Annotated in this window: 150 protein-coding genes, 1 tRNA gene and 6 pseudogenes (1 of these 157 cut by a window edge); 72 read left to right on the top strand and 85 right to left on the bottom strand. The window is 37.1% G+C overall.

The features are described from left to right. Positions 1-300: pseudogene (locus CEV08_RS01025) on the top strand (autotransporter outer membrane beta-barrel domain-containing protein); the annotation flags it as partial. 179 nt (positions 301-479) lie between these two features. Continuing rightward, entirely contained in the window at positions 480-713 is a 234-nt protein-coding gene (locus CEV08_RS01020; protein WP_245407010.1) for a hypothetical protein, read from the top strand. A 507-nt stretch (positions 714-1,220) separates the two neighbouring features. Here the strand turns inward: CEV08_RS01020 and CEV08_RS01015 are convergent. From CEV08_RS01015 to CEV08_RS00950, 14 genes are all read right to left on the bottom strand, one after another. Further along, a complete protein-coding gene (locus CEV08_RS01015) occupies positions 1,221-2,003 on the bottom strand; it encodes an ABC transporter ATP-binding protein (RefSeq protein ID WP_100129928.1) in 783 nt (260 codons plus the stop codon). After that, positions 2,000-2,875, bottom strand: a complete 876-nt coding sequence (locus CEV08_RS01010) for an ABC transporter ATP-binding protein (protein WP_100129927.1) — start codon at positions 2,873-2,875, stop codon at positions 2,000-2,002. Before CEV08_RS01010 ends, CEV08_RS01015 begins: the two co-directional genes overlap by 4 nt. Then, entirely contained in the window at positions 2,868-3,797 is a 930-nt protein-coding gene (locus CEV08_RS01005) for an ABC transporter permease (RefSeq protein ID WP_100129926.1), read from the bottom strand. The genes CEV08_RS01010 and CEV08_RS01005 overlap by 8 nt, the downstream gene beginning before the upstream one ends. A 2-nt stretch (positions 3,798-3,799) precedes the next feature. Beyond that, the gene (locus CEV08_RS01000; protein ID WP_100129938.1) at positions 3,800-4,873 is read right to left on the bottom strand and encodes an ABC transporter permease; all 1,074 of its coding nucleotides are present in this window, start codon (positions 4,871-4,873) and stop codon (positions 3,800-3,802) included. Between the two features lie 110 nt (positions 4,874-4,983). Next, positions 4,984-6,585, bottom strand: coding sequence for an ABC transporter substrate-binding protein (locus CEV08_RS00995; RefSeq protein ID WP_100129925.1), 1,602 nt, complete (start codon positions 6,583-6,585; stop codon positions 4,984-4,986). A gap of 383 nt (positions 6,586-6,968) precedes the next feature. Further along, complete coding sequence (locus CEV08_RS00990) at positions 6,969-8,594, bottom strand: ABC transporter substrate-binding protein (RefSeq protein ID WP_100129924.1); 1,626 nt, start codon at positions 8,592-8,594, stop codon at positions 6,969-6,971. 1,453 nt (positions 8,595-10,047) lie between these two features. Then, complete coding sequence (locus CEV08_RS00985) at positions 10,048-10,674, bottom strand: DNA-3-methyladenine glycosylase I (protein ID WP_100129923.1); 627 nt, start codon at positions 10,672-10,674, stop codon at positions 10,048-10,050. Beyond that, positions 10,652-12,082: an exodeoxyribonuclease VII large subunit gene (xseA, locus tag CEV08_RS00980; RefSeq protein WP_100129922.1), complete on the bottom strand. Its 1,431-nt coding sequence runs from the start codon at positions 12,080-12,082 to the stop codon at positions 10,652-10,654. Before xseA ends, CEV08_RS00985 begins: the two co-directional genes overlap by 23 nt. A gap of 241 nt (positions 12,083-12,323) precedes the next feature. Beyond that, positions 12,324-13,949, bottom strand: a complete 1,626-nt coding sequence (locus CEV08_RS00975; protein WP_100129921.1) for an ABC transporter substrate-binding protein — start codon at positions 13,947-13,949, stop codon at positions 12,324-12,326. Between the two features lie 349 nt (positions 13,950-14,298). Then, positions 14,299-14,568 (bottom strand): hypothetical protein, encoded by a 270-nt coding sequence (locus CEV08_RS00970; RefSeq protein ID WP_143434447.1) that lies wholly within the window; start codon positions 14,566-14,568, stop codon positions 14,299-14,301. Positions 14,569-14,844: 276 nt separating this feature from the next. After that, on the bottom strand, positions 14,845-16,476 hold the full coding sequence (locus CEV08_RS00965; RefSeq protein ID WP_100129919.1) for an ABC transporter substrate-binding protein: 1,632 nt from the start codon (positions 16,474-16,476) through the stop codon (positions 14,845-14,847). Positions 16,477-16,765: 289 nt separating this feature from the next. Further along, on the bottom strand, positions 16,766-16,957 hold the full coding sequence (locus CEV08_RS00960; RefSeq protein WP_143434446.1) for a hypothetical protein: 192 nt from the start codon (positions 16,955-16,957) through the stop codon (positions 16,766-16,768). 441 nt (positions 16,958-17,398) lie between these two features. Then, positions 17,399-19,030 (bottom strand): ABC transporter substrate-binding protein, encoded by a 1,632-nt coding sequence (locus CEV08_RS00955; RefSeq protein ID WP_100129917.1) that lies wholly within the window; start codon positions 19,028-19,030, stop codon positions 17,399-17,401. A 909-nt stretch (positions 19,031-19,939) separates the two neighbouring features. Beyond that, positions 19,940-21,565, bottom strand: a complete 1,626-nt coding sequence (locus CEV08_RS00950) for an ABC transporter substrate-binding protein (protein WP_100129916.1) — start codon at positions 21,563-21,565, stop codon at positions 19,940-19,942. A gap of 1,118 nt (positions 21,566-22,683) precedes the next feature. On the opposite strand from CEV08_RS00950, the gene CEV08_RS09760 reads away from it, so the two are divergent. Beyond that, positions 22,684-22,965 (top strand): DUF6460 domain-containing protein, encoded by a 282-nt coding sequence (locus CEV08_RS09760; RefSeq protein ID WP_100129915.1) that lies wholly within the window; start codon positions 22,684-22,686, stop codon positions 22,963-22,965. Positions 22,966-22,988: 23 nt separating this feature from the next. On the opposite strand, the gene CEV08_RS00940 is transcribed toward CEV08_RS09760, so the two are convergent. From CEV08_RS00940 to CEV08_RS00930, 3 genes are all read right to left on the bottom strand, one after another. Continuing rightward, positions 22,989-23,798: a TIGR02186 family protein gene (locus tag CEV08_RS00940; RefSeq protein WP_100129914.1), complete on the bottom strand. Its 810-nt coding sequence runs from the start codon at positions 23,796-23,798 to the stop codon at positions 22,989-22,991. Positions 23,799-23,800: 2 nt separating this feature from the next. Then, the gene (locus tag CEV08_RS00935) at positions 23,801-24,727 is read right to left on the bottom strand and encodes a sulfite exporter TauE/SafE family protein (protein ID WP_100129937.1); all 927 of its coding nucleotides are present in this window, start codon (positions 24,725-24,727) and stop codon (positions 23,801-23,803) included. A gap of 168 nt (positions 24,728-24,895) precedes the next feature. Beyond that, the gene (locus CEV08_RS00930; RefSeq protein ID WP_100129913.1) at positions 24,896-25,768 is read right to left on the bottom strand and encodes a hypothetical protein; all 873 of its coding nucleotides are present in this window, start codon (positions 25,766-25,768) and stop codon (positions 24,896-24,898) included. A 535-nt stretch (positions 25,769-26,303) separates the two neighbouring features. On the opposite strand from CEV08_RS00930, the gene CEV08_RS00925 reads away from it, so the two are divergent. The 8 genes from CEV08_RS00925 to CEV08_RS00890 all read left to right on the top strand — a co-directional run bounded on the left by CEV08_RS00925 (position 26,304) and on the right by CEV08_RS00890 (position 34,419). Continuing rightward, positions 26,304-27,050, top strand: a complete 747-nt coding sequence (locus tag CEV08_RS00925; RefSeq protein WP_100129912.1) for an electron transfer flavoprotein subunit beta/FixA family protein — start codon at positions 26,304-26,306, stop codon at positions 27,048-27,050. A gap of 47 nt (positions 27,051-27,097) precedes the next feature. Continuing rightward, positions 27,098-28,018, top strand: coding sequence for an electron transfer flavoprotein subunit alpha/FixB family protein (locus tag CEV08_RS00920; RefSeq protein ID WP_100129911.1), 921 nt, complete (start codon positions 27,098-27,100; stop codon positions 28,016-28,018). A gap of 3 nt (positions 28,019-28,021) precedes the next feature. After that, positions 28,022-28,195 carry a hypothetical protein gene (locus CEV08_RS09460; RefSeq protein ID WP_180753531.1) on the top strand — a complete coding sequence of 58 codons (174 nt, stop codon included), beginning with the start codon at positions 28,022-28,024 and terminating at the stop codon, positions 28,193-28,195. Positions 28,196-28,198: 3 nt separating this feature from the next. Further along, complete coding sequence (locus CEV08_RS00915) at positions 28,199-29,860, top strand: electron transfer flavoprotein-ubiquinone oxidoreductase (RefSeq protein ID WP_100129910.1); 1,662 nt, start codon at positions 28,199-28,201, stop codon at positions 29,858-29,860. 2,087 nt (positions 29,861-31,947) lie between these two features. After that, positions 31,948-32,838, top strand: coding sequence for a 16S rRNA (cytidine(1402)-2'-O)-methyltransferase (gene rsmI, locus CEV08_RS00905; RefSeq protein ID WP_100129908.1), 891 nt, complete (start codon positions 31,948-31,950; stop codon positions 32,836-32,838). A 16-nt stretch (positions 32,839-32,854) separates the two neighbouring features. Then, on the top strand, positions 32,855-33,223 hold the full coding sequence (locus tag CEV08_RS00900) for a YraN family protein (protein ID WP_180753532.1): 369 nt from the start codon (positions 32,855-32,857) through the stop codon (positions 33,221-33,223). A gap of 103 nt (positions 33,224-33,326) precedes the next feature. Then, positions 33,327-33,572 carry a hypothetical protein gene (locus CEV08_RS00895; protein ID WP_100129906.1) on the top strand — a complete coding sequence of 82 codons (246 nt, stop codon included), beginning with the start codon at positions 33,327-33,329 and terminating at the stop codon, positions 33,570-33,572. A 55-nt stretch (positions 33,573-33,627) separates the two neighbouring features. Then, positions 33,628-34,419 (top strand): pyrroline-5-carboxylate reductase, encoded by a 792-nt coding sequence (locus CEV08_RS00890; protein WP_100129905.1) that lies wholly within the window; start codon positions 33,628-33,630, stop codon positions 34,417-34,419. Positions 34,420-35,219: 800 nt separating this feature from the next. Here CEV08_RS00890 and CEV08_RS00885 read toward each other — a convergent pair. Then, positions 35,220-36,281: an Mrp/NBP35 family ATP-binding protein gene (locus CEV08_RS00885; RefSeq protein WP_100129904.1), complete on the bottom strand. Its 1,062-nt coding sequence runs from the start codon at positions 36,279-36,281 to the stop codon at positions 35,220-35,222. 590 nt (positions 36,282-36,871) lie between these two features. Between CEV08_RS00885 and rpmH the strand changes: the two genes are divergently transcribed. The 5 genes from rpmH to CEV08_RS00860 all read left to right on the top strand — a co-directional run bounded on the left by rpmH (position 36,872) and on the right by CEV08_RS00860 (position 40,843). Next, the gene (rpmH, locus tag CEV08_RS00880; RefSeq protein WP_005864709.1) at positions 36,872-37,006 is read left to right on the top strand and encodes a 50S ribosomal protein L34; all 135 of its coding nucleotides are present in this window, start codon (positions 36,872-36,874) and stop codon (positions 37,004-37,006) included. A 119-nt stretch (positions 37,007-37,125) separates the two neighbouring features. Beyond that, positions 37,126-37,518, top strand: coding sequence for a ribonuclease P protein component (gene rnpA / locus CEV08_RS00875; RefSeq protein WP_100129936.1), 393 nt, complete (start codon positions 37,126-37,128; stop codon positions 37,516-37,518). After that, positions 37,508-39,370 carry a membrane protein insertase YidC gene (gene yidC, locus CEV08_RS00870; RefSeq protein ID WP_100129903.1) on the top strand — a complete coding sequence of 621 codons (1,863 nt, stop codon included), beginning with the start codon at positions 37,508-37,510 and terminating at the stop codon, positions 39,368-39,370. The genes rnpA and yidC overlap by 11 nt, the downstream gene beginning before the upstream one ends. Further along, entirely contained in the window at positions 39,367-40,011 is a 645-nt protein-coding gene (gene yihA / locus CEV08_RS00865; RefSeq protein ID WP_100129902.1) for a ribosome biogenesis GTP-binding protein YihA/YsxC, read from the top strand. Before yidC ends, yihA begins: the two co-directional genes overlap by 4 nt. 139 nt (positions 40,012-40,150) lie before the next feature. Next, positions 40,151-40,843: a glutathione S-transferase family protein gene (locus tag CEV08_RS00860; protein WP_100129901.1), complete on the top strand. Its 693-nt coding sequence runs from the start codon at positions 40,151-40,153 to the stop codon at positions 40,841-40,843. A gap of 1,296 nt (positions 40,844-42,139) precedes the next feature. On the opposite strand, the gene CEV08_RS00850 is transcribed toward CEV08_RS00860, so the two are convergent. Genes CEV08_RS00850 through thiD form a run of 3 tightly spaced genes read right to left on the bottom strand, consistent with a single transcriptional unit; the run spans position 42,140 to position 44,092 of the window. After that, positions 42,140-42,640 (bottom strand): short-chain dehydrogenase, encoded by a 501-nt coding sequence (locus tag CEV08_RS00850; protein WP_100129899.1) that lies wholly within the window; start codon positions 42,638-42,640, stop codon positions 42,140-42,142. A gap of 18 nt (positions 42,641-42,658) precedes the next feature. After that, entirely contained in the window at positions 42,659-43,222 is a 564-nt protein-coding gene (locus tag CEV08_RS00845; RefSeq protein ID WP_100129898.1) for an NADPH-dependent FMN reductase, read from the bottom strand. A gap of 12 nt (positions 43,223-43,234) precedes the next feature. Beyond that, positions 43,235-44,092, bottom strand: coding sequence for a bifunctional hydroxymethylpyrimidine kinase/phosphomethylpyrimidine kinase (gene thiD, locus CEV08_RS00840; RefSeq protein WP_100129897.1), 858 nt, complete (start codon positions 44,090-44,092; stop codon positions 43,235-43,237). A 104-nt stretch (positions 44,093-44,196) separates the two neighbouring features. Here thiD and CEV08_RS00835 point away from each other — a divergent pair, with 104 nt between their 5' ends. The 4 genes and pseudogenes from CEV08_RS00835 (at position 44,197) to CEV08_RS00810 (ending at position 50,956) form a co-directional block, all read left to right on the top strand. Then, positions 44,197-45,003: a lysophospholipid acyltransferase family protein gene (locus tag CEV08_RS00835; RefSeq protein WP_100129896.1), complete on the top strand. Its 807-nt coding sequence runs from the start codon at positions 44,197-44,199 to the stop codon at positions 45,001-45,003. Positions 45,004-47,848: 2,845 nt separating this feature from the next. Then, positions 47,849-48,940, top strand: coding sequence for a D-alanyl-D-alanine carboxypeptidase family protein (locus CEV08_RS00820; protein ID WP_100129894.1), 1,092 nt, complete (start codon positions 47,849-47,851; stop codon positions 48,938-48,940). Between the two features lie 577 nt (positions 48,941-49,517). Further along, positions 49,518-49,860 (top strand): annotated as a pseudogene (locus CEV08_RS10230) (Arm DNA-binding domain-containing protein); the annotation flags it as partial. A 34-nt stretch (positions 49,861-49,894) separates the two neighbouring features. Continuing rightward, complete coding sequence (locus CEV08_RS00810; protein ID WP_180753530.1) at positions 49,895-50,956, top strand: CobW family GTP-binding protein; 1,062 nt, start codon at positions 49,895-49,897, stop codon at positions 50,954-50,956. 2,061 nt (positions 50,957-53,017) lie between these two features. Here CEV08_RS00810 and CEV08_RS00805 read toward each other — a convergent pair. The 3 genes from CEV08_RS00805 to CEV08_RS00795 form a co-directional block, all read right to left on the bottom strand. Continuing rightward, a complete protein-coding gene (locus CEV08_RS00805) occupies positions 53,018-53,767 on the bottom strand; it encodes a L,D-transpeptidase family protein (protein WP_100129891.1) in 750 nt (249 codons plus the stop codon). A gap of 40 nt (positions 53,768-53,807) precedes the next feature. Next, complete coding sequence (locus CEV08_RS00800; protein WP_100129890.1) at positions 53,808-54,764, bottom strand: acetyl-CoA carboxylase carboxyltransferase subunit alpha; 957 nt, start codon at positions 54,762-54,764, stop codon at positions 53,808-53,810. A gap of 78 nt (positions 54,765-54,842) precedes the next feature. Beyond that, complete coding sequence (locus CEV08_RS00795; protein ID WP_100129889.1) at positions 54,843-55,781, bottom strand: site-specific tyrosine recombinase XerD; 939 nt, start codon at positions 55,779-55,781, stop codon at positions 54,843-54,845. Positions 55,782-56,037: 256 nt separating this feature from the next. Here CEV08_RS00795 and CEV08_RS00790 point away from each other — a divergent pair. From CEV08_RS00790 to CEV08_RS00775, 4 genes and pseudogenes are all read left to right on the top strand, one after another. Further along, positions 56,038-56,677 (top strand): annotated as a pseudogene (locus CEV08_RS00790) (shikimate kinase). Next, positions 56,652-57,785, top strand: coding sequence for a 3-dehydroquinate synthase (gene aroB / locus CEV08_RS00785; RefSeq protein ID WP_100129887.1), 1,134 nt, complete (start codon positions 56,652-56,654; stop codon positions 57,783-57,785). Before CEV08_RS00790 ends, aroB begins: the two are co-directional and overlap by 26 nt. Positions 57,786-58,188: 403 nt before the next feature. Further along, positions 58,189-58,578 carry an MliC family protein gene (locus tag CEV08_RS00780; protein WP_100129886.1) on the top strand — a complete coding sequence of 130 codons (390 nt, stop codon included), beginning with the start codon at positions 58,189-58,191 and terminating at the stop codon, positions 58,576-58,578. Between the two features lie 17 nt (positions 58,579-58,595). Further along, positions 58,596-58,988 (top strand): MliC family protein, encoded by a 393-nt coding sequence (locus CEV08_RS00775; RefSeq protein WP_100129885.1) that lies wholly within the window; start codon positions 58,596-58,598, stop codon positions 58,986-58,988. A 16-nt stretch (positions 58,989-59,004) separates the two neighbouring features. Here the strand turns inward: CEV08_RS00775 and mnhG are convergent, their stop codons facing one another. The 7 genes from mnhG to CEV08_RS00740 all read right to left on the bottom strand — a co-directional run bounded on the left by mnhG (position 59,005) and on the right by CEV08_RS00740 (position 65,781). Beyond that, positions 59,005-59,415: a monovalent cation/H(+) antiporter subunit G gene (gene mnhG, locus CEV08_RS00770; RefSeq protein ID WP_100129884.1), complete on the bottom strand. Its 411-nt coding sequence runs from the start codon at positions 59,413-59,415 to the stop codon at positions 59,005-59,007. Next, positions 59,412-59,693, bottom strand: coding sequence for a K+/H+ antiporter subunit F (locus CEV08_RS00765; RefSeq protein WP_100129883.1), 282 nt, complete (start codon positions 59,691-59,693; stop codon positions 59,412-59,414). Before CEV08_RS00765 ends, mnhG begins: the two co-directional genes overlap by 4 nt. After that, a complete protein-coding gene (locus tag CEV08_RS00760) occupies positions 59,693-60,175 on the bottom strand; it encodes a Na+/H+ antiporter subunit E (RefSeq protein ID WP_100129882.1) in 483 nt (160 codons plus the stop codon). Before CEV08_RS00760 ends, CEV08_RS00765 begins: the two co-directional genes overlap by 1 nt. Next, entirely contained in the window at positions 60,172-61,794 is a 1,623-nt protein-coding gene (locus CEV08_RS00755; protein ID WP_100129881.1) for a monovalent cation/H+ antiporter subunit D, read from the bottom strand. Before CEV08_RS00755 ends, CEV08_RS00760 begins: the two co-directional genes overlap by 4 nt. Next, positions 61,794-62,135, bottom strand: coding sequence for a Na+/H+ antiporter subunit C (locus tag CEV08_RS00750; protein ID WP_100129880.1), 342 nt, complete (start codon positions 62,133-62,135; stop codon positions 61,794-61,796). The genes CEV08_RS00755 and CEV08_RS00750 overlap by 1 nt, the downstream gene beginning before the upstream one ends. Beyond that, a complete protein-coding gene (locus CEV08_RS00745; RefSeq protein WP_100129879.1) occupies positions 62,135-65,056 on the bottom strand; it encodes a monovalent cation/H+ antiporter subunit A in 2,922 nt (973 codons plus the stop codon). The genes CEV08_RS00750 and CEV08_RS00745 overlap by 1 nt, the downstream gene beginning before the upstream one ends. A gap of 233 nt (positions 65,057-65,289) precedes the next feature. Then, complete coding sequence (locus CEV08_RS00740) at positions 65,290-65,781, bottom strand: BA14K family protein (RefSeq protein ID WP_100129878.1); 492 nt, start codon at positions 65,779-65,781, stop codon at positions 65,290-65,292. Positions 65,782-65,948: 167 nt separating this feature from the next. Between CEV08_RS00740 and CEV08_RS00735 the strand changes: the two genes are divergently transcribed. After that, a complete protein-coding gene (locus tag CEV08_RS00735; RefSeq protein WP_100129935.1) occupies positions 65,949-67,046 on the top strand; it encodes a carboxynorspermidine decarboxylase in 1,098 nt (365 codons plus the stop codon). 53 nt (positions 67,047-67,099) lie between these two features. Then, complete coding sequence (locus CEV08_RS00730; protein WP_100129877.1) at positions 67,100-68,338, top strand: saccharopine dehydrogenase family protein; 1,239 nt, start codon at positions 67,100-67,102, stop codon at positions 68,336-68,338. A gap of 639 nt (positions 68,339-68,977) precedes the next feature. Here CEV08_RS00730 and CEV08_RS00725 read toward each other — a convergent pair. The 9 genes from CEV08_RS00725 to CEV08_RS00685 form a co-directional block, all read right to left on the bottom strand. After that, positions 68,978-69,235, bottom strand: coding sequence for an Arm DNA-binding domain-containing protein (locus tag CEV08_RS00725; protein ID WP_100129876.1), 258 nt, complete (start codon positions 69,233-69,235; stop codon positions 68,978-68,980). A 687-nt stretch (positions 69,236-69,922) separates the two neighbouring features. Next, entirely contained in the window at positions 69,923-71,329 is a 1,407-nt protein-coding gene (gene lpdA / locus CEV08_RS00720) for a dihydrolipoyl dehydrogenase (protein ID WP_100129875.1), read from the bottom strand. Positions 71,330-71,360: 31 nt separating this feature from the next. Continuing rightward, the gene (gene odhB, locus CEV08_RS00715; protein ID WP_100129874.1) at positions 71,361-72,572 is read right to left on the bottom strand and encodes a 2-oxoglutarate dehydrogenase complex dihydrolipoyllysine-residue succinyltransferase; all 1,212 of its coding nucleotides are present in this window, start codon (positions 72,570-72,572) and stop codon (positions 71,361-71,363) included. A gap of 32 nt (positions 72,573-72,604) precedes the next feature. After that, entirely contained in the window at positions 72,605-75,604 is a 3,000-nt protein-coding gene (locus tag CEV08_RS00710; RefSeq protein WP_100129873.1) for a 2-oxoglutarate dehydrogenase E1 component, read from the bottom strand. 165 nt (positions 75,605-75,769) lie between these two features. Continuing rightward, on the bottom strand, positions 75,770-76,672 hold the full coding sequence (gene sucD / locus CEV08_RS00705) for a succinate--CoA ligase subunit alpha (RefSeq protein ID WP_100129872.1): 903 nt from the start codon (positions 76,670-76,672) through the stop codon (positions 75,770-75,772). A 3-nt stretch (positions 76,673-76,675) separates the two neighbouring features. Beyond that, a complete protein-coding gene (gene sucC / locus CEV08_RS00700; protein ID WP_100129871.1) occupies positions 76,676-77,872 on the bottom strand; it encodes an ADP-forming succinate--CoA ligase subunit beta in 1,197 nt (398 codons plus the stop codon). Positions 77,873-77,947: 75 nt separating this feature from the next. Continuing rightward, entirely contained in the window at positions 77,948-78,910 is a 963-nt protein-coding gene (mdh, locus tag CEV08_RS00695; RefSeq protein WP_100129870.1) for a malate dehydrogenase, read from the bottom strand. A 289-nt stretch (positions 78,911-79,199) separates the two neighbouring features. Continuing rightward, the gene (gene zapE, locus CEV08_RS00690) at positions 79,200-80,399 is read right to left on the bottom strand and encodes a cell division protein ZapE (protein WP_100129869.1); all 1,200 of its coding nucleotides are present in this window, start codon (positions 80,397-80,399) and stop codon (positions 79,200-79,202) included. A gap of 97 nt (positions 80,400-80,496) precedes the next feature. Next, positions 80,497-81,030, bottom strand: coding sequence for an AprI/Inh family metalloprotease inhibitor (locus tag CEV08_RS00685; RefSeq protein WP_100129868.1), 534 nt, complete (start codon positions 81,028-81,030; stop codon positions 80,497-80,499). 227 nt (positions 81,031-81,257) lie between these two features. On the opposite strand from CEV08_RS00685, the gene dapF reads away from it, so the two are divergent. From dapF to CEV08_RS00650, 6 genes are all read left to right on the top strand, one after another. Continuing rightward, complete coding sequence (dapF, locus tag CEV08_RS00680) at positions 81,258-82,109, top strand: diaminopimelate epimerase (RefSeq protein ID WP_100129867.1); 852 nt, start codon at positions 81,258-81,260, stop codon at positions 82,107-82,109. Next, positions 82,109-83,392: a tRNA (N(6)-L-threonylcarbamoyladenosine(37)-C(2))-methylthiotransferase MtaB gene (mtaB, locus tag CEV08_RS00675; RefSeq protein ID WP_100129866.1), complete on the top strand. Its 1,284-nt coding sequence runs from the start codon at positions 82,109-82,111 to the stop codon at positions 83,390-83,392. Before dapF ends, mtaB begins: the two co-directional genes overlap by 1 nt. A 14-nt stretch (positions 83,393-83,406) precedes the next feature. Beyond that, a complete protein-coding gene (gene ftsY, locus CEV08_RS00670) occupies positions 83,407-84,654 on the top strand; it encodes a signal recognition particle-docking protein FtsY (RefSeq protein ID WP_100129865.1) in 1,248 nt (415 codons plus the stop codon). Then, positions 84,651-85,337, top strand: a complete 687-nt coding sequence (locus CEV08_RS00665; protein ID WP_100129864.1) for a septation protein A — start codon at positions 84,651-84,653, stop codon at positions 85,335-85,337. The genes ftsY and CEV08_RS00665 overlap by 4 nt, the downstream gene beginning before the upstream one ends. A 69-nt stretch (positions 85,338-85,406) precedes the next feature. Then, entirely contained in the window at positions 85,407-86,168 is a 762-nt protein-coding gene (gene gloB / locus CEV08_RS00660; protein ID WP_100129863.1) for a hydroxyacylglutathione hydrolase, read from the top strand. 1,230 nt (positions 86,169-87,398) lie between these two features. Continuing rightward, positions 87,399-87,749, top strand: coding sequence for a hypothetical protein (locus tag CEV08_RS00650; RefSeq protein WP_245407008.1), 351 nt, complete (start codon positions 87,399-87,401; stop codon positions 87,747-87,749). A gap of 24 nt (positions 87,750-87,773) precedes the next feature. On the opposite strand, the gene CEV08_RS00645 is transcribed toward CEV08_RS00650, so the two are convergent. The 6 genes from CEV08_RS00645 to rho all read right to left on the bottom strand — a co-directional run bounded on the left by CEV08_RS00645 (position 87,774) and on the right by rho (position 94,741). Beyond that, complete coding sequence (locus tag CEV08_RS00645) at positions 87,774-88,670, bottom strand: ParB/RepB/Spo0J family partition protein (RefSeq protein WP_100129861.1); 897 nt, start codon at positions 88,668-88,670, stop codon at positions 87,774-87,776. A 40-nt stretch (positions 88,671-88,710) separates the two neighbouring features. Next, positions 88,711-89,508 (bottom strand): ParA family protein, encoded by a 798-nt coding sequence (locus CEV08_RS00640; RefSeq protein WP_100129860.1) that lies wholly within the window; start codon positions 89,506-89,508, stop codon positions 88,711-88,713. Positions 89,509-89,514: 6 nt separating this feature from the next. After that, the gene (rsmG, locus tag CEV08_RS00635; protein WP_100129859.1) at positions 89,515-90,162 is read right to left on the bottom strand and encodes a 16S rRNA (guanine(527)-N(7))-methyltransferase RsmG; all 648 of its coding nucleotides are present in this window, start codon (positions 90,160-90,162) and stop codon (positions 89,515-89,517) included. Next, entirely contained in the window at positions 90,162-92,030 is a 1,869-nt protein-coding gene (gene mnmG / locus CEV08_RS00630) for a tRNA uridine-5-carboxymethylaminomethyl(34) synthesis enzyme MnmG (RefSeq protein ID WP_100129858.1), read from the bottom strand. The genes rsmG and mnmG overlap by 1 nt, the downstream gene beginning before the upstream one ends. A gap of 106 nt (positions 92,031-92,136) precedes the next feature. Beyond that, on the bottom strand, positions 92,137-93,444 hold the full coding sequence (gene mnmE, locus CEV08_RS00625; RefSeq protein ID WP_100129857.1) for a tRNA uridine-5-carboxymethylaminomethyl(34) synthesis GTPase MnmE: 1,308 nt from the start codon (positions 93,442-93,444) through the stop codon (positions 92,137-92,139). Positions 93,445-93,475: 31 nt separating this feature from the next. Then, positions 93,476-94,741 (bottom strand): transcription termination factor Rho, encoded by a 1,266-nt coding sequence (gene rho, locus CEV08_RS00620; protein WP_100128109.1) that lies wholly within the window; start codon positions 94,739-94,741, stop codon positions 93,476-93,478. Between the two features lie 502 nt (positions 94,742-95,243). Here rho and CEV08_RS00615 point away from each other — a divergent pair. The 6 genes from CEV08_RS00615 (at position 95,244) to polA (ending at position 102,069) form a co-directional block, all read left to right on the top strand. After that, positions 95,244-96,068, top strand: coding sequence for a pyruvate, water dikinase regulatory protein (locus tag CEV08_RS00615; protein ID WP_100129856.1), 825 nt, complete (start codon positions 95,244-95,246; stop codon positions 96,066-96,068). 12 nt (positions 96,069-96,080) lie between these two features. After that, entirely contained in the window at positions 96,081-96,677 is a 597-nt protein-coding gene (locus CEV08_RS00610; RefSeq protein WP_100129855.1) for a Maf family nucleotide pyrophosphatase, read from the top strand. After that, positions 96,670-97,542 carry a shikimate dehydrogenase gene (locus CEV08_RS00605; protein ID WP_100129854.1) on the top strand — a complete coding sequence of 291 codons (873 nt, stop codon included), beginning with the start codon at positions 96,670-96,672 and terminating at the stop codon, positions 97,540-97,542. Before CEV08_RS00610 ends, CEV08_RS00605 begins: the two co-directional genes overlap by 8 nt. Beyond that, complete coding sequence (gene coaE / locus CEV08_RS00600) at positions 97,539-98,126, top strand: dephospho-CoA kinase (protein WP_100129853.1); 588 nt, start codon at positions 97,539-97,541, stop codon at positions 98,124-98,126. The genes CEV08_RS00605 and coaE overlap by 4 nt, the downstream gene beginning before the upstream one ends. A gap of 4 nt (positions 98,127-98,130) precedes the next feature. Further along, positions 98,131-98,838 carry a DNA polymerase III subunit epsilon gene (gene dnaQ / locus CEV08_RS00595; RefSeq protein WP_100129852.1) on the top strand — a complete coding sequence of 236 codons (708 nt, stop codon included), beginning with the start codon at positions 98,131-98,133 and terminating at the stop codon, positions 98,836-98,838. A gap of 321 nt (positions 98,839-99,159) precedes the next feature. Next, on the top strand, positions 99,160-102,069 hold the full coding sequence (gene polA, locus CEV08_RS00590) for a DNA polymerase I (protein WP_100129851.1): 2,910 nt from the start codon (positions 99,160-99,162) through the stop codon (positions 102,067-102,069). Between the two features lie 6 nt (positions 102,070-102,075). Here polA and CEV08_RS00585 read toward each other — a convergent pair whose 3' ends face one another. From CEV08_RS00585 to ihfB, 7 genes are all read right to left on the bottom strand, one after another. Further along, on the bottom strand, positions 102,076-102,939 hold the full coding sequence (locus tag CEV08_RS00585) for an endonuclease/exonuclease/phosphatase family protein (protein WP_100129850.1): 864 nt from the start codon (positions 102,937-102,939) through the stop codon (positions 102,076-102,078). A 112-nt stretch (positions 102,940-103,051) separates the two neighbouring features. Continuing rightward, entirely contained in the window at positions 103,052-103,825 is a 774-nt protein-coding gene (locus CEV08_RS00580; protein ID WP_100129849.1) for a Bax inhibitor-1/YccA family protein, read from the bottom strand. Positions 103,826-105,896: 2,071 nt separating this feature from the next. Beyond that, entirely contained in the window at positions 105,897-106,400 is a 504-nt protein-coding gene (lspA, locus tag CEV08_RS00575) for a signal peptidase II (RefSeq protein ID WP_100129848.1), read from the bottom strand. Further along, positions 106,397-107,245: a TrmH family RNA methyltransferase gene (locus CEV08_RS00570; RefSeq protein WP_100129847.1), complete on the bottom strand. Its 849-nt coding sequence runs from the start codon at positions 107,243-107,245 to the stop codon at positions 106,397-106,399. The genes lspA and CEV08_RS00570 overlap by 4 nt, the downstream gene beginning before the upstream one ends. Before the next feature lie 2 nt (positions 107,246-107,247). After that, a complete protein-coding gene (locus tag CEV08_RS00565; RefSeq protein ID WP_100129934.1) occupies positions 107,248-108,180 on the bottom strand; it encodes a class I SAM-dependent methyltransferase in 933 nt (310 codons plus the stop codon). A gap of 170 nt (positions 108,181-108,350) precedes the next feature. Continuing rightward, the gene (locus CEV08_RS00560; RefSeq protein WP_100129846.1) at positions 108,351-108,647 is read right to left on the bottom strand and encodes a lipopolysaccharide assembly protein LapA domain-containing protein; all 297 of its coding nucleotides are present in this window, start codon (positions 108,645-108,647) and stop codon (positions 108,351-108,353) included. 7 nt (positions 108,648-108,654) lie between these two features. Beyond that, positions 108,655-108,933, bottom strand: a complete 279-nt coding sequence (ihfB, locus tag CEV08_RS00555; RefSeq protein ID WP_026500856.1) for an integration host factor subunit beta — start codon at positions 108,931-108,933, stop codon at positions 108,655-108,657. A 185-nt stretch (positions 108,934-109,118) separates the two neighbouring features. On the opposite strand from ihfB, the gene lptC reads away from it, so the two are divergent. The 7 genes from lptC to rlmN all read left to right on the top strand — a co-directional run bounded on the left by lptC (position 109,119) and on the right by rlmN (position 116,096). Further along, entirely contained in the window at positions 109,119-109,763 is a 645-nt protein-coding gene (gene lptC / locus CEV08_RS00550) for an LPS export ABC transporter periplasmic protein LptC (RefSeq protein WP_100129845.1), read from the top strand. Between the two features lie 75 nt (positions 109,764-109,838). Then, complete coding sequence (locus CEV08_RS00545; protein ID WP_100129844.1) at positions 109,839-110,438, top strand: LptA/OstA family protein; 600 nt, start codon at positions 109,839-109,841, stop codon at positions 110,436-110,438. A gap of 6 nt (positions 110,439-110,444) precedes the next feature. Further along, positions 110,445-111,239: an LPS export ABC transporter ATP-binding protein gene (lptB, locus tag CEV08_RS00540; RefSeq protein ID WP_100129843.1), complete on the top strand. Its 795-nt coding sequence runs from the start codon at positions 110,445-110,447 to the stop codon at positions 111,237-111,239. Between the two features lie 507 nt (positions 111,240-111,746). Continuing rightward, positions 111,747-111,893 (top strand): hypothetical protein, encoded by a 147-nt coding sequence (locus tag CEV08_RS09645; RefSeq protein WP_210421458.1) that lies wholly within the window; start codon positions 111,747-111,749, stop codon positions 111,891-111,893. A 511-nt stretch (positions 111,894-112,404) separates the two neighbouring features. Then, positions 112,405-112,869, top strand: a complete 465-nt coding sequence (gene ptsN, locus CEV08_RS00535; protein WP_100129842.1) for a PTS IIA-like nitrogen regulatory protein PtsN — start codon at positions 112,405-112,407, stop codon at positions 112,867-112,869. Between the two features lie 1,448 nt (positions 112,870-114,317). After that, positions 114,318-114,827, top strand: a complete 510-nt coding sequence (locus tag CEV08_RS00530; RefSeq protein ID WP_100129841.1) for an invasion associated locus B family protein — start codon at positions 114,318-114,320, stop codon at positions 114,825-114,827. Between the two features lie 42 nt (positions 114,828-114,869). Further along, entirely contained in the window at positions 114,870-116,096 is a 1,227-nt protein-coding gene (rlmN, locus tag CEV08_RS00525) for a 23S rRNA (adenine(2503)-C(2))-methyltransferase RlmN (RefSeq protein WP_100129840.1), read from the top strand. A gap of 757 nt (positions 116,097-116,853) precedes the next feature. Here rlmN and CEV08_RS00520 read toward each other — a convergent pair. Further along, the gene (locus CEV08_RS00520) at positions 116,854-117,495 is read right to left on the bottom strand and encodes a LysE family translocator (protein WP_100129839.1); all 642 of its coding nucleotides are present in this window, start codon (positions 117,493-117,495) and stop codon (positions 116,854-116,856) included. A gap of 179 nt (positions 117,496-117,674) precedes the next feature. On the opposite strand from CEV08_RS00520, the pseudogene CEV08_RS09750 reads away from it, so the two are divergent. The 6 genes and pseudogenes from CEV08_RS09750 (at position 117,675) to trxA (ending at position 130,432) form a co-directional block, all read left to right on the top strand. Beyond that, a pseudogene (locus tag CEV08_RS09750) lies at positions 117,675-118,861 on the top strand (argininosuccinate synthase domain-containing protein). Positions 118,862-119,177: 316 nt separating this feature from the next. After that, the gene (locus CEV08_RS00505; protein ID WP_100129838.1) at positions 119,178-120,839 is read left to right on the top strand and encodes a lysine--tRNA ligase; all 1,662 of its coding nucleotides are present in this window, start codon (positions 119,178-119,180) and stop codon (positions 120,837-120,839) included. After that, complete coding sequence (locus tag CEV08_RS00500) at positions 120,839-122,416, top strand: peptide chain release factor 3 (RefSeq protein ID WP_100129837.1); 1,578 nt, start codon at positions 120,839-120,841, stop codon at positions 122,414-122,416. Before CEV08_RS00505 ends, CEV08_RS00500 begins: the two co-directional genes overlap by 1 nt. 920 nt (positions 122,417-123,336) lie before the next feature. Then, the gene (gene addB / locus CEV08_RS00495) at positions 123,337-126,456 is read left to right on the top strand and encodes a double-strand break repair protein AddB (protein ID WP_100129836.1); all 3,120 of its coding nucleotides are present in this window, start codon (positions 123,337-123,339) and stop codon (positions 126,454-126,456) included. Between the two features lie 2 nt (positions 126,457-126,458). Then, a complete protein-coding gene (gene addA, locus CEV08_RS00490; RefSeq protein ID WP_100129835.1) occupies positions 126,459-129,932 on the top strand; it encodes a double-strand break repair helicase AddA in 3,474 nt (1,157 codons plus the stop codon). Positions 129,933-130,108: 176 nt separating this feature from the next. Next, positions 130,109-130,432, top strand: coding sequence for a thioredoxin (gene trxA, locus CEV08_RS00485; RefSeq protein ID WP_100129834.1), 324 nt, complete (start codon positions 130,109-130,111; stop codon positions 130,430-130,432). A gap of 772 nt (positions 130,433-131,204) precedes the next feature. On the opposite strand, the gene tsaE is transcribed toward trxA, so the two are convergent. The 11 genes from tsaE to gyrB form a co-directional block, all read right to left on the bottom strand. Then, entirely contained in the window at positions 131,205-131,672 is a 468-nt protein-coding gene (gene tsaE, locus CEV08_RS00480; protein ID WP_100129833.1) for a tRNA (adenosine(37)-N6)-threonylcarbamoyltransferase complex ATPase subunit type 1 TsaE, read from the bottom strand. Between the two features lie 37 nt (positions 131,673-131,709). After that, entirely contained in the window at positions 131,710-134,175 is a 2,466-nt protein-coding gene (locus tag CEV08_RS00475; protein ID WP_100129832.1) for a sensor histidine kinase, read from the bottom strand. Between the two features lie 36 nt (positions 134,176-134,211). Continuing rightward, entirely contained in the window at positions 134,212-135,609 is a 1,398-nt protein-coding gene (ahcY, locus tag CEV08_RS00470; RefSeq protein ID WP_100129831.1) for an adenosylhomocysteinase, read from the bottom strand. A 712-nt stretch (positions 135,610-136,321) separates the two neighbouring features. After that, a complete protein-coding gene (locus CEV08_RS00465) occupies positions 136,322-137,320 on the bottom strand; it encodes a complex I NDUFA9 subunit family protein (RefSeq protein WP_100129830.1) in 999 nt (332 codons plus the stop codon). A 42-nt stretch (positions 137,321-137,362) separates the two neighbouring features. Beyond that, the gene (locus tag CEV08_RS00460) at positions 137,363-138,682 is read right to left on the bottom strand and encodes a bifunctional folylpolyglutamate synthase/dihydrofolate synthase (protein ID WP_100129829.1); all 1,320 of its coding nucleotides are present in this window, start codon (positions 138,680-138,682) and stop codon (positions 137,363-137,365) included. A gap of 4 nt (positions 138,683-138,686) precedes the next feature. Continuing rightward, a complete protein-coding gene (gene accD, locus CEV08_RS00455; RefSeq protein ID WP_100129828.1) occupies positions 138,687-139,607 on the bottom strand; it encodes an acetyl-CoA carboxylase, carboxyltransferase subunit beta in 921 nt (306 codons plus the stop codon). Positions 139,608-140,613: 1,006 nt separating this feature from the next. Then, on the bottom strand, positions 140,614-141,333 hold the full coding sequence (locus CEV08_RS00445) for a sulfate transporter family protein (protein WP_100129826.1): 720 nt from the start codon (positions 141,331-141,333) through the stop codon (positions 140,614-140,616). A gap of 1,993 nt (positions 141,334-143,326) precedes the next feature. Beyond that, on the bottom strand, positions 143,327-144,718 hold the full coding sequence (gene coaBC / locus CEV08_RS00440; RefSeq protein WP_100129825.1) for a bifunctional phosphopantothenoylcysteine decarboxylase/phosphopantothenate--cysteine ligase CoaBC: 1,392 nt from the start codon (positions 144,716-144,718) through the stop codon (positions 143,327-143,329). A 69-nt stretch (positions 144,719-144,787) separates the two neighbouring features. Then, positions 144,788-146,374: a 2-polyprenylphenol 6-hydroxylase gene (gene ubiB / locus CEV08_RS00435; protein WP_100129824.1), complete on the bottom strand. Its 1,587-nt coding sequence runs from the start codon at positions 146,372-146,374 to the stop codon at positions 144,788-144,790. Positions 146,375-146,376: 2 nt separating this feature from the next. Beyond that, entirely contained in the window at positions 146,377-147,159 is a 783-nt protein-coding gene (ubiE, locus tag CEV08_RS00430; RefSeq protein WP_100129823.1) for a bifunctional demethylmenaquinone methyltransferase/2-methoxy-6-polyprenyl-1,4-benzoquinol methylase UbiE, read from the bottom strand. Positions 147,160-147,276: 117 nt separating this feature from the next. After that, positions 147,277-149,727: a DNA topoisomerase (ATP-hydrolyzing) subunit B gene (gene gyrB, locus CEV08_RS00425; RefSeq protein ID WP_100129822.1), complete on the bottom strand. Its 2,451-nt coding sequence runs from the start codon at positions 149,725-149,727 to the stop codon at positions 147,277-147,279. Positions 149,728-150,798: 1,071 nt separating this feature from the next. Between gyrB and CEV08_RS00420 the strand changes: the two genes are divergently transcribed. Continuing rightward, positions 150,799-151,716 carry a transporter substrate-binding domain-containing protein gene (locus CEV08_RS00420; RefSeq protein WP_100129821.1) on the top strand — a complete coding sequence of 306 codons (918 nt, stop codon included), beginning with the start codon at positions 150,799-150,801 and terminating at the stop codon, positions 151,714-151,716. A gap of 11 nt (positions 151,717-151,727) precedes the next feature. On the opposite strand, the gene CEV08_RS00415 is transcribed toward CEV08_RS00420, so the two are convergent. Next, entirely contained in the window at positions 151,728-153,260 is a 1,533-nt protein-coding gene (locus CEV08_RS00415; protein ID WP_100129820.1) for a YifB family Mg chelatase-like AAA ATPase, read from the bottom strand. Positions 153,261-153,650: 390 nt separating this feature from the next. Here CEV08_RS00415 and CEV08_RS00410 point away from each other — a divergent pair, with 390 nt between their 5' ends. Then, positions 153,651-155,615: an autotransporter assembly complex protein TamA gene (locus tag CEV08_RS00410; RefSeq protein WP_100129819.1), complete on the top strand. Its 1,965-nt coding sequence runs from the start codon at positions 153,651-153,653 to the stop codon at positions 155,613-155,615. Then, entirely contained in the window at positions 155,615-160,261 is a 4,647-nt protein-coding gene (locus tag CEV08_RS00405) for a translocation/assembly module TamB domain-containing protein (protein ID WP_100129818.1), read from the top strand. Before CEV08_RS00410 ends, CEV08_RS00405 begins: the two co-directional genes overlap by 1 nt. Before the next feature lie 513 nt (positions 160,262-160,774). Here CEV08_RS00405 and CEV08_RS09375 read toward each other — a convergent pair. The 4 genes and pseudogenes from CEV08_RS09375 to infC all read right to left on the bottom strand — a co-directional run. Next, a pseudogene (locus tag CEV08_RS09375) lies at positions 160,775-161,233 on the bottom strand (Arm DNA-binding domain-containing protein); the annotation flags it as partial. A gap of 688 nt (positions 161,234-161,921) precedes the next feature. Further along, positions 161,922-162,359 carry a hypothetical protein gene (locus CEV08_RS09455; RefSeq protein WP_100129817.1) on the bottom strand — a complete coding sequence of 146 codons (438 nt, stop codon included), beginning with the start codon at positions 162,357-162,359 and terminating at the stop codon, positions 161,922-161,924. A gap of 525 nt (positions 162,360-162,884) precedes the next feature. Continuing rightward, complete coding sequence (locus CEV08_RS00385; protein ID WP_100129816.1) at positions 162,885-164,651, bottom strand: ABC transporter ATP-binding protein; 1,767 nt, start codon at positions 164,649-164,651, stop codon at positions 162,885-162,887. Between the two features lie 1,491 nt (positions 164,652-166,142). Then, positions 166,143-166,661, bottom strand: a complete 519-nt coding sequence (gene infC / locus CEV08_RS00380) for a translation initiation factor IF-3 (RefSeq protein WP_100129815.1) — start codon at positions 166,659-166,661, stop codon at positions 166,143-166,145. 197 nt (positions 166,662-166,858) lie between these two features. On the opposite strand from infC, the gene CEV08_RS00375 reads away from it, so the two are divergent. From CEV08_RS00375 to dapE, 3 genes are all read left to right on the top strand, one after another. After that, positions 166,859-167,638 (top strand): alpha/beta hydrolase, encoded by a 780-nt coding sequence (locus tag CEV08_RS00375; RefSeq protein WP_100129814.1) that lies wholly within the window; start codon positions 166,859-166,861, stop codon positions 167,636-167,638. Between the two features lie 32 nt (positions 167,639-167,670). Further along, entirely contained in the window at positions 167,671-168,417 is a 747-nt protein-coding gene (locus CEV08_RS00370) for a M48 family metallopeptidase (protein WP_100129813.1), read from the top strand. Between the two features lie 222 nt (positions 168,418-168,639). After that, a complete protein-coding gene (gene dapE / locus CEV08_RS00365) occupies positions 168,640-169,812 on the top strand; it encodes a succinyl-diaminopimelate desuccinylase (protein WP_100129812.1) in 1,173 nt (390 codons plus the stop codon). Between the two features lie 1,520 nt (positions 169,813-171,332). Here dapE and hemW read toward each other — a convergent pair. Both hemW and rdgB read right to left on the bottom strand, forming a co-directional pair. Further along, positions 171,333-172,532, bottom strand: a complete 1,200-nt coding sequence (gene hemW, locus CEV08_RS00360; RefSeq protein WP_100129811.1) for a radical SAM family heme chaperone HemW — start codon at positions 172,530-172,532, stop codon at positions 171,333-171,335. Further along, positions 172,529-173,176: an RdgB/HAM1 family non-canonical purine NTP pyrophosphatase gene (rdgB, locus tag CEV08_RS00355; RefSeq protein WP_100129810.1), complete on the bottom strand. Its 648-nt coding sequence runs from the start codon at positions 173,174-173,176 to the stop codon at positions 172,529-172,531. The genes hemW and rdgB overlap by 4 nt, the downstream gene beginning before the upstream one ends. A 745-nt stretch (positions 173,177-173,921) precedes the next feature. Here rdgB and hrcA point away from each other — a divergent pair. After that, positions 173,922-174,992, top strand: coding sequence for a heat-inducible transcriptional repressor HrcA (hrcA, locus tag CEV08_RS00350; RefSeq protein WP_100129809.1), 1,071 nt, complete (start codon positions 173,922-173,924; stop codon positions 174,990-174,992). 125 nt (positions 174,993-175,117) lie between these two features. Then, positions 175,118-175,786, top strand: a complete 669-nt coding sequence (gene grpE, locus CEV08_RS00345; RefSeq protein WP_100129808.1) for a nucleotide exchange factor GrpE — start codon at positions 175,118-175,120, stop codon at positions 175,784-175,786. 92 nt (positions 175,787-175,878) lie between these two features. Here the strand turns inward: grpE and thpR are convergent. The 6 genes and pseudogenes from thpR to CEV08_RS00315 form a co-directional block, all read right to left on the bottom strand. Continuing rightward, positions 175,879-176,417 (bottom strand): annotated as a pseudogene (gene thpR, locus CEV08_RS00340) (RNA 2',3'-cyclic phosphodiesterase). 629 nt (positions 176,418-177,046) lie between these two features. Beyond that, positions 177,047-177,340, bottom strand: coding sequence for an HPr family phosphocarrier protein (locus CEV08_RS00335; protein ID WP_100129807.1), 294 nt, complete (start codon positions 177,338-177,340; stop codon positions 177,047-177,049). A gap of 17 nt (positions 177,341-177,357) precedes the next feature. Beyond that, the gene (locus CEV08_RS00330; protein ID WP_100129806.1) at positions 177,358-177,756 is read right to left on the bottom strand and encodes a PTS sugar transporter subunit IIA; all 399 of its coding nucleotides are present in this window, start codon (positions 177,754-177,756) and stop codon (positions 177,358-177,360) included. A gap of 134 nt (positions 177,757-177,890) precedes the next feature. Then, positions 177,891-178,355 (bottom strand): HPr kinase/phosphatase C-terminal domain-containing protein, encoded by a 465-nt coding sequence (locus tag CEV08_RS00325; protein WP_100129805.1) that lies wholly within the window; start codon positions 178,353-178,355, stop codon positions 177,891-177,893. A 23-nt stretch (positions 178,356-178,378) separates the two neighbouring features. Beyond that, complete coding sequence (locus CEV08_RS00320) at positions 178,379-180,160, bottom strand: sensor histidine kinase (protein ID WP_100129804.1); 1,782 nt, start codon at positions 180,158-180,160, stop codon at positions 178,379-178,381. A 39-nt stretch (positions 180,161-180,199) separates the two neighbouring features. Continuing rightward, positions 180,200-180,922 carry a response regulator transcription factor gene (locus CEV08_RS00315; RefSeq protein WP_100129803.1) on the bottom strand — a complete coding sequence of 241 codons (723 nt, stop codon included), beginning with the start codon at positions 180,920-180,922 and terminating at the stop codon, positions 180,200-180,202. Positions 180,923-181,307: 385 nt separating this feature from the next. Between CEV08_RS00315 and lysM the strand changes: the two genes are divergently transcribed. Continuing rightward, a complete protein-coding gene (lysM, locus tag CEV08_RS00310) occupies positions 181,308-181,763 on the top strand; it encodes a peptidoglycan-binding protein LysM (protein WP_100129802.1) in 456 nt (151 codons plus the stop codon). Positions 181,764-181,878: 115 nt separating this feature from the next. Here lysM and CEV08_RS00305 read toward each other — a convergent pair whose 3' ends face one another. Then, on the bottom strand, positions 181,879-182,433 hold the full coding sequence (locus CEV08_RS00305; protein ID WP_100129801.1) for a copper chaperone PCu(A)C: 555 nt from the start codon (positions 182,431-182,433) through the stop codon (positions 181,879-181,881). Positions 182,434-183,369: 936 nt separating this feature from the next. On the opposite strand from CEV08_RS00305, the gene dnaK reads away from it, so the two are divergent. The 5 genes from dnaK to lepA all read left to right on the top strand — a co-directional run bounded on the left by dnaK (position 183,370) and on the right by lepA (position 192,937). Next, complete coding sequence (gene dnaK / locus CEV08_RS00300; RefSeq protein ID WP_100129800.1) at positions 183,370-185,262, top strand: molecular chaperone DnaK; 1,893 nt, start codon at positions 183,370-183,372, stop codon at positions 185,260-185,262. A 158-nt stretch (positions 185,263-185,420) separates the two neighbouring features. Next, entirely contained in the window at positions 185,421-186,563 is a 1,143-nt protein-coding gene (gene dnaJ, locus CEV08_RS00295; protein ID WP_100129799.1) for a molecular chaperone DnaJ, read from the top strand. Between the two features lie 1,401 nt (positions 186,564-187,964). Then, entirely contained in the window at positions 187,965-188,870 is a 906-nt protein-coding gene (gene argB / locus CEV08_RS00290; RefSeq protein ID WP_100129798.1) for an acetylglutamate kinase, read from the top strand. A gap of 34 nt (positions 188,871-188,904) precedes the next feature. Next, entirely contained in the window at positions 188,905-189,819 is a 915-nt protein-coding gene (locus CEV08_RS00285) for a DMT family transporter (protein ID WP_100129797.1), read from the top strand. Positions 189,820-191,131: 1,312 nt separating this feature from the next. After that, positions 191,132-192,937 (top strand): translation elongation factor 4, encoded by a 1,806-nt coding sequence (gene lepA / locus CEV08_RS00280; protein WP_100129933.1) that lies wholly within the window; start codon positions 191,132-191,134, stop codon positions 192,935-192,937. A 569-nt stretch (positions 192,938-193,506) separates the two neighbouring features. Here the strand turns inward: lepA and dapD are convergent. Beyond that, positions 193,507-194,355, bottom strand: a complete 849-nt coding sequence (gene dapD, locus CEV08_RS00275) for a 2,3,4,5-tetrahydropyridine-2,6-dicarboxylate N-succinyltransferase (protein ID WP_100129796.1) — start codon at positions 194,353-194,355, stop codon at positions 193,507-193,509. Between the two features lie 113 nt (positions 194,356-194,468). On the opposite strand from dapD, the gene CEV08_RS00270 reads away from it, so the two are divergent. Beyond that, positions 194,469-195,332, top strand: coding sequence for an LOG family protein (locus CEV08_RS00270; protein WP_100129795.1), 864 nt, complete (start codon positions 194,469-194,471; stop codon positions 195,330-195,332). 32 nt (positions 195,333-195,364) lie between these two features. On the opposite strand, the gene truA is transcribed toward CEV08_RS00270, so the two are convergent. Genes truA through def form a run of 3 tightly spaced genes read right to left on the bottom strand, consistent with a single transcriptional unit; the run spans position 195,365 to position 197,575 of the window. After that, positions 195,365-196,108, bottom strand: a complete 744-nt coding sequence (gene truA / locus CEV08_RS00265) for a tRNA pseudouridine(38-40) synthase TruA (protein WP_100129794.1) — start codon at positions 196,106-196,108, stop codon at positions 195,365-195,367. Between the two features lies 1 nt (position 196,109). Continuing rightward, positions 196,110-197,039: a methionyl-tRNA formyltransferase gene (gene fmt, locus CEV08_RS00260; protein ID WP_100129793.1), complete on the bottom strand. Its 930-nt coding sequence runs from the start codon at positions 197,037-197,039 to the stop codon at positions 196,110-196,112. Then, entirely contained in the window at positions 197,039-197,575 is a 537-nt protein-coding gene (def, locus tag CEV08_RS00255) for a peptide deformylase (protein WP_100129792.1), read from the bottom strand. The genes fmt and def overlap by 1 nt, the downstream gene beginning before the upstream one ends. A gap of 91 nt (positions 197,576-197,666) precedes the next feature. Between def and CEV08_RS00250 the strand changes: the two genes are divergently transcribed. Together CEV08_RS00250 and CEV08_RS00245 are read left to right on the top strand one after the other, a co-directional pair. Continuing rightward, positions 197,667-198,851, top strand: coding sequence for a DNA recombination protein RmuC (locus CEV08_RS00250; protein ID WP_100129791.1), 1,185 nt, complete (start codon positions 197,667-197,669; stop codon positions 198,849-198,851). Between the two features lie 120 nt (positions 198,852-198,971). After that, on the top strand, positions 198,972-199,559 hold the full coding sequence (locus tag CEV08_RS00245; protein ID WP_100129790.1) for a transglycosylase SLT domain-containing protein: 588 nt from the start codon (positions 198,972-198,974) through the stop codon (positions 199,557-199,559). A 1,307-nt stretch (positions 199,560-200,866) separates the two neighbouring features. Here the strand turns inward: CEV08_RS00245 and CEV08_RS00240 are convergent. Beyond that, positions 200,867-200,942 (bottom strand) — tRNA-Ala (locus CEV08_RS00240). Positions 200,943-201,047: 105 nt separating this feature from the next. Further along, positions 201,048-201,428 carry a TIGR02300 family protein gene (locus CEV08_RS00235; protein ID WP_100129789.1) on the bottom strand — a complete coding sequence of 127 codons (381 nt, stop codon included), beginning with the start codon at positions 201,426-201,428 and terminating at the stop codon, positions 201,048-201,050. A gap of 176 nt (positions 201,429-201,604) precedes the next feature. Between CEV08_RS00235 and aroA the strand changes: the two genes are divergently transcribed. From aroA to CEV08_RS00215, 4 genes are all read left to right on the top strand, one after another. Then, positions 201,605-202,933, top strand: coding sequence for a 3-phosphoshikimate 1-carboxyvinyltransferase (gene aroA / locus CEV08_RS00230; RefSeq protein WP_100129788.1), 1,329 nt, complete (start codon positions 201,605-201,607; stop codon positions 202,931-202,933). Beyond that, positions 202,930-203,577, top strand: a complete 648-nt coding sequence (gene cmk / locus CEV08_RS00225; RefSeq protein WP_100129787.1) for a (d)CMP kinase — start codon at positions 202,930-202,932, stop codon at positions 203,575-203,577. The genes aroA and cmk overlap by 4 nt, the downstream gene beginning before the upstream one ends. A 134-nt stretch (positions 203,578-203,711) precedes the next feature. After that, positions 203,712-205,412 (top strand): 30S ribosomal protein S1, encoded by a 1,701-nt coding sequence (rpsA, locus tag CEV08_RS00220; protein WP_100129786.1) that lies wholly within the window; start codon positions 203,712-203,714, stop codon positions 205,410-205,412. Positions 205,413-205,640: 228 nt separating this feature from the next. Next, positions 205,641-206,634 carry the 5' portion of a GH36-type glycosyl hydrolase domain-containing protein gene (locus CEV08_RS00215; RefSeq protein WP_100129785.1) on the top strand. The gene runs 7,577 nt beyond the window's last position, so only the first 994 of its 8,571 coding nucleotides appear in the window; its start codon is at positions 205,641-205,643; its stop codon lies off the right edge, out of view.

Here is a 206,634-nt window from a genome sequence, read left to right as displayed (position 1 = left end):
AATGGTTGATCCGTGTTGGTGGACGTTTAACCAAAACCATTGCCACAGAAAACAACCGTCCTATGTCTTTTTATGGAAAAGTAAACTTGATCAAAACCTTTGGTGATGATCAAGCAATCCATATTGATAAGGATTATAAACGTGACCCCTCAGGGACTTCCCTTGAAGGTGGGCTTGGTATTAGTGCACAATTGTCCACTAATCTCTCCCTTCATGGTGATGTGAGTTATCAACAAAAGCTGCAAAAAAACCGGTATAAGTGGTGCAAGTTTTTCAGGCGGCATACGCTATCAGTTTTAAAGCAAGGCTGTAAAAACAGCCTATTCATTCTATTCAATTTAACAAAAAGGCAGTACAATAGGCTGCCTTTTTTATTCTTGACACTCTTTCATAAAAAGATCGTTCGAATAGCTTTCGTTGATTATCCCACAGCATCATCTCCATCAAGATTTATTGATTTACAAGGCTAGATATTGTTTTTGAAGCATACCAGATTGAAGGAGCTTCTCGTACACAAGGCAGAAAAGTGCTCTCGTTATAACCCTGCAAAGGCAGCTGTAGAAGGGGTTGCCAATTTTCTGGAATTGGGGCGTGAAGAGCGTGTGGCAGCCTTTGCGCAAAAGAATGAGAATTATGCACCAGAGCGGGTGATTATGCTTAAGGATGAGACTAAATTCAGTGATTATGAGAAATCAGCCCTTACGCTATCTTAGATATTGAATGGTATTTATCTCTCATAAACAAAAACGTCGCAAAGCGCTTTATCTCCAAGTGATAAGCAAAACTCCTAGAAAAAACACCTTATTTATTAAAAAATTCTCGCAACAGCTTCTTCTTCAAAGAATTTTATGGTCAATAAGAATTTAAAATTATAACAAAGATTAAAGACAATAAAAGAACCTACACTATAAAGTAATCAGAATTTTTTAAGAAATACAGCAATCTTTATCTACTAAACCGTTATTCTAATAAATAATGCTCAAAAACTTATAATCCAAAAAATAATGCAATAATATCAGATAAATACTGTATTTTTATTAAACAGCTGCATAACGCATAGACCTAATAAAAAATATTACAGTTAAAATCTCTCCTAGTAAATTATACTGGCTAACATTTTATACTATAAAAAATATCAAAGCTCTCTGTTTCTAAAAGAATGCAAAATACTTCTAGAAACCTAAAACAGAAAAATTTCATTTTTTCTTCTGTAAAATCGATCACGCTCTTTGCTCTCTATGGACAATAGGCTCAATACTGGCTTCAAAAAACTCCTTTGTATAATCATATTGCGCATGGAGGTTACGCAATTCATCATTGCTAAGCTCTTCAAGAATAATCCCTTTATGCATAATTCCAACACGTTCACAAATATGTGCAACAACAGCAAGATCATGGGATACCATCAAATAAGTAAGCTTTTTTTCTTCTCGTAAGGATTTCAACAAGTTTAAAATTTCAGCCTGTACCGACACATCCAATGCAGATGTGGGCTCATCAAGCAACAAAACCTCAGGCTCAATAATCAACGCACGAGCAAGAGCAATACGCTGACGCTGTCCTCCAGACAACTCATGAGGATAACGATAAAGAAATGAAGAATTTAAACCAACAGAATCCAAAGCATCCTCCACCCGCTCTCTTTGATTATCCATGCCATGGATTTTGAGCGATTCCGAAAGAACCGTATGGACCATTTTTCTTGGATGCAGCGAAGCATAAGGATCTTGAAAAACCATTTGAATACAGCGCAAAAAGCCCTTACTTCTTTTTTTTGCGACTTCTTCTCCAGCAAAAAAGAACTCTCCACTATATTCTGGAATAAGCCCCACCAATGTATTCAAGATCGTTGATTTTCCACATCCGGATTCACCAATCAGACCATAAGCTTCACCACGCTTAATATGAAAATTAACATTTTTAACAACTGTTACGGCCTTATGCCTATGCCCAAAAGTCACAGATAAATTAGAAACATCAATAATATTCTCGCAATTTGTCATGGAGAAACCTCCTCAACACCATTAACAATCGTAGGATTATGTAACCAATCAGGATCACGCTCAGGAACAGCCAAAACATCCACAGGATTATCAAGTCGTGGTAAACTCGCGAGTAAAGCTTTCGTATAAGGATGACAAGCATGAGACAAATTAGAAGCAGACAACTCTTCTAAAACGCGGCCCGCATACATCACCAAAATCCGATCACAAAAATCAGCAATCATATTCAAATCATGACTAATGAAAATAAGCCCCGTTCCAGACTTTGTCACAAGTTCATCTAGTACGGATAAAACTTGTCGTCTAACCGTAATATCAAGTGCAGATGTGGGTTCATCGGCAATAATTAAATCAGGTTTTGGAATAAGCATCATTGCAATCATCACACGCTGCCCCATTCCTCCAGATATTTCATGAGGAAAGAGACGCATTACATGTTCAGGATCACGAATATGAACAGATTCTAACATAGATATGGTGCGTTCCCGCGCTTCAGCTTTTGAAACACGGTAATGAATACGATAAGCCTCCATAATCTGCTCCCCAATCCGTATGAGTGGATTAAGCGAATATTTGGGGTCCTGTAAAATCATTGAAATACGCTTCCCTCGGATTTTTCGCATCTGAGATTCACTTGCCGTCAATAAATCAACATCTTCAAAGCGCATTTTTTTAGCTTTAACAATGGCTGCTTTTGGGCTCAACTTGAGTATTGCGCGCCCAGTCATCGACTTTCCAGATCCGGATTCACCAACAATGCCAACTTTTTCTTTTCCGATAGAAAAGCTAACGCCGCGCACAACTTCTGAAATGCCGCGCGTTGTAGGAAAAGAAATACGTAAATTTTCTACTTCTAATAATTTATTACCCATTACGTGGATCCAATACATCACGAAGACCATCACCTAAAAGGTTGAAAGCAAGGCTCGCAAATAATATTGCACAGCCTGGTATTGCTGCCAACCACCAATTTGTCATCATAAATTCCCGCCCTGATGAAAGCATTGCCCCCCATTCAGGACTTGGAAGTTGTGCTCCCAACCCCAAAAATCCAAGACCAGCAGCTGTTAAAATAATTCCAGACATATCTAAAGTTAATCGTACAATCACTGAAGGAATACACATGGGCGCAACATGAAACAAAATAATCCGCCAAGCAGAAGCCCCCTGCAAGCGAACGACAGAAACATAATCAGAAGAACGTATTGTCAAAGTCTCAGCGCGTGCTAAACGTGCGATTGGCGGCCATGCCGCAATTGAAATTGCAATAGAAGCATTTTCAATCCCTGGTCCCAATGCAGCTGAAAATGCAAGAGCTAAAATCAAACCTGGAAAAGCAAGAAAAATATCGACAATACGCATAAGAACAGTATCAACCCATCCCCCCATATAACCAGATACAGTCCCCACAATAAGCCCTATTGGACCGACAATAATTGTTGTGAGAAAGACAACATAAAGCGTAATACGAGAACCAAAAACAAGACGACTAAAAATGTCACGTCCTAATTCATCTGTCCCAAAATAATGTTCCATAGAGGGAGGCTGCAACCGATTTCCCAGATCATTGCTAAGAAAATCGTGCGTTGCAATCCAAGGAGCAAAAAGTGCACATATGATAATAATACAAATAATAAGCAAGCCGAATACAGCCGAAAAATTATGAAAAAACTTAATCAGTGCTTGATAAATTTTTTGTATATTCGCTTGAATTATGGACTGTGGAACAGGGTCGTTTAACCAACTGCCCAAAGAAGATGATGATTGTGATTTATAATGATTATTGACTGTCATATTCAACGTGTCCTTGGATCAAAAATGCGATAAAGCAAATCAGAAAATAAATTAATAGCGACAAAGATAAATCCTACAAGTAAAGTACATCCTACAACTGCATTCATATCTCCAGCGAGAAGAGCATTTGTCAAATAATGTCCAAAACCAGGCCAAGCAAAAACCGTCTCCGTCAAAACAGCTCCTTCTAATAAAAAAGCATAAGAAAGTGCAACAACGGTAATAACTTGAACAGCAGCATTCCGAAAGGCATGCCCCCAAACGGTTCGCGCCCACGATAACCCCTTTACACGCGCAGTAATGATATATTCCTGATTGAGTTGTTCAATCATAAACCCACGGGTCATACGACTAATATAAGCCATAGCCCCGAAAGCGAGGATCAAAGCAGGCATAATAATGTGACTAAAGGCATTCCCAAAAGCCTCCCATTGTCCTTGGCTTGCGGTATCCCAAAGAAAAAATCCTGTTTTGGGTTCAAAAGAATATTCATAAAGAAAATCAAGTCGCCCTGGACCACCAACCCAGCCAAGCTTAGCGTAAAATATCAACAACGCCATGAGCCCAAGCCAAAATGTCGGCGTAGAATAACTCAAGAGTGTAAAAACACGGACAACATAATCAATAAATGAATCGCGATACATTGCTGCAAAAACACCAAAGGGAATTCCAAGAGTTGTGCCAATAACAATAGCAACAGTTGCAAGCTCTAATGTTGCAGGAAATACGCGCATAATATCAGCTAAAACAGGACGCCCAGAAGTTAAAGCATCTCCAAAGTCAAATAAAAATACATTATGAAGATACTTCCAATATTGAACAATCAACGGCTTATCAAGACCCAGCTTATGATACATGGCATCATAAGCTTCCTGACTGATATTATCACCAAGAATAGATAGAACAGGATCAAGAGGAAGAAGATGACCAAGAAAAAAAGTAATCGTCACCAACCCAAGCAATGTAATAAAAACCGAAATAAGAAGTTTTAATCCCTTGGACAAAAAATCCCATACAAATAATTTTTTCTGCTTTTCTGATACAGCTCTCTCAGTCTCTGAAAGTGGCAAAACCATTATAAAAATCCCCTCTGTAGCGATAAAACATAAAGCAAACACCTTTTTATAGAATAAAACAACCCCTTATTAAGCGTGTTCTGCAAGCTTTCTCTATAACATGCTTCTTTTTATTTTTCTGCTTTATTGTAGTAAAGTCTGTAACTATTCCAAACCCATTTTTTGACATCAGGTCCCATACCAACGGTATAATATGTCTGAAATAAATAAACCATAGGACCATGCTCTAGCACATAATGCTGTAAAGTACGATATTGCATAATGCGCTTATTAGGGTCTTGCTCAAACAAAGCATCCATCACCATTTTATTAATATTTTCATCATAATATCCAGCGCGCCAAGCCAAATACATATTATGCTTTTTCGTAAATGTTGGATCAGGATTATATACATGATTCAATGAAGCAGGGTGTCCATCAGGATCAGCACTTCCCCACCCCATAAGTGCAGTATCATAATTTCCACCCCGCACACGACTCAACAATTGATTTTGCGCCATTTTTTCAATTGTAAGCTCAATACCAATTTTGCGTGCATTCGCTTGAATAGACTGCGCAACAGACGACATATAACTAAGACTTCCAACGAGAAGATTAGCTTTAAAACCGTTCGGATAACCAGCTTCAGTAATTAACTGTTTTGCTTTTTTCAAATCTAACTTAAAAGGCAGACCTTCTTTTTCATCCAAAGCGCCCGGAACACCCAAAGACATATAAGTTGCCCGAGGAATGGCAATTCCCTTCAAAATAGTTTTTCCAAGACCTTCATAATCAACCAAATAACGAAGTGCCAATCTGACCTTTTCGTTCGCAAAAACTGCATTCTTATTGTTTAACGATAGATAAATAATTTGTGGGCGCAAAACACGACCAATTTTGACCGGACCGCCTTTTTTTTCAAGATCTAAAATATCCTCTGAGGAAAGATCCCGTGCTATATCCACATCACCTTTTTCCAAAAGAAGTCTTTGGCTTGATGAATCCGCCACATGCCGCACAACAATCTGCTTAATTTTAGGCACATCCCCCCAATAATGCTGTGTAGCCTCTAACACAACTTTATCCCCTGGAGACCAACTTGCCAATTTATAAGGTCCAACACAAGCCGAATGTGTTGCTAAATACTTATTTCCCACATCACCGTTGATACTGTGCGTTTCAATTGTTTTGCGATCAAGCAAAGCAGAAGCATAAGATTGTCCAATAACGGTCAATACGAGCTGAATAGGATAGGGCTTATCTAATTTTAATTGTAAAGTCTTATCATCAAGAGCCTGAACATTTGCTTCAACATTATCTTTGGTAAACCCATAATCCATTAAAGATTGAGCATAGCTCAAACCTAATTTAATAATCCGCTGCATCGACCATACGAGATCTTGCGCCGTTGCTGTTCTTCCATCATCAAACTTTAAATCATCACGAAGATGAAAAACTATTCTTTTACCATTATCTAAAACATCCCAAGATTGTGCCATAGCAGGACGAATTTTTGTAGGATCATGCTCATCATATTGCACGAGCGCGCTGCAAATATTTGTCAATAACTCACTTGTCACAACCTCAACGGTTTGCGCTGGATCAAAACCGCTCATTGAATCGATATTCCATGCCATCACCAATATATCTTTAGATGAAGCACTGAATGCTGATACGATAGCCCCGTTTAAAAACCCCATTGTGCTTAATAAAACACAAATTCTTTTCAACATTCTTTTTTCCCCATTTTATCTCTTTCTTGTGTATTCTTTTACCTTTTCATACAAAATTATTATGATTTTTCTCTTTTATCTTTTAAACAGCATAGTATTAAACTTCAACTTCATTGAATCAAACTAAGCATCTATAAAGCAATTCTCTCATATATCAATTTATTATTTAGGACGAAGAGAATCTTTAATCATAAACAAAAACGCTCCCCAATATAACTTCCCCTCTTTCTCCCTCCTTATAAAGGACCTCAATCATATACGGCACAATACCCCACAATTTCATCCTCCTTAAAAAAACTGAAGAGCTCCTATATTAGGAGAATATTTTCATCATGCAATGATGATCAAGCTCTTTTTATCTTTGATGATACGAAAAGACACGCTTATTTTTCAATTTCATTATAAAAAATACGTGGCGTACTATTCCACACCCATTTTTTGACATTAGGTGTCATAGCGACAACACTATATTGTTGATAGACAAATGCATAAGGTCCCTTTCGCATCAATTCACGTTGTAAATCAGCATAGAGCTGTGCCCGTTTTTCTGAATCTTTCTGAAACAACGCCTCTTCAACTTTTTTATTCATATCTTCATCAAAATACCCATTTTTCCAACTAGGATAGGCTGTATTTTTTGCTTCAAAGCGATTATCCGGATTATAAACAACGCGTGAAGCCATGGTATGGGGGTCCATAGACCCGCTATTCCACCCGATAAAACTTGTATCAAAAGCTCGAGCATCCACCTTTGAAAACAATTGTGTACCTGCCAAACGCTCAATTTTAAGACGCACCCCTGCCTGTACAGCACTATCTTGAATAGACTGAGCAAGAGCTGAAATAGCAGGAACATTTGAAACAAGGAAATTTGCCTCAAAGCCATTTGGATAACCAGCCTCTGCTAACAGTTGCTTGGCTTTTTGAATATCAAGCTTAAAGGGCTGCCCTTCTTTTTCATCTAAAGCTCCAAAATTGCCAAGAGGAATAAAACTTGCCCGTGGAACACCAATATCTTTGAGAATCTTCTTGCCAAAACCTTCATAGTCTATGAGATAGCGCATTGCCAAGCGTACTTTTTCCTTAGCAAAAATGGGATTTGTCATGTTGAATCCCCAATACATCATGGTTGGCACCAACACCCTTTCAACTTTAATCTTTATTTTTTTTTGTAGATCTGAGAGATCTTCATGGGTCAAATTACGAGCAACATCAATATCGTTCTTTTGCAACAACAAACGTTGTGTTCCAGGCTCCGCAACATGGCGAATGAGAATCTGCTTCAGTTTCGGTGCTTCTCCCCAATAATGGGCGCTTGCACGCAATAAAAGAGATTCTCCAGGGCGCCAACTTTTTAATTGATAAGGACCAACACAAGCAGCATGTGCTTTCAAATACTGATTTCCCAGATCGCCATCTTTTTCATGCTTCATAATTGTCTTACGATCAAGCAAAGCTGTCACACGCGTTGCAACAATATTATTAAGAAGAAGCTTAGCTGGATAAGGCTTATCAAATTTCATCACCACTGTTTTTTCATCAGGGGCTTGCAAAGTATCATCAACATTTTGCTCTGTAATTCCATATTCATTAAAAGTTGTCGCATTGGCCATTTTTAATTTGACAACCCGCTTCATAGCCCAAACAAGATCATTACCATTGGCTGATCGACCATCATTAAACTTCAAACCATCGCGCAAATGAAAAGTAATCACCGTACTATGATCATCCCCAGAAACATCCCAATGGGTTGCTAGTGCTGGAACTATTTTTGTTGGATCATCTGAAGAAGTACTGACCAAATTATCACAAATATTATAAATAATTTCAGTTGAATAAATATCATTGCTTTGCGCAGGATCAAAGGTCCTGATAGCATCGAGATTCCAAGACATTACAAGAGTATCAGCCGGTGTTTTTGCTGAAGCCTGTTGTGCAACCACTGCAAGTGCCATAAAAAAAGAAACAAGAGAGCTGCTCCTTTTTAATATTTTTTTCTTTAAATTCATAAATTTTCCCCTTTATTTTTTATCAATTAATGGCACTGAAATGACTTGGAAAATTTATAATCATAAAGGACAAATCTATAATCATAAAGATTGAACAAATACCTTCTCATCACCTATACTGAATCATCTACTTTTAAATTCCACCCATTTTATCAATTCATTGATTAACAGCCCAATCAAACCATAGCGAACATGCAATATGTATTTTGCTAACCAATAATGACATTCTTTTCATAGATATCTCTTTATACACGCCAATAAACCTTATCAGCCCCTCCAATTAATCATCAAAACGACAAGCCTTATAGCCTGCAAAAAAGCTAAACGTGTTAACAAAGATAAAGAAACAATGAGAAGAACTATTCCTTCCAAACTTCATCTTCTGAGAGATAAAGCTTGCAATAAAAGAATACACATTAGAATGCGCTTTCTCATTAATCAAAACAAAATTCATTACACAATTCCCCCAAAGAAATAGCGTATATAAATCCTTCGAAACTTTAGTATGACCATTACTCTTCCACCATAAAAATAGAATAGCAAACAACACGCTGTAACAAAACGTTTAGTTCCAAACAGCAACATACAGAGATTTAACGACGCAATGTAGTGAATACCTGTCTGGCTGAGCTTAAGTATCCTCCCCAAAACTGGAGCTCACACGCAGAAAAACCCCTCTCTAATGAAAGAAAGTTATCAGATAATAAAACCGAACACAAGCAGCTTGAGTTATTTAACAATCAATTTTTCATTGCTGCATTTTGTTTTGTATTGCCTAGGCAAGTCTCAAGCAACCGACTACCATACAAATAAACTAACGATCATACAGCCCAAACAAAATATAACAATGCAACAACAGCACCCCATCTAAAAACCATTTTGCATTTTCCTCAATAAACATGAATAAAATATTCATTACTTATGATAAGTTATAACATCCATGTTATTAGCGGAAATAAAAATACCTCTTCTAAACCATTTCAAATGCCAAGCGCTTTCGCAATATTTTAAAGTGGGCAAAGTGTGTGTGATGGTACCGGCTCGTTCCTTCATAAGCGTAAGATAGCGATGCTCAATGATTTCATTATTATGCCATTCACAAGCATCAATGCGAAATGGACTTAACGGGCATTAAGAGATATTTTTTTTAAGAAAGCACGTAAATTGGCAATTGGGCGGCGCTCTGTTTTACATACAGGGTATCGCCATTATCTAACTTCAAATACATAACAGTTAAGATATTACGCCTTTTTGCATTTGTTTTTCATTTTTAAAATTACACTTTTATCATTTTAATGGCCAACAACAAAAAAAATCATTCTTATTGTATCGTTTGTATGCTCCAATTATCTTATACAATAGAATTGTATAACCTGCCCATTTATGAAACAATTCAATTATTATCCTATTGATCATTGCCCTTATGAGACATTATAATAGAGATTTTGCCAATTTATCGACAAAAACACCCTTCAAGATGATCATTGACAATCCCTACAGACTGCATAAAAGCATAACACATCGTGGGACCAACAAACATCCAGCCGCGTTTCTTTAAATCTTGAGACAGACGAAGAGAAGCAGGGGTTACAGGATTTGCCGAAAGTGTTTGAAAGTCTATCTTTTCATAACGCTCCGATTGTGATGGCTGAAAAGACCAAAAATAGCGGGACAAGCTCCCCCATTCTGTTATAATTTCCTGTGTTCTCAGTGCATTATTAAGCACTGATCGAATTTTCCCTTGATGGCGAACGATATTTTTATTCTGCATCAACATTTGCACTTTTTGCGCGTCATAATGAGCAATCTTTTCAAAATCAAAATCATCAAATGCAATGCGAAAAGAAGAGCGTTTTTTTAAAATCGTAAACCAAGAAAGCCCCGCTTGGAAACCTTCAAGACAAATTTTTTCAAACAAAGGGATATCCTCAAAAATAGGTTTTCCCCATTCGTTATCATGATAAGCACAATAAAGCGGATCCGTTCCTGCCCATGCACAACGAACTTTTCCATCCGCCCCCTTAAGAAGCCCTTGAGCAAGCATAATCTTCACCGTATTAAAACAGAGTTCCTTGGTCATCGCTTGGCGACTTTATTTTCTTGTGTTTTGGACGTATCGCAGAAAAAGGTTCTTGTGTTGCAACACGGATATCCCCATCAAAAAAACGTAAATTTATTTGTCCACTTTCAGGAAACTGCGCCAACCGTTTAATAGGTTTATGATCTTGTCCCAAAGCCAAAACAAAACCGCGCTCTAAAATATTCTGATAAGAAGTGCTTTTTAAAAGCCTACATGCCAACTCTAACGCCGCGCGTTGTTTTTCCACATTGCGCATAAAAGCACGATGAAGACGTGCCGTATATTCCTTTGTATGGCGTTGTGCTTTTTCACTCTTTAACAAACGGGGCGAAAGACGCAAATGAAGGGCATGAAAAGAAAAGCGTTTTTTATCGTAGCTCACACAAAGAGCACGCTGTAATCGACTTGAAATTTCATCAAAACCACGTCGCGGTAGAGCGAAAAGTTGATCGACAGTAGGAAGACCTCGTCTGGCTGCACGCAACTTTTGTTGATGAAAATCAAAAGAACGCGCAAGCCCTTTACGCAAACGTGCCCCAAGTGAGGCGACACTCACTTCAAGATCAAGCTTGACCGGAACAGCCCTTTCTGCAGCTCCTGTAGGGGTCGGAGCACGCCAATCAGCGACATAATCAATCAAAGTCCAGTCTGTTTCATGCCCAACAGCAGAAATAACGGGCAGGTCAGAAGCATAAACAGCACGCACAACAGCTTCATCATTAAATCCCCACAAATCTTCTAAACTTCCTCCTCCCCGTGCCACAATAAGGAGATCAGGTTTTGGAATAAGCCCTCCTGGTGCAAGTGCATTAAAACCTTCAACGGCAGCAGCCACTTCGCTCCCGCTTGTTTCTCCTTGAACACGTACAGGCCAAACCAAAATATGCAGCGGAAAGCGATCTGATATCCTATGAAGGATATCACGAATAACAGCGCCTGTTGGCGATGTTACAACACCTATAATTCGAGGCATATAAGGCAAAGGCTTTTTCTTTGCTTCATCAAACAAGCCTTCATCAGTAAATTTTTTCTTACGATTTTCTAGAAGAGCCATCAAAGCACCAACCCCTGTTGGTTCAAGAGCCTCAATGACAATTTGATATTTCGATGACCCTGGATAAGTCGTTAATTTTCCGACAGCAACCACTTCCATCCCTTCTTCAGGGGGAAATTTGAGCTTTTCCATCACGCCGCGCCAAATAACAGCTTCCAACCGCGCCTTATCATCTTTTAAAGCAAAATAAGCATGCCCCGAAGCATGCGCTCCACGGTAACCTGAAATCTCCCCCCGTACCCGCACATACCCAAACTTTTCCTCAACAACACGTTTTAAAGCCCCTGCTATTTCGGAAACAGTAAATTCCGCAACATTCGTTGCATTTGTTTTTTCACTCAATAAATTGACCATTTTTCAATTCACAGAATTTGAAATATTCAGTCTTAATATTTACACATCTTTAATAAGAATAACAGATCCCCTTAAAAGAGAATGTTGTAAAAGTACATTCTCTCTACAAGATATCCCTACATTATCCATGCTATCCACACATTACCCACGTGCGCTTCGACGTCTTGCAAAGTTTTTAAACCATATGCAAAACGCCGAAAATATCATGTTTACACTCTTTTTGTATTTTACAAGTAAAAAATTATTTTTCAATTTCACTATAAAAAACATGGGGAGCACTACTCCACACCCATTTTTTGACATCAGGTGTCATCGCGATAACATTATATTTCTGAAAGATAAATGCATAAGGTCCTTTTTGCATCAATTCACGTTGTAAATCAGCATAGAGTTGCGCCCGTTTTTTTGAATCTTTCTGAAACAACGCCTCTTCAACTTTTTTATTCATATCTTCATCAAAATACCCATGCTGCCAACTAGGATAGGCTGTATTTTTTGCCTCAAACCGATTATCCGGATTATAAACAAGACGTGAAGCCATGGTATGAGGATCCGTAGACCCGCTATTCCATCCAATAAAAGTCGTATCAAAAGCTCGAGCATCCACCTTTGAAAACAATTGTGTACCTGCCAAACGCTCAATTTTAAGACGCACCCCTGCCTGTGCAGCATTATCTTGAAGTGCCTGGGCAAGAGCTAAAGTAGAAGGGGTATTTGAAACAAGGAAATTTGCCTCAAAGCCATTTGGATAACCAGCCTCTGCTAACAGTTGCTTGGCTTTTTGAATGTCAAGCTTAAAGGGTTGTCCTTCTTTTTCATCTAAAGCCCCAAGATTTCCAAGAGGAATAAAACTTGCCCGTGGAATACCAACACCTTTGAGAAGCTTCTTGCCAAAACCTTCATAATCTATGAGATAGCGCATTGCCAAACGTACTTTTTCCTTAGCAAAAATGGGATTTGTCATGTTGAGTCCCCAATACATCATGCTTGGCACCAGCACATTTTCAACTTTAACATCTGTTGTTTTTTGCAAATCTGCAAGATCTTCAGGCGTCAAATTACGAGCAACATCAATATCGTGCTTTTGCAACAACAAACGTTGTGTTCCAGGCTCCGCAACATGGCGAATGAGAATCTGCTTCAGTTTCGGTGCTTCTCCCCAATAATGGGCGCTTGCACGCAATAAAAGAGATTCTCCAGGGCGCCAACTTTTTAATTGATAAGGACCAACACAAGCAGCATGTGCTTTCAAATACTGATTTCCCAGATCGCCATCTTTTTCATGCTTCATAATTGTCTTACGATCAAGCAAAGCAGTGACATGATTTGCAACAATATTATTAAGAAGAAGCTCTGCCGGATAAGGCTTATCAAATTTCATCACCACTGTTTTTTCATCAGGGGCTTGCAAAGCATCATCAACATTTTGCTCTGTAATTCCATATTCATTAAAAGTTGCTGCATCGGCCATTTTTAATTTGACAACCCGCTTCATCCCCCAAACAAGATCATTAGCATTGGCTGATCGACCATCATTAAACTTCAAACCATCACGCAAATGAAAAGTAATCACCGTACTGTGATCATCCCCAGAAACATCCCAATGTGTTGCTAATGCCGGAACTATTTTCGTTGGATCATCTGCCGAAGTACTGACCAAATTATCACAAATATTTTCAATAATTTCACTTGCATAAACATCATTGATTTGCGCTGGATCAAATGTACTGACTGCATCGAGGTTCCAAGCCATGACAAGAGTATGCGCCGGTGTCTTTGCTGAGGCCTGTTGTGCAATCATACCCAATACCATAAAAGCAGAAACAAGAGAGCTGCTCCTTTTTAATATTTTTTTCTTTAAGTTCATAGATTTTTCCCTCTCAAGTTTATTGTGTAAATTTTCCATGCAGAAAAAATGTGCAAAATAACAAAACCAAGCCAACCACAGGCTTTGAAAGACAAATTTTTGACAGCATCATTTGTCAACTATTTCTTCTCCTCCCACCTATAGGTTACCGCCAAACATGCAAAGGAAAATAATCTGATAGACAATGATCATCACCCATAACAAAAGCCACTTCATGATATCTTAATGCCTCCTATCGAAGACCATAAAAAGTTTTACCTTTGTTTTGTTTTTTGTTGAGCAAATTTGTCTCTTCTTTCTTCTAACATTTTTCTTATAGCGTCTTTTAATGTCATCACAGTACTCTCCCCTATTGTTTTAAGGACATTAATAACAAAGGGCCTTCATAAGAATTTGATATTTCGACAAACTTGCCAAGTGCAACAACCTTTATCCCTTCTTCAAGAAAGGATTTTAATTTTTTCATCATTCTCTGTAAAATAATACCTTCCCATTGTACCCTATCATCTTTCAAAGCAAAAGGAAACATAGGCATAGGCCCAATAAAAACCTGATATTCTTCATATCCCCCATAACAAAACTTTTCTTCGACAGTACAAAATCTTTTCTTCTTTAGCAATACTCAATGATGCAACAGTTATTGCACGGATTTTTTCAGCCAATAAATTGGCCCCTTTCAATTCAAAGACGTTGAAATATTCAATCTTAAAATCCATGCAAAAACATCTTTCATGAAAATGAAAAACCTCTTTAAAATAGAATATCTTAAACAAGCATTCAACAACATATCCCTCTTTTATTCATAACCTTTGACGTTTTGCAAAGTTTTTAAACAATACGCAAAACATCGAAGATATCATGATGATATTTTATATCTTACAACATTTAAAATATCCTATTTTTCAATAGCATGATAAAAAATACGTGGTGCACTATTCCAAACCCATTTTTTAACATCAGATGTCATCGCTATAGTATGATAGGTCTGATAAATAAAAGCATAAGGTCCTTTTTGCATAAATTCACGCTGCAAATCAGCATACATTTGTGCTCGTTTTTGTGGATCTTTTTCAAATAACGCATCCTGAACCTTTTGATTCATATCTTCATCAAAATAGCCATGGCACCAACTTGCATAGCCTGTGTTTTTAGTCTCAAACCGATTATCCGGATTATAAATAAGGCGTGAAGCCATGGTATGAGGATCGGCAGAGTCATTATTCCAGCCGTAAAAAATCGTATCAAAGGCACGTGCAGATAGTTTTGAAAACAATTGTGTCCCTACAAAACGTTCAATTTTAAAACGCACCCCAATCTTTTTTGCATTGTCCTGGAGAGACTGAGCAATAGGCAAAGCAAAAGGATATGGAGATGTCCCTGCAAAAATCCTAGCCTCAAAACCATCTGGATAACCTGCCTCAGTTAAAAGCTGCTTGGCTTTTTCAAGATCAAGTTTAAAGGGTTGTCCTTCTTTTTCATTCAAAGCTCCAAGATTCCCAAGAGGAATAAAGCTTGCCCGTGGAACACCAACATCTTTGAGAAGGGTCTTACCAAGTTCTTCATAATCGATCAGATAGCGCATCGCTAAACGCACTTTTTCATTGGCAAAAATTGGATTTGTCACATTGAACCCCCATATGATTACGGATGGCTCTAACACTCTTTCAACTTTAATATCCGCTGTTGCTTGGAGATCAGCCAAATCCTCTGGCTTCAAATTACGTGCAACATCGATATCATGTTTTTGCAATAACAAACGTTGTGTTCCAGGCTCCGCGACATGGCGAATGAGAATCTTATTCAATTTAGGCGCCTCTCCCCAATAATGGGAACTTGCACGCAACAAAATCCCTTCTCCAGGACGCCAACTCTCTAACTGATAAGGACCAACACAAGCAGAATGGCTTGCCAAATAGCGGTTTCCCATATCACCATTTTTTTCGTGTTTCATGAGTGTCTCACGATCAAGCAAAGCAAGAGTACGACTAGTGGCAAAATGGCTAAGAAGAAGCTCTGCTGGATAAGGTTTATCGAATTTCATCACCACCGTTTTCTCATCGGGTGCTTGAAAAGCCTCATCAACATTCTGCTCTGTGATACCATATTCATTAAATGTCGCCGCAGTAGCCATCTTCAATTTAACAACCCGTTTCATGCTCCAAATAAGATCATTGGCATTTGTAGGACGACCATCGTTGAATTTCAAACCATCGCGCAAATGAAAAGTAATCACCGTATGCTGATCATCACTTGAAACATCCCAACTTTTTGCTAAAGAGGGAACAAGTTTAGCTGCATTATCTTTAGCTGGTTCAACTAAATTATCACAAACATTGACAAGAACTTCATTACCATAACGGTCATTAATTTGTGCAGGATCAAATGTACTTATTGAATCAAGATTCCAAGCCATCACAAGCGTATCGGCAGGTGTTTTTGCTGAAGCTTGTTGCGCAAACATCCCCAGTGCAATAACAACAGAAACAAAAGAATTGCTTCCTTTCAATGTTTTTCCTTTCAAGTTCATAGACTTTTCCTTTTAACGTTTGTTGTATAAGTTATCTATGCAATAATAACGTGCAAGACATAATAAGGTCAGACTTAGAAAACATACCTCCTCGAAATAAAATAAAAAACTCAACAGCCACCGCCGCTTACCAACCACCCAGTCCCTCTGAGCAGGTATAGGCGAACCCCAAATATGCAACAGAAAATGATCTGATATAAAATGAAAATATCAAGCATAACAATCACTACTGGTGATATCATAGCGCTTACAATTTGGGATATATCAGTTCAAATTTCCTCATGCTTCATCAAACAGATTTTCTTCTTCCAATTTCTTTTTTCGATTTTCTGAAAAAGTGTTGCAAAAACCCAACTTCCGTTGCTTCAAGAGCCAAAAAAATTGATAATTTGATGATCCTAAGAGAAACTGTAATTTTCCAAAAATGAATCATTGACTCCCCTTCTTCAAGAGGGAATTTGAATTTTTCATCACTCCCCATAAAATAACACCCTCCAATTGTGGCTTTATCATCTTTTAAGGTAAAACACGCGTAATCCAAAGCATGAGAACCATGGTAACCTAATATCTCCCCCAAGGACCTGCACATAACCAAACTTCTCTTAAACAACACGTTTTAAAGCCCCTGCTATTTCGAAAACAGTAAATTCCGCAACATTCGTTGTACTTGTTTTTTCTCTCAATAAATTGACCACTTCATCAATTTATGGAAATTGAAATATTCAGTTTTAAATATCCATGCAAATACATCTTTAATGAGAATAAAAAAGTCCTTTTAAAATAGAAATCTTGAAAAGAAACTCAGAAACATACCTCCGCTTATCCACGATCTTCGACGTATTGCAAAGCTTGAAAACTTATACAAAACGTCGAAGATATCATGATGATACTCTTTATCTATTTGACAGTATTGAAGACACTCTTATTTTTCAATGGCATTATAAAAAATACGCGGTGCTCCATTCCACACCCATTTTTTTACATCAGGCGTCATAGCAACAGTATTATATGTCTGATAGATAAAAGCATAAGGTCCTTTTTGCATAAATTCACGCTGCAAATCAGCATACATTTGGGCCCGCTTCTGTGGATCTTTTTGAAAGAGAGCATCTTGCACCTTCTTATTCATATCTTCATCAAAATAGCCGTGGCACCAACTAGGATAACCTGTGTTTTTAGCCTCAAACCGATTATCCGGATTTGAAATAAAACGTGAAGCCATTGTATGAGGATCCGAAGAAGAATTATTCCATCCTATAAAAATTGTATCAAAGCCACGTGCATAAAGTTTTGAAAACAACTGTGTCCCGATAAAATGTTCAATCTTAAAGTTCACACCTATCTTTTTTGCATTGTCTTGGAGTGACTGAGCAATAGGCAAAGCAAAAGGATAAGGAGATTTCCCTGCAAAAATATTGGCCTCAAAACCATTTGGATAACCCGCCTCAGTTAAAAGCTGCTTAGCTTTTTCAAGATCAAGTTTAAAAGGTTGCCCTTCTTTTTCATCCAAAGCTCCAAAATTCCCAAGAGGAATAAAGCTTGCCCGTGGAATGCCAACATCTTTAAGAAGAGTCTTTCCCAAAGTGTCATAATCGATAAGATAGCGCATTGCCAAACGCACTTTTTCATTGGCAAAAATTGGATTTGTCACATTGAATCCCCACACTATCAGGGATGGAGCCAACACTTTTTCAATTTTAATATCTGTTGTTGCTTGAAGATCTGCTATATCCTCTGGCGTTAAATTACGGGCCACATCAATATCGTGTTTTTCCAACAATAAACGTTGTGTTCCAGGCTCTGCAATATGACGAATTAAGATCTTCTTCAATTTGGGTGCCTCTCCCCAATAATGGGTACTTGCTCGCAACAAAATCCCTTCTCCAGGACGCCAACTTTCTAACTGATAAGGACCAACACAAGCAGCATGGCTTGCCAAATAGCGATTTCCCATATCACCATCTTGTTCGTGTTTCATAAGTGTTTCACGATCAAGCAAAGCAACAGTGCGATTCCTAGAAATATTGCTCAGAATAAGCTCTGCTGGATAAGGTTTATCAAATTTCATCACCACCGTTTTTTCATCGGGTGCTTGAAAAGCCTCATCAACATTCTGCTCTGTAATCCCATATTCATTAAAAGTTGCCGCATTAGATAGCTTCAATTTGACAACCCGCCTCATCCCCCAAACAAGATCATGAGCACCAGCAGGCCGACCATCATTAAACTTCAAGCCATCACGCAAATGAAAAGTAATGACTGTACCCCCACCCTCATCTGAAACGTCCCAACTCTTTGCCAAAAGAGGAATGATTTTAGCGGCATCATTTTTAGCAGAATCAACCAAATTGTCGCAAACATTGATAACAACTTCAGCGCCATACCGGTCATTAAGCTGCGCAGGATCAAAATTACTGATCGCATCAAGATCCCAAGCCATCACGAGGGTATCAGCAGGTGTTTTTGCTCCAACCTGTTGCACAAACATCCCCAAAGCCATAAGAGCAGAAACAAAAGAACTGCCCCCTTTTAACATCTTTCTTTTCAAGTTCATAAACTTTTCCTTTTAACGTTTATTGTATAAATTTCCCTTGCAACAAGAACGTGCAAAAATAAAAAGATCAGGCTTTTAAAACACACCTCCTAAAGATAAAATATCGAACCTTTTAAACAGCAGGAACAGCCCCTTGGGCGATATTGGCAAGCTAACGCCAAAAGAGACAACGGAAAATGATCTGATAAACAATGAGTAATACCATAAATGACAGCATCTGTTGGTGATGTCACAACACCTATAACTTTGACCATACAAGCCAAAGACTTTCTTTATCGCATCAAATAGGACTTCTGCTTTAAAAGTCTTTTGGCGATTTTCTCAAAAGAGTTCTCAGAGCACCAACTTCGCTTGCTTTAAAAGCTTCAATAATTCTTTGATATTTTGACAATCCTCATAAGTATAGTACGCACCATGGTCACTCCTCTCCTTTATCACAAGGAAATTCGGGTTTTCTAAAACCCCACACTAAAGGACAATCTCAGCATTTCATCATTTTTTTAAGGAAAAGCAGTGTAATCTGAAACATCAGCTTCACAATAATGCCATATTCCCGCAAATCACTTGCATATACTCAAATTTTTTCTCAATAGCACATTTTAAGGTTCCCCGCTTTTTCTACAAAATACTAAATTCTGCTTATATTCAGTGTGCTCGTTTCTTTAACCGACAAATTTATCATTTTTTATTTCACTTAAGACTGAAAGTGGTAATCTTAATATTCACGCAAACACATCTCCAATGAGCAATAAAAAATCTCTCTTAACAGAATATCTTGAAAAGACATTCAATAACACACATACGCCTCAGCCATAAATTCGACGTATTGTAAAGCTCGAAAACTTATGCAAAACGCCGAATATATATTATGGCTATGTTTTTTATCTATTTGATAGCTTTGAAGACACGTTATTTTTCAATTTTATTATAAAAAATCTGTGGCGCACTATTCCAAACCCATTTTTTGACATCAGGTGTCATCGCGATAACAGTATATTTCTGAAAGATAAACGCATAAGGCCCTTTTTGCATCAATTCACGTTGTAAATCAGTATAGATTTTCGCCCGTTTTTCTGAATCTTTTTGAAACAGCGCCTCATCAACTTTTTTATTCATATCTTCATCAAAATACCCATGCTGCCAACTAGGATAGGCTGTATTTTTTGCCTCAAATCGATTATCCGGATTATAAATAAGACGTGAAGCCATGGTATGAGGATCCGCAGAATCATTATTCCATCCAACAAAAATCGTATCAAAAGCCCGTGCATAAAGTTTGGAAAACAACTGCGTACCTGCCAAACGCTCAATTTTAAGACGCACCCCTGCCTGTGCAGCACTATCTTGAATGGACTGGGCAAGTAACAGCCTATAAGGAGTATTTGATACAAGAAAATTTGCCTCAAAGCCATTTGGATAACCAGCCTCTGCTAACAGTTGCTTGGCTTTTTGAATGTCAAGCTTAAAGGGTTGTCCTTCTTTTTCATCTAAAGCCCCAAGATTTCCAAGAGGAATAAAACTTGCCCGTGGAACACCAACACCTTTGAGAAGTTTCTTGCCAAGACCTTCATAATCTATGAGATAGCGCATCGCCAAGCGTACTTTTTCCTTAGCAAAAATGGGATTTGTCATGTTGAATCCCCAATACATCATAGATGGCTCTAAGACTTCTTCGATTTTAACATCTGTTGTTTTTTTGAGATCTGTAAGATCTTCAGGCGTCAAATCACGAGCAACATCAATATCGTGCTTTTGCAACAACAAACGTTGTGTTCCAGGCTCCGCAACATGGCGAATGAGAATCTGCTTCAGTTTCGGTGCTTCTCCCCAATAATGGACGCTTGCACGCAACAAAAGGGACTCTCCAGGGCGCCAACTTTTTAATTGATAAGGACCAACACAAGCAGCATGTGCTTTCAAATACTGATTTCCCATATCACCATCTTTTTCATGCTTCATAATTGTCTTACGATCAAGCAAAGCTGTCGCAGGACTTGCAACAATATTATTAAGAATAAGCTCTACTGGATAAGGCTTATCAAATTTCATCACCACTGTTTTTTCATCAGGGGCTTGCAAAGCATCATCAACATTTTGCTCTGTAATTCCATATTCATTAAAAATTGCCGCATTACCCATCTTCAATTTGACAACCCGCTTCATTCCCCAAACAAGATCATTGGCGTTGGCTTCTCTCCCATCATTAAACTTCAAACCATCACGCAAATGAAAAGTAATGACCGTACTGTTATCACCCCCTGAAACATCCCAATGTGTTGCTAAAGATGGAACCATTTTAGCAGGATTGTCTGTAGCACCACTCACCAAGTTATCACAAACATTGCGAACAATTTCACTTCCATAAACATCCGTAAGTTGCGCAGGATCAAATGTACTGATTGCGTCAATATTCCAAGCCATCACAAGAGTATTAGCCGGTGTTTTTGCTGAAGCCTGTTGTACAACCATTCCCAATGCCATAAGAACAGAAACAAGAGAGCCGCTACTTTTCAATATTTTTCTTTTCAAGTTCATAGACTTTTCCTTTTAACGTTTATTGTATAAATTCCCCACGCAATAAGAACGTGCAAAATAACAAGTTTAGACGAACCATAGGCTCTGAAAGACAAAGGTTTACAACTTTTAAACAATACTCCTTACCAACCACACCTCCTACCATACTTATAAGCTCCCCCTCCAATATGCACCGAAAAACAATTTAATATACAATAAATGGTATAACCGATAACAAAATCTACTGGTGATATCACAACGTCTACTATTGAAGCCTATAAGACAAAGATCATTTCTCTTTTGTCGAGTAAGCTTGCCCCTTTTTTCCTCTAGCATCTTTTACATTATCAAAGGCCCCCTCTTAGCGCAAACACCTTAATAACCCTTAATAATAAAAAGCCTTAACAACAATTTGAACTTTCAACAAAACAAGAAAATTCACCCATTTTTCAACATCAACCACCTCTCCCCCCTTTTTACAAGAGGAGTTTTGAATTTTTCTATACTTCCCCGCTAAATAATAAGCTCCTCATTATATATTATTTCAAAATAAAATATCTTATTTCAAAACAAAAAGAGCATGGGCACCACGCCCCCTAATATTCACTCACATACTCGTACAAAACAAAACTTTTTCAACGTTCTATTTTAATATCTTTGCTTCTTTAACAACACTCAATTCATTGCTTGCATTTTTCAGAAAAAAATATCTTTTCAATTCACTAAGGTTGAAATATCTAAATATAATACTTATATAAGCACACCCTTATCAGAATAGATAGTCTTTTTTTAAGTAAACTGCCTTGAAATATTATTTCTATACACGAACTAATAATAAGTCCGTTACAAAATCTTTAACGGATGAGAACATTTACCCTGATGAAAAATATCAAAACGTTATAAAATTCCCTTACAAATTCTTAAAAACAAAAGGAATTTTCTTCACTTAAATAAAAATAAGTGCCATGAAAATATCGCAGAAAATACAATAGAACATGCGTATATTTCAACAACCAGCACTGATATTAAATTAATAAAAAGCTCGTGAAAAAATAAGAAAATATTTTTCCTTTATGATAATAAAATCTCTGTATGATGATAATGCAACAAAAACACAAGAGATTCGAAAGTATATTTAAATGAACAGAAAGAAAAAATTGTCAAATTCTTTTCATAGATTTCTTGGAGGAACACTAAACCGTGTCAGTCTAAAATTACTTATTCTTTCATTCTTCATAGGTATTATAATGAATTTTTTTGGATGGACACCTCAAAACCTTATACAGAAAATAACAGATTTTCTTCACTCTTTATGGAAAACAGGATTTATAACGTTTAAAAACTTCTTCCATATAACCATGATGGGCGCTATTATTGTTGTGCCTATTTTTCTTATCTTGCGCATTTTTCATAAAAAATAAACGCCTTACATATTTTTCTTGCGCTAATCTTTTCGAAAAATCAAACGACATAAAAATCCTGTGCTCACAGCGATAATCACCGCAACGATACCATATAAAAAACGATACTTGTGCGCTATATCGAAAATTGTATAAGCGATATGTGCTTTAACAATTTCAAGAGTCGTTGTTGCACTATCAATAAACTGCCCATCACGAAAAAGATAAGCACGAGCCTTATAATGTCCGACAGGAATATTGGCTGGTAAACGAAAATGCGCTGTAAAAAGTGTATCAGAACCAAAACGAATACCGCCTACTTCTTCATAATAAAGGCTCTTAGCTTTTTGCAGCTCTATAAGTTCATCACGAAAGATTTGTATTTTTTTCCGATCTTTCTCATCTGTCTGCAATGGCAAATAGAGTAACCCCAACCCTAAACGTTTATAATCTTCAATGCTGGTAATATCATCGATTTCACGCGTTGTGACCATAGAATAAAAAAGAGGAACATTTTTAAAAATAAGGGAATCTGTATTAACCCATACACCGGCATTGCGTTTTTTTTCTCGCATGACCATTGGCCGGGTTTGTCCTTCCAGGCTTACAACAACATCATAACGGTTTTGTCGAGAATATAATGGATCAATATTTTCCAAAACACCAGCAATATAAAGATCACGACCAGCAAAATTAGCATCCACCGTAATCGTATTTGTTGTGACGATAATTTGGACAGTTTCGTGATCAGCTTGATCAATAAATGTTGCTGTCGTCCCAACATGTGACCATGTAGAAAAAGAAACAAAACAAAAGCAACTTGCAATGATGCATAAAGAAAATAATCTACCCATTTTTATCTCATAAGAATATCCAAAGAGAAAAGATTATCAGGGCGTATAAATAATTGAAAAGCAAGACGCATACACACAATTAACACCAAACATGCAAGTGCCATACGCAATTGTTCAGCCTTTAACTTCCGTCCCGCCCGTGTTCCATATTGCGCACCAATACTTCCTCCAAGCATTAACAAAAAAGCCAAAACAATATCAACGGACTGATGAGTCATACTTTGCAAAACTGTCGTGAAAGAAGACACAAATGTAATCTGAAAAAGTGAAGTCCCTATCACGACACTGGTTGGAACACGCAAAAGGTAAATCAATGCCGGTATCATAAAGAATCCCCCACCAATCCCCATAATAGAAGACAACAACCCCACAATGAGACCAATTCCTAACACTGGAATAATACTGACATAGATCATAGATGTCCGGAAGCGCATTTTTAATGGTAAGCGATGAATCCAGTTATGTCGGTGTCGACCTGCAAGACGAACATTGGCTTTTCCTGCCTTATGCTTGCGCATCATATCATACCAACTTTCAACGATCATCAAGCTTCCTATACTTCCAAGAAGAATCACATAAAGAAGCGAAATCATTAGGTCTAATTGACCTAACTTTTTCAAAACAGAAAAAATCTGAATCCCGATTAATGAACCACCGCCTCCTCCAATCGCTAAAAGAATACCAAGTTTGAGATCAAGCGTCCGTCGTCTAAAATGTGTAATTGCCCCCGTTACAGATGATGCAATCATCTGGTTAGCACCTGTTCCAACAGCAATAGCAGGAGGAATGTTATAAAAAATCAATAAAGGCGTGATAAGAAAACCACCACCAATGCCAAAAAGACCTGAAAAAAAACCAGCAACGACTCCCATGCCAATCAAGATCAGCATATTGAGTGACATTTCAGCAATTGGTAAATAAATACTCACTGACAGACCTTTTAAGATAATTTGAGGCTTTTTAATAATTGGAGATCTTTCTCCATCTATCCTCTTTTCCAATAATCTTTGTTGTGTGTTTAAAAGGATAAATCTAATTGCTATAGCTTTCGCGCAATCACGAATGCGCAATACATTTCACATCTATTAACATCAACATCATAAAAAATAAAAAAAATGAGCTCCTTTTAAAAAGCTATAAAAACATAACGTTATCGCGACCACAAATGCAATGGTAAAAAAACAAAGGGCACTTTTTTTTACAAAACAAGATAAAAATGAGACATATCGCCGAAACTGTGTCTTTAAAGCAGGAGAAAAATCTTCCTCAATACAATGATGAGATACTGACCCCTCCATACCCTTTTCTTCTATCACAGTACGCTCCTCTGTTTCTTCAGTCTTTTTAAAAGAAGACTTCAAAGCATCACTTGGCAAAAGTGTACTCTTGCTATCCTTGGGAAAAATACCATCACTGGACACAGAGCTTCTATTTTCTTGCTGCAACACATTTTCAACATTTGTTTGGAGTAGCGTTATATTGTTTTGTCTTGAAAAGTTTTGCACCTTTTGAAGAAATAAGCGTTCTTGATTGCCCCCACATTCCATATGAGCAAGTTTTTGTACAACAGAATCAGGTGATTTTGAATGAGATACACGTCGTGTTACCGCTGCTTCTTTTAAGCTTTTTTTTTCACTCTGCAAATTTTGCACAAGTGTTTTAATCTGCTCTAAAGACTCAAAAAGTCTTTTTTCCTTTTGACGACGGATATAATGTTCAGCCAAGATGGCCCGACTAATATCATCTAAATAAGATTTAAAATGCTCTTCGAAAGAAACCTGTGGGTTTAAAGAACGAAGCAAATGTTTCATTTTCATTTGAGCATAAACAATGCGTAATTTTTGAGCAATGTCCGACATTGTTACTTCCACAGGCGTATCCATTCTCTCCTTCTGCTCAATAAAAGAAGAAAATTGATCACCCCGAACTTGATTAGATGCTTGGTCTATCGTATGACCCTTCGTATTCACAAATGCCTACCCCTCATTAACCTTTTTGAAAAGAATCGCAAGAAATGATAAAAACTATGCTCTATTTTAGTAAATAGAGCTTTAAGAACGCCTAAAAACTTTTTTTGGGAAATATTTTTCCACCATTCATCCCAAATATTTGCTTAATATTTATCCTAGATATTTGAAAAAAAGATCTTTAATTTTTCTTCCTCAAGATCTGAGGTGTAAACTCATTCCCCCATTTTTATTTTTGTCACTTAATTTTTCATTGCATAAAGTCCCTATAGTGCCATCATAAACAGAGCATATGAAACGAAAAAAGGATATTCTCACAAAACAGATTGATTTTTTTATTTTTTATTCAAGCAAATAAGGCAATTATAAAAATGCAGAAGAGATGCAGATTGAAAATAACGACAAGAAAGTACAAGTACACATGAAAAAAGCTTATATGAAAAAAAACACAAGTTATAAATAAGACTTTATTCTAAACAATTTGGTTTCTTATGCGTATTGCTATAAACTTGTGATCATACAAACAAAGAGGATCATCATGAAGATAATTGTCGCTGTCAAACGTGTTGTTGATTATAACATCAAGATACGCGTCAAGCCTGATAGCACGGGCGTTGATCTGTCTCACGTAAAAATGTCTATGAATCCTTTTGACGAAATAGCCGTTGAGGAGGCAATTCGCCAGAAAGAATCCGGTAAAATTGCAGAAGTTGTTCTTGTTTCTATTGGACCAGAAGCCGCCCAAGAAACTTTACGAACAGGACTTGCAATGGGGGCTGATCGCGCCCTTCTTGTCACAACAGATCAAACACTTGAACCCTTAAGCATCGCTAAGGTTCTCAAAGCCATTGTTGATGCAGAAAAACCCGATATGGTTTTTTTAGGCAAACAAGCAATTGATGACGATAGCAACCAAACAGGACAGATGCTCGCCGCTCTTCTTGGTTGGGGACAGGCAACTTTTGCCTCACATCTTAGCATAGAAAATGGACATGCTACCGTTACTCGTGAAGTCGATAATGGAACACAAACCCTTTACCTTCCCCTTCCCATGGTTATGACTGCCGATCTCCGGCTCAATGAACCGCGTTACACCTCTCTGCCCAATATCATGAAAGCAAAAAAGAAAATCATTGAACAAAAAGCTCTTGCTGATCTTGGCATCGATACAAAAGCACGCTTAACAATTTTAAGTGTTGAAGAGCCAAAACCCCGTCAATCTGGAATTAAAATTGCTAATGTGGCAGAGCTTGTCAGTGCACTAAAACAAAAAAACTGCATTTAATATTCTCTAGAATAAAAGCAATACGCATATATAAAGGGAAAAAACTTATGGCAATTCTTTTATTGGCCGATCATAATACAGAAGAAACTGCAAAAGCGCTCACAGCTGCGCACGCACTCAAGAGCGATATCGATATTTTGATTTGCGGAGAAAACATTCAAACGATAGCGGAAAAGAGTGCTAAACTTAATGGTGTGCGACAAGTTCTTATTGCAAAAGCAGACTATTTAGCCCATCAACTTGCCGAACCTATGGCCGATACAATCATCACGTTAGCAAATGATTATGATGTGATCATGGCCCCATCCAGCAGCACTGGAAAAAATGTGATGCCGCGCGTAGCTGCTCTTCTTGATCTTATGCAAATTTCAGATATTACCGCCGTTCTTTCACCCAATACCTTCAAACGACCCATTTATGCAGGCAATGCGCTTGAAACTGTCCGCAGCAATGACCCTAAAAAGATTATAACCATTCGCACAGCCTCTTTCACACCAACACCTTCTCAAAACAATTCTGCGCCCATTAAAGCAATAACACCAGCTCTCAATCCCAATCTTTCTTCTTTCGTAAAAGCAGAAACCAATAAAAATGATCGTCCTGATCTTACCTCAGCACAAGTTATTATCTCAGGCGGGCGTGGCCTTGGTTCACAAGAACAATTTATGGCCCTTCTTCTTCCTCTTGCGAACAAATTAAATGCGGCGTTAGGTGCTAGCCGCGCAGCAGTTGACGCAGGCTATGCGCCCAATGATTGGCAAATTGGACAAACAGGAAAAGTCGTTGCCCCTAAACTCTATATCGCCGTTGGCATTTCCGGTGCAATCCAACATTTAGCCGGTATAATGGATGCACAAATTATTGTTGCCATTAATAAAGATGAAGAAGCGCCCATTATGCAAATTGCCGATTATGCCCTTGTCGGTGATCTCCACCAAATTATTCCAGAATTGGAGAAAGCTTTATAAGCTATGAAAGCACCTCTGCATCTTCAACACGAAAAGAAGAAATTTAACAAAATCTTTAACAAAGTCATTGTTAAAACAGAGCCAATATCAATAGAACTTTTCGCCATGCAAATCGTTGTTTCACCTCTTTTGGGCAATCCACGCCAAACTATTCCAGAATTGGAGAAAGCTTTATAAACCATGAAAGCACCTTTGCATGATCAGCGTGAAAGTATGGAGTTTGACATCGTCATTGTCGGAGCAGGTCCTGCAGGGCTTGCTGCTGCCATTCGTCTGAAACAAATTAATCCTGAACTTTCTATCACAATTGTTGAAAAAGGGACAGAAGTGGGGGCTCATATTCTCTCTGGCGCCGTTGTTGACCCTATCGGTATCGATACACTTTTACCAGAATGGAGAAATGACCACGACCACCCCTTCACAACCCCTGTTACCCATGACCAGTTTTTTTTTCTAAAGCCTCAAAAAGCAACACGATTGCCCAATATTTTGCAACCCAAAATTTTATCCAATAACGGATGTTATATCGTTTCACTTGGGAGCGTTTGCCGCTGGCTAAGCAAAAAAGCCGAAGCGCTGGGTGTTGAAATTTATCCTGGTTTTTCCGTAACAGAACCCATCCAGAATGAGAGCGGAGCCATCATTGGTGTTCTCACCAGTGATATGGGACTTAATAAAGATGGAACCCCTGGAAAAAATTATATGCCTGGTATGGCGTTATTGGCAAAATATACTCTGATTGCGGAAGGGGCACGCGGCTCAATTGCAAAGCAACTGATACAAATTTTCAACCTCAGCCAAAATCGTGAACCCCAAAAATTTGGTCTGGGACTCAAAGAACTCTGGGAAATTGAACCAAAAAAACACCAACACGGTTTAGTGCAACATTTCACCGGTTGGCCCTTAGACAATCATACCGGTGGAGGCGGTTTTCTTTATCATCAAGAAAACAATGTCATTTCTGTCGGTTTTGTTGTGCACTTAGATTACAAAAATCCTTATCTTTCTCCCTTTGAAGAGTTTCAACGTTTTAAAACACATCCAAAACTCTATGAAATTTTCAAAGGAGCAAAGCGTCTTTCCTATGGTGCACGTGTTATCAGTGAAGGAGGGTGGCAATCTGTACCAAAACTCACCTTTCCTGGTGGCGCGCTTATTGGCTGCTCTGCTGGCTTTGTCAATGTTCCTCGTATCAAAGGATCACACAACGCCATCTTATCTGGCATCTTAGCCGCCGATAAAATCGCTCCGGCTCTTGCGCAAGGTCGTTCCCATGATGAGGTCAAAGAAATCGAAGAACAATGGCGAAAAGGGCCCATTGGCAAAGATCTTTATAAAGTGCGAAATGCCAAACCGCTTTGGACAAAATATGGCACAAAATATGGGATTAAACTTGCCGGCTTTGATATGTGGTGGCAACAACTGTTCGGATTTTCTTTATTTAAAACACTCTCCCATGGCAAGGAAGATTATGCCTGTTTTGAACCAGCAGAAAAATTCCAACCCATTGCTTACCCAAAACCCGATGGTGTTATCACTTTTGACCGCCTTACAAGTGTTGCCCTTTCCAATACACAGCATGAAGAAAATCAACCTTGCCATTTAAAAATAGCCTCATTAGAAAAACAAAAGGACTCCGAATATGCAATCTATGGAGGGCCTTCCACACGCTATTGCCCCGCCGCTGTATACGAATGGCTAGAGTATAAGGATCATCTAACTTATATGATCAACGCTTCAAATTGTATACATTGTAAAACATGCGACATCAAAGATCCAAACCAAAACATCACTTGGACCTGTCCGCAAGGCAGCGAGGGGCCCTTCTATCCCAATATGTAATCCCCAAATACAATCATTGCTCATGCTGCTAAAATTAAAATATAAAAAATGCAATGAATAAAAATTTTTTCCTCAAATCAGAAATCTATCTGATCATCTTTATATATTCTTTCACAAGGTAAAATGGACTCTATTTTTATAATAAAATATACTCTCTACCGCATGACTTTTTTCAACAGAAACACACAATATATTTTTATCGAAAATTTTTTGTCTCAATGACAAAATAATAACGAAGGTATCTCAATCATTCTGGGATAAAGAAACAGCCGTGGCTCTCAAAAATCTAAAGGGAAATAAGCCCTCGTTCCACTTTCTTCCTCTTCTCCATGGTCCAAAAAACTTTTAGCCCCTCATAAAGAACATCAAGTCGTTTCAGCTTACAAACCTACATGACGCAGAAAAAATCTATCGAGATGCGCTTTAATTTTATTTCCTACACTTTGCCAAGGAATGCCAACTCAAGCTGCCCACAGACAAAGGTAGAAAAAACATTGCGAGATAAAAGAGCATGCTTGTTCAAACCCTTTCAATGTTTCTGCTGATAAGAACACGCAAAAATCTTTAATATCACATCAACCTTTTATTTTTGCATCAAGGATGGTCACCTTGCATCTAACCTTTATCAATATACTGCAATGAAAATGAATATGTACAAACACCATAAGAATAAGCAGATGCTAAGCCTTGAAGACTATCGCTAAAAAAATAGCTTTCATGACGACACGCGTTTTTATAGTGTTGTTTTCCTCATAAAACTTTTGCTTTTACTTTTGCTGGTAAATCAACATTCAAATTTATCCTAACAGTATCTTTGAAACAGAAATTAAGATGAATAAAAACCCCACAAGCCATTCCAGTTTTTATCGCTAAAACAAAAATAGCGCATATATTATTCGAATAATCTCTAAAACAAAAATCAAGCTCATTGAAAATACAGTCCATTTTAAGATAATATAAAGCCTGAAAAAGAAATTTTCCTCTTTAACCATCATCTGTCCATTCGGTTTTATAACTTTCAAAAGCATTGCAATACCTTTTAAAGGTGGGAGATGACTCTTTATCTTACGTTTTTATTACTTGCACTTTTTGATGGAAGCATTTTTTTCAAAAAAGATAGGGTGTCCAAAATAAAAAAGGCCTGTTTTGTTCATTTGCGGGCTTGTTTTAAAGAGATATCTCTCAATGCATATTGGACCATTTATTTTGTGACATTGGCTATAGATATATCACATCAAAATTCCCGTAAAGTGTATAAAATCTACCGTATAAATACCATTTTTATTTAAATAAAAAGGACAAGCTTACAGCATTATTTTTTCTGTGAGCCTCACGATTGAGATAGCCTTTGCGTGGTTTTAAAAGGTATTTTACTGCTTTTTTACACGCCTTTATTTGCTTTCCAATCTTACCTGTAATGGACAAAAATGATTTTATTTCATTGATGATAAGAAAAGTTGAAATGAGATAATTTTAAGTTTTTTACTAAACTTGCAAAATAATAAATTATTCTTTATAAATCAAAATATTAAGATAAAAACAAACCTTAAAAGTTTCTAAAATATGCCTTATATGGTTAAGGGTATAGAGAATAGGCCAAAATGAAATATTTTACTGAAAAGAACTTATGTTTGATCAATAATCATAAAATTAGCTATTTGTATTTCAAAAGAGGCTGTTTACGTTTTCTTAGAAGAAAATATCAATGAAGCTTTTGAAAGATAGCCATTATGGGAATAATCTAGCAAGCTTAGCTTTTATAAAGAGCTCAGCCAAGTATGATATGGTGCATAGATAAAGAAGGAAAAACTTTATAGAAAATTATAGAGCTGATAGGAGTTATATCTGGAATTTATTTTACTGGAAAAAACAATAGTGCTCAAAAATTAAGTGATAATGTTAGAAGAAGGTATTAAATATGATATTATCCTATTGTAATATAACTGATTATTCGAAAAAGATAAGCCTTTATAACGATAAAAATGTTCTGGTAAAAATGAGAAAAAATGGCCTATAAGGTGTTATGAGTATGGATAACATATTGATAACATTTCATAGTCAGGAAAATTTTATGAAAAGAAAAGAGTATGTGTGAGAATACATATTTTATAGGTGCGCATGCTTATTCGGCTCCTGTCATAGAATCAGGGCTTTATCTTGTGGCAACACCTATCGGAAATCTTGCAGATATTACGCTTCGTGCTTTACAAGTTCTGGCAGGCGTTGATATTTTAGCGTGTGAAGATACCCGTGTAACACGTGTTTTGTTGGAACGTTACGGTATTCAAAAAAAACCTTTTCTCTATCATGAACATAATGCGCAAAAAGCAGGTTCGAAGCTCTTAGCGGCTTTAGCGGAAAAAAAAACGGTAGCGCTTGTTTCAGATGCAGGAACACCACTTATTTCTGATCCTGGATTTCGATTAGTCGAAGAAGCCCGTAAGGAAGGTCATAAAATTGTTCCAATCCCTGGAGCATCAGCCCTTTTAGCTGCTCTAACACCAACAGGGCTTCCTACAGATAGCTTTTTCTTTGCAGGTTTTTTAAGTGCACGCAAAGGACAGCGTCAAAAACGATTGGGACAATTAAAAGAGATTCCAGCAACTTTGATTTTTTATGAATCACCGCATCGTCTTGTTGAAACTTTACAAGATATGATAACTTTTTTTTCAGCGGATCGACCTGCTGCAATTTGTCGTGAATTAACAAAAAAGTTTGAAACGATAGACGTTTCTAATTTGGGAAATTTGTTGGAAAGTTATAGAAAACAGACACAGATTCGTGGGGAAATAGTTGTGCTTGTTGGAGAATCATCATCTCCTTCTTTAAATGTGATAAGTGATAAAGAAATTAATGAAATGTTATTAGAACGCGCACGGACACATTCTGCTGCTCAAGCAGCAGCTTTTGTTGCAAAAAAGACCGGTTTGAAAAAACAGGAACTTTTTCAGCGATTGATTTTTCTAAAAAATGTGTAAAATAATGCGTAAGATGATACAAAAAAAACAGAGACAAAAGTCTTTTTATCGGGGAGTTCGTGCAGAAAAATTGGCCGCTTGGTGGTTGCGTTTAAAAGGATTTCACATTGCTGAAATGCGTTTTAAAACAAAGTGTGGGGAAATTGATTTAATTGCACGACGCGGAAATCTTGTGTTAATTGTTGAAGTTAAAGCACGTTCAACGTTAGCTGAAGCAATGGAGGCAGTTTCCCGAATGAATGAAAGGCGAATTGAGGCAGCCGCCGATATTTGGCTCGCACGACAAAAAGATTATGCCCTTTTATCTGTACGCTTTGATTTGATTGCAATTTTACCTTGGTGTTGGCCAAAGCATATCCCCGCATTTTTTACATCCAATCAATAAGAGAAAGCCCCGTTTTAACCATATTCAATAAAAAAACATTTCGCCTTTATGGGCATATGCGTTAAAAAGTATGTAATAATTTAAGCGCTATAAGGAACGAACTATGGATGATTATGAAAAGTTTGCAACAGGTTTGCTCATTGTTTTTGGAGCGCTGATTATTGGTGGTTTAATGACAATGCATATTGTATTGATGAATAAACCAGGTTTTTTATTTGCATTAGCCGCAGCTATTATTGGTTGGTTTTCTGCTTTTGCCGTTCTGTTTGACAAGCCCAAAATCTATTTGGGCTTGATTATTCTTGCTATTTTATGTGTTGCTTCCTCAATTAGCGCTTATGTTAGTTAAAACACTTGAAGTGTTGATTGAGATTCCTTTTAAAAGGTAAAACTGAGGAATAAAAATGAAACTTGGCTTTTTGGGGACAGGCACAATCAGCGCTTCAATGGTGAAGGGCCTCATCACAAGCGCCTTTAATGTTTCTTCTATTATTGTTTCACCGCGCAATGCACAAACAGCAGAACGTCTTTCACGCGCTTATGATAAAGTTATGATTGCTGAAAATAACCAAGCATTGCTCGATATGAGTGATTGTGTTTTTCTTTGCCTACCCAACCAAATTGCAGAAGGGGTTTTGCGCTCTCTTCATTTTCGTCCAGAACAGCTGGTTATCTCCGTTCTTGCCATGGCAAAAGCAGCAGAAGTAGAAGAATGGATCAACCATAAAGTTTATCGTGCTATTCCATTACCTTTTGTTGAAGAATGCAAAAATTTAACACCCATTTATCCCGATCATCCCTTTTTACACTCTTTATTTGATGCATTGGGTGGCACATTGGTGCTCGATAAAGAAGAACAGTTTAATCTTTTTATGACAGCTGGTTCTCTTATGGGCGTATATTTTAATTTTATCGAAACAGCCCACCAATGGTTTATAACACAAGGATTAAACAAACAGCAATCAGCAGAGTTCCTTACCATGATGCTTGGAAATCTTACGGATGAAATGCGTAAAATTATAGCAACGGATCGTTCTACCTCTCTTAATTTTGCACTGCTTGAAAAAGAGTTTTCAACAAAGGGAGGAACAAATGAATTTTTGTCAAATTACTTTTCTCATCAAGGAGGAAGAAGTGCATTAACCGCAGCTCTTGAAGCGACTTTACAAAAAATGAATGCTTCTAAAAAGACTTAACCAACATCTTTTCTCATCTCAAAGATGAGAATTATGGATTTGTTGATTGAATTTTACATGGATTGATAAAATTGTCTGCGATAAATCTTTCAAGAGTAGGACAAACGGATTTTTTTAARTGCCTATCCCCTTAATTTACACAAATAAAAATAAAACTTTTGATTAATCTTCAAGATATTTTTAGAGCAAAAAACGCTTATAGGAAGATAATTTATCCTTTAACATTTAAAATGAGAATACTGATAAAATCTTTTCCCATTTCACTTTCTCTCAAAAAAGGCAACAACATTGCGATAAAATCGTTCAAGAAGAGCGTCAATAGGTTGCCAACTTTATGCAAAAATAGAGAGAAACGTTGGGAGAGAAAAGAGCATAATGGGGATAGCCTATCTCTTTTAATTTAAGCAAAAATGGTATGAAATCTATATACTTCATAGAAATTTTTACATTTTATCGTTCACAGGCACTCTCGTGAAATGGATGAAACCCATTGAAAGGTGTTCTATTTTACAACAAGTACTTGCATGAGAAGCATCAATGTACTCTTGAGAGTTTTGTTGTTATGTAAAAAGCATATCTCCATAAAAACCGCGAAAAATGAAAACGTGAGATAATGCGTCATCTCCACTTTTTTAAAGATCTTTCTTTCGATGCTTTTGAACGTAGAAAAACCGAATGAAAAGATGATGATAAAAAATCATTTTCTTTAAATTAAAATTGATATGTCCCTTACAAAAAAGCAACTACTTTTATATCTTTTATAAGTGTGTTTTAGCAAACTCTCTTACACAAACATACATTCAAAAGAGTTTATTTTTTATTTGATTAACAATTGCACGATATAATCGAGCGTTCTCGCCATCAGGCTGAGCAACAAAAATAGGGGTCCCCTCATCGGAAGAAAAACGTAAAGCTGCATCAAGTGGTATTTCTGCTAAGAAAGAGACACCTCGACGTTCTGCTTCACCCCGCGCCCCACCATGACCAAAAATATCGTAGCGTTTTCTTGTATCAGGAGCGATAAAATAACTCATATTCTCAATAAGTCCTAAAATAGGAACATTGACTTTCATGAACATTTCTATCGCTTTACGTGCATCAACTAAAGCAAGATCCTGAGGCGTAGAAACAACCAACGCCCCCGTTAATTGTACCTGTTGCGCAAGTGTTAATTGTGCATCCCCTGTACCTGGCGGCATATCCACAACTAAAACGTCCAAAGGCCCCCATACCACATCTCGTAACAATTGCGTTACAGCGGCCATAACCATAGGACCACGCCATACCACCGGCTTTTCTTCCTCAACCAAAAATCCTATCGACATCAATTTAAGACCGAATTTTTCAAGAGGTTGAATCTTTTTTTCTCCAATAAGCTGTGGCCTTTGGTTAACCAGTCCTGTCAAACGTGGTAAAGACGGACCATAGATATCTGCATCCATCACTCCGGTTTTGAAACCTGCATCTTGTAAAGCCAAAGCAATATTGATCGCCATCGTCGATTTCCCTACCCCTCCTTTTCCAGAAGCAACAGCAACGACATGGCGCACACCTTCTATGGGCATTTTCACTGGCAAGGGGTTCGTTCTCTGTCTAGGTGTTTCCCTTGTTGTTTTTTCTGCTGTAAGTGTGATAAAAGCAGATTCCACTCCCTCCAAAGCACATACCAACTCTTCAGCAGAACGGCGCAATGATTCCCATTCTTGCACACGTCCATCAGGAACTGTAATGGAAAAGAAAACCTTGCCATCAGCAATTAATATTTCTGAAAGAAGCCCCAGCGATACAATATCGCTTTCAAGATCTGGTCCCTTGATTTTACGTAACACGTTGCGGACAGCCTCACTTGTGATAAAATCCACACTCTTTCCTCTCTATAAAATACCAACAAATACAAGCATAAGAATGAAAAATACTTATAGGTTCATCACTTAAAATTTTCTACTTTACTGAAAGATTATAAAATATAAATGAACTTATAATTTATCTCTTTAAAAATACAAAATCACCCTTAAATAAAGAAATTGAAGCACAAAATCTGCTATCAAAGCTTATCAAACATGTTGTGCAACAACCACTTTAATAAATATTCTAATAAGGGTTTTGTAAAAAACAAAACTGAAGAAAATTCTTAATATCACAGTATTTTTTAAATTGAGCATACAATAATCCGTTACGCTTTCTTTAAATCTTTAACGCTCTCGTCATTTATTTTCTGTAGACTCAATCGTTATTTTTCTGATACTTTTAAAATATCATAAAAAAGTGTCACAAACAGTTACAAGGTATTTTGTATTTTTTCAAGAAAGAGAACAACAATCTAAGATTGACTTTTTTTATATTTTTCCTTATGAGTTAACAGCCATATGACAGGGTAGAATTGTTCATCTCACGCATAATTGCTTATGAAACAAAGATTTAAGAAGGGCCGCACTCCGCGGTATTAAAATAAATGAAACGTACTTATCAACCCTCTAAACTTGTCCGTAAACGTCGCCATGGGTTTCGTGCACGCATGGCCACAGCTGGAGGGCGCAAAGTTATTGCTGCAAGACGTGCTCGTGGGCGTAAACGGCTCTCTGCTTAACCATTTAAGTTCTCACAACCGTTGAGGATTATGCATCATTTCTTCGTTGTGAAACTTTTGTTATGAACCTGTAAATGTCTGCAAGCCCAGCATTTAATGAAATTGCGAAATGTTCTTTTATGAAGAAAAAACATCCCTGCCGCATTCGCAAAAGAGCAGATTTTTTGGCTGTCCGCACAGGAGAAAAGCGACGGGGTCCTTTATTTTTACTCGAAGTTAAATCTCGTGAACAAACAACAGAAAAAAAATCTTCTCTTGTTGCACGTGTAGGCTTCACTGTTACCCGTAAAAACGGGAGTGCTGTGAAACGTAATCGTATCAAAAGGCGCTTGCGTGAAGCTGTAAGAGTTGGTGTAACAAACCACATGGAAGCAGGGACGGACTACGTCATTGTAGCGTATCGCGATGCATTGCACGCGCCTTTTACATCTTTGATTAGTGAATTAAATCAGCGAATAAAACCAAAAACAAAACATCAGCAACGACAACAAGGGTGTACGAATGGAATATAATCGCAATTTCTTTATCGCTATTGGTTTATCTTTCCTAGTGCTCATCGGGTGGCAACTTCTTCATGTTGCTCCCAAACAAGCAAAGTTACAAAAACAACACGTCATCACACAGCAACAGCAGTTGTCAAAGCAACAATCAGTCCCTTCAACGACCACGACAAATTTTTCTGATGATCCCTCAACGCATCAAGCAACATCTCTCATCCAACAACCAATGACTCCTGAGATCCGGAAAGCTGTATTATCCAAAACAGAGCGTGTTGCGATCAAAACCAATGAACTGGAAGGCTCTATTAATCTTGTTGGTGCGCAATTTGATGATCTTCATCTTAAGAAATATCGTGTAACAGTCGATAAAAAATCACCGGAAATCGATTTGCTAAATCCTAAAGGATTCAAGACGACCTACCTTGCTGAATTTGGTTTTGCAAGTGCATCTTTGCCAGCAAAAGCCTTGCCACAATCCGATACACAATGGCAAATAGAGGGAAATAATACAACCCTAACCCCTTCAACGCCCATTACTTTAATTTATAATAACGGACAAGGGCAAATTTTCCGCCGTACCCTTTCTGTTGATGATCATTACATGTTTACCATTGAGGATTCTATCAGCAATGAAAGTGATCAACCGATACATCTCTCATCCTATGCCCGCATTGCACGTGCAGCACCACCAGAACATACAAATGCAACCTATTTGCTTCATGAAGGAATGATCGGTATCGCAGGAGATTCACTCAAAACTGAAAAATATAAGACCTTAGCAGAGCTTGATCCCAATCCCGATAATGGACAAAAGAGCATGACTTTTTCCAAAGTAACAGGGGGTTGGATTGGTATTACCGATAAATATTGGGCTGTAGCAGTTATTCCCCCACAAGATAAAGAATATACAAGTCGTTTTATTTATTTTGATCGTTTGCAAACGCATTATCAATCTGACTTGCTAGGATCTCTTTTAACGATTGCCCCAAATGAAACAAAAACGATTACAAATCGTCTTTTTGCGGGTGCAAAACAAGTTGAAATCATTAACCACTATCAAAATGACCTAAAAATCAACAAGTTTGCTCTCTTAATCGATTGGGGTTGGTTTGATTTCATCACAAAACCCATGTTCTCCCTCATTGACATCCTTTATAAGCAAACAGGAAATTTTGGTATTGCCATCCTTCTTGTCACAGTACTCTTAAAAACACTTCTTTTCCCTCTCGCCAATAAATCTTATAAATCTATGGCACGCATGAAGCTTATACAACCGCGATTGCTTGAAATAAAAGAAAAATATCCCAATGACCGAACCAAACAACAACAAGCAATCATAGAACTGTATAAAACCGAAAAAATTAATCCCCTTGCAGGTTGTTGGCCAATGTTGGTTCAATTTCCAATATTCTTCGCTCTTTATAAAGTTCTCTATATTACCATTGAAATGCGCCATGCACCTTTCTTTGGCTGGATTCAAGATTTAGCTGCCCCCGATCCAACATCTCTTTTCAACTTGTTTGGTTTCTTGCCATATGCAACGCCAACATTTCTTATGGTTGGTGCATGGCCTTTGATTATGGGAATAACGATGTTTTTACAAATGCGTATGAATCCCGCTCCTCAAGACCAAACCCAAGCGATGATGTTCACATGGATGCCTGTCATCTTTACTTTTATGCTCGCCTCTTTCCCTGTTGGTCTTGTCATTTATTGGGCATGGAACAATATATTGTCAATCATTCAGCAAGGTATCATGATGAAGCGCCAAGGAGTCAAAATTGAGCTTTTTGATAATTTGAAAGCCATGTGGAGGAAATCACCCAAAAAAGAAGAGCAGGCCCCAAAAGAAGTGCAGGAATGACAAGAGATTCTTCCCTTTCTGGAATTTTTTCTCGCAATTGGGTTTTTATTCGTGGTGTTCCCGCAATACGCTTTCTCCCCCCTGAAGGACCACCAGAAATCGCATTTGCAGGACGTTCTAATGTTGGAAAATCATCTTTAATCAACGCACTTGTCCAGCAAAAAGGCTTAGCACGAACCTCAAATACACCAGGACGGACTCAAGAGCTTAATTATTTTGTCCCCGATGGCTTCAGTGGACAAAGAGGAGATCTCCCCCCTTTCGCAGTCGTAGATATGCCTGGTTATGGTTTCGCTGCTGCTCCTAAAAATCTGGTTGATGCTTGGACAAATTTGATTTTTAGCTATTTACGGGGGCGCTCAACACTAAAACGTGTGTATCTCTTAATTGATTCACGGCATGGAATCAAAAATAATGATGAAGATGTTCTTACACTCCTTGATAAAGCAGCCGTTTCTTACCAAATTGTTTTGACAAAAAGTGATAAAATCAAATCAAATGCCTTGGAAAAATTAATCATGACCACCCAAACAAAACTTCTCAAACGTCCAGCAGCTTATCCTGAGATCCTTGCAACCTCCTCAGAAAAAGCATTCGGTTTGAAAGAGTTACGTTCTGCCATTTTGCAAACCATTGCATAAGGGAACACATTCATATGATTAACAATTTATTAAGCATAATTGCCAGCCACTGCTAATGGTCTTGTACTTCTGGTCAAGCATCTTTATAAAAAAGATGACTTGAAGGAATTTTTATCAACTCTATTTGATAGTGTAAATTATGCTGACACTTTTTCACTCGCCCCTATCCACTGCTTCGCGCTTCATACGCCTCATTCTTGGGGAATATGGTGTAACCACCCAACTGATTGAAGAATATGAATGGGCTAGAAGACACGAATTTCTTGCTCTCAATCCTGCTGGTTATGTTCCTGTTTTTCTCGATGAACATGAGGTTCCATTATCAGGTCCCTTTGTTATTTGCGAATATTTAGATGAAACCTATGGAAGTTTACGACAAGAAAATAAACTCTTTCCAGAAAATCCTTTAGACCGTGCGGAAGTACGCCGGCTCAACGATTGGTTTTTAAATAAATTTGAAAATGAAGCAACGCGCCATATTGTACGAGAAAGAATCCATAAACGTGAAATGCCCCTCGCCATTGGCGGTGGAGCTCCCAATTCACAAATTTTACGCAATGCACGGGCTAATATTCCACCCCATATGAACTATCTCAATTGGCTTTGTGCCTCTCGCGATAGCTTAGTCGGTTCCGCCCTATCCTATGCTGACCTAGCAGCCGCTGCTGCTATTTCTGTACTTGACTTTCTAGGGGAAATTGACTGGGAACAATCCCCTGCTGCCAAAGAATGGTATATGCGGATTAAATCACGGCCTTCTTTTCGTTCTCTTTTAACAGATCGTGTCCGCGGCATTGTTGCAAGTTCTCACTATGCGGATCTTGATTTCTAGCCTCTTCTTAAAAACAAAAATAAGAATTCATCATACCCTCTTATAATACTTCAAATAATCTTTTTTTCCATGATACAAAAAAGGCAGTATAGAGATAAAAATATTTAACAAAGCATTAGTCTCTCTTTAAAGACAACAGCTGTAACACCATTGAAAGCAAAGCAAATAAAATAATAACAACACTTAACGCATGTCATTCTCCATTCTTCCCGAGATATGAAAAAACGCATTCCCTAACGTGGATAACTATTTATCTATTCATAAAAAAACTTCATCATGCATTTTTCTAAAATAGGAATTTTTTCAACGGACTTCTCTAAAAGATAAAGAAACCAGCCAACGCCCGCATATAAACAATCCAACTTCTCAGGCATCTTTCTGTTTCTTACCCCTTTTATATGTTTTATTCCTAGATTAAATATTGATTTAAAAATGATAAATTTTTAAATTGAATCATGAAATTCAAATACTTTTCACGCGTGATTCTCGTCACATTTGAATCAATTAAAATTCTTTTTTTACGCATCATAAACGAAATTGATGTGTGAAAAAATTGTATAAGAAAAGAATAAAAATGCCTATGAATCATTTCAAGGATCAAGGACTGGAATAAATATTGAAGGCTAGCAAAGCGTATGATGGTGCCAATTTGCGCTTTTATGAAGTGTATCTGTCGTTTGTCATTGGGTTTTGCATAATTTGATAGAAGATTTTGCATCAATTTCTTTTTTCAAAGAGTCTTCAAAGTCCTTTCAAAGATCATTTAAAGTCCTGCTAAAATTGAATGTATGGATTTAATCTAAAACGAAGACTTGCGATTCCACTCTTTTCATGTACAGCATTCTTTTTGTTTCTATAAATAAGCAAACACAAAATTTTAAGAAGACAATTAGACCAGCAAAACAAACGCTCTTGATCTCAATTCTTGGCAAACTGCATATTCAAACTATGAGCATCTGGCAGAATACAATATTGGAACCACCATTGCCATAATATTTCAAATCTAGCATAATCTCTAAAACCTAATAAAATCTTCCTGATAAATATTCCGCCATTTTATCTCACGCGATCATAATGCCCAATAATAAATAAAGTATACTATTCAGCTATAAGCAATTTACGATCAACCATGCTGTTGCTAGCCCATAATTTACAAAACAATTCGGCATAGACGCTCTCTATAAAGTGATCAATAACCAGCTTTAAATTTTGTTCTTCATAACAAGTATTAATATTTAAAAAGAATATACAAAAAGTCTAACCCCACTCACCATCTCAAATAATCATAATTTTAGTTCATTCACGATCTTTCATTGCATCTAATACCTGTTGGCTTATCTCATGATGGGTAAGCCATCGCCAACCATTAGGCGTTGTTTTTCGTCCTAATTTAATGGGTATAAAATCAACCTTGTTCTTACGCGCACAATCAACAATCATTTGATCATGAGTATTGAAACCAAAAATATGAAGAATACACGGGGGTTTAGGCAAAAGAGCCAACTGTTCAATGAGTGCGCAAGAAAATGCATGCGCAGGTGAATGAATCCATAATACGCAATATTTTAGACCATGCCATTGCTTCACAGCTTCTAAAAATTGTGCCTGTGATACCGCACAATCATAATCCAAGGGGACGCACAGATGTTGTTTTTGTAATGCCTCAAGCAGGGTTTTATGAGAAAAAAAACGTGCAGCAATAATAACCTCTTGTGGTTCTAGTGATTGACACAAAGGAGAAAGCACCCCAGTACCACCTACGACTAAATAACGATATTGCGTATCCTTTTTTTTCATATCCCCTCCCTCTTTGCTTTAAACGCCACCTCTTTGTTGTAAAAATATGCACATTTCATCAGCAAGCCGTTCACAACGTGTTTGTATTTCTTTGCTTATAACTTTCCAAGTACGACCTTCGTCATCTGATGCAAAATCCTCTTTGGCCGAAGCGACTTGACATTGGAGGGCATAACCATAAAGCGTGCGCACCACCGGCAATAAATGCTCACACGGTTGTGAACACCTTTTAGCAGCACTTCCATGAGAGATAAGCCCAACAGGTTTATTTAAAAAGGCATTATAGGATAAATTATCAAGAGCATTTTTTAAAACCCCTGAATAAGATCCTTGATAAAGAGGACTTGCGAGAATAATACCATGGGCAGCTGCGATGGTTTTTACAAACTGTCGTACCGCAGCACTTGGATTAGCTTCGACTTTGTGATGATAATCTGGATCTGTTATTGGCAAAGGGTTATCACGTAAATCAACCCAATGAAGTGATGCACCACGCTTCATTAAGCAATCTGCTAAATAACAGGCTAAAGTTCTTGTTAAGGAAGGTTGACGTACAGATCCCAAAATAATCGCTATATTCAATAAGATTCTCCTTTATTTTTCATCCCACAGTTCACAAAAATGGTGAAGCGGCCCTCGCCCCTTACCTACTTGCAAAACAGTTGAAGCCCCTAAAGCATTATTGAGATAAGATTTTGCTCTTTTTACCGCACAAATCAATGGTGTTGTCGGCAAAAGTGCTGCAATTGCTGCCGCAAGAGTACAACCTGTACCATGATCATTGGTCGTTATGATACGTGAAGCTTCAAGAGTGATTGTCTCCTCACAGTCGTAATAAAGATCTGGACTAGAACAATCGTAATTTTCTGTACTGTTTCTGGTAAGCGTGTTCAAATGTCCCCCTTTTAATAGAACTGCATGACACCCTAGCGCCAAAAGTCGTGGAGCATATTGATACATAGTCTCTAAAGACCATTGCACTTCACATCCCAATAACAGTGCCGCCTCAGGCAAATTCGGCGTAATCAAAGTTGACATCGGCACAAGAACATCACGCATAATTTCAATAGCATCAGGTTTTAAAAGAACATCACCACTTTTTGCAACCATAACCGGATCAAAAACAATGAGACGTGCTTTATGATAAGCAAGACGTTCTGCAATAGCTTGTGCAATCTGAGCATTTGCTACCATACCAATTTTAACAGCGTCAACACGGATATCCTCAAAAACAGAATCAATTTGATCTGCAACAAAAGAAGCATCTAATGCTTGAAAAGAACGCACACCTTGAGTATTTTGTGCAACAACAGCTGTCACCACACTCATACCATAAGTTTTCATAGCTGAAAAAACCTTCAAATCCGCTTGCATTCCAGCACCACCAGAAGGATCTGTTCCCGCAATAGATAAAATCCGTGGAATAAAAAGTTTATCTTTCTGTAATTCCATCAACCTCTTTCCTTCTGTTTTTTAAATAGATGCTTAAAAAAACATAAAGAAGATGTTTTCTCATGTAAATTATATTATATACGAAGTCTTCTGATAGATATAAAATGGAAAATATCGTGCTTATCCTTCGTTCTATTCTTTTTACGTTCGCTTTTTATATAACAACTTTCATACAAATGGTTCTTTATGCTCCTGTTTATTTTTTAATGCCCCGCAAAAAGGCATGGATTGTTCCTAAAACATGGGCACGTGTTACACTTTTTTTGCAAAAATACATCGCAGGTACACGTTATGAAATTGAAGGATTAGAGAATCTCCCCAAAGGAGCCTATATCATTGCTCCAAAACATCAATCTGCATGGGAAACCTTCAGTCTTGTTCCCTATTTTGATGATCCCACTCTCATTTTAAAACGTGAATTGATGTGGATTCCATTGTTTGGCTGGTATATGGCAAAAACACAAATTATCCCCATTAACCGTACAGCGCCCATAAAAGCGTTAAAAATGATTATAGAAAAAGCAAAAGAAAAAGTAAAACAAGGGCGCCAAATCTTAATCTTTCCCGAAGGAACACGCCGACAACCTGGTCAAGAACCAGATTATAAGTCAGGAATTGTCGCACTCTATAATGAATTAGGACTTCAAGTTGTCCCTATTGCGCACAATGCTGGTTTATATTGGCCACGCAATAATTTCCGCCGCTATCCCGGAACAATTCGTGTTCGTATTCTTCCTCCAATAGAAGCTGGTTTAAGCAAACGTGACTTTCTAAATCAACTTGTTCAAAAAACTGAAGAAGCGTGTGATGAACTGCTTCTCTTAGCAGCTCAAGATCCTACCCCTCCTCCTATGCCACCATCTGCTGCCCAGAAGCTTCAAAAACTAAAATATTATGAAACACAACCTTAAGTGATAAAAAACATCATTTTATGTATTAAATGAAAGCATATGAAACAAAATTATAAGGGAGATATTTCAAGCTTTCTCATTCAAAATTATAAAATCCATGGACGGTATAAAAAATGTTGTATCTAAAAGATAAAATGGTTTTGGAAATGAATGGGGTGCAATGGCTCAACATCCGGTGACTATTATAACAGAAAGTAATTTAAACGGATATGACCTCAAAGTATTTTTCATTCTAGCTTCTCGTCTTGATTTAGAAAATCTATTGGTCGTCAATCAAACAGAATTAGCTCAAAGGATCGGTATTGCTAGGCATCATTTCAACCGAAGTGTAAAAAGACTAATAACCATGGATATCCTTTTAGAAGCTTCGTATTGGTATTAATAGATCTTCTCGTCTTAATCCAAACTTTGGTTGGAAGGGTAGTGCAAAAAATCATAAAATGGCTATTGAAAAAGATTTTAGAAATCGTATTAAAACCTCTGGAATACGGAGTATATACGAGAGTAGTAAACCCCTAGAAATAGATCTAGATAATCAAGTAGATTTCGAAGATTATTTGAAATAAAAACTAACGTAATTAGCTAATTAGTACTCACTCCGTTCATCCAAAAATCAATAGAATGAGAGGCTACCGCCTCTCAAACTCTCTGTACGCTCACCAAAATCATGATCTCAGATCCACGTTTATCGAAGGGATTAACAAACCTTTTGTTCTTAAGGTCAAGGTACCCCCTTCGGGGCGCCTAACGGCGACCTTGACTAAAGACAACAAACGGTTTGTTTTATCCTTCTCATGCGGCTAGAAATCATGATTATATGAAAAACGTCTCTGTTGGCGCCAAATTTATCCCTAGAATGCGTTTAATGAAAAAACTACGTCTACCTGTTTCTAAACTAAAAACCTCTCACAGAGCTTTTTAAAGCCAAATATAGAATATTTTAAATTCCTAAAGATCATTTTCACAAAAACATCACAAACCAAAAACTATATTTGCTACTGAAAGCATTTTTGAATCTCTCTCAAATTTGAAAAATCTCCAATGCGCATTTTATGCACTCTTGAAAAATGTCTTTCTTTGAAAGATTTTTTGAAGGTGCAATTATACGTTTTATTTAAAAACGTAATTTTGGGGAGCAAAATCCATATCGAAAAAGCCGTATTTCCTCCATTTAGCGCCATAAGAAACTCCCAAGAAATCATGATTTCGGCACCGTGCTGGAACGTAAAAACAAACCGTATTGGTTTTGGGTCAAGGTCGCCGTTAGGCGCCCAAAAGGGGTTGCCTTGATCCTAAAAACCAAAGGATTGTTAGTTTCCAAAAGCACGGCTTTGAGATCATGATTTTGGTGAGTGCACAGAGAGTTTGAGAGGCGCTAGCCTCTCATCTTGATACTTAAAACACCTGCTTTTTAGCAGGAGTTTTAAGTTTACAATATACAGATACAGAAGGGGAGGTAAAAAAATTATACTAAATAGACAGCAAAACAGGTAAGATTAATATATGAATTTTTTTGAGAAAGAATTCTTTTTCCCTTTAAAATTGTTTAAATATCATACAATATATTGATTGATAAAGATATTTTCATTTTTAACTTGAATTCCCCTCAATGCCATAAGATTTTTTTATTTCAAGTTTGTTTCATGTTGAATTAATAAAAATTATTTGCTTGTGCATTACAAGTGATCAAGCCTGCGTGGATAAAACTTTACAAGAAAGGCATACCTCTTATCAACCGTCTCAAGTACCAAAGACTGTCGCACTTGGGGACCGGTAAATATGGTGCTAGCTTGCTCCTTCACAAATACAACATTGATAGCGAATAATGAATGGTAAGTACCCATATCTTTCTTCATATAAAGATTATAGTGCCTACAAGCGATGTTTTAAAAGAGATATGAAAACTGGTAGATATTTCTTTAAAACGAGCGCATAAATGAACTGAAAAACTTTATACTTATTCACAAACAGTTTTAAAAATACTCGCTAAGGGGTAAAATAAAGAGAAAAACAAACAACTTATTTAAAGAAAAAACATCAATTAATAATATCCCATACAGAAAAATTATTTTTTCTTCTTATATTGTATAAATTATTCGTCGTCACAAATGAAATTAATGTATAGGCAAGAATTAAGCAAAGGATACAAACATCTCTTATAGACCATCTCAATATAAGGGTTATTTTAAGGAGACATTTCTTATGGCACCTCAACCCATTTCACAATGTTGATTATGAATGGTATAATGGCAAATCTGTTGAGCATCCCCATTTTTACGCTTTTGAAGAAGCAAGCCCGCACCATCACCCCCTCTTTTGCCAATACCAAAATTGCGATAGTCCTTGGTACTCGAGACTATTGATAAGATGCATGCCTTTCTTGTACAGTTTTATCCACGCAGGCTTCCCGCTTGTAATGTGCAAGCGGATAGTTTTTTGATTTATTCAATCTGGAACAGATTTGGAATGAAAAAAGCTGACGATATTGGGGGGCCTCATTAAAACATATAAAAACGGTAAATTATCATTGTAAACAAATATTTTAAATAATAGAATAGCAGGAAAAACGTATGATTGTACTTGCTTTTTTCTTTCTGAAAAATATCTCTCCTCTCAAGAATCTTAAATTTTGTACAATCTTCATTATTTAAAAAGTATTTCTTGAGATACTCAAACCATCAAACCAAATTCAAGGGGAACGTAAAGATGAGTGCTGGTTATTATCCCTAAGTCACAACTGATACAGCAATTAACCATCTGTCTTTTCTATGCTAGACTCAAAAGCTTTATATCCTACATTAAAACAATTCTAAATAATGAATAAGAAGGAACTCGATTTAAACTCATGCAACGTTTTTTCTATAATTTATTTTTTTCTTTCATCTTGAGTTTGTCGAGCACTTTTGCTTTAGCGCAGCCCTTTATCTCTGTTGATGTTACAACAGGACATATCTTAAAACATAATCAAGCTTTTGAGCGTTGGTATCCAGCTTCCTTAACAAAATTAATGACCGCTTATGTTATTTTTCGTGCTATGAGTCGAGGAGAAATTTCACCCAACAAACCTATCACCATCAGTGAATATGCCGCAAAAGCTCCCTCGTATCGTTCTGGCTATAAAGCTGGTTCTGTCCTCACACTTGATACAGCCTTAAGTATCACCATGGTTAAATCGACCAATGATTTGGCCATTGCCATGAGTGAAGCTGTTGCTGGTTCACAAAAAGCTTTTGTACGCAAAATGAATAGCGAAGCAAAACGTTTAGGCATGTTTGGCACCCATTTTGCGAATGCAAGTGGATTACCAGATCCTCAAAACTATTCCACCGCACGCGATATTGCTCTTTTAGCTGTCCAAATACGTCGTGAATTTCCACAATATGCTCATTATTTTTCTATTCCAGCCATTGATTTTGGTAATAATAGAAAAATCCAGCATAACTCAAACAACCTCATTGGCCGTTTTTATGGAATAGATGGTATGAAAACAGGGTTTATTTGCGCCTCTGGTTTTAATCTTGTTGCCTCAGCCACCCGCAATAAACGCACAATTATTGCTGTCATTCTAGGCGCTAACAACATAAGTAAAAGGGAAGAAAAAGCGGCACAACTTCTCGAAATAGGATTCTTGCACCAAGGAAGCCCCCAATTAACACTAGCCACATTAAAACCTTATGGAAGCAACATAACACAAGCCCAAAATATGAGACAACAAACATGCACGCCTGAAGCCATAAAAATGCATGCCAATTCCTATGATGATCAAGGAAATATTATTCTTACCTCACCTTTTATCACGCCTCCTCCTTCTTTTTCTCATCCCTTAGCAGTACATCTCATTCGTACGCCACAGACACCTAAAATAACAGTAAAACCACTAAGAAAACCCCATAGTCCGTATAAAAAAAGCGCACACTATTCTATAAAAAAACCGTAAGCCATAATCTATAAATTAATTATAATATATTGATTTATAATGATAATTTTTACCTTATGTCAAAACCACAAATATCGTAAGATTGCCTCATTTCAAATCTGTATCTGCTAAGTCAATTAAAATCAGTCTCTTGCACATCACAAGGTGGATAAGCATAGAGATAAATTAATTAAAAAAAGGAATCAAAAATTTCTCCTATACAACCTTTCAAATACCAAGAATTATCACAACATTAGCACTGAAAAAGTCGTATGATCGTGCTCACACTTGCCCTTTATAAGCATAAAAATAGTGATAACATCAATTTCATAGGAAATTGGATATTAATCCCTCACAGATACCCTTATGAATGGCGTTGAACATCGTAAGATATATTTCTTTAAAACTGTAACACACTGATTTATAATGGAAAATAATTTTTTCAACTTGAATCATAATCCCAAATAGTGTAGGATTTTCTTATATTGAATCAATTAAAATCACTTGCTTGCACGTCATAAGCGGGATAAGTCTATAGATAAAACTGTACAGACAAGGACTAAGCGTGGCTCTTATGAATGCTCTCAAGTGCTAAGGGCTGTTACAACACCCACGGGCAAGCAAATGTGATGATGGTGTCGGCTTGCTTCTCCATAAGCATAAAGATGGAAGTGTTCAATGGATTTATCGTTACACCCTTCACAAACGCCGCCGTGAAATGGGCGTAGGTACTTTAAGACATGTTTCTTTTAAAAAAGCCCGTGAATTAGCAAATCAATAGCGTTCTGTTTTATATGAGGGGTGTTGATCCCATTAAAAACGCAATAACCAAAAGTGTGAGGCAATGCGTCATCTTCATTATTTAAAAGACATTGCTTTAGATGCTTTTGAAAGTCGTCAAGCAGAACTTAAAGAATGATGCTAAAGATGGGTATTTTTTTACCCTTAAAACAAAACCATGGTTAGATGATTAAGATGAAAATAAAGCGCATTCCTCTCACGCTTATTACTGGTTTTTTAGGTTCTGGCAAAACAACTTTGCTCAACCGTATGCTACAAGACCCTCTCTTAACGGAGTGTGCTGTTATCATCAATGAATTCGGCGAAATCAGTATTGACCACCTTCTGGTTGAAAAGACGACAGAAGGAATTATTGAACTTGCCAATGGTTGCTTATGCTGCAATTTACGCAGTGATCTTATTGATACATTAATTGATTTAATCAATCGCGTCCAGAGAGGACAGATTAAAAAACTCAATCACATTATCATTGAAACAACAGGAATGGCTGATCCTGCTCCTATTTTACAAATACTTTTAAGCCACCCGTTGTTTATTCAAACATTGTCCATAAATGCTGTTCTTGCAACATTTGATATATTAAGCACACTTTCCATATGTGAGCGCTATCCTGAAATATATAAACAATTAATCTTTGCTGATAAAATTATTCTCACTAAAACAGATCTTATGGTACCACAAGCGCTTTCAAATACGCTCCTTAATACACTTAAAAGAATGAATCCTACAGCACAAATCATTGACGCCCATTCTGAAGAATTCTGCTTAAATCTATTAATAAACAATACATTATGGTATGAAAAAGGAGAAAATACACACCTTAAGCAAAATCTTATGACAGCTCCCCACGACCATTCCCCCCATAAAACCATTCGCACCTTTTCATTAGAATGTGAGGACCTTGTTGATTACACTACAATTGAAGCTTTTTTAGATCTTCTACAAGACCGTTATGGTACAAAATTACTCCGTATTAAAGCAATTATCGCATTGCGTGATGATCCTTCTCGCCCACTTGTATTACATGGTGTACAAACATTTTTCCATCCACCCATAAGACTACCAGCATGGCCAAAAGGAATAAAACAAACACGTTTTGTCATCATTGCTGATGGTGTTGAAAAAGAAGCAATACAAAAACTTCTCAATGCTTTTTTTAATAAACCAGCAATAGACACTGCAGACAAAACCGCTCTCTTGGAAAACCCTCTCATTATTCCAGGAATAAAGTTTTAACTCTGTCCTTCAATAATATAATGTTAAATCCATAAAACCAGACTTTTTTACACTTTTAAAGAAGTAAAACAGTTCCACCATAGATTTTGACCCCCAATGTATGGTAGCTCTTGGCACTTTAGACGATTCATGAGAGACATTTTTTATTTAATCTTTTTTATCGACACGGTCTCTCCCGCTTGTAACGTGCAAGCGAATGATTTTAACTGATTCAATATAAACAAGCTTTGAATAAAAGATGCTTGCGGTATTTAGAATTCTAATTCAAGATAAAAAACAATATATTATTATAAATCAATATGCCATTAATTTATAAAAACCTTTGATAAACATTTCTATTCAAATTCATTAATAAATAACATATTATGATCTGAAAAAGAAAAAGACATATTTTAAACAATGTCTTACGCCTTCTACACAATCATGATCTCATAAAATCATTCATATCTTTTCACTGGACGGCAAATTCTCATAGACGACACCACAATTAAGGCTTTTTAGAACGCCTACAAAACCTTATACAAAACTATTGCCTATTAAAACAATCCAACGAGAATGTATTAATCTTATTTGTAATAATAATCACACCCTTTACATAAAATAGAACACTATTATAGTGCGAATTCACGCATTTTTTAAAGAAACATATTCCAATACGCATCATACCTATTTCAAGACGCTACCCATCAATAACATAAAATTTTCCACGAGATATATAAAACCTATTTATCATTTTTACTCTATAAATATGCAAGCTTGAATCATCATAACCTTTGCCAGCGCTCAATGTTTCAAAAACCCTTGATACCTTAGAATGCTCATAAAAAGTCTTTGCTTTCTTTAAGAGTTTTATTCATATAGCAATCCAATTTACGATGTGCAAAAAATGATTTTGATGGATTCATCATAAACAGATTTTAAGATAAAAGGATTTTATGATGTCTAGCTGCTTATTTTCTCTCGTGTAGTTTGACAGTAGATTTCGCATTAAATTGCAAGAGGTGGGATTAGTTAGGAATACATGATAATTTATTGTTTTTACGTACAATTTTTAGCATTAAATGTGCGTTTTGTCAAAATAGATTTTGACACCTAAAATTGGAAAAAACGCGAAAAAGGGTAGAAAGTGCGATTTTGTAGCAAAAATGAAAGAAGGCTTTGAAGCCCCTTTGAGAACCTCTTAAAAACCCTTCGAAAAAAATAAATTGATGCAAAACCTGCCGTCAAATTTTGCAAAACCCGATAACAAACTACATCTCGCAATACACTTTATCTGTAAATTATCTGCAAACCATTTTAGGAATTTTATTTCATAACCCCATTGGATAAATTCTTGGCTTTAAAATATTCTGCCCAACTTTATTTCTCCAGCAGATTTTAAAAAATCTTCTCAAATTTAGGCAAAAAACTAAAATAAGACAGAGATAATATCGGATTTCTAGCTGTATGTATGTATCTGATAGACCAACACCATAAGACAATATTTTACAGTATGAAAGAATAAAACCCTTTGAAAGAAGTAAAAAGAGAAGCGCATTTTATGTTAATCTACGCTTCACTAAAAACAAAAACTGCCATTCATACCGATCTGCAAACAATATAATTTCTTTCAGAAAGTTTTACTTGGCTTCCCTTGGCCCCATCTGATCTACTTACGCAAAACTCCATGAAAAAACTCAGCGATTTAAAACATTGACTACTCACTTAAAACACCTCATGATGCATAAAGTTCTGATGTGTCCTATATTATCACCATAAGCGATGGTGTTTGACGCTCATGAATGAGTACACCCATCACACAATTTGTCAGTCCAAAATGTTTCAACAACCTTTGGCATTGAAGGCGATTCATAAGAAGCATTTTTAGTCATTTTTTTAACAATTTGTACCTACACACAAGCTCCGCTTGTGAAATACAAGAAAATATTTTTTATTGATTCAATATAAAAAAAGTCTTGGAATAAGAAAATCTCACACTATTCGAGACTATCATTCGACATACAAAATGATAAATTATTATAAATCAATATGTTGTAACAATGCATTAAAATAAAATAACCCTCACTGCACTAGAGAAAGGGAAGTTTTATCAATATCGCGATTAAAAATGTAACGTTTTCCATAAACTTCAACAATTGGAGGTTGGCGATTTTCTTCAAAGAAATCATACCCTTTCTTAAGCATAACCCAAAATTTATAATGAGGATTATTGCTATGACGTAGCATATTATCCTTTGTCATGCGAAAAGGAAAGGCCTGCAACTGAAAGGCTCTTTGTCCGCCTTTAAAAGCATCCCGTGCGAACGCATAAATTTGAGCCATGTTCTTATCACTCATAGAATAACAACCGGCGGAAGCGCAAGAGCCATGCACCATAAGATTGCTTCCTGTACGGCCATTTTCCTGATCATAAAGGTTAGGAAACCCTATATTAAAAGAAAGATAATATTTTGAATAAGGATTCATTTGGTTTGCAGCAATAGTATAAAAGCCTTCCGGTGTCTGAAGATCGCCTTCTTTATATTTAGGTCCAAGCTTACCAGACCATTTGCAAATGCCATAGCGAGCAACCAAGATAAAAGGACCTGAACGAGATTGCTTCCAAACTTCAGCAACATTTTCCTCTTTGAAAAATCGCATCACAATCGGTGCATAGGGATCAATATCGTACAAAGCCATCCTATTCTGGATTTCTTGCGGAAGAGGCTGCTCAACTTTAGCACGAATAGCAGCTGGCAATCTTCCTTCACAAGCCGTCAATATTCCCATTACAAACAACATATACACAGCAAGGAATCTGTTAAATGTCATTGAATAAAACTCCAATCTAACACCCCTCATAAAAAACGACTTATGCTAATGAACGACCAATTTGAAGATATTTTTCCCTTCGCTCTTGTTTAAGAACTTGACCATCTTTTCCCGCCATAGCTTTTAAAGCCTCTGAAATAATCTCCCCCGTTGCATCAATGGCAATCTCTTTACCCCGATGCGCTCCTCCTAAAGGCTCTGAAATAATGCCATCAATAATCTTTAAGCGATACAAATCTTGAGCGGTAATACGCATATTCATTGCAGCATCTTTTGCTCGGGTTGGATCACGCCATAAAATAGAAGCTGCTCCTTCTGGAGAAATAACAGAGTAAATCGCATGTTCTAACATATAAACTTTATTGGCAGCCGCAATGGCTATCGCCCCCCCAGAACCGCCTTCCCCAATAACAACGGATACAACAGGAACCTTTAGGCGCAAAGTTGCGGCTGTTGATTGAGCGATTGCTTCTGCTTGCCCACGCTCTTCAGCGCTTACCCCAGGATAAGCACCTGCCGTATCAACAAAAGTAAGGAGTGGCAACCCAAAGCGATCAGCCATTTCCATAATACGGACAGCTTTACGATATCCTTCTGGACGAGCAGAACCGAAATTATAGCGCAAACGTGTCTGCGTATCGTGCCCTTTCTCTTGACCGATGTAAGCAACAGCCTCCCCCTTAAAGCGTGCAAAACCGGCTTGAATAGCTTCATCTTCAGCAAATTTGCGATCTCCTGCCAAAGGTGTAACATCACTCAATAAGCGTTTAGAATAATCCATAAAATGGGGACGGTCAGGATGACGAGCAACTTGTGTTTTTTGCCATGGCGATAATTTTTTGTAAAGATCGTGCAATGCCGTTTTGGAACGTTTTTCAAGACGCGCAATCTCGTCACTCATATCAAGACTGCCTTTTTCCTGAGAAATTTTTTTTAATTCAAGAATTTTCCCATCGAGATCAGCAACTGGTTTTTCAAAATCAAGATAATTATACATTTATACCAACTCATTCAGTGTCACTTATACACTTATAATTTTCTTTATAAAGTTTTTTTCCAAAAAATCACCTTTTCTTTAACGAGCTTTTTGTGCATCGGCAAGGGGATGGTGCTCATTGACTAAACGATAAAGCCCCTCTTCCAACACATGGGTATAAATCTGAGTGGTAGAAATATCAGAGTGACCTAACAAATGTTGAACAGCACGCAAATCAGCACCATTTTGCAAAAGATGACTAGCAAAAGCATGGCGCAACACATGGGGAGAAAAGTTTTCACTTTTTATTCCAGCCCTTTTAGCAAGATTTTTCAATTCCCGCGCAACAACTTGACGGGCAATATAGCCTGTTTGTGAATGCGCCGGAAAAAGATAAAGACTTTTCGCATCTTTCCCTTGATCACGTAAGTCCAACCATTGCAAAAGAACTTGATAGGCTTTTTTTGATAACAACACCATTCGTTCTTTTTTTCCCTTACCACGAATCAAAAGACTGTATGCTTTCCCCCGAACAGCCTGCACAGGCAAACTCACCAACTCACTAATGCGCAATCCTGTTGCGTAAAGCATTTCGCTCAACAGCTGAAGACGCAATGCGCACAGATAATCTTTAGATCCATAATCTGCTTGATCAACCTCCAACTGCGCTAAATCAAGAAATTTTGTCACCGCATCTTCACTGATAATTTTGGGCAAAGGACGCCCTTGACGTGGTGCATCAATGTCATGGGAAGGATCATCTGCTCTTAATCCTTCTGCATAAAGAAACTGATAAAATTGACGCAACGTTGATAAACGACGCGCTTGTGAAGTTGCGGCAAAACCAAACGTATGCATAAGCGACAAAAGGCTAATTAAATCTTCTTTTTTTGCTGAAAAAAGCGAAACAGAACGCGAAGATAATTCATCTTGCGCCCACTGTAAATCATGCTGATAAGCCGCCAGTGTATGGGCAGAAACGCCTCGCTCAGCACTCATCATTTCAAGAAAACGCTCTATCACAATGTTATTTTTCATTAATCCATTCTCAAGGAAAGATTCAGCGAATCTAAAGGAACATCAACAGACATATCCACAGTTACAGGCTCAACAAAAATCACAAGGATGACCATTATACTAAAAAGAATAGTAAGCAAAATAAAAAGAATCATCAAAAATCTGGTCAATGTTGGCATAAAACAATAAACTTTTCCCAAAATATTCTATCACTTAATTTTACCTTAGAAAGATTAACAGGAATTGACTTTAAATCAGATAAATGCCGAAATAAGCTATGAAAAGTAACCGAATCCAACATCTTCCCATGTCACAAGTAAAGAGACAACTTTTATCATCTCTGGATAACCAAGCTCAAGCTCTTGTGTTTGTTGGTCTTATGGGAGCAGGAAAATCAGTCATTGGAAAACGTGTTGCCACCATGCTTGATTTACCCTTTTATGATTCTGATCAAGAAATCGAAAAAGCAGCGCAAATGTCTATCACAGAAATCTTTAAAATCTATGGTGAAGCAGAATTTCGTGCTCTTGAACAGAGTATTATTTTCAACCTCATAAAAAAACGCCCTCTTATTTTAGCAACAGGTGGCGGAGCCTACATAAATCAAAAGATACGAAAAGTTATTCATCAAAACGGAATATCTATATGGCTCAAAGCAGATCTTGATATCCTTATGCAACGTGTTTTCAAGCGTTCAACACGCCCCCTTCTTCAAACAGCAAATCCTAAAGAAACGATGCAAAAACTCATGGAACAGCGCTATCCTCTCTATGCAAAAGCAAACATAACAATTAACAGTCATAAAGAAAGCCCCTACAGAATAGCAAAAAATGTCATCCGATCTCTACAGCACTACCTCCATACAAAAAAATAACGATAGAAAGAACAAGCATGCAAGCCCAAACCGTCACCATTAAATTAGATAAGCACTGTTACGATATCATTATTGGACCAGGCCTCATTGCACAAGCCGCTTTACGGATTAAGCATTCTCTTAAGCAAAAAGATTTTCATCAAACGCGTTTGGCAATTGTTACAGATACCAATGTTGCATCCCTCCATTTGGAGACATTACAAGCAGAGTTAACAAAAAATAAAATTCATACTGTCCTTATTATTGTAGAAGCAGGAGAGCAATCAAAATCATTTTCAACCTTGCAAGTCGTCATCGACAAAATTCTTTCCGCACGTTTAGAAAGAGGTGACTGTGTTATTGCTTTTGGTGGTGGTGTCATTGGCGATCTAGCAGGATTTGCAGCAAGTATGATACGCCGCGGAATGAACTTTATTCAGATGCCCACAACGCTTCTTGCACAAATTGATTCCTCTGTTGGTGGAAAAACGGGTATCAACAGCCAATATGGCAAAAATCTTATTGGTGCTTTTTATCAACCGCAATGCGTTATCGCTGATACATCTGTTCTTGATACGCTCCCATTGCGTGAATTTCGCGCAGGTTATGCAGAAATGGTAAAATATGGACTCATTAACCAGCCTGATTTTTTTGAATGGCTTGAAAAAAACGGACAAGAAATTTTTTCTAATGGCGCGATAAGAATTGAAGCCGTTGTTCGCTCATGCCAATTTAAAGCTGCCATAGTCGCACGTGACGAATACGAAAAAGGAGAACGTGCACTCTTAAATCTCGGTCATACCTTTGGACACATGCTTGAAACAGCCACCGCTTATGATTCAAAACGTTTAATTCACGGTGAAGCTGTAGCAATTGGAATGATTCTCGCACATCAATTCTCTGCACAATTGAATCTAATAGACCCCACACTCCCACACCGCATCGAAACACACCTTAAAGCTGTAGGTTTACCTACGCAATTAAAGGATATCCCAGGAGATCTACCAGATATTGAAGCTTTAATGACGTTCATTGCTCAAGATAAAAAAGTTTCACAAAATAATTTGACCTTTATTTTGACACGCGGACTTGGCCAATCATTTATTGCAAAAAATGTTCAACAAGATGCAGTTTTATCCTTTTTGAAACAAAAATTAATAGAAATTCGTTAATTCATATTGAATATCATTGATTCGTTCTTATACTTCTATTAAAGAAATAGTTATGATGATGTCTGCGTAGCTCAGTAGGATAGAGCACAGGATTCCTAAGGAAATTGGGCGTTTTAAGGAGAAATCCTCAAAGCGGATCTGCTCAAATTCGGGGAAAGCTTCATGGGCAAAACGATATGCCAATCCCGAGCCAAGCCTTTCTTTACATGAGAGGAAGGTGTAGAGACTGAACGGGCAGCACCTAAAAGGCGCAAGCTTCAAGGTGAAGAGACAGTCCAGACCACAAACAGCTTGTAAAGCTGGCGGTGAAAACCGAAGTGGTATGAATCCTGGGGTCGCAGGTTCGAATCCTGCCGTAGACACCATCACATAAGTCAAATTACTTTTCATATAGGAAAATATTATGAAAAAAACTCTACAAATTTTAGGATTTTTGGCTACTTCAAGTCTCTTTAGTTCAGGCAATGGTTTTGCTGCTTCTTTAGTCATTGAAGTACCGGATGATCCACAACCAACAACACAAACCGTAACCTATCAGTGTGCTATGGGAGAACATAAAGAACGCGTTGAAGCAATTTATCACAACGCTGGTGATATTTCATTGGTTGATTTTAAATGGAAAGGCGACCGCGTCATTGCTGCTCATGTCATCGCTGCATCGGGAGAAAAATATGAAGGGGGTCAGTATGTCTGGTGGGAGAAAAACAAAGAAGTTACACTCTACGATCTCATGAACGATCCAGAAGAAAAAAAGCCCATCCTTTGCAAGGATGAATCAACATTGTTATTCTAAATAACGGAGCAAATATTATGAGACAAGCTTCTTTTATCGTACGGTTTTTCACCGTTTTAAGTTTATCATTTTTCAGTTCAATCAATGCTTTTGCAAGTTCTTTAATCATTGAAGTGCCAGACGATCCAGAACCAACAAAAGAGACAGTTACTTATCAATGCGATATGAAAACAGGTAAGGAGCATGTTGAAGCAACCTATTACAATGCTGGATATATTGCGCTCGTTGACCTCAAATGGAAAGAAAAGCGCATCATCGCCTCCAATGTCATTGCCGCTTCTGGAGCAAGATATGTGGGAGGGCCTTATATTTGGCATACAAAAGGAAGTAAAGCCGTATTTTCTGATCGCATTAATGACCAAAAGGACAGAAATCTTATTGAATGTGTAGAAAAACAGAGAACGAAATAAAATAAGCTGTTACATATCAAAAATCGCTTTGGCTCTTATCACATGATATTTCGTTGGAGGTAGATATTTGTTCTTCCGCCTGACATGATAAAAGAGCCAGCGGTTTTTCTAATTTATTTTCTAAATAGTGCCTATAAGCCGCTGCTTGTGATACCAGCATAGAAGCAACCGGTATTGTTACAAATAAAAAAATCATCAATAAAAATTCATGAAAAACGAAATGATGATCTACAAAAGTTGAATAAAGAAACGACGCAATAAGAATACTGCCAGCACCCCAACTTGTACTCAACGAAAGCATATGTAAGCGCTTATAAAAAGTAGAAAGACGTACCAACCCTATTGTTCCAATCAACGTGAGACCAGATCCTAATATCAAAAAAACCGTAATAGCAAGTGCAACCACAAGTGATACATCATCCTTCATTCAATAATCTCCCCCCGCATGAGAAATTTTGCCAACGCAATACTTGATACAGGACCCAGCAAGCCAATAATGAGCGCTGCAACAAAATAAATAGTTGTTCCTGAACGGATGTCGAATGTAAGAAACAAAAGAATAGTGATTATATAAAGAGCATCCAACCCTACAATCCGATCTTGTGCCCGTGGACCATGAAGCAACCGAAACAACGCAAGAATCATTGATAAACTTAAAAAAAACTGCGAGATATAAAGCCCCCAGTAGAGGATCACCATACTCATTAAAAAATCTCCAAAAGTAATTGCTCATAGCGTTTTTTGATCAATTTTTGGTAATCATATCCACTTTTAAAATTTAAGACATGAAGTAGAAGCTCATTATTTTTTCTATTATAGGCAATCCAAACAGTCCCTGGAGTTGCTGAAAGAATACATGCCAAAACAGCTAAAGCAGTGCGACTTTCAAGCGAAATAGGCACCACAATAAAACCAGACTGCTTTTTTCGAGATCTTTTAGTTAAAACGAAGCAAGCCACAGCAATATTTGAAACGATAGAATCAATAAACACACGAAAAGACAACAGAAAAACAGCACGCCAACTTTTAATCGTTATTTTTTCCGGCTCAAGAAGCCGCATCATCCACCCCCCAAACAAAGCAATGATAACGCCTAAAAGCAATTGACCGAAACTAAAGCCATTTAAAATCAGCCACATAAAAACAATTGCCACGCTAGAAAAAGGGAAAAAATAACAATGTTTCACTGATTAATCCCCTTATTTTCAAGAGAAAAATCATCTAAAACACTGCCAATATAATTTTGAGGTTCATACAAAGTTTTGGCTGTTTCAAACATATAACGACTAACAGGACCAGCGACAATTGTAATAAGAAAACACAAAGCAAGCAGAACGGCAACGGGGGCAAATTCAATAACCTGTACCCTTGGAATCCTCCCTTCAAGAGAAACCCAAAAAGTTCGAATGCCCGTTCGTGTCATAGCAATCAAAGCAGCAAAACCAGACAGAGTGACAAAAATCATAAAAAGCCAATTATGATAAACGGGTAGAGAGGTAGAAATATTTTCTTTACTATGGTTTAAGAGTGCCACAAACATCATAAATTTAGCAACAAAACCAGAAAAGGGCGGTAGACCAATAATCAAAAGTGCGCAAAGACCAAAACAAGCCCCAAGAATTGCCAAAGTTACCGGTAAATAAGTTCCTACTTCATCTTCCTCCTCCTCTTCATCGTCCCCATAAACTTCCATTGTGACCGTCAAAACATTGGCTGCCACATCTTGACAGCGTTCAACCAACTCCACAACAAGAAAAAAAGCCCCCAGTGCCAAAGTTGAGGAAACAATATAAAAGAGTGCACCTGCAATCAATGCTGTATTGCCGATCCCGATTGCTGTCAACAATGTCCCAGAAGAAACCAAAACACTATAAGCTGCCAAACGTACCAAGACTTGGCTTGCCAACACCCCAATAAAACCAAAAGCCATAGTAGCAAGCCCACCGTAAAACAAAACCGTTTGACCAAAATGGCTAAAATATCCACTTTCTGGTCCAAACCATAACAATGTTAAACGTAAAATAATATAAATACCGACTTTGCTTAAAAGTGCAAAAGAAGCGCCAACAGGCGCTACTGCTGCACTATAAGTTGGCATCAACCAAAAATTCAATGGCCACACCCCTGCTTTAATTAAAAAAGCAATTCCCAAAAACGCAGCTCCTATTTCGAATAAAGTAATATCGCTAGGAGCGATATATTGTATTTTTACAGCCAAATCAGCCATATTGAGGGTACCTACGATTCCATAAATGAGTGCCGCACCAACGAGAAAAAACAACGAAGCAACCAGATTAACCACAACATAATGCAACCCAGCACGCACACGTAAAGGGCCAGAACCATGCAACGCAAGGCCATAAGAAGCTGTTAACATCACTTCGAAAAATACAAATAAATTAAATAAATCACCTGTTAAAAAAGCGCCGTTTATTCCAACCATGAAAAACTGCATCAATGACTGAAAATGAGGACCCGCTTTATACCAATGTGCCCGTGCAAAAACCAACGCCGCGCTGATCAACAAGCTAGAAAGCAAAAGCATCATAGCACTTAAACGATCAAGCACCAAAACAATACCAAAAGGAGAAGGCCAATTCCCAAGCCGATAAACATCTACAGCTGGTGCAACTTCAAGAGCGTGCTTCACCAGTAAAACAGCGACAACAACCAACAATACAGCAGAAAAAATACTAATGAGTGATTTTAGTTTTGAACGACGTTCATCATAGAAAAGAAGAAGGGCGCCAGTACTTAACGGCAAAAGAATCGGCAAGATAAGAAGATGATGCACATAAGCTTCCATCACTGTACCTCACGTCCATCAACGTGATCTGAACCTGTTAAACCACGTGAAACCAACAAGATAACCAAAAATAAGGCTGTCGTTGCAAAACCGATCACAATCGCAGTTAAAACCAAAGCCTGTGGAAGAGGATCAACATAATTCGCAGGATTGATAACCATGGTAGGATCAACAATTGGCGCTGCATTACTGCGTGGTCTACTCATTGCAAATATGAAAAGATTGACACCATAGGATATCAAAGACAAACCAAGAATGACTTGAAAAGTTCGGGGGCGCAAAATGAGCCAAATTCCAGATCCGACAAGAACACCAATAGCCAAAGAAAGAATAATTTCCATTAATTTTCCTTCTCTTTTAAAGCAGGTTTTTTGCCGATTCGGTAACTACGTATTGATTGATGTGCAAGTGCAATTAAAATGAGGACCGTTGCTCCCAACACAAGAGAAAACACACCAAAATCAAACAAAAAAGCAGATGCTATAGGAACCTTTCCAATCAATGGCACATGCATATACTGGAAAAAGGATGTTAAAAAAGGATACCCAACAAACAAGGCCCCTGCTCCCGTTACAATCGATAGCAATAAGCCAAAGCCCATCCAACGTAAAGGTAAAACTCTTAAATGGTTTTCCACCCAACGAATATCCCGTGCAAGATACTGCAAAATAAAGCCTATCGCGAGAGTCACCCCGCCGACGAAGCCCCCTCCAGGAAGATCATGTCCTCGCACAAATAAATAAAAGGAAAAAGCAATAATAACAGAAAAGAGCCACCCCATAATAACAGAAGGGATAACGAGATAATTCAATACTGTATCCCCCACATTTCGATCCGGCTGTGCCTTATCAAAAGCTTCCTGAACACGTTGTTGAAATGGTGGCTCAATACTTTCAGGAGCAGGACGAAATCGACGCAAAAGAGCAAATACAGTCAAAGAAACACATCCCAAAACCACAACTTCTCCCATCGTATCAAAACCACGAAAATCAACCAACAATACATTCACAACATTGCGACCACCTGCACCAGAATAAGCATTTTTAAGAAAAAAATCAGAAACTGTTGTCCCTTGAGGACGTGTCATCATCACAAAAGAGAGCCATGCAACACCAGAACCTCCCATAATCGCTATGATAAAATCACGGACGCGACGCAAACGCACCCCAAAATGAACATGCGTTGGAGCAGGGTTATGCACACGCTTAGGCAACCAACGCAAACCAAGCAATAATAAGACAACTGTCACCACTTCAACAACCAATTGCGTTATAGCTAAATCGGGTGCAGAAAGCCATAAAAAGGTTGCACACGTCATCAAACCTGCTCCCCCCAAAAGCATGAGTGATGCAAGACGATGAAACTTTGCTTGCCAAGCAACTAAAAGCGCGCACAACCCACCGACCAACCAAAGCGCAATAAAAGGAATATCAAGTGGAAAAAGCGGTAGCCCTCCTGGTGCAATTAAACCATCACGCCAAAGCAAAAGACCAGAAAAAATAAAACACACAGCAAAAATCCAGTGTAACTGAATTTGCAAACGGCGTGTTGACAAAACAGATTCCACCGCACGAGCCCATTTCCAAGAAATAATCACAAGAATGCGTTCAAAAATACGCGGTCCTTTCAAATGACGAAAAAAGGGAGCGCCATCATCGCAAGATAAAAAATAACGCCGCCCGACAACGTAGAGCAATCCGCCTCCTAATAACGCCACCAAACTCATCATTAATGGTGTATTAAACCCATGCCAAACAGCCAAACTATAAGGAGGTGTCATTGGTCCTAAAACAGACACGACAGCATTATCTAAAATAGACCCGATTGTTAAATGAGGAAAAATACCAACGGCTAAACAAATAAACACCAAAAGTTCTATGGGTAAACGCATAAAACGCGGTGGTTCATGGGGAGTTTTGGGTAATTTGTCTGGTTTTGGCCCCCAAAAGACACCATGAATAAAACGGATAGAATAGGTCACACTAAACAAGCTCGCAAGTGTTGCTACATAAGGAGCAATCCAATCAAGCCATGATTCCATATGCGTTTCAACGGCTTCAGCAAAAAACATTTCTTTCGATAAAAAACCATTGAGCAAAGGAACTCCAGCCATTGCCGCACTTGCCACTAAAGCAAGAGTCGCTGTAATCGGCATAGAGCGATAAAGACCAGTTAGCTTACGCATATCACGTGTTCCCGTTTCGTGATCAATAATGCCAGCAGCCATAAATAAAGACGCTTTAAAAGTAGCATGATTGGCCATATGAAAAATCGCAGCAACACATGCAAGGGGGCTCCCAAGGCTTAAAAGTGTGGTAATTAATCCAAGATGGCTAATCGTTGAGTAAGCAAGAAGTCCCTTTAAATCTTGCTGAAACATTGAACAATAAGCCCCCAGAAGAAGTGTTGAGAGTCCTGAAAAGCCAACCATCCAAAACCAAGACTCTGTCCCAGAGAGCACGGGCCATAAACGAACCAGCAAAAATAATCCAGCTTTTACCATCGTTGCCGAATGCAAATAAGCCGATACAGGTGTTGGAGCTGCCATCGCATTAGGCAACCAAAAATGAAAAGGAAACTGTGCGCTTTTTGTTAATCCGCCCAATAAAATACAAATAAGGGCAGGAATATAAAGCGAACTTGATCGGATCATATCTCCAGACTGCAAAATTTTATCCAGATCAAAACTACCAACGATATACCCAATCAATAAAACCCCAATAAAAAGAGTAAAACCACCAAAACCTGTAATCGTTAAAGCCATACGCGCCCCTTCACGCGCACTCGCATTATGATACCAGTAACCAATCAACAAAAAAGAAAAAATACTGGTGAGTTCCCAGAAAACAACCAAAAATACGAGATTACCTGATAAAACAATCCCTGTCATTGAGCCCATAAAGGCTAGAAAAAAAGAAAAAAACCGTGGTACAGAATCCGCGGGATCCATATAATAACGCGCATAAACAACGACAAGCAGTCCAATTCCTGTAATGAGCAAGCAAAAAAGCCACGACAAACCATCCATCCGGAGAATCAAATCAGCCCCCCATTCTGGAAGCCAAGGAATATTAAAACGTACAATGTGATTGCCGCGAATTGCCGGATAAAGCATGATTGTAAAAAGAAGACTAAACAGAGCAATGCCCCCAGCAAACCACGCTTCATTATTTTTTGCTGTCGAACGAAAAAAGCCAATAACAGCACTTCCACTAAAGGGAAGCAAAATGAGCAATATCAACATTGCTTCCCGTGTTGTCATTCTTCCAGCTCCATCCTGCTTTTAATATTTTGTCATTGACAAAACAATTTTTTTAATTTTCACCCCCCATTTTACACTTAATGGTAATAAGATTTAATAAAACTTAAAAGTATTTAAATTTTTCAAAAAACAATGTTTACACGGAAATGCCGCGCGCCACACACGTTTTCTTTTTATTGTAAAAACAATAACGCACACGACAAGGAGCAATTAAAAATTTATTTAATCCATTTCTATCCTTTAAAAAAGCGCGATAAACACTGTTTACGAGGCCCATGAAAAGGCTGAAAACTATTATCATTTTTATTATAAGAGCGATAACGTGCACGACAAGATTCAATATGTTGTTTAAGCATCCATGGCTCTTTTTTTTCTAGCTTTTCTGAAGAAGACGTTAAAAATACTCTTTTAGCATCTGATACAACTTTTAATGATGCGCCTTTTGTGCTTAAGTGGGGAGATGTAACAAATGCCGCTTCAGGATACCACCAATTATCTTTATACTTAACATAACCACGCCGATAATGATGATACCCCTTAAAACCATTCAGTTCTCTACGCCCCGTAAAAATCAAAGGCTCCGAACTCTCTTGGATAGATGTTTGAGCAACCAGTTTGGCTTTGGCATCACCCCTATTTTGCTCCCAATTAACAAGAGTGGTTGTTATAATGAAAAGACTACTTACAAATATAAAAGCTAAGGCATAATATTGTTTCACACGCATAACACAAAACTCAAAATAATAAACAACAGCAATTACAGAAAGCCTTTCTCTTGCTAGACAGAAACAGATTCTTTTCTTAAGATTCTTTTTTCTTGAGACATTCTGTTACTCTTTGTACTAAACGTTGATCGTGGCAATAAGATCCTTCAAAAAAGAATGAATAAATGATGATAAAAACCCCCTACTATCTTATAGACAAATCGAAACTCATCAAAAATATGCAAACAATTTCTCGTTTACGAGAAATGTCAGGAGCAAAAATTTTGCTTGCTTTAAAATGTTTTGCCACATGGAGTGTTTTCGATTTAATGTCTGAATTCATGGATGGAACCACCTCATCATCCCTTTATGAACTGCGTTTAGGAAAAGAAAAATTTGGCAAAGAAACCCATGCTTACTCGGTTGCTTGGGCCGATCATGAAATTGATGAAGCCTGTGGTTATGCGGATAAAATTATCTTTAATTCAATCCAACAACTTAAACGCTTTTCTGATGCAACAAAAACCATTCAACGAGGTCTAAGGTTAAACCCAGGAATGAGTGTATCAAATTTTGATCTTGCCAATCCCTCACGCTCTTTTAGTCGCTTAGGAGAAACAAACCAAAGTGCTATTAAAGAAGTTTTGCCTCTCATCAATGGCTTGATGATCCATAACAATTGTGAAAATGCTGATTTTAATCTTTTTAACCAAATGCTTGGGGTTATGGAAGAAAAGTTTTCAGAGCTTTTTTCTGCCGTTGATTGGATAAGCCTTGGCGGTGGAATTCATTTTACAGCTGAAAATTATCCTCTAGAAACTTTCGCAGAACGCTTAAAGCATTTTTCCCAAACTTATGGCGTTACTCTTTTTCTAGAACCAGGAGAAGCCGCCATTACCAAAAGCACCACCTTAGAAGTCAGTGTTCTTGACACATTGTACAACAAAAAGAATCTTGCCATCGTTGATAGTTCAATCGAAGCACATATGCTTGATCTTCTCATTTATCGTGAAAATGCTAAATTAGAACCCAATCAAGGAGAACACGAAATTATGATCTGCGGAAAATCCTGTCTTGCTGGCGATATTTTTGGAACGTTTCAGTTTCAAAAACCTCTTAAAATAGGAGATAGACTGTCTTTTCAAGATGCAGCAGGTTATACAATGGTCAAGAAAAACTGGTTTAACGGTGTAACAATGCCTGCTATTGTTCTTAAAGAATGCGATGGTACATTAACGCTGCAACGCCAATTCAGCTACAATGACTATCAGGAAAGCCTTTCATAAAGATAACCACAAAAAACGTCATATAACAGTATTAAAAAGGAGATGAACCTACAATGAAAAAAAACGTTCTCATTATTGGTGCTGGAGGTGTTGCACAAGTTGTTGCGCATAAATGTGCTCAAAACAACGATATTCTTGGTGAAATTCATATTGCTTCACGAACACTCAAAAAATGTGAGGCCATTATTGCTTCTATTAAAGAAAAAAACAGCATGAAAGAACAAGGTGTTCTCAAAAGCCATTCGCTTAATGCCATGAATGTAGAAGAAACTGTAAAGCTCATCCAAAAAACCAAGTGCGAAATTGTTATTAATGTTGGTTCAGCCTTTCTTAATATGTCTGTTCTTTCAGCTTGTATTGAAACAAAATGTGCTTATATCGATACTGCCATCCACGAAGACCCTCTTAAAATTTGTGAAACACCCCCTTGGTACAGCAATTATGAATGGCCACGGCGTCAAGAATGTGAACAAGCAGGCATCACCGCTATTTTGGGTGCAGGCTTTGATCCCGGTGTGGTAAATGCCTACGCAGCATTAGCCCATAAATGTTATTTTGATAAAATAACAGACATCGATATCATCGATATTAATGCCGGAAATCATGGGCGTTGGTTTGCTACAAATTTTGATCCAGAAATTAACTTCCGTGAATTTACAGGACAAGTATGGTCATGGCAAAATAAAAAATGGACTTCCAATAAAATGTTTGAAGTCAGCCATGAATGGGATCTTCCCGTTGTTGGAAAACAAAAAGCCTATATGACAGGACATGATGAAATTCATTCACTTTCAAAAAACCTTGATGTCCAAAATATCCGCTTCTGGATGGGATTTAGTGATCGTTATATCACTGTTTTCACCGTTTTGAAAAATCTTGGACTCTTATCCGAACAACCCATTAAAACGGCAGAAGGACAAGAAGTCGTTCCTTTAAAAGTTGTAAAAGCTATCTTACCTGATCCTTCCTCTCTCGCCCCAGAATACACAGGAAAAACCTGTATAGGAGATTTTATTAAAGGCGAAAAAGATGGCAAACCAAAAGAAATTTTTATCTATAACATAGCCGATCACAAACAAGCTTTTCATGAAACCGGCGCACAAGGCATTTCTTATACAGCTGGTGTACCAGCAGCCGCAACAGCCCTTCTTATTGCCACAGGCGAATGGGATGTTAAAACAATGGTCAACGTAGAAGAACTCCCCACCCACCCTTTCCTTAAATATCTTGATCATATGGGGCTTTCTACCTTTATAAGAGAACAAGAAGAGGATAAAAAATTACAATTTTAAATTTATCCCAGAGAACACGGAGTTGATTTTTTAAGTTATCACAAAACTGCCAAATGAAAATAAATTCAACTTTCTTATGAAATTATGTTTTTTAAAAAATTTTAACTATAGGTTATATTTTGGCAATATTGGGATTTCTTAAAAACATTAAAGAAGATACAGATCATCTTTTTAAGAATGATCAAAAAGGCAAAGAGAAAAATAACTGATTTAATCACACTGTGTGATTTGCCATTAAGAGTATCTCAACAAAAAATATAAAAATACCGCTCTTTTAAAAAGAGTGGTATTTTATAAAATATTTGATATTTTCTTCATCTTAAAGGATGAAAGTTTCTAACCCGCACCAATCGTTAAACAATCCTATTTTTTGAGAAAATTCCTCTTTTCTTATCTCCTCATATAATTCATATTATATATAACTTATTGATTTATAACAATTAAAATAATCTTTTCTATAAACAATAGTCTGTAAATAATCCAGCTTCTTACCAAAGACCTTCCGCTTGGCTTTCCACTTCATCCAACTCTATAAGCAAACTTTGCTCTGAATATACAACAAATTGTAAGTATAACTTATTATTCTGCGCATTGAATAAGAGCCTCTAATACCGTAGGATTTTCTTATTAGAAATCTGTTTATATTGAATCAGTCAAAACTATTTCTTTTACATATAACAAGCAGAAGGAGTCCGTTTCGCGGTCTTGTTTTAAAGAAACACCTCTTAAGGGACCCAAGCCCATTTCACGGCGGCGCCCGTGAAGGGTATAATGGTAAATCCATTGAGCACCTCCATCTTTACGCTTATGGAAAAGCAAGCCGGCACCATCACACACTTTGCCAGCCCGTGGATGTTGCGACAGATCTTGGCACTTAAGATGATTCATAAGAACCATTTTTACTCTTTTATTCTATAGTTTTTATCCACACACTCATCCTACTTATGACGTGCAAGGGAATGGTTTTGATTGATTCAAAATAAACAGCTTTGAAATGAGAAAATCTTACGATATTCAGAATTATCATTATAAATCAATATGTTGCTATTTGAATAAAAGGAGCAGTAAGAAAAAATACCTCTTATAAACACTCTCAAATAGCCGAGAAGTGTATAACATTGAAGACGAGTAAGAGGTAATTTATAGTGCTTACTTATACCTTTTGTTAAGCATAAAGATGATGGTGTATAGTGGCTTTTATATACTTCACAAAAAACTTTACAGCCATACTCTTCACGAACACACTATCGCGAAATAGGTTTGAGCTTTTTGAGAGATGTTTTCTTAAAACAAAGCACGCAAACAGGCTCAGAATCCTATCCTGAATATTTTATAACAGTATAAAAATACCTTATATGTAAAACGTTACATAAATTAAATACAATTAAACACCACCGCTCTAAACGATAGTACAAGATAATCAATCAAAATTGCACAACTGAGACCTAAAATAACAATGATTGAAAAGCACACAACAAATTAAGTGGAATACCTGATACTATTGTTTTATTCTTTTTAAAACTTTGTTGCGTGCTTCACAAATATTGACTGCCCCTCTTTTAAAATATACTTTTTAAAAGCTTTTTAAATATGAAGCGGTTTAGCAAATGTTGCCAAAGCTGCTTCGCGCACTGCTTCCGATAAGGTAGGATGCGCATGACAACAGCGGCCTAGATCTTCTGATGAACCACCAAAATCCATTAACACTGCAATTTCGTGGATCATTTCACCAGCACCAAATCCAAGAATATGCCCCCCCAAAACCCGATCTGTTTTTTTATCAGCAAGAATTTTAACAAATCCATCACTCTTTTGCATCGCGCGTGCCCGACCATTGGCCATAAAAGGAAATTTGCCAACATTATATTCAATACCAGCTGCTTTCAGTTCTTCTTCTGTCTTTCCTACACTCGCAATTTCCGGCTGTGTATAAACGACACTAGGAATAACATCAAAATTAACATGTCCTTTTTGACCTGCTAAAATTTCTGCCACAGCAACGCCTTCTTCCTCTGCTTTATGTGCTAGCATTGGCCCTTTTACAACATCACCAATTGCATAAATTCCTGGAACATTCGTCTGCCAATGGGCATTAATTGCAATAAAGCCGCGTTCATCTAACTGAACACCAGCCTCACTCAAGCCAAGTCCTTCCGTATAAGGAGAACGCCCCGTAGCAATAAGCACAACATCAGCCTCTAAGGTTTCAGATTCACCCCCTTTGACAGATTCAAAGCTCACCTGAACCATTGAACCGGATTGTTTAATAGCGGTTACCTTTGCACCCGTTTTATATTCAATCCCCTGTTTTTCCATTAATTTCTGAAATTGCCGTGAAACTTCACCATCCATTGAGCCCAAAACCTTATTAAGATACTCAATAACGGTTACTTTAGCCCCTAAACGGCTCCAAACCGACCCAAGTTCAGAACCAATAACACCAGCACCCACCACAATCATATGTGCTGGTACTTTTTCAAGTGAAAGGGCTCCCGTAGAAGAAACAATAGTCTTTTCATCAATTTCAACATTCACCCCTGGAATGCCTGAACTTTCTGAGCCCGTAGCAATAATAATATTTTTTGTTTCAATTGTTTGTTTATTACCATCTCTGGCAACAACTTCCACATGGTCCGCACTCAAAATTTTGGCTGTCCCCAAAAAAGTATCAACTTTATTTTTTTTCATCAAAAAAGAAACGCCACTGGTATTGGCTGTCACCACAGATTTCTTATGAACCATCATTTGTTCAAGATTAAGTTTAGATTTGCCAATAGAAATCCCAAGTGTTTCAAAACCATGCTGAGTTTCAGCAAACACTTCTGAAGCGTGCAACAACGCTTTGGAAGGGATACAACCAACATTGAGACATGTTCCCCCTAATGTTGTACGCTTTTCAATAATCGCTACTTTAAGCCCTAGTTGCGCCGCCTTTATTGCTGCTACATAACCACCTGGACCCGCTCCGATCACAGCCACATCATAAGACATCCGTTTCTCCTTTCATCCTGAAAACTGTATTTTACAAATCAAGAACAAGGCGTTCCGGATCTTCTAAACTTTCCTTAACACGCACAAGGAAAGTTACAGCTTCTTGCCCATCCACAATACGGTGATCATAAGAAAGCGCTAAATACATCATGGGGCGGATTACCACTTGGCCCTCAACAACCATTGCTCGCTCTTTAATCGCATGCATTCCCAAAATACCAGATTGTGGTGCATTCAAAATCGGTGTCGACATCAACGACCCATACACACCACCATTGGTAATGGTAAAAGTTCCGCCTTGCATATCAGAAACGGCTAATTTTCCATCACGCGCAAGACGTCCCAAACGGCCAATCTCCTTTTCAATCTCTGCCAATGACATTTGATCTGCATCCCGCACCACTGGAACGACAAGTCCTTTATCCGTTCCAACAGCAATTCCAACATTGACATAGTTTTTGTAAACGATATCTGTTCCATCAATTTCGGCATTAACAGCAGGAAGTTCTTTTAATGCATGACAAACAGCTTTGGTAAAAAATCCCATAAAACCAAGTTTAACACCGTGTTTTTTCTCAAAAAGATCCTTATAACGCTTGCGCAAATCCATCACCGCGGACATATCAACCTCATTAAATGTGGTTAACATTGCTGCTACATTTTGCGCATCTTTAAGACGACGCGCAATTGTTTGACGCAATTTTGTCATACGAACCCGCTCTTCACGTATTTCTTGGACAAGAGTTGCCGAAGAACTTATCGCAGAGGAAGAAGGTGTAGGAGCATTTGTTTTTTGCTCTAATCCACCAAGAACATCTTCCTTAAGAATTTGTCCACGTTTTCCAGAACCAGAAATATCGCTTTTTGCAACATTATTTTCAGCCATCAATTTTGCTGCTGCGGGTGAAGGAGGCATTGTACTGCTTGAAGTAGGCTTCTCTGATTCAGATGAAGCCGCTGGAACAGATGTAGCAGAAAGTGAAAATGATTGGGAAACACCAGCTTCGCCAGCTTCCACCGCTCCTAAAAGAGCATTGACTTCAACCGTATTGCCTTCTTTTGCAATGATTTCAGTTAATTTTCCCGCAACAGGAGAAGGAACTTCAACTGTTACCTTATCAGTTTCTAATTCAACCAAAGGCTCATCCATAGCGACAGATTCACCAAGTTTTTTAAACCATTTACCAACCGTTGCTTCGGTAACCGATTCGCCCAAAGTAGGAACGCGGATTTCAGTAGTCATAATATTTTTCCATACATCAGAGTAGTAATAAATTAAGAACCTAACGCATCTTTAAGAAACGCAGCAAGTTGTTCAAGGTGTTTCACCATTAACCCAGAGGCCGGTGATGCACTCGCAGGACGCCCTGCATAACGAGCACGTGAATATTGCGCATTAATATGCGTCAAAACCCATTCCAAATAAGGCTCAATAAATGACCAAGCCCCCATGTTTTTTGGTTCCTCCTGGCACCAAAAAATTTCTGCCTGCAAAAAGCGCGACAACACATTCACCAAAACTTTTGCAGGGAAAGGATACAACTGTTCAACACGAAGGAGATAAACATCATCGATACCCTTTTTTTCACGTTCTTCATAAAGATCGTAATAAACCTTCCCCGTACAAAGAACGACACGGCGAATTTTATTATCTTTTTGCAATTTCACGACAGAATCTTTGAGATATTCTGCATCATCAAGCAACACACGATGGAAACTTGTTTCTGGCCCCATTTCATCGAGAAGAGAAACAGCCCGTTTATGACGCAAAAGTGATTTTGGTGTCATCAAAATCAAAGGCTTACGGAAATCACGCTTAATTTGTCGACGTAAAATATGAAAATAATTTGCAGGGGTTGTACAGTTAGCAACCTGCATATTATCTTCCGCGCAAAGCTGAAGAAACCTCTCTAAACGTGCAGAAGAATGTTCTGGTCCTTGCCCTTCAAAACCATGAGGCAATAAACACACAAGACCAGACATACGAAGCCATTTACGCTCTGCTGATGAAATAAATTGATCAAAAATGACCTGTGCACCATTAGAAAAGTCACCAAATTGCGCTTCCCAAAGTGTTAATCCTCGTGGTTCAGCAAGAGAATATCCATATTCAAAACCAAGAACAGCTTCTTCAGAAAGCATGGAATTAACAACTTCATAAAGCGCTTGCCCCTTTTGTAAATGATTCAAAGGAATATAGCGCGCTTCATTTTCTTGATCATAAAGAACAGAATGACGTTGCGAAAAAGTTCCTCGTTCAACATCTTCACCGGAAAGACGAACCGGCGCTCCCTCTAAACAAAGTGAACCAAAAGCTAAAGCTTCAGCGGTTGCCCAGTCAACACCCTCACCCGTTTCAAAAATTTTAGCACGATTGTTTAAAAAACGTTGAATGGTCTTGTGAACATTAAAATCTGCTGGAACTTCGACAAGTTTCTCGCCAATTTCCTTTAAAGTTTTTAATTCAACACCCGTTGTTCTTGAATGTTGCTCATCAGCATTACTAAAAGCTTTGATTCCCGTCCAGCTCCCATCGAGCCAATCAGCCTTATTAGGCTTATAAGAAGCACTTGCTTCAAACTCCCCTTCAAGTTTATCGCGCCATAACTTTTTTTGTTGCTCAATTTCTTCTGAAGAAATCATTCCTTCTGCTATCAATTGCTCACTATAAAGCTGAAGCGTTGTTTTATGATTACGAATTGCTTTATACATAAGTGGCTGTGTAAAGGAAGGTTCATCACCTTCATTATGTCCATAACGGCGATAACAAAACATATCAATGACCACCGGTTTATGGAAAATCTGACGAAACTCCATTGCTATTTTTGCAATAAAAACAACGGCTTCAGGATCATCACCATTCACGTGGAAAATGGGAGCATCAATCATTTTTGCAACATCAGATGGATAAGGTGAAGAACGTGAAAAACGTGGCGCTGTTGTAAACCCAATCTGATTATTGATAATAACATGAAGTGAACCTGCAACACGATAACCTTTAAGACCTGAAAGACCAAAAGTTTCCTGAATAACGCCTTGTCCTGCAAAAGCAGCATCACCATGAATAAGCAATGGCAACACTTTTGAACGCTCACTTAATGGGAGTGAATCAGTATGTGTAGGTCCCACAAGTTGATCTTGTTTAGCACGCGCTTTTCCCATAACAACCGGATCAACAATCTCAAGATGAGAAGGATTAGGCAAAAGTGATAAATGAACTTTATTCCCATCAAAGTCCAAATCTGCAGTCGTTCCTAGATGATATTTAACATCACCTGATCCCTCTACATCATCGGGCTTATAAGATCCCCCTTTAAATTCATGAAAGATAGCCCTATGCGGCTTGGCGAAAACTTGCGAAAGAACATTTAAACGACCACGATGGGCCATTCCTAAAATAACTTCCCTAACCCCTAAAGCACTGCCACATTTAATAATATGTTCAAGAGCAGGAATCAACGCTTCACCACCATCAAGCCCAAAACGTTTTGTACCTTTATATTTAGTGTCTAAAAACTGTTCAAATCCTTCTGCCTGAATAAGCTTATTCAGAATAGCTTTCTTGTCTTGCTGTGTGAAAGAAATTTTTTTATCTCGCCCTTCAATACGCTCTTGAAGCCATGCTTTCTGGACTGGATCAGAAACATGCATATATTCCACACCGATTGTTGAACAATAGGCTCGATTAAGAATTTCAAGCATTTGCGGAATAGTTGCATATTCCAACCCTAAAACATTATCAATAAAAATGGGACGCTCATAATCAGCGGGAATAAAACCGTAAGCTTCTGGAGAAAGTTCTTTATAATCTTCCAGCTTTTCTGCCAATTGAAGAGGGTCAAGATTTGCACGAAGATGCCCCCGTGCTCGAAACGCACGAATCATCATAATGGCATGAACAGAATCACGTGTTGCGCGAATAATATCTTGTTCATTGGAAATTTTTCCCCCTTGAACAGTCCCTTTTGCTGCTTTGTCCTTTAATTTATCACCAAGATATTTTTCAAGAGAAGACCAATCACCATCAAGAGCAGAAACCAACTCACCATTTGGCTTCAACGGCCAATGATCACGCTGCCATGTTGCCCCTTCAGCATTTTTAAGAACATCTTCTTTGTTATCATGAAGGCCTTCAAAAAAAGCACGCCATTGTGAATCAACACTGGTAGGATCTTTTTCATACTGCGCATAAAGTTGATCTATATAATCAGCATTCCCACCATAAAGAAATGACGTCTGTGCAAAAAGACTATTTATCTCGTCCTGCCTTGCCATATACCTCTCCGGAACATCTATTCCGTCTCCTTATATCTCTTTTCGACCTTTCAATGCTTACAAAGCAGATGAGGGTACGAACATTCAAAAAAGTTTTACTTTTTTATACTCAAGTTTTTTTTCATCTGAACTAAGAAAATATTCTTATTCAGATGAAATTTTCTTTTAGCCCTTCAAAACTGACATCAAGGTCTTACCTATTTGTGATGGCGAAGGAGACACACGAATTCCAGCTGATTCCATTGCCGCAATTTTATCTTCTGCTCCGCCTTTACCACCAGAAATAACAGCACCAGCATGTCCCATTGTACGTCCTGGAGGCGCCGTACGACCAGCAATAAAGCCAACAACCGGCTTTTTACGCCCTTTTCTTGCTTCATCTTGGAGAAATTGTGCAGCTTCTTCTTCAGCAGATCCACCAATCTCACCAATCATAACAATAGATTGGGTTTCATCATCCGCTAAAAACATTTCCAACACATCAATAAATTCAGTCCCCTTAACAGGATCACCACCAATCCCTATAGCGGTTGTCTGTCCCAGACCTTCCTGACTTGTTTGAAAAACAGCTTCATAAGTTAAAGTTCCCGACCGTGAAACAACCCCAACAGAGCCTTTTCTAAAAATAGAACCAGGCATAATACCAATTTTACATTCATCTGGCGTGAGAATACCAGGACAATTAGGGCCAATAAGACGAGATTTTGAATTTTCTAATCGCGCCTTTACTTTCACCATATCCATAACGGGAATACCTTCCGTAATACAGATAATTAAACGAACTTCAGCTTCAATAGCTTCTATAATAGCGGCCGCAGCCCCTGCAGGAGGAACATAAATAACGGAAGCATCCGCGCCTGTTTTTTCTTTTGCTTCTGCAACACTAGCAAAGATAGGAAGAGTTTCACCTTTTGAACCTTCCCATATTTCTCCACCCTTTTTAGGATTAACACCACCAACCATTTGCGTGCCATGATAAGCCAGCGCCTGTTCTGTATGAAATGTTCCTGTTTTTCCTGTAAGTCCTTGAACGAGAACTTTCGTTTCTTTATTCACCAGAATCGACATAACCTACGCTCCCTTCACGGCTGCAACAATCTTTTGAGCAGCATCATCTAAATCATCAGCGGGAATAACATTCAAACCACTGTCATTGATAATTGCTTTACCCTGCTCAACATTCGTACCTTCAAGACGCACAACCAAGGGAACCTTTAAACCAACTTCACGAACAGCAGCAACCACACCTTCAGCAATGACATCACAACGCATAATACCACCAAAAATGTTAACCAAAATGCCTTTAACATTTGGATCAGCCGTAATAATCTTAAAAGCAGCTGTTACCTTTTCTTTTGATGCTCCACCACCAACATCCAAAAAATTCGCCGGCTCAGCTCCATAAAGCTTGATAATATCCATGGTCGCCATAGCAAGACCCGCACCATTGACCATACAACCAATTGTACCATCAAGAGCAACATAAGCAAGATCATGCTTTGAAGCTTCGATTTCTTTTGGATCTTCTTCTAAAAGATCACGCAATTCTAAAATATCTGGATGACGAAACAAAGCATTATTATCAAAAGAAACCTTCGCATCAAGGACGCGCAAGTGACCATCTTTCATCACAATAAGCGGATTGATTTCTAAAAGGCTCATATCTTTTTCACAAAATGCCTTATAGAGAATTGGAAAAAGCTTTTCACCATCTTCCCGCGCACTATCGTGCAATTCTAATGCATCACAAAGTCTTGCACAGTCAGCAGAGGTAACACCCTCTACAGAATCAATGGGTAGTGTGAAAATTTTCTCTGGTGTCTCTTCAGCAACCGTTTCAATATCCATTCCCCCTTCTGTTGAAACAACAAAAGCAATCCGACCAACGCTACGATCAACCAAAAGTGAAAGATAAAGTTCGCGCTCAATATCGGCTCCATCTTCAATATAAAGACGATTAACCTGTTTACCCTCTGGACCCGTTTGTTTGGTTACCAAAGTTTTTCCAAGCATTTCTTGAACATTTGCAACAACTTCTTCAACAGATTGTGCAAGCCGAACACCACCTTTTGCCTCAGGATCAAGTTCTTTAAACTTACCCTTACCACGACCACCAGCGTATATCTGACTTTTAACCACATAGAGAGGCCCAGGCAATTTTTTTGCCCATTGTTCAGCTTGCTCTACAGAATAAACAGCAACACCATTTGCAATGGGTGCTCCATATTCATGAAGCAGACGTTTGGCCTGATACTCATGGATATTCATGCATTTGTCCTTTTCTTTTATGGAATTATTATTAATTCTAAAATACTTTATTTTAATGAACGAAATCTTATTTTATTACTTGAGACTAGGCACAAGAGCAATACAAGCTTCACAAAGCTTTTTGACCGCATTGACGGAATGATCAAAAGCATCTCTTTCCTCTTTATCAAGACCAATTTCAATGACCCTTTCAACACCACCTGCACCAAGTACAACCGGAACACCAACATAGGTATCATTAACGCCATATTCTCCTGAAAGATAGGCTGCAACTGGCACAACACGTTTAGTGTCCTTTAAATAGGCTTCAGCCATAGAAACAGCAGAAGCAGCTGGTGCATAATAAGCAGAACCTGTTTTTAACAAACTAACAACTTCTGCACCACCATCACGGGTACGTTGAATAATTTGATCAATTCTTTCCTGTGTTGTCCAACCCATTTTAACAAGATCTGGCAAAGAAATACCACCAACTGTTGAATAACGCACCAAGGGCACCATTGAATCACCATGCCCACCTAAAACAAACGCTGTAACATCCTTAACAGAAACTTTAAATTCTTCAGATAAAAAATAACGAAAACGTGCTGAATCAAGAATACCAGCCATACCAACCACTTTATGCACAGGAAGACCTGAAAATTTCTGTAACGCCCACACCATTGCATCAAGAGGATTTGTAATACAAATAACAAAAGCTGAAGGTGCATACTGTTTAATCCCAGCACCAACTTGTTCCATGACTTTTAAATTAATACCCAAAAGATCGTCACGGCTCATACCAGGTTTGCGTGGCACTCCTGCTGTTACAATAACAACATCAGCCCCTTCAATTGTTTCATAAGCATTTGCACCTTTTAAATTAACATCAAAACCATCCACAGGTGAGGATTCAGCAATATCAAGAGCTTTACCCTGTGGCATACCTTCTGCAATATCAAATAAGATCATATCAGCAAGCTCTTTAAGCCCAATAATATGCGCTAAAGTACCCCCAATCATACCTGAACCAATGAGAGCTATCTTTTTTCGTGCCATTTTATTTTTTCCTAACTTTATAGATAATTCAGCGCAAATTCATCAGCGCCCATATACTGAATATTTTTGACTTCAACCCCATTTAAACAATATCACAAAAAGGAGTAAAGAAATGAAATTTACAAATTTCTCTTCTTCCAGAAACAACAATCCTCCACAGAAACAACTATTAGAAAACTACCATGATGTATCGATAAAGTGAATTTAAAAAAAATACAACAGAATTATTACATTTCTTTAATTTCAAAGAGTTATTATTTTTACAGTTTACGTAAAGGTAAAAGTATAATCAACGCTTCTTCTTCAAAAGAAAATTTTCTTTCCAGAGTTTCAAATAATCATGGCTTTGCATTTCAAAAAGACGTGACTGTGTTCTTTTAAATTCAAATGTTTCCGCAGTCTGAGCATGCCCCTTATATAAATCCTCCACCCCTGCTGCTGCCGACATAAATAACCGGATATGGCGCTCATAAAGAATATCAATAAGCAAAATAAACCGTTTTGTTTCATTGCGACATGTATCATCCATGATCGGTACATTATCGATAAAAATCGTATGATAACGCTCCCCTAATACCAAATACTCAGCCGCAGCCAAAGGTTTTGCACACAAGTCTTGATAATCAAAGCGTGCACACCCCGCAGCAAAACGCGGAATAGGAATAAAGCGGCCTCTTATAGAAAGCGCATCAGACATTTCCTTATGTCCTTGCAACACAAGTTCCCACGCTTGATCCATGCATTCATCTGCTTTTTTCCCTAAAGGGTTTACATACACGGACTGTAAATTTGATTTTTCAAGACGATAATCTGTTTTTGCGTCAAGATTAACAACGCGAACATATCCTTTCAAAGTTTGAATAAAAGGTAAAAAGAGTTCACGATTTAAACCATTATAATAAAGATTATCCGGCGCCACATTTGAAGTCGCAATAAAGAAAATTCCCTTCTCAAACAAAGCAGAAATAAGCCGCCCCAACACCATAGCATCAGCAATATCTGTTACACTAAATTCATCGAAACAAAGCACCTTTGCTTCTCGTGCAAGATCTTCAGCAACAGCTAAAATAGGATTATCTTGTTTAGATTTTGCACGCCCAGATGCTTTACGATAAAAATTAATACGCTCATGCACATCAGCCATAAAATCATTAAAATGGGCGCGCTTTTTATGACTCTTCGGCAAACAAGAAAAGAACAAATCCATCAGCATGGTTTTGCCCCGTCCTACTTCACCATAAATATATAATCCCTGAAAAGAACCGTTTTCATCCCCCTGTTTTGCAAAACGAGCAATATTTTGTCTTTTCTTTTTAAATATTCTTTTTAAAAAAGACCAAAATATCCAAAAAAAAGAACGAGAAACATTCTGTTCCAAATTTTTTTTTAATAAATGATCAAAGTGCTCTGTTACAACCAATTGAGCTGGATCAAAACGGACTTTCCCTTCAGAGACCAGCTCCTTATAGCGCGTTGAAACAAAAACCATCCAAACAACCTTTTTCCAACGGTTTTCAATGAAAAATACAAATTCTTTTCACGAATCTGCCCATGTAGCTTATTTTTCATAAGCGGTCAAAAATGATCTAACGGCTTAAAACGACGGGATGATCATCAAGTGTACGTCCCTCAAAACGATCAACATTTGAAGAATAAAGGGCGACGATAACACGTCCAGAATTATTATAAAAATATAATCTTTTTCCTTTAACAGCCCATGATCTCACTTGGGAAGCAATTCCAGGACAGTGTAAAGGACCAGCGCGGTACCCTTGTCCAAACTTTGTTTGTGGCGTTGCAATCCGACAAGCTTTACCCCCAATAGAAAGATTCCATACCCCAGCAATACTTGCAGGAAACAAATCAGTAGCATTGCTTGGCAATTCGAGACTAGCCATTCGTCCATCACTTTGAGAATTTCCTTTCTCATACATCGAAGCGTCTGCAGATTCAGAAGTAGATGATGAATCTGTCACTTCCAATGTTGTCATTTGTTGATATGGATAAAAAACTTCTAATGCGTTACTATTATCATTATTGTCAAACCGCGTTGTTGAACATCCTCCTAAAAGTATTACAGTTGACATTGCAACGAAAAACGAATTTTTTGAAAACGACATATCTGTACTCTCTCCCACGGAAATAAAAAGCCCACAAAAAAATTAAGCGAACATTCATTATAGTTACAAAGATAGATTAACAAATTAAAAAAACAGGATTAAAATCACTTATTTTAAACAAAATAATTTATGTGCCTAGTTTTATTTTATTAAACACTAGAAATTTATAAGATTTTTAGTCATATATTATACTCCTTTATAAGTAATCTTTAGAATAGAGAAATTTCATGAAAATGCCATTTAGCAAAATGGACGGTCTTGGAAATCAAATTATTGTTGCTGATATGCGCGAAAGCACACAGGCTCTTACACCACAAGCAATCCTCGCTTTATCGACAGATCCAGAAATGCATTTTGATCAAATCATGGCCATCCACACACCAACGAAGAAAGAAGCGGACTTCCGCATCGAAATATGGAATGCTGATGGTTCAAAGGCTAAAGCTTGTGGCAATGGTACCCGCTGTGTCATTGCATGGCTCACAGACCACAATTTGGGTGAAAATTTTCGTTTAGAAACACCTGCTGGAATTATTGAAGGAAAACAGCAGACTAGCAACCTCATCTCTGTTGATATGGGATGCCCAAACTTCAATGCAAAAGAGATGCCTGTTTCACGTGAAATAGTTGATACCAATCACGTAGAAATTACGGCTGGTCCTCTAAAAGATGCTTGCCTTATATCTATTGGCAATCTCCATGCTGTCTTTTTTATTGAAAATGATATTCAACATTTTCCATTAGAAAAATATGGATCCAAACTTGAACATGATCCGCTTTTTCCAGAACGATGCAATATTTCCATTGCTTGCATAACGTCAAAGAAAAGTCTAAATTTACGCACATGGGAACGAGGAGCAGGATTAACACAAGCATGTGGGAGCGCTGCTTGTGCGAGTGCAGTGGCCGCTTATCGACGTGGTCTGACACAGCGCTATATCGATGTAAACTTACCAGGGGGAACACTTAATATTTTTTACAGAGAAGACGATCACATTATTATGACGGGACCAATAAAATATCAATTTAGTGGTTTTTTAAACCCTTTAACAGGCTGCTACGAAAAGGATCACTCTTGATGGCAGTAGAAATTGTAACTTTCGGTTGTCGACTCAATAGCTACGAATCGGAAATCATTCGCAAAGAAAGCACTTCTTCAGGGCTAGACCAGCTCAAAGATGGTGCGATTATCTTTAACACCTGCGCTGTCACTGCCGAAGCCGTCCGACAAGCAAAACAAGCTATCCGCAAAGCGCGACGTGAAAATCCTCATGCCCGCATTATTGTAACAGGATGCGCTGCCCAAACAGAAACGCAAAATTTTGCCTCAATGACAGAAGTGGATCTCGTTTTAGGAAACGAAGACAAACTTCATTCCCATTCTTATCGTCAACTTCCTGATTTTGGTGTTAACCATTCTGAAAAGGTGCGCATCAATGATATCATGGAAGTTAAAAAAATTGCTCCCCATATGGTCAATGCAATGCAAGAACGCACCCGCGCTTTTGTACAAGTGCAAAACGGATGCGATCATCGTTGTACATTTTGCATTATTCCTTATGGACGTGGGCCATCTCGTTCAGTTCCCATGGGGGCTGTTATAGAGCAAATTAGAAAATTGACAGACGAGGGGATTCAAGAAGTGGTTCTTACAGGTGTTGACCTTACAAGTTATGGTCACGATCTTCCTGGAAAAGCGACTCTAGGAAAATTAACCTCAGCCATTTTGCATCATGTTCCTGATTTGCCTCGATTACGTCTTTCATCTATTGACTCTATTGAAACAGACGAAGAACTCATAAATCTTTTAGCCTATGAAAAAAGAATTATGCCTCATCTACATTTATCCTTGCAAGCAGGTGATAATATGATTTTAAAACGGATGAAACGGCGACATTTGCGTGAACATGCCATTCAATTTTGCCAAGAATTGCGGGCCAAACGTCCTACAATGGTTTACGGTGCCGATTTAATTGCGGGTTTTCCTACGGAAACAGAAGAGATGTTTCAAAACAGTCTTTCTTTGATCAAAGATTGTCATTTAACCCACCTTCATGTTTTTCCCTTTAGTCCAAGAGAAGGAACACCTGCCGCACGAATGCCACAAGTCAACCGTAAAATAGTTAAGATGCGTGCTGAGAGATTGCGTAAAGCAGGTGAAGAAGCTTACCTAAAACATCTTACTTATTTACAAAACAGTCAACAAACAATTCTCGTTGAAAAAGATGAAATTGGACGAACAGAAGATTATACTCTTGTACAAATTAAAGGTGCAAAAGCAGGAACAATTGTTCAAGCCCTTATTATTGGCCATGATGACGATAAATTAATTGCTGTCCTTCCAAAATTAAACGCTGCTTGAGCAGGAAAACTCTTATGACGAAATCTTTTATAAAAAAAATATTCTCTTTTAACAAATCTAAAGAGAAGGAAATGGAACAAATTTCTATTCCTGATAAAAGCGATATAATAGAAAAAAATGAAAGGATAAAAAACTGTCACATCTCTACAAATGCAGAACAAGAAGAAAATCAAAAGTTAAGATCTGTAGAATGTGATGAAAAGTCGCAATCTTTAGAGTCGCATTCTGATAAAGCCTCTCTTTCTGACAAAATTCCCCTTTCTGGAAAAATTATTGTCACAAATACCATCCATGAAAAAAAGAATGAAGAAGTTTTATCTGAACCGTCCGTTGAACAAAAAAAAACAGCATGGTTTGGACGTCTTAAAAAAGGTCTAGCCCTTTCTTCACAACGTCTAAGCGGTTCAATTGGCGACCTCTTTGTTAAAAGAAAACTTGATGAAGAGACATTACAAGAATTCGAAGATATTCTTATTCAAGCTGACCTCGGTGTAGAAACAGCAACACACATCACGAATACTTTAGCTTCCAGTCGTTATGAAAAAGATCTCTCCCCAGATGATATTCATACGATCGTTGCTGATGAGATAAAAAAAATTCTGGAACCTGTAGCAATACCGTTAGAACTTGATCTCAATCATAAGCCTCATGTTATTTTACTAGTCGGTGTAAATGGCACTGGAAAAACTACAACGATTGGAAAACTTGCCGCCAAATTAACTGAAGGGGGACTAAAAGTTATGCTTGCTGCTGGTGACACTTTCCGAGCCGCAGCGATTGAACAATTACATATTTGGGGTAAACGTACCGATTCTCCTGTCATTTCAACAAAATTGGGTGCCGATTCCGCAAGCTTAGCCTTTGATGCTTTTGAGAAAGCAAAAAAAGAAAACAGTGATGTATTAATTATTGATACAGCAGGGCGTTTACAAAATAAATCTGAATTGATGGATGAGTTGGCAAAAATTATTCGTGTTTTAAAAAAACACGCCCCCCAAGCTCCCCATACAATCCTTCAAACGCTTGATGCAACGACCGGACAAAATGCACTCAGCCAAGTGGATATTTTCCGTGATATTGCTGGTGTTAATGGTTTAGTCATGACAAAGCTAGATGGAACTGCACAAGGAGGAATTCTTGTTGCTATCGCAGCAAAATATAAATTACCCATTTATTTTATCGGTGTAGGAGAGAATATTGAAGACCTTCAACCATTTTCTGCTTCTGACTTTGCCGAAACTATAGTAGGAAAACATACATGAAACAGCCTTTATCTAACCCTAATTCATACAATAATTCTGAGAAAAATATGAATGATAATAAGAAAACACCTCTCTCACCAACATTTAAGTTCCTCTTAGAAATGGGACCATTGGTTGCTTTCTTTTTTGCTAATTATAAAGGAGAATGGTTGATAAAAAACATTGGATTTTTTCAAAATTTTAGTAAACCTATTTTCCCTGCAACAGCTATTTTTATGGTAGCAATTATTATTTCTCTAAGCTTATCGTGGATCCTTGCAAAACAAATTCCCATTATGCCTCTCATTTCGGGAATATTTGTTCTCATTTTTGGCTTTCTAACGCTCTGGCTTCATAATGAAACTTTCATAAAGATGAAACCAACTATCATTAACAGCTTTTTTGCTTTTATATTGTTTGGTGGGATGTTTTTTAAAAAGCCACTTTTACGTTACGCCCTTGATTCTACCTTAAAACTTGATGATTTAGGCTGGCAAAAACTCACCTATCGTTGGGCATTTTTTTTCGTTTTTCTTGCCCTTTTGAATGAAATTATTTGGCGCAATTTTAGCGATAATTTTTGGACGAATTTCAAAGTTTTTGGCGTGATGCCTATAACAGTCCTTTTCATGCTTACCCAAATGCCCATCATTATAAAGCACTCACAAGGGCTTTTTACAGAAGAGGACAAATCTGATTCTTAAACAAAATGTACCTATAATCATAAATTACTTTTCAGTTTCATCGTTGCATACTGTTCATGGAAAAAAGACATGCTGATTGAACAATTTATCTGTCGAGAAGATAATTTTGGTGTACTCATTCATGACGAAAAAAGCGGCATGACAGCCGCAATAGATGCTCCTGAAAGTAAAGCAATTCATAATGCTTTAAAACATCGTAATTGGACACTTAACACTGTTTTTGTGACTCACCATCATCACGATCATGTAGAAGCAGTAGCAGAATTAAAACAAGTGTACAACGCTATGGTTATCGGACCAGAAGCAGAAAAAGAAAAAATTCATCATATTTATCAAACACTTAAACCTGATGAAAAACTTTTCTTTGGTTCTCACACGCTTTTAGCTCTTTCAACACCTGGCCATACGCTGGGAGCTCTATCCTACTATTTTCCTGAAAAAAAATTACTCTTTGCTGGAGATACGCTTTTTTCACTTGGTTGTGGACGTCTTTTTGAAGGAACAACCACACAAATGCTGAATTCTTTAAAAAAACTTCGTGAACTCCCCAATGAAACACTTCTCTATTGTGGACACGAGTACACAAAAAATAATGCTCTTTTTGCATTGACACTTGACCCACATAATCAAAAACTTCAACGAAGAGCAGAAGAAGTTTTTTTATTACGTGCAAAAAACACCGCAACTCTCCCTGTTACTTTAGAGCAAGAAAAAGAAACAAACCCCTTTCTTCGTTGGGATGACCAAACAATCAGAAAAAATCTTTCAATGAAAGATTCTACAGATGAAGAAGTTTTTGCTGAAATCCGAAAAAGAAAAGATAATTTTTAGTCATGTTCAGATTTTTAAGATTTGCATTGTGCTTTTTTCTTTTTGCATCATATGCTCAAAAAATAAAACACTGATGATTCTTTTTTATATCACCTGCTATCGGCAATTATTTCTTAACATAAATTTTTCTTTTAAAGTTTAGAAAAATTAAAACTTAAAAAGAATGCAAAAATTTTCTTCCAGAAACAAAAAATGATCCTATCACTTATCATTCTTATATTCTCTCTAACATTGAAAATTACACTGTCCATATTTCTAGTAAATTAAAATTCATGAATATTTTAAAAGAAAATGATCTCACACCTAAAGATTTCGCTGCTGGAGCTCTAACATTTAAAGGGATATCAATGATTTTTGTATTTGCACCCGAAAAGAAATTTTCACCTGATAAGGGACATTATATCTCTAAACAATTTTGAATTTATTAAAAAATACTTTTACAAAATAACGAATCTTTCAGGGAGCTGTAAAGAGCTTATTTTGAGAAACTAATCAATTATGATACATTGAGAGTTGTTATCCCATTACTATAATTAGTCAATATGTTGATTTTAAATGATAATTTACTGTTTTAATGTTGAATAGTGAGTACGAATATCGTAAGATTCTCTGATAACAAATCTCTCTTCTGTTGAATCAATCAAAATCATCTTCTTGCATGTTACAAGCAGGGAAAGCCGCGTGGAGTGAAACTCTACAATAAAAATACCTTTTATGAATCATCTTAAATATCAAGAACTTCGTCGCACATTGAAAACTGGTGGAATGTGTGATGATGCGGCTTGCTTTTTCATAAGCCATAAAGATAGAGAAGTTCTGCTCTGTAATTTTATATATTCATGGAGCTTTAGTTGTACCATTTCACGAACATCATCTCGAAATGGATTTCAGAGTATTGAAAGATGTCTTTTAAAACAAGTATGTGAATTAGTGATCCAATGATGTTCTATTCTTCGTTAGAGATATGTCTCTATTAAAAAATTATCATATTTTCACCATTCCGAATAATTAACTTATATTCTTATTATGCCTACAAATGATTTTTATAAAAACAAAGAGCAACAAACAGAAATTTTTTATTAAAATTCACAAAAGAAAAGAAAATTTTTAGTCATGTTTAAACTTGCATTGTGCTTCCTCTTCCTTTCCTCTTTTGTATCATATGCTCAAGAACAAAAACAAGAGACAGATAAGCATTCTTTTACATCAGCTCTTATTGCAAATTATCTCTTGACAGAGGATTTTCTTGTAAAGCTGGAGAAAATTGAAAAAGAATGTAAAAATTTGCCTCCAGAAACACAAAAAGAAAACACAAAGAACAATCCTATCACTGATGATGATCATATTGAAGAATATATCACTTATATTTCTAGTAAGCGAGAACTTGTAAATATTTTAAGAGAGAATAATCTCACACCAAAAGATTTTGTTGTTGCTCATCTAACACTTCAAGCAACATTGATTGTGCTGACAAATGAAGAGAATTCTCCTTATGTAAAAAACGCTATATCCTCAAGAAATATAGAATTTGCTAAAAATCATATGTATAGAATGATCAAAATTTTAAAAGGTCATTGTTAAGAAATTTATTTTTATAACAATTAGTTAACTTTGTAAACGCCGGCAAATTTCATCTAATTGTTCTAATGAAGAATAGCGTATTTTTAAATCTCCACCTTTTTTACCATGACGAATAATGACTTTCATCCCGATCACATCTGCAAGTAATTTTTCTAAAGATTTTGTTTCTGCATCTTTCTTCATAGTCGTACGTTTTTTAGTTTTAGGATTTGCCTGTTCATATGCAAGTATTTCTGTTTGACGAACAGAAAGTCCTTCACGGATAATTTTTTCAGCTAAATCTTGTGGATTATCAACAGTTATAAGACACCGTGCATGACCTGCCGAAAGTTGTCCATCCGTTAAAAATTGTTGTACTTTTTCTGGAAGTTTTAATAAACGAAGCGTATTTGCAACATGACTACGACTTTTTCCAATAACTTGTGCTAAATCCACTTGTGTATAATCATGTTCATTCAAGAGCATCTCATATCCTTTTGCTTCTTCGATAGGATTAAGATCAGCCCGCTGAATATTTTCAATAATAGCCAATTCCAAAGCGGTTTTATCGTCCACATCACGAATAATAACGGGTAATTGATTTAAATTTGCACGTTGTGCTGCACGCCAACGCCGTTCACCCGCAATCAATTCAAACCGATGAGGATGATCTCTTAAAGGCCTTACAATAACCGGTTGAACCACACCATGCTGACGAATTGATTGTGCCAAATTATCAAGCTCTGTTTCAGTAAAATGACGCCGCGGATTGTGAGGATTACATGAAATAGCTTCAATGGATACGAAACGTTCAGAAATGTTACCGGATTCATTTAATTTATCAAAGCTTGATGAACGTGCAATATTGTTGTTTAAATTGATATCTCCAATTAATGCTGCTAATCCACGTCCTAGTCTTTTTTTTGAGAGATCATCATTCATAATTTTTCTCTTTAAATTTTTAGATTATTTTTTCATATTTCTAAGCAGCAGCGCGTGCTTGTTTTTCACGTTGAATCACTTCTGATGCTAGACGCAAATAAGCTTGGCTTCCAGCACATTTGAGATCATAAAGCAATACAGGTTTACCAAAAGAGGGTGCTTCTGATACTCTTACATTTCGTGGAATAACAGTACGATACACTTTATCTCCCATAAAAGAGCGTACATCTTCAACAACTTGATTTGAAAGATTATTCCGTCCATCATACATTGTTAGAACAATACCTTGAATTTCTAAAGTTGGATTAAGAACAGAGCGCACTTGTTTTACTGTTTCAAGCAATTGGCTTAAACCTTCAAGTGCTAAAAATTCACATTGCATAGGCACCAAAACAGAATCTGCAGCCCCCATAGCATTAAGTGTAAGAAGATTAAGTGATGGTGGACAATCAATTAAAATATAATTGAATTTTTTTTCCATTTCCGGATCATCATAGAGAGCTTTACGTAAACGTTGTATACGATCTTTTGATGAAGAAATTTCCATTTCCACACCTAAAAGATCGAGTGTAGAAGGAACGATATGAAGATTGGGTACTGCTGTTTTTAAAGCCGCTTGTGTAATTGAAATGCCTGAAACCAGAACATCATAAGACGACAAAGGACGACTATTACGATCAATTCCCAAGCCTGTACTTGCATTACCTTGTGGATCAACATCCATAATAAGGACATTCTCACCAATGGCTGCTAAAGCTGTTGCAAGATTAATTGCTGTGGTTGTTTTTCCGACTCCACCCTTTTGGTTTGCAATAGCGATAATTCGTGTTTCGCTCATTTTGCTTTACCCTCTATATGATCGAATATGAGAAATTTCTAAAATAACAGAATTTTCATCAACTTTACTTTTATGTTTTAACAGATCAAAGTGCCAATTGGCAGAGGCATTTTTTATTTCTGTAGCGTAATCCCGACCTTTTTGCAAAAGAGCGATTGTTTTTTCTGTTAATAAAGGAAAAATAAGCTGTAAAAGTTCATTGAGCGGCGCTAATCCCCGTGCCGTTATAACATCGGATATGGAAATTTTTTGATAGACATCTTCAATTCTAGCGTGATAGACTGTTGCTGGAAGGTTAAGTTGAGCAATAACTGTTCGCAAAAAAGCGACTTTTTTTCCATTACTTTCAACAAGGTTAATATGCCCTGTTTTTTTTTCTTTCAGAAAAATAGCAATCACAATTGCGGGAAAACCTCCCCCTGATCCTAAATCACACCACTGTAAAGAATGGCTATACAAAGGAAAAATTTGTGCTGAATCTAAAATATGCCGTGTCCATAGATCTGGTATTGTTGCAGCAGATATCAAATTAATATGCGCATTCCATTGAAGTATTAAAGACTCAAACTGCATTAAATTTTCCATCGTTTCACGTGAAACAGAAGGAACAATATTTAATAGTTGTTGATATTTTTTTTCTGTAGAAAAATTCATTAAGCTGTTTTCGCCTTTTCACGTCGTTGACGTTGAATATATGTAATAATAAGCGATAATGCAGCGGGTGTCATGCCATCAATTTTTTGCGCATCAGCAATTGAACGAGGCGATACTTCTTGAATTTTTGATTTAAGCTCATTTGAAAGACCTGAAATTGATTGAACATCAAGAGATGAAGGAATCTCTAAACGTTCATCTCTCTGAAGAGAAGCAATATCTTGTGCTTGTTTATCTAAATAAACCGCATATTGTGCTTCAATTTCTAAAGATTCTACCGTTTTAGAATCAATTGTTCGTAATTGCGGCCAAAAATGTGACAGACGCTCTAAAGTCATATGAGGATAAGCAAGAAAATCATAGGCCGAACGTCGAATTCCATCATGGTTAACGTGTAATCCATGAGCAAAAGCTTCATTAGGTGTTAAAAAAAGATTCTGGCATATTGATCGTGCTTGATCAAGACGTTGTTGTTTTTTCTGATAACAGTCCCAACGTATTTTACTGACAATACCCCATTCTTGTGCCAAAGGTGTTAAACGCGTATCAGCATTATCAGATCGTAAAGACAAACGAAATTCAGCACGTGAGGTAAACATTCTATAAGGTTCACAAACCCCACGTGAAACCAAATCATCAACCATAACACCAATATAAGCCGTAGAACGACTTATAAATATTTCATCTAATCTACCTACTTTACGTGCCGCATTCAGTCCAGCTAAAAGTCCCTGTGCTGCTGCTTCTTCATATCCTGTTGTACCATTAATTTGTCCCGCCAAAAACAATCCTGGTAAAGAGCGTAATTCTAAATTTCTTGTCAATTGTTGTGGATTAACAAAATCATACTCAATTGCATAACCAGGTTGTAAAACTGTCGCATTTTCCAATCCTTCAATGGTTTTTAATAGGGAAATTTGTATATCTTCAGGAAGAGACGTAGAAAGACCATTTGGATAAACCGTATCATCATTTAATCCCTCAGGTTCTAGAAAAATCTGATGTCCGTCACGTTCTCCAAATTTTACAATTTTATCTTCAACTGAAGGACAATAACGAGGTCCTAATCCTTCAATATTTCCAGAATATAAAGCAGAACGATGAATATTATCACGAATAATTTGATGTGTTTGCGCATTTGTACGTGTTATTGCACATTCAATTTGTGGCTGTTCAATTTTATCTGTTAAAAGAGAAAAAGGAATAAGATCTTCATCTGCTTGTTGTTTTGAAAGACGATCCCAATCTATTGTTTTTTTACTCAAACGAGCAGGGGTTCCAGTTTTTAGTCGTCCAAGTTTGACATGATAATTTTTTAAACGTCCAGCAAGTTGCACACTTGCGGGATCTCCCATACGGCCAGCAGCCCATGTTTTATCACCAATATGAATAAAACCATTTAAAAATGTCCCTGTTGTTAAAACAACAGCACCAGAAAAAATTGTTTCTTGTTTTTTTAAAACAACACCTGATACATAATGATCTTTAACAACCAAATCGATAACTTCATCTTCAATGAGCGTAAGATTTTCTTGTTCTTTTAAGAGTTTTTGAATAGCTTCTTTATAGAGTTGTCTATCCGCTTGTGTTCGTGGACCTCTTACTGCTGGTCCCTTACGTCGATTAAGGAGTCTAAACTGAATTCCAGCAGCATCTGCTGCTCTTCCCATAAGACCATCTAACGCATCTATTTCACGAACCAGATGACCTTTTCCAAGACCACCAATAGCAGGATTACATGACATCGTTCCAAGTGCTGCTATTTTATGTGTCACAAGCGCTGTTTTTGCTCCTACACGCGCTGAAGCTGAAGCTGCCTCACAGCCCGCATGACCACCACCAACAATAACAACATCATATGATTGCATTTAATTTATTCCATAAAGAATATTCCAAAGTTTCACGTGAAACAGAATATAAATTACATAATCCTTATAATCTGTCTATGAAATAATCAATGTTTCACGTGAATCATTATTTACCAACACAAAATTCTGAAAAAATAATATCAAGCAAATCCTCAACATCAATATCTCCCGTAATTCTTCCAAGAAAATCACTTGCACGGCGGAGATGTTCTGCACGTAAACTAAGATCAAGAGAATAATAATCAAGAGAAAATTCAATCTCTTTAACAGCTTCTTTTAATAATTGAAGTTGCCTTTTACGCGCCGGAACAAGATTTCCAACTTCAGAAGCACGACGATGACAAAAATCTTCAAGTTGTTTGATAAAATAATCAAAATTTAAACCTGTTAATGCAGAAAATTGTATAAACCAACATTGATCATTTTTTTCACAAAGATCAAGTTTATTACCAACACGCCATATTTCAGCCGACGTTTCTGGTAAATCAACTTGTTTAGGATTTCCTATATCATAAACTAAAATAACCAAATCAGCTTCTTTAACATGCTGTTTAGCAACTTCTATTCCTAATTGTTCTATTTTATTTTCTGTTTTTCTAAAACCAGCAGTATCCGTTAAAAAAATAGGTAAACCACCAAGAATAAGTCTCATTTCTAAAGCATCACGAGTCGTTCCTGCTTCTTCCGTTACAATAGAAACAGATCTTCCTACAAGACGATTCATAATACTTGATTTCCCAGAATTTGGAGCCCCCGCAATAACAATTTTTAATCCATCCCGTAAAATACTTGCACGCTCTCCTTCACGAATATGTTCTCGAAGAGAAATACAAAGATCTTCCACATCTTTCCAAATTTTATCAGATATTGCGTTGGGAATATCTGCTTCATCAGAAAAATCAAGTTCTGCTTCAATAAAAGCACGTGCCTTCATAAGCTTTTGGCGCCAATCACGATAAATTATTGTTAAATGTCCACTTGCTTCCATAACAGCCAGACGCCGTTGACTTTCTGTTTCTGCTTCTATTAAATCAGCAAGACCTTCTGCTTGAACAAGATCTAATTTTCCTTCCATAAATGCACGACGCGAAAATTCACCTGCCTCTGCAATACGGCATCCGGAAAATGTCGACAATTCATCAAGAAAACGATTAACAACCGCTTTTCCACCATGTAAATGAAATTCTGCACAATCCTCTCCCGTAAAACTATGAGGAGCAGGAAAAAAAACAGTCAAAGCAGAATCTAAAAAACTGCCATCACGAGCGATAAGATTTCCATAATGCATAAAGCGTGCTTTAGGCAAACAACCACAAAATGTTTTAACGATATGCACAACATGAGGACCTGAAAGCCGAATGACTGCAACCCCTGAAGGTAACAATCCACTCGAAACAGCAAAGATTGTATCCACAGGTTCTATCCTAATAAAAACTTTAATGACTCTACGTATTCATTGAATCAAAAAATTCACTATTGTTTTTTGTTTGCTTTAATTTATCAATCAAAAACTCAATTGCATCTGTTACATTCATAGGTGCTAAAATACGACGAAGAACAAAAATTTTATGTAAGTCTTGTCGTGCAACCAAAAGCTCTTCCTTACGCGTTCCTGACTTTAAAATATCCATAGCAGGAAAGATACGCTTATCAGCAACTTTTCGGTCAAGAACAATTTCAGAATTACCTGTTCCTTTAAATTCTTCAAAAATAACCTCATCCATACGGCTACCTGTATCAATCAAAGCCGTTGCAATAATAGTTAAAGAGCCACCTTCCTCAATATTACGTGCAGCCCCAAAAAAACGCTTTGGACGCTGCAAAGCATTTGCATCAACCCCCCCTGTCAAAACTTTCCCTGAAGAAGGAACAACGGTATTATATGCACGCCCAAGACGTGTAATAGAATCGAGAAGAATAACAACATCGCGTCCATATTCAACGAGACGTTTGGCTTTTTCAATAACCATTTCTGCCACTTGTACGTGACGTATTGCTGGTTCATCGAAAGTAGAAGAAACGACTTCTCCTTTTACTGAACGCTGCATATCAGTAACTTCTTCTGGTCGTTCATCAATCAAAAGAACGATAAGATAACATTCAGGATGGTTAGTGGTAATAGAATGAGCAATATTTTGAAGTAAAACTGTTTTTCCTGTCCGAGGTGGTGCAACAATTAACCCTCTTTGTCCTTTTCCCAATGGAGATATTAAATCAATCACACGCGACGACATATCCTTTTCTGTAGGATCTTGTATTTCCATCTGAAAACGTTCATTTGAATAAAGAGGTGTAAGATTATCAAAGTGAATTTTGTAGCGAATCTTTTCAGGTTTTTCAAAATTAATCGTATTAATTTTAAGAAGAGCAAAATAACGCTCTCCATCTTTTGGACTCCGTATAGGACCTTCAATAGTATCACCTGTTTTTAAAGAAAAAGATTGAATTTGTGAAGGTGAAAGATAGATATCATCAGGTCCAGGAAGATAGTTAGCATCAGCAGATCGCAAAAATCCAAACCCATCTTGTAAAACTTCAACAACGCCTTCTCCTATAATTTCTACATCTTGTAGAGCAAGTTTTTTCAAAATTGCAAACATTAATTCTTGTTTGCGCATAAGGGAGGCATTTTCAACTTCTAATGTTTCAGCAAAAGAAACAAGTTCAACAGGATTTTTGCTTTTAAGTTCTTGTAGTTTCATTTTTTGCATGAAATACGCTCTTCTAATTAAGGAGAGAATTACTCTAAACAATTCATGGAGGTTTGATGGAATGAAATATTCTTAGAAAAAATAATACTCTACACTCAATTTTTTCAATCTGCAAGTACGAATTATATGAAATTTATTCATATAATATTAAGTAATTATGTAAATAATATAAAATTTAAATAGTATTAAAAATTATTTTTTCCAAAACTTTTTATTAATAAATTTATATTTAAAGAAGGAATTCTTTTTATTTTTAACTGTGTTTAGTGTGAATTATTTTTTATCCTTCATTTATCCTCAATTTTATCCACAAAAGATGGGATAAAAAGAATAAAAATAACACCATCTTAGAGGCATTATCCTCTCTTTCTTTTTATAAAATGCCTTACGTTATCACAAGGAATTGATTTGTGCATAATAATGAAAAAATTTTCCTAAATTTTAGTTTCATAAAAAATGTTAAAGATATATACACATATCTTAACAAGGAGTTAAAATTTTTGTGACAAAAGAAAAAAAATCCTTTCATTTACACATGCTTTCTGATGCAACGGGGGAAACGTTAATTTCTGTTGGAAGAGCTGTAGCATCACAGTATACAATGTATCAGGCAACAGAACATATCTATCCGATGATTCGTAATGAAATACAGTTACAAAAAGCTTTTGATGAGATACAACAAGAGCCAGGTATTGTTCTTTACACAATGATTGATGAAGAACTTAAACTTTTTCTTCAAAAAAGATGCGAAAAAATAAAAGTTTCTTGTATTGATATATTACAACCTGTTTTAAATACTTTTCAATCTTACCTTGGAATACCAACCCATTTACGTGCGAGCGCACAACATGATCTTAATGCAGATTATTTTCGTCGTATTGAGGCATTGGATTTTACAATAGAGCATGACGACGGACAGTCTTACAATAGCTTATCTGAAGCGGATGTAATTCTTGTAGGAATTTCAAGGACATCCAAAACACCAACAAGTATCTATTTAGCAAATCGCGGAATCAAAACAGCCAATGTCCCCCTTATTCCTAATATTGATTTGCCAGAATCCCTTTTAGAGGCAAAAAATTCTTTGATTATTGGTTTAATTGCTTCAGCTGAAAGAATCTCACATATTCGCCAAAATCGCGATTTGGGAGAAGGTTTTGCTTTTGACAATTATACGAATTGTATCAACATAGCTGAAGAATTAATTTATGCAAAACGCATTTGTGAACGTTTTGGTTGGCCTATTATTGATGTTACAAGGCGCTCTATTGAAGAAACTGCTGCTGCAATATTTGAACTTTTATCACGATTTCGTGAAGGAAAATGAGAAAAAATTTTTATGAATCCAGAGACATTAATATTAGCATCTCTTAGTTCTTATCGTGCACAATTATTGAAAAAAGCAGGTTTAAATTTTTTCATTGAAGGAGCTTCTTTTGATGAAAGAGAAGTAGAAAAAAAAGCAAAAGAAAAAACACCTAAAGAACTCAGCTGTTTTCTTGCCAGTGCAAAAGCAAAGAATGTTTCAGATTGTTTTCCTGATTCTTTCGTTATTGGTTGTGATCAAGTACTTGATTTGGAAGGTAAGGTTTTTCATAAAGCAGCAAATATGAAAGAAGCACATCAACGTTTATGTGAATTATCAGGAAAAACGCATTCTCTTCATAGTTCGGTAGCTTTATTTAAAAATGGTCAAAAAATTTGGGTTGAAGCTTTTAGTGCACATATGTCTGTACGTTTACTCTCAGAAAAATTTATTGAACGTTATTTAGCGCGCGTAGGAGAAGATGTTTTAAACAGTGTGGGAGTATATCAAATTGAAGGGGAAGGGATCAATCTTTTTGAAAAGATTGATGGAGATTTTTTTACCATTGTTGGTTTACCTTTGCTGCCCCTACTCGTAAAATTGCGTCATTTTGGAGTTGTTGATGGTTAACTTAAAAATAGAGAAAACAAATTATCCTCGTGCTTTTGTTGTTGGTTTTCCTATTCATCATTCAAAATCGCCAAGAATTCATAATTTTTGGATTAAACAATATGATTTACAAGGGGAATATATTGCACAGGAAGTAACCTCTGAAAAATTCAATCATTTTATTATTTCTTTACAAAAAATGGGATTTTGTGGAGGAAATGTTACTCTGCCTCATAAACAAGAAGCCTTTCGTTTAGCAGATTATAAAGATGAGAGAGCAACAATGATTGGGGCTGCTAATACACTTTGGTATGAAGGAGATAAACTTTGTGCCACAAATAGTGATGCCTACGGTTTTAGTGCTAATCTTGATGACTTTGCATCTGATTGGGGAGGGGAAACAGCTCTTGTTTTTGGGGCAGGTGGCGCTGCACGCGCTATCCTATATGCTTTAAAAAAGAGGGGATTTGAACAGATTTATTTAGTTAATCGTACAAAACAACGCGCTGATAATTTAGCACAACATTTTGGAAAAAACATCAAAGTCTACGATTGGGGTAAAATCCATGAAATACTTCATCAAGCTGATTTGATTGTTAATACAACTTCCATTGGCATAAAAAAAGAAGAAGAAAAAAGCGATTCTTTCTTTTGTGATTTTCATAAGGCAAAAAAAATAGCATTAGTAACAGACATTGTTTATACACCATTAATAACCCCTTTTTTACAACAGGCAAAAGCTTGTGGTCTAAAGACTGTTGATGGGTTTGGTATGCTTCTACATCAAGCTGTTATAGGTTTTGAACGGTGGTTTGGAATAAGACCACAGGTAACAAAAGCGTTACGGACAGCTGTTTTAGAGGATATGAGTGAAGAAAAAAAATGAAGATCGTAGGATTGACGGGATCAATTGCTATGGGAAAATCAACCGTTGCTGATTTTTTCAGACAAGCAGGTATTTCTGTTTTTAGTGCTGATGAGGTGGTACAACAGCTTTATAAAAGTGAACCAGCTTTGTCACGCATAGAGCATATTTTTCCTGATGTTGTTGAAAATAGTGAAGTTAATCGTTTTAAACTTTCTAAAATTTTGATTGATGATAAGGAAAAATTACAAACATTAGAAAAAATAATTCACCCTCTAGTACAAGCAAAGGAAAAAGAATTTATTCATAAAGCGCGCCACCAGGGGGAAAAGTTAGTTATTCTTGATATTCCACTTTTATTTGAAAAAAATGGTGAAAGCCGTGTAGATAGCGTTATTGTTGTTTCTGCTCCACCAGAAATACAAAAAGAACGTGTAATGATTCGCCAAGGTATGAATGAAAAAAAATTTGCCTTTATCAATGCTCAACAAATGCCAGATGAAAAAAAACGAGAACGTGCTGATTTTATTATTGATACAGGGAAAGATTTAGAGAATACACGTCAACAGGTTTTTGACGTAATAAAAAATTTGCTAAAGAATTGAAGTTATGCGGGAAATTATTTTTGATACGGAGACAACAGGTTTAGATAAAGAGAAAGATCGCATAATCGAAATTGGTTGTGTAGAAATGGTTGATCGTTATCTTACTGGGCGCCAGTTTCATGTTTATTTAAACCCTGAAGGTGTTATTATTCCTGATGAAGTTGTAGCAATTCACGGATTAACCAATGAACGCTTAAAAAACGAGAAAACTTTTAGTGATATTGTTGATGAATTTTTAGAGTTTATCAAAGGTGCGACCATGATTGCACACAATGCGAGTTTTGATATAGGTTTTATTAATTCAGAGTTAAAACGCGTCAATAAGCCGCTTATCAGTGTTGATAATATTCTTGATACATTAGCGATGGCACGGCGTAAATTTCCTATGGGCCCCAATTCTCTTGATATTTTATGCAAACGTTTTGGAATTGATAACAGCCATCGTGTTCTTCATGGTGCTTTGCTTGATGCAGAGATTTTGGCCGATGTTTATATTGAACTTATTGGTGGAAAGCAGGGCATATTGGGTTTTGATAACAAAAGGAGTGTTGATAAAAATACCCAAAATGATAAAAATACGCCTTATACGGTTAAATTTCGTCCACAGACTTTACCTTCAAGATTGAGTGCACAAGAAAAAAGGTTACACGCTGATTTCGTCAATAAAATGGGTGAAAAAGCTCTGTGGAATAACTTTAAAATTCATGAATAACATCCTTATCTTTTCTTTAAAAAAGTTACTCAAGAATGAAATATATAAATACCAAAAAATAGTCGTTGTGGGGAGGGGAACACCACAACGACTTTGTCGCTACATCGTACCTCAGCTATCATAGGAGGAGCAAAATGAAAGCCATTAATCCTGTAACAGCAAAGAAAAGCTCTAAGTACGTAATATTAAAGCATAACGACCTTACATCCTATAGAAAAAAAAAATGTCTTTTTATAGGCAAAATAAAAAATTAAAATAAAAGTGAAAAAAACATATAGAGGTAATGTATTTTTTTAGCTGAAATGGAGAAATAAAATTGTCATGAAGGCAACAGATCATCTTTTGTTGGTTGATGGATCAAGCTATATTTTTCGCGCTTACTATGCTTTACCGTCTTTAAAACGTAAAAAGGATGGACTTCCTGTAGGAGCAGTAGCTGGTTTTTGTAATATGTTATGGAAATTACTTTGTGACGCTCGTAACACAGAGAAAGGTATTGTTCCAACACATTTTGCGGTTATTTTTGATTATTCATCGGATACTTTTCGGAAACAAATTTATCCTCAATATAAAGCGAATCGTATTGAGCCTCCGGAAGATTTAATTCCTCAATTCGCGTTGATACGCCAAGCAACAAAGGCTTTTAATTTGCCTTGTATTGAAAAGGAAGGCTTTGAAGCGGATGATTTAATAGCGACCTATGCACAATTGGCAACAAAGGTTGGTGCAAAAACAACGATTATCTCTTCTGATAAGGATCTTATGCAACTCGTCAATAAGCATGTATCCTTGTATGATGGAATGAAAGATAAGCATATAGGTATTTCAGAAGTTATAGAAAAATGGGGTGTTGCCCCTGAAAAGATGATCGATTTACAAGCGTTAATTGGAGATTCGACAGATAACGTTCCAGGTATTCCAGGCATTGGACCAAAAACTGCCGCTCAATTGTTAAATCAATTTGGTTCTCTGGATCTTTTGTTGCAACGTGTGACCGAAATTAAACAAACAAAGCGGCGTGAAAACATACAAGCTTATAGTGAACAGGTTAAAATTTCTCGTGAGCTTGTTAGGCTTAAAACAGATGTTCCTATAGACAATGATTTAGATGATTTTATTTTGGAGCCACAAGATGGACCACGCTTAATTGCTTTTTTGAAAGCAATGGAATTTTCAACATTAACGCGTCGCGTTGCAGAAGTGACGACATGCGATGCAGCTGTTATTGGTGCACTTGATGTAGATGTTGAATGGGAAAAACAGAATTATGGGCATGATTCTGATATCAAAAATATTGAGAAAGCATCTCTTCATAATTTTTCTGAAAATTCTCCACAAGTTTTTGCACAAAAACGTAGAGATCAAGCACTGACACAAAAAATTACAAGAGATGCTTATACGACAATTCTTGATGAGGAAGTTTTAAAAGAGTGGTTATCACAAGCACAAGAACAGGGTTTTTTTGCTTTTGATACTGAAACAACCTCTCTTGATCCGATGCAAGCAAAGCTTGTTGGTTTTTCACTTGCATTACAGCCAGAAAAAGCAGCTTATATACCTCTTGAACATTTTGATGAAGGAGAGGAGGACCTTTTGAGAGGCGGGCGCATTGCCTCGCAAATTGAAACCCAAAAAGCTTTAGCACTTTTAAAACCGCTATTAGAAGATTCTTCCGTGTTAAAAATTGGTCAGAATATAAAATATGATTGGTTGGTGATGAAGCAATACGATATTGCGATACGTTCTTTTGATGACACCATGCTTTTATCATATGTTTTGGATGCTGGAACTTTAACCCATAATATGGATGATTTATCTGAACGTTGGCTTGGACATAAACCAATTGCCTATAAGGATTTAACACATAACGGAAAAAAAATTACTTCTTTTGCACAAGTAGATTTAAAACAAGCAACCCTTTATGCGGCGGAAGATGCCGATATAACGCTACGTCTTTGGCAAGTGTTAAAACCGCAACTTGTGGCTCGGGGTATGACAAAAATTTATGAACGCCTTGATCGACCCCTTGTAGAAGTTCTTGCAAGAATGGAAGAACGTGGGATTCTTATTGATCGTCAGATTTTATTGCGTCTTTCAGGAGAATTGGCACAAGCTGCTTTGATTTTAGAAGAGGAAATTTACAAACAAGCTGATGAAAAGTTTAATCTTGCTTCGCCAAAGCAATTAGGGGATATCCTTTTTGGTAAAATGGGATTGCCTGGAGGCGCTAAGACCAAGGGCGGACAATGGTCAACTTCTGCACAGACATTAGAAGAGTTGTCGGCTGAAGGTCATCTTTTACCACGTAAAATTATTGAGTGGCGCCAGCTTGCAAAGCTAAAATCTACCTATACCGATGCTTTGCCTTCTTATATTTTACCAAAAACAGGGCGTGTTCATACGAATTATTCTTTAGCAATAACATCAACAGGGCGATTATCATCATCAGAGCCAAATTTGCAAAATATTCCAGTACGAACTGCTGAAGGGCGTAAAATTCGAACAGCTTTTATTGCTCCCAAAGGGCACGTGTTGCTTTCTGCTGATTATAGTCAGATTGAGCTACGCATTCTTGCACATATTGCGGATATAAAAGCCCTAAAAGAAGCTTTTGCTAAAGGACATGATATCCACGCTATAACGGCATCACAAATGTTTGGCGTTGCGATAGAGGGAATGCATTCAGATATACGACGGCGTGCAAAAGCGATTAATTTTGGTATTATTTATGGTATTTCAGCTTTTGGTTTAGCCAATCAATTAGGAATTTCACGCCAAGAAGCAGGTCGTTATATTCAACTTTATTTTGAAAGATTTCCAGGAATTAAAGATTATATGGAAAAGACCAAAAGCTTTGCGCGTGAGAATGGTTATGTAGAAACAATTTTTGGACGTCGTATTCATTATCCAGAAATAAAAGCAAAGAATGTAAGAATTCGTTCTCTTAATGAGCGGGCAGCTATCAATGCCCCAATTCAAGGTTCTGCGGCTGATATTATTCGCCGTGCTATGATACAGATGGAAGATGCCTTAAAAGAAGAAAATCTGTCAGCAAAAATGTTGCTGCAAGTGCATGATGAACTGATTTTTGAAGTCCCAGAAGAAGAAAGTAAAAAAACCATGGCTGTTGTTAAAAATGTCATGGAAAATGCTACAATGCCGGTTTTATCTTTATCTGTACCCCTTGAAGTAAAAGTCATGACGGCTCAAAATTGGGATGAGGCACATTAACTTTTTTCATTTATTTTTAAGGATATTCAGTGCATTGGCAAGATTAAGATAGGCTTTGATCGGCAAATGATCTGAGGCAATACGCGCAAGTGGTGAAAGGTGGTTTTCAAGATTTGTTACCAATTGCTGAGGAAAGGCAAAAACGCGATCAAGGGCTAAAAAGGGAAAGAGAGAGGGAAAGCTTGGTACAACTTCAAGTGTGCTATCAAAGTAAGGATAAAAATGGTTTAAAGATGAGCCTTTTCCCATCCGCCACTCATTAAAATCTCCAATGAGGAGTGTAGGCATAAGGGAGCGTTTTTGCAAAATTGTAAGGAGCATTTTTGTTTGTTGTTTACGAGAATAACGGAGTAAGCCAAAATGAGCTGCAATAATACGAAGAGGGCCTGCCGTCATTTCCAGCTCTACAATGATAGCTCCGCGTGGTTCAATACTAGGAAGAGAGACTTGTAAGATATCACGTATATATCCTTTTCGTACAAAAAGAGCGTTCCCATGCCAACCATGACCATGAGGTGACATAGTATTGAGAGGCACAGGAATCAAACCGGTTTCAGCTTTTAACAGCTGAAGATTAATCAAGCCAATGCGTTCCCCAAAACGTTTATCTGCTTCTTGAAGAGCAAGAATATCAACTTGCAATTCAGTAATAACACGGACAATCCGTGTGGGATTAAAAATTTTATCAACACCTACACATTTATGAACATTATAAGAAGCAACGGTTAGATCATAATGATTATTTTGGTTGAGGATATTTGATTGATGGTGAGAGCGGCTATGGATTGCCTTTAAAAGGGAGTTGTGGAGTTTTTGTTGGATAAAATCGGTAAACCAAGGGAGTTTTTGCTTGTAAGGTATTTTTGTCATTTTGTGAAAAGAATAGTCCCTAAGAGGCAAAGGATAAAACCTTCCATTAAAAACAAAAGAACCTTGCTTCTAAAAGAAACAAGGTCCTTTCATTAAGGAATGATTTTCGCAATCAATCACGGTTTGAGCCAAGAAATTGTAGCAAGAAAACAAACATATTAATGAAATCAAGATAAAGACTTAACGCGCCCATAATAACTTTACGCCCTTTGGTATCGCTTTCATCTCCTTCATAATACATCAACTTAATGTTCTGGGTGTCGTAAGCTGTTAAACCAGCAAAGATAAAAACACCAACAACGGAGATAGCAAATTGCAAAGCACTTGATCCAAGAAAAATGTTCACAATCATAGAAAGAAACAAGCCAATCAGTCCAATGAATAAGAATGAACCAATTGCTGTAAGATCACGCTTTGTTGTGTATCCATAAAGCGAAAGAGCTCCAAAAGTTGCAGCGGAAATGACAAAGGTTTGTACAATACTTTCTGTCGTATAACGCAAAACAATTGAAGACAATGAAAGGCCGATCAGAGCAGCATAACCAAAAAAGAGGCTACGCGCAGCACTTGTGCTTAATGTATTAATTTTAAAACTGAGAAATAAAACTGCAACGAGTGGTGCAAACATAACGATATAAGAAAATGGAGATGTATAAAATGTTACTCCAAATGATGTTAAATAAACACTGCTATTGATCTGATCTGCTGCTTGGCTCATATCCGTTGTCGTTGCTAATGATACAATTACATAAGCGGCAGCAGCTGTAATAAGCAAACCAATGGCCATTGTATTGTAGACACCCAACATATAGTCGCGCAATCCCTGATCAATTGATGCATCGGCATGAGAGGCAGGCGCTGAACGTAAATTTTTAAAATTAGCCATAATATAAAATCCTTTAGCATATGTTCCGCCAAGTATTGATTTTTAAAAAAGTGTGTCTCTCATGACAGAGACGAGCTTTGTATACGTCTTGAATTAGCAAATACAAAAACCCTTCAGAATCACTGACGGAATTCCAGCATATTCCCCTTTATTATGGAGATTTATTTAAAAATTACAAGAGATTTATCGAAGCAAAGAACCTTACAAATTAGTAAGGAAAAGGTTCATTTTCATGAAAAATATTTCCGTTTTTTTGCCATATTTTTGCAAGATAAAAAGACGAGACTGAAAATTTTTTTGTTATTCATAGGAACCCTATAATTCCTACTTATAACATATCTATCTTTATGGTGATGAAGAGAATAGCGTGTGAAATCACGCTATTTTTAATCTTCAAGATTGTATTTGCTCTCCCCAGCGAAAAGACCTGATTTAATTGTTTTTTTGTATATAACATATTGATACATAACAATATATTAATTGTTATTAATATATCTTTAGGAGTAATTAATTTTTTATTCTAAACACTTCTCCAAAATATAGTGAGATTCCTGATGGCAAATCTGTTTATATTAAATCAGTCAAGATCATTTTCTTGCACGACATAAGCGAGATTGGAGTGTGGATAAAAAGCTTTAAAAAAGGAGTAAAGGTATCTCTCATGAGTTTCTCTTAAGCGCAAAAGCTTATAACAATATTGAGAGCTGGAAAATAATATAATGATACCAATTTGCTTTTTCGTAACCATAAAAATGGTAGTGCACAATGGGGTTTATGCTATGAAACAACAAAACATATGCCTATGGGGCTATTACTTTATTCTTGAAAGATTTTTTCTATTTAAAAATAAAAGGATTTGAAACAGTGAAAAACAACTATTGAAAACTGTTTGAGTTCGATATAAAGCTGTATTTTTATTAAAAATCAACATATTAACTTTATATTTTATTTAGAAAAGAGGGATAGAAATTGAAATTGTAAAAAGCACTGATAGCAAACATTTTAGGAGATAACTGTAATCATTTAATAAACACTTTCAGTATTCCAAAGTCTCATTTATCGACAGCGATTATGAAAAGTATAATACAAAATCTTTTCTGAAAAGTGTATCATTCTTGTATACGTACCATTTTGACTTAATAAAGATGCAAGCTGCTACCATTGTATTCTTTTTTGTCTCTAATGTTGCGGTACACTTTGTATGTGAGAGACTTCATAAGGGGCATTTTTATTTATCCACTCGTTGCATTACGCATAAAGAACGAAGCAGCTATTGAATTGCCAATACACTTACTTTTTTCAGAGATATTCCCAATATTTCCAAGCTCATTTTGCGATGGCATTTGTAAATGGTATAGCGTAAAAGCCACTGAACACCTCCAATGCTTATGAAAGAGCAAGCCGTCGCATCATCGTTGTATTTATCAGCTTCCAATGTTGCGACAGTTCTTGGCACTTTAGACGATTTATAAGAAGTATTTTTAGTCCTTTCTTGTGCAACTTTACCTATACATAAACTCCGCTTGTGTTGTGCAAGAGATATGGTTTTAATGCATCCAACATGAACAGATTTTAAATGAAAGAATTTTACGATATTCGGGACGCTTATTCAACACGCAAAACAGAAAATTATTATTTATAATCAACGGATTAATTAAAAAATATACCATTGAAAATAGTTGAAAAAATCTTCTTTATTAAACAATATATAAAAATAAAATAAAGAGACTTTTTAACGAAGCTAAAGAAAAGTGCTGTAAGAAATGATATCTGTAAAAATTAAAAAACATATGAAAAGCAATCGTTCTAAGCAAATAAATAGAACTTTAGATGCTGTAAAATATTTTCATCTCATGATGTGAGGTGACGACATATGGAGAAAAAATATTGATTTCTATTTGAAGTCAGTTCTTTTGTATTGATCAATGGTGGAAATGTAAAATTGAAGAGAAAATAAAAGCTTATAAAAAAATATGTAAAATGATTAGCTACAAGAATGGATCAAGAAAAATCAATTTGTAATCAGACTTATGACGGTTAAAAATCTCTGTTTTTTAAAGCAATGAGTACATCAATGAGAAGATGGATGGTCGGAATGACGCTTTGCTTTTATCCAAGTGCGCAATTCTTCAATAAGGATGGCAATAACACCGAGCGTGATAAAACTATCTGCGAGATTGAAAACAGCAAAATAAAAAATATCATCAATATGAAAAAATATATAATCAATAACATGATGAAAGCGAATGCGATCAATAAGGTTACCGATTGCTCCCCCAATAATAAGGATAAGACCGAAGCGCATAAAGGGTTTATTACATTCAGCATTTTTCCATAACCATAGAAGAAAGATAATCACAATGATTGTGATGGCAATAATTCCCCAGTGAGAAAAGGAAGACAAAAACGAAAATGCAATGCCAGAATTACGCACATGATAAAGGGAAACGAAAGGAATAAGCTGGATTTCTGTTTCTAAAGGCATATTGTGCATAACCCAGTACTTAAAAGCTTGGTCAAGTCCTACTGTAAGGGCTAAGCCAAAGAGAAGAAAAGGGAGTGATTTACGGATCATATTTTTTCCTCGCATGGTTCCAGTGTTAAATAAGGGCGACGAATTTCATAAAGCATAACAGCTGTTGCTATAGCCAGATTAAGCGAGTCAGCGCGCCCACTTTGTGGGATACGCGCAAGTTTATCACACCGACTTGTCAGAATATCTGATAACCCTTGTTTTTCATTTCCCATTAAAAGGATGATAGGACCATTTTTCAAATCAATTTTACGATAATCCAGAGATCCTTTGAGATGCGTGCCAACGATCATACCTTTAAAGTGAGCAGACCAGTTTAAAAAGGTGCTTTCATCAAAACGATAAAGGGGTATAGAGAAAATAGATCCCATGGTTGCACGAACTGTTTCCGGTGAGAACGGGTCTGTTGTTTCACCAATTAAAATAACACCTTTAGCACCGACAGCATCAGCAGTGCGAATAATGGTTCCAAGATTTCCAGGATCACGCACACGATCAAGCGCGATGTAAACATCTTTAGCCTGTCCTTTTATCATTTCAAGAGGTTGCCATTTTTGTTTGAAAATACCAATAACTGTTTGTGGATTATCACGTCGAGTAAGTGATTCCATAACCTTTTGTGAGGCTTTAATAACAAAACCACCATTGGCTACAGCGCGTGCAGCAGTATTTTCGATAGTAGCATTACCCATTTCGCTTTTAGAAAAAATAAGCGTTTGTATCGTCCAGCCGAGATTGAAAGCATCAATGATCAATTTCAATCCCTCTGCCATAAAAAGACCTTCTCGATTACGGTTTTTCTTTTGGCTAAGTGCTTTAAGATCTTTTATGATGGGGTTGCTAAGAGAGGTAATTTCTTTCACTCTACCAGTTTTTTGTCCACACATGTTTAAGCAGTCCAACGGCTAAAAAGAGAAGTAGAAAGGGCGCGTCCTGCAACTTCTTCACGCAAAATGAGTTCTCCTGATTCGACCGTACCACCAAGATTTACAAATGTATCGCGCATTAAAGCATGAAGTGCAAAGAAGGAAGCACGAATAGAATAAGCTGTAAGGACAACAGAGAGCGGTTTATCAGAGAGAAGTTTACGACAATTTGTGATCATCGCTGGTAAATGATCAAACAGTTGCCAAACTTCGCCATGGGGTCCACGCCCATAAGCAGGGGGATCAAGAAGAATCATATCATAGCTTTTCTGACGACGTAGTTCTCGCTCGACAAATTTTACAGCATCATCGCAAATCCAGCGAATAGAATAATCTGGTAATCCTGCTCTTTCCTGATTAGCTTTTGCCCACGCAATGGCTTTTTTAGAAGCATCAACATGGGTAACATTTGCACCCGCTCGTGCTCCAATCAAAGAGGCAACACCTGTATAGCCAAAAAGATTCAATAATTTTATAGGACGTGCGGCTTTTAAAATTTGTTCTTCCATAAAGCGCCAATGGGCATCTTGTTCAGGAAAAACGCCTACATGGCGAAAGGAAGTAAAGCGACCAAGAAAAGACAGTCCATTCCAAGAAAGTGGCCATGTTTCGTCAAGTTGCTTTTTGGGAAAATGCCAACGACCAACCCCTTCTTCATCAAGGTTTCCTGTAAAAATAGCATCAATATCAGCCCATTGTTTTTGTGATAAAGCGGGTTTCCATAGTGCTTGACCTTCTGGTCGAATAATTCGATAAGCCCCATAGCGCTCTAATTTTTGTCCATGACCAGAATCAATGAGAGCATAGTTTTCACTCACAGCTGTTTCTAAAATAAGAGGTAGTTTTTCCTGCGGATATCTATGATTGTGAGAGGATTGAAAGCATTGTGCAGGCATGTTTTGTATCACGGTATATGAGGTATAAAGGATTATATTATAAGGCTCTTAAATGTTTCATAAAAGTGCAAAAGAGCTAAAATCAATTAAAACATTAGAAAAAAGAAAAAGAGTGCTTACTCTATATTGAATATAAAATACGGAAAGAAAAAGGCTTCATTAAAATACCATTACACCAAATTTGTGATAGACGTTTTCAATTTCTCGATCTCAGCTTTACTTTTTTTGAGAGCTTTTTTGCATTTGTGATGGGAAAACCAACGGATAAGATTTCCTAATAAAATACCAAAACCAAAGAAAATAAAGAGCCATATAAAGAGAGGAGCATGATAAGTAAAACTTTCAGAATTTGCTCGAAAAGGATCAAGGGTTAACGGAACTATTTGACGATTAGCTACAATAAAAGCAATCAACAACGCTGCGAGAATCACACCGATACTTGTTAGAAGAATACGTTTAATAATCATAAGTTTCTCACTGATTAAGACGGTCGCGTAAATCCTTGCCAGTTTTAAAAAAAGGAATCCACTTTTCTTCAACAGCAACGGCTTCACCTGTTCGTGGATTACGTCCATTACGGGCAGAACGGCTTTTTACAGAAAAAGCTCCAAATCCACGAAGTTCAACGCGATCACCATTTGCAAGCGCTGTTGAAATTTCCTCAAAAATAGCATTTACAATATTTTCCACATCCCGTTGAAAAAGATGCGGGTTATGACGAGCAATAATTTGCACAAGCTCTGATTTAACCACAATAGCCTCACTTTCACACAAAAAACTTTTTTATAATTGTGCACTCCATGCATATTACAATATATAAACGGATAAAAGCAAAATAAAACAAAGAAAAGACAAATTTCAAGAAACAAAATTTGAAAATACCGCTTATAAAGGTTATACAGATTAAAAATGCGGAATATTTAAGAGATTAGGAGAGTATGTCCGTACACAATCATCATGAAATCTTCTCAATGCAATTATCTGTTGGAGATGTTTTTAAAAAAGCATCCCAGCATTCGCGTCGTATTAGCCTATTAAAAATTTTTTTACCCCTCTTAGCGTTCGTTTCAGCGCTGGTTTTTTACTGGTTTACGTTTTTCTTAGTTCCTGTTACTTCTAATCCTCTGCCTTTGCGTAATGAAGAGAATGGAGTGATGAACTTGACGATGCTCAATCCAAAATTAGAAGGGTATACGCGTGCTCATGAACCTTATTGGCTTAAAGCAGAAAAGGCATTTCAAGATCATACGCGTTCTGGAATAATCGGGTTGCAAAACATAACAGCGAAAGTATTTATGGGCCAACAAAGACAGGTTTTTCTTGCAGCACAAGGGGGCGTTTACGATAACATTAATGGTTTTTTACAGTTGGATAAGCCATTCACTATTACGACGAATGATGGAATGATGGCACAATTTATGTCGGCTAATATTAATTTATCCGAGGGACAGTTAAAAACAGATCAACGTGTTAATATTCAACGCCCCGGTTTTCATCTTGCCGCAAATGCCTTAAAAATTCGAGAAAAAGGAAAAAACATGTATTTCTATGATGGTGTGCATTTAGTGCTCCAAAAGCAATGACGCACTATCAATACGAATCTTTAAGGGATCTTTAAAAGAGAAGTATGCGACTGTACAAACAGAAGAATTTAAATAATGAGATCATATAAAAATTGGATAAGTATGGTATTGGCTTTTAGCATGGGAATGTTAGGAGGAGGAACAGTTTTAGGATATGGTCAAGGGACTCATTTTGGAATAAGTCTATCAAACGACAAAGAACCGGTAGAACTTCACGCAGATTCTTTAGAAATACGTGATAAAGAAGGGATAGCGCTTTTTAAGGGCGATGTTTCAGTCATGCAAGGTGAACGTCTTTTACGAACGGCAAAGCTAGTTGTTTATTACGATAAAGACTATAAAGAAACGGATAGGAATAAGGAAGATCCAAAGGCATCATCTATTGCTCTTTTGGGTTCGTCGGGCATACAAAAAATGGAAGCTTTCGGAAAAGTTTATATAAAAATTGCTACGCAAATTGCTACGGGTGATAAAGGCGTTTTTGATGGAAAATCAAAAACGATGCGTTTGACAGGGAAGCATGTTGTGTTAAAGGATGGTGACAATGTGGCAACGGGGTGCAAATTAACAGCAAATATGGAAAGCGGAGAGGCTTTTTTAGAAGGGTGTGAGACGTCTGAAAAAAAAGGCCGTGTTTCTATTATTTTTAAACAAAATCAAAAGAATGGCCATTAAGATTTCATGTTTGGAATCAAAAGAAAAAAACAGACTGATGGGTATGATCTTGCAAGTGAAGCTTCAAAAAAGCGCTTAAAAGGGACTTTGATTGCCAGTCATTTGATTAAAGTTTATCGAGGAAGACCAACGGTTAATGGTGTTTCTTTTGGTATCCGCACAGGAGAAGCTGTTGGCATTTTAGGGCCTAATGGGGCAGGTAAAACGACTTGTTTTTATATGGTTACGGGGCTCATAAAATCTGATGGAGGGTCCATTAAAATCGATGGGTTTGATATTACGCATCTTCCGATGTATCGGCGTGCGCGTTTAGGTATTGGGTATCTTCCGCAGGAGGCTTCTATTTTTCGTGGTCTATCAGTTGAAAATAACATTAAAGCTGTTTTAGAGGTTGTTGAAAAAGATCGCCTTAAACAACGTGAAGAGTTAGATAGCCTTTTACATGAGTTTAAAATTGATCATTTACGTAAAATGCCTGCACTTTCGTTATCTGGAGGTGAACGTCGACGACTTGAAATTGCGCGCGCTTTAGCTTCTCGTCCTAATTTTATGTTACTTGATGAACCATTTGCAGGAATTGATCCTATCGCTATTTTTGATATTCAACAGCTTATTCGTCATTTAACGAGGCGTGGCATTGGTGTTTTAATAACAGATCATAATGTACGCGAGACATTAGGACTTGTCGACCGGGCTTATATTATTCACACTGGCAAAGTATTAGTTCACGGTCGTCCTCATGATATTATCAACAATGTTGATGTTCGCAGGATTTATTTGGGCAATCAGTTTTCTCTATGATTTTATAGCTTTCCTGCATTTCCATTTAAGTTTAACAGAAACAATATGGTCGTCATAAACGCTATTTTAGGGAATCAAACACATTCTAAAGCAGGGAGATGAGGTTTCGTTGTAATTATTAATAAAACATATTATCAATATATTATTTCTATTACAGAAATAAAAGAAATTGTTCCTTTATTGTAAACACTATGATGATGTTGTTAAAGGCTATAAATCAAAAAAAAATACGATTTTAGGATAAAGTTTTTAATTGGGGCGCGCAATAAGATTTTCTCTGATGGTTGTATTCATTACATTATTATTGAAAATCCCCTTATTTATGCCAAAACTTCTTTTATGAGTGTATCTAAAAAATTTTTATTAAGAAGTGCAGGAGGCTTTATCACTATAAGATGAGTTTATTGTTTAGCTTATTTATGATTGTATCACAAAGAAGATATCACTAGATTAACGCGATCATGAGTGAGAAATGAGGCTGTAAATAAATGCGTGTATTATTGAAAGGTGAAGGATATTCATCGTATTTTTCTCTATCGAATCAAAGAACATGCCGATGGTGCTGTTTTGGGTATTTTAATTGGAGCATCCGTTATATATTGTGTTTATTTAATAGGGATTGTCGTGATTTATTGGTTTGTATGGCGTATTTAAAAATAGGAGCACGGCGATAGATATCAGGTTGAATCCATGAATCTTTTAAAATAATCATTAAATTTTTAATAGCCTTTAGATTCTTGTTATAAGGCTTTGTTTGGGCTATAAAGCGATTTTCAAACTAAGGGTTTATTCTATTCAATGTATTTCTCGTTCTATTGAAGAACTCATTTTTAAAGAAAGAAAAAAATCTAATGGGGAGTAATTGTACATTAACTCTTGTGACAAGTTTAATAAATTTATAAATAGTGCTTTTTTAAAGTGTCTTAAGGAAATTAATTTTATGAAAAACTTCATTTCTTTTTTTCTTTTCTCATGCTGTTGATGAGGAGCCAAACACTATTTATTGTTCTGTTAAAAGTGATATGAGACGTATTAAGCCATCACTTGTTATAAATTTAAAAATAAAAACACATGCGATATTGCGAAAAGTGAAAGAACTTTAAGGTTCGATACCGTTTATAGGTGTATTAGTGAGCATTTGAGCGTGTAAGAGGAAAATTGAAGGATGAATTTGAGTGAGTTAATAACACCGGAAGGAATTATTCCGGCTCTTAAGGCTAATTCGAAAAAACAAGTTCTGCAAATTTTAGCTGAAAAAGCGTCTCAGCTGACAGGTCTTAGTGAGCATGTAATTTTTGATATTGTTTTGCAACGCGAGAAACTTGGTTCAACGGGGCTAGGTGGTGGTATTGCGATTCCTCATGGAAAATTACCTGATATTAATCGGATTGTTGGTATATTTGCACGTCTTGAAAGTCCTGTTGATTTTGAAGCTCTTGATGATGAACCTATAGATCTCGTTTTTCTCCTTCTAGCCCCTGAAAATGCTGGTGCAGATCACTTAAAAGCTTTATCACAGATTGCACGTGTTTTGCGTCATGCTGATGTTGTACAAAAATTGCGCAATACGCATCATGCCAATGCGCTTTATGCTTTATTGATTCAAACTTCAGAATCAAACGCAGCTTAAAAGGGGTTATTAAGTGTGTAAATTGCGGAATATACACCATAGAGCATAGAAATAATATAATTTGTATCTTAAAGGGCTGGTAGCAAAAGACTATGTTATGCGATTTTAGAAAATCATTTCTAAGTGAACCTTTTTTAAAAGAGAAAGCAGCAAAAACGAGCTATTTATCTTTTATTGTTCTCATATATTAAAGCACCTAATCATTATGCTGTATGCTGTAAAACAGCATCATATAAGGCGTTGAGATAAGATATGTAAGTTTCTTTAAGACATTAAGTGCTTTTAGTAATACCGCTAAAGCAGGGCTTACTTATAGAACCTTTAATTTAAGTGAATCCCATGAATCGGAAGACAAAAGGAGTACGCTCAACAAAATACGAACTGTTGACAGGTCAGATTGGGATAAAAATCTTCATCTTTTGAGGGAGGCGGGAGAAATCAACAGGAAAATTTATGAGTACATTGAATTTTTCGTAAGTTAAGTTTGAGTGTTTAGGGATAATATTATTAAGGATCAAGCAGAAATAAGAAGATAGTGTATCCTTTGTATGAGGGGGAGATAATTGTATAGAGGCTCACGTTAAAAAACAATTTTGTACGGTACGAAAGAGAAGGATAGCTTTGGGTTTGATGGAAGAGTTTTATATTTTTATTTATAAATTACTTAAAAATAATATAAAAGAATCCTTCAGAAATTTTTGTAACAAGAAGGAAGATATTCTCTGATGCACTAATCATATGGTTAAGTTTGTATAACTGTTTTGAATCATTTCAAAAATTAAAAATTTGAGATGCAATATACAGGGAAATAGAATCATAAGAAACAAAATTGCATATCATTATTGGGGAAGAATATAAAGGCTCTTAGTTTTATAATTAATCTATTGATAATATTTGATTATTTTTGCAAAATATTTTTAAGATTATGAAAAGGCTCTATCGGGATAATATTGAATACCCAGTATGAGTACACTATAATAGGTCAAGAGTGGAGTATTTTGCGGACATAACTATTGAATGTGTAAAGTTTAGAAGTGATATTCACAGGGCTATGAAATTTTTTTGAAGTGCAGGGCGTATTTTAAAAGTTTTGCAGCAGATTAGTTGTGATATAAGGAGTATGGTTTATTTCTTAATAGAGTGGTGGTATATTTTCATTTTTTTTGAAATCCTATTGCTTAAAGAAATCGTTTTTTATGCAAAAACGAAATGGGTAGTGTGGAATCAAAAATGCTGTTTTTTAATATGATTATTAAATAAAAAGTTCATATTTTGGTAACGACTAAAAGGTCACAATGAAACGTAACAATCTGTTCTGACTGCTGTAAGATATTTTGCTTATTGAAGGGGTTAGGATAATTACACGATGAATATCGAGGAGTGTTTGTTTAAACTTTTCCAATGATCCAATGAAGAGAATCTTATTAGAGATTAAAGAAGTGAGCTAAATGAATATATTTGAAAAGACTGTTATTGCTGCATCTGTAATGGTTCTTGTTACAGCTGGAGCAGCGCGCGCGCAAACGCCAAGCCGTTTAAATCAATTTGAAGCGTGGGGAACCTATTCTTATAAATCGTCCAAAAATACGATTTGTTATGTGTTATCTATTCCTTTGAAGGCTCTTCCAACGACGGTTAATCATGGTGATAATTTTTTCTTAGTTACCAAGCGTTCTCAATCGCCTATTTCGTTTGAACCGCAGTTTATGGCTGGTTATAGGCTTCAAGAAGGGTCGAGGGTAACAGTGACCATTGGAGATAAGGATTTTGATTTTTTCACGAAGGATTCCTCAGCTTGGTTGGCGTCATCAGAGCTAGAAAAGCAGCTTGTTTCTGCTATGCGTGCTGGAAATAATATGACAGTAAAAGCCATATCAAAACGGGGAACGCATACCGCCTATACTTATTCCTTAAAAGGGGTTACTGCTGCCTTAAATGCAGCTCAAAAGTGCCATTAAGGTTTTGATAATTTCTAAAATAGTGATGTAAATTGGAAAGCAATGGCCATTTCCTATGACCTTAGACCTGTCGGTTTATGTTTAGCACGAAAAATAGATAATGTGGTTGTGGAGGAGAGTTCTAAGCTCCCTTTAATTGGATTATCGCAAGATGAAATAGTGCAAGCTTTAAAGACTGTTGGTGTACCAGAGCGTCAAACGCGTATGCGTGCACGTCAGCTTTGGCGTTGGCTTTATGTACGTGGCGTTTCAAGTTTTGATGAAATGCTAAATATTTCTAAAGCAATGCAGGAAACACTTAAACGTCATTTTTCCATTGCACGTCCGGAAATTGTTGGAGAACAAATATCAAAGGATGGTACACGTAAATGGCTTTTACGTTTTCCAGCACGTGGGGCTGGAAGGCCCGTTGAAATTGAAACGGTTTATATCCCTGAAGAAGGACGGGGTACTTTATGTCTTTCATCGCAAGTAGGCTGTACATTAACTTGCTCTTTTTGTCATACGGGAACACAGATGCTTGTTCGCAATTTGACCGAAGAAGAAATTTTGGCACAGTTATTGATTGCGCGTGATTGTTTAGGAGATTTTCCTGATAAGAATACTCCTGATGGGGCAATTGTTCCTGTTGAAGGGCGTAAAATTACCAATATTGTTATGATGGGAATGGGAGAACCTCTTTATAATTTTGAAGCTGTAAAAAAAGCTTTACTAATTGCTTCTGATGGTGATGGGCTTTCTTTATCAAAACGTCGGATTACGCTTTCAACTAGTGGAGTTGTTCCTGGAATTATCCGAACTGGCGAAGAAATTGGTGTTATGTTAGCAATTTCACTCCATGCCGTACACGATTCAGTAAGGGATATGCTTGTCCCTATCAATAAAAAATATCCGCTTAGTGTATTAATGGATGCTTGCCGTAATTATCCTGGTTTGTCTAATGCAAAACGAATCACATTTGAATATGTTATGCTGAAAGATATCAATGATAGTTTAGATGATGCTAAGCGATTGATTCAGTTATTGAAGGGGATTCCTGCTAAGATCAATTTAATTCCTTTTAATCCGTGGCCTGTAAGTAATTATCAATGTTCTGATTGGGAGCAAATCGAGCGTTTTGCTGATGTGGTTAATCAAGCGGGCTATGCTTCTCCTATTCGGACCCCGCGTGGACGCGATATTTTAGCGGCATGCGGACAACTTAAATCTGCTTCAGAGCGCTTACGGAAATCTGAACGTTTGAAACTTGAAAATGCCACTGGTCATTAGTTAACGCGACTTTTAACGATATAAAGCCTGTGCTTTTTTCCATAAATCAACATATAATAGCATGTATGAAACAGAGATTAAGATGGATAAGTACGAGATGACCAGTCTCATCTTTTATGGGGTCAATAGGGAAAAAAATATTGCATAAAGTTTTTTTGCGTAATCTCTAAAATTAAGCGTCAACCTCATTTAGAGGAAAGTCTCGAAGATTGCTCACTTATTTCCACTTCACTCTCACACTCTTTATACTTCGACTTTATGACTTTTAAAAGCATCGATGGTAATTATTTTAGAAAGTGGAAATATACATTGCTTATGCTTTTGTTTGTTACATTTTTTAATAAGATCACACTTCACACACAAAGTGGCGTGTCTAAAATATAAATACCACTGTTTTGTCCATTGATATGTTTTTAAAAAAGCATTTTTAATGTACTCTCCATCTCATGGATCATGCCTATGAAGAGTATAATACAAAAACTTCTGTAAAATGCATGATTTAGGTTTAATGAGTGTGTATTATCAGCATTTTGTTTTTAGCTTTCAATGTGGTAACAGTTTTTGCTATTTGATACAGTTCATAAAAAATATTCTTTATCTTAGATAATTTTTATCTACATAACAATTGAAGCTTTTCTTGTGGTGTACAGTGGACAGCTATTGTTTTATTCAACATACACAGATTTAAAAGGATAGAATTTCATAAGATATCTAGAGTTATTATTTAAATTAAAAACGATCAATTACACTTTATAAATCAATTTTTTATAACGAAAAGAATATGAAGGGCAAAGCTGGTAAAAACACCAGCAATAAGCCAGTCAAGAAAGCGAAGATAAAGAGGGTTTTGTTTAAGGGTTTTGGTAAGTTTATGCGCTGTAAAAACAACTGAAATTGTAATAGGCAAAGAAATAGGAATATAAGAGAGTCCTAAAAAGAGTAATTTTTGTGTCACCATAGGATCATTCGCATTGATAAATTGTGGTAAGAATGTCGCGTTAAAGAGTATGACTTTAGGATTGAGAAGATTAATTCCAATACCAGCAAGATAGTTACGTTTAGAGCTTTGAGATTTAGCAGATGTTGGTTCAAAAGAAAGTGTAGGTTTTTTCCGTAATGCTTGAAAGGCAAACCATAAAAGATAAAAGGCGCCGACAATTTTCAGAAGAACAAAAGTGCGTGGCGAAGCAAAAATAAGCGCTGATAAGCCAAGAGCTACGGCGGTAACTTGAATGGCAAATCCTGTTGCACTTCCCAAAGCGCACATAATTCCAGCTTTTTTGCTTTGTGTAATGGTTCGTCCTACAGAAAGCATCATATCAGGTCCTGGAATAAGTGCTAAAATCAACGATGCTAGAGCAAATTGTACAAGAATAGACCACTCCGGTAGAAACGACACGTAAATCTCCTCTCATTTTTAAGCAGCGTTCACTATTTACAGTCCGAGGCATTCTTATCTACGCTTTTTGCGTCTTTTTAATGTTGTTTAAAGAGAATTTATTTTAATATTTCTTGTGTCGTTTTGATTTTTGAGAAAAAATAAAAAAAGCAACTCGTATAGAACGTTAGAATGAAAAAGTGCCAAATATTAGAAAAGTTATTTTGGTTTATTCGGGGGGATTGGGTACGTCAATTGTTCTCAAATGGTTGCAAGGTATGCGAGGCCTTGAAGTTGTAAACTTTACAGCGGATTTGGGGCAGGGGGAAGAATGAGAACTTGCTCGTCGCAAAGCTGAAATGCTGGGTGTTAAAAAATCTACATTGAAGATTTGCGTAAAGAATTTGTTCGTGATTTTGTTATTTCCAAAGGTTTGGCTGAAAATTCTAGGGAAACAGGGGAAGATGCAATTGTTCATGGGAAACGGGTTGGTCAGGTATGCTTTAAGCTTTCTGCTTATGTTCTTAATCCTAATATAAAAATTATTGCTCTATGGCGTGATTGGGATTTTAAGAGTTGGACAGATCTCTTTGAGTTTTCTCGTACACATCAAGTTTTTGTAGAAAAGGATAAGCAAGATGAAGCACCTTTTTTAGTGGATGCAAATTTATTATCTGCTTTATCAGAAGGAAAGATTTTAGAAGATCCAGCGCTTTACGTGTTCCTAAATATGTCCATATATAGACTCTTTTACGTGAATATCTCACGATAAAGCAACCAGAATCATTCTTAGCTTTAAAAAAGGTGATGGCTGTTTCAATCAAGGGAAAAAATTTATCTCCTGCAACGTTACTTGCAGAATTAAATCATTATGGGCAATGGTATTGATCGGTTAGACTTGCTAGAAAATCACTTTGTAGATATGAAATCGCGGGGTATTGATGAAGACACTAGTGAAACCATCCTTTTAACAGCTCACAGAGCGATAAAATCTTTAATGCTAAATCGTTTTGCAACGCATTTGAAAGATGAACCGATGCCACGATATGCAGAACTCATTTATTATGGCTTTTTGTTTTCTCCTGAACGTAAGATGTTGCAGGACGCGGTTGATTTATTTCAAGAATGTGTCGAAGGTGAAGTTACGTTAAAACTCTATAAAGGAAATGTTATTGTTAAAGAGCGCCAAAGTAAAAAATAACTTTATTCGAGTGAGTTGGTAACTTTTAAAGATGATCAAGGGATTTATGATTAAAAATGCGTAACGGGTTTTATTAACTTAAAGGCTCTGTATTTTTATACATTAGCCATGCGTCATCAAGGTGATAAAGATAAAGAAATAAACATTACTTTGATAAGTACCATGTGGTTCAGTGTTTTTGTATGAAACGCTTTATTTAAGTATTTTTTGTTAAAGTTTTTTTGTTTATTGCTAGAGGCTTTGCTTTTGTGCTGATAATATCATAAGCAAGCTTCATGATAAAAGAAATGAATGCTTTGATAATCAAAACAAGCTAATTTTGTTTTATAATGTGCAATGTTTTTTATTTCATTCAGAACAAAATATGTTTACAGCGAGGGCGGTTTTTGTGTTGTGACTTAAGAGTATCAAGAAATTTACATCTTTTTGCTTGCTATTATTGACGAAAAAATTCAAGAACCATACACCCTATTTTAAAAGAATATAATTTTTAGGATAAATAATGATACGTGATCAATGTGATGCCCTTAGCCTTACGCCTGAATTAAAGGATGCGGCTGCTCAATCGAGAACTTGGCCATTTGAAGAAGCACGTAAGATTATCAAACGGTATGAAAAGACGGGTTATCCAGACAGTATCATATTTGAAACAGGTTATGGACCTTCTGGCTTACCGCATATTGGAACATTTGGGGAAGTTGCACGTACAACCATGGTGCGTCATGCATTTCATATTCTTACAGAGAATAAAGTAAAAACAAAGTTGCTTTGTTTTTCTGATGATATGGATGGTTTGCGCAAGGTCCCTGAGAATGTGCCTGATCGCGAGAAGATGGAACATTATCTTGGTCAGCCGTTGAGCCGTGTACCTGATCCTTTTGGAGATGATTATCCTTCTTTTGGAGCGGCAAATAATGCACGTTTACGGGCTTTTCTTGATCATTTTGGTTTTGATTATGAATTTGCAAGTGCTACGGATTATTACAGTTCCGGTCATTTTGATGAAACACTTTTAAAAATCCTTGCCTGTTATGACAAGGTAATGGCAATTATTTTACCAACCTTGGGTGAAGAACGACAAGCAACCTATTCTCTCTTTTTGCCGATTTCTCCCTTTTCTGGAAAAGTATTACAAGTACCAATGATTGCCCGTAATGTTGAAAAAGGAACGGTTACTTATATTGAACCTGAAACAGGAGAAACCATAGAAACAGAGGTTACAGGGGGCAAAGTTAAGTGTCAGTGGAAGGTCGATTGGGCAACGCGCTGGACAGCGCTTGGCATTGATTATGAAATGGCAGGAAAAGATCTTATCGATTCCACAAATCTTTCTTCTAAAATTTGTAAAGTACTAGGTGGAAAGCCTCCAGAAGGCTTTAACTATGAGCTCTTTTTAGATGAGAAAGGGCAAAAAATTTCCAAATCCAAGGGCAATGGTTTAACCATTGATGAATGGCTTACTTATGCTCCAACAGAGAGCTTAGGGCTTTATATGTTTTCAAAGCCCAAAACAGCCAAGAGGCTTTATTTTGATGTTATTCCAAAAGCTGTGGATGAATATTATGCGCATCTTTCTGCCTATGGTCGTCAAAATTGGCAAGAGCGGCTTAATAATCCTGTATGGCATATTCATAATGGTTGTCCACCGCGGGTTGATTTGCCGGTATCCTTTGCCATGCTTTTAAATTTGGTAAGCGCTTCAAATGCAGAGAATGCAGAAGTTCTTTGGGGTTTTATTTCTCGTTACGCTAAGGGGGCAAATGCGCAAACTTATCCGGAACTTGATCAATTGGTGAAGTTTTCTATTAAATATTTTGATGTTTTTGTCAAACCAAACAAGAAATTTCGTATACCAGATAATAGCGAACGCACAACATTAGCACAAATTGATGAAAAATTAGCCAATTTGCCTGAAATTTTTGATGGCACCATATTGCAAAATACGCTTCTTGATGTTGCACGTCTAACGGAACGCTATCAAGATCATAGTAAAAAAAGCCCTGAAGGTGGTCCTGGTGTCTCCAATGTTTTTTTCCAAATGTTATATGAGGTCCTTTTAGGACAAGAGCGAGGTCCACGATGGGGATCATTTATAGCACTTTATGGGATTAATGAAATGCGTGCACTGATTGCTGAAGCACTTGCACGGCCTGTGGAGGAATAATGGAACGAAGAGAGCAGGAAGTAAAGCGACGCCGTACATTTGCAATTATTGCGCACCCAGATGCTGGGAAAACGACGTTGACAGAAAAGCTTTTATTGTTTGGTGGTGCTATTCAACTTGCAGGAGAAGTAAAAGCCAAAAAAGATCGTATTCAAACCCGTTCTGATTGGATGAATATTGAGCGTGATCGTGGTATTTCCGTTGTGACTTCGGTGATGACGTTTGAATATGAAAATCATATTTTTAATCTCTTAGATACCCCAGGCCATGAAGATTTTGCAGACGATACCTATCGCACGCTTACAGCTGTTGATAGTGCTATCATGGTATTGGATGGCGCCCGCGGGATTGAGCCTAGAACGCTAAAATTGTTTGAAGTGTGTCGGATGCGGGATATTCCTATTGTTACTTTTATCAATAAAATGGATCGTGAGGCGCGTGATCCTATAGAGCTTTTAGATGAAATTGAGGAAAAACTTGCACTTGATACCGCGCCTATAACATGGCCCATTGGAACGGGTAAAGATTTTGTTGGTACCTATGATCTTCATCATAATCGCTTTCGTCAAAAAGACGATGAAATAACACAGCGAATCGTTTCAAATCCCAGTGAGGTTGTCCATTTACTTCCAGAGTATCAACGTTCAACTTTTCTTGAAGGGGTAGAGCTCGCTCAAAGTGTTTGCAAGAATTTTGATCTTCAAGCTTTCCGTGAAGGTCATATGACGCCGGTTTATTTTGGTTCAGCGTTACGAAATTTTGGTGTTCGTGATTTGATCAATGCGCTGATTGATTTTGGTCAAAGTCCGCGTGATCAAAGTGCAGATCAGCGCAATATCATAGCAACTGAACCTAAAATGACGGGATTTGTTTTTAAAATTCAGGCGAATATGGATCCTAATCATCGTGATCGTGTTGCATTTTTTCGCGTCTGTTCGGGAACACTTGAACGCGGTATGAAGACAAAGCTGGTTAGAACAGGAAAACCAATGACACTTTCGGCACCACAATTTTTCTTTGCGCGTTCACGCCAAATTGCTGATCAAGCTTATGCGGGTGATATCGTAGGAATTCCTAATCATGGAACATTGCGTATTGGCGATACTTTGACCGAAGGAGAAGATATCCTCTTTAAGGGAGTCCCCAATTTTGCACCAGAGATTTTACGTCGTGTTTGTTTGGGCGATCCAATGAAAGCAAAAAAGCTCAAAGAAGCTTTGCAACAAATGGCTGAAGAAGGGGTTGTACAATTGTTTATTCCAGATGATGGATCGCCTTCTCTCATTGGTGTTATTGGTGCTTTGCAAATTGATGTTTTAAAGGAACGATTAAAAATAGAATATTCTTTGCCAGTGAATTTTGAACCTGCGCGTTTTAATTTATGCCGTTGGATTTCAGCGCAGAGCAAAGATGAGTTGCAAAAGTTTCTCAGCAATCACCGCTCTGCTATTGCGTATGATTTAGAAGGGGATCCAGTTTTTTTAGCGGAGAACCATTTTTCATTGAATTATGAAGCAGAAAGAGCCCCTAAGATAAAATTTTCTACTGTTAAAGATTATCAAGTACGCTCTGGATGAGGAATCTGAATATTGTAAGTTTTTTCATTTCAAAGCTTCTTATAGTATAAAGAATTAAAGTCATTTTTTGCACTTGAGTAAGTAAAAATAGGTGTGTGTGTAAAAACACTTAAGGAAAAAATCAGATGCCTTTTATAAATCTTCTCCATAGCCAAGAGCTTTTTAAATATTAGGGGAGGAGAAGAAATGATGGTAGCGGTTTGCAGCTTTTTGAAGTAAAAATAACAGGGTGCAATAAATTTTATCTCATACATGGAAGACTTTACGGTATATAAGTACACTCTGCGTTATTTACAGGGTGCTATTACGGGATAAGCTCAAGTGTGATAAGAAGATATCTTTTTGAAAAAAGCGTGTAACTCTATAAAGATAGATGCTTTCACGACACACTTTTGCAAAACTCTCTCCATTAAAGTAATCTATTTTTATGGTGAAATGGGAGAGTGTTGTTATTTTTTCAAGCTCTTAATGAGGATGCAAAAATATTATTTACGAAACTAACTTTTTCAATTTTATAATATCATGATATATTTTTTTCTGAAAACGATGAAGTCTGTACAGAACACTTTCAGATTGCATTATATGAAGAAAGAAGCAAATTTATTATAATATTCAATAAGTTATAATATATTTGTATTTGTGATGTTTTTTAAAACTTTAATATTTATTTTTTATATTGCTTCTGTGAGTTAGAGAACAAGATATGGCTAATTCTTCGTTGAAAAATATCAGAAAAATTTTGATATATTTTTTCACGATGGCTTAAGACAAGGTCATATATTTCAATATTTTGAATCTAAGCTAAAAATCTCCTGTATAAATAGAGTTTTTCAGTTTTTCCTTGTATTAAAATTTGTATACAGTCAAAATAATGTAAATAATCAATAAAATGGAATTTGTTATCCTCAATATGAGATCATATGACTTATAAGCCACGTGTTTTTTCTATATCTTCTGGAACGGCTTTTTTGCCTCACTTTGTTGATGCGCTGCTCTGTGGTTCCCTTATTGATAATTTTGCTTCCAATGGAGATATTCAAACGGTTCTTGCCGATAGCCTTATTTATGTTCCAACACGTCGTGCGGCTCGGGCTTTACGTTTAGCCTTTGTTGAAAGAAGTGATACACAATCAACTTTATTGCCAACCATTCGTGCCCTAGGAGATGTCGATGAAGACAGTTTCCTTTTTGTTGAAAATTATGCCAACACTCTTAATCCGCCTATTGGAGAAAGTGAACGTCTACTGCTTTTAGCGCGTCTTATTCGTCCATGGCGTGAAAGTTTGCCTGCGCATTTGCGTGCTATGTTTGGGACAGAAAATGTTCTTATTCCGGCGCATACTGCCGATGCAATTTGGCTTGCTCAAGATTTAGCACATTTGATGGATGAAATTGAAACAGAAGGCGCAGACTGGTCAAAACTTAAAGATATTGCCCCTGATATGGTCGCTGAATGGTGGCAAATAACGCTCGATTTCCTGACTATTGTTACGCAAAATTGGCCACAAATCTTAAAAGAAAGGCAACGGAGTAATCCCGCTGAATGGCGCAATCAAGCCCTTATAATGCATGCAGAGACTTTACAACATATACAACCTAATAAACCGATCATTGCGGCTGGTGTGTCCGGTTCTATTCCTGCAGTTTCTCATCTTTTAAAGGTTATAACCTCTTTACCAAAAGGGGCTGTTGTTCTTCCTGGACTTGATTTTCATATGGATGAAGAACAGTGGAATGCGCTCAGCACAAGCAATAAAGAAAAGACAGCTTGTGATTTTCTTGATCATGTAGAAAATATTTTTAGCCATCCTCAATATCATTTAAAAAAACTTCTTTCTCTCATGGGGTGTCAACGTCATCATGTTTGCGAAATTGGCCAACAGAATAGCACAAAGAAAAGGCGAATGGCTCTTTTATCGGAAGCACTCCGACCAGCTTCTACGACAGATAAATGGATACAAATTGTTCGTGATGATTATGAGGCTCTTTGTGCAGACTGGTCATTTATTGAAGCTATCAACGAACGTGAAGAAGCTCTCGCTATTGCTGTTGCCTTACGCAGAGCTATTGAAGAACCTCAAAAAACCGCAGCTCTTATTACCAATGACCGTAATTTAGCACGCCGTGTTGCTGCGGAATTACAGCGATTTGGAATTGAGGCAAATGATTCAGGGGGAATACCACTTGCACAAACATTGCCTGTAACGCTTTTGCGATTAATCTTAGAAAATGTTTTGCAACCTGATGATCCCATTGTTTTTCTTTCTCTTCTTAAACATCCATTGACAACACTCCGACAAAACCGTCATCGCTTACGCGAAATGGCAGAAAATTTTGAACTTTTTGTTCTTCGAGGGAACACGGGGCGCATCAATCTTTGCGAATGTGATCAATTTGTTGAAAAATGGATTGAAACCTATTCCCATGATCGCACTGAAATCAACGCCCTTGATCAGCAAAAATTTGAAGAAGCACGTCTCCTGTGTCATCTTTTGAAGAAGGCTGTTGAACCTTTAGCCTCTCTCATGAAACGAGAGAAAGAATGCACCATCAATGAAGCTGCGATAGCAACTGTTGAGGTTTTTGAAAATTTTGGGCGCAATGAGGATAATTCTCTTGCACATCTTTATCAACACGAAGCGGGACAAACTCTATCAAAATTTTTACGGGAATTGGTCAGTGATCAATCAGGATTAACATTTTATCTTTGCGAATGGCCCGCTATGTTTTCTGCATTGATCGCAACGCGTTCCGTTACACCTTCGCCTGGAGGACATCCGCGTTTATTCATCTGGGGTACGTTGGAATCACGTTTGCAAACGGTTGATACAGTGGTTATTGGAGGCCTTAATGAAGGATCATGGCCGATATCAACTCGAAATGATGCTTTTTTATCGCGACCGATGAAAATGATGTTAACGCTGGAACCACCAGAGAAGCATATTGGTCTTTCCGCGCATGATTTTCAATGGGCTATGGGAATGGATAAAGTGGTGATGAGTCGCGCATTGCGCGTTAATCATACCCCTTCTATTCCTTCACGTTGGTTACAACGCATAGAAACAGTTGTAGGAAAACAGGCTTGGAAACAAATCCGTGCACGAGGTGAAATAATACGCCATTGGACAAAAATGCTTGATCATACCAGCATGATTTCTGATGTGGAACGTCCTTGCCCTGCACCACCCCTTGATGTACGTCCACGTCATTTTTCAGTCACTGAAATAGAAACATTGCGGTATGACCCTTATGCTATTTATGCCAAAAAAATCTTACGTCTCAAACCACTTAAAGCACTTATTCACGACCCTAGCGCTATTGAACGGGGAATACTTTATCATGCTATTCTTGCAGCTTTTTGTACACAAATAAAAAATCCAAATGCTAAAAATGCATTAGATGTCCTACTTTCTATTGGGCGTAAGGAATTTGATAAATTCAATTTTCCACCCGACGTTGAAGCAATTTGGTGGAACATTTTTGAAAATCTTGCTCCACACCTTATTCAGTGGGAACAAAGTTTAGGTCCGCGAGAGCGAAATGCTGAAGTGGTCTCACAAAAAGTCCCTATAGGGACAACAGGAGTAACCCTTTCAGGACGTGCTGATCGTCTTGATGTCTTGCCAGATAAAACGGTTGAAATTTTAGATTTTAAAACCGGGACACCTCCTTCATCAAAACAAGTTCGTGAATTATTATTTCCACAATTGGCTTTAGAAACAACTTTGCTTATGGAAGGAGCATTTCCAGATTTTCAAGATCTTACCCCCTCAAATCTATTTTACATTCCCCTGAATGGAAAGGGTGAAATTAAATCCCAATCAATTCTTTTAAGTAAAGGAGAAGGAGAAACCCACTTAAGTGCAGTTAATCTTGGTGAAATTGCATGGAAAAATCTTATTGCACTTATAACGTATTATCAAAATCCACAACAAGGCTATCTTTCACATGCTGTTCCCATGGAAAAACGATATGAGGGTGACTACGACCATTTGGCACGGTTGTGGGAATGGTCAAGTGGTTTTCATAAAGAAGAATAATCATGACTTTTTTTTCTATTCCTAAAGCTGCTCTTGATGCACAAGCAACGGCAACACACCCTCAAAAAAACGTGTGGGTTTCTGCAAATGCTGGATCTGGAAAAACGCACGTTTTAAGTGAACGTGTTATTCGTTTGCTTTTAAACGGTACGCCTCCAGCACGTATTTTATGCCTTACTTATACAAGAGCTGCTGCTGCTGTTATGCAATCACGAATTTTTCGCACACTTTCCAGTTGGAATGAACTCGATGATGCACAGTTGCAAGAAACCTTAACACGGTTTGAAAATAAACCCGTCAATGCGCAAAAATTAACTTATGCACGACAGCTCTTCGCGCGTGCCCTCGAAACACCTGGTGGCTTGAAAATTCAAACAATTCATGCTTTTTGTGAATCTCTTTTGCATCAATTTATGTTAGAAGCCAATATCGCAGGGCATTTTGAACTTCCCGATGATGTCAGTCGCAAAAAATTACAACAAGAATCTTGTCGCCAACTTTTAGCACGTCGTGATATACAACCTTCTCTGCAACAGTTACTTCAAGTTGTTAGCGAACATACTTTTAATCAACTTCTCTATGAAGCCGTTGAAAAGCAACATAAACTCTCTGATTTTTTGTCTTCTCTTTTATCTGAAGATGGAGAAGAAAAATTGCGCGCGCTTTTTAACTTAGCGCCCGATGAAACAAATCAAAGTCTTTTGGAACAAATTCAACAGACTGCGCGCCTTCCCCTTTATGCTCTTAAGCATTGTGAAATAAATGGAAGCCAAAGCTTTAGGAATATGGTGGAAAAATTTTCCCAATTAGAAAAGACGTGTGATGAGACAAATATTCTCAATATTATTTCTGATATTTATTTTAAAACAAAAGGTGAGCCGCGTAATTTTTCAAATTTATCTCGTAAAAAATCAGATGAAATTTGGCCTTTTATTCAACAAATGCTTGAAGATAAACAAAACAAGCTTTCTATTCTTTTAGAAAAATATCAATGTGCAAAAATTGCCACCCTCAATATGGCTGCTTTTCAGCTTTGTGCCGTTTATCTCAAAATCTATACGAATCTAAAAAAGGCTAATGGCTTCTTAGATTTTGACGACCTTATTGAGCGTACGCTTCATTTGTTACAGCGTAAAGGTGCAAGCCAATGGGTGCACTATAAACTGGATCGTGGGCTTGATCATATTCTCCTTGATGAAGCACAAGATACCAACCCTGAGCAGTGGCAAATTATTCAATTGTTGGCGCAAGAATTTTTCTCAGGGTATAGCCAACGAACAAATATACGGACTCTTTTTGCTGTTGGAGATGAAAAGCAATCTATTTATTCTTTTCAAGGCGCTGCTCCAGAAAACTTTGCTGCAAATGGACGAATCATTCAAAAAAAAGCGCAGCAAACAAATCAGCAATTTGAAAAAATACAACTGCATTATTCTTTTCGTTCTACAGTGGATGTTCTTAAAAGCGTTGATCATGTTTTTGAAACACCAGAAAACTATAAAGGGCTTTCGGCAGAAAATACAAAGACAGTGCATGAAGCTATTCGTGTTCATAGTCCAGGTGAAGTGGTTATATGGGATGCCATTTCCAAAGAAACAAGCGAATTTCCTCATGATTGGCATTTGAGTGTTGATCATTTAGATACACCTGAAGTCCGTTTAGCCGAAAAAATTGCTGAAACGATTGCCGATTGGTTACAAAAAGGTGAAATGCTTCCAGCAAAGGGGCGCTTAATACGAGCAAGTGATATTATGATCTTGGTTCGTAAACGGGATAAATTTGTTTCAGCTCTTTCTTATGCTCTTAAACACCTTAATATTCCTGTAGCAGGAGCTGATCGTCTAGAACTCACCAAACATATTAGTATCCGTGATTTAATGGCGCTTGGACGTTTTGTTTTGCAGCCACAAGATGATCTTTCTCTTGCTTGCGTATTAAAAAGCCCTCTTTTTGCTTTTAGTGAAGAGAAACTCTATCAGCTTTCCGCACACCGAACCGGCTCTCTTTGGCAAAGCTTATGTACGCACGCATCATCGCAGATATCTTTTAAAGATGCTTTTGAAAGACTGAACCATTATCGCACGTTAGTGGATAAAATACCAGTTTTCGAATTTTATAGCCATATTCTGAATAATGATAAAGGAAGACAAAAAATACTGTCTCGTTTAGGATCTGAAGCAAATGATGTACTCGATGCTTTTATGGATTATACGCTCGCTATTCAAAAAACAGGATTACCAGGATTACAAGCTTTTTTAGAAACATTAACTGCAAGCGAACCAGAAATTAAACGTGAATTTGAACAAAACAATGAAGAAATTCGCATCATGACGGTTCATGCCGCAAAAGGACTGGAGGCTGCTATTGTGTTTTTGGTTGATCCTGGTAGTGCGATTTGGCATCCTCAGCATGCACCTCATTTGCTTAAAGTTCCTTTAAACAATGCACAAGGGAATGGACAACAAGCTTTTATTTGGCGCCCCAATGAAAAGTTTGATACAAAACTCTCTAAGCAAGCAATTTCACATTTAAAAGAGCGTGCCGAAGAAGAGTATAGGCGCCTTCTTTATGTAGGAATGACACGCGCTGAAGATCGTTTATTTGTTTGTGGATATAAAGGTAAAAAAACACCCTCTCATACATGGCTACAACTGGTAAAAAAAGCCCTGGAACCCCATGCGGTTGCTATAAAAGGCCCTGCAGAAGATATTGCGGCTTGGCGTTATTGCATTACATCTTCTTCTGCCTCTATAAACCAAGAAGTTCCCTGCGCTGAGAGTCAAGCCTTACCAGCTTTGCCTGCTTTTTTCTCTCATAAAGTACCAGCAGAACCAGTTCTCCCAAAACCGTTAAAACCTTCAGTTGCGAGCCTTTCCATTGAAGCTGATACAGAACTTTCTTCAAGCCCAAAACAACTTTTCACCTCACCTGTTTTAGGAGAAATAAACACCAACAGAGCTTTTTTCATTGAATATGGTCACCTCATTCACCGATTATTACAATATCTCCCCGACTGCCTCCCACAAAAACGTCAAGATTATGCTCGAAACTATCTCAATATCAAAGCTTCTCATTGGGATGAAAGCCAAAGAGAACGTGCTCTTCGCCATGTTTGGAAAATTTTAGATCATGTTTACCTCAAACCCCTTTTCTCTGAGCAGTCACGTGCTGAAGTTCCCTTAATGGGGATTGTAAAAATTCGTGGAAAAGAACAAGCAATTTCTGGTCAAATTGACCGTCTCTACATCACGAAAAACAGCATTATCTTTGCTGATTTTAAAACAGGGATTCCACCTGAAAATGAAACTGCTATTGCTCCTCATCATTGGTTGCAAATGGCGCTTTATCGAAAATTGTTGCAAGCGATTCATCCTGATAAAGATATCCAAGCTCTGCTTATCTACAGTAAAGAAGCCAAAATTTTTAAACTTCCTCCAGAAAAACTCGAGGCATTTCTTGATGAAATTGCCCTATAAGTTATTGCTTCCCTTCAAAGTATCTTTACGCTTTTTTTATTTTCTTAAAATTGCTCAAATAAACACACGCCACAATTTTTGATGCAAAAAAACTCTTTAATAATTTATCTTTGCAATAACTTGATATGAATTGTTATCATACCAATCTATAAAAAGTGAGTATAAAGGATAAATCAATGACGTGTGTAAAAGTTGATAAGGACAATTTCGAAAGTGAGGTTCTAACCTCTTCCACCCCTGTTGTGGTTGATTTTTGGGCAGAATGGTGTGGTCCTTGCAAAATGATAGCGCCAATTTTGGATGAAGTTTCAACAGAGATGCAAAACCAAGTTAAAATTGTCAAAGTAAATATTGACGAAAATCCGGAATTAGCTACCCAATATGGAGTACGCTCTATCCCTACATTATTAATGTTTAAAAATGGAAATGTCTCATCAAATATGGTTGGCGCTACCTCTAAAGGACGTCTTTCTGAGTGGATAAAAGATGGGCTTCGTTAATGCCATACATAGGGCACGATAAAGGAGAGAAATTTTAGTCTCTCCTTTTGACTTTTTTAAAAATATTCTTTTCTGTAATATTGCAATATATTGTAATAGCAATTCAATTAAATCAAAAAGTTAAATGCATTTATTTAAACACTTTTAAGAATCCACACTGTTATGCATGATTCAAGAGATCATTTTTTATTAAAAAGTTGTTCTGTATAAACAAGATAGGCTATTCCTTCCTTATATGCGCGCCAACGAATATTTAAGTGAATGATATTTTTTTTTGGATGAAGCTATTGAGATAAGGGTTCCAACACACAAAAAAGCAAATATCACTTTAGCAATAAAGAGGTCTCTGCTTGGAGTGCTTAGCAATCACAGAAGGAGATTTTAAGCAAAAATTTTACAAATTGCTTTTTTGAAGTTTACAATTTTTAAGGTGAAAGAAGAAAGCAATTCACTATGGTTAAGTTAATGCTTTTCTGAAAAGGTAACCACTCTGATATAAAATTCCCTTACATGTTTCTCCAGAATCAAAAAAATTTTAATCTTCAAAAAAATATGAGAGATAACAAAACATTCTCTAAAAAAAACGAATTAATTCCTAGCAATTAACGGATGTTCTTTGCAAGTTGTGCAAAAGGCTGCGTTTTGTTTCATCTTCATGGTTGGTGCATCATCAGGACTTCTTTATTATTATTCATTATCTCAAATTGTAGAAGTACGTATTGAGGCATCACAAATTAAAAAATGATGAAGTCCATGACCATGTCGATATTTTTTATGCGTGAATTGTAAAAGACTGTTTCAAACGTTCAATGGAATGTTGTGCAGATCTCAGTGTCACATGACGCCCATGTGCTTGATATTGTAAGGTAAGTGCAAAAGTGGCAATCTCTAAAAGATCTGTACTTCTTTCTGGCCATTCAACAAGTAAAATGTTTTTCTCACGTGCTTCATAAAGCCCTAATTCATCAATTTCTTCTGCCATAGAAAGGCGATAAAGATCAGCATGAATAATTTCAAACTGTGGGAGTTGATAGCTTTGCACAAGAGTAAAAGTAGGGCTTGGAACCTCCATCGTGTCATCGTTTGCAAGCGTTTGGATGATTGTACGTGCAATGGTTGATTTTCCAGTTCCAAGATCTCCTTGCAGTGTTATAAGGTCCCCCAGCTTTAAAGAAAGGGCTAATTTTTTTGCAAAAAGCTTTGTCGCCTCTTCATTTTCAAGAAAAAAACTAAAATTCATTAAGACTTCCATGAGATGGATGAAAATATAATAAGGGTTAAAAAATCTTATCTCCTTTGGAGAGGGGAAAAAAACACTTAACAGTTGTTCCTTTTCCAGAGCCGGTAAGAATTTCAACATGCCCACTGTGTAGTTCAACGAAGTTTTTCACAAGCGAAAGACCAAGCCCTGCTCCTGCACGTCCACCATGGTGTGAATGGGAAGAAAAACGTTTAAAAATGCGATCAAGGATATCTTTTGGGATGTCAGAGCCTTCATTGTGAACGCTAAAGACGATGTTATCATCTTGTTCATCGACACAAAATTCAATCGTGCTTGCCTCTGTTGCAAAGTTAATAGCATTACTTAGAACATTCACAAAAATTTGATGTAAACGTTTTTCATCAGCAGAAATAGAATTTAAAGAAGGAGAAATTTGTTGTAAAAGCGTAATATGGCGTCCGTTAAGGCGATCTTCTACACGCGCTATTGCTTGTATCATAGCATCGGCAATGTTAACTGATTTTATATCGAGTTCCATAATGCCTGCATCAAGGGTGGCAAGATCAAGAATATCATTAACAATATTTAAAAGAGTTCCTGATTCTGAATGAATATGCCCAAGATATTCTTGTTGACGTTCATTGATAGAACCGAAAATTTGATCGCGTAAAATATCAGAAAATCCAATAATATTGGTGAGAGGTGTACGCAATTCATAGGAAACATGTTGGACAAATTCATTACGCAAACGATCAGCACTTTCTAAGGCTTCATTTCTTTCTTGAAGAGCACGTGCAACATGGACAGTGTCTGTAACATTCACAAAAGTAAGCATCGTCTGTCCATCGGGAAGAGGGACTAGAGTATAGTCAATAATCATATTATTTTTAAGATCTATACGCCCCGAAAATGTTTCACGTTTTTCAGCAAAGCCAGTAATGAATTTTGTAAACTGATCCCATTCTTGTCCCACAGTTAAGGTTGAACAATGACTTTGTAACTGAGTAATATGGGTCCCTTCTACCAGTAAATTATAAGGAAGTTCCCACAATTTCGACAAGGCAGGATTCGATAAACGAAGACGTCCATCAGTACCAAAAACGACCACGCCTTCGGAAAGTTTATCAAGTGTTTCACCTTGTATTTTAATCAGTGTATTATAACGGCGTTCAAGATCAATTTTTTCTGTAAGGTTTTCGTAAAGCCAAGTAACCCCTCCTTGTGGATGAGGATTCGAGACAACACGCACCGTACGCCCATCTGGAAGATTCCAAATTTGTTGATTCGATTCTGTTTGCCGATAGGCTTTAAAAAGCTCTTCTTTCCACGCGCGCCAATCCGGATGTTCAGCAATGTGCCCTTTTTCACGTAAACGTTCAAGAAACAATGTATGGCTTGGTTTGCTTTCTAAAAAGGAGCTCTCTAACGGCCATAAAATTTTAAAAGCATGATTGCAGAATTTTAGTTTTTGGTTTTTATCAAAAATAGCTACAGCCGTTGAGATTTGGTCAAGGGTTTCACAATGGCTTTGAAGAACATGTCTTAATTCATGAGCAAGATGTTCATAGGCGCTGTCATCACGGGCAAAAGCTGCCATTCCTTCAGCTGTTGTAATACGTGTGAGATGAAAACGGCGTCGTTCTCCATCAATGACGGTGTGAACATGTTCTTGAAAAAGTGTTTCTGCTTCATCTGTCTTGCGTTGTGTATTTTCATTGAAAAGATCCCCCACTTCATCACTGTCTTCACGAAAGTCTGTCATTTCTCTAAAGGCGCGATTGATAAAACAAACTTTTCCTTCACAATCTTTTATCCATACAGGTTCTTGAATAAGATCAAGAAGATTACGCTGCATTCTCAGTTCAGTAAGAAGACGGGCAATGTCTTTCTGTAAACGCGCATTTTCGCTCTGCTGTTTTGAGATATCTTGAAAACGAGCAATGGCGACTGTTCCTGCTATAATCCCTGTAACGTGTAGCAGCACATTATTTGTGGTGGTGATAGAAAGTTCAAAGGAGTGACATTTACAACGTAGTTGAGTCAACGCATAATCAAGTTCTCGCAGAGAATTTTCTTCAACCCAAAGTTCAAAGTGCTGAAAATTTTGCTGATCAATGCCTATTTTTTTTAATGTAGAAAGGGTCCCCACGACACGAGGTAAGGTTGTTGGATTTTCCCAAATAAGAAGGAATTGCTCAGTTTCTTCTAAAAGCCATTCATAGTATCTCAGTTTTTCAGAAAAGTCTGCCTGAATTATCTTCAAAGGCTTCTGTGCTGTTTTTTTTGCATGCATAATAACAACGACGCACGTGAGAAATGAAGCACAAGAAATTCCTCCACACAAAGCTAAAAACAGCCATGGGCCATTTGGCAAAGTGAAGGAAAATGGTAAATAACCTTCCAACGACTGAGCAACAGTTCGTGTTGGAGAAAAAAAGAAAAAAATGCAAAATATAAACGTATAAATTCGGATCATTTTTTGAACTTTTTCTTTGGGGGTATGGTCACCAAAGCTGAGCACGACATCTTTCCCTTTTTTAAAACCCAAGGAAGCATTTTAGTAACGGTAATGGTTTGGTTTATAAGGTCCTTGCGGTGTAACACCAATATAAGCGGCTTGTTCTTCTGATAAAACAGTTAGTTTTATTCCTAACCGATCAAGATGGAGATGTGCAACTTTTTCATCAAGGTGTTTAGGTAAAACAGTGACTTCATTGGTATAGTGTTCTGCACGGGTAAAAAGTTCAATTTGCGCTAAAACCTGATTAGTAAATGAGGCTGACATAACAAAAGAAGGATGCCCTGTTGCATTACCAAGGTTTAACAAACGCCCTTCAGAGAGCAAAATAATGCGTTTTCCATCGGGAAAGGTAATCATATCAACTTGAGGCTTAATATTTATCCATGGCAAATTTCTAAGGGCTGCAACTTGGATTTCGTTATCAAAATGACCAATATTTCCAAGGATACACATATCCTTTACTTGTTGCATATGATCTAAACGAACAACATCTTTATTGCCTGTTGTTGTGATGATAATATCAGCACTGGAGGCAGCATCATCTAAATTAACAACTTCATAGCCATCCATAGCTGCTTGAAGAGCACAAATGGGATCAATTTCTGTTATTTTAACACGAGCCCCAGCACCCGAAAGAGATGCTGCTGAACCTTTTCCTACATCACCATAACCACAGACAATGGCTGTTTTGCCAGCAATCATCACGTCTGTTCCACGTCGAATACCATCGACCAATGATTCTTTACATCCGTATTTATTATCAAACTTTGATTTCGTGACGCTATCATTGACATTAATAGCAGGAAAAGGCAGAAGCCCTTCTTTTTGTAATTGATAAAGACGGTTTACACCTGTTGTGGTTTCTTCGCTTACACCTTTAATTGTTGCGCGCTGTCTTGTAAAAAATCCTGGTGTTGCATCCATACGCTTTTGGATTTGTTTGAAAAAAAATTCTTCTTCTTCTGTTTTGGGATGCGAGAGGATATCTTCATTTTGTTCTGCACGACTTCCCATTAAAATATAGTTTGTAGCATCAGCTCCATCATCTAAAATCATGTTGGAAGGATTACCATCAGGCCATTGAAAAATGGCATCTATATAAGTCCAATATTCTTCCAATGTTTCACCCTTAACGGCGAATACAGGAATACCAGTTGCGGCAATAGCTGCTGCTGCATGATCTTGCGTGGAAAAAATATTGCTAGAGCTCCACCGTATATCAGCGCCAATTGCTTTTAATGTTTCGATTAAAACAGCTGTTTGAATTGTCATGTGCAACGAGCCAGAAATCCGTGCACCGCGCAAAGGTTGACTGGAGGAAAACTCCTTGCGACAAGCCATCAAGCCAGGCATTTCCGTTTCAGCAATATCAAGTTCTTTACGACCATAAGCAGCAAGTGCAATATCTTTGACAACAAAATCTTGAGCTGTCATCCTTCATTCCTTTAAAATCTTTTTCCAAGACGGTAGGAGAAATTAAAAAAAAATGCAAGACAAGAAGAAGACTTCTTTGTGCGAAAAGTCCCGTTTAAAATCTGCATAAACTTGTGTAACAAATACGCATTGATGGATCTGAGAAATGATATTACGAATAGAACAAGAAATCTCATGATAAGTCTTATTATACAAGCAAAATTCTATCCATTTCACGTAGTTTTACAACTTTTAAAAATCTCCAGAGGAATACCTTTTAAATAATAAACATGATGCATTGCTTCACAGTTTTTATGTTGATCTTTTTTCGGGATAATCATAAGAGTATACTCTTATTCTACTCATTTATGGGGTTGTTTAAAAAGGTATTATGACCTTATTTAATTTCAATTATTAAGCTTTTTAGCAAAATAATGTAATGCAAAACGATACATTGTTGTCTTTATATTTATGAATAAGTACTCCAGAATCGGTTTTTCTAGATTCCAATGTTGCATCTGCTCTGGCATGAAGACAATTTATAAGGGGTACTTTTTCTGTTTTCAACGATTTTTATCAAAAGACTCTAAATGTACGATGAAACATTTTTTATGATACCGCATGGAGCATTTAAAATGCAAAAGCATTCATCCATTGAACACTCTGATTTTAAAAGAGCGAACAACAAGCTATGAATTATAAATCAAATAATCAACTCGGTGGAGAATTTATTTTAGACAAGTAAGTCTTGGGAAAATTGACCATGTGGACGAAATCTCCAGAGATAACTTGGCAAAAATGCAGCCATTGCTCTAGGAGTAATTCCCACACCTTCTAAAGTATATCCATTTTCAATAGCTTCTCTAGAAACCATGTTATCCATTTGCAAAAAGCGTATCTGATTAGCTGTTACAAACGTTGGTATAAAAGGCAATTTACCGATTGCTCCCAAAATTCCTCCAATCAATAGACCGGTAAAAAGAGGTATGGATAGGATTATTTTTTTACGATGAATAATTTTGAGTATATTTTCAAGAACATTTTGGAAGGTTAGAATTTGCGGACCACCAAGATCATAATTGTTCCCCCAAGCAACCTGTCCATTTAAAGCGCGTGCGATAAATTCGGCAACATCACCAACATACACGGGTTGCAATTTACTTTGTCCCCCTCCAAAAAGAGGCATAATGGGTAAAAAACGTGATAAATCTGCTAAGGTGTTAAAGAAACAATCCTCTGGCCCAAAGATAACAGATGGACGCATAATAATTGCTTGAGAATGCTTGTTATAAATGATTTGCTCACCCATAAATTTAACACGTGCATAAAGACATGAAGCATTTTCGTTAGCTACAAGTGTTGACATATAGATGAGTGGAATACCAGCTTCTGCTGTTAATTCAGCAACATTGTAAGTGCCATCAATTTGTGTGCTTTTAAAATTCGATTGATGTGCTTGTTTTAAACTACCAGGCAAAAACACTGCCGCATCAGTCCCAAGCAATGCACGTGCAACAGATGCACGATTCTTGATATCCGTTTTAAGCATTTGGGTTTGACCCACTTCTCCTATTTGGAGCATGTAGTAAGCTTTTTGCGGACAACGAACAGCGACGCGAACGCGATACCCCCGTTTAGTCAAAGTTTCAACGACATGCCGTCCTACAAAACCAGACCCGCCAAAAACGGTAATAAGTTTAGGATGTTGATAAAATGCACAATCAAATTGCATGATTAAAAGTATATCTTTCAAAGATTTAAAAACAACTGATTTTTAGCACGGTGGTGTTTTATTGTCACGCAAAATATCGCCTGCAAGATAAAGGGAACCTCCAATAAGAACAATTGCTTCTTTATATTCGGCCTTAATTTTATGCAAAGCCTCTTGTAAGTGCGTTTGTGGAGTTGCAAAAATTCCTGCTTTTTGAGCTGATTCAGCTAAATTTGTTGGAGAGAGACTGGCGTCATTGTTAATCAGCGGTATTGTATATACTTTATCGACAAGGTTTGCTAAAGGACGAAAATAACCAACAGCATCTTTGGTATTGAGCATTCCAGCAATCATAATAATGGGACGATCTGTTTTTTTTCTCCATTGGGTAAGTTCTGCTGCAATAACTTTTCCAGCAGCAGGATTATGACCACCATCGAGCCATAAATCAATATTAGGAGACAGTTGATTAATCAAATGTCCTTGGGTGAGATGTTGCATCCGTGCGGGCCAATAAATATTTTTTAAAGCATCATTTATGACTTGTTCTGAAAGTTGAAAACCTGCTTGATAGATTGCTTCAAGAGCTGCACCAGCATTGACAATTTGGTGGTCTCCAATAAGGTTAGGAAGCGAAAGATCCATGAGACCTTGATTGTTTTGAAAAACCATATGTCCATGTTCTTTATAACTTTGATAATCTTGATCAAATAAAGAATAAGGTGCTTTATTTTTATCGGCGAGGGGTATTAAAGTAGCAAGAGTTTCTTCATAATTTTGCTTTCCGATAACCACTGGAACGTTTGGTTTTATAATCCCCCCTTTTTGAAAAGCGATTTGGGCAATTGTATTTCCAAGAAAGATCTCATGATCATAATCAATGGGCATAATAAGCGATACAGCTGGTTTTTTAATGACATTGGTAGCATCAAAACGTCCTCCCAACCCAACTTCTAAGATAACAACATCAGCTGGATGTGTATTAAATAGCATAAAGGCAGCGGCTGTAAAAATTTCAAAAATAGTAATTGGCTGTTGACGATTTACTTTTATAATTTTACGGATTGTTTCAGCCAATTGGCTCTCTGTGACAAATTGACCACCTCCTTTTTGACCTAACCGGCAGCGTTCATTCCAATTGACGAGATGAGGTGAACTATAGACATGAACACAGTATCCAGCACTTTCCAAAAGAGCACGACAAATTGCTGAAGCCGATCCTTTGCCATTTGTTCCAGCGATGTGAATAATGGGGCCAAGTTTTAAATGTGGGTTACCAAGAAGCTCCAAAAGGTGAACAATACGCTCTAAAGAAAGGTTAAATTTTTTCGGATAGTTTTTCAGTAAACCATCTACGACCTTTTGTACTTGGCTTTGTGGCATAAATTTAAGCTGCTTTTGTTGTAGAAAGCGATGTTTGAGAATTTGTTGGGGAAGGATCGGAAGGGCTAACAACAGCAGGGCGTTTCATCATCAAGCGTAAAAGACGTGCAATGGTTGTTTTCATTTCTAAACGCGATACAACCATATCAACCATACCATGATCGAGCAGATATTCACTACTTTGAAAACCTTCTGGTAGGGTTTCACGTATCGTTTGTTGAATCACACGCGGACCAGCAAAACCAATCATAGCACCGGGTTCTGCAATGTGAATATCACCAAGCATGGCGTAAGAAGCAGTAACACCACCGGTGGTTGGATTGGTCAGCACAACAATATAGGGAAGTTTTGCTTCTTTCAACATTTCAATCGCTACTGTTGTACGGGGCATTTGCATCAAGGAGAGTGTTCCTTCTTGCATGCGTGCACCACCAGAAGCAGCAAAAAGAACCAAAGGGCATCTTTCCGCAATGGCAGTGTCAAAAGCTTTGATAATAGCTTCTCCTGAAGCCATACCGAGAGACCCCCCCATAAAGGCAAAATCTTGAACGATTGCAATAATTGGTAAGCCTTCAATAGTACCGCCTGCACTTAAAATATTGTCATCAACACCAAGTTTAGAACGATAATCTTTTAACCGGTCAATATAGCGTTTTTCATCGCGAAACTTTAAAGGATCTGTTACAACTTTTGGATTTTCAAGAGCTGTATAGACACCATCATCAAAAAAATGCATGAGACGATTTTGGGCACTGATACGCATATGATAGCCAGAATTGGGAGCCACAAATTGATTGGCTTCCAGATCTTTATGGAAGATCATTTCACCACTGGTAGGATCTTTAATCCATAGATTTTCTGGAATTTCACGGCGTCCCAATATAGAGTTAATTTTAGGACGAACATAATTTGTAATCCAGTTCATCTTTATAGCCTTCCTTTAAATAGTACACATCTGTTGCATGATTTGAAAGAATATAGAACTTAAGCGGTTAGTTACATTTGCTTTTCCGGCTGAACAAACAAGTCTATTTAATACTTTTATTCATGCACGTATAGCATTAACTGCATTGTTTTTTTATTTTTAATTATTTCCAATGTCATAAAAATTATATGCACAAAGAGTATTCCCTATAACAAATTTCTCAGAAGTTTTGAGAAATTACATATTTTTATTCTTTGATTTTTGTCTTAAAATTCACCTTTTTCGCTGGTCAATAAACGGCTTATTTTCTCTTAATGAAAATAACTCTCCAATTACTCATTAATATCAACAATTCTAAAGCAAAGAAACCTTATAATATAAAACCTACAAAGCTACACTCATCCGTTAAAGATAATGGATACGGATAATGTTATGTTAGCGAAACACTAACAGCAGAGCAAGATTTTTTTCAAACAGTCTTCTTACAGTGCGCGCGTTTCACATAAAATAAATCGCTGAAAAAATATAATTTTTATTGTGTATTCACGCGTCGCTAGATTTAACAGTCTCACATATTCCCAAAATTCATCTCATGATAGTGCCTATTGAAGAGTATATTCCTTCCATGAAAGGCATAAAATTCATATGTCCCCTCATTTTTACTGAAATAGAAGGTAAAAACCGATATTATCATACCCTTTACCTGTTCCAATGTAACAATAACTCTTGCATTGAGAGGGGGTATGAGAGGTATTTTTATCTTTTTAAAAGTTCTTTTATCCACACAACTGCCCCCGTTTATGACATTTCAACAAACGATTTTTAGTGTTTCAACATGAATGGGTAAAATAAGAAAGCTTTATGATATTTAGGTTTTTTAATTATGTCGTAAAGCGATAAAGTATCATTATAAATCAATATATTGAATTAAATAAGCTCAAGCATAAAATTTTATATTATGCTTTTGGGGCTCATAAGTTTTGTTAAGTCTAAAATTCAAAGAACATTATTTTTGTGTGATGCGTGTCATGGTTTTTAGGGTGAGCATTTTGTGTAAATGTGTCATAAAGGCAGCTGCAAAAAGCGGTGTAGCTAAATTAAGAATGGGAATCGAAACAAAAACCGCGATCAATAATCCAGCGCCAAAAACCGTTGTATAATGCGTATGTAAAAAAGAGCGCGCATCTTGCTCTGTTCGAAAACGGTAAGCCGCAAACAAGAAATATTCATGCCCAAACAAATAACCATTAATAACATAAAAAGCAATCAAATTAACACCTGGTATGAAGAATAAAATAAAAGCAATTCCATTACCAAGAAGGCTTAAAATAACAAATTTAAAGGAGAGGATAAGAGAACGCCCAAATGACATAGCTTGTCCAACAGGCTCATTTGGATAATCTTCCTTTTCAATGATTTCAGCAGCAGAGTCAATGAAAAAACCACCTATCATAGCTGTTATGGGGGCAATAAAAAAAGCCAATAAAAGAGCCAAACCAAGATTGAAGATGATAAGCATGCTAAATCCCAACCACCCTGCCCAACTCGGGAACCCAGGAAGAAATTGAGAAACCCAAGGCCAAAAGTAAGACACAAAAAGTTGGTGCACACCCAACCATAAAATGGCGAGAACAAAAAAAGTAACCCCCAATGCTTTCAGTATCATAATTCTATATTGTGAGGTTAAAAGACGTTGTAAAGCGCGATAGGCAGCAGTAAAAATCATAGATTAATAAAGTAAGGAAAGAAGCAAAAAAAAACAAGAAATATATTTAAAGAATGTATTGTGAATTACAAGATCTATTTTCGATAACACTAAAGAGATACATCGATATTATCTTGCAAAAAGGGAAATTTTTCATCTTTATATATTATTAAAATCAGGCTAAATTCTTCTTATAGAATGGATAAAATAAAAAATAACAAAGGCTTTTTCGTTTAAAGTGAAATTTAAATCAGTAGAAATTTTGATTAAAAAAACAAAAGAATTTAAGAAGCAGCTGTTGTAGAAGGACTTTTAAATATTTTTGTACAGAGTTTAGCTTATTGCATCTATATGATATATAAAAAATTAAGATGGTAGTATATATATTGAGGGGAGAGTTTTTATTTTCATTTATCCGGTATAGAAGCCTAACTTCATTTATCTGTATCTCTCATTTTTTTTTCATGATCCCTAATATTCTATACTTTTCTATTGCTTAGCATGGCGCATTTCGGCTTTCGCTTTTATTTAAAATAATATCGAGGCTAATGGAATAAGGGTAAAATTTATGTATTAGTTACGGAAATATTCTGATTTTAATCAATATAGTGACGCATGTGACATTGCAATAGGAAAAGAAATAAATTTGAAACGATTAACTTACGTATGTTCATAACAAGCAGTTTTTTGAGAAGAAACAAGGATAGGGAGATATCACAGATGATTAAAAATGATGAGATTTTGAATTTTAAGAGCTATAAGTGCAATAAAGTGAGAGTTCATTGATGCATTTTTCGTACAAATGGTGCATTGGAGCGAATAATTTTTAGATAATAACACCATTCATTTATGAAGAGAATTTATCATCTTCAACTTCAATAAGAATTCCAAATATAGGGATATTTTCTAAATCTTCATCGTCAAAATCAAAAAAATCATTTTATAAGTGGGATACGTGTGTGGATACAAAATTTTTGATAAAGGAATAAAAACACTTATTATGAACCGTCATAGTGTAAAGACATCATGAATCAAATACTCGTTTATTGTCTTAGTACGTTAAAAGGAGGGCACAAACTTAATCTTAAAGATCCAATCACTGAAGAGAAGAATAAAGGTGTCTGTGTTATAAATTTATCGACAGTAGTTCAATGAATTGTGTTTATACTCTTTACGGGCACCATTGTCAGATAAGTTGTAAATCGCATTGAGATTTTATAATATTTATAATCATAATACATTATCTTTATAGTAAATAAGAGCTCCAAATAAAGTTATCATATTTTCTAATTTCAGCTGCTCTTATTATCAAACACTCAAAATCATTTGTTTGCACATTATAAATAGGACCAAAATGAAGATAAAAAACATTTAAGAAAAAATGCCTTTTTATGAATTTTCTCCAATGCAAGAGCTTTCTTAAAATTGAAGGGTGGAAGATGATTGTTCCTAATATGTTTTTTTATAAGCTGGAGAGACAGGGATGCAAAGCTTCTATTTTTTATGAAGGTTAGGATAAGGTGCGATTTGAAAAAGAAAAATCTCTCAATGCTCGTCACACCCATTTCGCAATAGCGCCTGTGAATTGTATAAGGACAAAGCTCCCATGAAGACTATAAAACTTATGGGGCAACCACTCTCTTTATGCTTAAGAGTACGCTTGCACTACCATATACTTACCCTGAACGTTACGATAAGCCTTAGACATTGAAGTTTATTATAGGGGGTAGTCTGTTCTCAAACGTTTTATATTCATTGCGGTTATCCTTGCTAATGTGCAAGAAAATGGTTTTGATTGATTCAATATACATAGATTTCACATGAGAGAATCTTACGCTATTCGGGATTCTCATTCACGTTGAATAATGCTAGATTATCATTATAAATTAATGTGTTATATAATCTATTCGAGATGGATAGACATTTTTGTATCTTCAGAAGTTCAGTTCTTATTTTATGAGATGTTTTAATAAAGTGTTTGAAGAGTTATTATTTGCAAGGGTGTGTTTTTTCCTTATGAGGAGGAGGGAGGGGTAAAGAATGATACGATCATGTTTGCTAATTTTTGCGCTACGTGTTGTTTACTCATAGGGGGCCATGGTTCAACTTTTTCTTTACTCACGAGATAAACTTGATTTGTGTCAGCGCCCATGACACTTGTGCCATCAGAGTGAAGAGAAACATCATTAGCAAGAATGAAATCAGCCCCTTTTTCGACGCATTTTTTTTGCGCATTGGCAATGATATCATATGTTTCAGCAGCAAAACCAATGACCAATGAGGGGCGGTCTGGAGCATGTCCAATCGTTGCTAAAATGTCAGGATTTTCGACCATATGCAAGGATGGTGGTTTTTTATGAGCATTTTTTTTCATTTTGTGTAACGATTGCGTTTGACTGCGCCAGTCACAAACCGCGGCAACAAAGATGGCACCATCAGCAGGCAATGATTCTTGAACGGCTTGTAACATCTGTTGTGCTGTTTCAACATGAATAGTTTTGACTCCTTGTGGGTCTGCAAGATTAACTGGTCCACAAATAAGTGTTACTTTTGCTCCCAAATGCGCAAGAGCGGTTGCAATGGCATGACCTTGTTTACCTGAAGACCGATTGGCAAGATAGCGCACGGGATCAATTGGTTCATGGGTAGGGCCAGAGGTCACGATGAAATGGCGGCCAGCGAGAGGCTTTTCACAGACATTTAAAAGAGACTCTATGGCGGCAACAATGGTTAAGGGTTCACTCATGCGTCCATAGCCTGTTTCGTCACGTTCAGCCATATTTCCGATTTCTGGTCCGATAATATGAACGCCATCTGCGCGCAATTGCGCAACATTGCGAACAGTGGCTGGATGCGCCCACATAGCTGGATTCATGGCTGGGGAAATTAAGAGTGGACAGCGTGCTGCTAAAAGGGCGCAATCGGCTAGATCATCTCCTATACCATGGGCTATTTTTGCTATGCGATTGGCTGTAGCAGGGGCTAAAATGATGAGATCAGCATCACGTGCTAAGCGGATATGTCCAATATCCTGTTCTTCTTCGCGTGAAAATAAATCAGTATATACAGTATGGCCGTTGAGAGCTTCAACGGCTAAAGGCGTAATAAATTTTTGCGCTGCTTTTGTCATAATAATGTTTAAGTGTGCGCCACGTTCTTTTAAACGACGAATGAGATCAAGCGCTTTATAAGCCGCAATACTTCCACCAATAATAAGAAGGAGTGATTTTGATTGCAATGATTGCACTTCAATTGCGCTGACATGAGAGGAGTGTGTGGTGAAAGTGGTAGAATTACTTAAAAGACGGCGCGCTTCTTCTTCCATAGAAAGGCTATTTTGCGCGGCACGCACGCGCAAAGCTTCTTTAACTTTAGGAGAGAGGTTACGAATGGTAAGACTAGCCATAAAATACCTTCAAAAAATAAACTGATTTCAATGATTTCATCATTGATGTCTTTTAGCATATTGAGCAGACTAGAAAAGTTGAAAAAGATAAAAAGTAAGACAAACGCAACAAAATGCAATGATGAATAGACTATAACGGCCATAACGGTTGGTGCGGCTTTGTTCAACAGCGAGTCGTTTAAGGGTTGTGGGAGAAAGATTAAACCCAGTTTCTCTGATTTTGTTAAGATCTTCTTCCATCCGTTGAAAATTTTGTACCAGTTGTGGTGTTTTGCGTGCGAGCGAAAAGAGAGCTTGCGCTCCTTCACTAAAGTCTTTTGCAATGCCTATGGGGCCTAAATTTTTTCCAATCCATTCTCTGACAACGGGTTCAGAAGCTTTCCACATATTAAAATTGGGATCTAATGTACGGGCAACACCTTCCACAACAACCATTGTTTTTTGCAGTAATAGAAGTTCGGGTCGCGTTTTCATGTCAAACAATTCAGTGACTTCAAATAACAATGTGAGCAACTTAGCCATGGAAATGCTTTGTGCTGATTGTCCGTGAATTGGTTCACCAATCGCACGATTGGCTTGCGCAAAGCTTTCAATATTATGGTGTGAAGGGACATAGCCTGCTTCAAAATGAGCGCGGGCTACACGATGGTAATCACGCGTAATAAAGCCGTAAAGAATTTCAGCCAAAAAATGCTTTTCTTTTTTTCCAAGCCTTCCTGTAATGCCTAGATCGACAGCAACAATACATCCATCTGAGTCTACAAATAAATTACCAGGGTGCATATCGGCATGAAAAAAACCGTCACGCAATGTGTGGCGTAGAAAAGATTGAATAAGCGTGATCGCAAGTGCCTGTAGATCAAAACCAGCTTCTTTAAGTTTGGAAACTTCAGATATTCTTATACCATCAATCCATTCCATGGTGAGAACATTACGCCCTGTCCGTTCCCAATCAATATGTGGAACTCGAAAACCTGTATCCTGTTGAATATTTTCAGCCATTTCAGATATAGCTGCCGCTTCTAAGCGTAAATCCATTTCAAGGCGTGTTGTTTGTGCTAAAGTATCTACCACACGAACAGGACGCAGCCTTCGAGAGGCAGGGATATAACGTTCTTGTAAATGCGCAATGAGATAAAAACCTCTAAGATCTTTAGCAAAACGCGCTCTGATATTGGGACGAATAACTTTTACAGCACATTTTTTCTTATGACCAGTTTCATCAATATATTCAGCAGAATGAACCTGAGCAATAGAAGCAGCGGCAATGGGAGGATAAAAATTTACGAATAAATCATCAATAGAGCGACCAAGAGAATTTTCAATTTGAGCAATAGCGGCGGTGCAAGAAAATGTTTGGACACGATCTTGTAGTTGTGACAAATCATCTGCAACATTCCGTCCGACAATATCAGGTCTTGTGGCAAGAAATTGACCAAGTTTTATATAAGAGGGTCCAAGCTTATTGATGGCATACGAAATATTTTCAGATCGCTGTTTCTTTTTCGTTTTTCGTCGTGCTAATGCACGCGCTATACGGTGACATAACGCTGGAAATCCTTGAAGATTATCATGAGGAAGAGCACTTAAAACACCTTCACGTGTTAAAATCCATCCTGCACGCATTAATTGAAAGTAAGGAGAAATTTGCACCATTTTTAAATTTTCCAACCTGAATGCAGTGCTGCAATTGCACCGGTGAGATTGCGGTACGATACGCGTGAAAATCCTGCTTGCTTGATCATATGAGCAAAATCATCTTGTTTAGGAAATTTACGAATAGATTCAACCAAATAACGATAAGCATCACCATCATTTGCAATAAATTGACCCAGCCTAGGGATAGCATGGAAAGACCAAAGATCATAAATTTTATCGAGCCAAGGCATCTCGACATTTGAAAATTCTAAACATAAGAAACGTCCACCGGGCTTTAAAACACGAAAAGCCTCTCTAAGGGCTTGATCAATATGAGGGACATTTCGAATTCCAAAAGCAATTGTGTAAGCGTCAAAGCTCTGATCTTCAAAGGGGAGATGTTCTGCATTGGCTTCAACAAAATCAATCAGAGGGGCAAGACCATTTTTTTCTGCGCGTTGTTTGCCAACGCTGAGCATAGAGCCATTAATATCAAGCACCGTAGCATGGGCTTTTTGGCGTGAAGCATTAAGGATGCGAAAAGCAATATCACCTGTACCACCAGCGACATCAAGAACTTTCCAATGGGAAAGCGCCGGTGGAGAAAGCCATGCAACCATAGAATTTTTCCACACACGGTGTAGCCCTAAGGATAAGATATCGTTCATTTTGTCATAATTTTCAGCAACAGAATGAAACACACCATCTACCATGGATTGCTTTTGTGTTTCATCAACTCTTGTAAAACCAAAAGAGTGTTCCATACCCCCTTTGGTGCCTACACGTTCTGTTTCAGTTGCCATGTATATGACCTTCCTTATTTTTCTTTTATCGTAAATGAAATAGAAAGGTAAAGTTCAAATACGAAAAAACAACGTATAAAACTGCGACGTTTATACAGCCAAAAACAAAAGAATATCTTAGATATCAAGATTAGCAACGCTTAAGGCATTGTCTTGAATAAAAATACGTCTAGGTTCAACTTCATCACCCATAAGACGAGAAAAGAGTGAATCAGCATCGGTTGCATCATTAATTTTCACTTGTAAAAGAGAACGTGCATTGGGATCAAGCGTTGTTTCCCAAAGCTGTTCAGCATTCATTTCCCCAAGACCTTTATAACGTTGAAGAGTAATACCCTTTTTACCATTTGTAAAAATGCTCTCTAAAAGGCTCATAGGTCCAAAAATATTCTCTGTTTTATCTTTGCGGCGTAAAAGAAGAGGAGGATGATATATGTCGCCAAAATTTTGGGAAATTCGATCAATTTGACGCGCGTCTGCTGAGTTTATAAGCCCTGCATCAAGCGTGATAACATCTTTAACGCCACGCAAAATACGCTCAAAACATAAACTTCCATTTTCTATATATTGTCCACTCCAACCTTGTTCCATATCATCTGCAATCAGATTAAGGCGGTGTGCGACAGCTTCTACTATTTTTTGCGCTTTTTCTTTCGTTGTAAAGGCTTCAGGGTTAAAAGCACCAACAATAGCTGCTTGCTCAACAATATTGTGGTCATAACGGGTATGAAGACCATTTAAAAGCTGACGGAATACACGGGCATCTTTAGCAAGTTGATATAAATCAGCGCCTGCACGAACTTCTCCCGTTGAAAGCTCAAGTGTTGTTTCTTCTAGTCCAGTATCCATCAAGAATTCTTCAAAGGCTGCTTCATTTTTAATATATTGAGAAGATTTTCCACGCGATACTTTATAAAGAGGTGGTTGAGCAATATAAAGATGTCCACGTTCAATCAACTCGGGCATTTGCCTAAAAAAGAAAGTGAGTAGCAAAGTGCGTATATGGGCTCCATCAACGTCCGCATCTGTCATGATAATAATTTTATGATACCGTAATTTATCGGGTGAAAATTCATCTTTACCAATAGACGTCCCAAGAGCTGTAATAAGCGTACCGATCATATCAGATGAGAGCATACGGTCGAAGCGTGCTCGTTCAACATTGAGGATTTTACCACGGAGAGGTAAAATTGCTTGATTTTGACGTGAGCGTCCACTTTTTGCTGAACCACCTGCCGAATCTCCCTCGACAATAAAGATTTCTGATTTTGTAGGATCACGTTCTTGGCAATCAGCAAGTTTTCCTGGCAGAGAAGTGATGTCAAGCGCTCCTTTTCGCCTTGTAAGCTCACGTGCTTTACGTGCTGCCTCACGTGCTGTTGCAGCTTCCACCACTTTACTAATGAGAAGCTTTGCTTCATTAGGATGTTCTTCCAGCCATACCGAAAGGCCTTCATTGATCAAATTCTCAACAATAGGACGCACTTCAGAAGAAACCAATTTGTCCTTTGTTTGTGAAGAAAATTTAGGATCAGGAACTTTGACAGAAAGAATAGCTGTTAATCCTTCACGGCAATCATCTCCGGTTAAATTCACTTTTTCTTTTTTGGCAATTCCTGAAGATTCAGCATAACCATTAATTTGGCGTGTAAGAGCACTTCTAAAACCGATTAAATGCGTTCCACCATCACGCTGAGGAATATTATTGGTAAAACACAAGACCTTTTCATGGTAGGAATCATTCCACCATAGGGCAACATCAACGCTCATACCATCTTTTTCATTTGCAATGTAAATAGGCGTGTCTAGGAGCGCTTTTTTTGATTGATCAATATATTTAACAAACTCTATTAATCCGCCTTCATAATGCAACTCAACGGATTTAATGTCAGCATGACGCTCGTCAACAAGAAGAATATGAACTCCAGAATTTAGAAAGGCTAATTCCCGTAAACGACGCTCTAAAGTTTCAAAATCAAACTCAACCATAGTAAAGGTTTCAGAGCTTGGTAAAAATCTAATTTCTGTTCCACTTTCTTGATCACAATCGCCAACAACTTTTAATGGAGCATCAGCCACCCCATGGGTAAATGATATTTCATGAATTTTACCATTCCGTCTGATTTGCAATTTAAGCCAAACAGAGAGTGCATTCACAACAGAGACACCAACACCGTGCAATCCACCTGAAACTTTATAAGAGTTTTGATCAAATTTTCCGCCGGCATGAAGCTGTGTCATGATAACTTCAGCAGCAGAAATACCTTCTGTTGGATGAATATCTGTTGGAATTCCACGTCCATTATCACGAACAGAACAAGAACCATCAGCGTGGAGTGTGACATTTACAAGTGTTGCATGACCAGCTAAAGCTTCATCGATAGCATTGTCTACAACTTCATAGACCATATGATGTAACCCCGAACCATCATCCGTATCACCGATATACATACCAGGACGTTTACGTACAGCATCAAGACCTTTGAGAACTTTGATAGAGGCGGCGCCATAGTCATCGCCTTTTGTCGGTAAGGCGCTTTGTGTTGGTGAGGTTATTTCATCACTCATAAGTTAGTCCATTTCTGTGTTCAATTTGCAATATTCTATCCGCTTTTTAAAAGCTCAACGTTCTGATCAGTTATTTATGGAATAACCACATTAAACATTTATCGTATATCAGTTCTAGATTCAATATCTGTCGATATATAATGGAAAGAATGATGAAATGATATGACACTATTATACAGCATAATGCAGTAAAACACCGCCATTTATGACAGCAATATAAGAAAAGTGGTCAACTATTTGATATATTTAAATATTTTTAAATTTTCTGGTGAATATTCAGGGCAGGCAGGGTGTGAAAGCCTTCAGTCTAAGTGAATCGTATGAACGGGAAGACCAGAGAAATTAAAAGCGTAATTATCGAAAGAAGCCGACTGTTTACAGAACAACGTTGGTACGAATCTTTTTCCTTTAAAATTTGGGGGCGAGGTAAATTACGCTTTACGTAAACTTTAAACGTAAATTTTAAAATTATGTGAAGAGTGATATTATTGTTTATTTTTGCATATGTGTAATATTTCAAAATGAGTTGTGCATCTTTATGTTACGCTAACGAGGCTTTTACTTTTTTACCTATTAATCAATCCTCATGAAGTTGTATATTTAAAACAAAGATTACATGTTTTCTAAATCGCCTAAGTTTTTGTACGTTAGATTGGGGCGAGAATGCTATGTATATTTATTTGCATTATTCCTGTCCATGGAGGTTACATCTCTCATTCAAAATAAAATGCCATTGTGCGGCTTATTCACGCACTTTTTTAGGAAGCATTTATCAATGTTCCAAGATTTATTTTACGACGATGTTTGAAAGGTATAACATCAAATACCTTGCGCATGTTATAAAGTTTATTTCTCTCAAATTGTTTTTATATAATTTTGTTGGAAAATTTGAGATGAAAATCTGAAGCATTTTCAGTGTATTTTAAAAAATATATGAAAATTGTTAAAATTTTTAACAGTTTTAGAAAAGTGCAAGAATTTTATTTATTAAACGGCAGATATTTTGGTGAAGTGCGTTAGATAATAACGAAGCAGAGTTGCATCTTAGCTTTGAAAAATGGGGGAGAGATTTTGAAAATAAGAAAACCTATCTATGTGAAAAATCTTCAACGGCGTTTACGGTATTTTTTACTCAATAATCGATACATTATTTTTATTCGTATTTTATTTTTAGCAGGAGGATTTCTATTTTCCTCTTATTACGCGGAGGCTGAAATAGCTGGAAAGCTGCCCTCTTTTTTTAATCCACATGAACATTTGGTACAACCCGATACCAAGGATATCATTCGTTTGCGTTTTGTAACAACTTTTGATTTTCCTCCCTTTAATTTTCTTGATCAAACGGGGCATCTTGTAGGCTATAATATCGATTTATTGCGCGCTATTTGCTTAAAATTAAAACTAGAAAAATTTTGTGAAGTAGAAGTGGTTCCTTGGAAAGAGCTTGTAGAGCATGTCAAAAATGGTGATGCAGAAGTCATTATTGCGGGTTTAAAAGAAACCAATCAAACGCAGCAAGATCTTGTTTTTACAAAGTCATATTTGCGCTTTCCAGCACGATTTGTTGCTTCTCGAAAGTTAAATCTCGATGAGCCAATAAGCGATCAATTGGTCCATTTAACCAGTGGTGTTGTGTCTAAAAGTGTTCACGAAAAACTTTTTCATTATTATTTTCCCAAAGCCCAATGGCAAGGATTTAAAGAGAGGGAAGAGCTCTATAAAGCCTTACAGGAGCATAAAATTGATCTTATTTTTGATGATGGATTTGCATTATCGTTATGGTTCAAAAATCAAAAATCTGTGGACTGCTGCCATTTTGTTGGAGGAGTATATATGGCACCGCAGTTATTGGGGCAAGGAATGCAGCTTGCTGTTGCAAAAAAGAACGAAAAATTGATTGATATCCTCAATTATGCGCTAAAATCTTTAGAAGAGGATGGTAAACTTACAGAGCTTTATTTGCGTTATTTTCCAATAAGTTTTTATTGATGAACAGTTTTTTAGTTAAGAGCTGTTAATCTTTCCGTACCGAGTCGATAAGAGATGGCTTCTGCAAGATGATGGCGTGAAAGATTATCGGCTTCATCAAGGTCAGCAATTGTACGCGCAACTTTGAGAATGCGGTGATAAGCACGTGCAGAAAGGTGCATTTTTTCACTTACATCTCGTAAGAGTATAGCGGCACTTTTATCCGGAATGGCAATTTGTTCTATAATTTTAGCAGGGCAATCACCATTGGTTCGGATATGGTCAAACCCTAGTGTTGCAAAACGTTTGGCTTGAATGGTACGGCATCGCGCGACGCGTTTGGCAACATCGCAGCTTTTTTCTGATTGCTCTGGTTGCATAAGGTCCATCGCTGTTAAAGCAGGAACATCAATCCGTAAATCAATTCGATCGAGCAGTGGACCAGAAATACGGGATTGGTAATCGATTTGACAACGTATTCCTTTAGCACAGACATGGCCTTTTTCACCTGCCATACCACATCGGCAAGGATTCATTGCGGCAATGAGTTGGAAGCGAGCAGGATAACTGATATGGTGATTAGCGCGAGCTATAACTGATTCTCCACTTTCTAAAGGTTGACGAAGAGAATCAAGAACTTGCGGAGAAAATTCAGGTAATTCATCAAGAAATAACACACCATTATGAGCAAGAGAGACTTCTCCTGGTCGTCCTTTAAGCCCCCCACCAATCATTGCAGCCATGGAAGCAGAATGATGTGGGGAACGAAAGGGGCAATGAAGTGAAATGGTATTGTTAACTGTTTCTCCTGTAATCGAAGCAATCAGAGAAACATCTAAAAGCTCACGACTATCAAGAGGGGGTAAAATAGAAGGTAAGCGTTGCGCCAACATAGATTTTCCAGCCCCAGGAGGACCGACAAACAAAAGGTTATGGCGTCCAGCAGCACAAACTTCTAAGGCACGTTTGGCTGTTTTTTGTCCTTTGATTTCGCAAAGATCTGGAAGTTCAGTTTCGATAGTATATTGGCGCGGTTGTGGACGTTTTTGAATTTGGGTTCCTTTAAAATGATTGACGATAGTAAGAAGAGTTTCCGGGGCAAGAATATTTATATCAGCATTTGCCCATGCTGCTTCAGGTCCACATTGAAAGGGACAAATCAGTCCTTTATCGAGAGAGACAGCTGTCATGGCAGCTGGTAAAACGCCATTGACAGCAGTAAGTGAACCATCCAGTGACAATTCACCTAAAATGACATAGTCTTGCGCTATTTCGGGAGGGAGGATTCCCATAGCGAGCATTAAGCCTACGGCAATTGGCAAATCATAATGTGATCCCTCTTTAGGCAAATCAGCTGGTGCAAGATTAATTGTAATTCGTTTGGTCGGCATAGAAAGCCCACAAGCATGGAGGGCTGCTTGTACACGTTCACGGCTTTCTGCAATTGCCTTATCGGCTAGTCCAACAATAGCCATTCCTATTTTACCGGACGAAATCATCACCTGCACATCGACAGGGACTGCTTCTAGACCGCGAAAAGCAACGGTTGTAATACGCGCGATCATTTACTCTCCCCTTTAGATTTTGGAAAGACAATCATATCTACACATAAAAATCAAGAAGCATCTTTATGGTTTTTTTAATGGAGAGATCTATATACGTGGGCAGGGTTTTGTAGCGTTCCCATGGCAAGTTATTTGTACAAATTTAACCATGATAATATGGAGCGCAATAAAACATTTATAATAAGCTAAATGAATATGTTAAGAAAAAGGAATGAGGCTGTTTGTGTGTCATAACAGAGCATAATTTTGTGAAGATATGAGGGGAGAGCGACGTTATGTATAGCAGAGTATTATTTGATGTTATAAAATGTGTAAAGTATGCAAAGTAGTTATCTTTCTTATTTTATATTACTTAAAGTGTAGTAGTTGCAAAGTGTAGGTATCTGATTTATGGTAGACCAGATAAGAGTTTTGTTAAAATCAGGAACTTTACGCTGTGTATTTATAGGCTTGTGTTTTGCTTTTGCTTTTCCACAGCCCCTTGCCGCATTTAATTTTTTCGGCATCCCTCTTTTTGGTCAAAAGAAAACAAATTCTTCTTCACAGGATGTCCAAAGTACAAAGAGATTTTATAAAGTTGATATTGTTACTCCACCAGGGGCGCCAGTAAAAGGTATAAAAATAGTTAAATCTGTCTCTTCTCTTTTTGCAGATAAAGAGAAAGCATCTGCGAGTTCTTCTGGCTTATTAGCCAAAGCACGTTCAGATTATCGGGCTATTCTTTCTGCTCTTTATGCTGATGGACGCTATGGTGGTGTTATTAGTATTAAAATTAATGGTTTAGAAGCTGCTGATTTAAGTCCGGTAACGCAACTTCCAGTACAATCCAATATCGTTATTACGATTAATGCTGGGCCTCAATATGTTTTTAGTATTGCAAATATTGATAAAATAGTGCCCTATGAAAAACGTAAAGCGCATAAAATGCCCACACTTGAAGAATTAGGCTATAAAGTCGGCGCTATCGCCAAATCTGAAACTATTTTGAAAGCAGAGAAATGGGCGGTAGAAGGATGGCGTCAACAAGGTTATGCTAAAGCTAAAATTATAAAGAGTGAGATCGTAGCTGATCATGCTGCGTTGCGTGTTGAAGGACGGATTGTTGTTGATCCTGGACAAAAGGCTTATTATGGTCCGCTAACTGTACGTAATATAAGTAAAGAACCACGTTTAGATTCGGCTTATATCGCATGGATGACTGGATTAAAGCTAGGCCAAGAATATGATTCCGATGCGTTAGCTAAGGCCAATGAACGTCTTGCGCGCCTTGGTGTTTTTCGTGCTATCAATATACGTGAGGCTGATACCATTAACCCAGATGGCAGTTTATCGCTTACGCTTGTTGTACAAGAACGTAAACCGCGTCGTTTTGGTTTAGGGGGGGGTTATTCAACATTAGATGGTGCTGGTTTTGAAGCTTATTGGATGCATAACAATCTTTTTGGTCATGCAGAGGTTCTTAAAATTGAGACAAAAATAAATGGTGTTGGCGGCAACAAAAAACAATCGTATAATTTTAAAAATTTTGATTATCTTTTTGGGAGCACATTTATAAAGCCTGGTGTAATTAATCCTGATACAGACTTCAGATCAGAATTCAAAATACAGCAAGATATTCTAGAAAATTATACAACAAAAGCCATAAAAGCGAAATTAGGGATTACGCATATTTTCAATAATAATCTATCGGGACAAGCTGCTGTAGAAGTTTCAAATGGTTACACACGTGATATCTATTTTGGGAACCGTAATTTTACAACAATTGGTCTTCCTATCGGTTTGATTTACGATAGTCGTAATAATAAATTCAATGCAACAAAAGGTTTATATGGTGAAGTTCTCGTTGAGCCCTTTTATGAGGCGCGTTTTAGCAACTTTGTTGCAAAAGTAACGGCAGAAGGCCGTTCTTATTGGGCGCTAGATGAAGAGAATCGTTTTGTTTTTGCGGCACGGGCAAAGCTTGGTACAATTCTTGGGAGTGATAAAGCATCTGTTCCTGCGGATACGCTCTTTTTTGCTGGTGGTGGGGGCTCTGTTCGTGGTTATGCTTATCGCAATATTGGTATCAAAACGAAAAATGATGCGGTTGTTGGTGGACGGGCGCTTATTGAGGGATCGGCAGAATTGCGTGTTTCTTTAAATGATAAAATAGGATTTGTCAGTTTTCTTGATGGAGGTCTGGTAGGGGAAAAGGCTCAATTTGATTTTTCTCAAAAAATTAAATGGGGAGCCGGTATAGGAGGCCGCTATATGACGGGTCTTGGTCCTTTACGGGTTGATTTAGCCTTTCCTTTAAAGAGAGAGCAGGGTGATCCTCGCATTGGTTTTTATGTGGGTATAGGGCAAGCATTTTAATGAAAAAAGGTGTACGTTTATCGGCTTTCTTCTTTGGACTTTTATTTTTGGGAGTGGGTGGTTTTATTTTTGCGCAGAGAGGATTTTCCTCTAGTGAAATGAAAACAGAGGATCGTTCATGGTTTGTTTCTTTAATTGAACGCAAGCTTTCAACACCTAATCGTCAAGTTCGTTTACATAATATGCAAGGAGCGCTGTCTTCTCAAACATCAATTGATGCTATTACTATCAGCGATAAAAAGGGGATTTGGCTTAAAATTACCAATGCTAAAATGGATTGGAATCGTCTAGCGTTGCTAAAAGGGCGGATGGATATTAATCAGCTTTCGGCAGAACAGATTACATTTTTACGCAAACCGCAAGGCAATTCTTCTCTTGTTTCTTCCCTTGAGACGGGGCGGTTTTCTCTCCCAAAATTGCCGCTTGCTCTTTCTATCAATACGTTTACAGTGCGGCATGTGACGTTTGAACAAAATCTTTTTGGTTTTTCTACTGACATATCCTTAGAAGGAAATTTCACTTTGGCAAGTGGTAATTTTGATGTTGATATAGCGGCGCATCGTTTAGATGCACCGGGTTCTTTTTCTATTCTCACCAAGATATCTGAGAGCAATCGTAGAGCTCAAATTGATATCTCTGCTAATGAACCTCAAAATGGTATTTTGGCAAATATTTTTAACATTGAAAAACGCACAGCATTAAATCTCGCCATTAAAGGTGATGGTACTTTTGATGATTTGGTTATCAAACTTTCTTTAGAAGCCGATCATCATTCTATTTTAAAGGGTAATGTTATTCTTGCAAGTGTTTCAGAAGGACACACTTTTTCTACGAAACTAGAGGGTAGATTGGGTCCTTTAATGCCTTCTCAATATCGTGATATTTTAAAGTCTGATATAACATTGAAAGCAGGGGCAAGGAGGACAAAAGAGGGGGTGACACATCTTGATCAGATGGTTATTCAAAGCAAAGAAATGAATGTTTTAGCCAATGCTGAAATAACAGCTGATGGATTTTTGCGGCGGCTTTTTATTGATGGAAAAATGGCTCTTGATAATGAAAAGGATTCTGATCATTTATCTATATCGGAAGCGCCAAAATCTGCGAATACTTTCGCTTTGAACATTGATTATGGTCGCGAAGGGCAACAATCTTGGAATGGGCGGTTGGTTGTACACCATTTGAACAATAAAAATATTTATATTCGCGATGCAGTTTTTGATATGGGGGGAGTAAGTGAAAATCTTGATAATGTAGCTTCTCGTCATGTTGGTGTTCAAGTTAATGGAACGCTTCAAGGGGTTAAAAAGATTAAGGGAGAGTTAATAGAAAATTTAAGCCAAGCAGTTCATGTGCATTTAGATACGGATATTGTTTCGAATAAACCAATTTTGATTCATGATTTTAGTGTTACGGCACAGGGTTTTTCTTCTTGGTTAAAAGGGTCAATGGAGCATTTTGTTTTTAAAGGTGATCTTGGTTTAAAAGCCCAAATATTAGCTCCTTTGGAAGTTTTCAGTAAACAACCGCTCTCTGGTAGTGCAGATATTAAAGCCAAAGGAACGATCGGCTTATTGAGCGGCATTTTTGATCTAAAATTATCAGGAATGGCTGACAATATGAAAACGGGTATGCATTCCTTTGATCGTTTATTTGAAGGAAATATCACTCTTTCAGGGAGTGCTGCTCGAAATACAACGGGCTTCATTTTACGTCATTTGAATTTGAAAAATCAATATACAAACATCAAGGCGAATGGCTATTTTTCAAATGAAAGCGCTAAAATGGATTTATCTGCTCAAATATCTGATCTCGCCAAATTAGACCCGAAAATAAGCGGATCCCTTAAAATTCAAGGAACAGCGAGAGGGCGCAATAGCCATATAAAACTAAATACAAGTGCTCATATTGCTGAAGCGTTAGTTGTGGGAAAAAAGCTTCAAAACACAACGTTTAATATAGAGGCACTTATGGATAATACAGCACCGACGATTTCTTTAACAGGAGCTATAAAAGGTGAAGGAACTTTTGCTGAGAAACCTTTACATTTATCTGCTTCTTTTAAAGATTCTCATAAAATTCGGAAGCTTGAAAATATTGATATTAGAGGAAAAAATGCAAAAATAACGGGTAATCTTTCTCAAGAATTTGGAGGTTTTTTGAAAGGAGCGTTGCATATTGATGCCGATGATATTTCAGTACTTTCAGCGTTATTTTTGCAGGATGGGAGTGGAAAAATAAAAGGAGATTTTATTTTTGATGAACAAAATGGCAGACAAAAAGCTCATGTGAAGGCGCATGTTAATCATTTGAATTTTGCCAAGAATAAAATAAAAGAACTGGCAATAGATGCTGATATATTTGATCCTTTTGGTACGACTCAATTTGAAGGTGTTATCAATGCAGAACATATCCAAACACCTTTTATAATGGTTAATCGTTTAAATGCTAAGGCCAATAGAAATAATGGACAAACGGCTTTTACTGTCCAAGCGATGGTGCATGACACTCTCAAGACTCATCTTTCTGGTCGTGTAATGGCTGTGGAACTTCCAGAAGGCTTAAAACGAGAAGTGCAAATTGAAGCCATAGATTTAAAACAACACCATTTTCATGCAACATTGCCAAAACCATCGATAATTATTTTTGATAAAGATGGGGTAGCAATCAATGAATTAGGAATTTCAATAAATGGAGGCAACATTGTCCTTGCAGGGAATATTCAAGATACCTTGAATTTGCAGCTTACAATGAATGCTCTTCCTGCGACTTTAGCCAATCTATGGAAATCCGATCTTGGGGCAGCAGGGAGTATAACAGGACAGGTTATGATTCGTGGTCATTTGAAAAAACCTGATATAACCTATGATATAAAAGGTGAGGGGCTGACAACCGTTGCTCTTCAAGATAAAAAAATTATGCCTTTTTCGCTTTCTGCTAAGGGGAAAACCTTAGATCAAAACCTTACTTTGAATGCAAATTTAACAGGAGAAGACGTACAAGCACAAGCTCAGGGGCGTGTGTCTTTAAAGAAAGATAAGCTAGATCTTCATATTAATTTGCAAAATTTATCTGCACGTTTAGCGAATAGTTTTATTGCAGGACAAGCGCTTGATGGAACGATGATAGGCAAAGTTGATATTGGTGGGACAATGAAGAATCCATCTACTCATTTTGAGCTTTCTAGTCAAAGTTTAACTGCTATGACGCCTAAAGGACCGATGTCAATTAATATAAATGCTCGTGGTTTTTATAAACAATCAACATTTCATATTGAAAATATGATAGCGACAGGAGATAAAGGATTAGATCTTTCCATCCATGGTCCTGTTTCTCTTAGTGGTTTAGAGGCAAAATTAAACGTTAAAGGGATAATGCCTCTTGATTTTGTTAATCTCTTATTAGCTAAGCGTGGCGCAAATATAACGGGTACAGCAAGAGTTGATACAGCTCTTAATGGTGCATTATCAAAGCCACAATTTATTGGAAATATTTCTATAGGTGATGGTAGCTTTTTTGATTCAAAAACCAATATAGGATTGAATAATATAATACTTGAAGGCAAATTAAATGGCGATCATATTCTGATAGAGAAAGCTTCAGCTTCTTCGTTTGAGGGGGGGGGAATATCTGCTTCAGGTCGTATCTCTAATAATTTAGAGACTGATTTGATCTTTCATCTTGATAATGCCAATTATAATGATGGTTCTATGTTGCTTGCAACATTGTCAGGTGAGATGACAATGAAAGGTCATTTTCTAAATAATCTTGTTATTGGTGGTGATATCATCGTTGAAAAAGCTGAAATTCTTGTTCCAGATCATTTTAAAAATGCTAAGTTTTTTGATGTAAAAAATAAGAATTTACCCCAATCGATTCAAAAAACACTTGAGCGTGCTGAGGTTAAGAATACGAGTAAAAGCCATAATGTCACGCAAGAATCTTCATCTGTTGTGCTATCAAATATGCATATTACAGCACGCAATCAATTTTTTGTACGGGGAAAAGGGTTAGATGCTGAATTGGGAGGACGCATTAATTTAGCAGGTCCATTAAATGATGTGCATCCAGTTGGTGAATTTAGAATGATTCGTGGACGTTTTGATATTCTTTCACAACGTCTTAATTTTGATCAAGGACAAGCAAGTTTTAGCGGTAATCTTAATCCTACGGTTTATTTTGTAACCAACAATAACAGTGGTGGCATTCACGTCACTGTGACCGTAAGTGGAACAATTGATAATATTGATATTAATTTTTCTTCACAACCGAATTTGCCACAGGATGAGATTTTAGCGCGATTGATTTTTAAGCGCTCTCTTAATGAATTATCACCATTTCAGATTGCTCAACTTGCGGCAGCAGCAGCTGATCTTGCGGGTGCTTCTAATACATCTTTGTTGAACACTCTACGAACTAAAATTGGGCTTGATGATCTTGATGTTATTGTGAATGAAAAGGGTAATACAGGTTTACGTATTGGACGCTACATACACAATAACATTTATTTAGGCTTTGAAGCAGGGTCTGATGGAACGACGAAAGGGACAATTAATTTAGATATTTCGCGTCATCTCAAAGCTAAAGGTTCTATAGGAAATGAACACAATTCTAGTATTGGTCTCTTTTATGAAAGAGACTACTAAAAATTAAGGTTAAAAAAATTCTTTGTGCTTTGTCTCCCATTTCTAAGTTTAGGGAAGGAAGCATAGATTATTAATTCTCTTAAAGAAGCAGTGTTTTATTGCGGTATGAAGAGAACCATCTAGAATCTTTGATTTTTTGTTTATGACATACTTCTAAAAAGGTAAAATCTTCACAAAAGAGAGTATGTTATTTTGCTGATCTATATTTATTTTAAAGAAATATTTAAACCCTTTTTCAAGTCCATTTCATGCTGTTGTCTAAAGAGTATAACTCATGCAATATATTGATTTATAAAGGATAGTTTATTGTTATTCAACTTGAATGATAATTTTTAATATCATAAGATTCTCTTATATTGAATCAATCAAAACTATTCGTTTTCATGTTACAAGTAGGGAAACCCCGCGTAGATAAAAACGATTAAGACATGCCTCAAAATGCTTCTTATGAACCCTCTCGAGAGCTAAGGGCTTGTCGCATTGGGGGCTGGCAGAATATTGTGAATGGTGCCGGTTTGTTATTCCATAAGCGTGAATTTCTGAAACGGGAAAGCAGCCTAATTTAGGGAACATGTAAAGCCGCAAGGGAGAAAACCAGTTCCCATTTTTACCATCACCTTTTAATTCAGTTTTACGACTTTCAAAAGCATCTAGAGCAATGTCTTTTAAATAATAATGGAGATTACTTTATTGCCTCACATTTTTGTTTTTCACGTTCTTGAATAATGTCACGCCCTTCACACAAAACAGAACACCATTTTATTGCAGTTTCATGGGCTTGTTTTAATGAGAGATCTCTTAAAATACCCAAGCCTATTTCACGGCGCCGTCCGTGAAGGGTATAACGGTACATCCATTGAGCACCTCTATCTTTACGCTTATGAAGTAACAAGCCAGCACCATCACACACTTTGCCAGTTCGTGGGTGTTGTGCGACAGCCCTTGGCACTTAAGACGATTCATAAGAGCCATTTTTAGTTCTTGTCTATACAAATTTGATCCACACACTCATCCCACTTGTTATGTGCAAATGAGAGGTTTTGATTGATTCAAGATAAACAGCTTTGAAATAAGAGAATCTTACGATATTCGAGACTCTCATTCAACATGCAAAACAGTGAATTATCATTATAAATTAATATCTTGTATCGTAAAGATGTAGGGGCTCAATGGATTGATCGTTGTACAATTCATACACGTTATTGCGAAATGGGCTTGGGAGAACGTTGAGAGACATCTCTTTAAAACAAGCCCATGAATTTGCAACTGGGTGGCATTTCTATTTCATGTGAAGGACGTGTCTCCATTAAAGAAGGCGATAAACAAAAGCGTGAGGAAAGTGTAGGATTCATAAGATATCGATTTCATTTTCAAACGCATTTAACGCAATATTTTTTAATAATAAAAATGCCTATGTACATTTTTGTTCATCGTTTTTTTAAGGAGATTACTTTTCTTATAACGAACAATTTCTCAAATAGAACACCCTGAAATATGACACCATATATGTTGCCAATTCATGGGCTTGTTTTAAAGAAACATTTTTCCGTGTACGCTTGAGTCTCTTTCACAATACTGCTTGTGAAATGATATACAGTATCTCTTATGAATGGTACGAAATTCGTACTATCGTTATCAATAAAGGTATAAGTTAGCATTATCACTCTATTTTCAGCTTCTCATATCTGCCGATATCTCTTGCACTTGAAAGCGTAGCGGTATTTTTATTGCTTATCTTAAGCATTTTTATAGATACAACAATGTTTGTATAACGTACAACAAGTGCTTTTGATTGTTTCATCGTAAATGTAAAGAAGAAATAAGCAAATAACTTTGTATCTTTTACACTGAGATGAAAAATAATAAAATTATTATAATTCAATATCTTAATATATATAAAGATATTTTTTGTAAAAATATTTATCAAAGTTACACGTCGTATTTTTCTATTTAAGCGGCTAGAAAGAAAAGAAATTTTTTTCTTTTCGGCTTGAGTGTATCTATAAGTGTCAGCTTGTCCTGTTGTAACATAAAAGACCGTGAGGTATGGCGCTATAAGGCATTGTAAGTTTCTTTGATCAAGTGTTTTTGAAAGCACGTGATGAATATTTAGGGGTGGGCTTGTTCGTTAAACTTTGCATAAGTGAATCACATAAGTCGTTATTAGGTAGAACCAACTCGATAAGAGGCTGGATTTTTACAGATCAAATTGGATAGGAATTTTTATCCTTTGAGATATGAGGGGGAAAAAATTTCAGTGGAGGGATAAATGCGGATATAGGTAGCATCACTCTAAATTTCTCCTTTTTCGTGGCAATTTTAAAATAACTTGATACGCTTTCTTTTTTAGAATTCATGATACTTACGAATGTTTCAAAACCTGTTTGAGTAAAGGAGGAGGTTCTTGAAATTTTATTGTTAAAATGCAATTGCATTCAACAAAATAGTGGTTAGCGCTTTTAGTTTTCATTGAAATCCAAGAAGTTTATTCTCAACAAACCGTAAATTCTTTGCCAATTCTTGATTAAAGTAATACTTTTTCTTGGTAATATGTCTGTTTTTACAAATGGGGCATTACCTTCTATTCATTTGTGATTTCAAATCTGATTTAAATATCTGGAAATTAGGACGTGTGTTTTTTGAACTGAATATTATGAAGTTTTTTATAAAATCCATGTTCTTTTGCGAGCAATTCTTTCTGAGTCCCTTGTTCAATTAGTTGTCCATTTTGTATGACCACGATTTTATGGGCACGAGCAATTGTTGAAAGGCGATGAGCAATAATGATCGTTGTGCGTCCTTTGGTAAGGTTGTGAATGGCTTCATTAATTTGTGCTTCTGTATGTGAATCAAGCGCACTTGTTGCTTCATCAAGAATGAGAATTTCACTATCATGAATCATTGCTCTAGCGATAGCGAGTCGTTGCTTTTGTCCCCCTGAAAGATTACAGCCATTATCGCCTATCTGCGTATCATAACCATTTGGCAAATTCATAATAAAATCATGAGCATTTGCTGTTTTTGCTGCTTCGATAATTTCATCATCACGAGCGCCTTCTTTTCCAAGCCCAATATTATATTTAACGGTTCCTTGAAAGAGAAAAGTATCCTGCCCTACATAGGCCATCAGGTTTCTCAGAGAACGAAATGTCGTGTAGCGTATGTCTTGATTATTAATCAATATGCGTCCTTTTGTGGGGTCATAGAGGCGCATAATAAGGTTGATAAGGGTTGACTTTCCTGAACCAGATGGCCCCACGAACGCTGTCATTTTTCCAGCTTCTATTTCTAGATTGATGTCTTTCAATACCATTTTGTTATCAGTGTATGCAAAAGAAACATGTTCGAAATGAATTGATCCTTGTGTTTTATTCAGATCTTTAGCTTCTTTATGTTCTATAATTGTAAGGGGACGATCGAGTATTTCAAACATTGTACGGATATTGACCAAGCCAGATTCAATTTTGACACGGACATTTGCTAGTCTTTTTGCGGGTTCATAAGCTAAAAGTAAAGCAACAATAAAAGACATAAATTCACCTTGAACACCTGCGCGTTGGGTTGCAAGGTAACCAGAAAAAAAGATAATACCTGCAATGGCGATACCTGTGAGTGTTTCCATAATCGGATTGGTAATAGCTTCAAGTGTTGCAATATTGTTTGTTTGTTTTTCAACATCACAAATGGCTTGGTCCATCCTTTTTTTCATGACTTCTTCTAGTGAAAAAGCCTTGATGACTCGAATGCCAATAGCCGTTTCCTGTACGATTTTGATAATTTCACCAAGTGAATGAAGTTCTTTTTCCATAAGGCGGCGAACGCGTTTTAAAGCCATTCGAACGCCTAAAAAAGCCAGTGGTCCTACGATTAAAGTAATAGAGATTAACACAAAATTTTGCATAAACATGACAAGCAACAGTCCACTAACAGAAAGCAAATCACGTACAAAAGTTGTGATAATAGTATCAAGGATATTGCGTACGGCTGTCGCATTATGGGTGACGCGAACAAGCAAATCAGATGAAGTGTTATTATGATAAAAAGAGACTCCTTGTTCCATAAGACGCGCATAAATTTTGCGCTGTTGTTCAGCAATGATACTGTTGCCTGCTTTGCTTAAAAAGTAAGTTTGGGCAAAAGTTGCAATCCCTTTAAGAATAAAGATAAAAGCAATGAAGCTAGAAATAAAAGCGATCATAGCAAAATTCTGCGCATCAATAATATAATTAACAACATCACGCATAATCCATGCACTGGTTGCAGTTGTACCGGAAATGATGATCATTGATATAATAGCTGCACTATACCAATGCGCATGTTTATAAAAATTTTCTCGCAAAAGGCGGATGATAAGATGTTTATCAAAAGAGGAAAGTTTTTTTCGAGCCATGAAGTGTTTCTATATTCTCTCGTTATTTTATGCAATATTGAAGCACTCTTAATTAAAAAGCCCCTTTATCTTTTTTACAAAAAGAGCTTTTTTCAATACAGATCATATGCCTTCATGAGATGGCGTCTGTATACGTAAAATTCTCCATAAATGGTCTGTGCACCATTATTTTACTTAATAAGATATAAGCTGATACCATAACTCTATTGGCATTCGGATATTGGCAACTGTTCCCTGGTTGTTTGAAAAGTTTCATAAGAGGATTATGACTTCTTTCTATGAAGATGATGCCACTACCTATGATGGGCAAGCGAATATTTTTTTGATGCCATATTGAGAAGATTTGAAATGAGGAAATTCTATAATATTTTTTCTCTTGTTCAAGGAACAAAAATATAAATTATCATTTAATAGGTTATTCTATTCAACGCCATGTAAAATATCAAACAAGGAGTTTTTCATGCTTTGAGTATTTAAAAATACATCATTTTCATCCTATAACGTTGCGTATCCGCTTTATCTTCTTACATTCAGAAGGTTGGATTAAAACCAATGAAATAAAAATTTTTTTAAAGGCTTTGGTTATGAATCAACAAAACGATCTATCTTTAAAAAGGATAGCGGCTAAAGTTGCTGAGAATACTGACAACAGAGTGGATAATAAGGGGGAATTTGTAACGAGGAGATAATATCTTATTTGAAAAAATAAACTGATTATCCACTGGCTTATCGAATGTTTTTTGGTAAAGTGTTGTTATTAAGCACCCCCATTTTTACGCTTATGAAAGAACAAGCTGGCACCATCACACACTTTGCTAGCTTGTGCGTGTTGCTCAGCCCTTGGCACTCGAGACGATTCATAAGAGGCATTTTACTTGTACAGTTTTTATGCACACGGGCTCTTTCCGCTTGTAATACGCAAGCAGGTGATTTGGATTGATTCAACAGGAGAGAGATCTGAAATAAAAGAGCCCTACGGTATTTGGGACTCTTAATTCAATATGCAAAACAATAAATATCTTTATAAATCAGTATGTTTCCATTGCAAGCAACAGGTGAGGATGGCAATGCATTATTTTTACGGTTATGAAAGTTTAAGTCAACACTCTCGTTCCTTTACCAGTTTTCATATTATGATAGTTTTGGCATTTGAAATGGTTCACAAAAGACACTTCTACTTTATTTAATATTTTACATACTGTCTCTGTTTGTGATGTACAAACAAATGATTTTTTGTTGGATTTTATGAATAAGAAAACCTGAAATGAGAAGATTTTACGATATTCACTCTTTTTCATTTAATATGTGAAATATAATATATAAAATAACAAATTCTTATTATAAATCAATAAAGTATTATTAAACTCTTAAAAGGCTCTATACACATTACATAAAACATTAAAAGCACCACAAAATTCTCTATGGTGCTTCTAAATAACCACTATCGGCTCATTTTAATGAGTTTTACACAGATATTATTCCAATGAAAAACTATTTAGGTGCGATCACCATCATCATTTGCCGTCCTTCAAGTTTTGGCTCCAATTCAATTTTGGCAATTTCACTTGTATCTTCTTTCACGCGCTGAAGAAGTTTTAATCCAAGATCTTGGTGAGCCATCTCACGACCACGAAAACGCAAAGTAACCTTTACTTTATCACCATGATCAATAAAGCGATGAACAGCTTTGAGCTTGACTCCATAATCATGAACATCAACATTTGGGCGCATCTTAATCTCTTTAATTTCGATGACTTTTTGTTTTTTACGTGTTTCAGCGGCTTTTTTTTGAGTTTGATACTTTAATTTACCCAAATCGATGATTTTACATACGGGCGGTTCCGCATTTGGTACAATCTCAACCAAATCGAGCCCTGCATCTGCAGCCATAGCAAGAGCCTCTTGTATTGCAACAACCCCCTGATGTTGTCCTTCATCATTGATAAGCTGAACATGAGGTGCTCGAATATCATGATTTGAACGTGGTCCGTCTTTTTGGGTAGGTGTCATTTTAAACGGTTTACGAATGGTTTATGCTCCTTAATTTTAATTCAACTACAGTTAATTTAATATACAATTATGCTCATAAAAACAACCATAATTCGTGCTTTTTCATTATTTAATTTATTACTTTTTTAAGTGATTTAGATTATAAAAGTTTTTTCTCTTAAGATTTAAAGAAATTGTTTTTATGGAGGAAAAGAATCATGAATCAAAATATTCCTTGCCAATTTTTTTCGTTTGAGAATACCGCTCTTGCAGTGCGCCATCGCAAGGGTCACCACTCTCCAGGTTTGGTTTGGCTTCATGGCTATCAATCCGATATGTTGGGAAGTAAAGCAACGTTGGTTGATCAGTTTGCTCAAAAGAATGATTTGTCTTGTTTACGTTTTGATTACTCTGGCCATGGGGAATCTGAAGGGGATTTTTTTCAAGGAACGATTTCACGTTGGGTGAGCGAAAGTTTAGCAACTTTTGAAACCTATTGTGAGGGGCCACAAATTTTGGTTGGTTCCTCTATGGGGGGGTGGATTGCGCTAAAGCTTGCTATGATGCTAGCAAAGAAAAATCAAAAGCTTGCTGGTATGATATTGATTGCTCCAGCGCCTGATTTTACACAAACGTTAGTGGAACCAGAATTAGGTCCAGAAGAATGGAAAATTTTGGAAGAAAAAGGCTATATTGAACGACCCGCTGTTGGTGATGAAGAGCCGATGCCCTTTACAAAAAAATTGATTGAAGATGGACGCGAAAATTGTGTCATGCAAGGATTTATTGATGTTGGTTGTCCAATTCATATTCTACAAGGGATGGAAGACGATAAGATACCCTATCAGCATACACTGACTTTACTTGATCATTTACCTCTTCATGACGTAACATTGACACTTGTGCGTGATGCAGATCACCGTTTTTCTCGTCCACAAGATTTAGATTGTTTGGAAACAGCCTTGAGATCTTTGATTAATCAGATTAATGCAAAATAAGGGGACTATTTATTGATGATGAAGATAAATAGATGAGCATTTCTGTAAAGCATTTTATTTTTTCTAATCGCGCTATTCCTATAAGAGTGCGGGAAAATAAGTGCGCGTGCCGTCTTACCTTACGTGTTGATGCCAGAAGTCAAGAGATTCGTGTAACAACGCCGCCAGCGATAAGTCTTTGTACAGTTGACAGCTTTATTGAAAAAAATCGGTCTTGGATTGAGGCACGTCTTGCTCGTGTACAAATTTCTCAAGAAAATGCTTATCTCCAAGAGGGGGCAACGATACCTTTTTTGGGTGTTTCCTATACCATCAAGCATAGAGAAGGGCGTGGGGTAACAGAAATTGTTACAGCAGATGCAGAGCAAGAACCTAAAATTATTGTTTATGGTCAAATAGAATATCTCCCAAGACGCATTGCTGATTTTTTTAAAAAACAAGCAGCACTCATTATAACACCTTTGGTGGCACATTATGCTCATCAGGTAGAGCGAAAAGTTAAATCCATTTGCTATAAAGATACGAGAAGTCGTTGGGGATCTTGTTCAATTGATAAGCGTCTTTCTTTTTCTTGGCGCCTTGTTATGGCACCAAAAGAGGTTGTTGAGTATGTTGTTGCCCATGAAGTTGCGCATCTTGTTGAAATGAATCATGGACCAAGATTTTGGGCTCTTTGTGAGAAACTTTGCCCTGATAGTAAAACATATCGTGCTTGGTTGAAAGAAAATTCTCCCAGACTGCACACCATTAATTTCGATTCATATAAATTAGAGGTGTAAAAAACTTTCCAATGAAAGCAATATTTAACGGAACTTTTTGTTAAGTGTTTCGTTGTGTGTGTGCTTTGTCATGCATGATGAGGAAGCCATTGAAGCTCTCAGCACGATTGTCCTCCCCTGCTTGGTTTGCTGAGTGTCTTCAATGTTTTTGCTTTATCTTTTTTATCATTCAGCGTAATAACCTTAAGTTCCGATGATTTATAACAAATGGGGAGGTTTTTTATGCCTGTTCTTACAGATCCACTTCAACTATTACAGGCACTTATTCGTTGTCCTTCTGTTACACCTCGTGAAGCGGGGGCTTTATCAACTTTGGAACAATTTTTGAAAAAAATGGGGTTTCATGTCGAGCGCCCTATTTTTACGGATAAAAATACAGATAATGTTGAAAATCTTTATGCAAAAATGGGAAGCGAAGGACCTCATCTTATGTTTGCGGGTCATACGGATGTCGTACCGCCAGGTGCATTGGAAGATTGGACTTATCCACCTTTTGAAGCTGTTATAGATCACGGGAAATTATATGGGCGTGGTGCTGTTGATATGAAAGGTGGTATCGCTTGTTTTATTGCGGCTCTAGCGCGAGTTCTTGAGAAACGGTCCATTCAAGGAAGGGTAAGCCTTTTAATTACTGGTGATGAAGAGGGGCCTGCTATTAATGGTACGGTCAAACTTCTCAAATGGGCAGAAAAAAAAGGTGAAAAATGGACGGCGGCTCTTGTGGGAGAACCAACAAGCGTCAAGACTGTTGGTGATGTGATCAAAATTGGTCGCCGCGGATCGATTTCTGGTATCATGACCGTGAAAGGTCGCCAAGGTCATGTTGCTTTTCCAGAGCGGGCTGCCAATCCTTTGCCTTTGGCAAGTAAGCTTATTCAAGCGTTGACACAAACTGTTTTAGATCAAGGGACAGAGAATTTTCAACCCAGTAATTTAGAGCTAACAACCATCGATACCGGTAATTTGGCGGTCAATGTTATTCCAGCGCAGACAACGGTTCGTTTTAATATACGCTACAATGATCTTTGGACAAAAGAAACATTGATGGGGGAAATTGAAAAGCGTCTTGCTTTGGTAGAAGCAAAAAATAATAGTGATCAATATCCCTTTTATCAGCTTGAATGGATTCCAAGTTTAGGGGATGTTTTTTTGACCAAAAATGATAAACTTATTCAGGTTTTATCCAAGGCTATTAAAAGTGTAACAGGGAGTTTACCAGAGTGTTCCACGTCTGGTGGAACTTCAGATGCGCGATTTATTAAAGATTATTGCCCCGTGGTTGAATTTGGCTTACTAGGGCAAACGATGCATATGGTAGATGAATGTATCGCCCTCGATGCAGTAGAAACGCTTACTGCTATTTATGAGCGCTTTATTGTTGATTTTTTTGCATAAATATTCTTTATCTTGTTTTGTTATAAAATCCTTTTGTTGCCATAAAACATTATCATTTGAGGGAGTTAATGTATTAAGTGGTTTTAAAGTCCGTGGTGAGAATTCTTAAGCTGGAATTTTGCTCGTAAGGCCTTTTTAGTTCAGTAAATCACAGAAGTGGCAAATCAAGTAAAAGCTGTTTTAAGAAGGAGAGCTGTTTATACCCAAGATTGGGGTCGGAATGTTTGTTCCTTAGGGTATAGGGAGAAAATTAACGCGCAATTTATCTATGGAAAACAATCAACGTTATGTCACGATTGATGTGATGACAGGTTAAAGCTATAAAGACATATAAGAATATGCTTCTTTTCTAAATATATCTTAATATGTTTTCGCACTCTTATAAAAAGCATTCTTAGTTTCAATGAACGCCTCTTAGAGTAAAATCGACAGAAACACGCTTCAAGTTTATTTTATCTCATCTATTTTTTCATGCTCTTTTTACCCAAAAGAATCTGCGTTACAGAAAAAATCATGACAAGGTGTAAGGTAAGATTATTCAATCAGCTCTTTGATATTTCTGATAATAAAGATACATGAAAAATTCTTCTGTAGCATCCCATTGGTCTTTTTAGCCCAAAATTTATTATTCTCGATTTTCTTTATAAAATAACCTAGAGGACATCTATAGGAGCTCATAAGCATGTATGCATACAAGTGAGATGATATGTGGTTGATGTCATTTTCGCTAGCGAATAAAGCAATGCCGGTCGATATTTCGTATATTTTTAATTTTAGTGCATTGTTTATTTAAGAAAGTTTGTTCTGTACCCTATAAATCAATATCAAGCATAAAGCAGCATGTTGCAAATAAATATTAGTTCAGTATGTTCTTTTCTAAAACGGCTTTTATATTCCAAGATAGGATAAAAGTGTTGTGTGTATATCTGTTTTTTGTAATTTCTAAAACAGACGCCTCATTGGGGGGGAATAAAAAGCTATAAAGGCAGAAAAACAAACGCTTATCGTTGTCTTCTATCTCTTTATTCAGTTTTACAGTTTTAAAAAATATCTAGAAATATTTTTTAAAACATGAAGATTGATGTGCTTTTGCTTATTTTTCTCGTTCTGTAATGGGGCTACGGCTTTTATGAAAAACAATATATTCTTGTATTGTGCATTCACGTACTTGTTTAAAAAACTCTTTCAATGTTTGTTACATTCAACGGCGCTTATGAAGAGTGTAATATAAAATCTATAGGGCATCATTCTCTTTACACTTATGAAAAAAGAGACCATCATAGACTTTTTAGCTCAAAATATTGTGATAGCTTTTGGCATTTGAAGCTGTTCATAAAAAGCATTTTACGTCTTTTTAATAGTTTTTATTTAAAAATTTTCCTACTTTTTAGGGGGTAAGTGAATGATTATAATTAATATATTCACAGTTTTAAAATGAAAAAATCTTACGACATTGGGGTCTCACTTTTGCTATGAAAAATGATAACAGTTATTAAAATCAATGTGTTGTTATAAAAGCGTTAATTTGCAAGTTGGCTGATAATGTGATCAAGAACAATGCGTCCTTTCGTTGTCGCTTTTAAGCGTTGGTTATCCACCATTTCTACCAATTCTTGGTGTTGTAAATCGATAAGTTTTTCCATTGGGATGCGTTTGGGGCTTAAGGTTTCATAGCGTGTCAGTTCCAATCCTTCGCAAAGGCGTAAACCCATAATGAGCATTTCATTTGCCTGTTGCTCAGTGGTTAATCGTTCTGTTTCAATACAGCCATGTCCTGTTTTTTCGACCAATTCAAGCCACTGTTCGGGATGCTTTTCATTGATTGTGACATAACGTTTACGGTTTTCAAGGTGTGATAAAGATGTTTTTGAAAATGTGGAAGAATGATTCGGTATGTTCTCAATGAAACGCCCGTGTGCTCCTGGACCAAAGCCAGCATATTGGTGATAACGCCAATAAAGAAGGTTGTGTGCTGATTCAGCACCAGGCATGGCATGGTTTGAGATTTCATAGGCTGGAAGCCCATACAGAGCTGTTATTTCTTGGGTAAGATGATACATATCTGCTGCTCGCTCTGATGGAGGGAGGATAAGCCTTCCTGCATCATGAAGTCGTTTAAAGGCGGTTCCTTCTTCGATTGTCAATTGATAAAGAGAAAGATGATCGGCTGCCAAATCAATGGCTTGTACAAGTTCAGATTTCCATTGTACAAGGGTTTGTTCGGGGCGCGCATAGATGAGATCAAAGGATAAGCGTGGAAAAATTTGCCGTGCTAAAGCAATGGCATAAAGAGCTTGCTCCACATTATGAAGTTGGCCAAGTTTGCGCAATGCTCTATCATTAAGCGCTTGTACCCCTAGAGATAAGCGATTAACACCTGCCGCACGGTATCCGCGAAAACGTTCTGCTTCCACACTGGATGGATTCGCTTCTAATGTAATTTCAACTTTATCATCAAGTATCCACTTTCTTGCCAGTGCTTGCAAGAGGGCATCAACAGTTTGCGGTTCCATAAGAGAGGGGGTTCCCCCACCAATAAAAATACTCGTAATATGACGTGGACCTATTTTAGGGTATTGCGTTTCTATTTCGCGCTCAAAGGCGGTGACAAAACGTGGTTGATCAACACCATGGAGGCGAACATGTGAATTAAAGTCACAATAGGGACATTTTGCTGCACAAAAGGGCCAATGAATGTAAATGCCAAAAGGTTCATTCATGAAAATGCCAAAAGGTTGTCTGCCAAAAGTTTAAAAGCCCGTGCGCGATGTGAAAGAGGAGGAATATCATTGTGTTGCCAGCTGTGTTTTTGCTCTGTTGACATTTCTCCAAAGGTATTTTCATAACCATCTGGTAAAAAAATAGGATCAAAGCCAAAGCCTTTATCTCCTCGTGGAGGCCAAATGAATGTTCCTTCAACGCATCCACGGAAATAATCTGTGTGGTTATCAGGCCATGCAATGCAAATGACGGATATAAAACGGCATTTTCGTTGGCTCTTTTCTTGTGCTCCGATTTTTTGGAGTTCATCTTCTATTTTTTGCATCGCTTTTGGAAAATCACGTGTACCATCGGTTTGAATTGCCCAATCAGCTGTATAAACGCCCGGCGCACCACCCAATGCATCTACCTCTAAGCCTGAATCATCAGAAAGAGCAGGAAGTCCTGTTTTCTTTGCTGCTGAAAAAGCTTTAATATAAGCATTTTCTTCAAATGTTGTTCCTGTTTCTTTTGGTTCTGGTAAGCCAAACTCTTTTGCTGATTGTATTATTAAACCAAAAGGTGCAACCAAAGCGGTGATTTCATGTAATTTGCCGGTGTTATGTGTAGCAATGACAAGTTTTTTATCTGCTATGCTTCTCATATAGATTGCTCCAAAAATGAAAGGGGGAACTATTTTAGTGCTAAAAACCAGCTTAAACGCTCATATACACATATTCTGCTCGATTTTACATGATACAGTTATTTTACACATTTTATGATATTTTCTTCAAATAAAATTTTTCGTATTGTTTTGAAGACAACGATTAAAAAGATATGAAAAACGATTTTTTTATGAGAGCTTTTTTATGGTAAAAATCCGATAGTCTACTCACGGTGGTTGTCGTTTGACAATAGGTTTTGCATTAAGCGGGAAAAGGTTGGGTTAGGGAGGAGTGCTTTATAATTTATTGTTTTGATGACTATTTTTCAGCATTAGATGCGTGTTTTGTCAAAATGAGTTTTGACATTTAAAATTGCTCCAAAGAGCGAAAAACTGTAAAAATCAGAGTTTGGTGGTAAAAATGATAAAAGTCTTTAAAAAGGCCTTAAGCCCTCTAAAAAAATAAATTGATGCAAAATCTGCTGTCAAGCTATAATGTTTTGTAAACAATCGAGCTTCTCTTGGTAAATCCTCAAAAAAGACCAATTTTTGTCTTAAACATCCAATCATACACTCGAATAAAAAATCTCTTGTATAATTTATATGCCTTGTATCATCACTCTAAAAGATGGTGTTTTATAGCGCAATAGGATAGTATATTTTTATATTATTTTAGGTTATTTGACCAAACCTTTGCAAAACTTATATAAGAGAAGAGTATTTTTTAGGTAGTGAAACAATTGTGATGAAGCGCACAACTATTGACAATGAACTAAGATATCTTGATGAACGTTCGCGTGATATTTTTCGCCATATTGTTGAAGCCTATCTTAATGATGGTGAACCTGTAGGATCACGCAATCTTTCGCGCCTTTTGCAACAGACATTATCACCTGCGACGATTCGCAATGTGATGAGTGATCTTGAACATCTCGGTTTGATTTATGCACCGCATGTTTCAGCAGGGCGAATGCCAACCCAATCGGGTTTACGCTTTTTTGTTGATGCATTTATGGAAGCAGGTGATTTGCCAAACGAGGAGCGAGAAAATATTGAAATGCAAGTCAAAGAGGCTGGTCATGCACAATCGGTTGAACATTTTCTTGTTCAAGCAAGCCGAGTTCTTTCAGATCTCTCGCGTGGGGCAGGGCTTGTTCTCGCAACAAAACAAGAAGGAACATTGAAACATATTGAATTTGTGCGCCTTGATAGGGAGCACGCTCTTGCCGTTTTGGTGACTCAACAAGGTGAGGTTGAAAATCGTATTGTTCATTTGCCAGAAGGGGTTACCCATGCACAATTGACAGAAGCAACGAATTTTCTCAATGCCCATATTCAAGGACGTACATTGAGTGAAGCTAAAGGAGAAATTGCTTGTCTGTGCGCACAAACACGGGCTGCACTTGATGATTTATCACATCATCTTGTTGAAACGGGATTAGCTCTTTGGGGAGGAGAAGGTGCTGATCATAAAATACACCTTATTGTTCGTGGACGTAGTAATTTGCTTGAAGATGTGAAAGCAGAAGAAGATTTAGAACGATTACGCCATTTGTTTGATGATCTTGAAACGCGTGAGAGTATGGCACAGCTTCTCGATTTAACGGATGAAGGTTCAGGGGTTCGAATTTTTATTGGTTCAGAAAATAAATTATTTTCACTTTCTGGTTCTTCTTTAGTCGTAGCACCTTACCGTGATTCACAACAAAGAGTCATTGGTGCTTTAGGCGTTATTGGTCCTACACGGCTTAATTATGCTAGGATTGTGCCCATGGTTGATTATACAGCTCAACTTGTGACACAGTTATTGCGTTAAAACGATGCAAGTAAGTATTTGTGCACTAAAAGCTCATTGTATTAATATACATCAATACCCCTTGATTTTTGTCTGTAAAATTTCGATATCGAGAATAACGAATCTTATGAAGGAATAGAATTTTTATGTCTGATGAAAAAAACAAATTTACTGACGCTTCATTTGAAAATTGCGATTTAAAAAATCCCACTGATCGTAATACACTTAAACAAGCAGCGGATGAATTTTTAAAAACACATAAAACAGAGGCGCCCGGAGACGTTGAAGAAGAAAGTAATGAGGTTGATCTTTTGGCGTCTTTGCAGAATGAAAATAAAGATCTGAAAGATCAGCTTTTGCGTCTTGTTGCCGATATGGAAAATCTTCGACGCCGTACCGCACGTGATGTAACGGATGCAAGGGCTTATTCCATTGCTAATTTTGCACGGGATATGTTATCTGTTTCTGACAATCTCAATCGTGCTTTGGAAGCGATTCCAGAAGGTGCACGGGAGAGTGATGCTGGTTTGAAATCATTGGCAGAAGGTGTTGAAATGACGGAGCGCGCTATGATGGCAGCTTTAGAGCGTCATGGAGTGCAAAAAATTCATCCAGAGGGGCAAAAATTTGATCCCCACTTTCATCAAGCGATGTTTGAAATTCCTAATGCCGATGTTCCCGATAATACTGTTCAACAAGTGGTTCAAGCCGGTTATATTATAGGAGAAAGGGTTTTACGTCCAGCTATAGTGGGTGTGGCCAAAGGAGGAAAAAAAGAAGCTTCTGTTGAAATTGATAAGGCTTCACATGAATAACAAGATTCCAACGTAAAATGCAGAAATCCTTGCGATTTCGCATGTATGAGGTTTTTTCTGAAAGAGCTTTAAAGGGTGTTACAAACACCCTTTTATCTTTGAAGTGGCCAACTCCCTTTTACAATATATGGTGCATCACTTGAGGGAGATGGCGATGAAAATAAAACAAAATGATCAACTTCAAAAGGAGGAAATGAAAAATCATCCCGAGAGGACAGATAAAGAGGAAGATCTTCGGGGTTAATATCGAGCAGTCGCGCAACAGTAATATGTGGAGTAAATTGTTTTTCATCAGGCGTTAGTCTTAAATGGTTACGAACACATTGCATTTTTTCATGTAAAAGATTGAGAGTTTCACAAGGTTCAATGCGAATAACAAGAGAATGTGGAGCGTTTTCTGAACAAAAAATGTCAAAACTTTTCATTTGTAGCATAAAAGGGGGAGCTTTATTGTGTCAAAGGCGTGCATAATTGCATCTGCTATAGCACTTTCAACTTCACCGAAAAAAGACAAAGTAACGTGAAAATTTTGCGGATTGATCCATTGCGCATTTGGTAAGCCATTTTGCAACGATATAAGTTGTTGTGTTGTTTGTTGGGGAATTTGAAGGGCACTAAATAGACGAGATATGGTTATCTCCTTAAAGTAAAAAAATGCCACTGCAAGCACAATGGCGGATAATAATAAAGATAGATACACCAATAAGGATAAGGCAATTGTGTAGAAAAATAATGTCTAAAAAACGTTTTCCCTATAATTATTGCATTGAGTTCATAAAGCTTATGAAATTTAAAAAAATATTTATGCGAACAATGATAACCTTATTCATATGTGTTTTGTCGCGAAGATGTGTGGTAGAAGGGTACGTGTATTTTCTCTCTACAAATACAAAAAGTTTAGCTGAAGATAAAGAAAATTAAAAAATTCCTTATGATGTGCTTACTTTTATATTTTTAAAGTATTTTAAAAGTTAGCTATTTGGGGAGGGGTAAAAGTTTTTCTTTCTTGTAAAGATTTCACCATAAATATGAAGCATGATAGCAGCTATAATGGGCAACAACTATTTAAATTATTCCAAATAATGTGAGGAAAAAAAGAAAAAAATCTGCATAATACAATTATGACAATATAATAATTGTGCCAGCTTACAGTGGATATGAATATTGGCATAAAAACGGGAAAAGCAAACAAAATTCAATATAATGACGGAAGTTCTTATTTTCTAAGGTTTATCATTTTTAGTTTATAGCGAAAAAGTGCTAGTTTTCCTCTCCAAAATTATTATTGATGAGCTGTTCAAGAGCATTAAGAGCATCTGTTGCTTCTGGTCCTGAAACACGAATGGTGAGGTTACATCCCGACGAAGCCGCTAGCATCATAAGTCCCATAATTGATGATCCACCAACAATTTTTCCATCCTTTTCAACTTCAACAGTGGCGTTAAAATTGTCAACAGTTTGTACAAATTTTGCAGAAGCCCTTGCATGCAATCCACGTTTATTACAGATATTGAAATGGCGGCTTATACATGGGAGGGTGTCTTTAGAAAGCATCAATATTTTACCATCCGCTATAAAATCATACTTGGTACATTAATATATTTACGCCCTGCTTCTTGCGCTATTCTTAACGCGTCTGATAATGAGATATCAGGACATTTGCGAATAGAAATCAATTTAATAAGCATAGGCAAATTGACCCCCGCAATCATTTCAACCCGTCCCTTTTCAATAGCAGGAATAGCTATATTTGATGGTGTTCCACCGAACACATCTGTCAATATAATGACGCCATGATCTGTATTTGTATCGGTTACTGCGGCTATAATATCACCTCGGCGCTGATCTATATCGTCATCGGGATAAACGCATATTGTTGCGAACTTTTCTTGTGTTCCAACAACATGTTCCACGGCATGTAAAAATTCGACAGCCAGCTCACCGTGCGTTACAAGCACGAGTCCAATCATTTACGCAAACTCCTGTTAACTAATAAGATCCAACCATATTGGTGGGAAAGACATTTTACAATGCTTTATCTTGCTGCCAAGAAAAATTTGCAAAAAAAAGGCAAAAAGTATGATTTTTTTATCTTTAGAAAAAATTAGACAGGTTTACGCCATATTTTTCTAAACAAAAATGCTTCAATAGCTTGACAAATGGCTGTACAATCGGCTTCACGGAGCGAGGGAAGCTTTAAAAGAGGAATCTGCAAATCTTCAAATTGAAAAGTTTTATTTGTGGAAAAACGTTCATATTGGGGACCGAGGAAAACAATACAATCAATAGTTGTTTGATTTTGGAATTCTATCATATAAAGACCAACACCACGAATCTCGATACCGCCCTGTAAGTTGTCAGGAGTGTATCCGTGAAGTTTTCCATTTTCCGCACGCAGCATTGTATAATCATCACTAATAAGTTTCGCTTCACGTTTTGACCACTCAGCACGGTCGAGCAGAGAGAGGGTGAGGGTTGATTTCCCTGATCCCGATGGACCTATAATTAACAGCCCCTTTCCACCCAGTTGAAGGCAATTTGCGTGGAGTATTTCACATTTTTTTTTCATACCTTTTACTTTGGACAAAAGATTTATTTAATGAGGGGAAGCATAATAACAAAACGTGCACCAGTTCGTTTTCCAAGTGCCGGATCAATAATATTTTCAGCTGTAATGGTTCCATTATGGGCTTCGATGATTTGCCGACTAATAGAAAGCCCAAGTCCAGAGTTTTGTCCAAAAGCATCTTCGTTTGGTCGATCAGTATAAAAACGCTCAAAAATACGTTCAATACTCTCTGCACGAATACCGGAGCCATTGTCTTCGATGGTTAGAATAAGGGTTGAAGCATGATTTTTCATAGTGATACAAATTTTGCCACGATCACAGGGAATAAAGGAACGTGCATTTTCAAGAATATTTGAAATCACTTGCCCTAAACGGAGCTCATGTCCCAACACAAGATAAGCTTTTCCATGAGGGCGTGGGATAATATTAAGACTTACATCAATGGTTTGTGCATTGCGATATACTTCTTGAACGGCTTGAACAAGACTTTCTAAAAGTGGTGTCATATCAACGATCTCTGCGGTTTCTCGTGCAAGCTCTGCATCGAGCCGCGATGCATCAGAAATATCTGTAATCAATCGATCAAGACGGCGCACATCATGTTGAATAATTTCAAGTAATTTTTCTTGTGCTTCTTCATTTTTAGCTAGAGGGAGGGTTTCCACAGCACTGCGCAGAGAAGTGAGTGGATTTTTTAATTCGTGGCTTACATCAGCAGCAAAACGTTCAATGGCTTCAATACGCATATAAAGAGCATTTGTCATGTCACGAATAGAGGTTGAAAGATGGCCAATTTCATCTTCACGCATTGAAAAATCGGGAATTTCTACACGCTGATTATTGCCATTGCGCACTCGGTTAGCAGAGGCAGATAATCTGCTTAATGGATGGGCAATCGTATGGGCTAAAAAGAGCGAAAGAACCAAAAGGACGCTGCCTACAACGGCAAAGACTTTAAATATAACCAGTCTTTCAGCCTTTACAATGTTATCAATATCAGAACCAGTGGTTGAAAGAAGAAGGGCGCCAACCACTGCACGATAACGTTGAACAGGAATGGCAACAGAAATAACGAGTTGACCGTTTCTGTTGCGTTTTTGGGTAGTAGAGAGAGATCCTTTTAATGCTTGGTATACTTCTGGATGAGCAATACTACGGTTTTTTGTTTGTTCTGTATTAAGATCCATACCTTTGCCATAAAATGTGTTTGAATACCATGCAGTCAAGCGATCCCACATGTTTTGTTCTTTTTTAAGAGGAGGTAAATCGTAGCTAAAAACTTGTCCACTAGAATAAAGAACCTGCGAATCAAGAAGTAAAGTAGCGTCACGATCATAAATACGTGCTCTTGTCGTTTGAGGGGTGAGGAGATGTCGAAAAAGAGGGGCAACTTGCTCAGGGTTAATGGGGAAATCCCAAGAGTCTGTTGATTGAGGGGCAGGTGTAACGCTTTCACCAGTCTGTAACTCTAAGAGTTTTTGAGGGTCAATAAATATGGAATTTGTATCGATTGTTGCAGAAGCAGCAATAGCCCCAGCCATAATTGTTCCTTGAATGCATAAACTTTTAATTTTTGCGTCAATTAAACCATCGCGAAATTGGTTAAGGTATAAAATGCTTGTAACCAGAACGGCAAGGGCAGCAATGTTTAATATAACAATGCGTCGTGTGAGACTGGAAAAAAGCAATTGTCTAAAGAGACGTCGCGTTCGAAAATGCAAACGAGTAAATATAAGCAATGGTTCTGAGAATATACCGTTAGAGGTGTTTTTTTTAAGAGCTTTCAATTGAAAATTTTCTGTCATCGATTTGATTGCCATTCAAATTTTTGCGACAAAGAAGTTTTATACCTCGTGAAAACGATAACCTACACCATAAAGTGTTTCAATCATTGCAAAATCATCATCTACTTGTTTAAATTTTTTACGCAGACGTTTAATGTGGCTATCAATGGTGCGATCATCTACGTAGACTTGATCACTATAGGCAGCATCCATTAAAGCATCACGACTTTTTACAACTCCTGGTCTTTGTGCTAAGGTTTGCAGAATCAAAAATTCCGTAACAGTTAAAATAACAGGTTTATCTTTCCATGTACAGGTGTGACGTTCTTGGTCCATCACAAGATCTCCGCGTTTAAGAGAAGAGGTGGAAGAAGTTCCTGTAGCAAGTGGCTGATTACGCGCATTGGAACGGCGCAAAATAGCTTTCACGCGCTCAATGAGAAGACGTTGGGAAAAAGGTTTAGTAATAAAATCATCAGCTCCCATTTTGAGTCCAAATAATTCATCAATTTCATCATCTTTAGAGGTGAGAAAAATAACTGGAAGATCAGATTTTTGTCGTAAACGACGCAAGAGCTCCATCCCATCCATTCGGGGCATTTTAATATCAAAAATAGCTAAGTGTGGGGGGTGCAGTGTGAGACCCTTGAGTGCAGATGCTCCATCTGTATAGCTTTCAACCCGATATCCTTCTGTCTCAAGCGCAAAAGATAGAGATGTCAACATATTGCGATCATCATCAACAAGTACAATCGTTTGCGTGATTGTTGGTGTATCTTTCATGGTTTCTTAGACCTTTCTATTGCTGTGGTAGCAAATTACTCACACTTTATTTATATGGGAGTTCACATTTTTTTTGCAAAACAAATATGATACAAATTGTAGCAAAGTAAAAACCCTTTTGTCATTCTTGTAAAATCTTGTTTTGCTTTCATAATTTATAATGTTTTCACGTCTATTAAGATCCCTTCATTTGAGAGAAAATTTCCGTAAAGACTCTTTTATCAAGGTTTATTACAAAATTTGTTATTATCTTTGTCTCATAATTGAACATAGTTTAGTTTTTTGTTGAAGTTTAGAAAATTCGCCTATGTGTTTTAAGAGCAAAGGCAAGAATGTGGCAATATATGCACAAAAATTTGTCTCTGCTATACGAAAGGAGGTCACCATGGGATTTTTTAATTTTATTAAGACAGTAGGAGAAAAGTTAGGTATTGGGGACAATGAACCAAAAGAAAAAGACTTTAAGGCCGCATTTGATCATTTTCAACTCGCTACAGAAAAAATCAATATTCAAGTTGAAGACGGTAAAGCTGTTTTAAGCGGTGAGGTTCCAGATAGGGAAACACTTGAAAAAGCACTTCTGGTTGTTGGCAATTCACAAGGTATTTCTTCTGTAGATGTTGAGAAAGTAAAGGTTGTAGATACGATGCCTGGAAGAACTTCTCGTTTTTATGAGGTTAAATCTGGTGATAATCTTTGGAAAATTGCTGAAGAGGTTTATGGAAAAGGGCAAGGGAATAAAAACACATTTATTTTCGAAGCCAATAAACCAATGCTAAAATCTCCTGATAAAATTTACCCTGGACAAGTTTTGCGTATTCCTGAAATTAACCATATTTAACGCATCAAAGAGGATAATTTTTTGCTTATGTTATGGCATTAAAAAAATAAGAAGCGTAAAAAATTCACGCTTCTTCATTTTCATTTTATAACAATGTATATTTATCAAAAAGAGCTTAGTGAGCATGGGTTGATTTAGAGGGAAAGGTTGTTTTCGTAGCGTTTACAGAGAAATCCACATTAATAGTTCCTGCGTTTTCAAATGTCAATTTTGCGCTAATTTTATCACCTAGCGTGAATGGTTGTGAAAGTCCCATAAACATAATATGATTACCACCCGGCTTAAGTGTGACTTCGCCATTTCCTGGAATTTCAATGCCATTGTGCATTTTTTCCATTTTCATAATATCATTAACAACTGTCATCGTATGAATTTCTGTTGTTTTTACGCCATTTGTGGAAATAGACACTAAACGGTCTGGGGTATTACTGTGATTGATAATATAGAGATAACCGCTACTCACTTTTACACCTTTAGGCGTTTCGCGTGCCCAAGGATTGAGAATTTCTATGTCACCAAGTTTATATTGTTGGGCACTTGCTGGTAGGATTATACCAGAAAAGAGAAGAGCACACACAATATTTGCGATAACCTTTTTGTATGAATATTGCGCATGTATTGTATTCTTAAAGATGAGACTTGTGATTTTTTTAACCATAGATATCACCATTGAGTTATCCTCCTTCATAGGATTCACACTTTGAATGTCTTTTTATTATTAGAAGAATTTTTATTTAAAATAAAGCAAAGAATTGCTAAAATAAAATTGATTTAAATATGAAAATAAAAATCATAAAATTCTTTTGCCTTAAAGGAAAAAATAATATTTACAAAGACGAAATATCTCTCAACATTATTTGTAAATGATAAAAATTTATGGTGCCCCACTGTTTTACTAGATAAAGATACAATATATAAAGATCATATATTCTTAATATTACGACAACTATTGGCACTTTAAAGCGTGTATAGAGAGGCATTTTAATATATTTTCAATTTCAGCATATACAGTTAAGAAAAAGCTTTTTCGATGAATTTAAAGCGCAGCTTTTAAATAGCAATGAATGATGAGGTTATTGAAAGGCAAGTTTTTGAGAGAAGATCGATAGATTTGATATCTTTATCAATATAAGCATATTTAGTCTCAAGAAGTTTTGTAATATGTTATAATATTTGTGATATAAGTTATTCGTCTTTAAGCGGTATTTTTAAAAATCTTTTATGTCAGGATTTCTTAATGAGTGATGAGAGATCAAGAATGCGTGTGCAATTACTCTCCTTATTATTTTTATAGACAGATATATTTGTTGAGAATTGCAAGAAAAGTATATTATGACCTCGACTCTCTCATAAGTATGAGATTTATGTGTTATTAGAATGCCTATTTTAAAAGAAATTTTTTATTTTGGAGATGTTTCTCTCATTATTCTCTTGTAGCAATAAAATCCTGTTCTTATATACGAGGCAGCGAGGCTTGTTGCGACTTGCGGTTTATTATTATTTTATGGTTGCTTGAAGCAATATACGGGCTTTGAGTGTTGTGAGGAGTTATCTTAAAAAGATGCTTTATGAAGGTTGAGATAGCTTGCTGAATGGAGATTATAATATGGCAAAAGTAATTGGTATTGATTTGGGGACAACGAACTCTTGTGTGGCTGTTATGGATGGCAAAAACGCAAAGGTTATCGAAAACTCAGAAGGAGCGCGAACAACACCTTCCGTTGTTGCTTTTACTGATGGAGGAGAGCGACTTGTTGGACAGCCTGCTAAACGGCAGGCAGTAACAAATCCTGAAGGGACAGTTTTTGCAGTGAAACGTTTGATAGGGCGTCGTTTTGATGATCCTATGGTTGAAAAAGATAAAGCGCTTGTACCTTATAAAATCGTTAAAGGTGATAATGGCGATGCATGGGTTGAAGAAGCGGGTAAGAAATATTCTCCATCACAAATTTCAGCAATGATTTTGCAGAAGATGAAGGAAACAGCTGAATCTTATCTTGGTGAAAAAGTTGAGCAAGCAGTTATTACGGTTCCTGCTTATTTTAATGATGCGCAACGTCAAGCGACTAAAGATGCGGGTAAAATTGCTGGACTTGAAGTTTTACGAATTATTAATGAGCCGACTGCTGCTGCTTTAGCTTATGGTTTGGATAAAAAAGACGGAAAAACGATTGCTGTTTACGACCTTGGTGGTGGTACATTTGATATTTCAGTGCTTGAAATTGGAGATGGCGTTTTTGAAGTTAAGTCAACCAATGGAGATACATTCTTAGGGGGTGAAGACTTTGACATGCGCTTGGTTGGCTATTTTGCAGATGAGTTCAAAAAAGAGCAAGGAATTGATCTGAAAAATGATAAACTCGCTTTACAGCGCTTAAAAGAAGCAGCAGAAAAAGCAAAAATAGAGCTTTCGTCATCACAACAAACAGAAATCAATTTGCCATTTATTACGGCAGATCAGTCAGGTCCCAAGCACTTAACAATGAAATTGACTCGGGCAAAATTTGAATCTCTGGTTGACGATTTAGTGCAGCGTACCATTGAGCCTTGTAAAGCTGCGTTGAAAGATGCTGGATTAAAAGCTGGTGAGATTGATGAAGTTGTTTTAGTGGGCGGTATGACACGTATGCCCAAGATTCAGCAAGTTGTGCAGAGCTTTTTTGGCAAGGATCCACACAAAGGCGTAAATCCTGATGAAGTGGTTGCTATGGGTGCTGCCATACAAGGTGGTGTGTTGCAAGGCGATGTCAAAGATGTATTGTTGCTAGATGTGACACCTTTATCTTTGGGTATCGAAACTTTGGGTGGGGTTTTCACACGCCTTATTGAGCGCAATACCACGATCCCAACGAAAAAGTCGCAAGTTTTTTCAACAGCTGATGATAACCAGAGTGCTGTGACGATTCGTGTTTTCCAAGGTGAACGGGAAATGGCAAGTGATAATAAGTTATTGGCTCAATTTGATCTTGTTGGTATTCCTCCAGCACCGCGTGGTATACCTCAAATTGAAGTTACTTTTGATATTGATGCGAATGGTATTGTTAATGTTTCAGCCAAAGATAAGGGAACGGGTAAAGAACATCAAATTCGTATTCAAGCATCAGGTGGTTTAAGTGATTCTGATATTGAAAAAATGGTAAAGGATGCAGAAGAGCATGCAGCTGAGGATAAAAAACGCCGTGAAGGTGTTGAAGCTAAAAATCAAGCAGAGGCTCTTATTCATTCAACAGAAAAATCGCTCAATGAATATGGCGATAAAGTATCGGTTGAAGAAAAGGGACAGATTGAAACAGCAATATCTGATTTGAAATCTGCGCTTGAAGGCAGTGACACTGAAGAAGTAACAACAAAGATGCAAAAATTAGCTGAAGTTAGTATGAATCTTGGGCAAGCTATGTATGAAGCTTCACAAGCAGCGAGCGCTGACACTGAAACAGAGACAAAGAATGATGATGTTGTCGATGCTGATTTTGAAGAAGTTAATGATAAGAAGAAATAGTGTCAGCCTATGTGTTGATTAATTTATAAACCCGGCCTTTGAAATATAAGGCTGGGCTTTATTATTGGAGATAAGTTGCAACTTTGTTGCTAACAATATAAATTAAAAGCGATATTATCCATAAAGATGGATGACAGAAAAACTATCAGGAATACATGATGAAGGTTGATTATTATGAAATTCTTGGCGTGACTCGTGAATGTGATGATAAAAAATTGAAATCTGCTTTTCGTAAGTTGGCAATGCAATATCATCCTGATCGCAATGCCGGGGATAAAGAGGCAGAGCGAAAATTCAAAGAAATTGGCGAGGCCTATGAAGTTCTTAAAGATCCCCAAAAGCGTGCTGCTTATGACAGGTTTGGTCATGCGGCCTTTGAAAATAGCGGTGGTCAAGGGGGAGGAAATCCCTTTAGCGGTTTTGCTGCCGGTGGTGGATTTGCCGATATTTTTGAAGATTTTTTTGGTGAGATTATGGGAGGTGGGCACCGTAAGCGTGGTGATGGTCGCGAACGTGGTGCAGATCTGAGTTATAATATGGAAGTGTCCTTAGAAGAGGCATTTTCAGGAAAAACTGTAGAAATTAATATTCCTAGCTCCGTTACATGCGATGTTTGTGAAGGTTCAGGAGCGAAAAAGGGCTCTAAGCCGCAAGTTTGTGGAACATGTCATGGATCTGGTCGAGTGCGTGCTGCCCAAGGTTTCTTTTCTATTGAGCGAACATGTCATACATGTCATGGACGTGGTGAAACGATTACGGATCCATGCCCAAAATGTCGTGGGACACGGCACATAGAGAAAAAACGTTCATTGAGCGTGAATGTTCCAGCTGGTATTGAAGATGGAACACGTATTCGTCTTTCTGGTGAGGGAAATGCTGGTATTCGGGGTGGTCCTAATGGTGATCTTTATATTTTCCTTTCCGTTAAACCACATGAATTTTTTCAGCGAGAAGGGGTAGATCTTCACTGTCGCGTTCCTATTTCAATGGTCACAGCAGCTTTAGGAGGAGAGTTTGAAGTTTCTGATCTTGATGGTGTTAAAGCACGTGTTAAGATCCCTGAAGGGACACAAAATGGATGTCAATTCCGCCTTAAAGGCAAAGGTATGCCTATGTTGCGCCGTCAGCAAGCAAGAGGTGACCTTTACATCCATATCACGATTGAGACACCGCAAAAACTTACGCAAGAGCAACGTGAATTATTACAAAAATTTGAAAAGCTTTCAAATCATGAAAATTCACCGCAATCACATGGTTTTTTCTCCCGTATGAAAGAATTTTTTGAAAATATTTCTGGTTAAAAAATGTGAATGTTTTCAAAATAAATTAGGAAACACTTTGTGAAGGTTTATTAAGCTTTTTATTATCTCATCGTCTTTTGAAAGCCTTCTTTTTACTTGAAAAGAAAAGAGAAAGACAATTAGTTTAGGGTAATTCCTACTGCTGAGAGTTTTTAACATTTCATGAATTTTATGGATAAGTCTTCATTTTGAGTGTCTATAATATTTTAAAAAGGGCTTATCCATATAAGGCATGCAATTGAATGGCTGATGATATTTCCAGTGTTATCGTAATTGGATTTGTCATGTTGTGCGTGAAATATCATCATTTAAAGCTGCGATACAAGGCAGGCCAGCTCTTGTACATTGAGAAGCGTTTTTAGAGATGTGTGGTTATTAGGCTTGTTCGTAGAATCTTATGTGAGTAAACTCCACAAGCAGTCATCAGGTAGAACCAGCTCGGTAAAAATTCAGATTATTTATAGACAAAATCTCTAAACTACCTTCTTCTTTAAAGGAAAGGCAGAAGCCAAGCATTCAAAATTTTTGTATTTATCTTTCTTTTTTATGATTTGTTCACTCAAAACTCCTTTTAAAGATCCATAATAAAACTGTAAAATGACAAGCTCTTATCAAATAAGGCTAAAGAAGCTATTGGGTTTCCATCTTTTCCCAATGATATAACCTCTCATTACTGATTGTATAAGCGGTATTTTTTATAGTCTTAAATGTTTCTTCCTTTAAAGTATGAGCGATTTTATTCGTATAACGCTAGATTGTGCTTATAAGTCAATTGTATTGTAAGCTTTATATGGTATTTATATACCAATTTCATTTTTAAGGTGAAAGCCGGTGGTTTTTATTAGTTTGGAATTTGAAAGTTAAAATAACAAAATATTCTTATATTCAAATCTTTTATTTACGATATAAAAAGATAAATGATTATTATAAATCAGTTTCTTATAATTCTCTAAAATGCGCATTTTCATAAATTATTTAATTGATATTTTCGAATGTTCAATTCTAGGTAAAATATAAATAGAGCTGTTGAGCGATTTCTATGTCGGTGATATGTTAATTTTATTTTTATCTCATAAAATCAATGGTTGTATATATTCCTATTCATTGTTAAGTATCCATGAGGGTGAACGAATGAGTTGACTGTGCAGCGTAGCTTAAAAATTTTATTCTTCGATTCTATACATAAAATCATGACATTTTTTGCGCTTATTTTGTTTAATTTTTCGCTGTTAACTTTTTAAGAAATTTGTTTTCTTGTTTCATCTCGTTATTATTTTTTCGTAATTTGAAGGAAGATTGATGATTTTCAGGGGGATGGATAGAGTAAAGCTTTGTTTTATTGTTTTCACTTTTCCTAAATTTCACTAAGAGATAATAAAAAGTGATGAGGAGGCTCTATTAATGGATAATGCTAAAAACAGTGCTGTTGATGTTTTGGAAAAACAAGCAGCATTTTTATCGTCTGCTTTACCTTATATGCAAAAATACGAAAATGAAACGGTTGTGGTAAAATATGGCGGTCATGCTATGGGTGATCCTGCTTTGGGACGAGCATTTGCGCGTGATATTGCTCTATTAAAGCAATCGGGGATTAATCCTGTTGTTGTTCATGGTGGTGGGCCTCAAATTGCTGAAATTTTAATGAAAATGGGAATTGAATCACGATTTGAAAACGGTTTACGGGTCACCGATGAGCGGATCGTTGAAGTGGTTGAAATGGTTTTGGCGGGTTCCATAAATAAGGAAATTGTTGCTCTCATCAATGCTGAGGGTGAATGGGCAATAGGGCTGTGTGGCAAGGATGGCAATATGGTTTTTGCCGAGAAGGCTTATAGAACTGTCATTGATCCTGATTCGCATATTGAACGTGTTCTAGATTTGGGGTTTGTTGGTGAACCTATTGAAGTTGATCGTACATTGCTGGATCTTTTAGCCTGTTCTGAAATGATACCGGTTCTTGCTCCTGTGGCTCCAGGTCGGGATGGTAAAACCTATAATATTAATGCTGATATTTTTGCTGGAGCTATTGCTGGTGCATTAGAAGCTAAACGTCTTTTATTCCTCACGGACGTTCCTGGTGTTTTGGATAAACAAGGCAAACTTTTAAAAGAATTGACAGTTTCTGAAGCTGAAAAACTTATTAAAAATGGAACAATTTCAGGAGGCATGATTCCAAAAGTAGAGACTTGTGTGAAAGCCCTTCAAAATGGTGTGGAAGGTGTTGTCATTTTAAATGGAAAAACTCCTCATTCTGTTTTACTAGAGCTGTTTACCGAACAAGGAGTTGGAACGCTTATTGTTTCATAAATTGTATACGGCAAATTGGAGGAGAAGGCCTTTAATGACGAATATAAAACAGTTTAAATATCCTTTATTAAGTAAACCAGAATTGGCAATATTTGCTGCAACAATATTGTGGGGGATTACATTTTTAGTCATTCACATTGCGGTACGCTATAGCGGTCCTTTGTTTTTTGTTGGATTTCGTTTTATTGTTGCATCTCTTATATGTGGGGCAATTTTTTGGCGCTCTATAAAAGGTATAACTGTTTATGAAGTTTTTGCTGGAATGGCAATTGGTTTCTCCATGTTTTTGGGTTATGCTTTTCAAGCTGCTGGGCTTCAAACGATTATTAGTAGTCAGTCGGCTTTTATCACAGCGCTTTATGTTCCAATGGTTCCAATCTTGCAATGGATTGTTTTTAAAAAACCTCCTCGTTTTGCCTGTTGGGTTGGTATTGTTTTCGCTTTCATTGGACTTGTCCTTGTTTCAGGACAAAAACCAGGAAGTTTTGATTTTTCAAAAGGCGAAATTTTAACTTTGTTGGGCGCTTTAGCGATTGCTGGAGAAGTTATACTCATCGGAATTTTTGCCAACAAGGTTGATAGTCGGCGCGTAACCATTATTCAGTTATTCTTTAGTGGTTTTTTTTCATTTGCTTGTATGCCTTTTATGGGTGAAAGCATTCCTGAATTTTCGTGGGTATGGTTTAGTATTGGTATGGGATTGGCATTAATGAGTGCTATTATTCAATTGGCTATGAATTGGGCACAAAAGTCTATTTCTCCTACGCGTGCAACACTCATTTACGCAGGTGAACCAGTGTGGGCTGGTATCGTTGGGCGTTTGGCTGGAGAGCATTTATCGCCTTTAGCTTTATTGGGTGGCTTGCTTATTCTGGTTGGGATCATTGTTGCTGAACTACAACCTTCACAATGGCGTAAAAAAAATAAAGCAATTGAAAACGTTGATTAGCGATGCTCCTTTTTTATGATGATTTTATTGCATGCATTTTTTGCCTGCAGAGTTTTCATTTTTGAGACTGTTTTAAAATATAAAGATGATTAAGAGACTTTATAAGCTGTTCCTGCTTTTGTATGCCAAAGCAAGGGGGGTATTTGTTTATCTAACCTCTGAAAAGGGAAAATAACCTTCATGGAATTAAAGTATGAAGGGGTAAAAATAAAAACCAGCCCTCATCTTTATTATTATTTTTAAATTTGGTTTTACAACTTTCAAAAAACATCGAAAATAATACCTATAATGAGGATTTTGCATTGCTACACGTTATTTTTTTGTTTTTTTATGGGATTTTTTCAAGCAAAATAGAATCCCCAAAGCGGCGGTTCTCCATAATGTTACCATGTTTTTTAAAAAGACAATTTTCTCAATATAGGCCATACTCATTGGTGGTCTATGTGAAGTATATAAAAACCAGAGAGCATCGCTATTTTACGTAAAATAAAAGGCACCAGCATTTTCTTTATCTGTTCTCAATATTACGATAGCTTGTGGCACTTGAAAGAGAAGAGGATGAAGCATCTTTATTCATTTTTTAAACGATTTTATCGACACACTGGTTCTGTTTGTCATGGGGAAGAGGCTCGCGATATTCAGAGTTTTTATCTTTAATGGCAGAAGATAAGGAGTTGTATAAAAAATACATAAAAACTCTATGCAATAGAGCCTATTTCTAGAGTTTTAAATATTGGGAAGAAAATTATCTCTCCCGACATGCATTTTACATGATATTTCTGAAAAAGCAGATTATTGTATACACATAAAAAAGCATTTCTTGCGACCTTTATCAAAAATTTAAATAATACACGCATCCCCTATATATTCACACAAAAATTGATTGATAATGATAATATAGCATTATTTACATTGGGTTAGAATCCTAAATACCGTGAAATTTTTTTCATGTTAAATCGATCCAAACCACTTGCTTGCACGCCATAAGCGGGTAGGCCATGTGGGTAGAAACTGTATAAGAAAAGCATACCTCTTATTATAAACTTTTTCAAGTGTTAAGACTGTCACAACATTGGAGATTGGCAAAGTATGTGATGATACTGGCTTATCCAGCCTATGAGTCATCAAACAAGAATGTAACGAGATCATTTTAGTCCCTTTAGTATTTAATTGAGTAAACAAAAGTCTTATTTTTTAGGCTATGAGAAGTTGTGTTTTGAGAAGCTCTTTTGGTTAATATTCTTTTGAAAGGTTTTCGATAGGGCATAATTGGTCTTTGCGTTTTGTATTATTCTTTGCTAAATCGCCTTATATGACAATAGATCGTAATTATATTCGTAATTTTTCCATCGTGGCGCATATTGATCACGGCAAGTCCACTTTAGCGGATCGTTTGATTCAAATAACAGGGGGGCTTGACACACGTGAGATGAAGGAACAAGTGCTCGATTCCATGGATATTGAGCGTGAACGTGGGATTACGATTAAAGCACAAACAGTCCGTTTACACTATAAGGCAAAGAATGGTGAAACCTATATTCTAAATCTTATGGATACACCTGGTCATGTGGATTTCGCTTATGAGGTTTCGCGTTCATTAGCAGCTTGTGAGGGTTCACTGTTGGTGGTGGATGCAAGCCAAGGTGTAGAGGCACAGACTTTGGCAAATGTTTATCAAGCCATCGATAATTCTCATGAGTTGGTTGTGGTGCTCAATAAAGTTGATCTTCCAGCAGCAGAACCTGAACGTGTTAAAGAACAAATTGAAGATGTAATAGGCATTGATACCTCTCAAGCCGTAGAAATATCGGCAAAAACAGGTTTGGGTGTTCCTGATGTTTTGGAGGTAATTGTTACACAATTACCACCTCCACGCACAGGCGATGTTGCAAATCCCTTGAAGGCATTGTTGGTTGACAGCTGGTATGATGCATATCTTGGCGTTATTGTTTTGGTACGGGTGATAGATGGTGTTTTAAAAAAAGGCCAAACCATTCGTATGATGGGTACAGGGGCGAAATATCCGGTTGAGCGCGTTGGTGTGTTTACACCTAAAATGGTACAGGTTGATGAATTAGGACCAGGCGAGATTGGTTTTATCACTGCTTCTATCAAAGAGGTAGCAGATACACGTGTTGGGGATACGATTACTGAAGAGCGCTGTCCTTGTGAAAATGCTTTGCCTGGTTTTAAGCCTGCGCAACCGGTTGTCTTTTGTGGACTTTTTCCAATTGATGCTGCTGATTTTGATGATTTGCGTGCAGCCATGGGTAAATTGCGCTTAAATGATGCAAGTTTTTCTTTTGAAATGGAAACATCAGCGGCTTTGGGGTTTGGTTTTCGGTGTGGTTTTCTAGGGCTTCTTCATCTTGAAATTATTCAAGAGCGGTTAGAGCGTGAGTTTAATTTAGATTTAATTGCAACGGCACCTTCGGTTGTTTATCGCATGAATATGAATGATGGTTCTGTTAAAGAATTGCACAATCCAGCAGATATGCCTGACGTAGTTAAAATTTCTTCCATCGAAGAACCATGGATTCGCGCAACAATCATGACTCCTGATAATTATCTTGGATCAATTTTAGAATTGTGCCAAGAGCGGCGGGGAATACAGGTTGGTTTATCCTATGTTGGAACGCGTGCTATGGTGACGTATGATTTACCACTGAATGAAGTCGTTTTTGATTTTTATGACCGCCTAAAATCAATCTCAAAGGGCTATGCTTCTTTTGATTATCAGATGACGGATTATGCAGAAGGGGATTTAGTTAAGATGTCTATTTTGGTGAATGGAGAGCCTATTGATGCATTGTCGATGCTTGTGCACCGTACGATTGCAGAAAAGCGTGGGCGTTCCATGTGCGAAAAACTGAAAGATCTTATTCCTCAGCATATGTTTCAGATTCCGATTCAAGCGGCTATTGGTGGTAAAATTATAGCGCGCGAAACAATTCGTGCTTTGCGTAAAGATGTAACAGCAAAATGTTACGGGGGCGATATAACACGTAAACGCAAACTTTTGGAAAAACAAAAAGAGGGTAAAAAACGAATGCGTCAATTTGGGAAAGTAGAAATTCCTCAGTCGGCTTTTATTCAAGCGCTCAAAATGAATAAATAATGCAAAGAGAGTATTTTCCTTCATTAATTTCACTGTTGCTTTTGTCGATTTGTTCCATTGTTCAAGAGTGCTTTTTAATGGAAATTGCGCAGTACTCACACTTTTGGGTATAGTGTTTTCATGGTGTCATGTTGCTTACGTAAAACAGAACTCTTTAAACAAAATACGTTTGTGTTGCATATTTATTTTACATAAATATTTCTCAATGCACCTAACATCATTTCACAAGAGTGTTCGAAAAAATATAACGATAAAGCCTCTGTGAATGATAAAAAAATCCATTTGGCACGATCATCTTTATATGTGATATAAGACGCAGGGTGCTATCATTATATTCTTCGCGCGTTCAAAATGGTACAACAGCTCTTAGTGTTTAAGAGAATTCATTAAAGATATTTTTATCCTTTTATTAAGGGGCATCCTACCCAAACATCGCTGCGTTTGTGATGCGCAAGGAAATGAAAGCGATTGATCCAATACGAAAAGATTTGAAATGGAAGAATCCTTGTTTTTTAGGGTATTATTCAAGCTGAAAAATAATGAATGATCATTCCAAATCAGCCGTGTGTCTAATCACGTAAAAGATCATTAATGGATGTTTTCTCTCTTGTCTTTTGATCAACGCGTTTTACGATAACAGCACAATAAAGGTTTGGACCTGCTTCACCATTCGGGAGTGGTTTTCCAGGGAGAGAGCCTGATACAACAACTGAATAGGGAGGGACTTCACCAGTAAAAATTTCTCCTGTTGTACGATCAATAATTTTGGTGGATTTTCCAATAAAAACGCCCATTCCCAAAACAGCGCCTTCACGAATAATACAGCCTTCAACAACCTCAGAGCGTGCACCGATAAAGCAATGATCTTCAATAATGGTTGGATTTGCTTGCAGTGGTTCTAAAACACCTCCGATTCCAACACCACCAGAAAGATGAACATGTTTGCCAATTTGTGCGCAAGAACCAACGGTTGCCCATGTATCAACCATTGTGCCCTCATCAACAAAAGCACCAAGATTGATAAAGGATGGCATGAGTATAACGTTTTGTGCAATATAAGCAGAATGGCGCACAATCGCTCCGGGAACGGAACGAAAAGCAGCGCTTTGAAAATCATCTTCTTGCCAACCAGAAAATTTTGAAGGAACTTTATCCCACCAATATGTTCCATTGATTCCACCAGCAATAATTTGCATGGGATTGAGGCGAAAAGAAAGAAGGACAGCTTTTTTCAACCATTGATGAACATGCCATTGTCCATTTTTTTGTCGTTCTGCAACACGAATCTCACCTTTATCAAGAAGATTTAATATGTGTTCGACACTCTCACGGATTTCGCCTTTTGTGGTAGTATTGATAGAGTCGCAATCATCAAATGCTTTTTCGATGATGATTTCAAGTTGTGTGAGATGAGCCATGACGAGAGTTCCGTTAAGTAAGTTGAAAGCTTCAAGATTTATTCTCTGTAAATTAGAAATTAGGCGAAGAAATGTTTTCAGTCAATAAAACGATGAGAAAGTAGAACATGTGTATGAAAAAAGTCTGTAAAGAAAAAAGAAAAGAAGAACAAGAAAATTGGACACCGCTTCTTCATACGAAGGATGCTCTACAACAGATCCATGAAATCTCTAATTCTGCACAAATGCGTTCATCTACTTATCGTTTAGCCTATATCGATCAAGATTTTATGATGCGTCCAGAGTTACGCTCACAACGTATTGGCCTTGAATTTTTAAAGCCGGAAATAACACTTAAAGAATATAATATTCAATCAACAATTGTTTTGTTTGGTGGTGCGCGTATTCCTGCCCCTGGGCAAGAAGTGTGGGCTGCAAAAAATGAAACACAAAAGAAAAATTTGCGTGCTATGTCACATCATTACGATGAAGCAAGAGAGTTTGCGCGTTTATGCTCACTCTATTCGGCGAAAACAGAATATCGTGAATTTGTAGTTGTTACAGGGGGCGGACCTGGGATCATGGAGGCGGGAAATCGTGGTGCTTATGATGTTGGTGCCCCAACAGTTGGCTTGAATATTATTTTACCCCATGAGCAAGAGCCTAATCCATATGTGTCGCCGCATTTATGTTTTAATTTCCACTATTTTGGGATGCGAAAAATGCATTTTTTAGTACGAGCGAAAGCATTAGCTATTTTTCCTGGAGGATTTGGGACTTTAGATGAACTGTTTGAGACGTTAACTTTAATACAGACAGGGCGTATGAAACAGGTACCAATTTTATTGTTTGGCAAAGAATTTTGGAACAATGCTATCAATTTGGAGTATCTGTCTGCACAAGGTACAATCTCTCCTAGTGATGTTAATTTTGTGAAATTTGTTAATACAGCAGCAGAAGCTTTTGAAGAAATTCGTTGTTTTTATAAGCTGCCTTGATAGCTTTTGAAAAAGTCATTTTTGTGAGACAGTTAATATTCTACTTTAGTTAAATAAAGTCCTGAAGGGGGGGCAACAACACCACAACGTTTACGATCTTTAGCGTGAAGGGCTTCTTCAAGATCTTGAGTTGTCCAACGTCCAATACCCACTTCCATGAGGCTTCCTGCGAATGAACGGATTTGATGATGAAAAAAAGAGCGGGCTTGCGCATAAAGAAAAATTTCCTCGCCTTCTCTTTGAACATCGAGGCGTTCAAGGGTACGTATAGGGCTTTTGGCTTGGCAATGTGCTGAACGGAAAGTTGTAAAATCATGTTTTCCGACAAGCCTTTGCGCAGCTTCATGCATAGCTTGCGCATTAAGAGGCTTTGGTATCCACCATACGCGTTTGGCATTGAGAGCTGGTGGAGAGCGACGATTGAGAATTTTAAAAAGATAATGGCGTTTGAGAGCGGAAAATCGCGCATTAAAGTCATCAGGAACATTTTCTACATTTAAGATTGAAATCGCTTCTCTTTGTTTACGTAAAAGAGCATTGAGCGCATCACGGATAGTATGAGAATGCCAGTTTTTTTCAAAGTCAACATGGGCAACTTGTCCCGTAGCGTGCACCCCTGCGTCTGTTCGTCCTGCTGTTGTTATGGTCAATTGTTGGCCACTAAAGCGAAAAAGCGCTTGTTCAAGAGCTCCTTGTATCGTGTGAAGTTCTGCTTGACGCTGCCAGCCAGCGTAATTTGAACCATCATATTCAAGAGTGAGTTTAAAACGTGGCATCTTAAAAAACAGAAGAAATGTGAGCGCCTCGCAAAAAGGTTGCGTTATCAAGAATTTTACCGCCAGACCTTTGGAGAGAGGTTATTTCTATCCGTCCTTGTCCGCAATGGATAATCAAAGAATTTGGTTCTATTCGACCAATTTCAAGAGAAGGCCCTGTTGTTAAACGACTTCCAAGAATTTTTACACGTTCTTCTTGTCCACCGATATTCATATTGCACCAGCAACCAGGAGAGGGAGAAAGCGCACAGATATGCCTATGAATAAACTCTGCTGGTTTTGTCCAATCAATGCGGGTTTCTTCCTTTTTGATTTTAGCAGCATAGGTGATGCCTTTCTCTGATTGTGGGGTCAGTTTAAGTTGGCCTTTTTCAAGAACTGAAAGAGTTTCTATCATAAGTTCTGCAGCTATATGTGAAAGTTTGTTTGAAAGCTCAGCACTGGTGGTATTATCAGGAATGGGGATGGAGCGAGAAAGAGCAATAGGCCCTGTATCAAGCCCTTCATCCATTTTCATGATCATGATCCCTGTTTCCTTATCACCAGCCATAATTGCACGTTGAATAGGTGCTGCACCACGCCACCGTGGTAAAAGCGAAGCATGGGCATTAAAACAACCAAAACGCGGCGTCTCAAGAATAGCTTTGGGTAACAGCAGTCCATAAGCTACGACAATAGTCGCATCAACAGAAAGTGCTACAAATTGGGCTTGCTGTTCGGCTGTTTTAAGTGTTTGGGGTGTAAATACGGGAATAGATTTTTCTTCTGCTGCACTTTGCACAGGTGAAGGAATAAGCCTAAGACCACGACGTCCTGCTGGGCGAGGCGGTTGACTATAAACGGCGACAACATCATGCCCCGCATCTAACAAAGCATGTAAAATGGGAACAGAAAAACTTGGTGTTCCCATAAAACTTAACCGTAATGCCATTACAAAACTGCTTCTTTCGTCGTTTTTTCTTTTGCGCGTTTTTTAAATTTCCGGATCACCATATCCCGTTTGATCTTTGAAATATGATCGATAAACAGGCGACCATCTAAATGATCAATTTCATGTTGTAAACATGTTGCCAACAGCTCATCTGCTTCAATTTCTTTTTGTTTTCCTTCACGATCTTGATAGCGAATACGCAGACGTTTAGGGCGTTCAACTTCTGCAAAATAGTCAGGTATAGAAAGACAGCCTTCTTTGTAAACATTGCGCTCATCTGAAAGCCATAAAATCTCAGGGTTGAGAATAACAAGTGGTTTTTTTTGCTCATCTTCAGAATTTCCAGAGACATCTATGACCAGCATGCGTAGCGGTATACCAATTTGAACAGCAGCAAGACCAATGCCTTTAGCATTATACATGGTTTCCAACATATCATCCGCAAGCTTCTGAAGAGCTGTATCGACCTGCTCAACAGGTTTGGATACTTCCCGTAAAATCGGATCTGGTAAAGTCACTAAAGATCTTATTGGCATGGGGAATAGATTAATCAATTCTTTGTTATGGGTCAATATTGAATAACGGATTCTTGCGCTTTTTTACGATAAGAGCGTTATATTACTGTTTATGTTTGATTCGTTTTTTTCTTTTATACTTGCAGAAGAGTCTTTTACGAAACTGAGTGCTCTGCTTTTATTTATATTCGTCTGTTTGGCATTTTTTATGCTGATATATTCTCATCGCAAAAAAGCACTTTTGGAAAATGAAATTGCTGAGCGTGCGCGTGAAGCACAAATGCAGATGGCTACTTTGCTGAAAACACAAGCTGAAATGCAAGGGCGCATGCAAACGATGGCGGAAATCTTTGGTCAACGGCAAGCCGAATTGAATAAATCACTCAGTGAAAAACTCAATGGAATGACAACAAGCTTAGGTCAAACACTTCAAGTACAGACTAAATCCACTTATGAAAATTTGAATCGTTTACAAGAGCGTTTAGCAGTCATTGATGCGGCACAGAATAACATTCAATCGCTTACGGGACAAGTTGTGCAACTGCAATCCATTTTAAGCAATAAGCAGACACGTGGTACTTTTGGTCAAGGGCGTATGGAAGCAATTATTGCTGATGCCTTACCAGCAAATGCTTATGCTTTTCAGGCTGTTCTTTCCAATGGAAAACGTCCAGATTGCCTTATTCATATGCCCAATAAAGCACCTTCTCTTGTTGTTGATGCTAAATTTCCTCTGGAGGCTTGGAATGCAATGCGTAAAGCATCATCAGCGCAAGAGCGCAAAGAGGCAGAACGCCAATTTCGTACCGATATGGAAGTTCATATCCGCGATATTGCGCAAAAATATTTAATTCCTAGAGAAACCCATGACACTGCTTTTCTCTTTGTGCCATCGGAGTCAATTTTTGCGACAATTTATGAGGATTTTGAGCCATTGGTACAAAAGGCCAATAGAGCCCATGTGATCATTGTTTCACCATCTTTGTTGATGCTCTCTGTCCAAGTTGTACAAACCATTATGAAAGATGCGCGAATGCGTGAACAAGCGCATTTGATTCAATCAGAAGTAGCAAAGTTGATGGAAGATTTTGGACGAATGGATACACGTATTCGCGCACTACAGAAGCACTTTCACAAGGCAGGTGAAGATATAGAGGGAATTTTAATATCATCCTCCAAAATTATGAAACGGGCAAATCGCATTGAAACTGTCGAATTAAAAGAGAATTATTCTGGACCACCAAAAATGACAACATCGACAGAGTCGCAAACGTTGCGCTTAGTTGATGAAGAATAAAGTATAAAGTAAAACGAGCTTCTTAACAATCATAGGTTAATAACATATTCTTTATTGATTGGTAATAATTTTTTAGTATCTTTATCTTGTTTTATTTCTTAAACGAGAGGAATAGAGGATATGCGACACCTTTTGTTTTTAGGGGCATTGGTGTTTCTGCTAGAGGGGTGTGCAACAACCACTCCCATCCACATACACAACGCTTGCGCTATTTTAGCACAAAAAAATGGTTTTTTTGATAATTGGGGTAAGGCATCTCAAAGAGCAGAAATGCGTTATGGAATTCCTATGCCGATTATCCTTGCAACCATTAATATGGAATCGGGCTTTCGTCATAATGCGCGTCCTCCACGCAAAAAACTACTTGGTTTTATTCCATGGAAGCGTCGATCGACAGCTTATGGTTATTCTCAAGCACTTGATAGTACATGGGCAATGTATCTTCGCTCTACAGGAAAGTCTTTTGCACGGCGTACAAACTTTGCAGATGCTACTGATTTTGTTGCTTGGTATCATCGCCAAAGTGTTCAACGCAATGGGGTGAGGTTTGATGATGCATATAGCCTTTATTTAAATTATCATATGGGGCATGGTGCTTATGCGCGCAGTAACGGATATGTCAGTGCTGCGCTTTCACAGGCAGCACAGCGCATGGCAAGGATATCGAGCCTTTATGAACAGCAATTAAGGAAATGTGGATGGCGTTAGTAAAGATTCTCAAAATCTCAATTAGAGAATTTATGGGATAAAATTATTCGAGAGAAAAGTTTCTTACGGCGTGATAAGATAGTGTTGTTTTTCCGAGTATCGAATGAAATAAATTTTTACATTTTAGAATAAACTCAAACGGCAGAAAGTTTTTGCGATATACAAATATATTTGAAGATACTCTCGATATTTTTGCCTCCCTTTGTTCAATAACGCAAGCATTGTTCGTGTGGATGAAGGATTTACATTTATTCAATAATTTACAATAGACACGATTTGTCACTTAGTGCTGGCATTTAACTCTGGACGAAATACAAGAAATTATTGAAGCAGAAAATATAATATCGATTTCATTATACGTATTATTGACTGATTATGACATGAATATTCTTATTTATTCGGTGTATGAAATAGCAATTAAAATAAAAATCATTCAAACATTCAATATAAAAAACGGGAAATGCATTAAACAAAAGAACATCATTTCATAAAATGTTGCTTTGTATAAAGGAATAATGACAGCCCACCAAAAAACTCAGTGTATTTTAATTATGAAATGAAGCATTTCTATCCATCTTAATTGAAAAAAGTCACCTTATTGTATGATACTATCGTTTAAGGGGAAAGGTATATACAGCTTTACATATAATACATCTTCAAGGCAAAATTTTCTCGTAGCGTGAAGTAATACACTACCCTCCAATGTTGTGATAACGTCGCTTTTCTCCTATACCTCAACTTTGCTCATAATATACCAAGAAAACAATTTTAACAGATTCAATATGTGCGGAGTTATGATAAGAGAGGCTTACACTGTTTGGAATTATTATTTTATATAGTAGATAATTTATCGTGACAAATCAATATGTTAATTAATTATTAACAGACCTTAAGGAATGAGTTGGTGAAGGCTGCTTAAGGGAGATAATTTTTTAAAGTTAGTAGGACATTTTATAAGGTTAAAAAACACTCGAAAAAAGTTCTGATTCGCAATAATTGAGAAGCATATCCTGTTCTCAAGTCTTTATTGAAGTAGTTCGCACCTTTTAAAAAGATATCCATAATCAATATGTTATGATTTTGCAGAAATGCTGTAACGGGGGAGATTCAAATTTTGTCCTTTAAAGAAAGACTTCTATTAAAAGGCTTATTTTTCATTGTCATGAAAGTAAAATTTTACAATTTAACAAACGATTAAAAGTGCACTATGATAGCGTTGAAACACAAACAGTCCACTATTAGACCAAAGCTTACAAAACACATAAATTTTTCAGATTGATTTCTCTTGATGGAAGTGCTGGCCATTTTGGTGGAGCTAAGCGGGATCGAACCGCTGACCTCTTGCATGCCATGCAAGCGCTCTCCCAACTGAGCTATAGCCCCTATAAAAACAAATTTTCCAAAAGGACAGTATAATTCCAACTTTTTTAAAACGAGAAAAATTGAAGATCAAGAAGAATTTGCATTCAACGGAAAAGATGCCTTCTTTTAAGCATCGTCATCATTAGAAACGCCGCCTCCGAGAATATCGGTGACATCATCATCTTCATCGTCATCATCGTGAGATAAAAATGTATCATCGTCGTCACCAAGATCGACATCACTATCTTCCAAATCAGGAAGATCGTCATCTTTAGAACCGTCATCATCTTCTTCAAGAAGCATAAAAGCAGACTTTTCAAGGGCTGTATCAAGCTCTTCAGTATCCACTTCTTCTTCATTGTTTGCTTCAGCTGCCGCAACCTCAAAATAAGAACGCGGATAAGAAATTCCTGTATAGGGTGACACAATAGGATCGCGATTTAGATCGTAAAACTTTTTTCCTGTTTCTGGATCAACACGTTTCGTTCCAAGTTCTTGTTTTGCCATAAACCGTGCCTCTTTGATTAACTACATTTCATTAAAAGATAAATTTTATGGTGCTTAATCGAAAAATAATACCTTTGTCAAAGATAAATACACTATTCCACGTAGATTTTTTCATGACGTCCTTTAAAGCATGTGCTAAAGAATGCATAATTTTATAAAAGTTAGATAGAATTTTCATGCAAAAAGCAATCCCTGTAACCGCCTATAAATCGAGTAGTCTCTCTGGAAAAATTCGAATACCAGGAGATAAATCAATCTCCCATCGCTCTCTTATATTGGGAGGGTTAGCAAATGGCGAAACATATATCCACGGATTACTTGAAAGCGCTGATGTACTTAATACATCTTTTGCTATGCAAGCTATGGGCGCTTGTATAATGAAGGAAGATGATTTCTGGATCATACGAGGAACAGGGAATGGTTGCCTTTTAGCTGCACAACAACCTTTAGACTTTGGAAATGCTGGAACAGGTGCGCGTTTGGTTATGGGAATGGTTGGTCCCTATCATATGAAAACAACTTTTGTTGGTGATGCTTCTCTGTCTAAACGTCCTATGGGACGTATCCTCGATCCCTTACGTCTTATGGGGGTGGAAATTGAGGCAACAAACGGCGATCACCTTCCTTTAACGCTACATGGTCCCAAAATGGCTAATCCGATTTGCTACCGTGTTCCAATAGCTTCCTCCCAAGTTAAATCAGCGGTTCTCCTTGCTGGACTCAATACTGCTGGCATTACAACAGTTATTGAACCAGTTCTCACACGCGATCATACGGAAAAAATGTTAAAAGCATTTGGTGCTAAGCTTGAAATAGAAAGAGATAAAGAAGGTGCGCGTTTGATTCATCTTCATGGTCACCCCCATCTTACGGGACAAACGATTCATATTCCCGGTGATCCTTCTTCTGCTGCTTTTCCAATTATCGCAGCTCTTCTTGTAGAAGGTTCTGATATCACCATTGAAAATGTTCTGATAAACAATTCTCGAATAGGACTTATCGAAACATTATGGGAAATGGGCGCTCATATTGAATTTTTGAATCAACGCCAAACAGGTGGAGAGGATGTTGCCGATTTACGGGTAAAATCATCAACCCTTAAAGGTGTTACTGTGCCTAAAGAACGAGCTCCATCGATGATTGATGAATATCCTGCGTTGGCGGTCGCGGCAGCATTTGCAGAAGGCAAAACAGTTATGTTAGGGATTGAAGAATTGCGTGTTAAAGAATCAGATCGATTGTCTGCTGTTGCTCAAGGATTAAAAATTAATTGCGTAGACTGTGAAGAAGGTCAAGATTTTCTTGTTGTTCATGGCAAAGGTTCTGCCAAAGGTTTGGGTGGTGGGCATGTCTTTACACATCTTGATCATCGAATTGCTATGTGCTTTCTCGCCTTTGGGCTTGTCTCAGAAAAACCTGTTACCATTGATGATCAACGAATGATTGCGACGAGTTTTCCGGAATTTATTCCTTTTATAAAACAACTTGGAGGAAAAATTGCTTGAAGCCTTTTGTTATTGCCATTGATGGACCTGCCGCCTCAGGCAAAGGGACCTTAGCACGCAAAATTGCCGCACATTATCATCTTCATCATCTGGATACAGGGCTTACTTATCGTGGTGTTGCTCATGCGCTTTTACGACACAATTTAGCTTTCGATGATGAAAAAAGTGCGATCACTTATGCTAAAGAACTTGATTTTCATAGCTTAAATTCTGCTCTTCTTTCTTCTCATGAACTTGGTGAAGCGGCTTCAAAAATAGCGCTTAATCCTGCTGTGCGCAAAATTCTTGTCGAAAAACAACGTAATTTTGCCAAAACTTTACCGGGCAGTGTGCTCGATGGGCGAGATATTGGTACTGTCGTTTGTCCTAATGCCGATATCAAGTTTTATGTTCTAGCTAATGTTCAAACACGTGCCAAACGTCGCTATCAAGAGATGTTAAAAAAAGGGAGGCAAGCAAATTATCATGAAATTCTTAGCAATCTTGAACAGCGAGACAGTCGCGATATAACGCGCAAACAAAGCCCTCTAAAACCCGCAAAAAACGCCCACTTGCTTGATACGTCAGAATTGAGTATAGAAGCAACATTTACAATTGCATGTAGTTTTATTGATCCAATCATAGAAATGCATATAATTGGATAAATTCGTCAAGGTAACTTCCAGCCTAGCGCTAACTTTTCTTCCTTTAATTCAAGGAAAAAGGCTAAGAAGTTGCCCATGTTAACACTAACCTAGCGCTTATACCTTATAAGACAAGGTATATATTAGGAGTTCTTATGTCACAATACAATCCCACAACAGCGGATTTTGAAGCCCTTTTAACAGAATCTTTTCAAACCAATGATCTTAATGAAGGATCTGTTGTTAAAGGTCGTGTTATTGCAATTGAAAAAGACATGGCCATTATTGATGCTGGACTTAAAGTTGAAGGACGTATTCCTCTCAAAGAATTTGGAGCTAAAGCAAAAGATGGTTCTTTGCAAGTTGGCGATGAAGTTGAGGTTTACATTGAACGCATTGAAAATGCGATGGGTGAAGCTGTTTTATCGCGTGAAAAAGCACGGCGCGAAGAAAGTTGGGTCCGTTTAGAAGAAAAATTCAATGCTGGTGTACGCGTTGAAGGCGTTATCTTTAGCCAAGTAAAAGGTGGCTTTACAGTTGATCTTGATGGTGCCGTTGCTTTTTTACCGCGCAGCCAAGTTGATATTCGTCCCATTCGTGATGTTTCACCTCTCATGCATAATTCGCAATCTTTTGAAATTTTGAAGATGGATCGTCGTCGTGGCAATATTGTTGTTTCGCGTCGTACTGTCTTAGAAGAAAGTCGCGCTGAGCAACGTTCAGAAATCGTACAAAATCTTGAAGAAAACCAAATCGTTGAAGGTGTGGTAAAAAATATCACAGATTATGGTGCCTTTGTTGATCTTGGTGGGATTGATGGTCTCTTACACGTTACAGATATGGCATGGCGGCGTGTTAACCACCCATCTGAAGTACTGACAATTGGCCAAACCATTAAAGTTCAGATTATTCGCATCAATCAAGATACACACCGTATTTCTCTTGGCATGAAACAGCTTGAAAGTGATCCTTGGGAAAGCATCAGTGTCCGGTATCCGATTGGTAAAAAAATTACGGGCGCTGTTACCAACATTACGGACTACGGTGGTTTTGTTGAAATTGAACCAGGAATTGAAGGATTAATCCATGTTTCTGAAATGAGCTGGACAAAGAAAAATGTTCACCCTGGAAAAATTTTATCTACATCACAAGAAGTAGAAGTGGTTGTTCTTGAAATTGATCCTTCTAAACGGCGTATTTCTCTTGGCTTAAAGCAAACATTTGAAAATCCATGGGAAGCTTTTGCCAATAAATTTCCTGTCAATTCACAAATTGAGGGAGAGGTTAAAAATAAAACAGAATTTGGTTTGTTTATTGGGCTTGAAGGCGATGTTGATGGTATGGTTCATCTCTCTGATCTTGATTGGAATCGTCCAGGTGAACAAGTCATTGATAGTTACAATAAAGGCGATATTGTTAAAGCTGTGGTTCTTGATGTTGACATTGAAAAAGAGCGTATCTCTCTTGGAATTAAGCAGCTTTCCAATGATAAAGTTGGAGAAGCGGCTGCTTCTGGCGAATTGCGCAAGGGTACTGTTGTAACCTGTGAAGTCGTTGCGGTTAACGACAATGACATTAATGTGAAATTGATTGATCACAACCTTGAGACAACCATTCGGCGTGCTGATCTCGCGCGTGATCGTGATGAACAACGGCCTGAGCGTTTTGCCATTGGGCAAAAGGTTGATGCGCGCATCACAGCATTTGATAAAAAAACACGTAAAATTTCAGTATCGATCAAAGCATTAGAAATTGCAGAGGAAAAAGAAGCTGTTGCACAATATGGCTCTACAGACTCAGGGGCTTCTCTTGGTGATATTCTAGGTGCAGCCTTGAAAAAACAAGAAAAAGATTAATCATCAATCATTAAAGCTTATAGCATTATTAAGGTCACTCATTTTAGGAGTGACCTTTTTATTTTCTAAAGAAGTTATCGACTTATTTTTTAATTGTTGCATGAAAAATTATAAATGCCTGCAAATAAAAACAAAAGTTTGTTTTTTGTTTATCAATGGTTCACTATTCAGATAAAATGCTTACAATGTAAATAAAAAAACGATGTAATTGAATAATAATGGGACATTATGGCGTGCACAATACCTTTCATAAAGTACTTTTTTTCTCAAAAAAAAGGAAAAGATTACTTTATTAATACGGATTTTCCTCTTCGTGCAATTTATAAAGTACAAGAAGATCTTTATAACTTAGGGCATGATATAGCTTCTGGAAAAGAAATTTTACTTCCTGAATATGAAGGAGTAGAAGATTTTCGTAAGAGATTGCATGAAAATACCAAACTTATTCTTCATGCTTTTCACACGAGTTATTTTGCTGCTCGAAATGATGAAACGATCGCACCGTCTGCTCAATGGCTGATTGATAATCATTACACCATTGATAAAACCATACAACAATTACACCGTAACCTCCCCAAGTCCTTCATAAAGCAACTTCCTCTTTCTACACAAAAAGCAGGAATACCAAGAATTTTTGCTTTAACTTGGCTTTATATTGCGCATACCGATAGCAGCTTCTCACAAGAAACGCTTACGGCTATGATCAATGGATTTCAAGAAGTTTGTGCACTCACAATTGGTGAATTGTGGGCTCTTCCTTCTGTTATGCAAATGCTGCTGATTGAAAATGTCCGTCGTCTTTCAGTGCGTATCGAAAAAGCGCGGCATATGTGCCATCTTGCGGCTCAAGTAGCGGATCAAATTTCTCTTGTAGAAAATAAAACGAGTCTAAATTCTCTTTTTACGCAATACAAACCATTTACTGCTGACCCAACTTTTTCAGCACATTTATTCTATCGCTTACGCAGTGCATCTGTCGATTCAACGGTAGCATTAAATTGGCTTGAAAAGCAACTGGAAAGCCAAGGCAGTAGCTTAGAAAGTGCAACAGCCGATGAACACACCCGACAAGCCGCAGATGGTGCAACCATGGGCAATATTATTCGTGCCCTTAAAGCTATAGATGATGTTGATTGGACTGTATGGTTTGAAACAGTCAGTTGTGTTGATGCTATTTTGCGTAAAAATAGCGATTTTTCTGAAATTGATTCTCATTCACGCA

It is taken from the genome of Bartonella tribocorum (assembly GCF_002778015.1).
Taxonomy (GTDB): domain Bacteria; phylum Pseudomonadota; class Alphaproteobacteria; order Rhizobiales; family Rhizobiaceae; genus Bartonella; species Bartonella tribocorum_B.
This window is presented reverse-complemented; position numbering and strand designations above follow the sequence as displayed.

What these genes read in the sequence shown, in the direction of transcription:
- CEV08_RS01015 (WP_100129928.1), bottom strand. Translation starts at nt 2,003, where the DNA reads ATGACAAATTGCGAGAATATTATTGATGTTTCTAATTTATCTGTGACT.
- CEV08_RS01010 (WP_100129927.1), bottom strand. Translation starts at nt 2,875, where the DNA reads ATGGGTAATAAATTATTAGAAGTAGAAAATTTACGTATTTCTTTTCCT.
- CEV08_RS01005 (WP_100129926.1), bottom strand. Translation starts at nt 3,797, where the DNA reads ATGACAGTCAATAATCATTATAAATCACAATCATCATCTTCTTTGGGC.
- CEV08_RS01000 (WP_100129938.1), bottom strand. Translation starts at nt 4,873, where the DNA reads ATGGTTTTGCCACTTTCAGAGACTGAGAGAGCTGTATCAGAAAAGCAG.
- CEV08_RS00995 (WP_100129925.1), bottom strand. Translation starts at nt 6,585, where the DNA reads ATGTTGAAAAGAATTTGTGTTTTATTAAGCACAATGGGGTTTTTAAAC.
- CEV08_RS00990 (WP_100129924.1), bottom strand. Translation starts at nt 8,594, where the DNA reads ATGAATTTAAAGAAAAAAATATTAAAAAGGAGCAGCTCTCTTGTTTCT.
- CEV08_RS00985 (WP_100129923.1), bottom strand. Translation starts at nt 10,674, where the DNA reads ATGACCAAGGAACTCTGTTTTAATACGGTGAAGATTATGCTTGCTCAA.
- xseA (WP_100129922.1), bottom strand. Translation starts at nt 12,082, where the DNA reads ATGGTCAATTTATTGAGTGAAAAAACAAATGCAACGAATGTTGCGGAA.
- CEV08_RS00975 (WP_100129921.1), bottom strand. Translation starts at nt 13,949, where the DNA reads ATGAACTTAAAGAAAAAAATATTAAAAAGGAGCAGCTCTCTTGTTTCT.
- CEV08_RS00965 (WP_100129919.1), bottom strand. Translation starts at nt 16,476, where the DNA reads ATGAACTTGAAAGGAAAAACATTGAAAGGAAGCAATTCTTTTGTTTCT.
- CEV08_RS00960 (WP_143434446.1), bottom strand. Translation starts at nt 16,957, where the DNA reads ATGGGGAGTGATGAAAAATTCAAATTCCCTCTTGAAGAAGGGGAGTCA.
- CEV08_RS00955 (WP_100129917.1), bottom strand. Translation starts at nt 19,030, where the DNA reads ATGAACTTGAAAAGAAAGATGTTAAAAGGGGGCAGTTCTTTTGTTTCT.
- CEV08_RS00950 (WP_100129916.1), bottom strand. Translation starts at nt 21,565, where the DNA reads ATGAACTTGAAAAGAAAAATATTGAAAAGTAGCGGCTCTCTTGTTTCT.
- CEV08_RS09760 (WP_100129915.1), top strand. Translation starts at nt 22,684, where the DNA reads ATGAACAGAAAGAAAAAATTGTCAAATTCTTTTCATAGATTTCTTGGA.
- CEV08_RS00940 (WP_100129914.1), bottom strand. Translation starts at nt 23,798, where the DNA reads ATGGGTAGATTATTTTCTTTATGCATCATTGCAAGTTGCTTTTGTTTT.
- CEV08_RS00925 (WP_100129912.1), top strand. Translation starts at nt 26,304, where the DNA reads ATGAAGATAATTGTCGCTGTCAAACGTGTTGTTGATTATAACATCAAG.
- CEV08_RS00920 (WP_100129911.1), top strand. Translation starts at nt 27,098, where the DNA reads ATGGCAATTCTTTTATTGGCCGATCATAATACAGAAGAAACTGCAAAA.
- CEV08_RS09460 (WP_180753531.1), top strand. Translation starts at nt 28,022, where the DNA reads ATGAAAGCACCTCTGCATCTTCAACACGAAAAGAAGAAATTTAACAAA.
- CEV08_RS00915 (WP_100129910.1), top strand. Translation starts at nt 28,199, where the DNA reads ATGAAAGCACCTTTGCATGATCAGCGTGAAAGTATGGAGTTTGACATC.
- rsmI (WP_100129908.1), top strand. Translation starts at nt 31,948, where the DNA reads ATGTGTGAGAATACATATTTTATAGGTGCGCATGCTTATTCGGCTCCT.
- CEV08_RS00895 (WP_100129906.1), top strand. Translation starts at nt 33,327, where the DNA reads ATGGATGATTATGAAAAGTTTGCAACAGGTTTGCTCATTGTTTTTGGA.
- CEV08_RS00890 (WP_100129905.1), top strand. Translation starts at nt 33,628, where the DNA reads ATGAAACTTGGCTTTTTGGGGACAGGCACAATCAGCGCTTCAATGGTG.
- rpmH (WP_005864709.1), top strand. Translation starts at nt 36,872, where the DNA reads ATGAAACGTACTTATCAACCCTCTAAACTTGTCCGTAAACGTCGCCAT.
- rnpA (WP_100129936.1), top strand. Translation starts at nt 37,126, where the DNA reads ATGAAGAAAAAACATCCCTGCCGCATTCGCAAAAGAGCAGATTTTTTG.
- yidC (WP_100129903.1), top strand. Translation starts at nt 37,508, where the DNA reads ATGGAATATAATCGCAATTTCTTTATCGCTATTGGTTTATCTTTCCTA.
- yihA (WP_100129902.1), top strand. Translation starts at nt 39,367, where the DNA reads ATGACAAGAGATTCTTCCCTTTCTGGAATTTTTTCTCGCAATTGGGTT.
- CEV08_RS00860 (WP_100129901.1), top strand. Translation starts at nt 40,151, where the DNA reads ATGCTGACACTTTTTCACTCGCCCCTATCCACTGCTTCGCGCTTCATA.
- CEV08_RS00850 (WP_100129899.1), bottom strand. Translation starts at nt 42,640, where the DNA reads ATGAAAAAAAAGGATACGCAATATCGTTATTTAGTCGTAGGTGGTACT.
- thiD (WP_100129897.1), bottom strand. Translation starts at nt 44,092, where the DNA reads ATGGAATTACAGAAAGATAAACTTTTTATTCCACGGATTTTATCTATT.
- CEV08_RS00835 (WP_100129896.1), top strand. Translation starts at nt 44,197, where the DNA reads ATGGAAAATATCGTGCTTATCCTTCGTTCTATTCTTTTTACGTTCGCT.
- CEV08_RS00820 (WP_100129894.1), top strand. Translation starts at nt 47,849, where the DNA reads ATGCAACGTTTTTTCTATAATTTATTTTTTTCTTTCATCTTGAGTTTG.
- CEV08_RS00810 (WP_180753530.1), top strand. Translation starts at nt 49,895, where the DNA reads ATGAAAATAAAGCGCATTCCTCTCACGCTTATTACTGGTTTTTTAGGT.
- CEV08_RS00805 (WP_100129891.1), bottom strand. Translation starts at nt 53,767, where the DNA reads ATGACATTTAACAGATTCCTTGCTGTGTATATGTTGTTTGTAATGGGA.
- CEV08_RS00800 (WP_100129890.1), bottom strand. Translation starts at nt 54,764, where the DNA reads ATGTATAATTATCTTGATTTTGAAAAACCAGTTGCTGATCTCGATGGG.
- CEV08_RS00795 (WP_100129889.1), bottom strand. Translation starts at nt 55,781, where the DNA reads ATGAAAAATAACATTGTGATAGAGCGTTTTCTTGAAATGATGAGTGCT.
- aroB (WP_100129887.1), top strand. Translation starts at nt 56,652, where the DNA reads ATGCAAGCCCAAACCGTCACCATTAAATTAGATAAGCACTGTTACGAT.
- CEV08_RS00780 (WP_100129886.1), top strand. Translation starts at nt 58,189, where the DNA reads ATGAAAAAAACTCTACAAATTTTAGGATTTTTGGCTACTTCAAGTCTC.
- CEV08_RS00775 (WP_100129885.1), top strand. Translation starts at nt 58,596, where the DNA reads ATGAGACAAGCTTCTTTTATCGTACGGTTTTTCACCGTTTTAAGTTTA.
- mnhG (WP_100129884.1), bottom strand. Translation starts at nt 59,415, where the DNA reads ATGAAGGATGATGTATCACTTGTGGTTGCACTTGCTATTACGGTTTTT.
- CEV08_RS00765 (WP_100129883.1), bottom strand. Translation starts at nt 59,693, where the DNA reads ATGAGTATGGTGATCCTCTACTGGGGGCTTTATATCTCGCAGTTTTTT.
- CEV08_RS00755 (WP_100129881.1), bottom strand. Translation starts at nt 61,794, where the DNA reads ATGGAAGCTTATGTGCATCATCTTCTTATCTTGCCGATTCTTTTGCCG.
- CEV08_RS00750 (WP_100129880.1), bottom strand. Translation starts at nt 62,135, where the DNA reads ATGGAAATTATTCTTTCTTTGGCTATTGGTGTTCTTGTCGGATCTGGA.
- CEV08_RS00745 (WP_100129879.1), bottom strand. Translation starts at nt 65,056, where the DNA reads ATGACAACACGGGAAGCAATGTTGATATTGCTCATTTTGCTTCCCTTT.
- CEV08_RS00740 (WP_100129878.1), bottom strand. Translation starts at nt 65,781, where the DNA reads ATGCGTGTGAAACAATATTATGCCTTAGCTTTTATATTTGTAAGTAGT.
- CEV08_RS00735 (WP_100129935.1), top strand. Translation starts at nt 65,949, where the DNA reads ATGATAAAAACCCCCTACTATCTTATAGACAAATCGAAACTCATCAAA.
- CEV08_RS00730 (WP_100129877.1), top strand. Translation starts at nt 67,100, where the DNA reads ATGAAAAAAAACGTTCTCATTATTGGTGCTGGAGGTGTTGCACAAGTT.
- CEV08_RS00725 (WP_100129876.1), bottom strand. Translation starts at nt 69,235, where the DNA reads ATGGTTCTTATGAATCATCTTAAGTGCCAAGATCTGTCGCAACATCCA.
- lpdA (WP_100129875.1), bottom strand. Translation starts at nt 71,329, where the DNA reads ATGTCTTATGATGTGGCTGTGATCGGAGCGGGTCCAGGTGGTTATGTA.
- odhB (WP_100129874.1), bottom strand. Translation starts at nt 72,572, where the DNA reads ATGACTACTGAAATCCGCGTTCCTACTTTGGGCGAATCGGTTACCGAA.
- CEV08_RS00710 (WP_100129873.1), bottom strand. Translation starts at nt 75,604, where the DNA reads ATGGCAAGGCAGGACGAGATAAATAGTCTTTTTGCACAGACGTCATTT.
- sucD (WP_100129872.1), bottom strand. Translation starts at nt 76,672, where the DNA reads ATGTCGATTCTGGTGAATAAAGAAACGAAAGTTCTCGTTCAAGGACTT.
- sucC (WP_100129871.1), bottom strand. Translation starts at nt 77,872, where the DNA reads ATGAATATCCATGAGTATCAGGCCAAACGTCTGCTTCATGAATATGGA.
- mdh (WP_100129870.1), bottom strand. Translation starts at nt 78,910, where the DNA reads ATGGCACGAAAAAAGATAGCTCTCATTGGTTCAGGTATGATTGGGGGT.
- zapE (WP_100129869.1), bottom strand. Translation starts at nt 80,399, where the DNA reads ATGGTTTTTGTTTCAACGCGCTATAAGGAGCTGGTCTCTGAAGGGAAA.
- CEV08_RS00685 (WP_100129868.1), bottom strand. Translation starts at nt 81,030, where the DNA reads ATGTCGTTTTCAAAAAATTCGTTTTTCGTTGCAATGTCAACTGTAATA.
- dapF (WP_100129867.1), top strand. Translation starts at nt 81,258, where the DNA reads ATGAAAATGCCATTTAGCAAAATGGACGGTCTTGGAAATCAAATTATT.
- mtaB (WP_100129866.1), top strand. Translation starts at nt 82,109, where the DNA reads ATGGCAGTAGAAATTGTAACTTTCGGTTGTCGACTCAATAGCTACGAA.
- ftsY (WP_100129865.1), top strand. Translation starts at nt 83,407, where the DNA reads ATGACGAAATCTTTTATAAAAAAAATATTCTCTTTTAACAAATCTAAA.
- CEV08_RS00665 (WP_100129864.1), top strand. Translation starts at nt 84,651, where the DNA reads ATGAAACAGCCTTTATCTAACCCTAATTCATACAATAATTCTGAGAAA.
- gloB (WP_100129863.1), top strand. Translation starts at nt 85,407, where the DNA reads ATGCTGATTGAACAATTTATCTGTCGAGAAGATAATTTTGGTGTACTC.
- CEV08_RS00645 (WP_100129861.1), bottom strand. Translation starts at nt 88,670, where the DNA reads ATGAATGATGATCTCTCAAAAAAAAGACTAGGACGTGGATTAGCAGCA.
- CEV08_RS00640 (WP_100129860.1), bottom strand. Translation starts at nt 89,508, where the DNA reads ATGAGCGAAACACGAATTATCGCTATTGCAAACCAAAAGGGTGGAGTC.
- rsmG (WP_100129859.1), bottom strand. Translation starts at nt 90,162, where the DNA reads ATGAATTTTTCTACAGAAAAAAAATATCAACAACTATTAAATATTGTT.
- mnmG (WP_100129858.1), bottom strand. Translation starts at nt 92,030, where the DNA reads ATGCAATCATATGATGTTGTTATTGTTGGTGGTGGTCATGCGGGCTGT.
- rho (WP_100128109.1), bottom strand. Translation starts at nt 94,741, where the DNA reads ATGCAAAAAATGAAACTACAAGAACTTAAAAGCAAAAATCCTGTTGAA.
- CEV08_RS00610 (WP_100129855.1), top strand. Translation starts at nt 96,081, where the DNA reads ATGAATCCAGAGACATTAATATTAGCATCTCTTAGTTCTTATCGTGCA.
- CEV08_RS00605 (WP_100129854.1), top strand. Translation starts at nt 96,670, where the DNA reads ATGGTTAACTTAAAAATAGAGAAAACAAATTATCCTCGTGCTTTTGTT.
- coaE (WP_100129853.1), top strand. Translation starts at nt 97,539, where the DNA reads ATGAAGATCGTAGGATTGACGGGATCAATTGCTATGGGAAAATCAACC.
- dnaQ (WP_100129852.1), top strand. Translation starts at nt 98,131, where the DNA reads ATGCGGGAAATTATTTTTGATACGGAGACAACAGGTTTAGATAAAGAG.
- polA (WP_100129851.1), top strand. Translation starts at nt 99,160, where the DNA reads ATGAAGGCAACAGATCATCTTTTGTTGGTTGATGGATCAAGCTATATT.
- CEV08_RS00585 (WP_100129850.1), bottom strand. Translation starts at nt 102,939, where the DNA reads ATGACAAAAATACCTTACAAGCAAAAACTCCCTTGGTTTACCGATTTT.
- CEV08_RS00580 (WP_100129849.1), bottom strand. Translation starts at nt 103,825, where the DNA reads ATGGCTAATTTTAAAAATTTACGTTCAGCGCCTGCCTCTCATGCCGAT.
- lspA (WP_100129848.1), bottom strand. Translation starts at nt 106,400, where the DNA reads ATGATCCGTAAATCACTCCCTTTTCTTCTCTTTGGCTTAGCCCTTACA.
- CEV08_RS00570 (WP_100129847.1), bottom strand. Translation starts at nt 107,245, where the DNA reads ATGTGTGGACAAAAAACTGGTAGAGTGAAAGAAATTACCTCTCTTAGC.
- CEV08_RS00565 (WP_100129934.1), bottom strand. Translation starts at nt 108,180, where the DNA reads ATGCCTGCACAATGCTTTCAATCCTCTCACAATCATAGATATCCGCAG.
- CEV08_RS00560 (WP_100129846.1), bottom strand. Translation starts at nt 108,647, where the DNA reads ATGATTATTAAACGTATTCTTCTAACAAGTATCGGTGTGATTCTCGCA.
- lptC (WP_100129845.1), top strand. Translation starts at nt 109,119, where the DNA reads ATGTCCGTACACAATCATCATGAAATCTTCTCAATGCAATTATCTGTT.
- CEV08_RS00545 (WP_100129844.1), top strand. Translation starts at nt 109,839, where the DNA reads ATGAGATCATATAAAAATTGGATAAGTATGGTATTGGCTTTTAGCATG.
- lptB (WP_100129843.1), top strand. Translation starts at nt 110,445, where the DNA reads ATGTTTGGAATCAAAAGAAAAAAACAGACTGATGGGTATGATCTTGCA.
- ptsN (WP_100129842.1), top strand. Translation starts at nt 112,405, where the DNA reads ATGAATTTGAGTGAGTTAATAACACCGGAAGGAATTATTCCGGCTCTT.
- CEV08_RS00530 (WP_100129841.1), top strand. Translation starts at nt 114,318, where the DNA reads ATGAATATATTTGAAAAGACTGTTATTGCTGCATCTGTAATGGTTCTT.
- rlmN (WP_100129840.1), top strand. Translation starts at nt 114,870, where the DNA reads ATGGCCATTTCCTATGACCTTAGACCTGTCGGTTTATGTTTAGCACGA.
- CEV08_RS00505 (WP_100129838.1), top strand. Translation starts at nt 119,178, where the DNA reads ATGATACGTGATCAATGTGATGCCCTTAGCCTTACGCCTGAATTAAAG.
- CEV08_RS00500 (WP_100129837.1), top strand. Translation starts at nt 120,839, where the DNA reads ATGGAACGAAGAGAGCAGGAAGTAAAGCGACGCCGTACATTTGCAATT.
- addB (WP_100129836.1), top strand. Translation starts at nt 123,337, where the DNA reads ATGACTTATAAGCCACGTGTTTTTTCTATATCTTCTGGAACGGCTTTT.
- addA (WP_100129835.1), top strand. Translation starts at nt 126,459, where the DNA reads ATGACTTTTTTTTCTATTCCTAAAGCTGCTCTTGATGCACAAGCAACG.
- trxA (WP_100129834.1), top strand. Translation starts at nt 130,109, where the DNA reads ATGACGTGTGTAAAAGTTGATAAGGACAATTTCGAAAGTGAGGTTCTA.
- tsaE (WP_100129833.1), bottom strand. Translation starts at nt 131,672, where the DNA reads ATGAATTTTAGTTTTTTTCTTGAAAATGAAGAGGCGACAAAGCTTTTT.
- ahcY (WP_100129831.1), bottom strand. Translation starts at nt 135,609, where the DNA reads ATGACAGCTCAAGATTTTGTTGTCAAAGATATTGCACTTGCTGCTTAT.
- CEV08_RS00465 (WP_100129830.1), bottom strand. Translation starts at nt 137,320, where the DNA reads ATGCAATTTGATTGTGCATTTTATCAACATCCTAAACTTATTACCGTT.
- CEV08_RS00460 (WP_100129829.1), bottom strand. Translation starts at nt 138,682, where the DNA reads ATGCCACAAAGCCAAGTACAAAAGGTCGTAGATGGTTTACTGAAAAAC.
- accD (WP_100129828.1), bottom strand. Translation starts at nt 139,607, where the DNA reads ATGAACTGGATTACAAATTATGTTCGTCCTAAAATTAACTCTATATTG.
- CEV08_RS00445 (WP_100129826.1), bottom strand. Translation starts at nt 141,333, where the DNA reads ATGATTTTTACTGCTGCCTATCGCGCTTTACAACGTCTTTTAACCTCA.
- coaBC (WP_100129825.1), bottom strand. Translation starts at nt 144,718, where the DNA reads ATGGCTAGTCTTACCATTCGTAACCTCTCTCCTAAAGTTAAAGAAGCT.
- ubiB (WP_100129824.1), bottom strand. Translation starts at nt 146,374, where the DNA reads ATGGTGCAAATTTCTCCTTACTTTCAATTAATGCGTGCAGGATGGATT.
- ubiE (WP_100129823.1), bottom strand. Translation starts at nt 147,159, where the DNA reads ATGGCAACTGAAACAGAACGTGTAGGCACCAAAGGGGGTATGGAACAC.
- gyrB (WP_100129822.1), bottom strand. Translation starts at nt 149,727, where the DNA reads ATGAGTGATGAAATAACCTCACCAACACAAAGCGCCTTACCGACAAAA.
- CEV08_RS00415 (WP_100129820.1), bottom strand. Translation starts at nt 153,260, where the DNA reads ATGATCGCGCGTATTACAACCGTTGCTTTTCGCGGTCTAGAAGCAGTC.
- CEV08_RS00410 (WP_100129819.1), top strand. Translation starts at nt 153,651, where the DNA reads ATGGTAGACCAGATAAGAGTTTTGTTAAAATCAGGAACTTTACGCTGT.
- CEV08_RS00405 (WP_100129818.1), top strand. Translation starts at nt 155,615, where the DNA reads ATGAAAAAAGGTGTACGTTTATCGGCTTTCTTCTTTGGACTTTTATTT.
- CEV08_RS00385 (WP_100129816.1), bottom strand. Translation starts at nt 164,651, where the DNA reads ATGGCTCGAAAAAAACTTTCCTCTTTTGATAAACATCTTATCATCCGC.
- infC (WP_100129815.1), bottom strand. Translation starts at nt 166,661, where the DNA reads ATGACACCTACCCAAAAAGACGGACCACGTTCAAATCATGATATTCGA.
- CEV08_RS00375 (WP_100129814.1), top strand. Translation starts at nt 166,859, where the DNA reads ATGAATCAAAATATTCCTTGCCAATTTTTTTCGTTTGAGAATACCGCT.
- CEV08_RS00370 (WP_100129813.1), top strand. Translation starts at nt 167,671, where the DNA reads ATGAGCATTTCTGTAAAGCATTTTATTTTTTCTAATCGCGCTATTCCT.
- dapE (WP_100129812.1), top strand. Translation starts at nt 168,640, where the DNA reads ATGCCTGTTCTTACAGATCCACTTCAACTATTACAGGCACTTATTCGT.
- hemW (WP_100129811.1), bottom strand. Translation starts at nt 172,532, where the DNA reads ATGAATGAACCTTTTGGCATTTACATTCATTGGCCCTTTTGTGCAGCA.
- rdgB (WP_100129810.1), bottom strand. Translation starts at nt 173,176, where the DNA reads ATGAGAAGCATAGCAGATAAAAAACTTGTCATTGCTACACATAACACC.
- hrcA (WP_100129809.1), top strand. Translation starts at nt 173,922, where the DNA reads ATGAAGCGCACAACTATTGACAATGAACTAAGATATCTTGATGAACGT.
- grpE (WP_100129808.1), top strand. Translation starts at nt 175,118, where the DNA reads ATGTCTGATGAAAAAAACAAATTTACTGACGCTTCATTTGAAAATTGC.
- CEV08_RS00335 (WP_100129807.1), bottom strand. Translation starts at nt 177,340, where the DNA reads ATGCTTTCTAAAGACACCCTCCCATGTATAAGCCGCCATTTCAATATC.
- CEV08_RS00330 (WP_100129806.1), bottom strand. Translation starts at nt 177,756, where the DNA reads ATGATTGGACTCGTGCTTGTAACGCACGGTGAGCTGGCTGTCGAATTT.
- CEV08_RS00325 (WP_100129805.1), bottom strand. Translation starts at nt 178,355, where the DNA reads ATGAAAAAAAAATGTGAAATACTCCACGCAAATTGCCTTCAACTGGGT.
- CEV08_RS00320 (WP_100129804.1), bottom strand. Translation starts at nt 180,160, where the DNA reads ATGACAGAAAATTTTCAATTGAAAGCTCTTAAAAAAAACACCTCTAAC.
- CEV08_RS00315 (WP_100129803.1), bottom strand. Translation starts at nt 180,922, where the DNA reads ATGAAAGATACACCAACAATCACGCAAACGATTGTACTTGTTGATGAT.
- lysM (WP_100129802.1), top strand. Translation starts at nt 181,308, where the DNA reads ATGGGATTTTTTAATTTTATTAAGACAGTAGGAGAAAAGTTAGGTATT.
- CEV08_RS00305 (WP_100129801.1), bottom strand. Translation starts at nt 182,433, where the DNA reads ATGGTGATATCTATGGTTAAAAAAATCACAAGTCTCATCTTTAAGAAT.
- dnaK (WP_100129800.1), top strand. Translation starts at nt 183,370, where the DNA reads ATGGCAAAAGTAATTGGTATTGATTTGGGGACAACGAACTCTTGTGTG.
- dnaJ (WP_100129799.1), top strand. Translation starts at nt 185,421, where the DNA reads ATGAAGGTTGATTATTATGAAATTCTTGGCGTGACTCGTGAATGTGAT.
- argB (WP_100129798.1), top strand. Translation starts at nt 187,965, where the DNA reads ATGGATAATGCTAAAAACAGTGCTGTTGATGTTTTGGAAAAACAAGCA.
- CEV08_RS00285 (WP_100129797.1), top strand. Translation starts at nt 188,905, where the DNA reads ATGACGAATATAAAACAGTTTAAATATCCTTTATTAAGTAAACCAGAA.
- lepA (WP_100129933.1), top strand. Translation starts at nt 191,132, where the DNA reads ATGACAATAGATCGTAATTATATTCGTAATTTTTCCATCGTGGCGCAT.
- dapD (WP_100129796.1), bottom strand. Translation starts at nt 194,355, where the DNA reads ATGGCTCATCTCACACAACTTGAAATCATCATCGAAAAAGCATTTGAT.
- CEV08_RS00270 (WP_100129795.1), top strand. Translation starts at nt 194,469, where the DNA reads ATGAAAAAAGTCTGTAAAGAAAAAAGAAAAGAAGAACAAGAAAATTGG.
- truA (WP_100129794.1), bottom strand. Translation starts at nt 196,108, where the DNA reads ATGCCACGTTTTAAACTCACTCTTGAATATGATGGTTCAAATTACGCT.
- fmt (WP_100129793.1), bottom strand. Translation starts at nt 197,039, where the DNA reads ATGGCATTACGGTTAAGTTTTATGGGAACACCAAGTTTTTCTGTTCCC.
- def (WP_100129792.1), bottom strand. Translation starts at nt 197,575, where the DNA reads ATGCCAATAAGATCTTTAGTGACTTTACCAGATCCGATTTTACGGGAA.
- CEV08_RS00250 (WP_100129791.1), top strand. Translation starts at nt 197,667, where the DNA reads ATGTTTGATTCGTTTTTTTCTTTTATACTTGCAGAAGAGTCTTTTACG.
- CEV08_RS00245 (WP_100129790.1), top strand. Translation starts at nt 198,972, where the DNA reads ATGCGACACCTTTTGTTTTTAGGGGCATTGGTGTTTCTGCTAGAGGGG.
- CEV08_RS00235 (WP_100129789.1), bottom strand. Translation starts at nt 201,428, where the DNA reads ATGGCAAAACAAGAACTTGGAACGAAACGTGTTGATCCAGAAACAGGA.
- aroA (WP_100129788.1), top strand. Translation starts at nt 201,605, where the DNA reads ATGCAAAAAGCAATCCCTGTAACCGCCTATAAATCGAGTAGTCTCTCT.
- rpsA (WP_100129786.1), top strand. Translation starts at nt 203,712, where the DNA reads ATGTCACAATACAATCCCACAACAGCGGATTTTGAAGCCCTTTTAACA.